This window comes from Sphingobium amiense (assembly GCF_003967075.1).
GTDB lineage: Bacteria > Pseudomonadota > Alphaproteobacteria > Sphingomonadales > Sphingomonadaceae > Sphingobium > Sphingobium amiense.
This window is the reverse complement of record NZ_AP018664.1, coordinates 3616523-3847208: the sequence shown is the minus strand read 5'-3', so window position 1 is coordinate 3847208 and position 230686 is coordinate 3616523. Positions and strand designations below refer to the sequence as shown.

Genomic DNA, 230686 nt, shown 5'->3' with positions numbered 1-230686 from the left:
TTCGGCGCGCGGATCGTGAACAGCAGCGCGCAGGCGCTGCCGGTGCCGCCGGTGCTGGTGCAACTGCGCGACCGGCAGAACCGGCTGGTGTTTAGCTGGACGACGAAGGCGGACAAGATGCGCCTGAAGCCCGGCGAGGAAGCGTCGATCAACGAGAGCCGCATCGACATTCCCAAAAATGCCGAAAATCTGTCGCTGACCTTCGTCCAGTAGCGTTTAAGGGTAGCTGACCGTCTTGGGGCGGCCCTGCGGGATCGGGATATATTCCTGATCGTCGCCGGGGATGAGCGGGAAGCGCAGCGCTTCCCAGTCCTCGCGCGCCTGCATCAGACGGTCGGGCCGCGACGACACGAAATTCCACCAGACATGGCGCGGAGAGGTGAAGGCTTCGCCGCCGCACAGCACGATCCGTCCGCCATCGACGCTCGACAGCGTGGCGGCGGTGCCGGGGCGCAGGACATAGAGAGTCTGCGGCGTCAGCATCGCGCCGTCGAGCATCGCGTCGCCGCCCGAGACGTAGAGCGCGCGCTCGTCCGCTGATGCGTCGATGGCGATACGGCCGCCGGGCAGAAGCTGGATGTCGGCATAGATGGTGTGGGCATAGGTGGTGACGGGCGAGGTTTCGCCCCAGAGCGACCCCATGATGACCCGCGCCCGCGCGCCGCCATCCTCGATCACCGGGAGGCCGCCTTCGCCCACATGCTCGAACGCCGGGTCCATTTCCTCCACCGCATCGGGCAGCGCGAGCCAGGTCTGGATCGCCGAGAGTTTCGACGCCTTGACGCGATCCTCTTCGGGCGAGCGTTCGGAATGGACGATGCCCCTGCCCGCGGTCATCAGGTTGACCGCGCCCGGCTCGATCAACTGCTGCGTGCCGAGGGAGTCGCGGTGCAGGAACGCGCCTTCATACATATAGGTGACGGTCGCGAGATTGATGTGGGGGTGCGGGCGCACGTCGATGCCCTGCCCCGGCCCGATCTGCGCCGGACCGGCCTGATCGAAGAAGATGAACGGGCCGACCATCGTGCGCCCCCTGACCGGCAGCGAGCGGTGCACGCGGAAGTCGCCGAGGTCGTGCGTCGTGGGCGTCACGGTCTGGAGGATGAGGTCGTCGAGGGTCATGGCGCGTCCAGTTCGGGATAATGGCGGAATATGTCGTCTTCATTGAACGGCAGCCGCCGGTCACTGGAAAGATAGTCCTGCAATTCCGGCAGGGCGGCAACCCTGTCGTGGAGAACGGACAGTTTCGGAAATGTGCCCGAAAGCGTCGCCATGCGCTGCGGGAAGGCGTAGCGCAGCCCGGCGATCAGGTGGAAGAGCGAGAGGTCGGCATAGCTCCAGCGGCCGCCCGCCAGCCAGTCGCCCTCCTGCGCCGCCAGCGCCCGTTCGAACCAGCCAAGATATTTGGGGATGCGGGTGGCGCGGAATTCCTGCGCGCAGCGCAGTGCTTCGGCCTTCTGGTCCTCATAATAGAGGCCGACGCCGACCGGGTGATGCACGTCATGCGCTTCGGCCACTATGTCCATGATCGTAAGCTGCGCCTGCGCCAGCCAGGTGCGCGCCTTCATCGCGGACGGGCCGCAGTCGTGCCGTTCGGCGAGGTAGAAGAGGATGTTCGCGGTCTGCGCAACGGTCGCGCCGTCGATGGCGAGATAGGGCGGCGCGAAGGCCGGGGCGGTATCGTGCAGGCCCATGTCGGCGATCATCGCCTGCGCCCCGTCCTCCCGCGCGCGGTCGCGATAGGGGATGCCGCATGCTTCGAGGGTCAGGCGGACGAACTCGCCGCGGCCGGGGATGGTCGGCCAATACCAGAAATCATAGCTCATCGGATCATGCTCCTTGTCGGGAGGCAGAACCCGCCGGCGGGGCCAAAAGTCTCACGCTTCTCCGGGTGCGCGGGCCTTGATGGCGAGGGCGTGGACCTTGTCGCGCAGCAGGTCGGCGAGCGCCGCGTTGACGAGGCGCTGGCGCGCGACACGGCTCTGGCCGGTGAAGCGGGCGGACACGATGTCGACGGTGAAGTGGCTCTCGCCCGATCCGTCATGGCCGGCATGGCCGCGATGCTTTTCGCTGTCGTCGATGACGGCGAGGCGGTCGGGCGACAGGGCAGCGCGCAGGCGCGCTTCGATTTCGGTGGCAACTGGGCCTTTGAGGTCGGTGGTCATGGCGCCTATATAGACGCTTTGCCGTCCCTTTCATCAGGTTCCTCTTGTCCACCGATCCCTTTTCGACCCGCCGCTTCAACCGCTTCCATGGACGTGTGGAAAGCGACCGGCCGTGCGCGGTGGAGGGATGCCCCGAACCGGGCGAGTTCCGCGCGCCCCCGGCGGAGGGCGCGCGCGCGCATCAGGAGGGGCCTCAATGGCGCTGGCTCTGCCTCGACCATGTGCGGGCGTTCAATCAGGGCTATAATTTCTTCACCGGCATGTCTCCCGAAGAGATCGCCGCGGCCCAGCGTCCCTATGCGGGGTGGGAGCGGGAGACGCGGGCCTTTTCCTCCAACGCGCACAGCCCGCCGCCCAAATGGTCGGACTTCGCCGATCCGCTCGACGCCATCGGCGCGAAGTTCCGCGAGCGGGTGGCCAAGGCGCGCCAGGCGAACCAGATGCGGCAGGACGGCAGGTTCCTTTCGGGCGAGGACCGCAGGCAGCTTGCCGTCATGGGCCTTGCCATCGACGCCGACCGCAAGGCGCTGAGGACACGTTACACCGAATTGCTGCGCCGCTATCACCCCGACCATAATGGCGGCGACCGCAGCCATGAAAGCGCCTTGCAGGCGGTGATCGAGGCCTATGGGCATCTCCGCAAGGCGAACGCTTTCGCTTAGCTTCGCATATTTCCCGCACATTTTGACATTTCGTTACAATGTTCGGAAATTATATAATAAAATCCGGCTGACCTGATGGTCCTGCAAATAGCGCGCTTCGGCCCGGATAGGACAGGAAGCAGGCCAGTTTGTTCCAAGGGGCGGCTTGATCGCCCGCACGCGCTGCCTCACTCTCTCGACAGCCCCCGAAAGGATCGGATAGGGGCTTTTGCCAGACTCGCAGAAAGATGACCCGCCCGATGACCGACATTTCCAACGTCCAGCCCGACGCCCGCGCCGATACGCTGCTCGACGCGCCCGACCGCGAGGTGGACGCGCGGGAGCTGTTCGGCATCGACGTCGACATGAAGATCCCGGCTTTCAGTCAGGCCGACGAGCGCGTGCCGGACCTCGACCCCGCTTATGTGTTCGACCCCGACACCACACTCGCGATTCTGGCCGGCTTCGCCTATAACCGGCGCGTCATGGTGCAGGGCTATCACGGCACCGGCAAGTCGAGCCATATTGAGCAGGTCGCCGCGCGCCTCAAATGGCCGTGCATCCGCATCAACCTCGACGCGCATATCAGCCGCATCGACCTGGTCGGGCGCGACGCCATCGTGCTCAAGGATGGGCAGCAGGTGACGGAATTCCGCGAAGGGCTGCTGCCATGGTCGCTCCAGCGCCCGGTGGCTCTGGTGTTCGACGAATATGATGCGGGCCGCCCCGACGTCATGTTCGTGATCCAGCGCGTGCTGGAAACGGACGGCAAGATGACCTTGCTCGACCAGAACCGGGTGATCCGCCCCAATCCGCATTTCCGCCTGTTCGCCACCGCCAATACGGTGGGTCTGGGCGACACGACCGGCCTCTATCACGGCACGCAGCAGATCAATCAGGGCCAGATGGACCGCTGGAATCTGGTGGTGGCGCTGAACTATCTGCCCGCCGCGACCGAAGCGCAGGTGGTGCTGGCGAAGTCGGGCGAATATGACCATGAGGGCGGCCGCAAGGAAGTCGAGAACATGATCAAGGTCGCCGAACTGACCCGGCAGGGCTTCATCAACGGCGACATTTCGACCGTCATGTCGCCGCGCACGGTGATTAGCTGGGCGCAGAACGCGCTGATCTTCAGGAATGTCGGCTTCGCGTTCCGCCTGTCCTTCCTCAACAAATGCGACGAGGCGGAACGCGCGCTGGTCGCCGAATATTATCAGCGCGTCTTCGGGAAGGACTTGCCTGAGAGCGTGGCGAGCCGGGCGAACTGATGATCGTCGTCGAGCGGATTGATCCGACAGGCGGGACGGCGCACCGGATCAGCATCCGGGGGCATGAGATCGTGGCGGACATGTCCGCGCCCGATGGCGGAGACGCCGGGGCGGACCCGCACGACCTCTACGATTCGGCGCTGGGCGCGTGCAAGGCGATGACGATGCTCTGGTATGCGCAGCGGAACGGCATCCCGGTCGAGGACATCCATGTCGGCGTGATCCGCGACGCCAGCCGGGAGCGGCAGGGCGTCTATAAGCTGACGACGCGCATCGCGGTCGGCGGGCCGCTGACCGATGCGCAGCGCGAGAAGCTGATCGCGGTCGCCGCCAAATGTCCGGTGCACAAGCTGATGAGCGAGGTCGTCACCGAGATCGAGACCGTGGCGGTGCCCTATGTCGGGGATGCGGAACGGCCATGAGCGAACGCAGCGCGGTTCTGGCCGAAGCGGGCGTCCTGCCGCTGGCGAGCGCCTTCAACCTCCGCGACTTCGGCGGGCTGGAGACGGCGGACGGACAGACGGTGCGCCGGGGCATATTGTTCCGGTCGGGCACCATGTCCCTGCTGACGCCGGAGGATGCCGAGGCGCTGCGGGCGCTCGGCATCCGGGCGATCTGCGACCTGCGGCGGCCCAATGAGCGGCTGGCCGAACCGACCGGATGGCATGGGGCGGAGGTCGATTATTACAGCCGCGACTATCGCGAGACGAGCGGCGTGCTGGCCGAGGTGCTGCGGTCGGACGACGCCACGGCCGACGATATGCACGCCGCGATGGTCGCCATCTATCGCGCGATTCCGGTCGATCATGCCGAATCCTATCGCGCCATGTTCGGTCAGATACTGGCGGGGCGGCTGCCGATCCTCATCAACTGCGCGGCGGGCAAGGACCGGACCGGCGTGGGCGTGATGCTGATCCTGTCGGCGCTGGGCGTGCCGCGCGAGGCGATCGTGCGGGATTATCTGGCGACCAACGACCATGCCGACTGGACATGGCGGCTGGGACAGGGCGAGACGCGGCTGAGCGTCGCCTTTCGCGAACGGAGGGACATGGTCATGCCGCTGCTGCTGGCCGACAGCGCCTATCTGGACGCGCTTTACGAGACGCTGGACGCCGATCATGGCGGCGTGGACGCCTATCTGCGCGACGGGCTGGGGCTGGATGACGACGCCCTTTCCCGCCTGCGCGGCGCGCTGATCGCGCCATGAGCGAACGCTCGCCTCTCGACGCGTTCAAGGACGTGCTGTCGGGCGCGGCGCGCGCGATCGCGCGCGATGCCGAGGTGGAGGTGGGCTTCACCGCCGACACGCCCCATGCCGCGGGCAAGGCGATCAAGGTGCCGACGCCGGGTCGGGCGCTGCCCGCCGATCAGGTGGCGCTGGCGCGCGGGTTCGCCGATGCGTCCGCGCTGAAGCTGCGGCACCATGATGCGAAGGTGCATGCCGCCTCCGCGCCGGGCGAGGCGGTGGCGCGCGCGGTGTTCGACGCGGTCGAGCAGGCGCGGGTCGAGGCGATCGGGTCGCGGTCCATGGCGGGAGTGCGCGACAATCTCAATCACGCGCTCGATCTGCGCCTCAAGTCCGACGCGATCCGCCGGGCGCGCGCCGCCGACGAAGTGCCGCTGTCCACGGCGCTGGCATTGAAGGTGCGCGAGCGGCTGACGGGGCAGGCGATCCCCAAGGAAGCGGCGGCGGGCGTCGCGATGGTGGATCAATGGATCGAGGACAAGGCGGGCGGCGATCTCGATTCGCTGATGCTCGCCATCGACGACCAGCGCGCTTTCCAGAAGCTGACGACCGCGATGCTGGAGCATCTCCACCTGATCGACGCCGACGTCCCGCCCGATACCGAGGAGCCGGAGAGCGAGGACGAGGGCGAAGATCAGGAAGACCAGCAGGACGAAGGCGAGAGCGGGCAGGAGGAAGCCGGCGACAGCGACATGAACGCCGAGGCGCGCGCCGAGGACAAGGGCGGCGACACCGAGGACGGCGAAACCGACTATAGCGACGAGTTCGACACCGACAGCGAAGAGGGCGCGGACGATATGGGGGAGGAGGGCATGATGCCCGTCCGGCCCAATCGCCCGATGTCCGACCTGCCGCCCGGCTTCGACTACAAGGCCTATACGACGAAGTTCGACGAGGTGGTCAGCCCGGAGGATCTGTGCGACGAGGATGAGCTGGTGCGGCTGCGCGGCTTCCTCGACCAGCAGCTCGTCAGCCTTCAGGGCGCGGTGACGAAGCTCGCCAACCGGCTCCAGCGCCGGTTGATGGCGCAGCAGTCGCGGTCATGGGATTTCGATCAGGAAGAAGGGCTGCTCGACGCGGCGCGGCTGGCGCGGATCGTGATCGACCCGACGCGGTCGCTTTCCTACAAGATCGAGCGGGACACGCAGTTCCGCGATACGGTGGTGACGCTGCTGATCGACAATAGCGGCTCGATGCGCGGGCGGCCGATCAGCATCGCGGCGATCAGCGCCGACATCATGGCGCGCACGCTGGAGCGGTGCGGCGTCAAGACCGAGATCCTCGGCTTTACCACCCGCGCGTGGAAGGGCGGGCAGGCGCGCGAGGACTGGCTCGCCGCCGGGCGTCCACCGATGCCGGGGCGCCTCAACGACCTGCGCCACATCGTCTACAAGAAGGCGGACGACCCGTGGCGGCGGGCGCGCAAGAATCTGGGCCTCATGATGCGCGAGGGGCTGCTCAAGGAGAATATCGACGGGGAGGCGCTGCTGTGGGCGCACGCGCGGCTGATCGCGCGGCCCGAGGAGCGGCGCATCCTGATGGTCATTTCCGACGGCGCGCCGGTGGACGACAGCACTTTGTCGGTGAACAGCGGCACCTATCTGGAGCGGCATCTGCGGCAGGTGATCGAATGGATCGAGAACCGGTCGCCGGTGCAGCTCGTCGCCATCGGCATCGGCCATGACGTGACCCGCTATTATCGCCGCGCCGTGACCATCATGGACGCCGAACAATTGGGCGGCACGATGGTTGAACAGCTGGCCGGACTGTTCGACGAGGACTGAGCGGCTTTCCGGGCCGCCCGGCGATTTTTCAGGAGAGGCACGATGAGCGTCGCCTTTCGTCGCGAGAGCGACGATGAGCATATGGAGCCGAAATTCGAGCTGCCGATCCCGCCCGGTCCGAACTGGGTGACGGCACGGGGCTTGCGGCTGACGCGGGAGCAGGTCGAGGCGCTGGAAGCGGCCGATCTGACCGGCGTCGATGAGGAAACCGTGAAGAAGCACCGGCGCGAATTGCGCTATTGGCGAACCCGGCTGGCGACAGCGGATGTGCGGCCCGTGCCCGATGGCGAGGCGGTCGCGTTCGGGACGCGCGTAACCTATCGGCTGAACGGGCGGGAAAAGACGGTGACGCTGGTCGGCGACGACGAGGCGGACCCGAACGAAGGGCGGATCAGCTTCACATCGCCCCTCGCCCGCGCGATGATGGACGCCGAGCCGGGCGAGCGGGTGGATTTCGGCGGGAAGTCGGATGCGGTGGAGATCGTGGCGATCGAGATAGCGGGCGAGGACTGATCGCTTTCGTTCGCTTCGGGCGAAATCGAGACGCCGCTGGCGGTGTCCAGCGTTTCTCGACTTCGCTCGAAACGAACGGTTTAGCCTGACTTAAGCCCCGCGCGCGGCTTCGAAGAGGAACCAGGCGCGCTGTTCGGCCTGATCGGTCCAGTCGTCGACGATGCCTTCGGTCGCATTGTCGCCCGCCTCCGTGGCGGCGGCCTTCACCGCGCGGAAGGTTTCGACGAGCGCCAGATTGTCGTCGCGCAGTTCCTTCAGCATATCGGCGGGGCTGACGAAATCGGCGTCATTATCCTTGATCGTCTGGTGCCGCGAAATGTCGCTGATCGAACGGAGCGTGGTGTTGCCGGTCTTGCGCACACGCTCGGCGATGAGGTCGGTAACGCCGAGAATCTCCGTCGCCTGCTCGTCGAACATCAGATGATAGTCGCGGAAATGCGGGCCGGAGACGTGCCAGTGGAAATTCTTGGTCTTGAGGTAGAGCGCGTAGCTGTCCGCCAGCGCGCCGTTCAGCGCCTCCGCGACGGTCTTCGTCTGGTTGCTCTTGAGGTCGGTGGGCGTCTTGAGGTCAGGCGCGGTCATGTCGGTTCTCCATGCGGGAAACTGGTTTCGCATATATAATGAACGGCGCGCGATATGGTGCCCGTTTTTTCATGCATATTGGCGATCAGCCTGATGGAGACGCTCGATCAGAGGAGGCCGGTGGCGGACAGGCCGAGAATCGCTCCGGCGAAGATCAGCAATGCGCCGCCTGCCCGGCGGACGATGCCGATGGCGCGCGAGGCGAGGATGCGGTCGCGCAGCAGGACGACCGGGGCGAGCGCGGCGAAGACGCCGACAGCGCCGCCGATCGCGGCCAGCACCGGATCGCCGGTGCGCGTGACGATGCCCAGCGTCAGAAACTGCGGCCCGTCCCCGATACCTAGAATGAGGAGGCCGAGCGCGCTCGTCAGGAAAGGGCCGATGCGCCAGCTATCGAGCGGATCGGGCGCCTTGACGCGCCAGAGCATGCCCGCGCCCAGGAAGACGACGGAGAGCGCGAGGAAGAGCAGGCGGGCGTCGGCGCTCATCATCGGGCCGATCCATGCGCCCGCAATGGCGGAGATGGCGGCATTGGCGGCGGCGGCAACGGCGATGCCCGCAAGGACGGGGCCGTCACGGTCGAAGCGGGTGGCGAGCGCGAGGACGAGCAACTGGCTCTTGTCGCCGATCTCGCCCAGCAGGCTTCCCAGCAGGGCGAGCAGCAATGCGTCCATATCGGGTAAGGCTCAGGCGCGCAGGCGCAGGACGGCGGCGGGCGCGGCCAGCGGCGCGACCGGCGGGCCGAGACGGTCGGAGACCGCGTCGCGCATCCGGTCGAGATAGGAGAGGATCACGCAGCCAAGGCCGTGGAGCGAAAGCATGGTTTCGAGGCTGTCGGCCAGTTCCTCCACATCGTCGAGACGCACGACGCGGGCGCTGCGGCGGATGTCGTCCAATTCGTCGCGCATCCGCGCGGCGGTCATGTGATGGCCCTGCCCCGCCAGCGCGTCGATGCGGTGCGCGAGGGCCGCCAGTTGCGCGTGTCGTGCATCATATCGCATGGGTGCCGTGCCCTTCGTTCCGCTTCGCCGCCATCATGCGCGCGATGCGGTTAAAGCGGCGTAAAGCCCGCGACATGAACCGCCCCAGCCTTGACAGCGGGCCGAATCTGGATCATGGGGCACGGCTGAAACGGGCGGTCCGCTAGTCACGATTGGCGAGCCGCTTTTCTTTTTACGCATTTTATCGACCAGGGAATAGGGCCATGGCCAAGCCGGCAACCGTCAAGATCCGCCTCGTCAGCTCGGCTGACACTGGCTTCTTCTACGTGACGAAGAAGAACCCCCGCACCAAGACCGAGAAGCTGAGCTTCCGCAAATACGACCCGGTCGTGCGCAAGCATGTCGAGTTCAAGGAAGCCAAGATCAAGTAAGCCGCAGCGGGCTTCGCGCCCGCGCGCCGGATCGGCTGTTTGAACGGAGCAAAGGCCCGCCCCGGAAAGGGAGCGGGCCTTTTGCCGTGTGGGACATGCGCAGGCGAAAGGGACCGGCCGACCGGCCCTTCCCCGCTGGAGATTCCGGGCGGCCCCGGCGCGCGTTACAGCAGGGCGTTCACCTGCTCGACGAAGCGCAGGACCGAAATGGGTTTGGACACATAGGCCTGCGCCCCCGCCGCGCGCACGCGTTCCTCGTCGCCATGCCCCGCATAGGCGGTGACGGCCATGATCGGCACATGGGCGAGCGCCGCGTCGCCCTTCAGCGAGACGATCAGCTCGATCCCGCTGACATGGGGCAGGTGAATGTCGGTGATGACGAGATCGGGCAGGAAGGCGCGCGCCTGCGCCAGCACGTCGCGCCCGTCGCGCAGCGGCAGCACTTCATGGCCATGCGCGCGCAGAAGGTCGCAAAAAAGTTTGAGATTGAGTTCGTTGTCCTCGACAACGAGCACACGCTTTGCCACCAGTCACCCGCGTTTTCCGAAAAGCCTTCGGAGCGCGTTGCACAACCGCTGCCCCTTGGGAACCAATCATGCGCTGCGACGAACCGAATGGCAAGACGCATGGCGGCGTAGATAGCGCGACTTTGGCGCTGATGGCGCTTGCATGGACCATCGCGGACGAAACGCGCGCGGACCGGCTGCTGGCGCTCACGGGCCTTGACGCGGACGCCCTGCGCGCGGGCGTGGGCGATCCCGCCATCCTGGGCGCGGTGTTGGGCTTTCTGGCCGATCACGAACCCGACCTCATCGCCTGTGCCGGGGCGATCGACACCACCCCCGCCGCGCTCATCGCAGCGCAGGAGCAGCTTGCCCGATGACCCGTCCCCTCATCATCACCGACTGCGACGAGGTGCTGCTGCACATGGTCGTGCCCTTCGGAGAGTGGCTGGACGAGGCGCATGACGTGCATTTCGACATGCGCGAACGCGGCTTTGGCGAAGCGCTGCGGCACAAGGACAGCGGGGCGCCGGTGGAACGCGCGCTGGTGTGGGAACTGCTGCTCGGCTTTTTCGAGACGGAGATGCACCGGCAGGCGCCGATCGCGGGCGCGGTCGAAGCGCTGCACCGCCTGTCGGAGATCGCCGACATCGTCGTGCTGACCAACATTACCGAGCGCCACCAGAAGGCGCGCGCGGCGCAACTGGCGGCCCACGGGCTGCACCTGCCGGTGCACTGGAACCAGGGCGGCAAGGGCCGTCCGCTGGCCGACATTCTGGCCGCGCACGGCGCGCGCACGGCCGTGTTCATCGACGATCTGGCGGAGCATCATCATTCGGTTGCGACCCATGCGCCGGGCGTGTGGCGGCTGCATCTGGTGGGCGAACCCGCCATCGCCAGCGACGTGCCGCCCGCCCCCTTCGCCCACGCGCGGATCGACGACTGGGCCGGCGCGGAACGATGGATCAGGGCGCGCCTTGCCCAGGGGCCAGCCGACGACAGCCTTTCTTCACACCACGGAGCCATAGCATGAGCATCGAAGCCCGCCTCGCCGAACTCGGCATCACCCTGCCCCAGCCCGCCGCGCCGGTCGCCGCCTATGTTCCCGCGGTCGAGGCCAATGGCCTGCTGCACATCAGCGGCCAGATCGCGTTCGCGCCCGATGGCCTGATGACCGGGCGTCTGGGCGAAGACCGCGACCTCGATTACGGCGTCGCGGCGGCGCGCGTCTGCGGCCTCAACCTCATCGCGCAGATGAAGGCGGCGCTGGGATCGCTCGACCGGGTGGAGCGGATCGTGAAGCTGGGGGCGTTCATATCCAGCACCCCCGCCTTCACCGACCAGCCCAAGGTCGCGAACGGCGCGTCGGAACTGATGGTCGATGTGTTCGGCGAGGCGGGCAAACATGCGCGCAGCGCGGTGGGGGTTCCCGTCCTGCCGCTGAACAGCGCGGTCGAAGTGGACGCCATCGTCCTTGTCCGCCCCGCCTGACACCGGCTGGCTGACGGGACGGCCCTTCGCACACCGCGGGTTGCACGGAGGCGGCCGCAGCGAAAACGGCATGGCGGCGTTCAGCGCCGCCATCGACGCCGGGCATGGCATCGAATGCGACGTGCGGGCGAGCCGTGACGGGGTAGCGTTCGTCTTTCACGACCGCGACCTTGCCCGCATGGCGGGGAGGCCCGAGCGGGTGAGCGCCCTCGACGCCGCGACGCTCGACGGCGTCCGCCTGCCCGATGGCGGGGCGATCCCGCGCCTTTCGGACCTGCTGGCGAAGTGCAGCGGCGGCGTGCCCCTGCTCGTCGAGATCAAGGCGGAGGGCCAGGAGGTCGGCCCGCTCTGCCGCGCGGTGGCGCGGGAGCTGGCGGGGACCGACGCGCGGCGGGTGGCGATCATGTCGTTCAATCCGCGCGTCGCGCGTCGGTTTGCGCGACTGCGACGGGGACAGGTGCGCGGGCTGATCGTGACGCAGCAGGGCAAGGGGCGCTGGCGCGGCGCTGTCGAACGCGCTCTTGCGCTTTGGTGGGCGAAACCCGATTTTCTCGCCTGTGACATTCGCGACCTTCCCTCCGCCTTTTCCGCCCGCGCCCGTGCGAGGGGGATGCCCATGCTGACATGGACCGTGCGCACGCCGGACGAACGGGCGCGGGCCGCCGCCCATGCCGACCAGATCATCTTCGAGCTTGCCGATGAATGACGTGACCGTGCGGATCGGGTCGGGCGTCGCGGATTTCGCGCAGGACGAATGGGACGCCTGCGCGGGGAACGGCAATCCCTTCATAAGTTGGGACTTTCTCGTCGCGCTTGAACGATCCGGCAGCGTCGGCGGCGACAGCGGGTGGCAGCCGCTGCCGGTGGTGATCGACGGCGCGGACGGGCGCATCGCCGCCGCCGCGCCCGCCTATGGCAAGAGCCACAGCCAGGGCGAATATGTGTTCGACCATGGCTGGGCCGACGCCTGGGTCAGGGCGGGCGGGCGCTATTATCCCAAGATTCAGGTCGCCGCGCCCTTTTCCCCCGTGCCCGGCCCGCGCCTGCTGCTGCGCGATCCGGCGCAGGCGCCCGCGCTGATTGCGGGGATCGAAGCGCTGGTCGAGCGGAACGGGCTGTCGTCGGCGCATGCGACCTTCATCGCGCCCGAGCAGGTGCCGCTGTTCGAGGCGGCGGGCTGGCTGATCCGCGAGGACAGCCAGTTCCACTGGACCAATCGCGGCTATGGCAGTTTCGAGGATTTCCTCGCCGACCTGTCGAGCGAGAAGCGCAAGAATATCCGCAAGGAAAGGCGGCGCGCGGTCGAGGGGCTGGAGATCGTGCACCTGACCGGCAGCGACATCAGCGAAGCGCACTGGGATATTTTCTGGCAATTCTATCAGGATACCGGCGCGCGCAAATGGGGGCGGCCTTACCTGACCCGCGCCTTCTTTTCGCTGCTGGGCGAGACGATGGGGGACAGGGTGCTGCTGATGCTGGCGCTGCGCGGGGAGCGGGCGATTGCGGGCGCGCTCAACCTTGTGGGCGCGGACACGCTCTACGGGCGATATTGGGGCTGCGTCGAGGACGTGCCCAACCTGCATTTCGAACTCTGCTATTATCAGGCGATCGACGTCGCCATCGCGCGCGGGCTGCGCAAGGTGGAGGCAGGCGCGCAGGGCGGGCACAAGCTGGCCCGGGGCTATGCGCCCGAACCGACATGGTCGGCGCACCATTTCCCGCACGAGGGATTTCGCCGCGCCGTGGCGCAGTTTCTCGCCGACGAGCGCGCGGGCGTTCAGGCCGACCGGCAATGGCTGGCCGGGCGGACGCCGTTCAGGAAAGGATGATCAGGCGGCGCGCAACTGCATCGAGGCGAGCACCGCGCGGGCGGCGCGCTGCGCCTCGGCGATTTCGCGGGCGGTCATTTCCTCGGCGATCTCGGCGCGCATCGCCTGCCCCTGCTCGCTGCCGCGCAGCGCCGCAAGGTTGAACCATTTATGCGCTTCGATGAGGTCGATCGGCAGGTCGCCGGTGCCGCAGCTATAGGCGACGCCCAGATCGAAACAGTCGTCCGCCGAACCATAGGCCGCGCGCGCCGCGCGGGCTTCCGTCAGAAATTGTGCACTCTTGATGCTGTTGCCCATGTCTTAACCCCTGTATTCCTAGCTCAATGGATTTCGGCCCCTTTTCCGATGGCTTGCAGGATGGACGGGGAAGGGCAAAGAAATGGTTAACGCCGCATTTGCCATGCGACGGGCCGTTGGACATGCGTGAAAAAGTTGCGATGCGGGACTGGCATCGCCGCGCCTTTGCCCCCATAGCCGCGCCATGACCGAGAGGCCCGATTGCCCCCCTGCTCTGTCGCGCGATATCCATTTCCGTGAATTCGTGCTGCTTTGCGCCTGCCTGATGGCGATGAACGCGCTGTCGATCGACCCGATGCTGCCTGCGCTGCCCGCCATCGGCCGCGACCTTGCGATTCCGCACCCCAACGACCGGCAGCTCATCATCAGCACCTATTTTCTGGGGCTGGGCGTCGGGTCGCTGCTGTTCGGGGTGCTTTCGGACCGATATGGACGCAAGAAGATCCTCGGCAGCGCGATGGCGCTGTTTATCCTGTCATCCATCGCCTGCGCCGGGGCGCAGAGCTTTGCGATGATGCTGATCGCGCGGACCTGCGCGGGATTTTTCGCTGGCGCGAGCCGGGTCATCACCGTGGGCATCATCCGCGACCGGTTTCGTGGCGACGCGATGGCGCGGGTGATGTCGCTGATCTTCGCGGTGTTCATGCTGATCCCGGTGCTGGCGCCCAGCTATGGGCAGGCGGTGCTGTGGGTCGCGCCTTGGCGCTGGATCTTCTGGGTGCTGGTGATTCTCGCGACGCTGGTCCTCTGCTGGATGCTCATCCGCCTGCCCGAGACGCTGCGGCCGGAAAACCGGATGCGAATCACCGCCGGGGCCATTTTCAGCGCGGTGGGCACGGTGCTGCGCACGCGCCACTCGATCGGCTATATGATGGCGAGCGGCGTGGTGATGAGCGCGATGGTCAGCTTCATCCTGTCGATCCAGCAGATCTTCTTCGACGTGTTCGATGCGCAGACATTCTTTCCGCTGGGCTTTGCGATGATCGCGGGCTGCATGGGGATCGGCAGCCTCATCAACAGCCGGCTCGTGTCGCGATTCGGCGCGCGGCGGATGAGCCAGAGCGCGCTCATCCTCTTCATCCTCGTCGCGGCGGTGCATCTGGGCATCATATTGGCGGGGGCGGAGACGCTGGTCACCTTCATGCTGCTCCAGTCGATGACGATGGCGACGGTCGCCTTCACCGCGTCCAACTTCAGCGCGATTTCGATGGAGCCGTTCCATCGCGGGGCCGGGGTGGCGTCGTCCTTTCAGGCGTTCCTGACGACGGCGGTGTCGGCGACTTTGGGGAGCCTGGTCGGACGGGCGTTCGACGGCACCACCCTGCCCTTCACCCTGGGGTTGCTGGTGTTCGGGTCGGGATCGCTGCTGATCGTGCTGTGGGCGGAACGGGGGCGGCTGTTCACCCGGCCGAACCTCGGCGCGCTGCGCGATCCGGAAGTCGACTTCCACTAGGGCCAAAAGAAACGGGGCGGTTTCCCGCCCCGTCATATTCTGTCTGCCTGTCAGGCGTCCTGTCCGCCCGGCGTCGGCGCGCCCGGCAGCGGCGGGACCGGCTGGGGCGGGATGCCCGCGTCATCCTCCGCCACATCGACGATGCCGCGCCCGACATGGCTGCGGCTGCGGCTGTAGGCGAAGTAGACGATCAGGCCGACCGCCGCCCAGCCCACGAACATCAGTTTGGTCTCCATGCCGAGGCTAATGAAAAGATAGAGGCAGCCGATGATCGCGATCGGCGCAGTCACATAGATCGCCGGGGTGCGGAACGGGCGCTTGCGGTTCGCATCGGTCTTGCGCAGCCGCAGCACCGCAATCGACACGGCGGCAAAAGCGAAGAGCGTGCCCGAGTTGGAAATGTCCGCGAGGATGCCGACCGGGAAAAAGGCCGCGAACAGTGCGACGAAGATGCCGGTCAGGATGGTGATGACGTGCGGCGTCTTGTAGACCGGATGAACCTTCGAGAAGATGGCGGGGAGCAGGCCGTCGCGGCTCATCACGAAGAAGATGCGGGTCTGGCCGAACATCATCATGAGGATCACCGACGGCAGGGCGAGACCGGCGGCGAGGCCGAGCAGGTTGCCGATCTGGGGCCAGCCGATTTCGCGCAGCGTCCAGGCCAGCGCTTCCTTCGAACAGGTCACGGCTTCGGTGCCGGCGGCAGCGAGCGCGGCGCACTGCTGCGACAGGGCGGTGGAGCCGGGGGCGAGCGCTTCGCCGCCGGGACCGAACACCGGCTGCGCGCCGACCGTGCCGATGACGCCCGCCGCGACGAGCATGTAGAAGATGGTGCAGATGCCGAGCGAGCCGATGAGGCCGATGGGCATGTTGCGTTGCGGGTTCTTGGTTTCTTCCGCCGCGGTCGAGACGGCGTCGAAGCCGACATAGGCGAAGAAGATGGACGCCGCCGCCGCCGAAATACCCGAGAAACCGAGCGGGGCGAAGGGGGTGAAACCGTCCATGTTCATGACCGGCACCGACAGCGCGATGAAGAGCGTCAGGGCCGCGACCTTGATCGCGACGAGGACGGCGTTGACGGTGGCGCTTTCCTTCGTGCCGATGACGAGCAGCCATGTGACGAGCGACGCGATCAGCATCGCGGGCAGGTTGACCATGCCCCCGTCGAACGGCCCGCGCGTCAGCAGGTCTGGGATATCGAGATGGAATGTATGTTCGATGAGGCCCACGACATAACCGGACCAGCCGACCGAGACCGCGCCCGCCGCCACCGCATATTCGAGGATCAGCGCCCAGCCGACCATCCACGCGATAAGTTCGCCCATGACGGCATAGCTGTAAGTGTAGGCGGAACCGGATACCGGCACCATCGCCGCCATTTCCGCGTAGCAGAGCGCCGCGACCGCGCAGACGAAACCGGCGATGACGAAGGAGAGCATCATGCCCGGCCCCGCCTTCTGCGCGGCTTCGGCCGTCAGGACGAAGATGCCGGTGCCGATCACGGCGCCGATGCCCAACATGGTGAGCTGGAACGCGCCCAGCGAACGATGCAGCGATTTCTTTTCCGCTGTCGCCAGGATCGCGTCCAGAGGCTTTACGCGCCCGAAGATCATGCAATTCTTTCCCTATTGCGCGGCGCGCCGCCATCCGGCCGCGCGCCCCCTTTGCTTATGACGGGGAGACTATCGCCTAATCCCGGACGCGCAAGTATATTGCGCGGCGGTGACATGCTGGTCCATGGGAGCGGCCTGAACAAAGGAGCCATGCCCATGATCGAACTGCTGCGCGCGCCGGGTCTGGAGGGCGTTCCGCATGGCTTTGCGGGGCGGTGGGGCGGCGTGTCGGGCGGGGTCCATGCGGGCCTCAATGTCGGGCTGGGGTCGGAGGACGAGCGGGAGGCGGTGCTGCGCAATCGCGACCTGGCCGTGAACGCGTTGCTGCCCGGCGCCACGCTGGTGACGGCGCGGCAGGTGCATTCGCCCGATGTCGTGACGGTGCGCGACGCCATCGACGAAGCCGACCGTCCCGCCGCCGACGCGATGGTGACGGACCGCGCCGGGCTGGCGCTGGGCATTCTGACCGCCGACTGCGTGCCGGTGCTGTTCGCGGACATGGCTGCGGGCGTGGTCGGCGCGGCGCATGCGGGGTGGAAGGGCGCGATCGCGGGCGTCACCGACGCGACCGTCGCCGCGATGGAGGCGCTGGGCGCGCGGGCGGATCGTATCGCCTGCGCCATCGGGCCATGCATCGGCCGCGCCTCCTATGAGGTGGACGACGCCTTCGCGGCGCGGTTCGCGCAGGCGGATGCCGCCAACGAGCGTTTCTTCACGCCTGGGCGGCCCGGCCATCAGCAGTTCGATATCGCCGCCTATGTCGCTGCGCGGCTGGCGGCGGCAGGGATCGGGCGGATCGCGATGCTGGACGAGGACACCTACAGCCAGCCCGACCGCTTCTTCAGCTATCGCCGCGCCTGCCACCGGGGCGAAAGCGATTATGGGCGGCAGATTTCGATGATCGCCCTGCCCGCCTAGCACCCGAAGCCTTCAGACCCCGGTCATGCCCGCCGTGCTGGCGCCGTCGATCACATAGTCCGCGCCGTTGATGAATGCGGCTTCGTCGGACGAGAGATAGGCGACGAGGCCCGCAATCTCCTCCAGCTTCGCCATGCGGCCCATCGGCGACATGCCTTCATAGGCGGCGCGCGCGGCGTCGGGATCGGGGCAGCCCGCGATGATGCCCGCGATCATATCGGTTTCCACGACGCCCGGAAGAATCGCGTTGCAGCGGATATTCAGCCTTTGCAGACCGCAGTGGATCGCGACCGACTTCACCATCGCCACCACCGCCGCCTTCGTGACGGAATAGCTGATATAGTTGCTGAGCGCCCGGTGCGCGTTCATCGAGCTGTTGACGATGATCGACCCGCCCGAACCGCTCGGATTGTCCTTCATGAGCGCTATGGCGGACTTGAGGGTCAGCAGCACGCCGGTCTGGTTGATCGCGATGATCTCGTTCCAGGCGTCCAGCGTCACGGCCTCGACATTCGCGTCGCCCCGCTCCGTGCCCGCGTTGGCGAAGGCGATGTCGAGCCGGCCGAAGTCGCGGCGGACGATGTCCCCGATCCGCGCCCAGTCATCCGGGCTTTGCACCGCCGCCTGCACGAAGGTCGCGCCGGTCTCGTCGATCAGGCTCTGCGCCTTCTGCGCGTTCGATCCGGTGAAGAGGACGCGCGCGCCGTCCGCCACCAGCCGCTGCACGCAGGCGCGGCCGATCCCCGATGTGCCGCCGGTGACGAGGGCAACCTTGCCGGTCAGATTGGCCATGGCGTCATTCTCCTTCAGGCCGCGATCAGGCCGGTCGCGCGCGCGATGGAGGCCGTGTCGAAATAGTAGGGGGTGATGCCGCTGAACCGGTCGCCGCGCAAATGGAAGACTTCGGTCAGCGGCATCCGCAGCCGCTCGCCATTGTGGCGGGAGGTGGCGGTGACGACGACCATGGCGACGGCGTGATCCCGCCCGACGCAGATGTCGCCGGTTTCCAGCGCCGGATCGTCCCAGTAGCCGAAGACCTTTGCATAGAGGGACTGGAGCGCGCCCTTGCCTTCGTAGGCGCCGGCATAGGGGAGGCTGTCGGCCTCCAATATACGGAAATCGTCGGTCAGCATCGCTTCGACCGCATCCCATTCGCCCGCGGCGCTAAGAGCGTAGATGCGGTCGACCATGGCCCTGACCTGCGTATATCGCTCCATGTCCATGGCGGCCCGCTCCTCTCGTCCCTTTGATGATCGAACGCCGTCATGCCCCCTGGCGCGGCCAGCGTCACCCTGCAAAAAAACGCAGGTGCTCTTGCGCCCGCGCGCGCGGACAAGACAGGCGGCAATGAGGATGCGCCGGACCGGGCGCAGGCGAGAGGGTGAAGCGATGGCAGGCAGGCTGGAAGGCAGGATCGCGCTGGTGAGCGGCGGGCTGCGCGGGATCGGGCGCGCGGTGTGCGAGGCGCTCGGCGCGGAGGGCGCGTTCGTCTATGTGACCGATCTCGACGCGCCCGATGCGGCGGATGTCGGCGCGATGATCGCGGCGCAGCCCGCCGCACGCTACATCCGGCTCGACGCCACGAGCGAGCAAGCCTGGCAGGACGCCCGCGCGCAGGTAGAGCGCGAACAGGGGCATCTCGACATCCTCGTCAACAATGTCGGCGCGGACCTGACCGGCAAGGTGCAGGATCTGAAGCTGGAGGACTGGCGGCGGCTCATCACGCTCAACCTCGACACGGTGTTCCTCGGCACCAAGACATTTCAGCCGCTGCTGGCGAAGGGCGGCGCGGCGACGCCCTACGGATCGAGCATCGTCAACATATCCTCGATCATGGGGATCGTCGGCATGGGCGAGGTGTCGGCCTATAACGCGTCCAAGGGCGGCGTCAGGCTCTTCACCAAATCCAACGCGCTGGAGTTTGCCGATGCGGGCGTGCCGATCCGCGTCAATTCGGTGCATCCCGGCTTCGTCGACACGCCGCTGCTGCGGAAGGGATTCGACGCCTGGGCCGCGCGGACGGGCAGCACGGCGGACGAAATGATCGCGGCGATGGCGGAGACGACGCCGGTCAGGCGGCTCGCGCAGCCGGGCGAGATCGGCAAGGTCGTCGCCTTCCTCGCCAGCGACGACTCGAGTTACATGACCGGCAGCGAAGTGGTGGTCGACGGCGGATGGACGGCGCGCTGAACGGACAGGAAGGAGAAGCCGGAATGACAGGCAGGACGAACCTTGAGGGCGCGGTCGCGCTGGTGACGGGCGCGAACGGCGGCATCGGCCGCGCGACCGTGGCCGCGCTGGCGCAGGCGGGCGCGCAGGTGGTGGCAAGCGATGTCGCGGACATGGCGACGGTGCCCGGCGCGGCGCTTTACCTGCCGCTCGACGTGACGAGCGAGGATGCATGGCAGACGGTGATCGAGCGGATCGAACGGGATTTCGGGCGGCTCGACATCCTCGTCAACAATGCGGGCATATCCGTCACCAACAGCATAGCGCGGACGACGCTGGAGGAGTTCCGCCGCTGCATGGCGATCAATGTCGACAGCATCTTCCTCGGCACGCACGCGGCTCAGGCGCTGCTGGCGAGGAGCGGCGCGGAGCGGGAGGGCGGATCGTCCATCGTCAACCTTTCCTCGGTCGGCGGGCTGCGCGGCGCGCCGTTCATGGCGACCTATTGCGCGAGCAAGGGCGCGGTGAAGCTCTACAGCAAGTCGGCGGCGCTGGAGTTCGCGCTGCTGAAACTGCCGATCCGCGTCAATTCGGTGCATCCCGGCGGGATCGAAACGAACATGATGGACACCATCTTCGCCCGCTATGTCGAGGAAGGGCTGTTCGCCGATGTCGAGACGGCGCGCGCCGCCGTGTCGGCGGGCCATGCGATGAGCCGGATGGGCAGGCCCGAGGAGATCGCGGAAGGCATCGCCTATCTCGCCAGCCCGGCGGCGAGCTTCATGACCGGATCGGAACTGGTGATCGACGGCGGCATGACCGCGCGCTGAGGGACAATGAAAGGGTCTGGACCGTCCGGACGATCCAGACCCCCCTTCCCACCGGCATGGGTTATGGAGAGACATGCCGGCGCGAAAGTGCGTCAGCTCTGGTGGAGGATCGCAAAGACGCGCTCGGCAAAGAGCCATTCGCCGCCCTGCTTGACCAGCCTGTCGTTATAGCAGGCGCGGGCGCGCTTATCCCGGCCGCTTTCGGGATCGGTATAGACTTCGGAGAAATAGGTGCGGGCGACCGCTGTGTCGCCATCGACGCGGATCATGCCGGGCATCGCGACGAAAGACAGGTCGGGATAGGCCGGCATGGCGCTCGCCCACAATTCCATGATCGCGTCCCGCCCCGACACGACGCCTAGTTGCGGATAATGGGAAAGATCCCAGTGCGAATCCAGCGCCCACAGGCTCGTCATCAGGTCGCGGTCGCAGCGGTTGACCGCGTCGGCGTAGCTTTCCATGAGTTCGCGGATCGCGATCCGGTCTTCCAGCGGTCCTGTGTAATTGCCGCTCATGGCGCGCCTCCTCTCCTCGTTCTTTTCCGTTGCGCTCAGCTTATGCCGGTGCGGGGCGACGCCCACCTCCTGAAAGTGGCAGGTCAGCGATATTGGTCGCGCAGCAGGCGGCGCAGCACCTTGCCCGATGGATTGCGCGGCAGGGCGGGCGCGAAGTCCACGGACTTGGGCGCCTTGTAGGCGGCGATGCGCTCGCGCGCCCAGGCGATGATCGCGGCGGGATCGGGCGTTGCGCCCTCCACCGGCACGACGATGGCCTTGACCGCTTCGCCCCATTTGGGGTCGGGCACGCCGATCACCGCCACGTCCGCGACATCCGGATGGCCGAGGATCGCCTGCTCGACTTCGGCGGGATAGACATTCTCGCCCCCGGTGATGATCATGTCCTTGATCCGGTCGGCGAGGTAGACATAGCCGTCCGCGTCCATCCGCGCGGCGTCCCCGGTGCGCAGCCAGCCATCGGCGTCCATCGCCTGCGCGGTGGCTTCCGGGCGGCCATGATAGCCCGCCATGTTGGAGGGGGAGCGGATCGCGACTTCCCCCACTTCGCCGGGGGGCAGGACATGGCCCTGCGGATCGAGGATGCGGATTTCCACCCCCGGCAGCGCGCGGCCGATGCTCGCCATCCGCTCATTGCCGCGCACGTCATGGTCTTCGGGCGCGAGACCCGCGACCGTGCCTGCGGTTTCGGTCATGCCATACATCTGGGCGAAGCCGCAGCCGAAGATGCCGATGGCCTGTCGCAGCAGATCCAGCGGGATCATCGAGCCGCCGTAGCAGATGGTTTCGAGGAAACTGAAGTCGGTCTGCGCCGCGCGCGGATGGTCGCAGACGATGCGCAGCGCGGTGGGCACGATCATCAGCTTGGTGATGCGGTGCTCGACAAGGAGGTCGAGCACCTGATGCGGATCGAATTCGCGCACCACCACCGCCTTCGCGCCATGCTGGAGCGCCCACAGACCCCAGCCCGATCCGCTGATGTGGAAGATCGGCATGGCGACCAGCGCGACATCGTGCGGCGACCAGCGGAACCATGCGGGCAGGTCGTCCTGCCCGCCCCCGTCGCGCAGGCCAAGAAGGCTGCGGTGCGTCAGCATCGCGCCCTTGGGCTGGCCGGTCGTGCCCGAGGTGTAGAGCATCAGCGCCGGGTCGCCATAGCCGCTGTCGCGCCGGGGGTCGGCATCCGCCTGCGCGTCGCGCCATGCGGCGAAGAGATCGCCCGCGCCGCCCGCTTCGGTGAGAAGAACGGGGCAGGATGGCGCAGGATCGAGCCGGTCGGCGAAATCGGGGTCCGCCACCAGCAGGGCGGGGCGGCAGTCGGCCAGCACATAGGCGATTTCCGGCGGAGCGAGCCGCCAGTTGACCGGCGTCATCACCATGCCGGCGCGGATCGCGCCCATCCACAGTTCGAAATAGGCCGCCCGGTTTTTGCCGAGATAGGCGACGCGGCTGCCGGGCGTCAGGCCCATGGCGATCAGGCCGTTGGCGATGCGGCTCGCGCGGCGGTCGAGCGTCGCATAGTCGATGCTCTCACCCTCGAAAGCCAGCGCCACGGCGTCGCCCCGGTCCTGCGCATGACCTCGCAGATAATCGCCGATCGTCCTGCGCTCAGCCGCCACCTGGATACTCCTCCGCCTTGAGACGGGATAGCATAGGGCGACGCGGCCCGCCCCGCCCCTGTCAATTTGCATGGGGGGACGGTTTCCGACTGTCGAAATCGCCAGTGCCTCCGGCCGCCGGGCGCTCTATGATGCGGGGATCGCGATAAAGCAGGAGAGACCCCCATGGACCTGGGCTTGAAGGGCCGCAAAGCCATATTGATCGGCGCCAACGCCAGCGTCGGCCGTCACACCGCCGAAGTGCTGGCGCAGGAAGGGTGCCATGTCGCGCTGTGCGGACGGACGCAGGACAAGGTCGACCGGGTGGTCGAAACGGTCAGGGGCTTTGGCGTGCAGGCCTTCGGCAAGGCGGTCGATGCGAGCGATGCGCAGGCGCTGCCCGCCTTCATCGACGAAGCGGCAGCGGTGCTGGGCGGATGCGACATCTTCATCAGCTTCGTTTCGACGAACCTCGGCGTCGATAGCGACGAAGGATGGATGGCGGTGATGAACGCCGACATATTGCCACTGTCGCGCGGCGTGCGCGCCGCCCTGCCCCACCTCCAGAAATCGGATGCGGGGTCCATCGTCACCCTTTCCTCCACCGGCGCGGTCGAGGAATTTATGGGGCCGCAGCCCTATAATGCCCTGAAAGCCGCGGTCATCAATTACAGCAGCGCGCTGGCGCAGAAACATGCGGCGGACGGCATTCGCGTCAACTGCCTGATTCCCGGCCCGATCTACACCGATGACGGCCCCTGGGCGGGGATCAGGTCGGGGATGCCGGAATTTTACGACGGCATCGTCTCGCAGATCCCGATGGGCCGGATGTGCAGCGGCGAGGAGATCGGCAGGGCCATCGCCTTCGTCGCGTCGCCCGCCTGCCGCTTCATGACCGGCGCGGGGCTGGTGGTCGATGGCGGTTTCACCAAGCGCGTGCAGTTCTGAGGGGGGCAGGCCGATGAACGAGGAGCAGCCCGAACGGCTCGACTGCGTGCTGATCGCAGGCGGACTGTATCATGATTTCGATTTCGCGCGGCTGGAGCTGCTGAAGCTGCTGGCGGAAGATCCGCGCGTGCGCACCCGCGTGTTCGAGGATTACGCCAATATCGACGCGATCCGGGCCGCCGATTTGCTCATCACCTATACCTGCGACGTGATGCCGCCGCTGGAGGCGCAGGAGGCGCTGCGCGACTGGGTGAAGGGCGGCGGGCGCTGGTATGCGCTGCATGGCACCAATTCGGTGCTGCGGCTGTTCGACAACGGGCTTTATGGCGCGCCGCGCTGGGCGCCGCTGATGATGGAGACGCTGGGCACGCAGTTCATCGCGCATCCGCCCATCGCGCCATACAGGGTCGAAGTGGCGGATGCCGGTCATCCGCTGACGCAGGGGATCGAACCGTTCGAGACCACCGACGAGCTCTATCTGATGGAACGGCACGGCGACCTGCATGTGCTGCTCGACACCGCGTTCGCGGGAGAGGCGACGGGGTTCGACGAGCATCAGTGGGCGCACGACCGGCATCCCGTGCTCTACATCAAGGCGCAGGGCGCGGGCGCGGTGCTCTATAATACGCTCGGCCATTGCCGGGGGCATTATGACATGCAGCCCTTCCTCGACTGGTGGCCGCAGGTGGACCGCTGCGCATGGGATCTGCCGGTCTTCCGCGAGCTGCTGCGCCGGGGCATCGCGTGGGCGAAGGACGGGAAGCGCGCGCCTAGCTGAGCGGCGCGACCGGAAGATGGTCCGCGCCCGGCGCTTCGTCGGGCACGGCGACCTCGATCCAGCCATCGACCTCGCGCAGCGGGAAGCGCCGCAGCGGGGCATAGCCGGCGCCACCGAGGCATTCGCCGCTGTCGAGCCTGAAGCGCGCGCCGTGGAGCGGGCACATCACCGCGCCGCGCCGCACGCGCCCGTCGGGCGTGAAGCTCGCCGCCTGATGGGTGCAGCGGTTGATAAGCGCGTGGAACGCCCCTTCCTCCCGCGCCAGCAGCACGGGCCAGCCATTGACGGTGAAGGCCGTGAGCGAGCGGTCGGGCACATCCTGCGCCGGGACGATGCGGTGATAGGTGTCAGCCATCTTTGTTCCTGTTCGTGCGGCCCCAGTCTGGCACCGGTCGGCGGACATGGGAAGCGCGGCGGTCAGGCGGCGCGGCACAGGCGCGCATAGGTGCGCAGATCATGATCGGCATCGCCCAGCAGCCGGGTCAGCAGCAACACGCGCTTGAACGCCTGTCCGACCATCAGTTCCTCGGTCGTGCCGATGCCGCCATGCAGTTGCACCGCATCTTCCGCGATATGGGACGCGGCGGTGCTGACATAGGCTTTCGCGCCGACGATGGCGGCGTGCGCCCCGGCGCCGCCCGCCGGTTGCGCGGCGGCGCGATAAAGCTGGGAGCGGCTGAGTTCGACCATGGCATAATCGTCGGCGAGGCGATGCTGGATCGCCTGAAAGCGGCCGATCGGCTGGCCGAACTGCTGGCGCGTCTTCACATAATCGACGGTCGCTTCGAACATATGGGCCATGAGACCGACAAGCTCCGCCGTGATGGCGAGCCGCGCCAGATCCAGCACAATGTCGAGCGCCGCCGCGCCATCGGGCAGGCGAATGGCCGGCGTATCGGCAAAGCGCAGGTCGCTCGCCACCGATCCGTCGACGAGGCGGTAGTCGTCGCGGTGGATGCCGGGCGCATCCGCGACAACGAAGTAGACAGCCAGATGGCCTTTTTCATCGCGTGCGCTCACCAGCAGCATGTCGGCAAAGGGAGCGCCCAGAACGGCGATCTTTTCGCCCCAGAGGCGACCGCCCGTCGCGCGTGTGTCGAGCGCGCCGGGCAGGTAGCGGCCCGCGCGTTCCATATGGGCAAGGGCGCAGAAACGTTCGCCCGCGGCGATGGCGGGCAGCCATTGCGCCCGCAGCGCATCGTCGCCGCCCCGGTCGATCAGCGCCGCGCCCATCAGGATAACGGCGAGATAGGGTTCGACCGCCACGCCCCGCCCGAGCGATTCGGCAAGCGTGATGAGTTCGACCGCGCCGCCGCCCATGCCGCCCGCATCCTCCGCAAGCGGCAGCGCCAGCAGTCCCGTCTGCGCCAGCATCGCCCAGTTTTCCCGTGCGAACCCTTCCGGCCGCGCAACATAGGCGAGGCGCTTCGCCGGATCGTAACGGTCGGCCACGAAGCGATCGACCAGATCCTTGAGCATGGTCTGCTCGTCATCGAGATCGAAGTTCATGGCGTCGGCGGTCCCCTGCTCCAAACGGCTCTTCGTCCGGACGTCGCACTGCGCGCCGGTTGGCCCGTTAAAGCATCATGACAGCGGTCCGACCGACTGCGCTTTCCGATAGGAAGCGGGCGCGGCGGCCTGTCCCGGACGGTAAAGACCTATGACTTGTCACAGGTTTTTGAACACTTGTCTAAGGATCGTGCGAGGCGTAGCTTCCTTTGTCATGGAGAGAACGGACGACTCATTCGTCGCCTGCATGAACCGCATCGACCAACAGAGCATCAGCCCGGTCGATTTCAGGACAAGCAGGCAGGGCACCATCTGCATCGCGTCGATCGACGATGTGCGGCCCGCGGCGGAGGCATTGCGAGACCTGGCAAGGGAACTCAGCAACTTCCGCGTCGCCGCCTGCGCCAATATCGCTTCGAAATCCGCGATGAACGACGCGGACGGCAATGCGCTGGCATCGACGGTGTTCGGCTGGCCGGGGTCGAAGGACCAGTGGTGGAAGAAGCCGCTGCTGGCGCTCAGTTCCCCCCTTCCCTACGCCTGCCGTTATGAAAGCGAACCTTTCTGGGCCAATGCCCATGGCATCTACACCCGCGCGCCCAATCCGCTGCTGGACCAGATCGACCTGTCGCATTTCGCCGCAGAGGTGAATGCGGCCGCCGCCATCGTCATTCCCGTCCACCTTCCCTTCGGCCAGATCGGTGTCGTCAGCTTTTCCCCCATCGAGGAGGGACGCAGCGACCTGTCGCGCGAGTTCGACCTGTATGCCGATGTGCTGGAATATCAGGCGCGGCGCTTCATCAGCGGCTATTCGCGCGTCGCGAGCCAGCGGCACTGGATTCCGCGCAACTGCCGCCTGTCCAAGCGCGAGGTCGAATGCCTGCGCTGGGCGGCGCTGGGCAAGACCGATGTCGAGATCGCGATGATCCTGGCGCGGAGCTGCGCCACGGTGCGGTTCCACATCCACAATGCGGCGACCAAGCTGGAAGCGGTCAACCGCAGCCAGACCGTCTTCAAGGCGACTCAGCTCGGCTACCTTGGAAGCGTCGCGGTTTCCGCCACGCAGGGCCACAGCCACGCCTGACGGGACGCCTTCCCTGCTCCTCCTCCCTGCCCCGCCGGTTCCCCTCCGGCGGGGTTTCTCTTTTGCTGCGCCGCGCCGGATTTCGGGCGATGCCGCGCCAACCTATCCTTTCTTACAGAAGCCAGCGCGCGCCGCCCTTCCCATAGTCGGGAAGACAGGAAGGAGAGGGTGTTTCGTGGGGCAGACCGTCGACATTGCGGAAGGATTGTTCGTCGATGCGCCGCATCCCGCGCTGATCGGCGGGCGGCACCGCGAGACGGGCGGCATCGTCTTTCCCTGCCCCGCCGGCAGCGCCGATCATGAGCCGGTCGTGCTGCCGCGCCGGGGGACGCTGTGGTCGTGGACCGTGCAGCGCTTCCGCCCCAAGACGCCGCCCTATGCCGGGCCGGAAGAATTTACCCCCTTCGCGCTCGGCTATGTCGAGCTGCCCGGCGCGGTGATCGTCGAAGCGCCCTTCACCGATGTCGCCTTCGACGAACTGCGTATCGGCATGGCGATGGAAACGGTGCTTGTCCCGCTGAACGGCAAGGTCCGCACCTTCGCCTTCGCGCCGGTGCGGGAGGGATAGGCGATGGCGGACGTGTTCATTGTGGGCATCGGCATTCATCCCTTCGGCCGCACCGAGGGGCGGTCGGGACTGCATCAGGGTGCGTTCGCGATCCGGCAGGCGCTGGACGACGCCGGACTGGCGTGGCGCGACATGCAGTTCGGCTTCGGCGGGTCCGACAGTGCGGGCAATGCCGACACGGTGGTGAACGAGATGGGCCTGACCGGCCTTCCCATCATCAACGTCCGCAACGGCTGCGCGACGGGCGGATCGTCGCTGATCGGCGCATGGCAGGCGATCGCGTCGGGGCAATATGATGTCGGCGTCGCCTTCGGCTTCGACAAGCATCCGCGCGGCGCATTCAACGCCATGCCCGCCGAATACAGCCTGCCCGACTGGTATGGCGAAGCAGGCATGATGGTGACGACGCAGTTTTTCGCGATGAAGCTGCAACGCTATATGGCGCAGCACGGCATTTCTCATGCAGCGCTGGGCCGCGTGGCGCAGAAGGCCTTCGACAACGGCGTCCATGCGCCCCATGCATGGCGGCGCAGCCCGGTCGATCTCGACACCATCCTGTCGAGCCAGATGATTTCCGATCCGCTCACCAAATATATGTTCTGCTCGCCCGCCGAAGGAGGCGTGGCGCTGATCCTCGCGAGCGAGAAGAAGGCGCGCGCGATGGGCCGAGCGGCGATCCGCATCAGGGCGGCGGTCACGCGCACGCGCCCGCCCGGATCGTTCGAGGTGTTTTCCCCGAGCCTCTCGGTCGAGCGGGGCGGCGCGCCGACCCTGCTGGCGTCGGCCGCAGCGTTCGAGATGGCGGGAATCGGCCCGGAAGACATCGCTGTTGCGCAGTTGCAGGACACCGAATCGGGCGCGGAGATCATGCACATGGCCGAAAACGGCTTCTGCCGCGACGGCGAGCAGGAGCAGTGGCTGGCCGAAGGGTGGAGCCGGATCGACGGCAGGCTGCCCATCAACACCGACGGCGGCTGCCTTGCCTGCGGAGAGCCTATCGGCGCTTCGGGGCTGCGGCAGGTCTATGAGAATGTCGTGCAGTTGCGCGGCGCGGGCGGGGGACGGCAGGTGCCGGGCGACCCGCGCGTCGGATATACCCATGTCTATGGCGCGCCGGGCATTTCCGGCGTCACCATATTGGAACGATAGGATGGACCTTCATTTCACGCCCGAGGACGAAGCCTTCCGCGAAGAGGTGCGCGCGTTCCTTGACGATCACCTGCCCGGCCATCTGCGCGCGGGAATGGCCGCGACGCCGGGCGTCTTCGTCGAACCCGACATCGGGCAGGAATGGCAGCGCATCCTGCATGCGAAGGGCTGGCTCGCCTATAACTGGCCCGCCGATTGCGGCGGCACCGGATGGTCGCCGGTCCAGCGCTATATCTTCGAGAAGGAATGCGCGCTGGCCGATGCGCCCAGCCTGCCGGTGCTGAGCCTCAAGCTGCTGGGGCCGGTGCTGTGCCGGTTCGGCACGGCGGAACAGAAGGCGCGGCTGCTGCCCCGCATTCTCGACGGCAGCGACTATTGGTGTCAGGGCTTCTCGGAACCGGGGTCGGGATCGGACCTCGCCAGCCTGAAGACGCGGGCGGAACGGCGCGGCGACCATTATGTCGTCAACGGCCGCAAGCTGTGGACCACCCACGCCCATCACGCCAACCGCATCTTCTGCCTCGTCCGCACCGACGCGCAGGCCAAGGCGCAGGCGGGGATCAGTTTCCTGCTGATCGACATGGACCAGCCGGGGGTCGAGGTCCGGCCGATCAGGGGGCTTGCCGGGGACCATGAGGTCAACGAGGTCTTTCTGGACGAGGTGATCGCTCCGGTCGAGGATCTGGTCGGCGAGGAAGGCATGGGATGGACCATCGCCAAATTCCTCCTCGAAAATGAGCGTGGTGGCGCGTGTCATGCGCCCAAGCTGCTGTCCGACATCGCCAAGCTGCGTGCGGCGGCGGCGGGCCAGCCGGACGGGGATGGCGGGACGATGGCGGACGACGTCGCCTACATAAACGACCTGACCCGCATCGAACTGACCGCGCAGGCGCTGGAGATGACGGAACTGCGCGTGCTTGCCGACATGGCGAAGGGGCTGCCGCCCGGACCGCAGACATCCCTGTCGAAGATGGTCGCGTCCACGCTGCGGCAGCAGGTCGATGGCATGGCGGTGCGGCTTTACGGCTATGCGGGGCTGGAACTGGAGCCGCGCCGGCCGCTCTATGGCGATGAGGCGCCCGCGCCGCTGCACGGCAAGGCGGCGCAGATCGCCGCACCGCGCTATCTCAACAGTCTTGCCTGGACGATTTTCGGTGGCACGAATGAAGTCCAGCGCACCATCATCGCCAAGACCGTGCTCGGCCTCTGACGGCCGGGCGGACAGGAGAGAAAGATGCAACTCAGCCGCGACGCGCTCACCCGCGCCTATCGCCAGATGAAGACGATCCGCCTGTTCGAGGATCGGCTGCACGACGAGATCGCTCTGGGCGAGATTGCGGGCTTCACCCACCTCTATGCGGGGCAGGAGGCCTGCGCCGTGGGGGTGTGCGAGCATCTGGGCGCGGACGACTACATCATCTCCACCCATCGCGGCCACGGCCACTGCATCGCCAAGGGATGCGATGTCGGCGCGATGATGAAGGAGATTTACGGGTCGAGCGACGGCCTCTGCAAGGGCAAGGGCGGCTCGATGCACATCGCCGATGTGGGCGTCGGCATGCTCGGCGCGAACGGCATCGTCGGCGCGGGTGCGCCGATCGCGGTGGGCGCAGGCATCACCGCGAAGAGCAGGGGCACCGTTTCCATCTGCTTTTCCGGCGACGGCGCATGCAATCAGGGCACGACCTTCGAAGCGATGAACATGGCGGTGGTGCTGAAGCTGCCGGTGATCTTCGTGTTCGAGAACAACCATTATTCCGAACATACCGGCGAAGCCTATGCCGTGGGGGCGGAAAGCATGACGACCCGCGCGGCGGCGTTCGGCATGAGGGCGGTGAAGGCCAACGGCATCGACTTTTTCGACGTGTATCAGACGATGGGCGAGATCATCGACTGGTGCAAGGCGGGGAACGGACCGGCATCGGTCGAACTCGACTGCGAGCGGTTCTTCGGCCATTTCGAGGGCGACCCGCAGCGTTATCGCGGCGAGGGCGAACTGGACCGCATCCGCGCCGAGCGTGACTGTCTGACGACCTTCCGCCAGAAAGTGACCGAGGCGAAGCTGCTTGAGGGCGCCGACCTCGATGCCGTCGATGCGGAGACCGCGGCGCTCATTGACCGGGCCGTCGCCGACGCGAAGGCCGCGCCCCGCCCGACCGCCGCCGACGTCACGCAAGACGTCTATATCAGCTACTGACGCGAGGGGATCGAACCATGGCAGTCAAGATGATCCGCGACGTCATCCGCGACACGATCGACGAGGAAATGGCGCGCGACGACAGCGTCATCATGCTGGGCGAGGATATTGTCGGCGGCAACGGCTCGGCGGGCGGGCCGGAAGCGATCGGCGGCATATGGGGCACGTCGGGCGGCCTGTGGGCCAAATATGGCGCGGACCGGGTCATCGACACGCCGATCAGCGAAAGCGCCATCATCGGCGCGGCGGCGGGCGCGGCGCTGACCGGCAAGCGCGCCATCGCGGAAATCATGTTCGCCGACTTCATCGGCGTGTGCATGGACCAGATATGGAACCAGGTGGCGAAGTTCCGCTATATGTTCGGCGGCAAGTCGCGATGCCCCATCGTCATCCGCATGCCCTATGGCGGCGGTTACAACGCCGCGCCCCAGCACAGTCAGGCGATTCACCAGTTCGTGACGGCCATGCCGGGCCTGAAGGTCGTGATGCCTTCCACGCCGGCCGACACCAAGGGGCTGCTGACGCAGGCGATCCGCGACGACGATCCGGTGATCTTCCTCGAACATAAATTCCTCTATGCCGTGAAGGGCGAAGTGCCCGATGGCGACTATATGATCCCGTTCGGCCATGCGCGGCAGGTGACGCAGGGCGACGACATCACCATCCTTGCGACCGGCATGATGGTGGGGATGGCCGAACAGGCGGCCAAAGCGCTGGCGCAGGATGGCGTGGGATGCGATCTGCTCGACCTGCGCACCACCAGTCCGCTCGACGAGGAGGCGATCCTCGACAGCGTGGAGCGGACGGGCCGCCTGCTGATCGTCGACGAGGCGCCGCCCCGGTGCGGCCTTGCCACCGACCTGTCCGCGCTGGTCGCGCAGAAGGCGTTCGCGTCGCTCAAGGCGCCCATCGAGATGGTGACGCCGCCGCACAGCCCCGTGCCGTTCGCGCGCGAGCTGGAATCGGCCTATCTGCCGTCGCCCGACCGGATCGCGGCGAGCGCGGCGCGGCTTCTCTCCTACCGGCGGGGCTGAGTATCATGGCCAATCTGCGCGCATTCGCCATGCCCAAATGGGGCATCGAAATGACCGAAGGGGTCGTTGCCGAATGGAAGGTCGGCGAAGGCCAGCCCTTCCGCAAGGGCGACCTGCTGGCGCTCATCGAAACCGCCAAGATCACCAACGAGGTCGAAGCCGAAGCGGACGGGCAGTTCGCGCGGCTGATCGCGAAAGAAGGCGAGACCTATGAGGTGGGCGACCTGATCGCCGTGCTGGCCGGTGCGGACGACGCGCCTGCGGACGGCGAAGTGGACAGCTTCATCGCGTCCTACAAGGGCGGCGAGGGCAAGCCTTCCGTCGCGGCGCGCGAGGATGCGCCTGCGCCTGTGGCCGCGCCCGCCGTCATGGCGGTTCCGGACGACGGCAACATCAGCCCGATGGCCCGTGCCTTCGCGCAGGAGCATGGGATCGACATCACGGGTATCGAGGGATCGGGACCGGGCGGGCGCATCAGCTTTCAGGATGTGCAGCAGGCAAGCCTGCCCCCCGCCCCGCCCCCCGGCGGCGGGCCGGTGGACATCGCGCCTGTGGGCGAGGCGCTGGCCGATGTCTTCGCCAGCCCGCTCGCCCGGCGGCTGGCGGTGCAGCATGGCGTCGATCTTTCCGGCATGGCGGGCACGGGACCGAAGGGCCGCATCTGCAAGGCGGACGTGCTGGCGCGGGTAAAGCGGGACGAGCCGTCCGCCGCCGCGCCTTCCGGCGGCGTGGAGGTCATCCGCATGTCGCCGATGCGCAAGGCCATCGCGCAGGCGCTGTCCCACAGCAAATCGACCATTCCGCATTTCTATCTGCGTTCGAAGGTGCGGATCGACGCGATCCTCGGGCTGCGCGCGCAGGCGAAGGCGGCGACGGGCGAAGCGCCCAGCATCAACGATTATATCGTCCGCGCCTGCGCACTGGCGCTGGTGCGGCATCCCGATGTCAACGTGCAGGTGCATGGCGACGCGATCCACCGCTTCGCGAGCGCGGACGTCTCCGTCGCGGTCGCCACCGACAAGGGGCTTATCACTCCCATCGTCAGGGGTGCTGACGCCCTGTCGGTCGCCGCCATCTCCCGCGCCGTCAGGGCGCTGGCGGACAAGGCCCGCGCGGGCCGGTTGCAGCCGGACGAGTTTCAGGGCGGCAGCTTTTCGATCAGCAACCTTGGCATGTATGGCATCGACCAGTTCGACGCGATCATCAACCCGCCGCAGGGCGCGATCCTGGCCGTGGGTGCGGCGGTGCGCACGCCCGTCGAAATCGGCAATGCGCTGGCCTTCGCTACGGTCGCCCACCTGTCGCTGTCATGCGATCATCGCGCCATCGACGGGGCGGTCGGGGCGGACTTCATGCGGACTCTGAAAGGGCTGATCGAGGAGCCGGCGTTGCTGGCGGGATGACGGGGCTGGCGGCGCGCCGTCAGCCCTGCCGCGCCATGGCGGCGGCGACCGAGGATTCGATGTCCGCCTTCGACGGGTTGCCGCGCAGGGTGAGGCCGCCGTTCACCTGAAGATTCTCGCCGGTCATGAAGCATTCGTCGCTCGCCAGCCAGACGCAGGCGGCGGCGACATCGGCGGTGGTGCCGTAGCGGCCGAGCGGGTAGCCCTTCACAAAGGCGTCGAAGACGCCGGGCACCGCGCCCGCCTCCGCCGTCATCGGCGTATCGGTGAGGCCGGGCGACACGCTGTTCACGCGAATGCCCCGGTCGCCGAACTGGTTGGCGACGCTGCGCACCAGATGGTCGGTGCCTGCCTTCGTCGCCATATAGGCGTCATGATCGTGGAACATGATGGTCGCGGTCGCCGAGCTGATCTGGATGATCGAGCCGCCGCCCTGCCCGCTCATCACCGGGATCAGCGCCTGAAGGAAATGGAACGGCCCGCGCAGTTGCAGCGCGATCATCGCGTCCAGTTCCTCTGGCGTGGTTTCGAGAAAGGGTTTGAGCAGACCCCAGCCGGTCGCGTTGAGGGCGATGTCGATGCCGCCGAGCCGTTGCGCCGTTTCGGCCACCATCGCGTCGATGGACGGCTTTTCGGTGAAGTCGCAGGTCACGGCGATCCCGCCTTCCTGCGCGACGAAGGCGTCGAGCGCGTCGCGCCTGCGCCCCGCAACGGCGACCTGCGCGCCTTCGCGCATGAAGCGGCGGGCGATGGCCTGCCCCATATTGCCCCTGCCCGCCGCGCCCACGATCAGCGCCCGCTTGCCCTCCAGCCTTCCCATCAGACGAACTCCTCCGCGCGCGGCGTCCGGCGCAGCGACTGGCCCGCCGTGATGTCGATCACCTGCCCGGTGATAAAGGCCTCGTCGCTCGCCAGCCAGAGGGCGGCGTTGGCAACATCCTCCACCGTCGGGAAGCGGCCGAGCGGCATTTCCCTGAGGAAGGCGCGCCGGACAGCGTCCATCGCAAAATAATCTTCCGTCATGGCGCTGCGCGTGAAGCCCGGCGCGATGCTGTTCACCCGGATGCCCCGTTCGCCCAGTTCATTGGCGGCGACGCGCATCAATATGTCCGCGCCGCCCTTCGACGCTGCATAGGCGGCAAGGCCCGGCGCCTGCACCAGAGCGGTGAGCGACGATGTGGTGACGATGGAGCCGCCCTGCGTCATCGCCAGCGCCATCTGCTTGATGAACAGGCCGGTGCCGACGAAATGAACCTCCGACGCCTGCCGAAGCGTCTGCGCGCTGGTTTCGAGGATGGAACCGCTCGACTCGACGCCTGCATAGTTGATCGCGATGTCGAGGCGGCCGAAACTGTCGAGCGCGGCCTGCGCCAGCGCGGCGAGATCCTCCTCGCGCGCGATGTCGCAGGCGTGCGCCTCCGCCCCCAGACCGGCGGCGACCGCCTCCACCGCCTCGCGCCGGCGGGCGGCCAGCACCAGCCTCGCGCCCTCGGCGGCGAAGCGCCGCGCGGTGGCCGCGCCCATGCTCTGCGGATTGGACGCGCCCACTATCACCGCAACCTTGCCGTCGAGCCTGCCGCCCATGCGCCTCTCCCTTATCGTAGCGATACAGGATAGGCCGCGCCGCCGCCGCGCAAACCTCGGCTTTCTGTCAGGTCAGTCGCGCGCGCCCAGCCCGGCGAAGCCCGCGGCGAAGAAGGGCACCATACGGTCCACCATGGCGTCGAGATCGGAGGATTGCAGCGCGCCGCCCGACTGCCGGTCGAGCATTCCGCTTTCGACGAGGATGTGCGTGGTCGCCGCCTGGAAGAAGAAGAAGCCCCACTGGATGTCGAGGCGGGGCATTTCCGGCTGGACGGCGCACAGGGCGTCGACGAAATCGTGGATCACATGGTCGTAATGGGTGCGGAAGGGGGAGACATATTCCTCCTCCTGCGGATGGTTGGCGACGAAGGCGAGCAGGCGGACATAGTTCTTCCAGCCCGGCCCGCCCCGCATCGTCCGGTCGACGATGGTCGCGATCAGCGCACGCAGGATCGCCTCGCGCCGTTCGCGCCGCGTGCCCCCCTGCCCGCGCGCCTGCGCCAGCGCCGCCTCGATGCGGGCGGCATGGTCCGCGGCGCGGCGCTCGATGACGGCGCCGAACAGGCTTTCCTTCGATCCGAAATGATAGTGGGTAAGCGCCAGTTGCACCCCGGCTTCCGCCGCGATCTCCCGCAGCGATACGCCGTAAAAGCCGCGCCACGAAAAGAGCATTTCCGCCGCGTCGAGGATGCGCGCGCCGGTTTCGGGCGCGCGGCGGCGATCCACCTTCGGGCGCTTTCCGGTTGTCCCTGTCATTTCCGATAGGTTGGTTTCCATGAGGCCATCCTGTGTGGCGGAGTTGTTGACTCGCCGCAAGGCGATGCTAGGTTTTGGTCGATCGTTCAAGTAATATATGCCGGGAGAGGGCCATGACGGTAGAGACTCTGATGGGTCGGCAGATGGCGGAATACGACCCGCCGGTGCGCGGCGACCCGATCACGGGCGAACGCTATTATTCGCAGCGCTGGGCCGATGCGGAATGGGCGCATGTGTGGACGAAGGTCTGGCATGTCGGCGGTATGGCGGCAGACCTGCTGGACGCGGGCGATTTCCTGACTCACAATCTGGGCCGGGAATCGGTGGTGATGGTGAAGCAGGAGGACGGATCGGTCCGCGCCTTCTACAATGCGTGCCTGCATCGCGGCTATCGCCTTGCCTGGACCGAGATCGGCGGCGCGCCGCAACTGGTGTGCGGCTATCATGGCTGGCGCTACGATCCCGACGGGACGCTCGCCCATGTGCAGGACCCGGACGATTTCCCCGGCGGCAATCCGTGCGGCAAGCACCGGCTGACCGAAATCCGCTGCGAACAGTGGGGCGGGTTCGTGTGGTTCACCATGGACGCCGACGCCGCGTCCCTGCGTGACTGGCTGGGGCCGCAGGTGCACGATCATCTGGCGCAATGGGGCATGGAAAAGATGACCCGCGTCTATGCGGTGACGTCGGACGTGCCGTGCAACTGGAAGATCGTGCGCGACAATTTCAACGAAAGCTATCACCTGCCGACGCTGCACCCGGAAATCGCGACGGTCATCAACGACCGGGTGGAGGATTGCGAGTTCCGCATCTATGCCGACACGGGCCACAATATGATGCGGATGCCGGGGCTTCAGCCTTCGGCGCGCTATCCCACCCATCAGGTGCTGGACCTGCCGCTGGCGCAGGCGCTGGAATATTGGGAGCTGGACCCCAAGGCCTATGAGGGCAACGCCATGGCCGCGCGCGAAGCCATCGCGCAGCAGAAACGCAGGCTGGGCGCGGCGAAGGGCTATGCCCATTATGAGGCGATGGGCGACACGGAGATCGTGGACTATTTCCACTTCACGCTGTGGCCCAACATCACCTTCACCATGTGGCCGGACGGGGTGCAGTTGCTGCGCTCCGAACCGCATCCGACTGATCCCGAACGCTGCATCTTCGACCACTGGTTCATGGCGCATGCCATCGGCGACACCGGCGTCGTGATCGGTCCCAATGGCCCCACCCCGCTGGAGCCGGTGGACCGGGAACGGATCGTTTTCGGCGAAAAGACGCTGGGCGTGGTGGCGGATCAGGATCTTTCGGTGGCGACCGGCCAGCAGCTCGGGCTTCATTCGAAGGGCTTTCGTGGCGGCATCCTCGCCAATCAGGAGAAGCGGGTGCAGTTTTTCCATGAGAAGCTGAACGACGTGTGCGGCATCCACGACTAAGGGCGCAGGCAGGACGTCACGGCGTCCTGCCCGCCACCCAGAAGAGCGCGTTGCGGATGAGGCGGCGGTAGTCGGGCCGATCGTAAGCGGCAGGACCGTCGCCCGGTTGCAGATAGACGAGCCGCGAACCCAGCGCCTGTTTCGCCCAGCCGATGAGGTCGCTGCCCGGCGGATGATCCCATCCATCGTTGCAGTGCATCCGCCCGGCGAGCGCATGCTGCGGGCTGAAAAAACGGTCCGCGGAAAAAGGCGCGGAGGCGCGCAGCAACGGGGTCACATCCTCCTCGAAAATCTGCGCGAGGTAGAGTTCATCGCACATCGGGAAGGTCGCCGGAATCCCGGCCATCACCGGATGATCGGGCGCGACGTTGCGCGCTTCATAGGCGATTTCGTGGGCATAGCCGCTGTCGGGCCGCGCCGCGCCGCGCACAAGGGCGGGCCTGTAGAGGAAACGCCCGCCCAGCCATTCGCCATAATCGTCCCAGTCGGGCCAGCCCGCGAGCGCATGGTGAAGCGCGACCACGCCCGTTCCCTGTTCCAGCAGCGCGCGCAGTCCCGCCTTCAACTCGGGCGAGGGCGCGACGATGCCGGGGCGTTCGGCGGGATGCTCGAAATCGAGGCCCGGCATGTCATAAAGCAGCAGGGCGTCGAAGCCGCGCATTCCTTCCGGATTCATCAGGCGCGCGGCGGCGGGCTGATCCACCATCGTCGCGCTTACGCCCTCCATCGCCTGAAAGATGGCGTCGAACGCGCTGCGGTCGAACGGATGGCCGCGCACCGACACGAGGATATTGAGATCGGCGTGATGATGGATGATCGGCATGGGACGCTCTTTCCTCTCCTTTTCGCCAGTGTGCGGGCGGGGCGTTTCGCGGCCAACTGCGATGAATGACAGGAGAGAACGCCATGACGGTCAATCGACGCTTCACGCTGGTCGCCCGGCCACAGGGGCTGCCCAGGGACAGCGACTTCGCGATGACGCAGGAACCCCTGCCCGCGCTGGCGGAAGGCGAGTTCCTGATCCGCAACTATTATGCGTCGATCGACCCCGCCATTCGCGGCTGGCTGGAGCCTGCGGGCAATTACATGCCGCCGGTGCCGCTGGGCGACGCGGTGCGCGCGTCCACCATCGGCGTGGTCGAACAGAGCCGCCATCCGCACTTTGCCGCCGGGCAATGGGTGATGGGCCTCAACAAGATCGAACATTTTTCGGTCGGGCGTGGCGACGGCTTCACCCAGCCCATCGACGTGAGCGCAGTCCCGTCTCCCACCGCCTATCTTTCGGTGGCGGGCGCGGTCGGGCTGACGGCGTGGTTTGGGGTCGAGGATGTGATGCAGCCCGCAGCCGGACAGACACTGCTGGTGAGCGGGGCTGCGGGCGCGGTGGGATCGCTGGTGGGGCAACTGGCGAAGCGGCGGGGCGCGCATGTGGTCGGCATCGCGGGCGGAGCGGAGAAATGCGCGCGCCTGATCCACCGATACGGTTTCGACGCGGCGATCGACTATCGCGGCAAGGACGTGACGGCGCTGTCGGCGGAGATCGGGGCCGCCTGCCCCGAAGGTGTCGACTTCGTCTACGAAAATGTGGGCGGTGCCTGTCTTGACGCGGCGCTGCTCAATCTGGCGCAGGGGGCGCTGGTGGTGATCTGCGGCCTGATTTCGGAATATAACGGACCGCCGCAGGGCGCGCGCAACATCTGGCAGTTGCTGGTCAAAACCGCGACGATGCGCGGCTACCTCATCAGTCAATATCTGGACCGCTTTCCTGAAGGCGTGGCGGCGATGGCGCGGCTCGCAGGCGAAGGCGCGGTCGTCTATGACGAGCATGTCGAGGACGGGATCGACAACGCCCTGCCGGCGATGCTGCGCCTGTTCGACGGCAGCAATCAGGGCAAGATGATCCTGAAGCTGGCCTGACCGCCGCCAGAACGGGCGGATCGCAAATTGTTGCGTTCCCGACACATGTTTCGCGCGACCGCGCCGACCTGTGCAAAATCACAGCTAACCAAATGCACGAAATAGACGAAGGTAGCCGCGATCACAGGACGCCCAACCGAGCGCGTCCGGCCTTTTTGGGGAGAGTGCCATGAACAGGAAATTCGCGTTCGCATCCACCATCTTGTCGAGCGGGATCGCGCTCATCGCATCCATGCCCGCCTTGGCGCAGGACGCCGCGCCCCAGGCCGCAGCCGAACAGCCGGTGAGCGCCGGTGAGATCATCGTCACCGCCCGCCGCCGCGAGGAGCGGCTTCAGGACACGCCGGTCGCGGTCACGGCGGTCAACGCCGCGATGCTGGAAAACAAGGCGGCGGTGAATATCGGCGACCTGACCGGCTCCGCGCCGAACCTGCTCATCACCAACCAGAATTCGGGCGCGGCCGCCGCCAACCTCGCGATCCGCGGCCTGACCTATGCGGACGTCGAGAAATCGGCCGAACCCACGGTCGGCGTCGTCGTCGATGGCGTATTCATCGGCACCAGCACCGGCCAGTTTTTCGACTTTTTCGACATCGAGCAGATCGAAGTGCTGCGCGGCCCGCAGGGGACGCTGTTCGGGCGTAACACCATCGGCGGCGTCATCAACATACGGCGCAGCAAGCCGACCGGCGAGTTCGGCGGCAAGGTCGAGGTTTCCTACGGCAAGTTCAACACGCTCGCGACCCGCGCGGTCGTAAACGCGCCGCTGTCGAGCGACGGGAGCGTGGGCATCAAGGGCTTCTATTTCCACAACGAAAGCGACGGCTGGTATCGTCAGGCGCAGGACGGCAGCCGACGCGGCTTTTCCAACAACGAGAATTTCGGCGGCGCGCTTCGCGTGGCGCCGGTCGGCAGCGGCTTCGAGGGCATATTGACGGTCGAGAAGCAGGTGCAGAAATATGACCCGGTCGTGTCCAACCTGACGCGCACGGGCGAGGTGTTCTGCGGCCTGATCCCCGCCGAGCAGTGCAACCGCAACAATACGACCGATCTCTATACCGTGTTCGGTCAGGCCAATGTCGGCCACTACAGCGCGCCATCGGCTACGCTGGAAATGAACTATGATGCGGGCGACGTGACGCTGACGTCCATCACCGGCTGGCGCAAGTCGAAGGAAAACCAGACGCAGGATTTCGACGGATCGTCGGTCGATCTCTATTATGTCCGCCGCTTGCAGAATTATGAGCAGTGGAGCCAGGAGTTCCGTGCCGCGGGCAAGATCGGCAGCAGCCTCGACTATGTCGTCGGCCTCTATTATTTCAAATCGGACTATTATCTGGCGCAATATAGCCGCGTTTTTGCCTTCGCGCCGACCGTCGATCCGCTGGTTTACGACACCAATCCGCAGCAGGTGAACGGGAGCACACGGTCGATCGCCGCGTTCGGCGATTTCAACTGGGCCTTCGCCGACCGGTGGCGCCTGTCCTTCGGCGGACGCTTCACCCGCGACAAGAAGGCGCTGGACAACAGTTTCGGCGGCAATCTGATCGGCGCCGGGCAGGACACGTTCAAGAAGTTCACGCCCAAGGTCGGCGTCGATTTCCGCCCCAACAATCAGACGATGATCTACGCAAGCTGGTCGCAGGGCTTCCGGTCGGGCGGCTTCTCCCCCCGCGCCGGCACGGCGGCGAGCGCAAGCCAGTCCTATCGCCCCGAGGTCGTCGACAGCTTCGAGGTGGGCAGCAAGCTGGAACTGTTCGACCGCAAGCTGCAGTTCAACGTCGCGGCTTTCTATTCCAAATACAAGAATCTCCAGCAGAACAACACGCTCAACTGCCCGAGCTGCGCCACGGGTAACGAGACGATCACGTCCAATGTCGGTTCGGCCAAGATCAGGGGTCTGGAGTTCGATTTCACTGCGCGACCGAGTTCGCAGCTCACCATCACCGGCTCGATGGGTCTGCTCGATTCCAAGTTCAAGGGCTTCATCGTCGGCGGCATCTCGCCGGTGACGGGCGCGGTCGTGCCTTATGATTATTCGAAGAACGACCTCATCTACAATCCGAAGATGACCGCTTCGCTGGCGGCGGACTATACCGTGCCGACCAGCTTCGGCGAAGTGATCGCGAACCTCACCTATCGCTATATCGGCCGTTACGACCAGCAGATCTCGCTGGGACCGATCAGCGGCGATCTGGTCAACGGGCCGATCATCGTCAACGGCAACGACCCGCGCGTGCGCACCGACAAGCAGGGGCTGGTCGACGCCAGCCTGTCGACCAACTTCACGCTGGCCGGAGCGGACGCCAAGCTGACCCTGTTCGGCCGCAACCTGGCCAACGACCGGGGGCCGACGCACGGCTTCACCGTGGGCGGCCTCTGGTCCTTCGGCACCGCCCGCGAGCCGCGCACCTATGGCGCGACGCTGGGGGTCAAGTTCTGACCGCTCCCGCCCTTTCGGAGCGGAACCACCTGCGGCCGGGGCATGTCATGTCCCGGCCTTTTTGTGCCCCATCGGAGAAGAGCCATGACCCACGACCAGCGGACAATCGACATGCTGGCCAGCCGCGCGGCGATCCATGACCTCGCCATGGCCTATTGCCGCGGCGTGGACCGGGCCGATGCGGCGCTGCTTGCATCGGTCTTCTGGGAAGACGGCATCATGGATGCGGGCCTCATGACAGCGCCCGCGCCGCAGTTTGCCCAGGCGATCACCGCCTATTGCCGCGAGAATATGGACGGCTGCTTTCATGCGATCAGCAACGAATGGGTGCGGATCGACGGCGACCGGGCGGTGGGCGAGCTTTATGTCGTCGCGCATGTCAGCGCAGGGGGGCAGGACGTGACGACCGGCGGGCGCTATCTCGACCGCTACGAGCGGCGGGGGGGCGTGTGGAAGATCGCGCTGCGAACCTTCGTCGCCGACTGGAACGAGGCACGGCCCGCCAGCATGGCGCTCGACCCGATCTATGAGGCCGGGCGCAACCGGGGCGGATGGGGCGACGCCGATCCGGTCGCCGCCCTGTGGCGCGGCGCGTGATGCGCCGCGCGGCGGCTCAAAGCTGGCCGTTTACATATTTCATCAGCGTGTTCTGGAACTGGCGGATCTGGATTTCCTGATAATTGGCCAGCTCGACCCGGTTGTTGGGGCTGGATTTGAGGCCCACCTGAACGAAGGGCAGATTTTCCATATCCTGTTCGAACACATCGCCCAGGATGCCGAGTTCGGGCGCTTCGGTCCATTTCTGGTCGACCGACAGAAATTTCATCTTCGGCGCACGCGGCGGCGTTTCGCCGGGCGGAACGCGGGTGATGATGCGCACTTCCATCAGGCAATGGTCGACATCGTGCCACGGCCGCCAGCGATAGACGATGTTGGGCTGAAACCCGCCCCAGGGCGACCAGTTGGGGAAGACATTATAGAGGATGGCGTCCATCATTTCCGCGTCCGACGCGAAGCTGACGTCGTGGCCGAACATCTTGGTCGTGGTGGCGCGCAGGCTTTCGCCCAGCGCCTCCCGCGCGGTTTTTCCCTCCGGCACCTTGACGTTATAGCCGCCCTCCGGCGCTTCCTCGCCCTCGTAATTGTCGGACGAGCGGCCGTTATATTTGACGAATTCGTCGACGATCCACTGCTGCGACTTGCCCTGCGGGTCGATATGCGGCGACATGGTGCCGAACGGCGTGACCGTCAGGTTCACATGGTCGCCATAGATATTGTACATGGAGTTGGCGTCGCCGGTGAAGGGCAGCAACTGCGGGTGCGTGACCACAGTGTGCCAGCTTTCCATGAAAGCCTCCATCACCACCTTCCAGTTCGCCTTGCAGACTTTTCCCACCCAGATGGCGGTGGCGCATTCCTCATGTTTCCAGCGCCGGAAATGGTCGGGCATGGGAGCGAGGAACTCCTCCAGCGTCGGCCCGTCCTTCGCCTCGCGCAGGAAGACATAGCCGCCCCAGCGCCCGACCGTCACTTCGACGAGGTGCATCGCCTCGTCCTTCAGATGCGAGAAATCCCAGCGGCAGGGGACGGTCCGGACGCTGCCGTCATTATTCCATGTAAAGCCGTGGAACGGACACTGGAGCTGCGCCGACCAGCCATCCTGCGTCTTGAGTTGCCGCCCGCGATGCAGACAGACATTGTAAAATCCCTTGATCGACCCGTCATCCTGCCGGACGAGGAGGAAGCTCTTGCCCGCATTGTCGTAGACGACATGATCGCCCGGTTCGGGCAGTTCCTCTTCGCGCGCGGCGAACTGCCAGATGCGCGGCCACATTTTTTCCTTCTCCAGCTCGAAAAAGGCGGGATCGGTGTAGCGGCTGGCGGGGATCGGCTCCGACCCCAGATTCTCATATTCGTCCTCATAGAGAAATTCGGGGACGGGATTGGTGTCCGCCGCCATCAGGTCGCGGACCGACGGGCCGGGACAGCGGGGCAGGGGTTCGCCTTTGATGCGCGGATCGCTCTCGGCCATGTCTTCCTCTCTCTGCTGTGGCGCGCCCTGTCAGGCGCGATCCCTGTTCCAATAATCTGTAGAGCGCATCGGGCCGCGCGTCAGCGGCTTTCGCTCATTGCGCGACCATGCCGCCATCGACCGTGAACTCCGCCCCGGTGATGTACCGCGCCTCGTCCGACGCCAGGAAGGCGACCATGTTGCCGATGTCCTTCGGTTCGCCGAGCCGCCCCATCGGGATCACGGCGACGAGCTGGTCATAGACATCCTTGTTGTCGGCGATCGCGACCTTCTGCATGTCGGTCATGATCATGCCGGGGTGGATGGAATTGATGCGGATATTGTCCGCCGCCACTTCCAGAGCGACGCTCTTGGTGAAGAGGCGAACGCCCCCCTTCGATGCGCCATAGGCGCCGCAGCCCGGCAGGCCGATCAGCCCCGCGACCGAGGAAAGGTTGATGATCGACCCGCCGCCCCCCTGCGCGCGCATCTGCGCCATCGCCATACGGGTGCCCAGGAACACGCTGTCGAGATTGACCGAAATCTGGCGGTGCCATTCGGCCGCCGTGATCTCGCTCATGTGGCGCAGCACGGCAATGCCGGCATTGTTGACGAGGATGTCGATGCGGCCATATTCCGCCAGCACCGCGTCGCGCACGGCATCCCACTGCGCCTCGTCGGTCACGTCCTGCGCCATGGCCACAGCCTTGTGCCCGGCGGCGCGCAGGTCGGCGGCGCGCGCCTCCACCGCCGCGCCGTCGAGGTCGGTGAGGAAGATGCTGGCCCCCTGCGCCGCCATGATGCTGGCGCCCGCAAAGCCAAGCCCGCCCGCCGACGCCGCGCCCGTCACCAGCGCCACCTTGCCCGATAGGTCTATCATCGTCACTCTCCTGTGCGTCCTTTGCGTTCAGGCTAGGGCGGCGGGAGCGGCGGGCAACTAGTCATACTCACAGAAAAATCGCCGCACCTATGACTGTGCAGAGTTCCACGGGCGCGCGGCGGGCGGTAGCGTGAAGGTCAAACAGGATGAGGGCAGAGGTGCGCATGGGCTATCATGAGACGATCGGCGACGAAGCCGCCCGAATGCTCGAATATGTCGAGACCGGCACCACCGACAGCGCCGATGCTCCGATGGAGGTGCCCGCATCCGCCTATACCGACGCCGCGCATTTCGAGCGGGAGATGGCGACCATCTTCCACCGCCTGCCGCTGCTCGCCGCCCTGACCGCCGAGATGCCCAGCCCCGGCGACTACAAGGCGATGGACCTGATGGGGAAGCCGGTTCTCATCACCCGCCGGACGGACGGCAGCGTGGCGGCGATGCTGAACGTGTGCACCCATCGCGGCATGATCCTGACGCCCGAGGGGCACGGCAATAAAAAGCGCTTTTCCTGCCCCTATCATGCCTGGACCTTCGCCAATGACGGGAAGCTGATCGGCGTCGCGGAATCGGGCAAGTTCGGCCCCGTGTGCAAGGAGGAGCGCGGCCTCACCACCCTGCCCTGCGTGGAAGCGGGCGGGATCATCTGGGTCAGCCTGTCGCAGGACGCGGACATGGACATCGGCAAGCATCTGGGCGGGATGCTGGACGATCTCGACGAATATGACCTTGCCCGCTGGCATTATTGCGGGGCGCGCCGCATCCATGGCGCGAACTGGAAGATCGCCTATGACGGCTATCTGGAGGGCTATCATTTCGCCGCCGCCCATCCCGAAACAATTCACCCGCGCACCTTTTCCAACATCATGCACTTCACCGCCTTCGGCCCGCACATGCGCGTCGGCTATCCGCAGGTGTCGATCAGGGAGAAGCTGGGGGCCGAGCCGCGCGAGCGGTGGGGGCATATCGAAAATAGCGGCTATGATTTCGTGCGGACGATCTTCCCCAACGTGTCGATCTTCTTCGCGCCCGAAATCACGCAGGTGGCACAGCTCATCCCCGGCCCGACGCCGGACCGCAACACCACCAACCTGCTGTTCATCCGGCGCGAACCGCCGCGCGATGCGGAGGATGCGGCCGCCATCGAGGGGATGATGGACTGGCTGAGCGACGTGGTGGACAGGGAGGATTATGGCGTTGGCCTGCAGGTGCAGAAAGGCCTCGAGTCCGGCGCGCTCAAGTCCGTGATCTTCGGCCGGAACGAGCGCGGCAACCAGTATTTCCACAAATATGTCGACTATCTGGTCGCCGGCGACGCGAACGCGCAGCCGCCCGTCCTCTGACCGCAGGAAATCCCATGAAGAACCGCCGCATCGTCCTGGCGTCCCGCCCCCATGGCGTGCCTGCGCCCGGCAATTTCCGCCTGATCGAGGAGGAGGTCCGTCCGCTCGCCGAGGGAGAAGTGCGCACGCGCAACCGCGTGTTCGCCATCGACCCCGCGATCCGCGGCCTGCTGGACGAAGGAGACGGCACCTATCTGCCCGCCGTGCCGCTGGGCGGCCTTATCCCCACGATGGTGCTGGGCGAGGTGATCGAATCGCGCAATCCGGCTTTTGCCGTGGGGGACCATGCGCGCGGTTTCATCGGCTGGGAGGAACAGAGCATCATTCCCGCGGACAATATTGCGTGCGAGAATGTGAAGATCGACCCGACCGTGCCGCTCACCGCCTATATGGGCGCGCTGGGCTGGTCGGGGATCACCGCCTATATCGGCCTTACGCGCATCGGCGAGATGCAGGCGGGAGACAAAGTGGTGGTGAGCGCGGCGGCGGGCGCGGTCGGCAGCGTGGCGGGACAGGTGGCGCGCCTTTCGGGATGCCGCGCGATCGGCATCGCGAGCACGGGCAAGATCGCCGAAGTGACGGAAGATCTGGGCTATCATGCGGCCGTCGATCATGTCACCGCCCCCGACCTGACCGCCGCCGTGCGGGACGCCTGCGGGGGCGAGGGCGCGAACATCTATTTCGACAATGTGGGCGGGCCGGTGCTGGACGCGATGCTGCCTGCCATGGCCGATTATGGCCGCGTGATCGTGTGCGGCATGGTCGCCAACTACAATCACCAGAACGATCCGCCCGCGATCCGCAACCTGTGGCAGGTGCTGGTCCATCGGATCAAGATGCAGGGCTTCCTCGCCTATGAGCATCCCGATCTGCTGGAAGAAGCGCAGCAGAGGCTGGGCGACTGGATCAGGGCGGGCGCCCTCAAGGCCACGGAAAATGTCGCGACCGGTATCGAGAGCGCGCCCGACGCTTTTATCCGGCTGATGTCGGGACAGACGCGCGGCAAGACGATCGTGCGGCTCGACGCCGACGTCACGACGCTGGACGGCTTCGCTCCCGGCTGATTTGGAGCGAAGCCGCACGGCTCATGCGCCCGCGAGCCAGTCGTCGATCACGGGCTTGAGGTCGGTCGAGACGAGTTCGATCAGCAGCGCTCCGTCCGGCGACACGAGATAGGCGATCACACCATAGCCCTGATCGGGCGCGGCATTGGCGGCCCTTACCCGCCAGCCCGAAGCCACCAGACGGTCAGCGTCGCCTTTCAGATCCTGCGTCCAGATGCCGATATGGCGCGCGTGGGTGGCCTGCGCAGGATCGTAGAACGGCCCTTCCCCCTGCACCAGTTCCAGATGCGGCGCCGGTCCCAGCGAATAGGTCGCACGCACCGCGATCTCGTGCGTGCCACGCTCCGGCGTCCAGAATGGCAGCGGGGCGAAATCGCGGACCGGAGCGAACCGCAGCCCGAGATCGCGGCCATAATCCGCCACGGCCCGATCGACATCGGCGACCGCGATGCCGTTATGATGGATGTTCGTCAGGTCGACCATGGCCCTCTCCTGTTGGCGCGTGGAGGATGGCTTTTCACCCGATGGCGGCGCAGGAAACAAGCTGGCAGCTTTGGCAGGTGCGCGCCCGCCGCCGCACGCACAAGAGGAAGGCTGACGGAGAGGCGCGATCAGGAGAGGGCAGGACATGCGGATCACAACGCGAGTGCCGGACATGCGGCGGGACGCCGGGCAATGAGCGGGATCGGGCCGGAACGCACCGCTGCGCTTGCCGAGCGTGTGGAGGCGTTCGTGCGCGGCACCGTCATCCCCTATGAAAGCGATCCCCGCCGTGACCATCATGGCGCGCCCACCGAGGAACTGGTCGCGGAACTCAAGGATAGGGCGCGCGAGGCTGGCGTGCTCACCCCGCATATCCTGCCTGACGGCAGCCATCTGACGCAGCGCGAAACGGCGGCCGTGCTGACCGCTTCGGGTCTCTCCCCGCTCGGCCCGCTCGCCTGCAACACGGCCGCGCCCGACGAAGGCAATATGTATTTGCTGGGCAAGGTCGGCAGCGCGGAAATTCAGGCGCGTTTCCTGAAGCCTCTGGTCGAAGGGCGCGCCCGTTCCGCCTTCTTCATGACGGAGCCGGATGGCGGCGCGGGATCGGACCCGTCCATGATGAAGACGCGCTGCCATCGGGATGGCAACCACTGGATCATCAACGGGCGAAAGGCATTCATCACCGGCGCGCAGGGCGCAAAGGTCGGAATCGTCATGGCCAAATCGGACGATGGCGCCTGCATGTTTCTGGTCGACCTGCCCGACCCCGCCATCCGCATCGAGCGGGTGCCCAACACCATCGACAGTTCGATGCCCGGCGGCCACGCGACCGTCGCCATCGACAATCTGCGCGTGCCCGCCGACCAGATGCTAGGCAACAGCGGCGAAGGATTTCAATATGCGCAGGTGCGTCTCAGCCCCGCGCGCCTGTCGCACTGCATGCGATGGCTGGGCGCATGCATCCGCGCCAACGAGATCGCGACGGACTATGCCAACCGGCGCATGGCCTTTGGCAGGACGCTGATCGACCATGAGGGCGTCGGCTTCATGCTGGCGGACAATCTGATCGACCTGAAGCAGGCGGAACTGATGATCGACTGGTGCGCGGGCGTGCTGGACAGCGGATCGCTCGGCACGGCTGAAAGCTCCATGACGAAGGTTGCAGTGTCCGAAGCGCTGATGCGGATCGCCGACCGATGCGTGCAGGTGATGGGCGGCACGGGCGTCACCACAGACACGATCGTCGAACAGGTGTTCCGGGAAATCCGCGCCTTCCGCATCTATGACGGCCCGACCGAAGTGCATAAATGGAGCCTCGCCAAGAAGATCAGGCGCGACTGGAAGGGAGCGCAGGCGGAAAGCGGCGCGACATGAGCGCGGCCGACGCCTCCGCCAACGCCGGGACGATTCCCGTGCGCGAGGCGCATCGTTTCGACGAGGGCGAGCTCGCCCGCTGGATGGCGTCCCATGTCGCGGACTTTGCCGGCCCGATGCAGGTCGAACAGTTCAGGGGCGGCCAGTCCAACCCGACCTACAAGCTGACGACCCCGGCGCGGACCTATGTGCTGCGCCGGAAGCCGCCGGGCGAACTGCTGAAGGGCGCGCACGCGGTGGAGCGGGAGGCACGGGTGCTCGGCGCTCTTGGCCAAGCCGGTTTTCCGGTCGCGCGCGTCCATGGCCTTTGCACCGACGACGCCGTCATCGGAAGCTGGTTCTACGTCATGGACATGGTGGAAGGACGCATCTTCTGGGACGCATCCCTGCCCGAGATTCCGAAGGCGGAGCGCGCCGCCTATTTCGACGCGATGAACGCCACGCTGGCGCAGCTTCATCGCTTCGATCCCGAAACGATTGGGCTGGGCGACTATGGCCGGCCCGGCAATTATTTCGAGCGGCAGATCGCCCGCTGGTCGAAACAATATCTGGAGGACGAAGCGGCGGGGCGCGATCCGGGGATGGACCGGCTGATCGAATGGCTGCCAACCGCCATCCCGCCGGGCGACGAAACGCGGGTGGTGCATGGCGATTTCCGCTGCGACAACATGATTTTCCACCCCCGCGAGCCGCGTGTGCTGGCGGTGCTGGACTGGGAACTTTCGACGCTGGGGCATCCGCTGGCGGACTTCGCCTATCATGCGATGATGTACCGGATGCCGCAGGAGATCGTCGCGGGCCTTGGCGGCGCCGACCCCCGTCCTCTCGGCATCCCGACCGAGGAAGATTATCGCGCCGCCTATTGCCGCAACGTGGGACGCCCGCCGATTCCGGACGCGGACTATGCCTTTTACATCGCCTTCAATTTCTTCCGGATGGCTGCCATCTTCCACGGCATCAAGGGCCGGGTGATCCGTGGCACGGCGGCGTCCCTCCATGCACGGGAGCGCGCCGAGCGCCTGCCGCAACTGATCGCGCTGGCGGTGGAGCGGATGGAGGCCTGCCGATGAACGACACCGCCTCTCCCGTTCACTTCGCCGTCGCGGACGGGATCGCGCGGGTAACGCTCAACCGGCCCGAGGCGGGCAATGCCATCGACATGCCCATGGCGCGCGCTCTGGTCGATGTCGCCACCCGTTGCCAGACCGACGCCGCCATCCGCTGCGTCCTGCTGACCGGCGCGGGGCGGCTGTTCTGCGCCGGGGGCGATGTGGGCAGCTTCCGGGCTGCGGGCGGGAATGTCGAGGCGCTACTCCTCGAACTGGCGGGCACGCTGCATGGCGCGGTCGCCCGCTTCGCCCGCATGGCCAAGCCGCTCGTCACGCTGGTGAACGGCCCGGCGGCGGGCGCGGGCCTCAGCCTCGCCATCGCGGGCGATGTCGTGCTGTGCGCGGAGTCGGCGCATTTCACTGCGGCCTATGGCGCGATTGGCCTGACGCCCGATGGCGGCATGAGCTGGCTGCTGCCGCGCCTCGTGGGACTGCGCAAGGCGCAGGAGATGATCCTGACCAACCGCCGCGTGAAGGCGGAGGAAGCGGAGCGGATCGGTCTTGTCACCCGGACGGTGGAGGACGATGCTCTGGCCGCCGAGGGCGAGGCGATGGCGGCGACCCTCGCGCGCGCGGCGACCGGCGCGGTGGGCGCGGCGCGGGCGCTGTTGCGCGACAGTTTCCAGACCGGACTGGAAACCCAGTTGGAAAGCGAAGCCGGTGCGATCAGCCGGGCGGGCGCTTCGGCGGAGGGCCGCGAGGGGCTGGCCGCCTATTTCGCCAGGAGGCCGCCGGATTTCCCCATGGCTTGAAAGCGCGGGCGTCTGGCGTCAGGGAAGGAAGGATGGTTCCGCCAGCCTCCCCCCCTCCCCCGCCCCGCTCCGCTTTCGCGCAAGGCGCGAGCGCGCAGCTTTTCGATCTGGGCGACGGGCGGGTGCTGAAGTTGTTCCGGGCCAGCGTGTCGGACGAGATGATCGCGCGGGAAGCGGCGGCATCCGCCCATGCCGCCCGATGCGGCATTCCGACCGCCGCCGCGATCGAACGGCGCGAGCAGGACGGGCAGCGCGGCATCGTCTACCCCCGGCTCGATGGGCCGACCGCTATGGCGTGGATTCGCCGCCACCCGATGCGCGCGGCGCAAATGCTCGACCGGATGGGTGCGACGCTCCGGGCGGTCCATGCGGCGCAGGCACCGGCGGACCTGCGATCCTTAAAACAGGTGCTGGCGACCGACATCGCCTATGGTCCGGCCTCCCCCGGCCTGCAAAAGGCGGCGATCGCCTATCTGGAAACGCTGCCGGACGGGGCGGCGCTGAGCCATGGCGACTTCCACCTCGGCAATGTCATGATGACGGCGCAGGGGCTGGCCGTGATCGACTGGTCGAAGGCTGCGGCGGGGCATCCGGCGGCGGACATGGTGCGATCCGAAATGCTGATGCGCTTCGGCGTCGGGCCGAACGACTGGGTGACGAACCTGTGGCGGGACTGGGCCGCGCGGCGGATGCGGCGCAGCTATCTGGCGGGCGCAGGCGTGACGCCGGACATGCTGGCGCGCTGGCGTCCGGTGGTGGCGCTGGCCTGGCTGAGAGCGCGGGACGCCGGGCGGACATCCGCCTTTCGCCGCTACCTGAATGCCGCGCTGGCGCGCGCCGGTCTCCCGACCGACTGACCGTCGCTGCGGCGCAACGGTTCATTGCCCCTGCGTCACAAAGGGGTTGACGTGTGCGTGGTGGGGATAGTCTATGGGGCGGTTTCAGAAACACCCCGTGAGAGGACAGGCGGTCCGGATGCGTCCGGGCGGGCCTGATCGGCGCGCGTCCCTGTTGCGAGCGAGAGAGTTGAGATGAAGATAGCTGTTTTTGGGCTTGGCTATGTCGGGCTGTCGAACGCGGTGCTGCTGGCGCAGCATAATGAGGTTGTGGCGGTCGACATATCGGAGGAGCGGGTTGCGCAGCTCAATGCCCGCCAGTCGCCGATCAGCGATGTGGAGCTGGAGGATTTCCTCGCCAACCGGCCGCTCGATCTGCGCGCGACGACGGACGCGCAGGAAGCGCTCGCGGGAGCGGACTTCGCCATCGTCGCGACGCCGACCAACTATGACGCCGACACCAACAAGTTCGACACGCGTTCGGTCGACGCGGTGATCGCGACCGCCATCGCCGCCAGCGCGACCGTGACGGTGGTGGTCAAGTCGACCATTCCGGTGGGCTATATCGACGATGTGCGCGCGAGCCTTGGCACCGATCAGGTGATCTTCAGCCCCGAATTCCTGCGCGAAGGACGCGCGCTCTACGACAATCTCCACCCTTCGCGCATCATCGTGGGCGAGCGGTCGGAGCGGGCGCGGGTCTTTGCCGGGCTGCTGCTTCAGGGGGCGGAGAAGAAGGACGCGCAGATCCTCTTCACCGACGCGCGCGAGGCCGAGGCGATCAAGCTCTTCGCCAACACCTATCTCGCAATGCGGGTCGCCTTCTTCAACGAACTGGACAGCTACGCCATCGCAGGCGGCATGGACACGCGCCAGATCATCGACGGCGTCAGCCTCGATCCCCGGATCGGCGCGCATTATAACAATCCCAGCTTCGGCTATGGCGGCTACTGCCTGCCCAAGGACACCAAGCAGCTCCTCGCCAACTATGCGCAGGTGCCCCAGAACCTGATCCACGCCATCGTCGAGGCCAACCGCACGCGCAAGGATTTCCTCGCCGACCGGATCATCGCACAGAAGCCCAGAACCGTGGGCGTGTTCCGCCTCGTCATGAAGGCGGGGTCCGACAATTTCCGCCAGTCCTCGATCCAGGGCATCATGAAGCGGGTCAAGGCCAAGGGCATATCCGTCGTCATCTACGAACCCGCGCTCAATGAAGACGCCTTCTTCGGATCGCCCGTCATCCGCGACCTCGACCAGTTCCTCCAGACCTCCGACGTCATCATCGCCAACCGCATGACACCCGAACTCCAGCCCGCAGGCGACAAGGTCTTCACACGAGACCTCTTCGGGTCAGATTGAAATAAGGCTAGTTGCGGGGCGAAGGGTGATTTGCGTCCCGAAGCGGGCGCGGGGCCGCCCGCATCGTGAAAATTCGCAATCGACTTGGGCCGCGATGGCTGTAAGGCAGACGGGGTGAAGCGACGGGGCGATCATCATGCGAAGCGGTGAAGGGTCGATCGCCGCCAAGTCCCTGTGGACGATCGGCACCTATGTCGCGTCCGCAGGCATCCGCTTCTCCTCCAGCATCGTGCTGTCGCAACTGCTCGGCCCCACAGTGTTGGGCGTCGTCGTCATCGCGCAGGCCGCGCGGGTGGGCACCGACCTGCTCACCGACCTCGGCTTCGAACAGAATGTCGTCTCCAGCCCGCATGGCGACGATCCCGCTTTCCTCAACACGGTCTGGACGATGCAGATCGTGCGCGGCGTGCTCATTTCGCTCGCCTTCGCCAGCCTCGCGCCGCTGCTCGCCCACGCCTATGGCATCGACGTTGCCGTGATGCTGGCGATGAGCGCCGCGCCGTTCCTCAGCTCACTCGCCTCCACCTCGATCTACAGCCTCTCGCGCCGCATGGACGTGCGCACGCGCAACCTGTTCGAGCTGGCGACCGAAGTCACCGGCCTTGCGCTCAATGTCGCCTTCGCGGTGGCGCTGAAAAATGTGTGGGCGCCGATATTCGGCATATTGCTGACCCTCTGCGCCCGCTCCGCCTTCAGCTACGCCCTGCCCCATGTCCGCCACCGGCTGACCTTCCACAGGGAGCATGCCGTCGCGATCCTGCATTTCAGCAAGTGGATCATGATGTCGTCGCTGGCGCTCTATGCCGCCGTCTATATCGACCGGCTCTATCTGGGCCTTGTCGTGCCGCTGGCGATGCTGGGCGTCTATGGCCTTGCCAAGACGGTGTCGGACCTGCCGCAGACCGTGGCGGGGCGGCTGGCGTTCCAGATCGTCTTCCCCTTCATCGCGCGCAACCGGGAGAGCTTCGACCGCGCGGCCCGGCGCGACCTTGCCCGCACGCGCGGTCAGTTCGTGGCGCTGGTGATGCTGGGCATCGGCACGGTGATGGCCTGGTCCGACTGGGCGATCCATATCCTCTATGGCCGGCGCTATGAGGAGGCGGGGTGGATGCTGTGCCTGCTGCTGGTCGGAAGCTGGATCGGGGTGCTCGCATCGCTCAACGAAGCGACGGTGTTCGGCCACGGGCGGCCGCAGTTCGTCAGCCTCGCCAACATGGTCCGCAGCATCGTGATCGCCATCGCGCTGCCGACCGGCTTTGCGCTGGGCGGCCTGCCCGGCGCGCTGATGGCGCTGCCGGCGGGCGAGGTCAGCCGCTACCTGCTGCTGCTGCGCACGCAGCGGCGGCTCGGCATGACCTTCCTGCGGCAGGACGCGGCGTTCAGCCTCGGCCTTGCGGGAATAGCGGGGACGTGGATCGCGATCCGGCTGGCGATGGGGCTGGGCGTGCCATGGGCGTTGATGGGGTGAAAGCGGGAGGAGCGCGCGTGGGGCATGAGGAATCGCTGCTGCTGGTGACGCATGTGCCGATGCGCAAGGGGCCGCGCGGATGGCAGATCGACGACCAGACGGCAGCAGGCATCGCCCAATGGCGGCAGCATTTCGGCCGCGTGACCTTTTGCGGCGTCGATCATGGCGATGCGGGTGCGGGATCGGCGAGCTGGGTCGATGCGGACGGCGGCGTGGAAGACGGCACGATCCATATTGTCGCGCTGCCATGGGCCTATCGGCTTGGGGCCATGGCGCGGCATGTGAAAGCCGTTCGGGCGCAACTCGCGCCGCTGGTGGCGCAGCACCGGCATCTCTGCTTCACCATCGGCGGGCTGGTGGGCGACTGGCCCGCGCTCGCGGCGCAGGAGGCGATCGGGCAGAAGCGCGCCTATGCCGCGTGGATCGACCGGGTGGAAGCGAGCGTGCTGCGCAACAAGGTGGCGGACGCGCCCTTCCCCAGACGCCTTGCCGCCGCCGCAATGGCCCCCGCGATGGAAGCATGGACGCGGCATCTGCTGCGCCACAGCCGCGTCGCACTGCTGCAGGGGCGCGACACGTTCGACCATTATGCGCGTCACGCGCCCGACCCGCACTGCACCTATGACACGCACACCCATGCGACAGACCAGATCGACGCCGCCGCGCTGGCGGCGAAGCAGGCGCATGTCGCGTCGGGCGCGCCCTTGCGGATCGTCTATGTCGGGCGCGCGGCGGCAATGAAGGGGCCGTCGGACTGGATCGACGTGCTGGAGCGGCTGGACAAGGCGGGCGTGCCGTTCACCGCCCGCTGGATCGGCGACGGGCCGGATCTTGCGGCGATGCGCTCGCGAGTCGCAGCGTCGGGCCTTGGGGACAGGGTCGACCTGCCGGGATTCGAGGGGCGGCGCGACGTGCTGCTCGCCGCCCTGCGGGACAGCGACATGCTGCTCTTCTGCCACCGGACCGCCGAATCGGCGCGCTGCCTGATCGAGGCGCTGGTGTCGGGATGCCCGATCATCGGCTATGACGGCGGTTATCCGCGCGGGCTGGTGGAGCGGCACGGCGGGGGGCTGTTCGTGCCCCCAGCCGACAGCACGGCGCTGGCGGACCGGATTGCGGCACTGCATGCCGACCGCGCGGCTATGGTGGCGCTGCTGGGCGCGGCGGCGCAGAGCGGGACGCTCTACACCGAGGATGCGCTCTACGCCCACCGTGCCGAATTGATGCGGCGCGGCTGAGGCGCGAAATAGCGCTGGGCTTTGGCCGTCAGCCTTCCTAAGCATCGGGCAGGGGGACGATCATGGCCGACCACAAGAAGCTAGAGGGACTTCAGATCCTGCGCGGTTTCTGCGCGACGGCGGTGGTGGTGAGCCATGCGTCGGGGATGACGGCGCTGCCCAAATATGGCGGGCAGGCCTTCTTCAACCGGCAGCTCGAATATGGGTTTCTGGGCGTCGACATCTTCTTCGTCATCAGCGCCTTCATCATCGCGACGGTCAATCTGCGCGGGCGGGAATGGGTGCCGCGCCTGACCGCGCGCAGCTATTTCGCCAAGCGCTTCGTGCGGATCGTGCCGCTGATGTGGCTGGCGATCCTGTCCTATGCGGCGCTGCAGTTCGCGGCCAACCGCGCGGGGTTCGAGGTGGCGGGCTATGTCCGCGCGCTGTTCCTGCTGCCTTTTTCGAACCTCAAGCCCGATGTCATCTGGACGCTGCGGCAGGAGTTCCTCTTCTACCTCATCTTCTGCCTCGCCTTCTTCGGGCCGAAAGCGCTGCGCTGGCTGATCCTTATCTGGGTGCTGTCGCCCATCGCCTATGTCGCGTCGCTGGGGTCGATGACAGCGACCACCGCCTTCATCGACAGCGCAGCCTCGATCCTGTTCAGCACCGTCAATCTGGAATTCGGCGCTGGGCTGATCCTCGGCCTTGCCTGGGTGCGCAGCCCGCCGGTTGGCGAATGGCGTTCGCCGGTGCATCCGCTGGTTGCCATCTACGGGCTTGGCATCCTGCTGTTCGCGCTGGTCGCAGCGACGGGATTTGTGGGACAGACGCTCCCCCTCGTGCTGACGATGGGCGCGACGGGCGCGCTGCTGGTGGGCTTTTCGGCGCGGGTGCATTGCCCGCCGGGGCTGCTCACCGGGGTGGGCGAACTGCTGGGCGACGCTTCCTATTCCATCTACCTCTTCCACCTGCATCTTCAGGTCTGCGCGCTGACGGTCCTGACGAAGCTGCACCTGACACTGCCCGCCCCGGTCATGGTCGCGGGCTTGCTGGCGCTGTCGCTCGGCGGCGGCGTGCTCATCCACCTGCTGATCGAAAAGCCGCTCATCCGCTGGACCCGTGCGCGCGTGGAGGGCAGGGCGGCGCGCTGAACGCCCCCTGCCACTCGGTTGGTCGCAATAGCGCCGGTAAACCGGGCGATTTCAGCAAAAATTTACCAAATTCGCCTAGCTCGGGGGATGACCGCGCCGAAGCGAGCGACGGACCATCTTGAGGGTTAACTGGCTATGTTTCGCAAATCGGGCGAACCGGGAGAATTGCGCGCGGCGATCGGGCGCTACCGGACCGCTTTCGCCGCTGTCGGCCTGCTGAGCGCGCTGCTCAACATCCTGCTGCTGGGCGGGTCGATCTACATGATGCTGATCTACGATTCGGTGCTGCCGAGCCACAGCCTGCCGACGCTGATCGGACTGCTGGTGATGCTGGTAGGCGTCTATGCCTTTCAGGGCATGTTCGACCAGATGCGCACCCATACGCTGAACGACATCGCCAACGGGTTCGACCTTCAGCTTTCGCGGCGCGTGCAGGAGGCGATGACCGACGCCGCGCTTTCGGGCAACCGGGTCGGCGCGGACGGCCTCGCGCCGATGCGCGACCTTGCCAATATCCGCGCCTTCCTCTCCGGCTCCGGCCCCGCCACCCTCATCGACCTGCCGTGGATCCTGTTCTTCGTCGGCACCCTCTTCCTGCTGCACTTCTGGATCGGCGTCACCGCGCTGGCGGGCAGCATCGCGCTGTTCAGCCTGACGCTTGTCACCGAACATGTGGTGCGCAAGCCCACGACGCAGCTCGCGCCCATCGCGGGCAACCGCAACGCGCTCGCCGAAACGCAGATCCGCCACAGCGAGATGCTGGCGTCGATGGGGATGCGCACCCGCCTGCTCGACCGCTGGGACGCGGTGAACCGTCAGCATCTGGCCGCGCACCACGCCCTGTCGCGCACGGTGGCGTCGCTTGGCGGCGTCAGCAAGATCGGGCGGATGCTGCTTCAGTCGCTGATCCTGACCGTCGGCGCATGGCTGGTGATCGAGGGCAAGGCGACCGGCGGCGTGATCTTCGCCTCCTCGCTGCTGTCCGCCCGCGCACTCGCTCCGGTCGATCAGGCGATCGCCAACTGGCGCGGTTTCGGCGCGGCGCGTGAAGGCTGGCGGCGGCTCGACGCGCTGCTCGCCACCGTCCCGGCGCGCAAGCCGCACCAGATCGCGCTGCCCGCGCCGCAGCAGAGCCTCAGCGTCAACCAGCTTTACCTCGCGCCCCCGGGCACCGAGCGCATCACGCTCAACGACATCAACCTGCATCTGGAGGCGGGCGACGGCCTTGCCGTCATCGGCCCCAGCGCGGCGGGCAAGTCCTCGCTGGGCCGCGCGCTGCTCGGCATCTGGCGGCCGCTGCGCGGCGCGGTGCGCATGGACGGCGCGGCGCTCGACCAGTGGGACATGGACGTGCTGGGCGAGAATATGGGCTATCTCCCCCAGACGGTCGAACTGCTGGAAGGCACGATCAGCGACAATATCGCGCGCTTTTCGTCCGAAGTCTCCTCTGAACATGTGATCGCGGCGGCGCGCGCCGCGGGCGTTCACGAGATGATCGTGCAGTTGCCGCAGGGTTACGACACGAGAGTGGGGCCGGGCGGCGGCGGCCTGTCCATGGGGCAGCAGCAGCGCATCGGCCTTGCCCGCGCGCTCTACCGCGATCCCTTCCTTGTGGTGCTGGACGAACCTAATTCCAACCTCGATCCCGACGGCGACGCCGCGCTCCAGAACGCGATCGCTTCGGTGCGGGCGCGCAAGGGCATCGTCGTGGTGATCGCGCACCGACACTCCGCGCTCGCCAACGCCAACAAGGTGCTGATGCTGCGCGACGGGCGGGTCGCCGCATTTGGCCCGCGCGATGAGGTGCTGGCCCAGCTTCAGGGACGGCCCGTCGCCGTGCCTTCCACGCCGGGCGGCACGCCCGGCACTCCTTCCCCCGCCCCGCGCGCTGCCTGAAAAGCATAGGACACGTCATGGCGACCAGCCTTTCCATTCTTCCCCCTGCCACCCTGCCGATGGTGGCCTATGATCCCGAAGCGCGGATGCGGCGCAGCCTGCGCGGCGTGCTGCTGGCGTCGGCCCTGCTGGTGTTCGGCATCGGCGGCGCGGCTGCGCTCGTCCCGATGGGCGGCGCGGTCGTCGCGGGCGGACAGATCGGCGCGGAATCGCGCGTCAAGAAGATCGCGCATCCGACCGGCGGCACCGTCGCTGAAATCCTCGTGCAGAACGGCCAGCATGTCCGCAAGGGACAGATCCTCGTGCGGCTCGACGATACGGTGAGCGGATCGACCGCGACGCTTTCGGCGCTGTCGGTCGATCAGCTTCTGGCGCAGAAGGCGCGGCTGGAGGCTGAACAGCTCGGCCTCGGCAGCATCGACTTCCCCGCCAGCCTGACACGCCGCACCGATGCGAGCGCGCAGCAGGCGATGGCGAACGAGCGGCGCATGTTCGCGCTGCGCCAGCAGGAGCTGAGCGGCCTTGGTGCGCAGTTGTCGGCGCGCGTGGCGCAATATCATGACGAGATCGGCGGCTATCGCGCGCAGATCGCGGCGCTCAGGCAACAGTCCGCGCTGATCGAGCCGGAACGGCGCAACATGCAGACGCTCTACGACAAGAAGCTGGTGACGCTGGGTCGCCTCAACCAGCTGGAACGCACCGCCGTCGACCTGCACGGATCGGCGGGCGCGCTTCAGGCGCAGATCGCGCAGGCCAACAGCCGCATCAGCGAGGCGCGCGCCCAGATCATCCAGATCGGGCAGGCGCGGCGCGCCGAAGCCGGGGCGCAGCTCGCCCAGGTCAACGAGCAGCTCAACCAGCAGCAGGCGCGCACCGTGTCGGCCATAGACGAACGCAACCGTTCGGTCATCCGCGCTCCCTATGACGGGGTAGTGGAGCAATTGTCGCTGACCACCGTTGGCGGCGTCATCCGTCCGGCCGAAACGATCATGGAGATCGTGCCGGACAAAGACCCGCTGCTGGTCGAAGCGGCGCTCAACCCCACCGATGTCGATCAGGTGCATGTCGATCAGCCCGCGCGCGTCAGCTTCCCCTCGCTCAGCCGCACGGCGACGCCCGAACTGCGCGGAACGGTCGCCTATGTGGCGGCGGAGCGCGTCACCGATCCCGAAGGCCGCGCCTTCTATCCGGTGCGGGTCCAGCTTACACCCGACAGCCTTGCGCGGCTGCGGCGCACGGGCGGGTTCAAGTCGGGCGTTCCCGCCGAAGTGTATATCGAAACGGGATCTCGGTCGATGATGGCCTATATCACCAAGCCGCTGCGCGATCAGTTCGCCCGCGCCTTCCTCGACGATTGAGGAGGAGCGGCCGTTTCGCTCAGGCGGCTCGTCTGAGTGAAGCGAGCAGGTCGGTCGCGTCGGAAGGAGCGGGGCGGCGCAGCGCCGACTCGCCCCTCCACCTTTTGCGGCGGTAGCGCGTGACGCCATAATCGAGCACCGGCCACAGCAGGGTCAGCGCGATGTCGGCCAGCGTATCTTCGAGTCGCAGGCTGCCATAATGGAGGAAATCCAGCAGTTCATTCGCCAGTTCGGCGTGAATGACGGTCAGCAGCGCATAGGCTGAGGCGCGGCGGGTGCGCAGCATGAATTTCGCCCCGACATAGAGCGCCATTCCGGCATGGACGTGCATGGTCGCGTGGGAAATCCCCAGCATTTCCACCAGTCCATTGGCTTGAGCGACGTAGAAGGCGGCCAGATCCATGGCCGCACATGTGCCCCATCGTGGTTAACAAAAAGCTATCTGCCTGCCTCGAGTCCCCGCACGTCTGCAACGGATCGCCGCGCATGGCGTTAACTTCGTCCAACATCGCTGTATCTCCATGGCACAATGCTGCACTGCGGCAGAACCGGCCTGTATTTTTGCGGCCGGTTGTGATAGCCGCCGACTCCGCGTCGGGGTGCAGGGACAACAAGAGCGAAAACGGTGCAGATAGCCAACGCCCAGGATTATGATCGCCCGGCACGCCGTCTTTCCGACCGGCGGATCGTGATGCTGATCATCCTTCTGATGCTGGGCGCGATCATGGCGAGCGCGGTGGCGCTGGCGGTGCGGTCGATCTGGACGCAGTCGTCCGATCCGCTGACCTTCACTGCGCCGGTATCGCATGACGCCGTGCGCCCGACGCCGCAGCGTGTGGCGGCAATGACCACATCCGATCCCGCCGCGCTGGAACCGATTTCAGCGCAGGACGCGCTGGCCGCCAACAACGCCATCGCCCTGTCGAGCCGGCCGAACCCGGCCGCCAGCCCCTTCGTGCTGTCGCCGCAGGCGGATCGCAATTATCTGAGCGCGCTCAACTGTATGACCGCCGCCATTTATTATGAAGCGGGCAACGAGCCGATCGACGGCGAGCGCGGCGTGGCGCAGGTGATCCTCAACCGCATGCGTCACCCGGCCTATCCCAAGTCGGTGTGCGGCGTCGTGTATCAGGGGTCGGAACGGCGCACCGGATGCCAGTTCACCTTTACCTGCGACGGGTCGCTGGCGCGCACGCCGATCCGGTCGACCTGGGTGCGGGCGCAGGCGATTGCGGCCGAAGCGCTCGCCGGGCACGTCTATGCGCCGGTCGGCCTCGCGACGCACTATCACGCCAATTATGTTTTCCCCTACTGGGCGCCGACGCTGCTCAAGACGGCGGTGGTCGGCACGCATATCTTCTATCGCTGGGACGGGTCGTCCGGCCTGCCGGGCGCGTTCCGGGGCCGCTATGCCGGTGAGAGCGACGAGGGCATCCCCGGCGTCGCCGCCACGCAGACCGCCGCACCGGTCCTGCTGGAAGACGGGACCAGCGCCGTGCTGGTGGAGCGCAAGGCGCTGGGTCAGGATGCAAAGGTGCAGGATGCGGCGGCGACCGTTCCCGGTCTGGGCGCCATGCCCGCGACAGGGGCGGGCCGCTGGGCGCTGGGGGTCAAACCGGTTGCGGATTCGGCGGACGCCCGGACGCAGAAACTGCCCCAGACGCCCGCCGCCGCGCTTGCCCTGCGGGACCAGAGCGCCAATCCCTGATCCCGCGCGGGCGTCTTCAGACGGCCCGCAGCTTTCGCAACGCCATCGCGGTCGCATCGACGGTCGCGGACACCGCCGTGTTCTGCTGCGCCCACACGCGCAGGCGGAACTGGAGCGATGACAGCGTGCCTGTGGGGATGGTGAGCGGCGGCAGGCGAAGCACCCCGCTCCATGCTTCGGCAGGCATGAAATTGTCTGCGCCCTGCCCCGAATTGCCGCAGTTGGTCTGCACCGTCACATTGCCGGACCCCGGATTATAGGTCTGCTGGATCATCAGCGCGATCCCGTAAAGGCCGCTCGACGGCCCGACGCTGACCCGTGCGAAGCCCTCCAGCACATCGCCCGCCACGATCCGCCCGGACGCCTGCGAGATCGCCTGACTCACCGTCACGATCCGGTCGGACCCCGCCCCCGGCGTGCCGCCGAGCACAAGACGCTGCCAGGTGGTGTTGCCGGACGCCTGCTTGGAAGCCGCGAGCGTCAGCCCCGCGTCCGCGCCCGAAAGGGTCCAGCCATCGGCGACCTGACCCGTAGGGGTGGGCGTCGTGCCGGAAAGCGTGCCGCCCGTTCCCAGCATCATGGCGTTGCTGTTGAGTGCGCCGACCGGATTGCTGGTCGCATCGAAAAGGTCGCTGTTCGATTTGGGGAGCCAGTCGATCGGGGCATAAAGCCGGCTGAACTCCGCCGCCAGCAGCTTGCCGATCTGGTAGGAACTGGCGGAGATAAAGTGCGCCACGTCGCCGCTATTGACCATGCCGGACCGGAAATCGCCATAGAGGCTCGCCGGATCGGCAATCTCCCCCCAAGGATCGATGACGCTGACCCCCCGCATCTGCGAAGCGACGCGTTTGATCCAGTTGTTCACCGCGAACAGGCGGAGCAGTTTGGGATCGGTCGCGCCGCTGAAATAATGGGATGACGGGTGCCCGCGCGGCGGCACGGTCAGCAGCAGGACACGCTTGTTCCTGACCCTCAATGCCGCGACGATAGCTGTCAGGTTGGCAACGGTGGCGGCATAGGGCAGATCGGCGGCGCCGAAATCATTGGTGCCTGCCAGCACCACCACAGCATCGGCGCTCGCCGCTGCGGCCTGATCGACGCGCGCCAGTATCTGCGTGCTTGTTTCGCCGGACACGCCGAAGTTCAGCGCCTGCGGGAATTCCACACGCGCGTCGCACAGCGTCTGCGCCCAGAAGGCATATCCCCGGCACTGGAGAATGCCCTGCGTCGGCGGGCTGATCTGCGCCGTTCCGGTCGACGGGCTGCTGCCCCAGTTGATAAAGCTGTTGCTGTCCCCCAGACAGGCGATCTGCGGAACGGCGGCGAAAGAGAGGGCGGCTCTGGAGGCGGCGGCGGCCATGCCGCGTGCAATCATATCCGTCATGGCTTATTGCTCCATCCGGTAGTCGACCGAGCCGGATGTGAGCGCCACGTCCACATACCATCGCGCTCCGGCGACGCTCTCTTCTCCGACCGCTTCCTGCGCATTGGCAGTGAAGACGCCCCATGGTGCGCCCGCGACGGTCAACGGCAGGCGCGTCGCGCCGCCATCGACGGATCGGCGGACTGTCACCGTTCCGATCCAGTTCCCCGACAGGCTGATCCAGATCGGACGGCCAAGATCGGGGATGAAGGCGGCGGACACCGCGCTGGCTGCCGTCGATCCGGCAAGCGGCGCAGCAATTGCCGCAGTCATCCATTGCGCGACCGGCAACGGGCTTTGCGCGCTGACGGGTGTGGCGGGTGTGTCCCGTTCGCCGAAGCTGATGGCGGTTTCCGGCACGAACCCGGCCGGCGAAGTCACGTTTTTGGGTGGCATGTGATGCGTCCTCCTGATCGTTTCCCGACCGGTCCTATGTGGGCGGAATGGCTGTAGGACAGCCCGCGCCCGGGACGCGCCACGCCGACCGGCCGCCATCTTGCATTGCAGCATGATCCGCCCTAGGCGGGAGGAGGGCACGGATGATCGGGTTTTCCGCGCCGCTGGACCGGGGGTGACGACATGCTGGGCTGGATGCGCAGGCTGGGCCTCAAGGCCGAGTCCGACGAGTTGATGGCGCTGGACTTCCTGCGGATCGTCGCCAGCGTCGGCGTGGTCGTCTACCATTATCGCCATTATGTCTGGCTGCCCGCGGACAGCGCGTTCAACGCCATGAGCGCGAGCTTCGCGCGGCAGTGGGTCGATCTCTTCTTCGTCATTTCCGGTTTCGTGGTGAGCTATGTCTATGCGGGCCGGATTCGCGACGGAGCCAGCTTCGGCCGCTACATGCGCAAGCGGCTCGCGCGGCTGCTGCCGCTGCACTGGCTGACGCTTGGCCTATACGCGCTGCTGGGGCTGGCGATCGCGGCGGGCGTGCAGTCCAATAGCGCCGACCATTATGACTGGGGCTGCTTCGTCCCCAATCTGCTGCTGCTGCACAGCTTCAACACCTGCGACAAAGTGTCTTTCAACACGCCGAGCTGGTCGATCAGTGCGGAAATGGCGATGTATCTGCTGTTTCCGCTGCTGCTGATGCTGGCGGCGCGCACCCGCGGTTGGGGGGTGCTGGCGCTGAGCGCGATCGCCATCCTCCTGCTCACTCATTTCTCCTCGGGCGACTATGGCGGCGACGAAGGCTTCTGGCTGAGTTGGGCGTCGCATTTCGGCGTGCTGCGCGCCATTCCCTCTTTCGCGCTGGGCGTCGGTCTCCACGCCTTCCGTCACCGGATCACGGGTCTCCCGATGGCGGAAGGCATCATGTTCGCCGCGCTCGCCGCCTTCATCGCGACCGGACTTGCCGGCATCCATCCGCTCTGGTCGCTGCTGTTCGTCTATGCGACCGTCATCGCCGCCATCGCGGTTGACCTCAACAAGAAAGCGAGCCTGCCCGTGCGCAAGCTCGGCATCGCGGGGCAGCTCACCTATTCGCTCTACATGCTGCATCCCATCGTCGCGACGCTGTCCATGACGGCGGGCAAGAAGATCCTGCATCTGCGCGGATGGGAAATGAACATCTGGGTGGTTGTGACCTTCCTCATCCTGATCCCGGTGTCGCTGCTATCCTATCATCTCTTCGAAAAGCCGCTTCGCGCGCGCCTGAGCGGCGGACCGCGTCCGCCCCGGACGGCGCACCAAACCCCGGCCGCCACCCTGTGACGGAGGAAGAGAAGGCGGCGTCCAGCCGCCGGGCGGGCGGCAGGATGATGTCAGGGGGCATGCGACTCGCGGTCAGCGGCGGTGCGCAGGCGCTGGTGCAACTGGTGGTGCTGGCGACGCTCGGCCGCCTGCTGACGCCGTCGGACTTCGGCATTGTGGCGGCGGGCGCGCTCATCAGCGATATCGCGGTCAACCTGTCGCAGCTCGGCCTCGGCCCCGCGCTCGTCCAGCGGCGCGACATCGACGACAGGCATATCGGCACCGCGCTGACCTTCAGCGTCTTCATGGGGCTGGCCGTCACCGCCCTGCTGTTTTTCGCAGCGCCGTGGACAGCTGCGCTGCTGCGCGCGCCCGAATCGGTGCATGTGATGCGCTGGCTCTCGCTCTCCTTCTTCCTCAGCAGCATCGGCGTCGTCGCCAACAGCATCGCGATGCGCGATCTCAGCTTCGGCCTGCTCGCCCGGCGGCGCTTCTTCGCCTATCTCTTCGGCTATGGGCTGTGCGGCATCGCCGCCGCTGCAGCAGGCCTTGGCGTCTGGGCGCTCGTCATCGCGCAACTGGCGCAGACCGCGCTCGCCAGCCTGCTGGTCATCGCGGGCGTGCGGCATAGCTGGGCGCTGCGCTTTCACGGCGGCGCGTTTCGCGATCTCGCCGCATTCGGCGCCGGTCTCTCGCTCGACAAGATCGGGTCGGCCATCGCCGTGCGGATCGACCAGTTCATCATCAGCCGCAATTTCGACGCCCGTGCGCTCGGCCTCTATACCCGCTCCTATAATCTCATGCGCTTTCCCGCGATGATGCTGGGGTCGATCATCGACGATGTCGCCTTTCCGGGCTTTTCGAGCATGCAGGGCAATCTGCCCGCGATCCGCAGCGGCTTCCTGCGGGGGCTGGCGGTGCTCAACCTCGTCCTCATCCCGACCGCCGCCGCCCTTGCGGTGCTGGCGCATGAAGTGGTCTGGGTGCTGCTCGGCCCGCAATGGACCGGCGCCGCCGCGATCCTCAGCATTCTGGCGCTCAGCCTCCCCTTCCGCTCGACCCAGCGCCTGTCCGCCGCCACCGCCCGCGCGGTCGGCGCGCCGTGGGCGGCCGCCTTCTGCCAATATGTCTATATCGCCATGGTCGCGCTGGGCGCGGGCCTTGGCAGCCACTGGGGCATCACGGGCCTCGCCGCCGGCGTCGGCATCGCGATCTTCGGGCAGTTCGTGGCGCTCACCATCGTCGTCATGCGCCGCGCGGGGATAGCGGCGGGGGATGTGGTGCATGCGCATCTCTCAGCTTTGCCGCTCGCATTACTGGCCGCGGGCATTCTTGCTGCATCGCGCCAGTTCCTGCTTTGGGGCGGCCTGCATCCCTTTCCCGTGCTTCTGATTGCCTGTGCCGCGACAGGCGTCGTGCTGCTGCTCGCCATATTGTTGTTCCCACGCATGCTGCTGGGCCATGCAGGATGCTGGCTGTTCGCCCGACTTTTGCAAGCCGCCCCCGGCCCGTTGAAGCGCCAGCCCGCTGTTGCACGCTTCACGCAAAGGCTGGGCAGCCTGTCCGCCCTACAGAGCGATCCCGACGAAGGACGAAACCCATGACCAGCGTATCCGCACCCCGCCGCAAAATCTGTTTCTTCGTCCGACAGCTCGATGGCGGAGGCGCGCAGAAAATCATGCTGAAGCTCGCCAACGCGACAGCCGAGTCAGGCCATGATCTGGAAGTTCACCTCGTCACCCTGCAGTCCAAGGGCATGTTCGACCGGATCGTGCGGGACAAGGTTCATGTCCATCAACTCCCCGCCCGGCGACTGCTGACGGCCAGCCGCGCCTTTGCCCGCTTCATCAAGGAGAACAAACCCGATGTCGTCATAGCGACGGAGGTTGTTCCCAACATCATCGCGGTGAGTGCAGTTCTGCTGAGCGGGCGGCGCGACCAGACCCGGCTGATCGTCCGAGAGGCGCTTTACCCGTCCATCGCCATGAAAAGCTCGCCGCACCGGGCCACGCGTCTGGGCTATCGTATCGCGCGCTTCTTCTATCCTCGCGCCGATGCAGTGATCGCGATCGCACATGACATGGTCGACGATCTGTCCAGGCTGGCCCATGTTCCTAAAGACAGGATCGTGCCGATCAATATCAACCCCTGCGTCGATGACCGCGTGCTTGCCCTGTCGAACGAAGCCGCGCCGCATCCCTGGCTCGCCGACACCACAATCCCCTGCGCCGTCGCCGTGGGACGGCTCGCGGACCAGAAAGGCTTCGACGTTGCCGTTGCGGCGGTCGCGCAAGTAGCACGCCATCGTTCCATCCGCATGCTCATCGTCGGGGACGGGCCGTTACGGGATCAACTTCAGGCGCAGATCACTGCGCTGGGAGCTGCCGACTACATCCAGCTCGCCGGCAAGACCCCCAACCCCTACGCCTTCATGGCGCACGCGACCATGTTCCTCATGCCGTCACGCTACGAGGGGCTTGGCAATGTGCTCATCGAAGCGCTGGCATGCGGATCGCCCCCCATTGCCGCCAACTGTCTGGTGGGGCCGCGCGAAACATTGGCCGATGGCGCTTATGGCGAACTATTCCCGGTGGACGATGTCGATGCTCTGGCCGCCGCCATCCAGACCGTTCTCGACAACCCTCCCGATCGCGAGCGGCTGCGCCGTCGAGGCTTGGATTTTACCGCGGAAGCAAGCCTGCGGCACTATCTGCCGGTGCTTCTGGGAGAGGCCTAGGCCGCGGACGCTCTACGGCCATAGCGTTTCCACAGGTCAGGCGGATCGGGCAGGCAATCCGAGAATCTTGAGATAGGATTCGACCATGGCGTCGAGCGTGTAGCTTTGCGCCACGGCCCGGCTTTCTGCCGCCCATGCTGCCATCCGGGATTCCGGAGCGTTCTGGACCTCCATGATCGCATCGGCCCAGCACTGTGCGTCGATCGGAAGAAGCGCCGCCGCTCCCTTTGACACTTCCCGAAGGACGGGCAGGTCATGCGCGATGGTCCGGGTGCCATGCGACATGGCCTCGACCAGCGTCCGCCCAAATCCTTCGAACCGCGACGGCATCAGGAAACTGTCCAAGGCCGTATAGAATAGGGGCACGTCGCGCCCGGTCAGTGGCCCCATCATCCTGACACGCGCATCCAGCCCCAGCGCGGAAATCTTTTCCCGTATCGCTGCTTCGTTCGGCCCTTCACCGGCGATGGCCAGCATCCCTGCCGGAAGCAACGCAAGGACGTCGATCAGGAATTCCACATTTTTCTGATCGGCAAGCCTGCCCAGACTGCCGAGCAGGAAATCCTCCGTCGGCAGCCCCAACGCGATTCGTGCTTCCGCCTTTGTTTCGGTAATGGGCGGCAGGGGCGGCAAGGCGTTGTGCACCACCGCCATCTTGGCGCGATAGGAGGCAGGATAGTCGCCGTAGCTTTCAGCGACAGATCGGCTGACCGCGATGTTGGCATGGTAGAAATCCCGGCTTCCCAGCCATTTTTCAGCCTTCGCCAGCAAAGGAGTCTGGCTGTCCGCCGGATTGCGCTGTGTCCCTACGAACCGGGCGCCGGCAGAGCGCGAAGCAATCGCACTGGCGACATTGGCGAGCGGGTGAAAGCCGATCATGGCAAATGGCCGCGCCCTTTGGACATCCCGGTGGAAATTCGACAACATGCTCGGCCAGAGAATCGGCGCGGGCGGGCGGTCATGCAGGATGCGCACCCCGTCGCTATGATCGGTCTCGCTCGCGACATTCATCATATACCACGCCTGCGCGTCATAGCCGCGCAGGCGAAACTGCTCCGCCAGCATCTTCGCGTTCATCGGCGCGCCGCCCAGCGAATATCGGGTGCACACGCACAGAATCGGTCCCAACGTCATTCCCCCAACATTCTGCGCCTGATCAGGATAACTGCACCGCGACAATCATGGCCTTCATCCGCCTTGAGCTTTCTGCTGTCCTGCGTCATTGTATGCCGCAAGCGCGAAAGGTGCAAAGTGAAGATTTTTGCACTGCGTGATGGAGACAGGTTTTTGGGCTTCGCAGACCTTTCCGCTTTGGCAAGCCGCCGGTCCATTATCGCGGGAGCGGGCGCCGCGATGATGGCGACGCTGGCCCATTCCAGCGAAGTGCGTTCCCCCGCGAAATTGGATGGTGACGCGATCCCGACAGGTCCAGGCCTTGCAGAATTGGGGAGCCGCACCGACCTGCCCGTCGGCGTTTTTGCCAGCGACGGGTCGTTTAACGACGCAGCCTATCTCGCTGCAATCCAGCGCAATTGCGACCTGTTTGCTCCCATGAATGAATTGAAGCGGCGGGTCGTTGAACCGGTGCCGGGTAAATATGATTTTCCCCGCGCGGAGAAGATGGTCGCGTGGGCATCGCGCGCCCGGATGCGCGTCCACGGCCACACCCTTGTCTGGCACAAGGGCGATCCAAAGTGGGTTGCGCCTCTGCTCGCCAAATCGTCCGACGAGCGGCTCATCACGGACCATGTGACATATGTCATGTCCCGGTTCCGAGGCCGGATCGGCAGTTGGGACGTCGTGAATGAGGCCATCCAGCCGACCGACGGACGGTCAGATGGTCTGCGTAATTCCATATGGCTACAGGCGTTTGGCGAGCATTATATTGATCTGGCTTTTCAGGCGGCCCGTAAAGCGGACCCTGCAGCGACGCTGTTACTGACAGATTACGGACTGGAAACAGATCATCCTGTCTCTCAGGCGCGTCGCAAAGCGATGCTCGAACTGCTGGAGCGGCTTCTGAAGCGCGGAGTGCCGATAGACGGCGTGGGATTTCAGGCGCATTTCAGGCGCTACGGATATCCGTTCAACGCAAAAATATTCCGTCCATTTCTGGACCGGATTCGCGATCTTGGCCTGAAGTTCAGTGTGAATGAGTTCGATGTCGCAGACTGGAACGGCCCCCTCGATCAGGAACAGCGCGATCTGGATGTCGCTGACCTGACCGCCCGCTTCGCAGATCTGGTACTGTCTTACCCCCAGCTTCAATGGTTCATGTGTTTTGGATTGTCGGACCGGTATACATGGCTGAACGCGGAGCGGCCCACCCTGTGGCTGCCGAAATCGAGATGTCTGCCGCTGGATGACACATTGGCGCAAAAACCGATGTATACCGCCCTTGCCGACGCGCTAAAGACGCGGCGCGTGCGGACGCTGAGCGGCTGACAGCGCTTGACCCTTGCATCGCGACATCCGGTCGTGAAAGACCGTGACGGCAGTGCGCTGGGAACAGCCGGGAGACCTGACTCGATGGCGAATGACTTGACGATATACGAGCAGAAGGGACGCCAACCCTCGCAAGTCTCGACGGCCGAACTCATAACCATATGCATTATATTGGCCCTTGCTTCCGGCGGGCTGTCCAAATTGTTCGTTTCCACGACCGGCGCCGCCATGGATCGCGTGGACGGAGACGTCTCTTTCGGTGTAACGGCCCTCTATATCCCGGCATATCTCTACACGCTGTGGATCATGTACAGGATGCCCTTCGCTTTCTTCAAAGCGATCAAGCGAATCGGGCCTCTGTGGATACCTATCCTGTTCTCGGCCGTTTCGTTGCTCTGGTCCCTTTCTCCCGCCACAACCGGCCGGCGGTTTGCGCTTTTGCTGATGTGCGCATTTTTCAGCGCGGCGCTCGTCACCCGCCTCGGCAGAAGCGGGCTGGTCCGCGTAATCGGCTTTACCGCGATCGGCATCGTGGTGGTCCAGCTTCTGTCGGCCATCGTCGTCCCCAGTCTGGGGATGCCGCATGACAAATTCTATCCCGCGATACCCGGCCTCTTCCTGCAGAAGAACGGCGCGGGACGAACTCTCGTCATCGGCCTGATTGCCGGCCTGGCCCTGCTTCAGACACGGCCCAAAGCGCTTTCCTATACTGTGTTGGGCGCTTCAATGTTGGGCGTGGCGGCTTCAACGTCGGGAACCGCGATCGGCTCGGCCGCCCTTTGCCTCATCATATATTATATTCTTGTCTCATTGCGCGGCGCTGGCCTTTTCTGGCTCAGCACCATAGCGGGCCTGATCGTGGCCCTGCTTTTCGTCGGCAGCTTCGGGCTGACTTTTCTTTCCGACGACTCGACCTATGCCGTGCTCGGCAAGGATGCGACCCTGACAGGAAGAACCTCCATCTGGGCCGGTGTGTGGCGAGCCATCAATGCTGGGCATCACTGGTGGACGGGCTATGGCTACGAGGCCTTTTTCGCGTCCCCGCAGGGAGTTGGGTCGATCAACTGGAACATGTATGACTATGTTCCTCCCCATGCGCATAACGGTCTTCTTCAAACCTGGCTCAATACGGGGATCATCGGGGTCATATTGACCATTGGCAGTCTCCTTTATCTTTTCGTCAGGGCGGCGGACAATTTCGCCAAACTCAACGATCGCCTTTCGACATTCGACATCGTCTTCATGGCGTTTTTCCTTCTGGTGAACGTCACCGAACAGACCACGATGCTTTATAATAATTTCATCTGGGTGATGTTCGTTGCGGTTGCAGCACTGCCGGGAATAGATGGCCGGGCAGCGCAGCGCATCGGCGCTCCGGGGCGGGGAGCGCGAGCCTCCGTCACCAATGCGCGGGATGGCGCGTCGGACGACATCTTCCAGCATACGCGAGAGCGGTGAAACAAGTTCAGCAAATCTTAGATCGCCTGCCCTATGTTTCTTCCCCTTGAGCCGGGGACTTTGCTGAAACGCCGCGGAACGCGCGGATCGGCAAAAGCGACGAAAAGGAGCATGTCGGGTGAAAAAGATCTTCGTTACCGGTTCGGCGGGCTTCATCGGCTTCCACCTGTGCGAGCTGTTGTTGCAGCAGGGGTTCGATGTCGTCGGATATGATGGCGTGTCCGACTATTATGACGTCGAACTGAAACGTCGCCGGCACGAACTGTTGGGCCAGCACGCACGGTTTCGGGCGGAAGAAGGTCTGCTTGAGGATCAGAACCGGCTGCGTGCATTATGCGAGGACGAGCGGCCCGAGATAATCGTCCACCTCGCCGGGCAGGCGGGTGTGCGATACAGTCTGGATAATCCCCGGGCCTATCTGGAATCCAATATCGTCGGCACCTTCAACGTCATGGAATGCGCCCGGGAACTCGGGGTGAACCATCTTCTCATGGCATCGACCTCATCGGTCTACGGCGGCAATGTCGACATGCCCTACGCAGAACGGGACAAGGCGGACATGCCATTGACCTTCTACGCCGCGACCAAGAAGGCGAATGAGGCGATGAGCCACAGCTACGCCCATCTCTGGAAAATGCCGGTAACGATGTTCCGCTTCTTCACGGTCTACGGCCCGTGGGGGCGGCCGGACATGGCGCTTTTCAAATTTACCCAGGGCATTCTGGAAGGTCAGCCCATCGACGTCTACAATCATGGCGAGATGTATCGCGATTTCACTTATGTGGAGGATCTGGTTCGCGGTATCCGTCTGCTCATCGACGTGCCGCCCCCACTCGTCGAGGCGAGGCAGAATTGGCATCCGGTGGATGGCGACACCTTGAGTCCGGTCGCACCCTGGCGCGTCGTCAACATCGGTAACAGCGACAAGGTGAAGCTGACGGACTTCATCGACGCTATCGAATCGGAGTGCGGGAAGCCCGCCATCCGGAACTATATGGAAATGCAAAAAGGGGACGTTCCGGCAACCTGGGCGGACGCAAGCCTGCTGCGCGCCCTTACCGGCTATGCGCCTGAAACGCCGGTCGCACAGGGCGTAAAAAGCTTTGTTCGCTGGTATAGGGACTATTACGCGGCGTCATAGTGCGCATGCAGACCCGCGAACACAGACCCCTAATCATGCGCTACCGAGGCTGGAGGCGGGAGCGCCTTCGCTCTGCCTGCCCCGTCGCCTATTCCGCCGCACCCATGCCATGAAGGGGCGCTCGACCACCAGATGCGCCACGATGCCTCCGATGACCGCCACCGCCAGTATCACAAAAAACGCGATTGAAGGCGGGATCATCCGGGTGAAGTGCAGCTTCACATAAAGCGCCACGGCGACCGATATGACGGCCGAATGCACGAGATAGAGGGCGTAGGAGCCATCTCCCAGCAGCATGATGACGCGGCCGTAATGGACGTTCCGTTCCTTTTCGAAAAGGGCGAGGCCCAGCATCAGCGCGCCGAAGCCTATGCTTACGGGAACGATGCCGATATTGCGGCGTCCGCGCAGTTCGAGCGGGCTGAACTGGGCGAAGCAGATGGCGAGGCACAGGATGGCCGCTACGACAAAGACCCACCACCATCGGGCGGGCAGGCGGCGAAACAGGACATAGGCCGCGATGCCGCAAAGGAAGGCGAGGTTCCAGTATGAGAGGAAATTTTCGAGCCAGCGGTTGGTGACCGGGATGAACAGCAGGCCCACGAACCACGCTGCGGCGGCGACCCATGCCAACCGCGCCGACAGGATGGCCAGCGCGAAGAAGAAGTAGAACTGGATTTCGAAGAACAGCGTCCAGGCGACCTTCAGGGGCGGGCTGGCGAAATCGGGCGTGAAATGGACCAGCAGCACATCTTCCACCAGATGCGCCGGCGCCCAGGAAAAGTCCGGATCGCCCAGCCCCATGGCGGCGGCACCGACATAGAAGATCGAGAAGAACCAGTAGAGCGGATAGACCCGCACGAACCGCTTGAACGCATAATCGCGCAGGGCAGCAGGCTGTCCGATGTCTCGATGATGGGCGAGCGCGATGATGAAGCCGCTCAGAACGAAGAAAAATGGCACGCCGAGATAGCCGAATTGCGCCACGCCGCTGAACTGCGGAACGCCCGTCTTCTGATAGAGAATCAGATAGGTGTGATAGACCGCGACAGCCAGCGCCGCGATGCCGCGTCCCGCCTGCAGGCTCTTGATCACCATCGGCAGTCGCTCCTTCCGCTTCGCCGTGTAGCGCACGGCTATGCTGTGACGCAACAGGATGGTGGCAGAGCCTTTCGGCGATGCGGCAGGCTGTGTCACACCGGCTTATGAGTCCGCAATGGGGTCGAAGTGGATGCGCTTTGCGGCTGTCATCCCGTAAAGTGACAGACAGTTGAGCGCACGGCAGCCCCCGCATGGCGTCCGCCTCTGGACTTCGCGGGCCGCTTGGCGCAGGAACAGGCGCATCATTTGCCTGAGCGCCTGCATTTGTGCGTTTGCGAAATGAAGCCGCGCCATTTAGGATTCGGAGAAGAGTTGATATGACGAGGATACCGGATCTGATCGGCTGCGGCCCGGACCGGCCTCTTTGGTGAGAAAGATGGATCGAGCAGGCGGATCGAAGCGCAAGGTTCTGGCGGTGGCATCGGGCGGCGGCCACTGGGAACAGATGATGCTTCTGCGCCCGATGCTGGAACGGTTCGACGTCTGCTTCGCGACGACCAACCCCGGCCTTGCCGAGCGTGAGGGTCTCGACAATGTCCATATCCTGCGCGACACGAATCGCGACCGGCCGCTCGATGCACTGCGTTGCGCCGCGACGGCGTTGCGGATCGCCTTCACTCTCCGCCCCGATGTCGTGATTACCACCGGCGCCATGCCTGGGCTGCTATGCCTCATCGCGGGCAAGCTGGCGGGCGCCCGCACCATCTGGGTCGAAAGCGTCGCCAATGCCGAGCAGCCGTCGCTCAGCGGCGCGGTCGCGCGGCGCTTCGTATCGCTGTGGCTGACGCAGTGGGAACATCTCGCCCGGCCCGGATCGGGCGAATATGTGGGGGCGCTGCTGTGATCTTCGTGACCGTGGGCACGCAATTGCCCTTTGATCGCCTGATCGAGCTGATCGACGCTATGGCGCCCTCGCTCGATGAGGAAGTATTCGCGCAGACCGGCCGCGGGCGCTATCAGCCCGTCAATGTCCAGTCGAGCGCTCTCCTGAAACCCAGACAGTTCGATGAACTTGTCACGGGCGCGAGCCGCATCGTGTCCCATGCCGGGATCGGCACGGTCCTGATGGCGCAGAAATATCGCAAGCCCGTCATCCTCTTCCCACGCCGCGCCTCGCTGGGCGAACATCGCAATGACCACCAGCTCGCGACCGTAGCTGCGCTGCGCGGGCGGGAGGGCATTTATGTCGCGGAAAGCGACGAGGAGCTTGGCGAACTTCTGCGCGCGGACCTCGTGGCGCCAGAAGCGGGCGCTCCCCATCCCGGCCGAGACCGGCTGCGCGAACGGATCGCCGATTTCATCAGCGGCGGACCCGCATGATCCTGTCGCGCCGCGCGGCCATTGCCGGCGCGCTCGCTTTTACGGGATGCGGGGGATGCTCTGCGCATGACCAGCCGGTCGTCGTCGGTCCGGTTCCCCCGCTCAAATCGGTGTCGGGCATCCCCGTGGGCTGCTGCATCGAAACCGACAATCTGCGCGATTCGGCGTTCACCGGCCTCCTGCTGCGCGACTTCAACCAGATCACGCCGTCCTACGAGATGAAGATGAGCATCTGCGTCCGGCCGGACGGATCGTTCAACTTCGGACCGGCGGACCGGCTGATCGCCTTCGCCGCCGACAAGGGGATGCGCCTGCACGGCAGCGCGCTCGTCTGGTATAAATATCAGCCCGCCGCCTTTCAGGCTCTCGCCGGGCGGCGCGACGCGTTCGAGCGCCTCTATGCCGACTGGATCGGGCAGATGGTCGGCCGGACGCAGGGGGTGGCGTCGGGCTGGGACGTCATCAACGAACCCATCGAGCATGAAGAGATACGGCTGCGCGACAGTCTCTGGACCAGGGTGCTGGGACCGGAGGAGCATATGGTCATGGCGCTCGACCTTGCGACGCGGGCCGATCCCGGCGCGGTCCATTTCATCAACGAATATGATCTGGAACGCCGCCCGGAAAAGCGGCTGCTGTTCATGAAGCTGATCGAATCGCTGCTGAAACGGGGTGCGAAGATCGGCGGCATCGGCACCCAGACGCATATCGAGCTTGCCGACCGCGGCACGATCAAGCCCGCCATCGCCGACCTCGCCAGTTTCGGCCTGCCGCTCCACATTTCCGAACTCGACGTTTCGCTGGGCCGCTGGAGCGTCAACCGCGCGCCGCTGGGCACGAAACTGTCCGATCAGGCCGCCGTCGCCGCCGAAGTCGCCGACGCTTTCGTTGCCCTGCCGTCCTCCCAGCGCTATGCGCTGACGCTCTGGGGTCTGCGCGATCGGGATAGCTGGCTTCAGATGCCACCCTTCGATCCTGCGCGCGGCGACCTGCCTCTGGCGTTCGATGATGCGGGCAAGCCCAAGCCGATGGCGGCAGCGCTTGCACGCAGTCTGGCAAGCGCCCCGGCCTGACGGCCCGAAATGGCGCAAAGTGGGGTTGCGCCGATGGCGGTTTGCCGAGACATTCCGGCGAAGAAATGGTGAATAGGGGTCAATGGCTTCCGAGATTTCCGAGCGGTCCGATATGCAGCCCGACGCTGCAACGGAACCTCTCGCCTCCTCCGTGCTGCTCTATCCCCGCCGCTCATTCCGGTCGTTTGTGGTGCGCCTCCGGCTGTTCATCACCCGGCCTTATGCGCTGGAAATATGGTTCTGGGCATTCTGCATCTTCCTGCTGACCACGCCCTTCACTTTTCAGTTGATGGGCGAAAATCCCGTCGACCATGTAAGCCGCAACATGAACACCATGCGCCGCGCGGATTTTTCCCAATTCTATATCTATCTCGTGCGCATGTTCGTGTTCGCCGCCGCCGTGTTTTTCGCGCTGCCGCGCTGGCGGCTGACGATACGATCCCTGCATCTGATTGCGCCGATCCTGGCGTTTCTTGGCTGGATCTGGGCGTCGGTCCTGTGGTCGGACTCCTTTGCCACCACGCTCAATTCCGCGGCGTCGCTAACCATGCTGATACTGGCGGGTTTCCTGATCGGCGTGCGATTGCCGGCCCCCTACGCCGCCAAGGCGCTGATGGGTTCCGCGTTTCTGATGGCCATCGCCTCGCTGGCGGTGTCGCTGACGATGCCGACCTATGGCGTCCATCAGGCGACCGATGCGGCGCAATCGGTCCATGCCGGTGCCTGGCGGGGCGTCTACCTCCACAAAAATCATTTCGGCCAGCTATGCGGCTCTTATCTGGCGGCTGTTTTATGTTGCGGGCGACAGATAATCCGGCCCTTCGCCAAATGGACGCTGGCGGCCGTGCTGGTTTTCCTGATCGTCCGCTCGACGTCCGCCAGCGCCATCGTGCTCGTCCCGCTGAGCCTGTCGCTGACCTGCTACATCGTTGTGTTCAACCCCATGGAAAAGGCGTTCGGCACTGTCGCCGCCCTTGCCGGGGGTCTGATTACGACGCTGTCCTTCAGTCTCGTGCTACAGGCGCTCGGCCGCGATCCCACCCTGTCGGGACGGACCAACATCTGGGAATCCGCGTTCGATTTCATCTCGCGCAGCCCTGTCTATGGCTATGGCTATAATTCCAGCAGTTATGGCGGGTTCGTGCTGGAGCTCAATCGGCTGACCGGATTGGCCGACCCGCATGACGGCTATATCGACCTCACGCTGGGCACGGGAGCCATCGGACTGACGCTTTTCCTCATCACGGTGATTGCATGCGGCATGATCGCGCGGGGCGTGTACCGGTCAGGCGGCGCATATGGCAATGCGGCGCTGGTCATGAACGCCATGATCAACGGGTTTCTGATCTCCACGATCACGGAGGCCAATATCCGGCCTTTCGGAGCGATCGGCGGAATCGGCATGTGCGCGATCGCCATGTCGCTCAGCCTGCCCCGCACGCGCCGCTTCACGAACCGGCGCGCGCTGCCTGCACCGGCACCGGCCGATCCGGGCGACGGCGATGGTTCGCCTCCGCCCATTCTACCTTTTGCGCGCAGATAGGGGGGCGCAGAGCCGATGAGTTTCACCGCCGACACACATGTTCCACGCGTCTCCGTCGTCATTCCCGCCTATAATTCGGCTGCCCTGATCGGCGCGACGCTGCGCACGGTGATCGACCAGACGATGCCGGACTGGGAAGCCATCATCGTCGACGATTGCTCCACAGACGATCTGGCGGCGGTCATCGACGGTTTTGCCGACCCGCGCATCCGCCTCATCCGCCATCGGGTGAATGGCGGCGCGAGCGCGGCGCGCAACACCGGCATCGCGGCGGCGAAGGGGCGGTTCATCGCCTTTCTGGACGCCGACGATGCCTGGGTGCCGGACAAGCTGGAGCGGCAACTCGCCGCCGTTCTGGCGCAGCCCGATCCCGACCGCGTCTTCTGCGTCACCCGCATGGTCGTCACGCTGGGCGACGGCCGGCAACTCATCCGCCCGGTGCGGGGCAAGCGCCCGGATGAACGGATGGACGAATTCATCTTCGTCGAAGCGGGCTTCTGTCAGACCAGCACATTCCTGGCCTCCGCCGACCTTATCCGAAGCATTGGCGGCTTTCGCCTTCTGCCCATCGGCGAAGACCATCTGTTTGCCATCGACCTGTGCAACGCAGGCGCGCAGTATCTGCTGATCGACGCGGCGCTTGCGACCTATGTGAACGAGATACGCGATAACCGCCTGAGCCGGATGACAAGTCTCGAGGACGGCAAAATCTTCATGGCCGCCGTCCGCGACACCCTGTCGCCGCGCGCGATGCTGGCCTATCACAGCCGCTATCTGGGCGCTTGGGAGCTGCGCAGAAATCCGCTCGCCGGTCTCGCCCTGTTGTTCCGGGCCGTCGCTGCGGGGGTCTTGTCACCGCGTCAGGCCGCGATCCTGCTGATGCGATCGGTGATTTCGCACGATCTCTATCACAAGATCAGGGCGAAGATACTGTTCCGGCAGGAAAATTGAGAAACCGGCAGCGCGATCGGGGCGACGGATTCATGCCGCAGCGGCGCTCGCCGCCACCGGCTTTGCCACCCGGACGTTTCTCGACAGCCATGCGGTGATCGGCCGCTCGACCAGCAGGTGCGCCATCACCGAAGCAAGGGTCGCCGCCAGCGTCACCAATGCGAACAGCGCGAGCGGAGAAAGGCCGGACACAGGCATGATCCTGACCAGCACCGATCCCATGGGCTGATGCAGCAGATAGAGGAGATAGGAAGCGCCCCCCAGCATTTTCCACAGACCCGCGCCGGGAATGCTCAGCCGTTTTTCCATCTTCGCAAGGCCATAGATCAGGGCGGCGGCGGCGATCAGATATCCGATGTCATCCGCCTGTCCCAGAACATGCTCGCCATGCGGGGCGAAGCGGCCGAGATGCCATTCCAGCGCGCCCAGCAGCGCAAGCGCGCCGCCGCCCCCCACGATCCACCAGAGCGGGTGCCGGTCAGACGGGCGCGCCACGCCCATGGCGCAGAGGATGCCGAGACCGAAGCCCAGATTGAGATTGCTGCCGACGATCGACCAGTTCCCCAGACCGAGCCGGTCGAGGTGAAAGGCGGCGCCGGTCAGGCTGGCGAAAATCCACAGACCCACCAGCCACAGCGCGCGGTTGCCGAACAGCAGCATCAGGGAAAAAAACAGGTAGAACACCACCTCGTGCCGCAGCGTCCATGAAATTGCGAGGATGGCGTCCTTGTGCGGCAGCAGCAGCAGGTCGAACACTATGCCCTGCATGGACGGAGGCCGGTTGACCGCCAGCGACGGCACCATCAGGAACCCGATCAGCATCACAAGGCTGATGCCCCAGAACATGGGAAACAGCCGGATCGCTCTCCGCACCGCGAAATATCGGACGGCGTTGGCACGTCCCATGTCCCGCCGATGGACATGATACATGATGAAGCCGCTCAATACGAAGAAATAGGGCACCCCCACATGCCCGGGGCGAAAGATGTTCGCCAGCACGGTCACATGGGTGAAGTCCTCCACCAGCGCCGTGTAATGAAACAGCACCACGCCCAGAGCCGCGAAAAAGCGTCCGGCTTCCAGGGAAATCAGCTTGTCGGGATGCGGGTCCGGCGCAGGCCGCGTCGCTGCCGCATCGTGGGCCGGGAGATCGTTGCGGTTGGACATGGGCCGACGTTAGCCAAAAGCGTGGAATGGGCAATATGCGCTGTCGTTACGGGCGCGCCAGCGGCCGGATCAGCCGCGCCATCCGATGATCGGCCGACCATCCGAAAGCCGCGAGTTCGCGCCAGCGCAGCGGTCGCAGGGCAAGCGCGCAGGCCAGATAGGCGATCATCGCCGCCAGCGTCATGCCCAGCAGGATCGGCGCGCCCGTCACCATGGCGCTCATCTCGAAGCCGAAAGCGGAAATGCCCGCAATGATCGCGACGAGCGCCCCCACCATCGGCAGGTCCACCACCTTGCGCACGCCCAGCCGATGCAGCAGCCGGTCGACCAGCAGCAGCCGGCAGGCCGCATCGAAAATCGGGCAGAGCAGCAGCACGATGAGGCCGAAATGCGGGATCAGCGCCAGCGCCAGACCCAGCGCGGCAAGGCTGGTGGCGAGCAAGGCAGAGAGTTGCGACCGGATGCCCACCGCGATGGCCGCCACTTCGAACGACCGATAGACCGAATTGGTGCCGATATAGAGCAGCAGGAACGGGAATACGAAGGCATAGTCGCCATATTTGCCCGCCGTCACCCAGTCCACCAGCAGCGTGCCGCAGCAACTGGTGACGATCACACCAGCGCCGATCACCAGCATGTCGATCTTGATGAGCAGCGACAGCCCGTGCTCCAGCCGCGAAAGCTCCCCGCTGCGGTTATAGTCGCGCACGATGGCAGGTTCGACGAACGGGAGCAGCAGCGACGCGGGGGTGAAGCGCTGGATGCTGAGCACCAGCGCCTGCGCAAAGGAAAAGGCCGCAAAAGGATGGATGGCGAGGAAATAGCCGCCCATCAGCCGCATCACGGGCGGGCTGGTCGTGAACCATGCCGCCGAACTCATATAGGCGCTCCACGCCATGCTGCGCAGCGGCTGCCGGTCGAGCGGCGCGATGTCGTCGCGCTGGTCCGCTTCGCGAAGGCGGCGGCGGATGGCGAGGAACAACATGATGCTGCTGCCCGACAAGGTGAAGCTGCTGATCGCCATGATCTCGATCGCCAGCGTCAGGCGCCCGACGCCATAGAGAAGGAAGAGCAGAACCAGCCGGACGAGGGCTTCGACCACCAGCGCATTGCGCGACGTGCGTTGCAGCCGCAGCGCCTGCGCCATCGCGTCAAGGTCGATCTGGACGATGGTGACGAGGATGAACAGGCATGCCGCGGCACCCAGCGCGAGCGGCGGCAACGCGATCCATCCCAGAGCCGCCGCCACCATACTTCCAGCCAGCAGGGCGACTGCGCTGGCCAGCACGCGCAGCGCGATCAGCGCCGGAACCAGCCGCGCCGCCGCGCGATTGCGGATGTCCCATCCCGCACGTGGAAGCACCTGCGCGATCACCTTGGGAATGCCGAAAGACACGCCGACCTGCAACAGCGCAAAAATGCCGAAAGCCAGCGCGTAGAGCGCATATTGCGAAGGGTCCAGCGCACGCACGATGACCACCTGCACCGCCATCAGCAGCACCAGTGTCACCAGACGGCCCGACAGGAAAATGGCGGCATTGCTGGTCATGGGCGCGGGCCGCAACGCCTCAACGAATGGCGATCAGCGATTTGGTGAGCGGCCCCAGCCGTTCGCGTTCGATCCGGGAATCGGGAAACAGAAGCGCCATTTCCCGCCGGGTCAGCAGGTCGATCCCTTCGATCCGCACCATCGCGTCGTCATAATCGCGCACGGCATGATAGCCGCGCGGCTTGCGCATCAGCATCCCGCTCTGCAGGGGGCGCGGATACCAGTGGATGAACAGGGTGCGGAAATGCGGCTCCATCGGAAACCAGAAATTGGGCGTCTGGATGAAATGATGGGGGGCGAGGCGGCGGATTTCCCGCGCCATCGCGACCTTGTCCGCCCAGTTGCCGACATGTTCGACGACGCTGTTGGAATGAACGACGTCAAAGCTGCCGTCGCTGAACTGCGGCAGGTTTCGCGCGTCGGCATGGATATGGGCATAGCCGTTCGCGCTCTCGACCGCCGGTTCGAGATTGGCGATGGTGATGTCCAGCGCGCGGTCGCCCCATAGCGGCTTCAATCCGTCCCAGTAATCCGCGCGCCCGCCGACATCAAGGATGCGAACCGGATTGCCGGCCCGCGCTACCATGTCGACCAGCTTCAGAAACCGTCCGAACCGCTTGCGACGGAAGATATTGCTGTACTCGTGAAGCACGCGCTACTCCCGGCCCTCGCATCTGCACCCGGTCGGCATATCGCTGGGCCGGATCGCTGTCTATCGCATTGTTGCATAAGCGAAGGATGGGGCAGCAGCGCGACGCAATGGGATGCAAGCGCCGGGCCGGGCTTGGCCTGACGGCGCAAAGATCGCATAACGGCCCTGTTCAGGCGGGTGGGGTGCCACAGGAAATGATCGAAGTGATGGCGCAGCCGCGATACGGCCATGGGGGGCGGGTGCGCATCGACATCCAGTTGCTGCGCGCGCTCGCCATTCTGCTGGTGCTCGCCCATCACGCCCGCATTCCCGGCATTCCCGGCGGCTTTCTGGGCGTCGATATCTTCTACGTCATCTCCGGCTATCTGATGACGGGCCTCATCGTCCGCGATCTCGACCGCCGCACTTTCTCGTTCCGCAACTTCTACGCCCGCCGCATCCGCCGCCTGCTGCCCGCCGCTTTCGCGACCCTTGCGGTCACCGCTCTGGTTGCGCCGTGGCTGCTGGACATTGGCGAATATCGCGACTTTCTGAAGCAGCTCATCGGCAGCTTCGGCTTCTTCGCCAACATCGCCCTGTGGCAGCAGTCGAACTATTTCGCGTCCGGCGCGCTGCTTAAACCCCTGCTGCACATGTGGTCTCTTTCGATCGAGGAGCAATATTATCTCCTGATCCCGCTGGTCCTTTTCCTCACCCCGCGCGCCCTGCGGATGCCGCTGATGCTTGCGGCGACCGGTGCCAGTCTCGCGCTCTGCTTCTATTTCCTGACCCGCAATCCCGCGGTCGCCTTCTACATGCTGCCGACCCGCGCGTGGGAAATGGGGCTGGGATCACTGGTCGCGCTTCGGGTCGCGAAGGGCAGCGGCGGCGGGCGGCGGGTGGCGGTTCGCGCCGCCTGCCTGCTGCTGTTGCTCGGAGTGCCCCTGCTGGTCGACGAAAGCGGGCATCCGGGCGTTCCGGCGCTGCTGGTCTGCGCGGCGACGGCGCTGCTCATGCTGCCGGGCCTTACGCTCGCTCCCCGCCCGTGGCTGGTGCCGCTCGTGGCGATCGGCGACCGGTCCTACTCGCTCTATCTCGTGCACTGGCCGGTCTATGCTTTTGCCAACAACATCTTCATCCGCCCGGTTCCGCTCTGGGTGAACATCGCCCTCCTGGCCATCGTATTGCTGTGGACCGAGCTGCAATATCGCCTCGTCGAGCAGCGGTTCCGCCACATGCAGGTCACTGGCCGCAGCCTGATGGCTCTGGCGCTGATCGCGGCGATGACTATCGGCGGCACGATGCTGGCCACGAAGGGAAGCGAAGACGATCCCGCAGTGCTGGCCCGCCGTCCGAACAGCGGTCTTGCGGAAGCCTGCGCATCGAATGGATCGACGCTATTGCCCGACGCCTGCCGCACAGGGCCGGGCGCGACCACCCAGCTCTGGGGCGATTCGCTGGCGATGGCACTGGCGCCGGGGCTTGCCGCGTCGCTGCCGGGCGGCCTTGTCCAGACCACCATGCCGGTCTGCGGCCCCTTCCTCGGCATCGCGCCGGTCAACGACCGGGTGCAGACCCCCGCCTGGGCAAAACGCTGCATCGCGTTCAACGACGCCGCGCTCGACCGTGCGATCCGGTCCCGCACGGCGGACACCGTGATCCTGTCGAGCGTGCTCGCCCAATATGCGCCGGGCGTGGAGCCTTACGACCTGCTGGTGCGCCGCAACGGCCGGTTCGTCCGGACGACCCAGAATGAGTCCGAAATCCTCGCCGCCGCGCGCCAAACGGTCGAGGCGCTTCGTGCTGCGGGCAAGCGCGTGATCTTCGCAGCGCCGACGCCCGATCCCGGCTTCGACATGGCGCGGTGCCGGGCGCGGGAGCTGCGGGGGGTGCCGACCGTCTATCCTGCGAGCGGCTGCGCCTTCACACTGGACGACGACCGCCGCGCCCGCGCGCCCGTCCTTTCCCTGTTGCGCGAGATGGAGCGCAGCGGCGTCCCCGTCCTGTCGGTCGCCCCGCTGCTTTGCCCGGAGGGGATGTGCCCGACCGACAGGGACGGCATCATCCTGTATCGCGATCATGCACATATGAGCATCGCCGGGTCGCAATGGCTGGGACGGCATGACCGGCTGGGGCAAAAGATGCGCGCGGCGGCGCGATGACAGATCCGGCCCAGATTGGCACATGAGTACAGAAATTCGTCGAATTAAAACAAGACGCGGCGATTATTATGCAAATTGGCAACGGTTCTTTTCCACCTGCTATTGTATCGGGGCCGCTCTTGGGTAGTAGTGGGATCGAAACAATGCGTGGCGCAAGAGGGACGCGGATGAAATTCGGGCGTTGGCCCAGTCGGAAGCGGGACGGGGCAAAGGCGCGTCACGGCTCTTTCCCTCGGATGACTTCGTCCGCACGCGTGCGCCGCCCTTGATGACCGGGCCGGTCACCGTCGCCATCCTCCTGTCCGAAGGGCGCAACTCGCGCGGTGGAATCGGGCGGGTCATCGGCTATCTGGTCCGGGGGCTGCATCAGGCGGCGCCCGACATCCGGGTGCGCCAACTGGCGGCCCGTCCCACGGTCGCGCCGGTTGTGAAGCATCTGACGGTGCCGCTGTGGATGGCGCTGTTCGCAATCGCGCTGATCCGGGATCGCGTCGACATCGTCCACATCAATGTTGCGCCCCGGGGTTCGACCTGGCGCAAGATGGCCTATGCGGCGCTCGCCCGGCGGCTGGGAAAACGTGTGCTGCTTCATCTCCATGGCAGCGCCTATGACGAATATTTCCAGTCGCTCGGAAAGAAGCGGCAGGACATGGTGCGCCGTTTCTTCGGCAGCGCGGACAAGGTCGTCACCCTGAGTGAGCGCTGGACCCGTTTCATGATCGACGACTTGCGCGTCGCGCCCGGACGGGTGGTGGAAATCGCCAATGGCGTGCCCGCGGCGCCCGACCTCCATTCGCCCGTCGCCGGCGGCGTCACGCGGATCGCCTTCTTCGGCGCGGTGGGGCATCGGAAGGGCACGGATATACTGCTTGAGGCGCTGGCTGCGCTGGCGGCGCGAGGAGTGGCGTTCGAAGCGGTGATCGGCGGCGATGGTGATGTCGAGCCGATGCGCGACCTCGCGAGAAAGCTCTCGCTGGGCGACCGGGTGCGTTTTCTGGGCTGGGTGGATGAACAGGCGGTGGATCGCGAACTGCGGCAATCGGACATCTTCGTCCTGCCCTCCCGCGCGGAGAACCAGCCGGTCTCGATCCTTGAGGCCATGGCGCGGGCGCTGCCGGTCGTCGCTACGCGCGTCGGCGCCATCCCCCGGCAGGTCGAGGACGGCGTGACCGGCCTGCTCGTCGAGGCGGGCGATGCCGATGGCCTGACCGGGGCGCTGGCCCGGCTGGCGCAAGATGCGGAGCTTCGCGGGTCGATGGGGCAGGCGGGCCTCGCGCAATTCCGGGCGCGCTTCTCGGTGGAGGCGTGCGCCGCCCGCTTCGGCCAGCTCTACCGCGAAATGGCGGGACGCCCGCCCAGGTGACGCAACAGGCGGGAACGGCCGGCGGGCACATGCCGATCGGCTACCGGCCCGACATCGACGGGCTGCGCGCCATCGCGGTGGGCGCGGTCGTGCTCTACCATGCGGGCATTCCCGGCCTGCCCGGCGGTTTCACAGGCGTCGACATCTTTTTCGTGATCTCCGGCTACCTTATCGGCGGCCAGATTTTCCGCGAAACGATGGCGAGCGGCTTCTCCTTCGCCGGTTTCTACACCCGGCGCGTGCGCCGCATCCTGCCCGCGCTCTTCTTCCTGCTTGCCGCGATGTTTCTGGCCGGGGCGGTACTGCTTTCGCCACAGGAACTGCGGGAACTCGGCAAGGAAGCCGTTCCCACGACCTTCGGCCTGTCCAACCTGCTCTATTATACCGGCGGCGGCTATTTCGGGCCGGCGAGCGACGCCCAGCCGCTGCTGATGACCTGGTCGCTGGGGGTGGAGGAGCAATTCTACATCGTCCTGCCCTTCATCATGATGCTGCTGGTGAAGCTGCGGCGTGACGCCATTCTCCCGCTGCTGGTCGCAGGCGCGCTGCTGTCCTTCGCCGCGTCGCTGCTGCTTCTGCATGCCGATCCAAAGGCGGCCTTCTACCTTCTGCCGCCGCGCGCGTGGGAACTGGGCATCGGCGTATCTCTCGCCGTCTGGGAGGAACGGCGCGGCGGCGCGCCCCTGCCCCGCGCACTGGCGCAGGGAGCTGCCCTGGCGGGACTGCTGCTGCTGGGAACGGGGATCGCGGCGTTCCGCGCGGACATCGCCTTTCCCGGCTGGTTCGCCCTGCTGCCGACCGTCGGCACCGCGATCCTGATCGCCACACCGGGGAGCGCCATCAACCGGCGCGTCCTGTCGCTCGCGCCGATGCGGGGGATCGGCCTCCTCTCCTATTCCTGGTATCTGTGGCACTGGCCGCTCTTCTACTTCAACCGCACGCTGGCGGGGCGGGAGCAGGAGGGCGGCGGATTGCTCCCGATCTGGGCGATCCTGTCGCTCTCGCTGGTCTGCGCCTTTCTTTCCTGGCGGTTTGTCGAAAGGCCGCTGCGGCGCAGGCTCCTGCCCGACCGGGCCGTGCTCATCCGTTACGGTCTGGCGGCGCTTGCCGTGGCGGGCGTCGGAGCCATGCTCTTCGCGTCCCATGGACTGCCCGCCCGCCTGCCCGCGCAGGCCCGGCTGTTCGCGGCACAGGCGATGGCGGCGCGCGAAAATCCCTGCCTTGCCCGCTATGGCGTGACCGCACCGGTATCGCCGGAGCGCTGCCTGCCGGATCTTCCCGCCGGGCGGGCGCGGCTGGTCGTGCTGGGGGACAGCCATGCCGCGTCTCTCTCGCCCGCCTTCGCGGCTCTGGCCCGGCGCGAGCATATGGGCTTCGGCGAAATGACCAAGTCCTCCTGCCTGCCCGTCGAGGACGCGGGCACGGCCCAGGCGGATAGGCCCGCCCATGCAGGCGAATGCCGCGCCTATCAGCGTGCGGCCTTCGCCCATGTGCTGCGCGACCCGGCGGCGCGGATGGTGGTGCTGTCAGGCTTCTGGTCCGCCACGCCCCGGCTCGAAGGGCCGGACGGATCGGTGGTGCCGGTGGAAGTTGCGCTCGACCGCGCGGTCGCTGCGCTGCGCCGGGCGGGCAAGCGGGTCATCGTCGTGCAGGACGCGCCGCGCTTCGCCTTCGATCCCTATGCGCGCGTGATGGGCGATTTTCTGCCGATGCGGCGATGGCTGCACGGCGGAGCGGCGGCGGAACCGGCAGGCGATGCGGCTCCGGCGGGCGATCCTGCAAGGTCAGCCATCGCGGCCATTGCCCGCCGTTATCCCGGCGTCACCCTGATTGATCCGCAGGCGGGTCTCTGCACGGGCGGACGCTGCGCCTTTCGCGACGAGCGCGCGATCTACTATTTCGACGACCAGCATCTGACCGCGCCCGGCGCGCTCCGGGCGCTGCGCCGTCTTTCCCTGAGCAGGGATCAGGACAGCGTCTGACCCGGCTCCGTCGTCACCATCTGCATCGGCGGCACGGGCAGCGGCGCGGGGCCGACGCGGTGCCAGCGGTTCGGATCGTCCATCGACTGAATGCGCAGCCAGCTATATTTGGTCTCGTCCCAGCGCAGCACATGCGGGCTGAGGCTGTCGAGCACCACGTCGCCTTTCGCCGTCCGGGCGATCAGCACGATATGCATGCCGTAATTGCGCTTGTAGACGACGGCAAAGGCCAGACGGCTGGGATCGAAGCCCGCCTCGACCAGTTCCATCCGCTTTTCGATCGCCAGATCCTCGCAATCGCCTGCCGCATTGCGGCCGATGCCCGGCCGGTTCCACCGTTCCGCCACGCCAGCGGTATAGATGTCGGCGATCTGCCGGACATAGGTGTTCACGACCGCGTTGACCTTGCGCAGCAGCGCGATGTCCGCCTGAACATTACCGGCGCTCAGGGCCGGCGCGGCGGCGGGCACAGCCTTGGGCGCGTGCACCCGGTCCACCGCCCCGGTGGCGATCTCCATTGCAGGGACCGGACGCGGCAGGCTGACGCTCGCGGGGAAGGGCGACACGGGATCGGCGATGCCGAGCGTCACGTTGACGGTCACCAGCGAAACACCCCAGGGCGTCGCCTGCGGCGCATATCCCGGCAGCACGATCGCGGGTAGGACCGGCGCTTCGAAGCGCGGAACCGCTTTCAGAGCGGCAGGCGTGATATCTAGCGAAACGGACGGTGCCGCCGCCAGCAGCGGGTGCGTCGCGTCATGTCCCGCCAGACACAGCGACTGATCGCGCTCGCACATCTCCACAAAGCCGGTCGGAGCGTCGGCAATTTCTCCGGCCGGCACGGTCGCCGTCCTGATCGCAGTCCCGGCCTGCGCCGGGAATGCGCCGGCGGCGCCCGCCAGCGTCAGCGCCACGGCCGCCGCCCTTGTGATTCGCTTGGTCATGTGAGCCTCCGCTGGGTCGGCGGCTCTTTTGACAGGCGCGGCTTAGGGCCGATTTAAGTGCAATGGTTACGGACAAAGTTACCATGAACGCGCCCGACACCAATATTCGCAGGCTCTGTGAGCGCAAAAAGATCACTGTCCTGTTCGCCCTGAAACAGGACGAAATGACTGAACTTTCCTTTTGATTATGCGCGGAATAGGCGATACATCTTTGGGGGCATCGGATAAATTCCTGAGAATGCTGCCCCTGTCGCCATCATCGGCAGGGTTTACTCAAACCCACGGCTCGGGTCAGGCTGAGCTTGCGATGGTCGTGGATGGCTGGGATGGCTGGGGCAATTGTTAGTGGCATTACCGATCACATGAGCCCTAACAAGCCGAGCGATCGTCATTTTACGGGTATCGCTGTCCGCACGACCGGAAAGGATGGCGCGACTGCCGAAATCCTCGATGCCGTCTATAGCCGAAGGCCTGCGCTCTTTTCCTTCTGCAACGCGGCGACGGTCAATCACGCGCACGGGTCGGCGGAATTCAAGTCGGTGCTGAAGGATATGGTGCTGTTCAACGACGGCATCGGCCTCGATCTGGCGAGCCTGCTGCTCTACGGCTCCTTCTTTCCCGCCAATCTCAACGGCACGGACTTCATCCCGCTGCTATTTCAGGCGGCCGACCGTCCGATCTCCGTCTATCTGCTGGGCGGGCTGCCCGGCGTCGCGGAGAGCGCGGCGCAGACGATCGAGGGCTATAACCCCAATGTCCGGGTAGTGGGCACGCATAACGGCTATTTCACGTTCGACGAAACGCCGGACATCGTCGCCGACATTGTCCGGCGTTCGCCCGATCTGGTGCTGGTGGGCATGGGACAGCCGCGTCAGGAAATCTGGAGCCACCGCGTGCGCGATCAGGTCAAGGTGCCTTTGCTGTGCGTCGGCGCTTTCATGGATTTCGCGTCCGGCCGCATGCCCCGCGCGCCGCGCGCCGTCCGGATGATGCGGATCGAATGGGTCTACCGGCTGGCGCTGGAACCGCGCCGCCTGTTCCGCCGCTATGTGGGCGGCGCAATCCCCTATTTCTTCCGCATTCTCGCCCAGCGTTTTCGACCGGGCGCCGGCCGCTGACGCGTGGCCCGGTCGTCTGAGCCGACAGCGACGCCGATGCGGGTGCTTATGATCGGCGGAACCGCGGCGCATCCGGGCGGGGTCGAAGCCTTTTGCGCACGCGCCGCCGAAGCCTTCGGTGACGATGGCGACATCCGGCTCGACTTCGCGCCTGCGGACACCGCCTTCCTCCCGCCCCGCCTCTGGCCCTCGCTCGCGCTTCGGGCATGGCGGACCGTCCGCCAGCATCGCGGCCGGATCGGCGGCATCTGGCTCCATTATGTAAACCTGCCCGACCTCGCCTATCTCGCAATGGCGCGGCTGATGGGCGTGCCGGTCCTCGTCACACCGCATCTGGGCACCAACTGGCGCTCGCAGTCCAATCCGCTTCTGCGCAATATCAGCCGCTTTCTGCTGGGACGGGCGAAGGGCATCGCGCTGCTGTCGCCGACGCAGGAGCGGGAGATCGCGCTGCCCGCCCATGTCCGCCGCTGGCAGGTGCGCACCTTCCTGCCCCGGCATCTATGGGCGCAGCCGGTGCCGGAGCGCGATGCATCGCGCCCGCTCCGCCTCATTCATTCCGCGCGGCTGTCCGAAGGCAAGGGCAGCTTCCTCTTCGTCGATCTCTGCGCGATCCTGCGCGACCGCGGCGTCCCCTTTTCCGCCTGCATCACCGGTGGAGCGGACGCGCAGACGATGGAGCGGCTCCATGCCCGCATCGCCGGCCACGACCTTACCGACCGGATCGCGGTGATGGGTCTGGTCGATGTCGAGGAACAGCTTGCCCAATTGCGCGCCGCCGATGTGCTCGTCCACCTGTCGCGCATCGATTCCTACCCGCTGATCGTGCTGGAAAGCCTGGCCTGCGGTGTATTTCCCGTCTGCATGGAACTCGCAGGCGCGCGGGACATGATGCAGAGCTATGCGGGCAGGCTGGTGTCGCCGCAAACTCCCGCCGAAAGCGCCGCGGACATCCTGTCGTCAGCCGATCCGGCGGCGCTGCGCGGGGAAGCGCTGGCAGCGGCGGAGCGGGTGCGCGCGGACCATCGCTGGGACGAATGCGTCGCCCTGCTCAAACCCGCAATGACGGCAACCTTCGCCTGAAACGCCCGTTCAGGGTGCCCGCGCGACGATATAGCTGTTGATCGCCGCCCAGTCGGTCGCGGGCAGGTGCGCGAATCGCGGGGAAATCGTCATCCCGTCGACCGGTTGACCCATCAGCATGTCGGCCGTCTCGATGGCAAAGCCGCCCGCCTCCACCAGCGCCAGCCATTCGGAATGCTGGATGCGGTTCTGATACTGGACATCGTTGGCGAACCACGCGTTCCATTTCTCTTCGGAAAACTGGAGATATTGTTTGTCGTGCGCGGATCTGTCGTAAATCTTCAGATGATCGAACGGCACGATCCGGTGCGCAATGATGCCGCCGGGCTTGAGGATACGCCGCATCTCGGCGATGAGGCCCGGCACCGCCGCGGCCGACACATGCTCCAGCACGTCGCTGCTGACGATGAGGTCCAGCGAACCGTCGGGAATGGCGGCGAGCGAACCGTCCGCCTCCACCATGTAGCGGAAGTTCAGCAGGCGATAGACCGCATCGAAATCCGGCGCGGTCAGCACCGCGTCCAGCAGCGCTTCGGCCCGGTCGATCGCGGCCGCCGGGCGGTCCACGTCACGCCGCAGCCGCTGCCGCAGTTCGCGTGCATAGGCCTGGAATCCGTCGAACTGGCGATTGTCCCAAACGTCGAAAAGGATCACGTCGACGTCGTAGAAGAGCCGCGTGAACAGCGCCTCCCAATGCGCCCAGCCGGTGCCCAGTTCCATCATCGTCATGCCGTCGGCGATGCCGCCGCGCGCCTCGATCCGGGCGAGATTGTCGTGCGCGCGCTGGATGTAATGCGCGGGCAGCCCACGGCCTCTGCGGCGCCCGCCAAGCACATTGCCGATCCGGCGATAGAGCTTCTTCGTCGCCGACCCGGACGATGCGAGCCGAAGCGCCTGAGCAGCCGCAAAATACTTCAGCATCGTTTCGACCTCTGCCGGGAGAACATCCTCTGTCCGCAAATCGCGCTGACGGGTCAAGGATAAAGCGGGCACGAAAGCACGCCCGGCCATCGACAGCGCCTCCATTTTGGGACAGGAAAGTCGTGAACTGCGCTGCAATGCACATCGACGGTTGCCGCCGCCTGCAATCGCGGCCACTATGCGCGCAGCGGGGAAGGACGCAATGGCACTCTTCAAGACACAGCGGTCACGGCAGAATCTGTTCGTCCGGCATCAGGTGCTGATGTTCAGCTTCGTTGCGTTTCTCATCATGGTGATGCTCACCCCCTATCTCACCATCTCCGCATCGGGTGAGGCAGGCGAGGGATCGGCGCTGCGGCAGGTCTTCTATTTCGCGGTATTCGGCCTGCTCATCTTCTCGGTGCGTCCACTCGGCCATCCCGAACGGCTGCTCGTCGTGCCATGGCCCATCGTTCTGGCCTTCGCATGGTGCACGATCACGCTGCTCTGGTCGCTCGACCCCGGCGTCGGGGGGCGTCGCCTCATCCTGACGGGAATCGTCATCTGGTCGGTCTTCATCGCGGTCCGCAACCAGCCTTTCGACGATACGATCATGCTGATTCGCGGCGTGCTGCTCCTGATGCTGGTCGTAAACTTCATCGCCGTGCTGCGCTTCCCCGAATTCGGCACGCACCAGTTCAACATGGAGGACGACAAGCAGCTTGTCGGCGACTGGCGCGGCGTCATGATGAGCAAGAATATCGCAGGCGCGCTCTGTTCCGTGACCGTGCTTTTCTTCCTGTTCGGCGGGGGCAAGGTGCCGATCTGGCTGCGCGTTCCGGTGATCGCCGCGTCGCTCGTTTTCCTCTTCTTCTCCCAGTCGAAGACATCGGGCATCATGATGGCCGGCTCGGCGCTCATCGCCCTGCTCTACAATGTCTTCCGCTGGCGCTACCGCTCCTGGGTGATCGCGCTGCTTTTCCTGGCGTTCGCGGGGCTGGCGGCCTTCCTGTCGGCCTATCATCACCCGTTGCGCGATGCGCTGGACGATCCCCACGCCTTCACCGGCCGCGCGCAGATCTGGGACGCAATGCTGCGCTATGCCGCCGACAGCCACTATGTCGGGGCGGGCTTCGGCTCCTTCTGGTTCACGTCCAACAGCCCGATCTTCAATTACGCGCATGACTGGGTCGCCACGGTGACGCAGGGGCATTCGGGCTATCTCGACCTGCTGATCACGGTCAGCCCGATTGGCGTCGTCCTCATCGCATTCGCCCTGATCATCTGGCCCGCACAGCAACTGCTGCGATTGCCCGTGGGCCTGTCGCGGGAGGCCGCGCTGCCGCTCGGCGTCATCTTCTTCTGCGCCGGTCATAACGCCACCGAAACCAGCATGTTCGACCGCGATACGCTGATGAACATCTTCATGCTGGCAGCGGTCGCGATGATCGAGCAGATCATGGCGACCCGGCGTGAACGCCCGAACCTGTCACGCGGGAATAACCGGCGATCCGCAGCCTCGCCCCAGCCCCTGTCGAGGCCCGACGAAGGATCGCCGATGCCCGGCGGAGCCTTGTGGTAGCGGCACGCAGCCAACCTGTCGGCCTGTTGCCGGACCTGACGGCCCCATCCCGGCCGTCCATGCTCGTCCCCCTGCCTCCGGCCCGATCGCGATGGACGATCTGGCCTTTGGGCTTTTCCAGACGTGGCGCGATGCTCGCCGCGCTGGCGGCGCTCCTGATCCTGACCGTCATCGGCATTCAGCGGATCGCGTCGCGCACGCCATCCGCGCTGACGGCGGGCGAATGTGCGACGCCGGATCTTGGCCCCCTGTCCCAGCGTGTCATGCTGCAACCGCTCATGCGCATCGTCCGCAATGCCCGCTGCGCGCTGGCAGGCTCGATCGCGCTTCAGGTGCCACCGGCCGCGGCGCAGTCCAGCGGCCCCGTGGAGGGCGAGACCTACCTCTGGGCGCCCGTCGCGATCGGCGGCGGCGGCTTCATCAACGGATCGGCCTGGGACGCAAAGGGGGTGACGCAGGTCGCCCGGTCGGATGTGCACGGCGCCTATCGCTGGAACGCGCAGCACGATCGCTGGGAATTGCTGACCACCGCACAGTCGATGCCGCCCGCCTACCGCCAGCAGGCAGGCGCAACCTTCGGCGTCTTCGAGATCGCGGTCGCGCCTTCCGATCCGCACCGGCTCTATATGGCGGCCGACACCCGCATCTTCCGTTCCGATGACGCTGGCCAGCACTGGACGGCTACAGGAAACAATGATTTCCCCGGCCCGCTCGACGCCAACGGACCTTATCGCAATCACGCCAGTTCGCTCGCCGTCGCGCCGGATGACCCCGATTTCGTCGCCTTCGGCTCACCGCAGCGCGGCCTCTCTTTCTCGCGCGACGGCGGCGCCCGATGGCAACCCGCCACCGGCCTGCCCCCGGCAAGAACATCCGGCAAAGCGAACGACACGCCGCCTGCCCTCATCCTCTGGTTTGGACGGGGCAGGGCGGACAGGGGCCGCCTCTGGGCCGCGGTGCCCGGCAGCGGCGTCTTCATCGCCGACCCGCGCACCATGCGTTTCAGCGCTGTGGGCGGCCCGCGTCAGGGCCGCCAGTTCGCGCAGGGACGCGACGGCAGCCTCTACATCATCGATTCGCAGGCGCAGGCGCTGTCCATCTGGCGCGATGGCCGTTGGGCCTCACCCGGTCCCTCCGCGCCGAACGCGCCCTTCGCCGGAATCGCCGCCGATCCCTTCGCCAATCGCCTCTACCTGATGGATGAAGGCGGGCGGGCATGGTGCTCGACCGACGGCGGGCGGGCATGGATGGGCGTCAACCGCACCTCGGCGCCGGGTGAGCGGGAACCAGCCTGGCTGCGCATCGCCAACTCCTCCTACTTCGCCGTAGGGTCCATCGCCTTCGATCCGGCGCGCAAGGGGCGACTCTGGGTCAATGCAGGGACTGGCCCCTATTTCGCCGACCTCAAGGACGGATGCGGCCCCCTCACGCTCATCAGTCAGGTGCGCGGTATCGAGGAAACGGTTGCCAACGACGCGATCCAGCCGCCCGGCGGTCCGCCGCTGTTCGCCATGTGGGATTTCGGCATCCACGTCAAAAGCCGTCTCGACCGCTTCTCCTCGACCTACGGCCCGAAAGAGCGGATGATCATCGCTGCGCAGGCATTGGACTGGAGTCCCGCCGACCCCCGGTTCATCGTCACCAACGCGTCGGACACCCGCACCGGCTGCTGCGCGGAGGATGGCGATTCGGTGCTGGCCGGATACAGCCTCGACGGGGGGATCAACTGGTCCCGCTTCCCCGCCCTTCCTCAGCCACCCGGTACACGCGCCGACGATCCATGGCGCATGGCGTTCGGGACGATCGCCGTCGCGGCGAACGACACCCGATCCATCGTCTGGGTTCCGGCCTTCAACCGGTCTCCCTTCTACACCCGCGACCGGGGCAAGAGCTGGCAGCGCGTGGTCCTGCCCGGCGAGCGCGGCCCCAACACCGGCTCCTTCAGCGCATTCCATCTCGCCCGCAGGTCGCTGGCGGCGGATCGCGTATTGCCCGACACTTTCTACCTGCTGCATTCCGGCGATGCTCCCAACGAAGCGCTCGCCGGGCTGTGGCGCTCCACCGATGGCGGCCAGACATGGGACCGCCGCTTCTACGGCGAAGTCGCGCCCGGCAGCGCTTACGCCGCCAAGCTGCGCGCGGTGCCTGGGCAGGCGGGGCACCTCTTCTTCACCTCCGCCGTGCATCAGGGCGACGCCCGCCTGCGCCGCTCGACCGACGGCGGCTCAAGCTGGCAGGTCGTGCCCGGCATCGACCGGGCTGACGACATCGCTTTCGGCAAGGCGGCGAGCGGATCGAGCTATCCCACCATTTTCCTGTCCGCTCTCAAGGACGGGCGCTATGGCATCTGGAGATCGACGGACAATGCCGCAAGCTGGCAGCGCATCGCCGCTTTCCCGTTGGGCCGGCTGGACCGCATCAAGGTGATGGAGGGGGACAAGGACGTGTTCGGCCGCGTGTATCTGGGCTTCGTGGGATCGGGCTGGGTCTATGGCGAGCCTGCTGCCTGCACGCCGCCTGACGATCGGGACGAAAATGACTGCGCGAAAGTCCGGCGCTGATGGCGGAGGCGGAGTATCGCGCCCAGCTTCCGGTTCTGGTCTCGCGCCGCCGCATTCCGCCGGCCGTGCGGCAGGCCGCGCCGCTGCTCAGCGCGCTGGCGATGACCATCGGGCTGGCGTTCAACGGTCTCAACGACGCCGCCGGGGAAACGGTGGCTGCGATGCTCGGGGCGGGGCTGCTCGCCGCCCTTCTGATCGACGCGCGACCCGATGCCTATTTCTGGCGGCAGAGAAAACCCGTCCTCATTCCCGCCCTGCTCGCCGGCCTGTGGCTCAGCCTCGGCGCGGGAGGCATCGGCCTTTCGCCCGCCATCCCCATGCCCTATGCGCCCGATTTCGCCGGCCCCGCGCTGATGGCATGGTTTGGCGGCCTCGCCGCGCTGATCGGCGGGAGCATCATCGGCGCCGACCGGGTCCGCATGGAACGCACGATCCGGCTGGTTCTGCTGTGCATCGGCGCGACGCTGTTCATCGGAATGCTGATGTGGGTGGCGGGACCGGGGACATCGGCGCTCGATTACTGGTCGGTCAGCCGGCGAGGCCGCTTCGCCGGGATGGTCAGCAATGTCAACGTGACGGCGGCGCTGGCGGGCGGCGCGATCCTTCAGGCCACGGCGCTGGCGATCCTTGCCCGCCGGCGCGCGCGCGAACGGAAGGACGGCCTGCATAATCTCTCGCTCGCCCTCGCCGTCAGCGTCATGGCCATCGCCTCCATCGCACTGCTCCTGACCGCCGCGCGCTTCCCCATCGTTGTCACCGTCGCGCTCCTGATCTCGCTGGCGGCGCTGCTCCGGCGGCGCAGGCGCCGGCGCAGCCGCGCGATCGCGCCGTCATGGGTCTGGCCGCTGCTCGGCCTGCTGGTCGCAGCGCTGCTGTGGTGGCTGTCGGGACCATTGCTGGCCCGGTTCGACACGCTGGGATCGGAAGCGCTGGTGCGCTCGATGATGTGGGACCATTATTTCGACCTTGCCGCTGCCTCGCCGCTTCAGGGTTACGGCCCCGGCTCCTTCCCGACGCTCAATGCGGCGACGCTCGACGACCCGTTGACTGCCGGGTCGCTGTGGTTCGTCAATTCCGCGCACAGCCTGTTCCTCCAGATCGCGCTGGCGGGCGGCTTTCCCTATCTTTTCCTGATGGTCTGGGCGGGCTGGGCGATCCTGTACCCCGTCGCACGGCTCGCGTGGCGGGGATCGTTGCCGATGGACACGCTGGGCACCTTCGCGCTGGTGGTCGCTATCCTTCTTTGCGCCACCGTCGACATCGCGCTGGACGTTCCGGCGGTCGTGCTTCTCACTTTATTCCTTGCCGGTCTGCTGTGGGGCCGCGCGCTCAAACTCAGGGAGCATGGAGTGGCGTCAGCGTAGCGCGCGCCGCAGTTGCAGGCGGTGCCACGCGGACAGCACGGGGGCATAGGCGTCGGTGTCGCGGATCTGCGCGAACATCTGCAGCCGGGCGGATCCGTTGATCTGACCGTAGATCAGCGCTTCGTTGATGAGCCGTGCCTGACTGCCCGCGTCGAGCCGCCCCCATTGACGCGCGCCATAGCCGACCCGCCATTCCGCCGCCCGATAGAGAAATGGCGCTTCCCGATAGCTCCGCGCCAGCGCGTCGATGGCCGAAGCATCGCCTTCGCCGGCCAGTTGGGAACGCAGCAGCGCGCGAATCACCCAGGCATCGGCGGAATGCGGCCTGCGCGCCGTCACATCCGCCACCGTCTCGTCCGCCGCGATCAGCGCCGGGCGCCGCGTCGGCGCGGGAGCCGTGGCGTGCTGCTGCGCGATGAACAGGGCGTCGGCCAGCAGGGCGCGGGGCGGCTTGTCGGCGGGAAGATCGGGGTCAGGCTCGGGCGAAGGCCGCTCGCTGCGCAGGCTCACTGCCTGCCTCTGCAGGCGTGCGACCGACTGCGCGATCACCATCTCGCTCCGCAGACCCAGCCAGCCCGCAATCAGCAGCGCCATCGCCGCTGCCAGAGCGACTATCGTCAGGAGAGGCAGGCGAACCGCTCCGCCCCTCCTGCGAAAGGAGGCACCGCGCCGGGACCGGCGCGGTGCGACGCGATCAGCTCTGCGAATAATAGGCCGAATATTTCTTGCTGTAATAGAGGCCGCCGATCGCTTCAGCCGACGAATCGACCATGGTGTAGATCGCACCGACCGGGTTGGCGCCGTCCGACTTCAGCCAGCTCAGCGCCGACGCCGCCGCGCGGCCCGGCGTCGAATCCCAGCGGATGATGAGCGCGGTCACATCGGCCTGCACCGCCAGGAAGCGGCCATCGGCCAGCCCCACCAGCGGCGGCAGATCGAGCACGATCAGGTCATATTTGCCGCGCACTTCCTCAAGAACGCGCTCCATGCCGCCATTACCGAACAGATCTTCCGAACTGAAATAGGGTTCGCGCACCAGCATATGATCGAGATTGGGCACATCGCCCGGCTGGATGGCCTGCGCGACCGTCGCTTCGCCATGCAGAACCTCGACGATGCCGGGCCTGTCCTGCGGATTGGACACCAGCGGGCGCAGCGCCGCACGGCGCACGTCGCATTCGAGCAGCAGCGTGCGCGCATTGTTCATCGCCAGCGTGCGGGCGAAGGCGAGCGCCGTGGTGGTCTTGCCTTCGCTGGGCAGCGCGGAGGTGAGTGCGATCACCTTTGGCTGGCGCGCGGCGTTCACGCCCAGGATCGACGCACGGGCGATGCGCAGCGATTCGGCGAACATCGACGTCGGCTTTTCCAGCAGCAGATCGGCCGGGTTCAGCGACTTGGGCACCTTGGGCACCGCAGCGATCACCGGAATGCCGAGCAGATTTTCGACGTCCTCGACCGACCGAAGCCCCTTCACCAGCATTTCCTGCACCGCGATGGTGCCGGCGCCAGCGGCCAGCGCGACGATGAGCGCCAGTGCCGCGAAGACGGGCTTGTTGGGGAAGCTGGCGTTCAGCGGCGGTTCGGCGCGATCGACGATCACCACCTGTGCGATCTGGTTCTGTGCCGATTGCGAGCTTTCGAGCGCCATCTGCGACATGCGGTCATAGGCGGTGCGCTTGGCCATTGCCTCGCGCTGAAGCCCTTCGGCGATCACGGCGTTGCGGGTATTGTCCGCCCGCTCACCCTCCAGGCGGTTCATCGAAGCGCGCAGGCTGGCGGCACGCGCCTCGGCCGAGGTGACGTTGGCGCGCAGCGATCCGATCACGCGCTGCGCTTCGTCGGTGATCTGCTGATCGACGCTGGCCAACTGGTCGCGGACACGGACGCTTTCGGGATGCTTCTCGCCATAGCGCGCCTGCACCTCGCCCATGTTCCGCAGGATGTCGGCGCGCTGGCGGCGCAGATCGCCGATCACGTTGGACATACGCACTTCGGACACCGAATCGAGGCCGCCCCGCGAGATTTGCGTCAGTGCGGCGCTCAGCGACGCGCGCGCTGCCGCGGCTTCCGATTCGGCGGTGGCGAGCTGCGAGGAAAGCGGCCCGACCTGCTGATCCACCATGGTGCCGCCTGCGCTGCCGGGCGTCGACCCTTCCGTCAGACCGGCGCGCGCCCGATATTGCGCCAGAGCCGCGTCGGCGGCATTGACTTCGCGGCCCAGCGCCGCAAGCCGCTGGTTGAACCATTCGGTCTGCCGCTCGGCGTTCCCGACGCGCGATCCCGTCTTGGTCTGAAGATAGATTTCGGCAAAGGCGTTCGCAATCAGCGCCGCCTTGTTCGGGTCCGTCGACTGATAGCTCACACCCAGAATATAGGTCAGCTTCTCACGGCCTACCGACAGATTCTGGAGCAACTGGCGCGCGATGGCGGTTTCCCGGTCGGCCGCGCTCAGCGTTGCGGCTTCGGCCGATGTGTCGACCTTCTCCGCAAATTCCGGGTCGCGGTCGAGCTTGAGCTTGCGCACCACCAGCCGCGCCTGATCGAGCGAGCTGATGACGGTCACTTCGGTCTCGATCGCTTCGGAACTCAGGCTCTGCTGGGCGTCCGCCTGCGTCTGAGCCAGCGGATTGCGGTAGGGGTCGATGCGCACGCGCGCGGTCGCCGTATATTTCGGCGTGAGCATGAAGATGCCCGTCACGCCCAGCGCCAGGATGATCCCCGACACAATCGCCATGGTGATCCATCGACGTCGAATCGTATCCGTAATCACCAGCACCAGGTCGGAAAATTTTCCTTCCTGGGCGTCGGCAGTGTGAACGATTTCCATCCTTAATCCACCTCAATTCGTCTGGGTCGGCCGCCTGTGTCCGGGACGGATCAACGCTGGATAATCAGCGCGACCTGCATCCGGAATTCACCATAGTTGCGACCGAACTCGACCGTGTTCGTCTTTCGTTTGCCGTAGGACAGCCCCGCCTCTATCCCGAAAGTACGCGAGGCGAGGTACCGCCCCCCTCCGGTGAATCGATAGATATCGTTTTTTCGTTTTGTGCCGATATAGTCCTGAAATGCGGCTTCTGCCTGACCGTATAAAATAAGGTTCTGCAGCAGTTCGTGGTCCACCCGCAAGCCGATGCGGTTGTCGAAATAGGCGTCCACCGTTCCCAGCGAGCTGTCTTCGATCACGCGTCGCCCGGTCAGGGTGAAGGTGGTCAGCGGGCTGAAGAAATATTCCAGCTTCGCCTCGGCCGAAAAACCCTTCGCGTCGCGATAGAGCGGCGAATCATAGTTGCGCCACAGATAGCCGACGCCGACGATGCCGCGCAGGAAGCCTGCTATGTCGACATTGAGACCCGCCAGCGCACGCACGCCGTTGGAATCGCGATTTTCGACGCCGCCGATGAAAGCCGTGTCGTAATTGGTACGGCCGTAGGATAATTGCCCGTACAGGCCCGTGCTGGGCGTGAAGGCATATTGCAACTGGCCCGTCACCCGGTTGATATCCCGGTCCCGGAAGCGCTGGTTGCGCTCGGTGCCGTCCGGAAACTTGATCTTCGCGAAGTCGAACACCGAATGATCGACCGCCAGAACCGCCCGGACCTGTCCAGCGCGATATTCTCCGCGCAGTGCGACGGTTGCGGTGTCATAATGCGACAGCGCGCTGTTGTCGGTTTCGATTTCGCCTGACAGTGGCGATTCGAACTGGCGGGCGAACTGCCCTTCCAGCGTCACCGCCATGTCGGTGCTGAGGTCATATCGTCCCGTTCCGCCCAGCGAAAACACATCCTCATTGCGGGCGGATTCGCCGATGAAGCGGCGGATGGTGCCGGAACCGCGCAACTGCACGAGATGCCGGTCCCAGTCGCTCGTCGCGCGGACAGAAGGCGTGGCAAAGAGATAGGGCGCATCGACCTTGTCGCCGCGGCCCAGATAGATATTGTCGCTGTATCCCAGACCCAACTGGACCTGCGGCAAAATGATGAAAGAGCCGGCGCGCCAGCCCAGCGGATCATAGTCCGGGCGGGGCCGCTCGACGACGCTGACATTCCGGTCACGGTCGAAATCGGGCGGAATACTTGGCTGCAACAGCAATGTTTCCGACTGCGCCGTTGCCAGCGTCGGTATCATCGCCGTGCTCAAGGCAAGCAGGCTGGCTGCGAAAACCCCCTTAGTCATAATCGCTCCCTGCCGTTCTTTTTTGTTGGTATCAATCGAACATGTGGCCGAAACTGATGAAATGGCGCAGGATCAGGATGTGTAGTTCGATCCGCCGCCGCCGCCCACGCCCACAATCGCGCCGCCAAAGGCGCCGAAGCCCACATTGCCAAGGCCGCCGCCCTGCTGCAAGGCCGCAGTACCACGACGGAACCGGCGCTTGATCGTCTCGCGCGCGTTGACAATCGCCTGCATGATGACCGGCGAATGGTTGCCCTGCGCTTCGTAGATGTCTAGCGCACCCAGCATGGCGTCGAGCGGGTAGTCGCCCTGACCCAGGATGAAGATCATCGCCGCTTCATAATCCTCCACCGTGCTGGTGGTCGGCATGCGCGCGATTTCCGTGCTGATGGCGGCGGCGAGACGCGCGGCGATGGCCTGAATCTCGGCCGGATCGGTGATGGCCGCGCCGGTGGGAGCACCCGCGCCCGGAGGGGCAGCCGACTGCTGTGCCGATGCCTGGGCCACGCCCAGCGCGACGAGCAGGGTGATCGCACCCTGCCACTTCGGGTGGTGCATCGCCCCGTTTTGAGCCATCTTTCCGTTCATCGCTTGACCCCTGAACCAAGACCGGGCGATTTAAAAATATCGCTCGCCCACGCGAATTGTATCACCCGGCCAGACCTGAAGGTCGGGTGTCAGTCGAAATGCCTGCTCGGTTGTCGAACCCGCGCGGCGAATATAGGCGACCTTGCGTTCGGCCCGGGGCGTGAAGCCTTCGGCGGTAGCGACGGCGTTGAGAGCCGTCAGTCCGCTCGAATAAGGATATTGCCCCGGCGCCTTCACTTCACCCAGAATGAAGAAAGGTCGAAACTTGATAACTTCCACACTGACGCGTGGTTCCCTCAGATAGCCTTCGGCCAGCTTCGACTGCACCGCCTTGCCGATTTCCACCGGCGTCTTGTTGAGCGCGGGGATATCGCCGACCAGCGGGATCGACAGCGCGCCGTTCGCCGCAACCGCAAATTCGCCCGAAAGCGTCGGTTCGTTGAACACCGTCAGCTTGATCTGGTCGCCCGTTCCCAGCCGGTAATCGGCGACCTCGGTGGACTGAACCTCATAGCGTTCGCCCGAGGACAGGATTTCACGCGAACCCGCCGTAGAACAGGCGGTTACGCAAAGGCTCAGCAGCAACGTCACGAATATCTGTTTCAAGCGCATGGTGGTCCCAATGTTACGCATCCTGAACGATGAGCTTAGGACTCTTTTCGCAAGAGCACAAGAACGCAGAGCGCGCATCATCTGTCTCAAAATGGACGTAAAAGGGTTAACACTAATCGGTAAGCAAAAAGGGCAGCGCCGCCGCCGCGTGCAAAGAATTTCCGGTCGTCACGAATCGTTCGGCCAGAGGACATGGCAGGGTCGGGCGCTGTTGCGGCTGGACCGATTCTTGCGGTCGGCGGCGGAATGTTCATTTTCGACCGATCGCCGCCGTTAACCACCCCGCGCGATTCGCCCTCAACTGAACCGCCCCGATTATGCTGCGGCGCAAAATGGGACGTTACCCGCTCTGCGGCTGTTCTTTCGGCATGTTGACGCACGGCAGCACTGGCGCGAAACGCAAATCTTGTTCATATGACGGTCACAACGGTGACGTTAGCTGCACCATTTTTCGGGAGCGTGACATGGTGTTCGGTCTGGGCAGGAAAAGCCAAGCGCCGCCGTCTACGGACCGCGGCGAACGAATCTATGCCATCGGCGACGTCCATGGCTGCTATCAGCAGCTTCGCGATTTGCTGCAGCGCATCGAGACCCATGCGCAGGCGCTTCCTCCGGTTCGCTCGACCCACATCATCGTGCTGGGCGACATCGTCGATCGAGGGCCTGCTTCGGCCGATGTGATGCGCTTTCTCTACAATGCACAGCAGAAAACCGACCGCCTCATCGTGTTGCAGGGCAATCATGAGGAACTGATGCTCCGCGCGCTCGACGGGGAAGCCGGCATGGTGCGCGCATGGATGCGGATCGGCGGCGACGCCACGCTGCGCAGCTTCGGCCTGCAACCGCCCCCGCGCGACGCCAACCCGCATGAGGTGCTGGCCGAACTCCGCCGCGCCATTCCGCGCGACTGGATCGAATGGCTGCGCGCGCTGCCGCTCACCGCGCGGTCGGGCGATTATCTGTTCTGCCATGCGGGCATCCGGCCCGGCATCGCGATCAGGAACCAGAAGCGCGCCGACCTCCTGTGGATTCGCGACGAATTTCTCGAGGACCGCCGCACCCGCCACGAAGCGATGGTGGTGCACGGCCACAGCATCTCCACCGAAGTGGAAATCTGCGCCAACCGGATCGGCATCGACACCGGAGCCTATCGCTCGGGCGTGCTCACCGCCCTCTATCTGGAAGGCGACAGGCGCGACATCATCGCGTCGGGACCGTTGCCGGAGGCCAACGAAGCCGCATGATAGCGTCCCTCGTCGCGCTGGCGGTGGCTGCGGCCACACCGCCGGTCCCTGCCGTCCCGCAGACGCCGCCTCCCGCCGCCGCGGAAAGCGAACTGGGTTATCTTACCGCCGCGGAGCTGGAGCGGCGGTGCGGCGCGGGCGGCGCCACGGCCGATATATCCTATTGTTTCGCCTATATCGCCGCCGTCCATGACGCGATGCGCGCCTATGAGGTGTGGCTGGGCCTGCGCGAATTCTGCGCGCCTCCCGCCGTGCCGCAGAGCGACCTGCGCCGGGCGTTTCTCACCTATCTCAGCGCCTATCCGTCCAACCGGTCGGGTCAGGCGGCGTCGGTGATCGTGGTTGCGCTGAAGGAAAGCTATCCCTGTCGCGCCGCGCCCGTCACGCCCCAGCCTCAGGGCGGCGGAGCGGGCGTCGTGCCCTCCGGCAAAAGCGCGCCGCACAGCCGGACGCCCGCGCGCTAGGGCAATCAAGCGCCGCACACTGCGCAAATGAAAAGGCGCGCGGAACGGGTCTCCCCGCGCCGCGCGCCTGTTCTTCCGGGATCGCTCCCTTACATGATGACGAAATTGCCCGCGCCGAACCCGCTGGTGGGGGTGATGTGCGCGAACAGGATCTGCTGCGCAGAACCCGATCCGTCCGGATCATAATAGAGCGATCCGGTCGCGCTGTCGTAGATGATGCGGTCATCCGCATCCATCGCCATCGTGCCCTTGACGAAAGCGCTGGACGCGAGGTTGCCGACGCCGATCTGGTCGAAGATGTCGTGGTGCAGCACGATCTTGTCCTTCGTCGAGTTGAACAGCAGCAGCGTGTCCACGTCGCCATTCCCGATCGCGGTGTTGAAGTGGATATTTTCCACCCCCGAACTGCCGGAAAATGTGTCCGACCCGAGACCAAGATAGATATGCGCGTTCGTCGCCGATCCCACCACCTTGTCACCAAGGTCGGTGCCGACAAATATGTTCTGGATCAGCTTGTTGCTCGCGTCATAGCTTTGCGTCACCAGAACACCGTCCGCGCGCGCGCTCATCTTGTCGATGCCGGTGATGGCGTTCTTGCTGTTGTAATGGGTGGTCGTCTCCACCCCGTCCGCCAGCTTCACCACATCATAGGACTGGAGCTTCGACGCCGCGTCCAGATGCTGATAGGTCCGGCTGCCGTCGCTGTTCACGATCAGCTTGTCGATCCCGGTATATTTCCAGCTCGTGTCGAAATGATAGGTCGTGGTGATGTTGCCCGACACAACGACGCGCTCGGCCCCGGTGAGCGCCCACTTGGCGTCGTAATGCTTGATCATCGTGGAGCCGTTGCCTTCGTCCACCTTGATGTCCATGCCTGACGGCATCCACTTGGCGTCATAATATTGGGTGGTGACCTGCCCCTTGGCGTCGGTCGTCACCTTGGTGGCGTTTTTCATCACCCAGTTGCCGTCATAGAAGATCGTCTGGGTCGATCCGTCGGCGTTCAGCATGATCTTTTCGGCCGACGCCAGCTTGTAGGTGCGGTCGAAATGCTGGACGAGGCCGTAGCCCTTTTCCTTCGTCGTCACATCGGAACCGGTGAAGTTGCCGCCGATGTCATATTTGCTGACGATCGTCTTGTCGGTGGTGGACAGTTCGATTTTCTGCGTGCCGATCACCCGGCCACTCGTATCGAGCAGGTCGATGGGGGGCACGGGCTTGACCGCGTCCGACGGCTGGGTGAGCGTCGCGCCGGTTCCGTCGATCGACATCGCCTTGGACACGCCGTTCGCATCCTTGGTCTCGACGTTGATCTGAAGGCCGTTGATCGTCATCGACCCCGTGCCCGACGCCACTTCCGCACCCAGTTCGATCGAGCGCAGATATTCGCTGTCCGACATGATGCCCATGGTCTTGAGCTTGGACACGATGTCCGCGATGTCTATCGACCCCTTGGTCCATTCCTTGTCCGCGACCAGCGCCGTGTAGGTTCCGGTGTGATAGATGGTCGCGCTGAAATCGCCGTTGGTGTAGGTGCCCACGGCGGTGCCGCCCGGCTCGAATCCGCCCTTGTGCAGCCAGATCATCAGTTCGGTCGTCACCGCGCTCGTGCCCGTGGCGGTCGGCGAATTGGCGAACCAGATGTCGTAGGCGACGTTGAAGCCCCCCTTGTTGCCGGTGTAGCTCAGGTCGTAATCGACCGTCAGCTTCGACAGGTTGGACACCTGCACCGGAAACACCTTGGACGTGTCGGTCGGATTGCCCGCTGCATTGTGCGGGCTGGTGCCGAAGATCAGCTCCGGATAGGCCAGAATGCGCTGGTCGGTGGTCGTCAGCGGATAGGACCAGTTGAAGGTCGTGCCGCGCGTCATGTCGCTGGTGCTGAATGCGCTGTTGAGCGTGTAGTCCACGCCTGCTGTCAGGGCCGAGCTGCCCCAAGCATTGTTGACCACGAACCAGCCGTTGGAGTTCCAGCCCTGTCCGGCCTGCGTCAGCAGCTTGTCGGTCGCCACGGGCGCGGGCGTGTTCAGCGGCATGTTGAAATCCGCCGCCGTCAGCGATTTCAGCGACATGTTGCGCAGGGTCAGCGTCTCGCTGCTGTTCAGCTTGACGACGACATCCGTGCCGGCCTGCACCGACTTGGCGAGGATCTGGGCGAAGCTGGTGAAGCCATAGCCCGACAGGTTGACCGCGTCCCAGCCCGACTGGAAATTGTAGATCACGTCCGATCCGTTGCCTGCCTGCACGCGGAACACGTCCGCGCCCGCGCCGCCGACCAGCACGTCGTTGCCCGCGCCGCCGTCCAGCGTCGCGCCGGTCTTGCCCGCGATCATCAGGTTAGCGAGCGCATTGCCGGTCGCTCCGGTCGCCCTTTCATGGCTCAGGATGACATTCTCGATATTGTCCGGCAGCTTGATGGTGCCATAATATTGCACCTCGATCGTGTCGACGCCCTCGCCGCCCTTTTCGATGACCGTGACGTTGGGGTTCCACAGCGTGTAGATGTCATCCCCGGCGCCGCCGATCAGGACGTCGCCCTTGATGCCGTGGAACTGGTCGTTCTTTGCGGTGCCGGTGCGTGTGGCGGCGGTCTTGCCCGCGCTGATCCAGTTGTTTGTGGCGCCAGACAGCGCCATGACGATATTCTGCGAATTGATGTACATTTTGCGAAAGTCCCGATTGCCCCGATCAGGCAATTATCGGACCGGACCTTCTGCAATCTTGGCGGAACTGGTGAACGCCATTTTAGGCATCTATTGACGCCGTGCCTCCCGACCTGACGTCATAACGGACAGGAAACGATTTTCTTTAGGCCGGTCAATAGGCGTTCTTGTGCACCACGACCAGGAAGGTGCGCAACAGGATCGTCAGGTCTCCCGTCATCGTCCAGTCGGACAGATATTCAAGATCCGCCTGCAACCGGTGCATCAGATCGTCGCGATGATCGGTCGCGCCGCGGAATCCGCGCACCTGCGCAAGCCCGGTGATGCCCGGCTTGATCGCGTGGCGCAGCCAGTAGCGCGGGTCGATATGCCAGAAGAGCTGATCGCCCGCGAGCGAACCGAGCGCATGGGGGCGCGGCCCGACGAGGCTCATGTCCCCTTCCAGCACGTTGAAGAGCTGCGGCAGTTCATCGAGGCTGGTGCGGCGCAGGATGCGGCCAACCGCCGTGATCCGGTCGTCGTCGCGCGACGCGGAGCGGTTGCCCGCCGTGTCGCTGGTCTCGACGCGCATCGACCGGAATTTGTAGACGTAGAAGAGCCGGTTGCCCCGGCCCATGCGCGGTTGCCGGAACAGGATCGGACCGGGGCTGGACAGCTTGACCGCCACCGCGATGATCGCCAGCAGCGGCGCGAGCGCGAGGATCGCGGGCACGGTGATGCTGAGGTCGAAGGTGCGCTTGAGCACCCGGCTGCGGATGTCGAGCGGCCCCTTCGATACCGGAATGCCCACCAGCGTCGATCCGTCCGTCGCGTGAAGCTGGCCGATGGTGCGCAGTTCGGGCAGCAGCAGTTCCCCGTTGCACCCGATGCCCTTGAGGTAAAGCGACCAGCTTTCGCGCCGTTCGACCGAAGCCGACACCACGACCCGGTCCGCGCCGACCAGTAGGCTGGAAATATGGTGCAGCGCATGGGGATCGTTGGGATCGGCGGTGACGCCATGTTCGGCGACATCGACGACCTCGAACCCTGCGGGCACGCTGACAGGCTGACCGTCGATCACCAGCAGCCGCCGCATGAAGCGCGAATTGAGCTTATCCCGCACCAGACGCATCAGGATAAGCCGCTGGAGGATCAGCATGAGGCTGGCGATGGCGATGCCGAGGAAGATATATATGCGCGAAAGCTCGGGCGCTTCCTTGATCGCGAATCGCACCAGCGCATAGAAACCGAGCGCGATCGCCAGTGAAGTCAGAACGCGGCTGATCCCCGATCGCGTCGTGATGCCTTCATAGGAATAGGCGCCCGAATAGAAGCTTATGATGAGGAAAATCGGCAGCAGGCTGATGAGCGCCGTGCTGTCAAAGACGACATCGCCCAGTCTTATGAGGCCCGACAGGCCGAAACCGATCAGCACCGCCACCAGATCGAAAGCCATCTGCGTCAGGTAAATGACGACGCGCAGCGCCTCTGTCGACAAAGGCTGCCTGTAGCTCCGCTCCGGCGATCGGACCGAAAGCCCCGTATCCACCGACAATCGACCTTCCCCTCTGAATGACGTTACGGCGTCGCGTCCTATATGACACGACCTTTTAGCAGCGTGAACGGCTTGCGTCACCGTCCAGTCGTCTGTCGGGGAGGTTTTAGCACGACGCCAACTGGCCGTCTAATGGCCACAGGCCGCATAACGCACAGTTAGCGATGAACAGCGTGAATTGCCCGGCAGGGCGCTCGTTCACAGCAACATGAGCATTACCCCGGCGACGATTGCGCCGCCCAACGCCAGATAACCCACGATTTTCGAGGCATAATGCATCACCGTGTCGGCATTGGCCGCCGCATGCCAGCCCGGCTCCGGCAGTATATCAAAGGACGGAATCGCCCTGTCATCCATCGCAACCCTCTCCATTTTATAGCGTTTGCGCTTTTGTTAGCTGTGTCAGTTCATCACAATATCTGTGCCATTAAAAGACATTTCATGCTGCGTCAGGGCATCCGATTCAAAAAAGATGGAAAAAATTGCGCTCAACCCACAGCTTTGAGGTTGGTTGCGGAGGATTTCAGGAGCGCGGCAGACGGCTCCAAACACGCGACCGACCGTTTCTTGTGCTTAACCGCAGCGGCGGTCAGCGCGGCATGTCCACCATTTCGGATACCCGGGGCCGCAGCCTGTCGACCGCCGCCGCATGGATACCGGGCGCAGAACAGAGCAGGCCGAACGCCGTCGGATCGGGGCTGTTGAACCGCATCGGATCGCCCAGCGCGTCGGTCACGACCGCGCCAGCCTCGGCGCAGATCAGCGCGGCCGCCGCGACATCCCATTCATTGCCCCACCGCAGCGTCGCCACCAGATCGGCCTCGTCCGCCGCGACCATAGCCATGCGCAGCGCGATGCTGTTTGGCCGGGGGACGGCGGTCAGATCCCGGTCCTGCCGGGGAAGCTGTTCGGCGGGCACCCGCGCGCCCGGCAGCGCGGTCCGGTCGCCCGCCCGCAGCGTCCGCCCGTTGCGGCTTGCGCCCCGGCCCGCCTGCGCGATCCACAGTTCGTTGCGCGCAGGTGCGGCGAGAATGCCGAGCCGCAGCGCGCCATCCTCGACCAGCGCGACCGACACGGCCCAGCCCGGACGCCCGCGCAGATAATCGCGCGTGCCGTCGATGGGATCGACCACCCACACCCGCGACACGCCCAGCCGGTGCGCGGTATCCGCCGTTTCCTCGGAAAGCCAGCCCGCCTCCGGGTCGATCGCCGCCAGCCGCTCGCGCAGCATGGCGTCCACCGACAGGTCCGCCTCGCAGACCGGATGACCCGGCACTTTCTCCCACTGGCGCACGCGCGTCTCGCCGCCCGCCCACAGCGTCAGAGCATGGTCGGCGGCATCGGCGACGGCGGAAACCGTCGCGCGCAGAAAGACATCATCCCCCGGCAACGGTCATCCCGTCGACGCGGATCGTCGGCACGTTGATGGCGTAGCGGAAATGCAGGTCGTTCGCCGGCACCAACGTGCGGAACATGTCCCTGAGGTTCCCGGCAATCGTGATTTCCGACACCGCGTGGGCGACCGCGCCATTTTCGATCAGGAAGCCCGCCGCGCCCCGGCTATAGTCGCCGGTCACGCCGTTGACGCCCATGCCGATGAGTTCGGTGACGTAAAGGCCGCGTTTCACGTCGGCCATCAGGTCGCCCGGGGACGCATCGCCCGGCTCCATATGGACGTTGGTGACGCTTGCGCCCGGCGCGCCGCTGCCGCCCCGGCTCGCATGGCCGGTCGGCTCCAGCCCGAGTTGCCGCGCCGACGCGCTGTCCATCAGCCATCCGGTCAGCACGCCCCGGTCGATCAGCGCCCGCTGCTCCACCGGCAGCCCCTCGCCATCGAAAGGCCGCGACCTGAGGCCGCGCGGCAGCAGCGGATCGTCGATAATGGTGACGCCGCTGTCGAAGATCGCCTCGCCCAGCATGTCGAGCAGGAAGCTCGACCGCCGCGCGATAGCCGGACCGACCATGCCGCTCACCAGATGGCCGATCAGGCTGGAGCCGATGCGCGGGTCGAAGATCACCGGCATGACGCCGCTTTCGACCTTGACCGGATTGAGCCGCGCCACCGCCCGCTGCCCGGCGCGGATGCCGATGGCCTCGGCATCGTCGAGGTCTTCGAGATGGCGGACATTGTGGCTGGCATGATCGCGCTGCATCCCTGCGCCTTCGCCCGCCAGCACGCTGGCCCAGGTCGAATGGCTCGTGCCTGCATAGGCGCCCACAAAGCCGTGGCTGGTCGCCAGCGCCACCTGACTGCGCCCGGTGGACGCGCCGCCGCCCTCGCTGTTGGTGACGCCGGGCACGGACCGCGCCGCATCCTCCGCCTCCAGCGCCCGCTCGCGCATGGCTGCGGGTTCCGGCTCTTCCGTGTCGGTGAGGTCCAGCGCGGGCGCGCGCCGGCGCATCAGCCGGTCCTCGGGCGCAAGGCCCGCATAGGGATCTTCGGGCGCTTCCCGCGCCATCGCGATGCAGCGGTCGACCAGCGTGCCTAAAGTCGCCGGGTTCATGTCCGACGCGGAAATACTGGCGGATCGCTGGCCGATGAAAACGCGCAGGCCGATCTCCTCGCCCTCCGATCGCTCGACATCCTCCAGCGCCCCCAGCCGCACCGAGACATTGGTCGACGCATTGCAGGCATAGATGGCGTCGGCCGCATCCGCGCCCGCCTTGCGCGCGGCACCTACGAGATCCTGCGCGCGCGACTGGGCTTCTTCGAGACTGAGCATCGGGAGGAGATAGTCCTTCTTGACCGGATGGGAAGGGGCGGCCTTACGCGCTTGGCCCGGACGGGGCAACGCCCGCCAGCCAGCGGTCGAGCAGATGCCAGGCGACCGCCATGCGCGGCGGCGCGATGAACGGCGCGCCTTCCGCCTCCTCCATCGCCGCGCGCACGCCCGCCGCGTCGCACCAGAAAGCATGCTCGATCTCGGTCGCGTCGATGGTCAGTGCATCGTCGTCCGCCTGGCCGATGCACGCGATCATCAGCGAGGACGGGAACGGCCAGGGCTGGCTCATGACATAGCGCACGTCGCGCACCCTGATGCCCGCTTCCTCATAGAGTTCGCGCGCGACCGCTTCCTCGATCGTCTCGCCCGGCTCGACAAAGCCCGCCAGCGCCGAATAGCGCCCCTCGGGCCAGCTATGCTGCCGTCCCACCAGCACCCGCCCGCGATGTTCGGCGAGCATGATGACGACCGGATCGGTGCGCGGGAAATGTTCTGCCGCGCAGGCCGTGCAGCGCCGCGACCAGCCTGCCTTGACCGGCACGCTCGCCCCGCCGCACACCGAACAGAAGCGATGCCGCGCATGCCAGTGCACCAGACTGCGCGCCGTGCCGTAAAGCGCGACCTCTTCCGCCGGGACCAGTTCCGCGATGGCGCGGCTGCGCGATGTCGGCACCAGATTGGCGCCCAGGTCGGCGACCAGCCTTGCGAAGATCGGCCGCCCGAGCGGATCGACGCCCAACAGGACATGATCCTCCACCCACGCGCCCGGCCCCAGCGGCTCGAACAGCAGATGCCCGTCCGCCTCGACCGGCTCCAGCCCGTCCATCACCAGCAGTCGCGCCTTCGGATCGGCAAAAGCGTCGGCCAGCAGGACAGCATTGGTGCGGATATGATCGACCCGGTCCAGCGTCCCGCCGACAAAGCCCGGCATCCGGCCTCGCGCCTCAGTTCCGTGCATCCCGATCCTTTCTCACCGCTTCCGCCGCGCGCGCGAACAGCGTCGGCAGCCCCGCCTCGCCGATCCGGTCGACGGGCCACCACTCGCCCTCGCCCGCAGGCGCGGCTTCCACATGGGCATGGTGGACGCGCAGCGCCAGAGAGAAATGCGTGAAGATGTGCAGCACCGGCTCCCCTACGGTCCGCCAGTCCCCCGCCATGGGCGGAGCCGGGTCGGGCGCGTCGCTCCAGTCGGAACTCGGCAGCGCCCGCATCCCGCCCAGCATGCCCCTGTCGGGACGGCGCACCAGCCAGACATGGCCGTCCCGCTCCATCCACCAGCCATGGCCGGAGCGATGCGGTTTCGCTTTGTTCGGCGCCTTCACCGGGAAAGCGGCGGGATCGGCGGTGGCGAAGGCCGCGCAATCCTCCCGCAGCGGGCAGACACCGCAGGCGGGCTTGCGCGGGGTGCAGACCGTCGCGCCCAGATCCATCATCGCCTGCGCGAAATCGCCCGCGCGCGTATCTGGCGTGATCCGCTCCGCCGCCGCGCGTATCTCCGCACGCGCGGCGGGCAGCGGCGTCGCGATGGCGAAGAGCCGCGCCACCACCCGCTCGACATTGGCGTCCACCACGACCGCCCGCCGCCCGAAGGCGATGGCGGCGACTGCGGCGGCGGTATAGGCGCCCACACCGGGCAGGGCGCGCAGCCCTTCTTCCGTATCGGGGAAGCGCCCGCCATGCTCCCGCGCCACCGCCCGCGCGCAGGCGAGCAGGTTGCGGGCGCGCGCATAATAGCCAAGGCCCGCCCATGCCGCCATCAGGTCGGCGTCCGCGGCATCCGCCAGCGCCTCGACCGTCGGCCAGCGCTCGGTGAATTTCGTATAATAGGGACCAACCGCCGCCACCGTCGTCTGCTGGAGCATCACTTCGGACAGCCACACCCGATAGGGATCGGCGCCATTGCTCCCCGGCGGCACGCGCCACGGCAGCCTGCGCGCATGAACGTCATAGTGAGCGAGCAGGTCGCCCGCGATTTTTCTGTCTCTGCCCTCGACGCGCATGGCGGCCCTATGCCATGAAGCGGGTCATGACGGAACGCCCGGCCACGCCCAAATTGAAGACCAAGGCCGCGCCCGCGACGGAACGGCCGCGCACGGGCGGTCCGCGCGCCATTGCGGACCTGATGCCCGACATCGGCCGCGCCGCTTTCCGCAAGTTCGGCTTCGTGCAATCGAGCATCGTCACGCGCTGGGCGGAGATTGCGGGATCGCATTATGCCGCCATATCCGCGCCCGAATCGATCCGCTTTCCGGTCGGCAAGAAGGCGGGCGGCACGCTGCAACTGACCGTCATGAGCGGCCATGCGCCCATGATCCAGCATATGCTGCCCGAGATCGTGGAGCGGGTGAACCGCTTCTTCGGCTATGCCGCCGTCTCGAAAGTGGCACTGCGGCAGGGGGAGATCGGCCCGGCGCAGGCCGAACGCCGCCCGCCGCCCCGCAACCTCAAGCCCGTGCCGGTCGAGCTGGGCGATTCGCTGCGCGACATCGGCGATCCCGAATTGCGCGCGGTGCTCGAATCGCTGGCGCAGGGTCTTGCCAACTCCAGCGGTTTGCCCAAGATCGGCTGAACGGTCGTTCTGCCCCACGGAAGCATCCCCATGAAGAAGATCCTGTCGCTCGTCCTGCTCGCCATCCCCGCGGCGCTCGCCGCTGCGCCCGCCGTCAACTGGGTGAGCCGCGTCACCATGACGCCCATCGGCGGTCACTATATGGGCAATCCCGCCGCGCAGACAAAACTCGTCGAATATGTAAGCTACACCTGCTCGCACTGCGCCCATTTCGTTCGCGACGGGACGGCCCCGCTCAAGGCCGATTATGTAAAAAGCGGCAAGGTCGGCGTCGAAGTGCGCAACGCCGTGCGCGACAAATATGACCTCGCCGCCGCGCTCCTCGCCCGCTGCGGCGGCCCCGCCAGGTTCATGGGCAACCATGAAGCGCTGTTCGCCAATCAGGATGCGTGGATGCCGCAGATCGTCGCCTATGACGGTTCCGCCGACGCCCGGCCCGTCGATCAGGTCGCCGCGCTTCAGGACATCGGGCAGAAGACCGGCCTCTACGCGCTCATGAACAAGCGCGGCTTCACCAGCGCGCAGCTCAATGCCTGCGTCGCCAGCGCCCAGTCGATGAAGCAGGTGCTCGCCATGACCGACGAAGCATGGAACAGGGTGAAGATCACCGGCACGCCCGGCTTCGTCGTGGATGGCACTCTGGTGAAGGGGTCCACCTGGGACCAGCTCAAGGCCGCATTGCCCGCGCCCGCGCGCTGATCTAAACCGCGCATCACAAGATCTGTTTTCGGAGCCATGTCCGCCGTGAAAGCCCTTCCCGTTATCGCCGCCCTGTCGCTCAGCCTCTCGCTCGCCGCCTGCGGCAAGGGCGAGGACAGCGCAAAGCCTTCCGGCGAACCCGTCGCCGCCGTCGCCGCCCCTGCGGGCACGAGCTGGTCGCAGACCGTGGCGCAGACGCCCGAGGGCACCTTCCTCATGGGCAATCCGTCGGCCAAGGTGAAGCTGGTCGAAGATGGCTCCTACACATGCAGCCACTGCCGCGACTTTTCCGCCGAAGCGTCGGAGGAAATCCGCAAGCTGGTCGACACCGGCAAGATGAATTTCGAATTCCGCACCTATGTGCGCGATCCCATCGACCTCACCACCGCGCTGCTCGCCCGCTGCGGCGGCAAGGATATTTTCTACCCGCTGTCCGAACAGTTCTTCGCCAACCAGAGTGCGATGTTCGACCGGGTGCAGGGCAAGGATGCCGAACTCAAGGCGGTCGACACCATGGCGCCCGCCGAGCGCTTCGCCACGCTCGCGCGGGTCGCGGGCCTCGTCGAATTTGCCCAGCAGCGCGGCATTTCCGCCGATCAGGCCAAACAGTGCCTCGCGGACACCGCCGCTGCCGAGCGGCTGGCCAAGGCTGTGGAGACGACCAACAGCCAGTATAATATCTCGGGCACGCCCAGCTTCCTCATCAACGGCGTCCTGCTCGACAATGTCGCCAACTGGGCCTCGCTTCAGCCCAAGCTCAAGGAAGCGGGTCTCTGATTGGGCGCCGGGGGGCGAACCAGTCTTGATAAGGGGGCCGGGGCGGCTGCGATCCGCTCCGGCGCTTTCCCGTGCAGATAAAGCGGCTCAAGCTCTCCGGCTTCAAGAGCTTCGTCGATGCGACCGAACTGCGCATCGAGCCGGGTCTGACCGGCATCGTCGGCCCCAACGGGTGCGGCAAGTCCAACCTCCTCGAAGCGATCCGCTGGGTCATGGGCGAATCGAGCGCCCGTTCCATGCGCGGCGGCGGGATGGAGGATGTCATCTTCGCCGGAACCGCCTCTCGCCCCAGCCGAGATTTCGCCGAAGTATCCCTGCTGACGATTCAGGAACAGGGCGAGCTTTTCTCCGCAGTCGAGGTCGGCGCTGACGGCGAACTCGAAGTCACCCGCCGGATCGAGCGTGGCGCGGGCAGCGCCTATCGCGCCAATGGCCGCGACGTGCGCGCCAAGGACGTGGCGCTGATCTTCGCCGACGCCGCGACCGGCCCGCACAGCCCCGCTCTCGTCAGTCAGGGCCGGATCGCCGCCGTCATCGCCGCCCGCCCGCAGGAACGCCGCGCCATGCTGGAGGAAGCGGCGGGAATTGCGGGCCTTCATGTCCGGCGCAAGGACGCCGAACAGAAATTGCGCGCCGCCGAAGCCAATCTCGCCCGGCTCGACGAAATCCTGATCGACATGGATACGCGCGCCGCCAGCCTGCGGCGGCAGGCACGGGCGGCCGAGCGCTATATCGCGCTGTCCGAACAAATTCGTATCGCCGAAGCGCGCACTCTCTTCGCCCGCTGGCGCGAGGCCAATGCCAGCGCCGAAGCCGCCCGCGCCGAAGCCCGTCAGGCCGACGCCGCCGTCACCGCCGCGCAGGCGGGCCAAGCGGATGCCACCGCCGCCGCACAAGCCGCTCTGGCCACCCTCGCCGACCGTCGCGCCGCCGCGCAGACCGCACGGGACGCCGCCAGCGAAGCGGGCCACCGCCTCGCCGCGCTTCGCACCGAACGCGATTCGGCGGTCCGCCGCCTCGCCGACCTCTCGCAGCAGGCTGGCAGGCTGGAGGAGGACCGCGCGCGCGAAGGCACGCTCGCCAACGACGCCGCCGACGCCATCGCCCGCCTCACCGCCGAGACCGCGGCGCTCAAGAGCCGTATCGCGGACACCGAAAAGCACCGGCCTGCTTTCGCCACCCATATGGCGCAAGCGGAAGCCGCCGCGCGCGACGCCGAAGTGGCTCTGGCGAAGGCCATGGCGACACAGGCCGCCGAACAGGCCGAACTGCGTGTCGCGGAGGCTGCCGTAGCCGCCGCGCGCACCCGGCTCGACCGTGCCGAACGCGAAGTGGCGCGCCTCGCCGCCGAAGCGGGCGCTCTCCCCGACCCCGCGCCACTGGAGGCGCAGCGTGAAACGGCGATCGCGCAACAGGCCGCCGCACAGGCGGAGCGCGCGACGGCCGAAACGGCGATCGCGACCGCCGAGGCGCAGCAACGCGCCGCTGCGGAAGACCGCTCCACTGCTCAGACTAGGCTTGCGTCGGCGCAGGCGGCGCTCGCCGCGCTCGACAGCGAAGCCGCAGCGCTCCGCCGCGCGACTGAGAGCGGCAGCGGCACCGGACGCGCGCTCGACCGTCTGAAGGCCGCGCCGGGCTATGAACGCGCGCTCGCCGCCGCGCTGGGCGACGATCTCGAAGCGCCCGTCGCCGCCGAGGGCAAGAGGCGCTGGTCGGGGGCCGCCCCGCTGCCCGGCGACCCCGCCCTGCCCGAAGGCACGGCACCCCTCGCGGCGCATGTCGAAGCCCCGGCGCAACTCGCCCGCCGTCTGGCGCAGGTGGCGGTGGCCGAAACCGACACGGGCCAGCCACTCACCGTCGGCCAGCGGCTCGTGACGCGCGATGGCCAGATGCGCCGATGGGACGGCTATGTCGCGCTGGAGGGCGGCGCGGCAGCGGCGGAGCGGCTCATCCGCCTCAATCGCCTCGAAGCGCTCGCTGCCGTCCGCCCCGCCGCGCAGGCCGAAGTCGACGCCGCCACCGCAGCACAGGCCGACGCGCGCGCTCGCGAACAGGCCGCGGCGCAGGCTCTGGCACAGGCCCGCGCTGCCTTCGCACAGGCCGAACAGACGCTGCGCGCCGCCATCCGCGCGGCGGACGAGGCCACCACCGCGCTCGAACGCCTCGCCGGGCGGCGCGAGGGCGTCGAGGAGCGGCTCGCCACCGCCCGCCGCGACGAGGAGGCCGCCCGCGCTGAGCGGGACAAGGCGCAGGCCGCCCGCGCTGCCATTCCCGATGGCGCGGAAACCCGCGATCTCGTCGCCGCCCTTTCCCACGCCAGCGAGAAGGCCCGCGCCGCCGTCAGCCAGTTGCAGGCCGAACAGGCGCTCGCCGACCGCGCGCTGGCCGCCGACCGCGAGCGTCAGGCCGCCGCCGACGCGGAAATCAGAGGCTGGCGCGCCCGCGCGGGCGAAGCGGCGAAACGCATCGCCGCCATGGTCGGCCGCGCCGAAGAAATCGCCGCCGAGCAGGCGAAGCTCGCCGATCAACCGGACGCGCTGACGGGCACCATTGCCGCCCTCGAATCCAGCGGCGCCACCCTGACGCAGGACGCCGACGCCGCCCGCCGCGCCGAGCAGGAGGCCGAAGCCGCCCTTCGCGCCGCCGAAGCGCTCGCCGCGCAGGCGGGCGAAACCCTCGCCGCCGCGCGCGAGGCCCGCGCCACCGCCACCGCCCGCGCCGAAGCCGCCGACGAACGCCGCATCGAAACCAACCGCCTCTCGGGCGAACGCTTCGAGTGCCCGCCCCCTGTCCTGCCCGAAAAGCTCGGCTTCGCGAGCGCCGACATCCGCATCGCCCAGACCGAACAGGCCGACCATGACCGCTTCGCCGCCGACCGCGAAAGGATCGGCCCGGTCAACCTCGTCGCGGCGCAGGAACTGGAGGAGCTGGAGAGCGCACAGGCCACCAGCCGCGCCGAAAGCGCCGAACTCACGACCGCCGTCCACCAGCTTCGCGGCTCCATCGGCAGCCTGAACCGCGAAGGCCGCCAGCGCCTGCTCGCGGCATTCGAAGCGGTGGACGGCCATTTCCGCCGCCTCTTCACCACGCTCTTCAACGGCGGGCAGGCGCATCTCGAACTCATCGACAGCGACGATCCGCTCGAAGCAGGCCTCGAAATCATGGCCCAGCCGCCGGGCAAGAAACTCGCCGCGCTGACGCTCCTGTCCGGCGGCGAGCAGGCGCTGACCGCCGTCGCGCTCATCTTCGGCCTGTTCCTCACCAACCCAGCGCCGATCTGTGTGCTGGACGAAGTGGACGCGCCGCTGGACGACGCCAATGTCGAGCGCTTCTGCGACCTGCTCGACGCCATGGTGGCGCAGACCAGCACCCGCTACCTCATCGTCACCCACAATGCCGTCAGCATGGCGCGCATGCACCGCCTGTTCGGCGTCACCATGGTCGAACAGGGCGTCAGCCGCCTCGTCTCCGTCAACCTGCAGAGCGCCGAAGCCCTGCTGGCGGCGGAGTAATTTCTGTAGTTACGAATATTGTTGCGCGGGCAGCGCCCTTACACTAATGTAACTGGCAGGAAAGGCTGAGGCGCATCACGTGCCTCCGACGCGATGGCGCCAGGAGGCTATGATGAAGATCAGTTTCGATCCCGCCAAACGGGAAAAGACGCTGGCGGAAAGAGGGCTTGATTTTGCGGATGCAGCCCGAATTTTCGCCGGGCGCATTCTCACGGCGCTCGACGATCGTATCGACTATGGTGAGGACCGCTACATCACCTATGGTTATCTGGATGACCGTGCGGTGATATTGGTGTGGGCGCCCCGACACAGATCTCGCCGCATCATTTCGATGAGATATGCCAATGACCGCGAAAGACAGTTTTACGAAGCAGCCCTGGATTGATCCGGATGATGCGCCCGAGCTGGACGCGTCCTTCTTTCGCCATGCGGAAGTCCGGGTCGGCGACCACGTCATCCGCCCCGCCTCCGGCACGCTCACCCGCCCCGGCCGCCCCCCCTCCGCCGATCCCAAGCAGCAGGTGACGCTGCGTCTCGATCGCGCGGTTCTGGATGCCTTCCGCGCGACCGGGCCGGGCTGGCAGAGCCGCATCAACGCCGAACTGCGCAAGGCGCTGGGGCTTTAGCGCCGCCACGCCAGCCCCGCCGCACTGGCCCTTGCCGCCTGCCTGCACGCCGGGGAGGATGCGCCCATGACGCAGCTTCCTCCCTTCGCTCTCGACCACTGGCTCTCGGCGCATGATTTCGCGACGCCCCCCATCGCCTATAATCTTGCGTCGAGCACCGGGCCGCGCTGGACGCTGGCGCAGGTCGCGGCGCTCGGCGACGATCCGCTCGACCTTGCTGACACCGTCCTCAGCTACGCCCCGCCGCAGGGCAGCGCACTGCTGCGCGAAGCCATCGCCGCTTTTCACCGCGCCGATCCCGGCAGCGTCGTCGCCACCACCGGCGCTTCGGAGGCGCTCTCCATCCTCTTCTGCCTGCTGGCGGAACCGGGCGCGAACATCGTGCTGCCCGATCCCGGCTATCCCGCCTATGAGGCCGTGGCGCAGGGCTGGGGGCTTGCCGGCCGCCGCTACCGGCTCGACCGCGCCGAAGGTTTCGCCCAGCGCGCCGACGCCATTCTGGCGCAGGTGAACGCCGCCACCCGGCTCGTCATCCTCAACACGCCGCACAACCCGACCGGCGCCGTGATGCCGCGCGCGGACATCGAAATGCTCGCCGCCACGCTTGCGGACCGCAACATCCCGCTGCTGGTGGACGAGGTCTACCACCCGCTCTATTTCAACCAGCCGCAGGCCTCCGCCGCCGGCATACCCAACGTCATCGTTACCAGCGATATGTCGAAGGCGCTCTCGCTGCCGGGCCTGCGCACCGGCTGGCTTATCGACGCCGATGCAGAACGCCGGGCGCGGATCGTCGACGCGCGCAGCTATTTCACGATCAGCGCATCCCCCGTGCTGGAGCGGCTGGCGGCCCACGCACTGCGCCACGGCGCAGCGATCCTCGCACGGCTGGAGGCGGTGGCGCACGCCAATATCGCGCTGCTCGACACGCTCATCGCCGGGTCGCAGGATCGCCTCGCCTGGGTCCGGCCCGAAGGCGGCACCACCGCCTTCCCCTGGCTGACGCAGGCCGCCGACGCCCGCCCCTTCTGCGAGACGCTGGCGGCGGCAGGCGTGCTCCTAGCGCCCGGCGACTGCTTCGGACACCCCGCGCACATGCGGCTTGGCTTCGCGCAGCAGGCGGACGGATTTGCCGTGGCGGTGGAGCGGATCGCCGACGCGCTCGCCCGGCTTTAGGTCCGCCCGAACCAGCCCTTCATCCGGCGAAACAGTCCACGCTCGCTCACCGGCTCGAACATCTCGTCCGGCCCTTCGGGGTCCAGCACCTCATGGTCGGCGAGCCACTCCTGCACGGCGTTCAGGTCCGGCGTCTGGTAGGGGCGCAGCGTGCGGCCCGGCTTCTGCCGCAACTCCTCGATCCCCGCGACAAGGCCGCGTTCCGCCAGCACTGCCGCCACCCGCTCGACCGGCAGGTCCAGATGCTCGGCGATCAGGTCGTTGCGAATGCGCAATATCTTCCCCTGCCGCCCGTCATTGGCGGGCAGTGCCGTGTCGATGCAGACATCGCATTCGGTGTCGAGCCGCATCGACCGGTTGTTCATGTTGGAGGAGCCGACCCGGATCAGCCGATCGTCGACGATCAGAATCTTCGCGTGGACATAGATCGCCGTCCCGCGCTGCGTATAGGGGTGATAGATGCGCAGCCGCCCCCGCGGATCGCGCGCCTTCAGCGCTTCGAACAGGCGCGCGCGCGCGGTGTCCATCGCCTGCTGCTCCAGCCAGCCGTCGGCGGCAAGCGGATTGACGATGACGATTTCCGGCCCGTCCGGCTCGTCCAGCCGCTTCGCGATCGCCTCGGCGATGCGGCGGGACGCGAAATACTGGCTTTCGGCGTAAATGTGCCGCTTCGCCGCCGCGATCTGGTTGAGGTAGAGCCGCTCGATCTCGGTCAGTTCCTCCTGATCCTCCATCGGCGGCGCGGTGCGGGCAATGGCGACGTCGACATGCTCGAACATCACCGGCAGGCTTTCGGGCCAGCAGTCGGCGACGCCCTCGACCGGCTCCAGCACATCGCCGCCCGCCCCCTGCCACCGCATCCGCGCATGTTCGCCCAGAGCCGCCGCGACCGGTCCCGCCAGCGCCGTGGTCGCGTCATGCCAGGGGCCGTAGGGCGTCCCATCGGGATGGTGGCGGCCGGGATCTTCGTCGCGATGATGGCGCGTGTCCCACCGGTCGCCGGTCATGTCGATCCCGCCGCAAAAGGCGAAGCAGTCGTCGATCACGACGATTTTCTGGTGATGGGACGCTGCGGGCGGATGATGGCTGTCCAGCTTCACCGTGACGCGCGGATGCGCCATCCATTTGAGCGTGGTGAAGAGGTTCGTCGGCCGCACCATCGACTTCATCGCGCCCACGTCCCAGCGCAGCAGGAATATCTCCAGATCGGGCGTGCGGTCGACCAGCCAGGTGATGAAGTCGCCGATCACCACCGGCGCGCCATCCTCCGCCTCATCCTCGCGGATGAGGCCGATCGCCGCGTCGAAATCCCATCCGATCAGCATGATCCGGCGCTTCGCCTTCATCATCGCGGCGCGGGCGTGGCGGAAATAATTGTCCGCGTCGATAATGACGCTGGCCTTGCCCGCGCGCTCGATCCGCCAGCAGTCGACGCCGGGCGTCAGGCTCATGCCGCGCTTCCCACGGTCAGGCAGGCGAGGAACATCAGCAATCCGGCGAATCGGTTGGACCGGAACTTGGTCAGCGGATCGACGCCATCCTCCTTCAGCGTTGCGACCTGCCACAGCAGATGCGCCGCCATCGGCAGCAGCGCGACAAGCGCCAGCGCCTGCCCCCGCACCTGCCACACCGCCGCCGCCCACAGCATGAGCGCCAGCGCGTAGCACATGGCCACGCCGCCGCGCACATGCCGCCCCATCGACAGCGCACTCGAACCGATCCCGATCAGCGCATCGTCCTCCCGATCCTGAAGCGCGTAGATGGTGTCATAGCCCACAACCCAGAAAATCGTTCCGGCATAGAGCAGCAATCCCGGCAGGCTCAGCCCGCCCGCGACTTCGCTCCACCCCACCAGCGCCGCCCAGGAGAAAACGAGGCCGAGCCAGACCTGCGGCCATCCCGTGATCCGCTTCATGAACGGGTAGGCTGCCACCAGCGCCAGACTGCCCAGCGCCACGACCTGCGCATACAGCCGCAGTTGCAGCAGCACGACCAGCCCGACCAGACACAGCGCCACCAGCCACACCCACGCTGTCCCGACCCCCATCGCCCCGCTCGCCAGCGGACGCACGGCGGTGCGCGCCACCTTCCGGTCGATGTCGCGGTCGACGATGTCGTTGAACACGCATCCCGCGCCCCGCATCGCGATGCTGCCCAGCAGCAGCCAGCCGATCAGCGGCCAGCGCGCGAAACCGCCGCCCGAAAGGGCCACAGCCCACGCCCCCGGCCAGAACAGCAGCCACCAGCCGATCGGCCGGTCGAACCGCGCGAGCTGCGCCAGGATGCGCGGCGTCTCCGGCAGCCGCGCCAGCAGGCCGCGCGCTTCGCTGTCAGGGACGATGGTTCCGCTCAACGCTGCACTCCGTTCGGGCTGAGCTTGTCGAAGCCCCCCGTTTCTCTAAAGACTTGTCCCGCCTCCGGGCAAGCATCGTCGGACGAAAGACAAGGAAATGACCGCCACCCCCGCCTGGCCGCCACAGAGCGCGCCGCGCCTGCATGTCGAAACGCTGCTTGGCGACGGCGTCGTCGTGCCCGTGGACGGCAACCCGGCCCATTATCTCATCAGCGTCATGCGCGTGAAGCCCGACGACATCGTCCTCCTGTTCGACGGACGCTCGGGCGAATGGGCGGCGCGGGCGCGCGACATCCGCAAGCGCGATCTCGTGCTCGAATGCGTGGCGCAGACGAAACCGCCCGAACATGTCCCCGACTTCTGGCTCTGCTGCGCCCCGATCAGGAAGGGCCGCATCGACCTGATCGCCGAAAAGGCGTGCGAACTGGGCGTCGCGCGGCTCCAGCCGGTACTCACTCGCCGCGCAGTGGTGGACAGGCTCAATTTCGACCGGCTCCATGCCCATCTGGTCGAGGCGGCGGAACAATGCGGCCGCACTGCCCTGCCAGAACTGGCCGAAATGACGAAGCTCGACACGCTGCTGCGCGACTGGCAGCCCGGCCGCCATCTCTTCTTCGCCGACGAAACGGGCGGCGCGCCGCTGGAAGCGACGCTGCGCGCCCATCCCGGCCCCGCCGCTTTCCTCGTGGGGCCGGAGGGCGGCTTCGACCCGGCGGAGCGCGACGCGATCCGCGCGACATCCGGCGCGGTGCCGGTCTCGCTCGGCCCCCGCATCCTGCGCGCCGAAACCGCCGCCATCGCCGCGACCGCCGCATGGATGGCGATCAACGGCGACTGGAATTAGTTTCATTTCGCTATGTTATTGCGCAGAGGAGCGGAGCAACCTATCTGTGCGCCGCGCATCCTGTTTGACGCGCCGAGGGGAAGGATTAAGGGCGGGGAATGAGCACCAGAACCGACTCGGGTGGGGACGATCCCGTCATCGAAAGCCGCGACCAGTTGATCGCCGCCTTCGCCAAAGGCGAAAAGCCCAGGGACCGCTGGCGCATCGGCACCGAGCATGAGAAATTCGTCTACAGCCGCAAGGATCACCACGCCCCCGCCTATGAGGAAAAGGGCGGCATCCACACGCTGCTGATCGGCCTCACCCGCTATGGCTGGAATCCGGTGTTCGAGGGCGAGAATATCATCGCCCTGTCTGGCAGCGACGGCACGATCAGCCTCGAACCGGCAGGCCAGCTCGAACTGTCGGGCGCGCCGCTCGACAATCTGCACCAGACCTGCGCCGAAACCGGCCGCCATCTGGAACAGGTCAAATATGTCGGCGACATGCTGGGCCTTGGCTTCCTCGGCCTTGGCATGTGGCCCGACAAGACGCGCGCCGACCTCCCCATCATGCCCAAGGGCCGCTACGACATCATGCTGCGCCACATGCCGCGCGTCGGGTCGCTCGGCCTCGACATGATGCTGCGGACCTGCACCATCCAGACCAATCTCGACTATGGCAGCGAAGCCGACATGGCGCAGAAGTTCCGCGTCTCCCTCGCGCTTCAGCCGCTGGCGACCGCGCTTTTCGCCAATTCCCCCTTCACCGAAGGCAAGCCCAACGGCTTCCTTTCCTATCGCAGCCACATCTGGTCGGACACCGACCCGCACCGCACGGGCATGCTGCCCTTCGTGTTCGAGGACGGCTTCGGCTATGAACGCTATGCCGACTATGCGCTCGATGTGCCGATGTATTTCGTCTACCGCGACGGCAGATATATCGACGCGGCGGGCCTTTCCTTCCGCGACTTCCTCGACGGCAGACTCTCCGTCCTTCCGGGCGAGAAGCCCACGGAAAAGGACTGGGAGGACCACCTCTCCACCGCCTTCCCCGAAGTGCGGATGAAGAGTTTCCTCGAAATGCGCGGCGCGGACGGCGGCCCGTGGAACCGCATCTGCGCGCTCCCGGCGCTCTGGGTCGGGCTGCTCTACGACCAGGGCGCGCTCGATGCGGCTTGGGACGTGGTCAAGGACTGGAGCATGGAAGAGCGGCAGGTCTTGCGCGATTCCGTGCCGAAGCTCGGCCTCGACGCGCCCATTGGCGGCGGTCGAAAGCTGCGCGACATTGCCGGACAGGTGCTCGACATCGCCCGTTCAGGGCTTGCCGCCCGCGCCCGCCTCAACGGCTCGGGCGATAATGAGACGGGCTATCTCGGCTTCCTCGACGAAGTCGTGGCATCGGGCAAAACCAACGCCGAACGCCTGCTCGAACGCTATCATGGCGAATGGCAGGGGGATGTCGGCCGCGTCTATGCGGAAGAGAGCTTCTGACTATTCCGCCGGTTGCGTGACCGCCGTGGGCGGTCGCGTGCTGCTGATCCGCGCGAACAGACGCGGCACCGCCCCGTTACGTGCCATCCAGTCCCAATAGGCGCGATAGTCCGGATCGGCGGACAGATGCTTCTCCTCCGTCCGCGCGCGCCAGTAATAGATGGCGTTGGTGATCGCCAGCAGCGCGCAGTTGCGCACGATATCCGCCAGCGATCCGCTCGCGCTCAGGAACGGCAGCGAGGAAAACCACCAGAACAGGTTCTTTGACAGATAAGCCGGGTGGCGGCTCCACCGATACGGCCCATGCGTCAAAATGCCGCGATGGGTGAGGTTGGAAAAGCGCAGGCCGAACGCCACCGTCGCCCAGGCGTAGATCGCCGTCAGCAGCACCAGCCATCCGCCCAGCAGCCATTGCAGCGCGGGCATCCCCTGCACCCATGCGTCCCATTCCTGCCCGCCCGCATGATAGTCGAGCGGCCCGCCGCCCCCCATCAACACGAAGGGCGGATAGCAGATCAGCGCCGCGATCCAGCCTTCCAGATAAGGGTTGGCGGTGCGGATATGCGAATCGAGCGGCCGGAAGGTCAGGATGTAACCGACCGTCGCCATGCACACGTCGATCATGAACATGACAGCGATCAGGAATCCCGCCAGCGCGACCGGGTTCGCCAGCGCCTCCTCGATCCGCCAGTCGACCACGCTTGCGAAATTGCCGGGCACGATGGAAACCATGAAGGCGAGGAAGAAGCCCTTGACCGCCCACGCCCGCACATGATGCGCCACCTGCGCCATGTCCGGCTGCCCCGCCGCTCCGCCGATCACCCATTGGCCGAAATGATAGGAAGCGTCCTTCGGGTCCGCCAGCCGCCGGTCGATCCAGAGAATATAGGGGATGGACGCCACCAGCAGCCATGGCGCGGCGCTGGTGAACAGATCCATCGCGAAGCGGTAATTGCCGTTCCAGTACCAGCGCGCGATGCAGTAGAAGATCGCTATGGCGAGCCATGTCGCCCACAATCCCGCGATCTTGACCAGCGCCGTGTCCGCAGCCTCCCGCCACGGCCTTGCCGAAGCGTCCCAGTCGATCCCGGTCGACCCGCGCCGATGCACCCTGTCGATCAGGAGCGACCACAGCACCATCGGCAGCCCACAGGCGACCACCGCGGCAAAGCCCGCATGCGGCCCGTCCATGCCATAATGCCGCGCCACCAGCGTCCAGACGGCAAGACCTGCCAGCCCGGCTATGCCGACGCCATGGCTGACGGCGGACGGAGGACAGGGATCGGCGGCGCTCATGCCCTCTTCCGTATCGGAAATTGGTAAGCAAGGCGTGAACCCCGCCACCGCTCTCGTTCGAAAAGATAGTTAGCTAACTATCGTTCTTTGCCGCATCATGCGTTTAGCTGTCTACATCGCTGTCTCATTGGGCAACTTCCCAACCGCCCCCCGCCCGCCTACATGGGTGTCCATGGAACGCTTCGACGTCGTCATATTGGGCGCGGGTCTCGTCGGCCTCACCCTTGGTATCGCCCTTTCGCGCCACGGCGTGCGCACCGCCGTCATCGACCCGGCCGAACCCCTGACGCAGACCGCGCCGGGCTTCGACGGCCGTGTCTCGGCGATCAGCTCGACCAGCTACGCCATGCTGTCCGCCATCGGTGTCGCCGATCATCTGGAGGGCAAGGGCTGCCCCATCGACCGCATCTGGGTCAGCGACGGGCTGGAGCCGGGCGCGCTCGATTTCGTGCCGGATGCCGACGGTGGAGTCATGGGGACGATGGTCCCCAACCGCGACCTGCGCCTCGCGCTGGCGGAAACCGCGAAGGGCGCGGAAAATCTCACCATCTTCCAGCCCGACCGCGCCACCCATGTCGATCGCACCGCCGATGACGTCACCCTGACGCTGGCGAGCGGGGCGACGCTCCATTGCGCGCTGCTCGTCGCCGCCGAAGGCCGCAACAGCCCCACGCGCGAAGCCGCCGGCATCCGCACGACCCGCTGGCAGTATAGGCATACCGCCATGGTCACAGCCATCGACCATGAAATCCCGCACGCCAACACCGCTTATGAGATCTTCTATGTCGGCGGCCCCTTTGCGCTGCTGCCGATGCAGCCGGGCACCCGCTCCGCCGTGGTCTGGACCGTGCCGACCGATCGGGCGCCCGCGATGCTCAAGCTTTCCGAACGCGCCTGGCTCGCCGAAGCGCAGAAGCGGATCGGCAGCTTCCTCGGCGACATCCGCCTCGCCGGGCCGCGATCCTCCTACCCGCTCGGTTTCCACCACGCCGCGCGCATCACCGACACCCGCCTCGCGCTCGTGGGCGACAGCGCCCATGCGATCCACCCCATCGCCGGGCAGGGTCTGAACCTCGGCTTCCGCGATGTCGCCGCGCTGGTGGAAGTGCTGGTCGAAGGCATGCGCCTCGGCCTCGACCCCGGCGACGCGCAGCTCCTCGCCCGCTATCAGCGCTGGCGCGGCCTCGACGCCCTCACCACCAGCGTCGCGATGGACGGCCTCGTCCGCCTGTTCGACGTTCCGGGCAGGCTTCCCTCCCTCATCCGCCGCGCGGGCCTCGCCGCCGTGCAGCGCACCGCCCCGCTCAAGAACCGCTTCATGGCGGCGGCGCGCGGCCAGTCCGGCAAGCTCCCGAAGCTGCTGGCCGGCGAGACGGTCTGAACTTTCGCTCGTGCGGCAACAAGACCGTCGGCCTGGTCACGGGAAAGCTTATACTCGAATTGTCGTAGCTTTCGCATTGCAGAGGTTCGGGTTTGCGGTGTCATGCAGATCAAGCAACACAGTACGTAGCGCGCGAAATCATCTGACTGTCCGGGTAAAGCGTGCGGACTATTGCTGTCGCGCATCCGTCATGCGAGAGGCTTTACCGCACTGGGAGTATTTATGGGCGGTACGAAGCTCAAGGCAAACACCGAAGGCGAGGATTTTCGCGTCCGGTCGGCCGCGAGGAAGCGCGAGCGGATGCGCGCGAAGCTGCTCGAAGCGACTATGGCGGTCTGTGCAGAGCGTGGCCCACAGGCGGCGATCATTGAAGATGTCCTCAATACGGCAGGTGTTTCGCGGGGTACATTTTACGCCCATTTTGACTCGCTTCAAAAGGCGATTGCGACCTTAGGGCATGAGTTGGCGGACGAGGCCGTTCACATATTCAGAACGATGTATGAGCATATAACCGACCCGGTGTTGCACACAGCGGTCGGCCCCCAACTGGTCCTGACCCGTGCGATGATGGAGCCAAGCTGGGGGAAAATTATCGCTCAGAGCGAAGATTTCTCGAAGCGGTCCGACTTTGTGGCAGCTATTCGCGGGCACCTCGTCGAGGGAAGAAAAAGGGGCGATTTCCGCTTGGTCGATGTGGATGCGGCGGTCGATCTTCATATCGGTGCGCTGGTGCGCGGAGCCGAACAACTTCAGGCAAAGAAGCGGGGTCGCGCGACCTATATCCGCGAAGTCTCGCGTATGCTGCTTTTGGCTGCCGGAACTTCTGAGCAACGCGCGTTGGAAGCCGCACGTTGGGCAGAACAGGATTTGAAGCAGCGCGCACCTGGAACGCTGTCCTGGTGGAGGTCCGAACAAAAAAGGGTGGCAAGCGTGGCTGGGGAGCCATCGCAGTGACTCGTGTCCCTCAGAGCCCCGAAGCACCGGCCTTGGGATATCTCCCCATCATAAGATAGGCCGCCCCCGCAAGTGTCAGACTGACTGCCGCTGCGATTAACGAAACCTGATAATTGCCGAAGACGTCATAGGCGCGCCCTATCAGAGCGGCCCCTGCGGCAATTCCCACCGTAACGGCAAGAGCGGCTATCCCCGCGATCGTTGCGAAGTCCTGCACGCCAAAATAGCGGGCGACCATGTAGCTCAATACGTCACTTTCTCCGCCCATGCCGATACCGATCAGGATCACGGCGAGGTAGAAGGAGGGGCCGGAAATGCCGTCGCCCAGCGTCGCGAGCATGATGCACCCGCCCGCCGGAACCAGGCAGCAGAGCAGGAAGGCGATGGCAGGCGCCCAGACACGATCGACGAACAAGCCCGCGACGAGAGCACCGATAATGGCAGCCACGCCAAGTGCCGAAAGCGCCCCGGCGGCGGCTGCAGGCTCCAGCCCCAATGAAACGCCAATCGGTTTCAACTGGGTCATAATCGCCATGACAGGCGCCGTGTGGAGCATCGCGGCCAGTGAAATGACGAAGATTTTCGGCCTGCGCATGAGAAGCTGCCACCGTGTTGGCCGATCGCCTGCTTCCAACTCGCGGGCGGGGCCGACCGGAGAAAGGTTTCGCGGCACACAAAGGAGGACGACGGGCAGCATGATAAGACCGTTGATCGCAGCAAACATGAAGAAGCCGCCCGCGGAACCGAAGCGTGCGATCACCGGGAACAATAACAACGGCATCACTGCATGGGAAAGGGCAACGCCGACGCGCAACATCGCAAGCGAGGTGCCGCGGGTTGCGGTGAAAGTGCCGACGATGATCCGGGCATAGGTGATCCCGGTTGTGGACATGCCCGCAACCGTCAGCAGGAAATAGACGGCGTAGTAATAGGTCAGCGACCCGTTCATCAAAGCCAGCAGAATGTAACATAAAGCGCTTGTCGCCAGACCCGCGATGACGACGGTCTTAGCACCAAGGCGATCGACGATGCGGCCTAGGAGGGGCGCGGCAAAACCGGTCACGATACCTGCTGAATTGGCGAACGCGATGTCGCCGCGCGACCAGCCGAATTCCTTCTGCAAGGCCTCGACAAAGAAGCTGGAGAGCACCAGCCACAACGTGTAACCCAAGGCGCAACCAAGAATGGCTGCAAATCCCGGCCGCCACCCTTCTCGCCATTCTTGAACAAGCAGCCGGACCAGGCTCTCATTTGCTTCCTCGGAGGCGATGCCGGAGGAGGTGGCGGAAGGTTCGCCCACCGGTCCGCCCTGGGTCGCCGTCGGTCGGAAGCGAGAAGAAATTACATTCGTCATTCGTCCACGCTCCCCTACCGATGCTTTCCGGACCTGCGCCGATTCTATCGTTCGTATTCGACGGCCTGCTGAAACATCCCGACAAGAGCCGGCTCCAGGGATCTGTATGTCATCCCCAGCGCGGTTTTGGACTTGCTGTTATCGAGCTTCATATGGCGGACCTGCGGGTCCCACGGCGTGTCTGGAGGAAAGCTGTACTTTTCCTCTCCGAGTTCCGCCTTCAAAATCCTGACCTTTTCATTCAGGCTCAAAATCTCGTTGAAGACGATATGACGTCCCTCGGCCTCCGAAATGAAGGCGGCACGCATATGGGCGTCGGCAACGTCGCGCACATCGACGGTTCCTACGTCAAAGCTCGGCACGCCATCCTTGTATGTGCCGTCGACGAGAGCCCGAAAATAATCGAACGAGGCGGAGGTTTGCGACGCCGAAACGCCCGGTCCAACGACGAACCCCGGATTGATAACCACCAGCTTCCAGCGATTTTGCTCGGCTGCGATCTTCCATGCCTCACGCTCGGCCAGAACTTTGGACAGCGCATAAGCCCCCGTTTCGAGGGTCGCGGACTCGTTCCAGTCGGCTTCTGTCCGCGCATTGTCACGGGTGGATTGGGGGTCCGCGATCGCGATGATCGAGCCCGTGACCACGATGCGTTCCACACTCGCTACGCGATTTGCGGTTTCAAGGATATCGCGGGTTCCCTTGAGCGCAGGATCGACCACGTCGCGCTGGGGATCGGAAATTCGTGATGGGGCGAGAAACGGCGAGGCCGTATGCATCACAATGCGACAACCCTGCATCGCATCTCGGTGGCTTCCCGGCTCAAGTAAATCTGCCTTGAACAGCCTGATCGTTCCCGGCGCCGCATCTGCCATGGCTTGCAAATGACCGACCTTGCGGACATCCAGCGGGTCACGCACCGTGGCGTGAACTGTAATGCCTGCATCGAGCAGCATTTTGACGACCCAGCCCGCGACGTAGCCGGTCGCTCCCGTTACAAGCACCGGACCGTCCTTTGGCCCACAGCTATATGTGATCGGCATCAATGATCCTCAATTCACCTGAATGTTTGAATTCTTGTGAGCGACGCATCGGCATCAGTTATCCGCGGGCGCCAATTGCATCACCGAAGCGCCATCTGCTTTCGACACGAAGCGGTTTGACGGTCTCGGCAGGCCAAGATTTTCGCGCAGGGTCTTGCCGCGATACTCGTTATGGAAAAGACCGCGCCGCTGTAATTCGGGAATGACCTCTTCGACAAAGATGGGAAGTGAATCCTCGTCATTGGCGAATTGGATATTAAAACCATCTGCGGCGCCCGCCTCCATCCATTCTTCGATCCGGTCAGCGATGCTGGTCGCGGTGCCGGCTATGCTGGACACACGTGCCATGACCTGAATCAACTGACGGATCGTGAGCTTGTCCCGGCGGGCGATGTCGACGAAATATTGCTGGGTCGTTCTCGATCCGCTTTGATCGACGGGCACCTCAGGCAGTGGCCCGTCGAGCGGAAATGGCGTGAGATCCATCTTCAGGACCGCGCCTAGCAATTCCATCCCGACAACCGGATCGACCAGCGCGTCGAGCTTGGCGAGCTTGTCTTCGGCATGAACCATGCTGTGCCCGACGGAGAAAATGACCGCAGGCAGGATTTTCACATGATCGGGATTCCGCCCGGCGGCGGCAGCCTGATTCTTGACGTCGCTATAGAATGCGCTGGCTTGCGCTATCTCTGCCTGCATCGTGTAGATGACGTCAGCGTGGCGCGCGGCAAAGGCGCGGCCCGGCGCCGAAGAACCTGCCTGCGCGATGACGGGATGCCCTTGAAGGGGTCGGGCGATGTTGAGGGGACCCGCCGACGACAGATATTTGCCGCGATGATTGAGAGCATGAAGCTTCGCTGGGTCAAAATAGCGTCCGCTCACCTTGTCTCGCAGAAAGGCATCATCTTCCCAGCTATCCCATAGTCCGGTTACGACGTCGAAATACTCCTCCCCAAGGGCGTAGCGCTCGTCGTGGGGCATGAGCGCCTCATCGCCGAAATTGAGTCCGACCTTGGGATGAGCCGACGTGACCACGTTCCAGCCGGCCCGACCGCCGGATATATGATCGAGCGACGCGAACATACGGGCTATGTTATAGGGCTGGGAGTAGCTGGTGCTTGCGGTACCGAGCAGGCCGATCTGCTTCGTGCAGGCAGCGAGCGCCGATAGCAGTGTCAACGGCTCCCATTTGGAACCTGCCGTCGTGCGGCTCAAGGCGTCCAGACTGACGTCCGCCGGCCCCATTCCGACGACCAGACCGTCAGCGAAAAAAGCGGCGTGGAACTTGCCACGTTCGGCTAGCTGGACCTGACGCCGGACGACGGAAAAATCCATCTCCACGCTGTGCTCGATATCCGTTTCAGCCCGCCATGCCGCGGTATGAAAACCGCGATATGTCGGCATGAAGAAGAGGACGGCTTCCCGTTTCGCACACATTGGTCATCCTCCCGCGGGACAATATGCCATGTCCGCTCCCCTCGCCCGCGCCGATCGGAAAAGCGCTGACGGCTGTAGCGGCCCTTGGAGAGAGAATGCATCAAAAGGCGATATTTTCAACTGATAAATGACTATAAGACTAAATTATATTTGGCACGACGCTCCATGGCGTAGTGCCTCGAGGGTTATGCGGTCGCATCTTGGCAATTATGTGACCGTATGTATATAATTGAGAACAGCAGAGACCGATCCCGCCTCGTCAATTCCCGGCCGGCGATGCCAGAGCCGTATCCGCCGGTGTTGGCTGTTTCGCGACGCATGGCAGGTCAGGCAAGGACAGCCAGGGTTGGGCGGAATCGCACCACACCTGGATGCTGGGCTTCAACCCAGACGGGTCATCCAGCGTCCCGGCCTTCACGGCGATCCGGTCGGTTCTGACCGGACTGCGCGAAACGACTGGCGATCCGCATTGTCCGCAGAACTCCCGATGAACTTCTGTGCCGCGATCAGATGTATCGATGAAGCGGCGCGGCGTCCCGCTCATCGTGAAATCGCTCGTCTTGACCAGCAGATTGATCGAAAAGCTGGCCCCGCTCTGCTTCTGGCAGTTGCGGCAGTGACATACTGCTGATGGAGTTGCCTCGTCGGCTATTTCATACCGAATTGACCCGCACAGGCATCCGCCTTTCATTGCCATCGAGACTCGCTCCTCTTCCGAACAGGCTCCCATCATAGCGAGGCATTTTAAACACGAAAATCATTTTCGGTTTTTTTATTATGATGCTTCACTGCTGAAGGGCCGGCTGCCGATCCAGAGCGCTCACGTTCGCCAGACTGTGATGCGCGCGCCATTCGCCCGGCGACATTCCCTCCCATTCCTTGAACGCACGATAGAAGGATGCCGTATCCTGATATCCCAGCATCGAAGTTATATAGTCGATATCGAGATCGGGATTGATCACCAGTTGCAGACCCAGTTCGCGCCGTGCCTCAATCAGAAGGGCGCGATAGCTTGTCCCCTCATCCGTGATACGCCGCTGAAGCGTTCGCACGCCCATCCCAAGTTCGCTTGCGACATGGGCGATCTCCGGTCGCCCCTTCATCATTTCATGCTTCATCACCGACTTGACGTGATCGCAGAGGCTGCCGCAGTCCTTAAGCTCCTCCACCGCAGCTTTCAGGCTTTGCATGACCAGTTCGAGAAATTCCGGGCTATATCCGGGAAAGGCGATGTCGAGGTCGGCGGTATCAAATGTGATGGCGTTCTGCGGCGTGTTGAAATGAATGGGACATCCGAAAAAAGCCTCAAGCTGCGCGCTGGGTTGCGGACTTCTCGCATATTCGATTTTGACCGGCTTGATCGGCCGACCGCTGCCGCGCCGGCCCAGTTCGACCAGGAGGATGAAGGTGACGTCGATGGACAAAGCCGGCTCAGCTTCGGTCGCATAGATCCAGCTTCTTCCTATCGTCCAGCGCCCCTGTTCTTCGCGGGTCCATAATTGCTCGGACGACATGGCACGCAGGTGGAGAAGACGATTCATGGCGTCGCGGAAACTCGACGCATAGAGGCCGGCTATGAAGCCTGGCTGGTGCCCGGTGCGGTCTGCCTTTTCCACAATATGCATTGCCAGATCCCGGTCATTGGCAAGCGCCTCGATCGCCTTCCAGATGGCGAAATATTGCGGCGTGGAAAGCGGTGTGGAGGAATCGAGGTAAGCCCCGAAGGGCAGGCCTGCCCGTCGCAATATGGCGGATGGCTCGATGCCAAGAGCCTGAACCGCCCGCCATAAGGTCGATGGGAAGCGACAGATATCCGCGCTCAGCCTCGTCACTGCCGCCCTTCTCCCAGATCATCCAACAGGTCCATCATATGGCCCTCGCCAAGATAGCATCGTCGTGCTTCTTTGCCCATATGCCCGCCTTTTGAACCACCGGTCTTTGGCGCTTGTCGAAAAGGCCATCAGGCATGCCCCAAAATGGACCTCAATCTAAGGAGGCCAGCGCTTCGAGAAGCGCAAATGTTTCGGCATTGGCCCGGTCCGCGGCTTCGCGATTATATGTCGCGCCACCTACCCGCGCGAACGCATGCCCAACCCCGTCGTGAATCGACACGGAGGCCCTGGAACCAGCAACATGGGCCGCTTCGGCGATCAGATGCTGCGCCTCGGGCGGGCACAGGTGATCGTCGGCCGCGATATGAAGCAGCAGACGGCCCTGTGAGTGGATCATCTCCGGAAGCAGTTGCTGAAGACCCGTGCCATAATAGGATATCCCAGCATCGACCAGCCCGCGCGCCGCCATCAAATACGCCACCCCTCCCCCGAAGCAATAGCCAACAGCGGCCGACCGCTTGAGGCCGGGAAGGCGGTCCCGCAGCATGTTCAGGGTCGCCGCTCCGTCCTGCACGGCCTCGTCACGGTTCAGCCCGGCCATCAGCTCCATGGCCTGCGCGCGCTCCGCCTCGCTGCCGGGATCAAGCTGAATGCCGGGCTGCTGGCGCCAGTAAAGATCGGGCGCCGCTGCGGCATAGCCGGCGACCGCGAAGTCATCGACGATCTGGCGGATATTGGCATTGACGCCGAATATCTCCTGAAAGACGATCACGGCAAGACCGTTGCTCCGATCGGGCAAGGCGACATAGGCGCTGAATTGCCCATCGACGCTTTGGACGTCGGTATCTGTTTTCATGATGGTCACTTCGGTCTCCTCTCAGACGATAGGGAATTCGGGGCAGGGACGGGACGGCCTAAAGGACCTCTGTCCTGGCGAGAGCATTGATGGCTGCTGCCAGCGCCAGAGCCGCAGGGACAGCCGCCAGGGCCGGAATCATCAAGGCGTTGCGCAGGGCGTCCGCTCCGACGCTTGGATAAAGATACTCGCTGACTATGCCGACAATCAGCGGCCCGACGGACGATCCAATGACGGTCTGAAAAAACACGGCAACCGCGCCTGCTGTCGCACGTATCTCCGGTCTGACGGCGCTATAGACGGCGGCGGCGGTGGGGGCCGTAGCGAAACCGTGGCAGAACATGCTGAGCCCCATCAGGATGATGGCGATATAGGGGGCCGTGGCAAGGTTGGCCGCGACCGCAATAGGCGTCAGCGACAGCATGGCGATGATGCAGGCTATCAATGCTGGGCGGTAGCCATTGCGCGCCAGCCTGTTGCCGATCAAGCCGCCTGCCAGCAGCCCGACACTCGCACCCAATCCCATTGCCGCACCTAGCAGCAAGCCGACGCTGGGCAGCGGGAGATGATGCGCCCGCACCAGGAATATCGGCCACCACTGGTTCAGTCCGAACAGGGAGATGCTGGCGGTTGCAGCGTGAACCATGAGCCAGAGATAGAAGCGGTTTGCCCGCAGCATGTTGAAAGTCGTCAGCAGCGAGGGTTGGGCGCCATCGCTTGCCTCATCGAACTTTCCACGCGGAGGTTCGCGCACCGACAGGAAGACGAGCAGCGCAAGCAACATGCCTGGCGTTCCCAACGCGACGAAGGCCATCCGCCACCCCAGCAGCTCGCCAAGATATCCTGCCAGCGCCATCCCGACCGCTATCCCCACGCCATATCCAATCGAGTTGGCCGCGATAGCCAATGGCCGCTTGGCCGGCGATACGTAGTCGCAGAGCAGCGATTGCGCGGGCGGTCCTCCCCCTGCCTCTCCCGCGCCCAACCCCATCCGCGCTATGAATAACTGCCAATATGTCTGGGCAGCACCGGTCAGCGCCGTCATGAGGCTCCAGATTGCGAGCGATACCGCGATGATGTTCTTGCGGCTGGACCTGTCAGCCAGCCGTGCGATGGGAATTGCGGCGCAAGAATAGAAAATTGCATAGGCAAGCCCCGTCAACATACCAAGCTCGGCGTCGGAAATACCGATCTCTTGCTGAATTGAGGGAGCCAGGACCGCGAGCGCCATCCTGTCCATAAAGTTGAAAATGTTGACCAGAAAGATGATGGAGATGACATACCAAGTGTAGATGCCGCCCGATCCATCCGGACCATGCTCAAGGCTCACCGGATGTCCGTGAGGAGGCACCGACAAAGGCTCGGCGTGCGTGATCGTCATGGTGGCTCCCGCGAGTCGGCTTAAAATTCGTTGAGGTGATGGCGGAGTGTCGTGCCTGTATATTCGCGCCGCATCATCCCCCGCTGCTGCGCGCGCGGCACGACCTTATCCACGAACTCGACGAAAGCGGCATAGTCGGTGATGGCATATTCCAGAAAGAAGCCATCGAGATCGCCCTCGCGCGCGGTCTCCTCCATGATGTCGAGCACATCATCAGGCGTTCCGACGGGGGTTAGAAGATATTTGCCCCTGATGTCCCGCGCGATGTCGCCAAGGGTTGGTTTGGCTCCATCCTTGTAATAATTGCGGAAGGCGTGGGGCATGGCGTTGCTCCCCTCGAACGCCTCGGGCGGAATCGGTTTGTCGGCATCCAATGTGGAGAGGTCGAAGCCAAGCCCGTCTGACATGCTCGCAAGCACCGATTTGACCTCGATGCCCTCCAGGAAAGCAGCGTAGCGCTCCTGCGCGATCGACGCCGTTTCGCCGATAAACGGCTGAATGACGTTGAATATCTTGCAGGATCGCACGTCCCGTCCCGATGCGACCGCCTGGGCGCGGACCTCGCTGGTGAATGCCTTGATCTCGCTTATCGTGCGCTTGGCGAATATCGTGATCTCGGACTGCTTTCCGGCGAAGCGTATCGCGCGCGGCGACTGGCCTGCGGACGCGATCACGGGGTACCCCTGGGGCGAACGGGATATGTTCAGCGGGCCGCGGCTCTTGAAATGCTCGCCCACGAAATTGGCTGCATGGATCTTCGTCGGGTCGGCAAGAACGCCGCTCGCACGGTCCATGACCATCGCATCGACGTCCCAGCTATCCCAGAGTTTGCGGCAGAGATCGAGATATTCTTCGGCGATGTCGTAGCGGGTATCGTGCGGCGGCAAGTCATCCAGACCGAGGTTTTCGGCAGCGTTCTTTTGGACCGATGTGACGATGTTCCAACCCGTCCGACCGCGACTGAGGTGGTCGAGTGTGGACAGAACCCGGGCGGCCATGAAGGGCGGGTAGAAGGATGTGGATATCGTCGATACCAGCCCAATCCGGTTGGTGGCGGCGGCGAGCACTCCCATGATCGGGATAGGATCATGGACCGGCATCATGATTCCTGCGCGGGCATAGTAATCGAAGGAACCCCGATACACCATCGGCGCGGCAAGAGCGTCGGCATAGAAGACCATGTCGAACTTGGCCCGTTCGGCGGCACGCCCGATATCCTGATGCAATTCGGGATAGCGCCAGTCATAGCCGTCAACCGTTCGCATCCAGCTCCCGGCTCGGTTGGCGTTTCCATTTCCGGCCTGCGAGAAGAAGGCCATGTGCAGCATTTTGCTCATGCGGTCGGTCCTTCCAATTCGATCGGGAACCCTGTCGGAGGAGCGCGATGCGGATGCTGCGCGCGGCTCGATCTCCGGAGAGTCAACGCGGGCCGCCGGGCTGGACCAGTTCCCAGAATTCTATGGCCGAATGCCATTTGTGGCCGTCGACTAGTTCCTGCGGCGCTGCCGCCGGGAAAATGCATCCCAGACGCATTGCGACGCCGTTTTCCAGCGGCTTATATTGATGTGCGACGAAGATATTGATTGGCGTTTCGTCACTCGCGAGCGTGGTAAAGCCCTTCACGAGCATCGGAAATTCGGGATCGGGTTCAAATGGAAGGTCGATATTCGGGTCGATGGTCAGGTGGACCTCGGACGGCCCGCCGTACATGCCGAAAATCTCCATGCTGTGAATGCCGTTATCGCGGAGATTGAGGAAGCAATGATCGGGATTGATCTCGGCATATCTCCTCTGGAAATTTTCAAGTGCAATCGCTTCCTGAAATTGCTCGAACGACAGGCCAGTCACTTTCATGTCGGCGAAACAGAATTTCGGCGATGCGTCGTTCGGCGAGGCGCTCAATTCCTTCCACATCAAGTCGGATGCGCGCAGTTGCTCCTTGAACAAGGCCTTCAGCCCTGCCGCTCCCAAAGCCTTGCGGATATCGACGGAGACGCGGTGGGCGGCTTGCCTGCCGAGCAAGTCAATGCCTTCATGCGACAGCGCTACGCCGTCGGATACTATGTCCGCCCCCAGCCGCTTCATCTCGTGCAGCCAGTGCAGGTTTCGATGATATTGGACGTCCCTTATCTGAGCGTAAGAAAAGCTTTGGCCGTCGATGACACATTCTACGTGGACGTCAGGCATCCGAAACTGTCCTTTGTTGAGGGGGCGGAAACGCAGCAAGCAGGGAAGGCAGGATCAGAGCCTATGTCCCGTTTTCCTGGCCTGGCGGATAGGCGCCGATCCTTGAGAGCGCGCGCATTCCCAGGAGAAGGCTTGCACATGCAAGCAGGCTGCTGGGGAAGCAGATACAGGCAAGAGCCTTGCCAATCATTGCAGGCCCGCCGAATGTGGCCGAGAGCCAACTGATCAGCAGGGGCGCCAGCGCTACCCCACCCACCGCCGCAGAGGCAGACAGGAGCGAGAGGCACAGGCCTCTAAGCTGGCCGGGAGTGACGATCGTAAAGGCGGTCACGATCATGCTGAGAGCACCGCTGAGGCACGTCATGAACAGCCCCAGAATGATCGCTGCAATGGCAGCACTGGGTGCCGCGACGAACAGACATCCGGGCACACTTACGAAGATCAGCAGCGCCACTGCCCCAATCGCCCTGCGTGGACCGCCCGTCCGATGGCAAGCATCGCTCAGCAGTCCGCACAATATGGGTCCGGCCAATCCGCTCAGCAGCAGGACGGCGCTCATGATGCCGCCTACCTCCCCCGCGCCCAGTGAAAAGCTTCGCGTCAATATCGGCGCGCCCCAGATGAAGGCGCCGACGATCGGGATCTCGATGAGGACGGCGCCCATGATCAACGGCAGGATGAGAGGGAGATAGGTGCGCAATTCCGCTAGCATCTGCCCGGTCGACGGACCGACGACCGGCCTTTCCGCGCGGACCGGTTCGCGTAGAGCCAGCAAAATGGCGGCGCCGATCACCAGCGGCGTCGTCATCAACAGCAACGCCGAACGCCAGCCCAGCGCCCCCTTGTCACTGGCCGCTAGAACGAGGCCGCCGAAGAGAAAGGCGGCGGAACCGCCAACCTGCCCGGCAACGTCGGCAGCCGACTTCGCGCGACCGCGCTGCTCGGCAGGAAAAATATCCGAGATCATCGAAAACACGGTCACAGTGACCGCGCTCGTTGAAAGACCGACAAGGGCGCGGCCCAGAAACATCGTCGCGAGAGAATCGGCGTAAGCTGTCGCCCCGCTGCCGATCGCTCCCATCAGAAGGGCAGCAATGAGCAATGGCACGCGCACTGTCCTGTCCACGGCCATTCCGAGAGGAACGGAGAGGATTACAAACGGCAGGATGAAGGCCGGCCCCTGCAACAGTGCGACATCATTGTCGGTCAGCCCCTTGGCCGCCGCCATCGCTTCTTGCAGTGGGTAGAGCGAGCTTTGATTGAAGCGCCCGAGGAAAAAGGCCACGATCAACAGGGATAAGGACACCAGCGGCGTCTGGCGTGGATTGGCGCCTAAGGCGGAGGGCGCGGAATCAAGGTCGCTAATGGCTGCCATATTTCCTGACCCGAAGCTTCATTGCTGTCCGCCCTCAAATGCGCAGATGATTCTGCGAGAGGGCGTCGAATAAATGGACGATAAGTCATATTTCGGAAACCCGCAACATGGATTGCCTCCTGATAGGGCGAAAACCCGACTTAGACGGGGCTGACGCACCCTCCGCCGTGCCCGCCAACCTTAACGCGGGCAGAAATATTGCCCTCCTGGTCATATTATGACCCATTCTTGACGGATCGGACCGCGAATCTGCGCCTGCGAGGAACGATCGTTCGCGAACGCTGTCAATTGCGCCACGTGCCTCATGGCGGACGACAGCCACATCGCTCATCTTGACGCGGCTTTTTCTTTAGAATATATTCTATGTTCATTCTGATTGACGCGACACTCGAATGCGCTTGTCACCAGGCGAAATATGAACGCCGGGAAGGCCTGAGGCGGCAGGTGGCAAACCTGTTCGCACGGCCAATCCCAAGTGTGAAAGGCTATTTGGCTGTCTCGTCACAGCAGAATAAGTAGCGATAAACGAATAACATAATGTTGGGGGATGATGCAGCGATGCCGGCAATGACAGCCTGCTTGAGTGACAGCGCAATCGCAACCTGGTCGGTTGCAGGCTACCCCATGCCGAAGCGTGCTTGGACGTCTCGCTCAATGGGGCGCAAGCTTTGTCTGGGCATCAATGCGAGGAATGAGGCCCGCCGCCTTGCTCCGCCAGCCGTCACGTTGAGCAGGGTGGTTCAAAAGCGGGAACTTCGCCCATCTAGCAGTGGATGGCTCGGGGCAAGCCAATTTTCAGTCGGCGCCCCCGCTTCCCGGCAACCTCAATCAATGGGTCCCGCCCCGACCGCGTCGCAGAAGATGCGGCGTCAAGCCGAGTCATACTATACTTTGGAATCATTCTGCCTGCGATAGCGCGCGGCATATCCACTTTTCAGCAGATAAATCATAGTTAGGAAGGGGAAATATATGACCATGAAAGCCATATTCTATTCGGGATGCTGCCTATTCTCGATTGCCCAGATGAGCGGTGTCGCGATTGCCCAGACAAGCGCGCCCCCACCGGCGGACGACAACCAGCTCAAGGATATCATCGTCACCGCGCAGAAATATCAGCAGAGCGCGAACGCGGTGCCGATGACGATCACGGTAGCCACCGGGGAGCAGTTGCAACTGGCTGGCATCAAGGCGGTCGAGGACTTGCCGAAGATCACGCCGGGGCTGAACGTCGTCCAGACACCAACAGGCGTGAGCGTCTATACGCTTCGCGGTGTCGGATTCAACGATTCCTCTCTCAGCACACGCCCGGCGGTGACGGTATATGTCGATGAAGCGCCCATTCCCTTTGCAGCAATGACGCGGGGTGCCGGCTATAGCGCGACGATCTGGGTGAGAGGTCAGCGACTATCAGGATGAGAACAGATTGTCGCGGCGGGTTCATGGTGCCGGGTTAGATTGTCGCTGGCAAGGGCGATTCTTCGCTCTGATTGTCGCTGATCGACATTTTCTCGATGGATTTGATTGTCGCGTATTTTGGGGTCCTTCCAGCCCCTGTCTGTCGCTGGAGGGCGGCCCTGCGACGATAGCTCTCGACATTCATCTCGAAGATGGTGGCGTGATGAACGAGACGGTCGACGGCCGCGAGCGTCATGGCGGGATCCGGGAAGACCCGGTTCCATTCGCCGAAGGGCTGGTTGGCCGTGATGAGCATGGATCGGCGCTCATAGCGTGCGCTGATCAACTCGAAGAGCACGGAGGTTTCAGCCTGATCCTTGGCGACATAGGCGAGGTCGTCCAGGATGAGCAGGTGGTATTTGTCGAGCTTGGCGATGGCGGATTCGAGCGCCAGTTCGCGGCGCGCGAGCTGAAGCTTCTGGACCAGCTCGGACGTGCGGGTGAACAGCACGCGCCAACCATTCTGGACAAGTTGCAGGCCGATGGCTGCCGCCAAGTGGCTCTTTCCTCCGCCCGGCGGGCCGAACAGGATGAGATTGGCGCCCTTTTCCAGCCATCCGTCGCCCGAGGTCATGGCCGTGACCTGCGCCCGCGAGACCATCGGCACGGCGTCGAAGGCGAAGCTGTCGAGCGTTTTGCCCGGTGGTAATCGTGCGTCGCTCAGATGACGTTCGATCCTACGCCGGTCACGTTCGGCCATTTCATGCTCGGTAAGTGCAGCGAGCAGTCGGGTGGCGGGCCAGCCCTCCTTGTCGGCACGTTCGGTAAACTCGGGCCAGATCACCTTGATGGCAGGAAGCCTCAACTCGTTGAGGATGAAGCTCAGGCGCTGGGCATCGACGTTATGGGCCTTGGTCATGCGGCCTCTCCCAGCAGCAGGGCATCGTAGTCGGTCAGGGGGCCAAGCTCGACCACCACCTCGGGCAGCGCGGCCGGATCGGGCGAGAAGCGCGTTCGCAACGCGGCGATGTCAGGCAGCCGGCCTTCGTCAAGGTCCTGGGCGAGAAGATCGGCAAGCTCGGCCTCGCAGGCCCGTTCATGGGCCATGGACAGCAACTCGACCATCTTACGGCAAGCGTCACGCTCGGACATGGCTTCGAGCAGCCGTTCGAACATGAGCCTGTACGCCTCGCGCGGGAACAACTGGTCGCGATAGGTCAGCTGCAGCAGGGCCATCGGCTTACGCCTGAGGCTATGGATCACGTGACGGTAATCCACCACATAGCCATGTTCGGTAGCGCTTTTCGGGCGACCGCGTGGCCGGGTCATGAGATAACTGCCGCCCAGGAACAGATCGAGCCGATCATCGTAGAGGCGCACACGCAGTCGATGCCCGATCAACCGTGACGGCACCGTGTAGAACACCTTGCGCAGAACGAAGGTGCTGGACGAGGTGACGGGAAGGATATGTTCCTCGTAGTCGCTGGTGCGACGATCAGGTAGCGGTTTGAGCGTTGCCCTTTCGGTGTCGATGCGGGCGGCACTGCGCCGGTTCTTTCGGGCAACGATCTCGTCGATGAACCTGCGATAGGCCGCGAGGTCCTCGAAGTCGGTCGATCCACGCATCGCCAGCGCATCCTCCACCGCCGCCTTGAGATGGCCGTGGGAGCTTTCGACGCTGCCATTCTCATGTGCGATGCCGCGGTTGTTGCGGGTCGGCGTCATGCCATAATGTTCGCACAAGGCGTCGTAGCGTGTGGTCAAGTCCGCACGGGCATCGGCATCAAGGTTGCGAAACGCGGCCGACAGACTGTCGCTGCGGTGTTCGCCCGGCGCGCCGCCCAGCATCCAAAGCGCGTTCTGCAGCCCCTCAGCCAATGCGACATAGCTCTCGCCGCCCAGGATGACATGGGCATGTTCGAAGCCTGACCACACCAGGCGGAAGTGGTAAAGCAGGTGATCGAGGGGCGCACCCGCGATCGTGACTTTGAGGCTCCTCATGTCGGTGAAGTCCGAAAGGCCCATTCGCCCCGGCTCATGAGTCTGGCGGAAGATCACTTCCTGTTCCGGGCCATGAACGGCCCGCCAGGCACGGATACGACGCTCCATCGTGCGGCGAACCCCAAAATCGAGATCGGGATGGCGACGGCGCATCTCCTCGAAGATCGCCACCGCCCGCAAGCCAGGTGCCGCCTTCAGCATTGGTACGATCTCGCTCTCGAAGATCGATTCCAACGGATCAGGTCGCCGTCGGCCGCGGGGCGCTTTACGGTGTGAAGGAAGCACCGGATCGCTCGCGATCCGGTAGCCCGTCGCGGTGCTGAACCCGGCCTTCGCCGCAGCCACCGGGACCGGGTTGGTCTGTCGCAATTTCATGAAAAGCCTCATTTGATGATCGTTGACTTGGCAACCCGGCACTCACGGCATCTCCCTCCAATCTGGATATGCCAATGAATATTGGGTCGGCCCCGACGATCTGCGGCTCCTCCATTAAAGGGCCATCGGTTGTTGGGGTCTCGGCTACGGGCTTCGGGCTACGCCCTCCGCCCTTCACCGACACCCCAACAACCGATTCTCATCTTGATTGTCGCTACGCTCGCATCCTGTCAGTCGCCGCGCAGCCGGCCTCGATGCAGATCATGTCGAAGTGTTGAAAGGGCCGCAGGGAACGCTCTTCGGTGCCAACTCCACTGGCGGCGCCATCAACTATGTGGCGGCCAAGCCCTCCGACACGTTCGAGGCTGGCGCGACTGCGACTTATGGACGGTTCGACCAGTTCGATGTCAGTGGTTATGTCAGCGGGCCCATCACCGACACGCTGAGCCTTCGGCTGGCGGTCGAGCATCAGGGCAGCGGTGACTGGCAGAAAAGCATCTCGCTGTTGATTTCCACTGAGAGTTGACCCGGGAGGGGCATAAGTTTCCACTGAGAAGTGACCCATGTTTTGACTTCCCTCTGGCTGATTGGTCGGAGGATTCAGGAGTGATCGACATGGCGTTATTGAGTGTAATCCGGCGCTGGCATTTCCGGCAGCAGGTTCCGATCCGGGAGATCGAGCGGCGCACTGGTTTGTCGCGCAACACGATCCGCAAGTACCTGCGGGCGGACACGGTAGAGCCGCAGTTCAAGGTTCCCGAGCGGCCGAGCAAGCTGGACCCGTATGCGGAGAAGCTGTCAGGCTGGCTGCGGATCGAGGCTGGCAAGTCGCGCAAGCAGCGGCGCACGGCGAAGCAGATGCACGCCGATCTCGTGGTCCTGGGCTATAACGGCTCATACGGGCGCGTTGCGGCCTTCGTGCGGACCTGGAAGGCCGATCGTCAGCGCGAGCAGCAGACCAGTGGTCGCGGCACGTTCGTGCCGCTGGTCTTTGCGCCGGGCGAGGCGTTCCAGTTCGACTGGAGCGAGGACTGGGCCTTGCTGGGCGGCAAGCAGACCAAGCTGCAGGTGGCGCACACCAAGCTGTCACACAGCCGCGCCTTCACCGTCCGAGCTTATCTGCTCCAGACTCACGAGATGCTGTTCGACGCTCTGACCCAGGCCTTCCGGGTGCTGGGCGGCGTGCCGCAGCGCGGGATTTTCGACAACATGAAGACCGCGGTTGATCGGATCGGCACGGGCAAGGCTCGGCAGGTCAACGCGCGCTTTGCCGCGATGGCCAGTCATTACCTGTTCGAGCCCGAGTTCTGTAACCCGGCTTCCGGTTGGGAGAAGGGACAGGTCGAGAAGAACGTGCAGGATGCACGGCGCCGGCTGTGGCAACCCATGCCCAGCTTCCCCGACATCGATGCGCTCAACGTCTGGCTCGAGGAGCAGTGCATCGCGCAATGGGGTCAGATCCAGCATGGCGTCCTGCCCGGCACCATCGCCGATGTGCATGCCGAAGAGGTCGCCAGTCTGATGCCGCTGGGCCGGCCCTTCGATGGCTTCGTCGAGCACACCAAGCGGGTATCGCCGACCTGCCTGGTCTCCTTCGAGCGCAATCGCTACAGCGTGCCAGCCTCTTTCGCCAACCGGCCGGTGAGCCTGCGGGTCTACCCTGACCGGCTCGTCATCGCCGCCGAGGGCCAGGTCCTGTGCGAGCATGGCCGGATCATCGAGCGGTCCCATGACCAGCCAGGGCGGACCATCTATGACTGGCGGCATTACCTGGCGGTGATCCAGCGCAAGCCTGGCGCCCTGCGCAACGGCGCGCCCTTTGCCGAGATGCCCGAGGCCTTCCGGCAGTTGCAGGGCTTCCTGCTCAAGCGCCCCGGCGGTGACCGGGAGATGGTGGAGATCCTCGCGCTGGTCCTGCAACATGATGAGCAGGCGGTGCTCTGTTCCGTCGAACTGGCGCTGGAAGCTGGCGTGCCGACCAAGACCCATATCCTCAACATCCTCCACCGGCTGCTCGACGGCAAGCCAACCAGCATCGCCGCCATCGATACCCCACAGGCGTTGAGCCTGCGCCGGGAGCCGAAGGCCAATGTCGCGCGCTATGATACGCTGCGCGGGAAGGATCTGCGTCATGCGTCATGATCCCGCCAGCGCCGCCGTCATGGTCATGCTGCGCTCCCTCAAGATGTACGGCATGGCCCAGGCCGTCGCTGACCTCATCGAGCAGGGGGCACCCGCCTTCGATGCGGCCATCCCCATCCTCTCCCAGTTGCTCAAGGCCGAGATGGCCGAGCGCGAGGTTCGGTCCATCGCCTACCAGATCAAGGCGGCCCGGTTCCCGGCCTACAAGGACCTGGCCGGCTTCGACTTCGCTTCCAGCGAGGTCAACGAAGCCATGGTCCGCCAGTTGCATCGCGGCGAGTTTATCGATGGCGCCCATAACGTCGTCCTGATCGGTGGCCCCGGCACCGGCAAGACGCACGTCGCCACCGCACTTGGCGTCCAGGCGGTCGAGCATCACCGCAAGAAGGTCCGCTTCTTCGCCACCGTCGACCTGGTCAACGCGCTGGAACAGGAAAAGGCCATGAACAAGGCAGGCCAACTGTCCGAACGGCTCCTGCGCCTCGACCTCGTCATCCTCGACGAGCTCGGATACTTGCCGTTCAGCCCGTCAGGCGGCGCGCTGCTGTTCCACCTGCTGAGCAAGCTTTACGAGCGCACCAGCGTCGTCATCACCACCAACCTCAGCTTCAGCGAATGGGCTGGCGTGTTCGGTGATGCCAAGATGACAACGGCTCTGCTGGACCGGCTCACCCACCACTGTCACATCCTCGAGACCGGCAATGACAGCTTTCGGTTCAGGGCCAGCGCCGCGGACCCCAAATCACGAAAGGAAAAATAACCCGCTTGACCCACCACCCGCATAGCGGGACATACCTTCCAACCGGGTCACTTCTCGATGAAAATCCCGGGTCAACTCTCAGTGGAAATCAACAGCAATGCGGCAGCGCTCTTCTCGGCGTTGAACAAGCCAGCATCTTCCATCAGTTCCTCGGCCCTTGCCGGAGGATTGACGCCAGTCCATATGGCGAGCGCCTGATCATAGGTCATTGGCACACCGCGTCGTGTCGCGCCGTCTGCCCAACCCCGTGCAAAATCGAGAATCTCCGGCATATGCTCCCGGAGTTGAGCCTCCCAGCTACGCAACTCGGCAAAATCATCATCGGAAAACTGCCGGCGGCCATGCCAATCGAAGATGAACGGACCATAGACATCCAGCACCTGCTCGGCATATTGACGGCCCATGTCGTGATTTGAACCTTTCAGAACCACGACAGGGTTGATTGACGGCACGATTGGAACGCCATCGTAGAACAGAGTTTCGGTTCCGCGTGTTTCGATTGCGCCAGGCAAAGCGAAGGGCTGCAACGGCTGTTCATCCTCAAGAAAGGCCTGAACTTCCTTTGCCCGCGCAATCACCTGTTCAAAAAGATCGGACGCCTCCTGCAAAGCTGCGGCTTCTGCGGCGAGTGATTCGAACGGATCGGCATATCCTGCCAAGCTTCCCGTAACGCGGCCAAATAGCCATTTTGCCTTAGACAGGATCAGCATCACTTCGTCCAACGCCGTGCGGGCAGGCGCATAGGCGGGTTCGCTCCAGTCATTCTTGACCAAGGCGCGATTGGCGAAATGAATCGCATAATGCGCCCGATCGAGTTGATCCTGAACCGATGCCCGCGTAGCGGCCTGAGATGTCACTGCCATTGCCTCCGAAACTGGTAATTAGGCGGTCGGGCGGCCAGCCCGGGTGCGCAGCCGATCATGTCAGGCCGAAGATCAGGCCCGATCCGCGCCCCTTCCGTCTGCCACGCTCCCGCTCGCGCCAAGCCGATACGCGGCGTCAAACAGCCGCCGTCCATTGCAAAAGGGAATGTCCAAGGTAGGCGCTCGCAGAGCAATCGCGGGAGATGACAAAAAGGCCGCATAAGGCGACAAACGCCTGATAGAAGGAAGTACGCTCCCGCCGGGTCATGCCGTAAAACGTCTAAGCCGTCGCGGGTGCGCCTTTCGTACTGGTGATCCTGCTTCAGGCCCGGCTGGTTCGCCGCGCATCTAGGACCAATTCCGCGTGCGGGGCGCCAGATTTATGCTGCCGCGAAATGCCGCCGCAGAATGACATCGGCCTCCTGCGCGGCGATCATGTCGGCTTCCTCGGTCGGCAAGCCCAGCCCGCGTAACATGATCGCGGCCAATTGCTGCCCTCTTGCAACGATGCCGAATGCGCCGGCTTCGTCGATCGAATAGGCATAGGCCGCACCGCTGAGGCCGTGCACGAGGAGCACACCCCCTTCGGTGGTCGCAAGCCTGAAACGCCCCGAGGCGATCCCTTCTGCGATATAACTGACGATTCCAACATCGACGGGATCATTGAGCGGCCGTATGGAGAAGCGGCTGTGCATCAGGAACAGAACCTGTTCCTTATGATCGAGCTGGTATCGCAGGCCCACGCAAAAGGCTCTGGCGACCTTCCGCGCCGGATCTGACAAAGCCTTGGTCTCTCCGACCACGCGCGAATGAACCTGATGCCGGACGGATTCCACTATAGCATTGAACAGTTCGTCCTTGTCGACGAAATGATTGTAAAATGTGCCCTTGGCCACATTGGCTTCGGCGACGATCTCGTCGATCGACACTGCGCTGAGCGATGTTAGGGCAATCAGATGCATGCCCGCGTCAATCAGTGCCTGGCGCGTCCGGTCGCGGCGTCCGCCCCGGTTCTTCGCCTCCTGATCAACTGCCGGAACCGCATCAGCACTGATGGTAGAAGCTGTCATAAGCGCTACCTAGCCAGTGGGGAAAGTGCTGGCAACCTGCCATGCCTTCATAACGCAGCGTCATTTCGTTGATGGGTGAATAGTGGCTGGATTGCGGGAAGGCGGTCGCGCAAGCAGCCCTCACCGCAAAATGGCGCGCCCCGCCGCCCCACAGGTCAAATGTGACGACTGGTATATGTTTTTGTGCCGTCGCCAATCACTGTCGTTAAGCCAATAAAATTGTATTGGATCAATGGGTTGTATCGCATCTTCGATCCAGAAATCAGCATAAAGTGAATTATTGGTCATTTTATGGCCGAATTTCAGCTATTGACAAGGCTATGCGCTTATCATTTTTATCGCATTCGTCGCTCGATAATACTTTTGGTCAGAAATTTGGGGCGGCGAAAAGGGGGTCTCATGCCGAAGAACGTCATTCGTTTCGCCACCTGCTCCAGCCTAGCGCCAATCATGGCGGCGCTGATGTGCTCCACCTCCCACGCACAGGCGCCCGACATCGGCGTCAGCGAGTCGCCCTCTCCCGACAGCCAGGGGGGCGGGACAGACATCGTCGTAACAGCACAGCGGCGCGAGCAAAAGCTCCAGGACGTCCCCATCGCGATCACGGCGGTGACGTCCGAGGAACTGAGCGCGCGCAACGTGTTCGATCTCCAGTCGATTTCCTCGGTCGCTCCGTCGGTCCAGATCACCGGTGCAGGCGGTGTTGCAGGCAATCATCAGGTTTCGATCCGCGGCATATCCGGCCAAGGCAGTCCGATCGGCACCGCCCAGCCGGTTGCGACCTACATTGACGGGGAATATCTGCCGACGACGGACGCCGCCTTCTTCACCTTGGACGACGTCGAGCGGGTGGAGGTTCTTCGCGGCCCACAAGGAACGCTCTATGGCCGAAATTCGACCGCCGGCGCCATCAACATCATCACCCGAATGCCGGGGCAGGATCTCAAGGCCGGCTTCGACGTGAGCTACGGAAATTACGCCCATGTCCTGGCGCGCGGATCGGTCAGCGGACCGCTAGCCGCCGGGTTGAGCGCAGGTGTCTCGGCCAGCTATGAGGCCCGCGACGGCTTTATCAAGAACTCGACGACGGGCAAATCGCTGGACGACCTGCGATCCTACGTCCTCCGTGGAAAATTATATTATCAGTCACCCGACGAGAATTTCTCAATTCTTGCGGCCGCAGATACATGGCGCCGCGATAATCCCTCGACGATCTGGAGTTCGCTGTACAATCCGGCCGGCAACGTCTTCATCGGCCTGCCGAACCCGAGCACGATCACCGTTCCGGCGAGGGCGGATGACACCTATATCAACGACAACAAGTCAGAGGGTCAGGCAATCACGCTGACCTACAAGGCATCGCCCCAACTGCAATTCACATCCATCACGACGCACCGCAATTATCGTGTCGATATTTCCTATTATACTCCGGTCTTCAATTTGGCGGGCGGGTCGATCATCCAATACAAGACCTTCAACTCGGAGTTTCGCGGCAATTATACCGGCGATTGGCTAACGATCACCGCAGGCGTCAACTATTACAGAAGCGATCAACTTTACGCGACCCAATCTCCGCATGCGCTGGGCACGACCCTGCCTTACGCCAACCCCCGCGACACATCCAATCTCGAGGCGGTGGGTGTATTCGGCCAGGCCGAAATGACGATCGCCCCTGATCTGACCTTGGTCGGCGGAGCGCGCTACATTCACGAGACACAGGACTTCGTGATCGACTACAGCAAGGCGGCGGTGCCCGGGCCGCTGGTCAACGGGTCGGTCAAAGCGAACAAGCCGATCTTCAATGGCGGCATCAACTACAAACCGGACAGCGATATCCTCCTCTACGCCAAGGTCAGTCAAGGCTATCAGGCGCCCGGTTTCAACAACTCGATCCGCTCGACCAGTGCCTTTACGTTCAGGCCCGAAACGCTCGTCGCTTATGAAGCCGGTATAAAGTCGCAATTTTTCGGCCGCCTTCTCACATTCAACCTCGCCGGGTTCTATTATGATTATAAAGATCTCCAGGTGAGGAACATCGTGACGGTTGGCGTCCAGATCATCGAAAATGCCGCAAGCGCCAAGATCAAAGGCCTTGAAGCGAGCCTTGTCCTGCGGCCCACACGCGGACTCACGCTGAGCGGCGATCTTTCTTGGACCGATGCCACCTATAAGTCTTTCTGCGAAGGGAATGGCGGCAGCGCCCCCCCGGCGAACGATACCGCCTGCATCAACGCCAATGGTATCGCCGGATGGGACCGCTCAGGCAATTACCTCAGCAACTCGCCAAAATGGTCCGGCACCGTGTCGGCCAATTACAACCTGCCGCTGGGTCCAGGAGAACTCCGCACCAATGTGGGCTATAATTTCTCGTCCAAAGCCTATTTTTCCCCTGCCAACGAAATCCCGATCAGTCGCGACAGCATCGACAAGCTGGACGCACGCATCGGCTATAAGGTCGAGGGTTTTGAAATTTACGCATATGGCCAAAATCTGACGAATCGGCGCTTTGCGTCATACCCGATCCGCGCACTCTATACGCCTATCAACTTCGTCGTCAGCCCTCCGAATGACCCGAGAACCTATGGCGTGGGCATGAAGTATAGTTTCTAGGCGTATCCGTCTCGCGGGCGCCTGCTTCAAGCGCCTACTACGCTACCACGCTACACGGGAGGCCGCCAGGGGCGGCCTCCTGCCTCCGAGGTCAAAGCAGGCGGACGTTGTCCGGTGAGTTTATCGCTTGATCGTTGCGATGCCGGCCATCACAATATCTCAATGATGGCGGGGGCACGCTTGCCAAGTCGTTCCGCACCCCACGGCGTGCAGATCACGGTGTCGCCCCAGTATATCCATTTACTGCGGTCCTTGGTCGACACGATCGGTTTCACAACGAATGCGCTGTTTTCCTCGACAGTCCAGTTCGCCATCGCAGCATCCCGAACCCCGAAAACCGCGAGAGGGGAGTCGTCGCCCATCCCCCGTCCGTGCATCAGAACACGGACATCGAAACGCTCGTCGGTCATATCGTTGAGATTCTCGGCAATGGTTCCCACCGATTGTCCCGGCCGCAACATCGCATGACAGATGCGGACAGCCTCCTGCTGCCGTTCAAACATCTCATGATATTCATCCGGCGCTCGCCCCAAAAACAGCGCCTGCGCGCCAGCGGCGTCGCAGCCCGCATAGCGCCCCTGAAGTTCCGTCATGATCACGTCTCCCGCGCGGAGGGGGCGGCGGGATGGCATATATGCGTTGGAGAGCGGTTGGGGCGAGCCAGCCGACCATAGAATGAAAGCGGGCAGTTCTCCGCCCGCTTGCACCAGCGACGCGACCATATGCGCGTAAACGATGTTCTCGGGAACGCCGGGTCGCGCTTCCTGAACGGCAATGTCTATTGCCTGTTCGAGAATCTCGGTGCCCTTGCGGAGGAAGGCGATTTCCTCCGGCGACTTGATAAAACGGGCCTCAGCCATGAGCGGCGTCGCATTGAGAAGCTCCACATCGGGAAGCTCTTCGCGCAGGAGCTGGACCGTACCGTGCGAGGTTGTCCCCTCCGGAAAGCGAGTATTCCCAGCCAGGCCGAAGACGCCAAGGCGGCGAAGTCCACGCAGTTCCTTCAGCCGCTGGATCACCGATCGCGTGAAGCCCCAGGCGCCCGTCATAACCCGAACGTCATGAACCCAGTCCTGTCGCTGCATGCAGACGGAGGGATGCACATCGGCGCTGGTAAAAACGGTCACATCGCCTTCGACCGGGAATATCGTCGCAAGCGTCCAATGATTGCCGCCAAGTCCCGTCAGATAGCGCGTGTTTGCCTGCTGCGTATCGAAAAGGCCAGTATGGGGCGGCACGAATATGGCATCCACATCATCCCGCTCCATGAGCCGACGCACCCGCGCCCAGCGGCGCTCCCGCTCCGCCAACGAAAATTTCGGAATGCCGAGATCGTCGTCTGGATTAATCATCACGATCCTTTACCCCCCTCGGAACAATATGCTCCTGGCCCAGCGCTATGGCTGCGGGCGGTCTTCAACTCGTTAAGGGGGTCCAAAATGGCCTCGCTTGTCGGCACGCATGGCACCGACAAGCGTGAGGGAATTGGTTTTGCACAAGCGCCGGACGCAGCTATTGCCGCATCAATCCGGCAGCATCAGTTCACCGTTGGTGACGAAGAACTTCTCCATCACGCGATGTCCGAGCGGCTCCAGCGACGCCGCGAACTTGTCGATCGGCTTCTTGCCGCCCTCGACATGAGGATAATCGCTGGCAAAGCAATAAACGTCTTCCAGGCCAAATTTCTCGATATATTCGCCCACCGGCTCGAAATCGAACGGAGAGACGCGTACATTTCGAGAGATATATTCGGATGGCCGCATGGGCAGGCGGCGCCCCTCAGAACCATCGGCGAATGTCTTGGGCAAGATGGCCTGATTATTGTCGCGCCACAGGTCGAGCATGCGCGCCAGCGGGCCGATCCAGTGCGCGGTATATTCCATCACCCCGACGCGCAGGGTCGGGTGCCGATCAAACACGCCCCCGGTCACCAACGTCGCGATGAAATTCTGCGGAGCGAGGTGGAAGATAGAGAGGGTCCATGGATCGAGGCTGCCCTCCTCGGTCATCTTATAGCCTTGAAATTCTTCTGCATCGCCCCAGTCGTTGGTGCGGAACAGCAGGGACTCAAGACCGGTGGTATGCAGGGTCAGCGGCACTTTCGCCTCGGCCAGCATCGCATAGAAGGGGTCCAGCTTTTTCGATGCGGGCGAAACCCCGCCGGGGAGCCGCGGCGCCTGAATCTGCACGGCACGGATACCCCGATCAATCAGCGATTTGGTCATTTCAATCAATTCTTCCGGCGTATCGCCGAAGATCGGCGTGACCGGCCGGAAACGGTCCGAAATTTTAGCGACCCGCACCGCCCAGTCGTTGTTGGCCTTGATGAGATCGAGCGCCACGGAATAGGTCTTCTCGCCGAAGGTCTTGTAGCGGGCAGTCCCTTCCGCTGACCCATAGAGGATCGAACCGCCCAGTCCGACGCCCGACGGGAACATGAGCTGGCGACTGATCGCCATCGTATCCATAAGGTCGTTCCGACGGTTCATGTCGGTAGCAGCGGGAGCAGCGGAGCCTTTCGTCGTCCAAGCCGTATCGGGGTCGATCTCGCCCACATCGCCCGGATAGTCGGGAATGTTCATATTGTTTCCGTTGGGGCGGATAGGCGCAGCCATTGTGATTTCGGCCCAGGGCCGAACCGTTTCGCCAAATTCCTCAACCCAGAGCTGCGCCGGAACCATCTCATGACTGTCCACGTCGGTTATACGGCCCGCGAAGGGAAGCACACTCTTTGGAAGTTCATACATATGCCGTCTCCTATGAATCTGAATATTGAATTTTAATATTTTAAGGAAAGCGCTGCCATTACCGGTCACTCTGCCAAAAGAAGCTCACCGTTTGTCACGAAGAACTTCTCCATTATTTCATGGCCCAGAGGATCAAGCGAGGTCGCAAACTTATCCACCGGCTTCCTGCCACCTTCGATGTGGGGATAGTCGCTGGCGAAGCAGTAAACGTCTTCGAGGCCGTACATCTCAATATACTTGCCGACGGGTTCGAAATCGAAGGGAGCGACACGGATGTTGCGCGAGATATATTCCGATGGGCGCAGCGGCAGGCGACGTCCATTTGAACCGTCGGCAAAGGGTACCGGGTGGATCGACTGGTTGTTGTCGTGCCAGAGATCCAGCAACTGGGCGAGCGGACCAATCCAGTGCGCGCAATATTCCAGCACGCCGACCCGCAGCGCCGGATGGCGGTCGAACACGCCGCCCGTCACCAGCGTTGCGACGAAGTTTTGTGGGGCAAGATGGAGCGCAGACAGCGTCCACGGGTCCATCCCCACTTCGGGCGTGTCCTTGAACCCCTGGAACGCCTTGGCCTTGTTCCAGTCATTGGTGCGGAAAAGCAGCGAGTCACCGCCGATATGCAAAGTCAGCGCGACTTTCGCCTCCGCAAGAAGCGCATAGAAAGGATCGAGATCGTTATGCGCCGGCGAAACGCCACCCGGCAGCCGGGGCGCGGAAAGCTGCACTGCGCGTATGCCCCGTTCGACAAGCGACGCCGTCATAGCATAGAGGTCTTCCGGAGTGTCGCCAAATACGGGCGTCACGGGGCGAAATCGGTCCGAGATCGCGGCGACGCCCACGGCCCATTCATTGTTCGCCCGCATCAGGTCGCGCGCGAAGGCATAGCCCTGCCCCTTGGGCACGCCGAAACGCTCCATCGAGAAATGCCGGTCCTCTGCCGAAGCGTAAAGAATCGAGCCGCCCAGTCCCGGTCCGGTAGGGAACATCAACTGCCGCTTGACGCCCATGACGTCCATGAGTTCATGGCGTCGGTGCATGTCGGTGGCGGCGGGAGCGGTCGCGCCCTTTGCAGTCCACACCGTATCCGGATCAATAACGCCCACATCGCCGTCAAAGTCCGGTATGCTCATATTGTTGGCGTTGGTTTTCGTATTTTCTGACGCAGCAACAACCAGATCGACCCAGGGCCGGACTGCTTCACCAAATTCTTCCACCCAAAGCTGGGCCGGTATCATCTCATGGCTGTCGACATCGGTCATACGGCCCGCGAAAGGGGCGACACTTTCAGGTAAATTGTACATTCTAATTTCCTGCCATTTGTGAACGCGGCTCATCAAAACGGCCTGTTGCGGGCCACGCGCCGGTATCGGCCTCATTGTCACGGGTCAGGCGCATTTCAGGTCTCCGGAACCAGGGTTCGCCGGACCTGGTGTTTCGCCGGTCCACGCACGAAGCGGTTATCCGGGCGCGGGAGGCCCAGATTCTCGCGCAACGTCCTTCCGCGATACTCGCGTTGGAAAAGTCCCCGCCGTTGCAGTTCGGGGATCACGTCGTCCACGAAGATTTCCAGCGAATCCTCATCGCTGGCGAAGGTAATGTTGAAGCCGTCGGCCGCCCCGGCCTCCATCCACTCCTCAATCATGTCGGCTATGTCCATCGGCGAGCCGGGGGCCGTGCCCAGCCGCGCGGCGACCTGCATCAACTGGCGGATGCTGAGATTGTCGCGCTTGGCCAGATCGAGAAAATATTTCTGGCTCGTCTTCGATCCCGCCTGATCCTCGGCGATCTCCGGCACCGGGCCGTCGAGGTCATGGCCCGAAAGATCGGCACTGATGTAACTGGACAGCACTTCCATCCCGAAGACCGGATCGACAAGTTCATCCAGGGCGGCGATTTTGTCTTCGGCATGGGCGCGGCTGCGGCCGACCATCAGGCCGATCGCCGGCATGATCTTGACATGGTCGGGATTGCGCCCGCTGTCGGCAGCCTGCGCCTTGACGTCATCGTAGAAGGTTTTGGCGTGCCTGATCTCAGCCTGCATCGTATAGATGAGGTCAGCGTGGCGCGCAGCGAAGGCGCGCCCCTCGACGGAAGAGCCAGCTTGGGCGATGACCGGGTGCCCCTGCGGCGGCCGCGCGATATTGAGCGGCCCCGCAACCGACAGATGCTTGCCGCGATGATTGAGGCTGTGCAGCTTCTCGGGGTCGAAATAGCGTCCCGACGCCCTGTCGCGCAGAAACGCATCATCCTCCCAACTGTCCCAGAGTCCCGCGACAGTATCGAAAAACTCCTCGCAGCGCTCGTAGCGCTCGCCATGACCGTAATGCGCGTCGCGCCCGAAGTTCATCGCCGACTTGGGATGGGAGGTGGTGACCACATTCCACCCTGCCCGCCCGCCCGAGATATGATCGAGCGAGGCGAACATCCGTGCGACATTATAGGGTTCGGCGTAGCTTGTGGTCACCGTGCCGAGCAGGCCAATATTGTTCGTGCAGGCCGCAAGCGCCGAAAGCAGCGTGACCGGCTCCCACGCGGATGCCTTGGCGGTGCGACTCAGCGCTTCCATGCTGACGTCGGCCGAGTAGACGCCGACCGCGACTGTATCCGCGAAGAACGCCGCATGGAACTTGCCACGCTCGGCAATTTGGATCTGCCGGCGGACCATGTCGAAATCCATCTCCGATCGGCGCTGCCCCGCTTCCTGCCGCCAGGCCATCGAGTGAAACCCCAGATAGGCAGGCATCCAAAGGAGAATCGTGTCCTTTTTGGCGGTCATCTATGGCCCCTTCCCGTTACCGACGGCGAGGACACGTCGCGCCGGGATGGTCGCACCATGATAGCGCGCCCCGCAACCTCCGGCATTTTGGCCGTGCCCAACGCGACTGCACTTCCCAGAGGCAGATCGACAGAACATGCCTTGCTCGAACGCACACAGAGAGGCTGGATCAACAATGGCGACTCTCGCACAATCTGATAAAATGACTATACGGGCAATTACAACATTAACGAACGAAGAGAAAGTGGATTTTCTGGGCCGTAGGGTGATTTAGGGCGAGCGGAGGTGACTGAACGTATTTTCAAGTCTACTCACCTCGCTGCGCTAATCCAGCCACGTCGCAAACATTGCCTTGGAATCGAAAAGACGGGAATGCAAAACCGCCGTCCCTCGTATGCATGGGTTCAATACCCTATATCACGACGGGCGCACCCAGATTGACAGCTTGGATAACAGTCGATAACTGACCAAAGGTTCAATCACCGTCGCTTCAGAAGAGCGATCGCATGCGGTGGGCCTCGTCAAATGGCGGATTGCCGGATCGACGCGCGAGAACGGATTGGAGACGCACTTGCCACGCTATCACGCCGATCTGGGTGGCACCCGCCACGTCTTCGACGATCTGCGCGCCCTCCTCGCGGCCGCGAGTCCCGCGAGATCGGGTGACATGCTGGCGGGAGTCGGCGCACAAAGTGCGGAAGAGCGCGTGGCGGCAAGGTTTGCGCTGGCCGATCTGCCATTGGCCGCCTTCCTCAACGAGGTCGTCATTCCCTATGAAAAGGATGAAGTGACCCGGCTGATCGTGGACAATCACGCAGCATCCGTTTTTTCCGCGATTTCCCATTTGACGGTGGGGGGCTTTAGGGAATGGCTGCTGTCCAACGCCGTGGGCGGCGCCGAGATCGCGGCCATCGCCGGCGCCATAACTCCGGAGATGGCGGCCGCGGTTTCGAAGCTCATGCGAAATCAGGATCTGATCGCGGTCGCCCGGAAAATCGAGGTGATCACGCGCTTCCGCAACACGATAGGCCTGACGGGACGACTTTCGGTCCGGCTGCAACCCAATCACCCGACCGATGACCCGGCGGGCATAGCCGCGTCCATATTGGACGGCCTCCTGATGGGCTCCGGCGACGCGGTAATCGGCATCAACCCGGCGACCGATGACGCGGACACGACCGCCACCCTGCTCGAACTGATCGACGAAATCCGTCTGAGTTGCGCCATTCCCACCCAGTCCTGCGTCCTCGCGCATGTTACCACGACGCTTGAGCTGGTTCGTCGCGGGGCGCCGGTCGATCTGTGCTTCCAGTCCATTGCCGGCACCCAGGCGGGCAATCGAGGCTTCGGCATCGACCTTGCGCTGCTTCGCGAAGCCTGTGATGCGACGCAGAGTCTGCAGCGGGGAACCGTTGGTCAGAATGTCATGTATTTCGAAACGGGCCAGGGTTCATGCCTGTCCGCGAACGCGCATCACGAGGTCGACCAGCAGACTCTGGAAACCCGTGCCTATGCAGTGGCGCGCGCCTTTGATCCATTGCTGGTGAACAGCGTGGTCGGTTTCATCGGACCGGAATATCTGTTCGACGGCAAGCAGATCGCCCGCGCCGCGCTCGAAGATCATTTCTGCGGAAAGCTGCTCGGCCTGCCCATGGGCGTGGACATCTGTTACACAAATCACGCCGAAGCGGATGGCGATGACAGCGACACGATATTGACGCTGCTCGGCGTGGCCGGCGTGAGCTTCATCATCGGGGTTCCCGGAGCGGACGACATCATGCTCAACTACCAATCCACCAGCTTTCACGACGCGCTTTACATCCGTGAGGTGCTGGGTCGAAGACCCGCCCCCGAGTTCGAGGCTTGGCTCGAGAATATCGGGCTGTCGGACCAGGGTCGGATCGCCGATCACCTGCCGCCCGCACTGATCGCCGACCATATTCCCCTGCTAAGAGACGCTCGTGGCTGAACTCCCCGGCCTGCGCGATCGGTTCCGCGCTCTGACTCAGGCGCGGCTGCTGCTCGGCCGCGCCGGACAGGGACTGCCTACACGCGCACTGCTCAACTTCCAGATGGATCATGCGCGCGCGCGCGACGCCGTCTACAGTCCACTGGCAGCCGATGGCTTCGCCGATGCAATCGGACGCCCCGTCATTGAGGTCCGCAGCCGCGCGAGAGACCGACAGGAATATCTGCAACGGCCTGATCTCGGGCGCGCTCTGAATCCGGACGACACAGCGCTTCTTCCAACGACGGCGGGAGACCTCGCCATCGTCGTCGCCGACGGATTGTCCGCAACGGCAGTGCATGCTCATGCCGCTTCGGTCGTAACATCGCTCGTCGCCCGCCTTCCCGATTGGACGATCGCCCCCGTCATATTGGCGAGGCAGGGCCGTGTCGCGTTAGCTGACGAAATCGGCGCGGCGCTCGGCGTCAATATGACGGTGATCCTTATCGGGGAGCGTCCGGGTCTGAGCGCCTCTGACAGCTTGGGCGCCTATCTGACCTGGGATCCCCGACTGGGTCGGCGGGACAGCGAACGCAATTGCGTCTCCAATATCAGACCACCGCACGGCCTGAGCTATGAGGTAGCCGCAGACACCATCGTGAGCCTTCTGAAGTCCGCCCGGCGTCAGCGCTTGACCGGTATCGCCCTCATCGACGACGGGCGGCGGTTGTCGCCCTAGGAAGCGGCGTCCAGATCGGTCTCGCCCAGAAGGCTGCGCCCATGGAGCTCCAGCGCGCTGTCGCTGATGTAGAAGTGCGTTTGCGCCATCTGCACGTCACGCATGGTTCGCTCGATGGGGTGGCCCGCCCGGGCGCCCTCTCCGCCGGCATAGCGGAGGATGCCGCTCATAATGTCCACGGCAGTCTGTGTTGCGAGTGATGCGGCGGCGCGACTCTCGATCTCCGTCGCCAGCGGGTTTCCGCCGATCCGCTCTGCGTCGGCGACAATCCGCTCGCCGACTTCGAGCATCATCGCCCGCATAGCCATTAAACTGAGCCGTGACCGGCCCAGGAAGGTCTGGAATACGCCGCGGCGAGCGAGGGGAGTCTTGTTCTGGGAATATCCCCGCGCCTTGGTCTCGGCCATCCGGGCGATTTCGTCCAAGGCGCGCAGCGTGCCCCCGATCGCCACGGACGCTATGGTATGCGCGGAATAGCCCATCAGCCCGAGTTGAAAAATCGCGCCGCCGCGCAGAGGCACGGGCGGAAATGGCACTGCCATGGATGACGGAATAAAGGCGTTATCGGCGCGGTAGTCGGAACTCCCGGTGCCGCGCATCCCGACCACGTGCCAGTTATCATCGACGATCATCTCCGATGACCGCACGACGCAGAGCTTGAATTCGGGCTGGGCACCGGTTTCGTCGATACCCAGGACCATGAAAAAATCAGACCCTGTATTGCCGCTGCCGTAAATCCATCGGCCGCTGATCCGATAGCCGCCATCCACCGGAACGAGTGAGCCAGGAATGAGGCCGCCGCCTCCGCACGTCAACGGCAACTCGGGACCGGCAAGAAGAATGGCAAGGCCATCGTCCGGCAACGAGGACGCGACCTTCCCCAGGATGTCGGTGTAAATGAACATGCACCAGGCCGCAGCGGTGCTGTGATAGGCGATGCGTTCTATGACTTCATATTGGAGCGCATTGTCCGCTTCGAACCCGCCCAGTTCGAGCGGTAGCTTGAGCGCCAGCAGGCCCGATGTCTGCAATGCGGTGATAGCGGCCGGCGTCAGATGGCGTTCCGCTTCCGCGCCAGGCGCCTCGGCGGACAGGACCGGCGCCACGGCATCGACGGCCGCGAGCAGCGCCTGCCGTCGTTCCTCGCGCGTTGCGATGCCCGTGCCGGAGCGCTCGACCTTACTGGGCGCCGCCATCTTCATTCATCTCTCCGTCCATTCCAGCATCATAATATACAGCAAGTATATTGTTATTTCATGTGGGCGTCAATCGGATTGCCGCCTGATCACGCGCCACGGCAGCAACTGGCGTTCAGGAATATACGCGACGTGATCGGCGATTGCGGCCCTGTCGAAGGCCGCTACCCCACCTGGGTGATGAATTCGGCTGGCATGGGCGGCCCCCAGGGTCCTTGAGATGCGCCCGCCGATTCAACGCCGGGGGTCCAATCGGCATTCAGCAGGTCAGTATCTGTCCAATGTTCGTACATGACCCCCGATGGGTCGATCCAATAATCGAATATCTGACTTCCCTGCTTATGTCGGCCCACGCCCCACATATGACGATAGCCCCGCTCGGTCAGGAATTGATGGCCGATGTAAAGATCGTCGATATCGAGAACTTCAAACGAAATATGATGAATCCCACCGGGCGGGCCGATCATGGTTTGGAAGACATGGTGATCAACATATTCATCGCCCCGGTCGAGCCGATTGAACGACAGCAGCACATTATCTTCGCTGCCATCGTAAATCACGTCCGACACCAGAAATCCGAACATGTCGCGATACCATTGCGCGAGCGGTTCCGGCTGGGGCGTGGTCAGGACGACATGCCCCAGCCTCAACACATGAGCCGGTCCGGAAGCCGGCCGGCGCACACTCCCTCGCCGACGATAGCGGTCGCTGCCTTCATTGGTGTGCGGACGATCGACCGTGACGGGCTCGACGGGGGTTACCCCCCATATCAGCTCGATCTGATTGCCGTCCGGGTCGTGAACGACAACCTGCCAGCCGCCTCCACGCCCCGTCCTTTGCGTCACCCTGCTGTTCGTAGCCTGTGCGAAAAGCTCAAGATCGTCTCTTGCGCCCGCGGCAAACCCGATCGCCACCAGGCCACGCCCGCCGGGTTCGACGGTCAGGATTTCCGGCGCCGGCCCGAGCCCACGGAACCCAAGCTTCTCTCCATCGCGCGAATTTTCGATAAGTCCGAAGTCCGCGAGGAACCGGCGCGCCTGATCGAGATCGGGAGCGTGAACGCGGACATAGGCGAGGTCGATCACTTTGATGACAGACATGATGCCCTCCTCTAGCGGCCGAGCATGACGATGGTCGCAACCGCTTCTTCGACGACGAACGAGCCGCCGCCATTTTCCGCGATCGCAATTTTCGCGTCGTCGACCTGCCGCGGCCCAGCCTCACCTCTGAGCTGGGTCACAAGCTCGTAGATCTGACCAAGACCTGTTGCGCCGATCGGATGCCCCTTGGACTGCAGACCGCCGGACGGATTGACCGGCACACGTCCCCCAAGAGCGGTTTCGCCCCGCTCGGCCAGGAGCCCGCCTTCGCCGAATGAGCAAAGCCCGAGATTTTCGATCTGGATGATTTCTCCGACGGCGGTTGCGTCATGCACTTCAGCGACCGACACATCCTCCGGCCCGACGCCTGCACGTTCATAGGCTTTCCTGGCTGCGATGACGGTGCAATGCTGCTCAATCGCGTCGGCAGGCCGGTCGCTGCCTGTCTGCATCACGGCGGACAGCACGGCTATGGCGCGGCGGCGGTCTATCCCGTGGCGACTCATGCCGGCCTCGGTCATGATCACGGCAGCAGCGGCGCCATCGGATATGGGCGAACACATCGGCAGCGTGAAGGGGTAGGTGATCGGCGGAGCCGCAAGAACCTCTTCGATCGTGAAGGGGCGTTGGAATTGCGAAAGCGGATTATGCTGCGAGTGGTTGTGGTTTTTCGATGAAACCGCTGCGATCTGGCGCTGCGTCGTTCCGAAGCGGGACATATGCTGACGTGCCAAGCCGGCGTAGACGTCCATGAATACGCTATAAGGCTTGTCCGATGTGCTTCCGGGCGGGGGTATCACGCCGTTCCCCAGATCCTTCAGCCGACGGGTATTGCCTTCGACATCATGCACGTCCCAAGCGCTGTCAAACGCTGAAAACATCAGACTCTTGTCGCTCGACACCATTTTCTCGGCCCCCAGCGCGAGAGCGACATCGCCTTCCCCCGCCTTCAGGTGGTTGACCGCGAGGATGAAGGCGGTGCTGGCGGTCGCGCAGGCATTTTCCACATTGACGACCGGAATGCCCTGTATGCCCATGGCGCGAAGCGCGATCTCTCCCCGGACCATATGCTGGCCTTCCATATGGCCCTGGGTCGCATTTCCGAAGAATGCTGCCTCAAGGGCACTCGAAGGAATACCGGCGTCGCGCAAAGCCGCTTGGGTTGCTTGCGCAGCGAGTTGCTTGACGCTCAGATCGGGAAGCCGGCCGAATGGGGTCATCCCGACTCCCACGACATAGACCTGTTCCATCAGTCGATCCTCATCATATCCGGCGAGCCTGACCCGCCCACAGTTTGTCGCGGATGTCGCGCTTGAGCACCTTGCCGACCGGGCTGCGGGGCAGTTCGGGCCAGAAGAGAATCGTCTTGGGCGCCTTGATCGAACCGACGCGGATCCGGCAAAGGCTGACGAGTTCGGCAGCGTCCACCGTTTCACCTGCTTTCAGTTGCACGACAGCAGTGACCGCCTCGCCCCATTTCGGGTCGGGAGCGCCTACAACCGCGCAATCCTGAACGGCCGGATGGCCCCAGAGCACCTGCTCGATCTCCGACGGATAGATATTATATCCCCCGGATATGATCATGTCCCGAGCGCGATCGACGAGATGGTAGAAGCCTTCCTCATCCCGAAAGCCGATATCCCCGGTATGATGCCAGCCAAAACGAGACGCCTCGGCGCTGGCGGCCGGGTCTTTATAGTAGCCCAGCATGACATTTCCGGACCGGACGACGATCTCGCCTACCGACCCGTCGGGCAGCAATTCGCCTTCTTCATTCATCACCGCCATCATCACGAAGGGCGCTGGCCGGCCGCAACTGGACAGGCGTTCCGGCCCGGCGATCTGGCCGTCGATAAAATGGTCCTGCGGCCGAAGAACAGTGCAGATCATGATGGCTTCGACTTGCGCAAAACCTTGGTACATGACGGGGCCGAGCCATTCGAGCGCTTCGCGCAGCTTCTCGACCGACATGGGCGCCGCGCCATATAACAGGCATTTAAGCGCGGGAAAGCGCATGGCCCGGATTTCCGGATCGGCCAGCATAGTATAGATCAAGGTCGGCGGCGCGAAGAGATCGGTGATGCCGTGGTGACTCATCGCATCGGCCACCGTTCGCGGCTCGGTGCCCACCGCGATGAAAATCGTGCCGCCGCGCGCGAGCATTGAAAAGCACATGAAGCCCGCCGCATGCGTCAGCGGGGCCACGACCAGATATTTGGGACGTTCATCATGTCCCATCGTGGCGATATGATTCGCCACATAGGTTTCGAACCCCCGGTTTGTCTGGAGGACGCCCTTGGGCCGGCCGGTCGTGCCGCCGGTCGTCATGATCGCGCAGACATCTTCGGCGTTGGGTGCCGATCCTTCATGCCGCGATCCGGGAGGCTCTAGCCAGCCTTCAAGCGATGCCACCACATCATTGCCCTCCCCTAGGGTGAGAATGAGCCGGATGCCCGGCGCGACGGCCCGGATCTGATCGATCGCCGGCTCGAACGAAGGATGCACGATAAGCAGCTCGCAATCGAAACGATGCAAAAGCTCGGTGATGTCGTCGAGTGTGTATCGCGGATTGATCGGCAACCAAATCATTTCGGCGCGCAATATTCCCAGGATCGACATCAACGTGTCCGGCTCATTCGGGCTGAGAACGGCCGCTTTGCTTCCCTTCCCAAAGCCGGCACGCGCGCAAGCGCAGGCAATCTGATGCGTGCGCTCGATGACCTCGGAATAGGACCAGCGTTGATCGCCTTGAACGATGCAGGGCGCATCGCGGCCAAGTTCTGCGCCTTTGTCGAGATAGTCGATCAGTCTCATGCCGAACCGCTCACCGATCAAGCCTTGGAGAAAATTCTACGGTGCCCAAAGGCTCGCCCCGCACCATGCGAAGCACGACTTCAGCCAGCCGGGTATCGACGCCCCTCTCCCAACGGCGTCCGAGAACATCCTTCACCTTGACCGAAAAGCCGCCAATCGGCTCGATTTCGATCCGCACAGTGTCGCCGTCCTGGATCGGACCTATGCCCTGATGGTTGACGCCAAGCGCAAGCACGTCGCCCGGCTCGAGCGCGGCGATGGACGAGGCATAGGCAATGAGATCCGCTACAGGATTGCCAATGTCTGACATCGGATAATCCTGACGAAGTTCGTCATCTACCCAAAGACGGACTTGCAGATCATGAGGGTCAGGGACGCTGTCAGCGGTAAGGACCCACGGACCCATCGGACCGAATGTGTCGTAGGACTTGTCCTGAAAGCTGGTGCCGTGCCCGACACCCCGAGCCGACATGTCCATAAAGCAGGTGTAGCCAAAGACATGATCCATCGCCTCAGCCGGAGTAATCGACTTGGCGCGTTTGCCGATCACGACGGCCAGTTCGGCTTCATGATGGAAAACCGGAGCATCCACTGTGGGCAACTCCACCGTTTCGCCCGGGCCAATCACGCTCGTCGATGACTTGAGGAAAAACGCAGGCTTCACCTTGGCCTCAGCAACACCTTCCCTGAAGCTAAGCTGCCCACAAAGCAGCTTGGCTGGCCGCGGCAAGGGAGCGCGCAATATCACGCTGCCTAACGCGACGGACGGGCTGACAGTATCCGTAACCCGAGAGGAAAATATGTCCCACCGTTCGATCAATCCGGCAAGGCGTGCATGAGGCGGCAACGCCATGATCTCCGGGAGATCATCAGAGAGCAGTTTGACCGAAGTTCCTTCTATCAAGGCAGGGATATAGTCGTTTACCAGACCCAGCTTCATGGCTCTCCCAATCATTTCTCACAACCGCCTGTTTGCGGCACCGGCCTTGAAAACGCCTTCATAATATACGCAAAGTATATTTTGATAGAGAACGAGTCAAGGGATCGCGAAGTCCGCCCGTAAGCTGTGCGGAAATGCTCGCGGGCAGCGCGAATTTTGGTCTACCCCCCCTGACAGGCCGCCGAAGGCCACCTATGCAGGTTTAGAGATCGCCGGTGAGCTGCTGAAAAGTCTCAATGATGGCAGGGCGAAGCGGACGATAGACCATGCCCAACTCCGACGCGGCTTTGCTGTTATCGGCGCGCCAGTGCGGCGTCGAAAAGTCCCAGGGCGTGTCGGGCGGGAACTGCCAACGCCCATCCCCGCCAAATTCTTCCTTCATGACTGTCGCTATATCGTTGAAGCTCAGCACCTCGGCATAAACGATATTCCGGCCGCCCGCCGTCGGAACATAGGCACCTCGCAGATGCGCCTCAGCGACATCGCGGACATCGACGACGCCAACGTCGCGCGATGGTAACTGCTTGCCGAAGGTGCCGTTCGACATTGCCCGAAACTGGTCGAATGTCGCTGAGGTCTGCTGGGGCGCGGTTCCCGGACCGACGATGAAGGCCGGGTTGATGACCACGAGTTTCCAGCGCTGCTGGCTATCGGCAATCTTCCATGCTTCGCGTTCGGCGAGCACTTTGGAATAGGGATAGGCCGTTGTTTCTAGCGATGCATAGTCGTTCCAATCCGCCTCGGTATGGATCTTGTCGCTGAGTTGAACTGGGTCGACGATCGCAACCGTCGAACTCGTCAGCACAACGCGCTCAACACTGGCGACGCGATTGACCGTCTCAAGAACGTCGCGAGTGCCCGCAAGCGCCGGTTCGATCAGGTCGCGTTGCGGGTCCGATATGCCCGACGGCAGCAGGAAGGGCGAAGCGGTATGGATGACGATCCGGCAACCCTCCATCGCTGCCTCGTGACTTCCGGCATCGAGAAGGTCCGCCTTGAACAGGCGCAGCGATCCGGGTGCCTCGTCAGCCATGTCCCACAGATGACGCACCTTGGCGACGTTATCGGGATCGCGCACGCTCGCATGGACGGTTACGCCGGCCTCAAGGAGATATTTTACCACCCATCCAGCCAGATATCCGGTCGCTCCGGTCACCAGCACTGGCCCGTAAGGGGTCGCCATCTTGCTCATCTTAGCAGCACCTTCTTTCTAACTGCATAGCCTGGCCGTCGACCCTGCCGTCTGCTCGCCGAGCGCTACTCGTGCTCGTCCATTGTCGATGGCGATCTTCTCCCGCTCCGGGACGATGACCTGGAACGCGATATCCTGAGGGCTTTCCTGCCAGAGCCGGACTTCGATATTTTCTCCGGGGTGCACCGGCGCCGTGAACCTGCCTTCCAGCACCTTCAGACGTGCCGGATCATTGCCGCAGGCTGCAGCAAGGATCGCCCTGCCGGCAAAGCCATAGGTGCACAGCCCATGCAGCAGCGGCCTCGCGAAGCCCGCGTCGTGCGCGGCGGCCGGGCTGGCGTGCAAGGGATTATAATCTCCCGAAAGGCGATAGACGAGCGCCTGCTCGGGCCGCACCGCGTAAATGATCTTTGTGTCGGGCGTGCGGTCGGGAACCGGCGGCAAGGGCACCAGCGCCTCCCCGCCGCCCCCTTTTCCTCCGTCGCCACGCAGGAAGGAAATCTGTCTAACCGTCGCCAAAAGCCTCTGGTCAGCCTCATTGTAGATGAGGCGCCGCGCGCGAAGCAGCGCCCCCTTCTCAGCGCCCTTGTCGACGATGGCATCGATCGAAAGCTCGCCCCGCACTGTGCCCTCGACCGGCAGCGGCGCGTGGAATTCGCAGGATTGCTCCGCGTGCAGAACCCGTCGCCAGTCGATTTCGTAACGCGGCTCCATCTGCCAGAAGCCGGGATAGGCGAGCACGGCGGCCATGGTCGGCAAGGCGCGCAGACCATTCTCAAAAACGAACGGCAGATCATCCTCGCCTGTCGTATCGCGCCCGGCTCCTACTCCAAGCGCGTAAAGCATCGTGTCACGCCTGGTATAGCTGTGGGTGATGATCCTCGGCGGAAGGTTAAGCAGAAAATCGGGGTTCATCGCGAGCAAACCCTTGCTGCCGACCGAGCGGGTGCAGGCTTGGCGTCAACCATATCGCCCTCCAGACACATGGACCACGTCGCCGGTGATGTATCCTGCCTGCTCAGAAGCGAGAAAGACGATCGCTGCGGCTACGTCCTCGACCCGGCCAAGCCGTGGCAACGGCAGGGATGCCTCGGCGTTTGTCCTGATTTTTTCGAAATGCGGCAGGTTCCGAACGGCGGCGGTGTCGATGATGCCAGGCGCGACCGCATTCACGGTAATGTTGTAGCGGCCGTTTTCCAGAGCCATCGACCGTGTCAGACCGAGCAGACCTGCTTTCGCGGATGAATAGTTCGCCTGCCCTGGATTGCCCAGATATGCGCGCGAAGAAATATTGACGATGCGGCCCCACTTTTTTTCGATCATGCCGGGCAGGACCGATTTGGTACATAGGAAAGCGCCTTTGAGCACGACATCGACGACCGAATCCCAGTCGCTCTCCTCCATCCGACCGATGCGCTTGTCTCGAGTGAAGCCAGCGTTGTTCACCAGTATATCCACGGGAGCCAGCGCTTGCGAGACCGCAGCCACCGCCTGATCCACCGATGCTGCGCTTGCAACGTCAACTTGGACCGCGATGGCAGTGAAGCCTGTGTCGCGCAGGCGCGCGGCCTCGGCCTCGGCTGCATCGGGATTGATATCGCCGATCGCGACCAAAGCGCCTTCCTCGGCGAGCATCTCTGCAGCTCGGGCGCCGATGCCCCCCGCCGCTCCGGTTACGAACGCCACGCGATCTTGGATACCCAGATCCATCTTGCCCTCATTGCCAGGTCGTCTGGTGCGATCGCTAGGCCTTCCATCCAAACTCGTCAACATTTTGCGAAAATCATTTTCGTATTTCAATATCGCGGTGACTGCCCTAAGGTTGGAGCATGAGCAATACCGTCATACTCGGCGTCGGCATGACGCCATTGGGCAAGCATCTCGATCGCTCCGTGCGATCTCTGGCTGCAGAAGCAATCACGGGGGCGCTTGCCGACGCGGGTCTGGGCAGAGATCGGATCGAAGCCGCCTGGTTCTGCAATACGCGGCAGGGTGCGCTAGAAGGGCAACATGGCGTTCGCGGTCAGGCTTCGCTGCGCGCCTATGGCTTTGAGGGCATCCCAATCTTCAATACCGACAATGCCTGCGCCAGTTCCAGCTCAGGGTTATTTCAGGCTTTCGCCGCCGTCGAAGCCGGACTTTTCGAAGTCGCGCTTGTCGTGGGGGCTGAGAAGATGAACTACCCGGACAAACGGGTTGAAATGTTCGAAGCTTTCAAAGGCAGTTGGGACCGCGAACTTGCCGATGATCATATTGCCGCCCTGCTTGCGATCGGCGAAGGTGTCGATCCTCCCGAAGGCAATGTCGATTCCGCCGAACGATCGGTCTTCATGGATATTTACGCGGCGCAGGCGCGGTTCCACATGAAGACTTTCGGCACGACGCCGCGGCAGATTGCCGCCATCGCTGCCAAGAACCACAATCATTCCCTGCGCAACCCTTTCGCGCAATATCGCTTTCCTCTGACGATTGATGAAGTTCTTGCGGATCGAATGGTGGTTTGGCCGATTACCCGGTCGATGTGCGCGCCGATGAGCGATGGCGCCTGTGCGATCATCGTCGCATCCCGCCGCTTTGCCGAGACGATGGATAGCGGGCGGAGAGCGGTGAGCATTCGGGGAATCGGCGTAAGCAGCAGCAGCAATCGGACGGCCGCGCAATATGACCGGCATCTCACGCGGGTCGCCGCCGATCGTGCCTATGCAAAGGCGGGCGTCGGTCCGGAAGATGTGTCGATTGCAGAGTTGCACGATGCCTCCGCCATCGCCGAAATCCTCCATTCGGAGAATGTCGGCTTCTGCGCCTATGGCGACGGCGGTGCCCTTGCTGAAAGTGGCGAAACCCAGCTCGGTGGGCGATTGCCGATCAACGTGTCCGGCGGCCTCCTTTCCAAGGGACATCCGATCGGAGCGACCGGCGCGATTCAGATCTTCGAGCTTGTGACTCAACTTCGCGGCGAAGCGGGCGACCGGCAGGTCGAGAAGGCGCGCATCGGTCTCGCGGAAAATGGCGGCGGGTTTCATGGGCTTGAGGAAGCGGCTTGTGTCGTCACGATCCTCGAAGCGCCGAAAATCTAGTCGACCATGGCTGAGGCAAAACTTGCCGCGATTTGCCGCGCGACGATCAACGGTCGCTATGTGGACACGCCGCTTACGATCCCGGTCATCAATCCGGCGACCGGAGAAGCCTTCGCCGAGGCGCCCGATTGCGAAGCGAGCCATCTGGACGATGCGGTCTCGGCGGCACGCCAGGCATTTCCAGCGTGGAAACGGGTCGATCCCGCCAGCCGGGACGCCATGCTTCTCGCCGTCTCCGCCCGGCTGCGCGGCGAGATCGAGCCGCTCGCGCACCTTTTGACGCAGGAGCAGGGCAAGCCGCTGGAAGAGGCGCGTCACGAGATCGAGACCGCCGCGCGGTGGTTCGAAGCCTACGCGAACCACCCGCTCCCGGTCGGGCAGCGCCGCGAACCGGACGGCCGCCTCGCCGAGATACGGCATGTGCCGATCGGTGTTGTCGGCGCCATCGCGCCATGGAACTTCCCGGTGCAGCTCATGGCCTGGAAGCTCGCACCGGCGCTGAAGGCTGGCAACACGGTAGTCGCCAAGCCGTCGCCCTTCACCCCGCTCACGACCCTGCGGATCGGTGAACTGCTCCTGGACATTCTACCGCCCGGTGTTTTGAACACCATCTCTGGCCGCGATCATCTCGGCCCGCTGATGTCCGAGCATCCTGACATCGACAAGATTTCGTTCACCGGATCGACAGCGACCGGAAAGGCGGTGATGCGCGGGGCCGCCGGCAACTTGAAGCGCCTGACATTGGAGCTAGGGGGCAATGATCCCGCGATCGTGCTGCCCGATGCCGATGTCCAATCGGTTGCCGAGCGTTTGTTCTGGGGGGCTTTTCGCAATGCCGGGCAAGTGTGCATCGCTGCCAAGCGCATTTATGTGCATGACGATATCTATGACCGATTTGCCGCCCGGATGGCCGGGTTGGCTGGCGCGCACCCGCCCCTCCCCGGCAATATGCCCGGCGCGCGCATCGGGCCGGTGCAGAACCGCGTCCAATTTGAGCGCGTCAAGGCGATGATAGAGGAGGCGCGGGCCACCGGGCTCCATTTTCTGAGCGAGCCGGGGGAGATGGCCGGGCCAGGCAACTTCATCGCTCCAACGCTGATCGACAATCCGCCCGATGACAGCCGCGTCGTGCGCGAAGAGCCCTTTGGCCCCCTGGTCCCGCTACTGCGATACTCGCACGTTGACGAGGCCATTCACCGCGCAAATGACAGCGAATATGGTCTCGCATCCTCGGTCTGGAGCGCCGATGTCGAACAGGCCGCCGAGGTTGGCCGTCAACTGGAGGCCGGCACGGTCTGGCTCAACACCATTCACGGTATGACGCCCACCCTGCCCTTTTCAGGACATAAGCAATCCGGGATCGGAGTCGAAAATGCGACGGAGGGGCTGCTCGAATATACTAATGTGCAGGTGCTGGTTAGACATGGCTGACCAGGATGGCATAGGTCACTTCCGGGATCAGATAGTGGTGTGCCCGCGACCACAGCAATGTTTCGAGAGGTCCAGATGAAAGCGCAAGCCAGCCCGACCGAGCGAGCGAAGCCACGCCAGGCGGGGCAATTGGGCAATTCCGCTCGTGAGGAGGACGGCGATTCGCAGATTGTCGTGGCGCTGGGTCGCGGCCTTGCGCTGCTTGATGCTTTCAGCCGCAACGACGCAACCCTCGGCAATGCCGAATTGGCCGAGCGCACCGGCCTCACCAAGTCGACAGTGTCGCGGCTGGCCTACACACTGGCGCTGCATAATTATCTGTCTTTCGATCCTCGTTCTCGCGAATATCGGCTGGGACCTCGCGCGATCCGGCTTGGCGCAATCGCGCTGGCTTCCTCCAATGTCCGGACCTTGGCGCTTCCGCTGATGCGGAAACTGGCGGCGGGGAGCCACTTCAACGTCGGACTTGGTACGCGCGATGACCTCCAGATCGTCTATACCGACGCCGCAGAAGGCGATGCATTGATCGCGCTTCGACTGTTCCCCGGATCGAGGCTGCCCCTAGCGACCTCCGCAATGGGGCGGGCCTATCTTGCCGTGTGCGGACAAGACGAACGGGACGATGTTCTGGACCGACTACGTCCCCATTATGGTGACGAATGGGGACGAATTCGCAAGGGCGTGGACGACGCCATCGATGAACATCGCCGGCTCGGCTACTGTGCCAGCATCGGCGATTGGCAGAAGGACATCAGCGGCGTGGCTGTGCCGATCGCCGCTCATCCCGGCGAAGCACTCTACGTACTCAACCTTGGCGGTCCGGCCTATGCACTGCCGGAAAAGGAGTTGCGTGAACGGCTGGCGCCCGGCCTGATCGCCATCGCGCGGCAGGTAGAAGAGATTTTGCTCACGGGCGACGCGGCTCAGCAGGCCGATCGGTCGGACGCCGTTCTCCCCAACCCTTGAGATGATAAGAAATATATGTCGATGTCTGTCGAGATTTTGCGATGCGGCGCTGCGGCGCTCGACCGCGCAACCCTGAATGCGAACATAGCCAAAGTGGCCGGGGGCTTGGAGCAACTGGGCGTATCCCAGGGAGATCGCGTTGCCCTGCTCCTGAAAAACAGCATTGCCTTTGTCGAGATCAGCCTTGCCATCGGCCGGCTGGGTGCTTTTCCAGTCCCTATCAACTGGCATTTCGCTGCCGCTGAAATCGACATGCTGCTCAAGGATTGCGATCCGGCGGCGATTTTTGTTCATGAAGATCTGAGCGCCAGCCTCCCGCCAGACTGGACGCGAAGCGAGCGTGCGATAGTCGTTGGCGGCGATGACGCTCCGTCGCCCTATGCATCGTGGCGTGATGCTAGCCGTCCCTTTACCGGACCCGACCGGCCGGCCCCCGGCAGCATCGTCTATACCTCGGGCACCACAGGACGCCCCAAGGGCGTGAGACGCTTTCCACCCACTCCCGAACAGCAGAGTGCCATGCGCGGCATCCGCTCCAGTCTGTATCGAATGGATGCAAACAGCCGCGTGCTCGTGCCGGGTCCACTGTATCATGCATTCCCGAACCAGTTCGCTATCCATGGCGTGCTCACTGCGGAATATACGGAGATCATGCCGCGCTTTGACGCGGAAGAGATGCTGGCGATCATCCAGCGGGAGCGGATCACCTCGGCCGCGCTCGCGCCCATCATGTTCGTTCGCCTGCTACGCCTGCCGGCTGAAACGCGCCAAGCCTATGATCTCACTTCCCTGCGCTGGGCGCTCCATGCCGGCGGCCCTTGCGCCGATGATGTCAAGCGAGCCATGATCGACTGGTGGGGGCCGATCGTGGCGGAATATTATGGCGGCACGGAGGTTGGCGCCCTTACCCTATGCAGCAGCGCGGAATGGCTCGATCGCCCTGGAACGTGCGGAAGGCCGCTGGAAGACGTCGAACTCAGGATTGTCGATGGGCAAGGGGCAGACGTGGTTCGCGGACAGGCCGGCGAGATTTTTGGACGGCTGCGCTCCTATCCGGATTTCACCTATCACAACGATCCGGTAAAGCGGGCGGAAGTCGGACTGGGCGAGCTCGTCTCGCTCGGGGATGTCGGTTATCAGGACGAGGAGGGATATCTGTTCCTGTGCGATCGCGCGCGCGACATGGTGGTGTCCGGGGGCGTCAATATTTATCCCGCCGAGGTGGAAAAGGCGCTGTTTGCCCTTCCTGGCGTCGCCGACTGTGCAGCCTTCGGCATCCCCGACCCGGAATTTGGCGAGACAATCGTGGCGTTCGTGGTGGGCGACGATCTTGACACGGACCAATTGCGCAAGCGCCTGCGCGAGGCGATAGCGGGCTACAAGGTTCCCAAGCTGATCAGGCAGGTCGAGACCTTACAGCGCGATGCCTCTGGCAAGCTCCGGAAGCATGTTCTGCGCGAACGATTTCTTGCCATGGCAGGAGCGCCGGCTGGCTGAGCCGAAGCGCTCTACACACGAAACGCTTCAGGTCAGCGTCAGCCCCCCATCGACGACCAACTCGCCGCCCGTCATGAAGGAAGAAGCGTCGGAGCACAGGAAGGTGATGACGCCGGCAATATCTTCAGGCTCGGCCAGCCGTCCCATCGGGTGCATTTTGGCGACAAGGTCCAGACCTTCCTGGCCTTTGGGTCGAAGTCCGAATTCACCGAGCTGTGCCACGGAGTTTGTCATGAGCCATGTGTTGACGGGACCGGGAAAGACTGTGTTCACGCGAATCTGATGCCTGGCAAGTTCTTGCGCCAAACCCTTGCTCATCATGCGAACCGCGCCCTTGCTTGTTGAATAGACGACATGGGCTACGCCCGCGAAAAGCCCGTATATGGACGAAAGGTTGATGATCGAAGGCTTCGCGCCCAGCTTTTCACTGGTGTCGATCATCAACGGTGTTGCGGCCTTGCAGCCCATGAAGACGCTCCGCACGTTGAGGTTCAGGGTCGCATCCAGTTCCTCTACGGTGGCGTCGCCGAACGGGCGCGGCCGCAACACGCCGGCGGCGTTGACGAGGCCATCGAGGCGGCCATGGTCATCGCGCACTTGCTCCAAAAGGTGCGCCCAGCTCGTCTCGACCGTGGCATCGAGCTGTGCCGCCACCGCAGGCCGATCGGTCGCTTCTGCAATCGCGCGGGCGCGGTCCATGTCGATATCGGCCACCACTACGGTGGCACCCAATTTGCTCAACGCCTTGGCGGACGCCCCGCCTATACCGCCACCGCCGCCTGTTACGATGATGACCCGGTCCGTCAAATCGAACATGTCTCTCTCCCCAAATGCCTGTTGATCCCGATCGCAACAGAATGCGGTGTCACATGGCCGGTCATTGCCGCTGCCTTTTCCGCTAGCGCGTGATTCGAAACACATCAACAGATTGTCGCGAAAATCATTTTCGTATAGATCGTGCTATCTAGCGATGTCCAGCGACGAATAGGGGACGACTGTGATCGAAACAGCAGCCGACGGAACATATTTTGAAGACATCGAAGTGGGTCCGGTCCAGGTATCGAGCAGTGTGATCTTTGAGCGTGACGCGATCATTGCTTTTGCGCGCCAGTGGGATCCCCTACCCGTCCATCTCGATGATAACGCCGCACGCGCGGCAGGATTTGATGGGCTAACCGCTTCTGGCACGCATATGCTGGCTGTCAAACAGCGGCTGCTGCATGAGTTCGATCTCGGCCCGACAGTCATTGCCAGCTTTGGATCCGACGAGACACGCTATCACGCGCCCGCGCGGCCGGGTGATGTCGTCGAGCTTCATTTCAGCTGGGTATCAAAGCGCTCCTCGAAATCGCGACCCTCCTGCGGGATCGCTCAACACTTGAGCGAACTCCGGCGTATCGACGGCGTCTTGCTGCTTTCGATCCTCGACACGATCCTCATACGCCGTCGTGTAACCGAAGAAGTATATAGGGCGTCATGAGATCAATCACTGTAGTCGACCGATTGACCTGCCTGCCGCCCTCAACTTCATAGCCCCCCGCGAGGCCGAATTGGCGACGTCACCCATATCCACCCCGGCAGCACTGTTTGCAATGCTGCCGGGCGTTCCATTTATCATTCCGGCAGCAGGAATTCCCCGTTGGTCACGAAGAATTTCTCCATGATCTTCGGACCAAGATGCTCCAGCGAGGAAGCAAATTCGCCCACCGGATCCTTGCCGCCTTCAACATGTGGGAAGTCGCTGGCGAAGCAATAGACGTCCTCAAGTCCGTACATCTCGATATATTCGCCCACCGGCTCAAAATCGAACGGCGAGACGCGAACATTGCGATTGATATATTCCGATGGCTTCATGGGCAGCCGTCGGCCTTCATGGTCATTCGACACACCTTTGGGCTTCAGGGAGTAATCATGCTCGTGCCAGATGTCGAGCGAACGGGCGAGCGGGCCAACCCAATGTGCCGTAAATTCGGTAGCGCCCATGCGAAGCGTCGGATGCCGTTCGAATACGCCGCCCACGACCATGGTTCCTATGAAATTCTGTGCAGCCAGATGGTAGGTCGAGAGCTTCCAGGGGTTGAGGAGGATTTCGGTCGTTTCCTTATACCCCTCGAAAGCCTTCGCCTTTACCCAGTCGTTCGTCCGCAGGAACAGATCCTCGCCGCCGATATGCAGCGTGATGGCGACCTTGGCTTCGGCCACCATGGCATAAAAGGGGTCGAGCTCGTTCGAGGCCGGCGAACACCCGCCGGGCAAGCGCGGCGCCGAAATGAGGACCGCCCGGATACCTTTGTCGATCAGCTTCTTGGTGACCGCGTATAACTCTTCGGGGGTATCGCCATAGATAGGCGCGACGGGACGGAAACGCGACGAAATCGCGGCGACTTCCACCGACCAGCGATTATAGCTGTCCATCAGATCGCGGGCATATTTGTAGAAGCCGTCGTCCGTCACCCCGAAGCTGCCGACGCCGTATTTGGCGGCTTCGTTCGGCGAGCCGTAGAGAGCAAGACCGCCAAGGCCGGGGCCAGAAGGGAACATCAGTTGGCGGCTGAGGCCCATCGTATCCATAAGATCAAGGCGCCGACCCATGTCCGCCGCGCCCGGCGCGGTCGGGCCTTTGGCGGTCCAGACTGCCTTCGGGTCCATCTCTGCAACGTCGCCGGCGAAACCGGGGACGCTGATGATGTTTTGCGCGCCGCCATTGGGATTGATCTGGATCGCGCGCTCGGCCCAGGGACGGGTGATTTCGCCCCATTCCTCCACCCAAAGCTGGGCAGGGACCATCTCGTGGCTGTCAATGTCAGTGATGCGGCCCGCAAACGGACGGACGCTATCGGGCAATGATGGTGTTACCTGCATTTCGGCCTCCTATAGTTCAGTTTTTGGCTGCAAGCTTCGCCGCTTCCCAAATCTCGATTGCCAGATGGAGCTTGTGCCCATCCACGATCGGCAGCGGTGTGTTTGGTGGAAAAGCAGCGCATTGCTTGATGGCAAAGCCGTTCTCGAGCGGCTTGAATTGATGATATGCGTAAAGGTTCATAGGCGTGCCGTCGCTGGCCAGAGTCGTGTGACCGGCCATCAGCATCGGATATTCCTCATCCCTCTCGACCGGGACGGAGATGGATTTGTCCGGGTGGGCAAAGAGCCATGTCGGGCCACCAAAATGACCGAACGTCTCCATATGTTCGAGACATGTCTCGTCGCCGATCGCGAAATCATGATCGGGGTGCAGAGCGGCATAGACATGATGAATGGCGTTCAGGCCGACGACCTTGGACAGATCTTCCAGCGACACGCCCACGACGGTAATATCGGTTTGCGCCAGCAGGAGCGGTGCATCTGCCGCCGCGTCGTTTGCTGCCCTCCACATTTTGTCCGATTCGAGAAGTTGGTCCCGGTAGAGTTCCTTAAGCCCATCCGGCCCATATGCCTGCCGCGTGGCGATCGACACCTCGCGGGCATCCTCGGGAAGCAGTCGGTCGATGGCGTCATGCGATAACGGTTGCCCGCGCCGGTTCACGACGGCCCCCAGACGCATGAGCGTGTGGAGCGCGTGAACATGGCGCCGATATTGAACCCCATCGAGCTGCTTGGCCGAGTAGCTACATCCATCTATCAAGCAACTTAACTGCAAGTCACGCATGGCCTGAACATCCTAACACGCGATTTTCCTCGAGTTCGAACACGCGTCGCGTTCGATATGACCAGCGCTGGCCTCATCGAGGTTGGCATTCGGGCAAGCCCCGCGCCTTCGCTATCCTCAAAAACTCTCCGTCCCGAAGTCGTGCAGCAAGGCGGTCGCGCACTTCAACGCGAAGCTGTTATATATGAAGTCTACCCGCCGCCCGTAGCTTGGAACACTGCATTCAAATTACGACGCCCGATCATATGGACAATGACAGATGACGCCAAAACGCTTTCAAATAGCGCCAATCGCGATACTGCGCCTTTACTGTCAGATCCCCCGATCCATTCCGCGGCGTAGCCGCCACTCGCCCGGCGACACGCCTTCCCACTGCTTGAAAGCACGATAGAAGGATGTCGAACTCTCGTATCCCAGCATCGTGGTGATGGCATCAATATCGAAGCTGGGATTCTGAAGTAATTCCAGCCCGCGCTCTCTCCGTGCTTCGATGAGCAGGGCGCGATAGGTCGATGCTTCGGAGGTTATACGCCGCTGAAGCGTTCGCTCGCTCATACCCAGTTCGCTTGCGATCGCCGCCGCTTCCGGCCGTCCTGCCCCCATGGTTCGCTTCATCGCGGATTTCACCCGATCAATGACGGTGTCGTCACCCGCAAGTTTTGCGAAGGCACCCAGTACGCTGTGGGTAACAATTTCAAGAAATTCAGGGCTATATCCGGAAAAAGGAATATCCAGATCTTCATTGGCGAAGGTAATGCTGTCGCAACCGGCGCCGAAATCAATCCTGCAGCCATAATAGCTTTCCAGCGCGTCGTCCCTCCCACGGTCTCTTGCATATTGGACGCGCACCGGCCTGACGCGCTGTCCTGTCCCGCGTCTGCCCAATTCGACCATGTAGGCAAAGGCCAGATCGATCGAAAGCGATGGCTCGCGTTCGGTCGCAAAGGGCCAGTCTCTGCCCATCGACCACCGTCCCTGCTCTTCCTTCGTCCAAATCTTCTCGGATGTGACCATGCTTTTGAAATGAAGCAGCCGGCTGATCGCATCTCTAAAATTGGCTGCGTAGAGACCTGCCAGGAAACCGGGCTGCTGACCTGTAGTGTCTCCCGCCCTGATGATTTTCAGAGCGATGCAAGGCTCATCCGCCAAAGCGTTAATCGCTTTCCATATCGCGAAATATTGCGAGGTGGAAAGCGAGGTGGCGGGATCAAGATGGACGCTGCCCGGCAGCCCCGCCTTATGCAATACGGCGGCAGGATCGATCCCCACGACACGGATCGCCCGCCACAAAGTCGATGGAAAGCTGCAGCGGTCGGTGATGGGTCTTGTCATGGGGTTGTCGAAGCGCGGCAGCAGATACAGAAGCACCCGCCGATCGTCGCATTACCAAGGGGCTGCGCCTTCTGCATCGCTCGCCTTTCCTCTCCTTACCCCGGTTGACAGTTCCTAATGTAGTTCGGCTGCCAAAGGGCGCACTATCCATTGACGCCACTTTGATTGCAGAGGACGCCAAATGAATAGTGATGCCGGCCCGTTACCTTGAATATTTTCACCAGCGGAGCAAAGTCGCGTGATCGCCAGCATTGATGTGCCGGCGAGAGGATGACGATGTCCATAATATACCCGTACTGAAAATCTTCGGTGCCGCCATTCACACTATTGTTGCGCTTCGAGCCAGCGTCGCGGGCGCCAGGAGACTTTTCGGGACCGGAAATAACCGCGAGGGAGAGGTGACATGATGACCATGTTCAGTAGAGGCGAAGCACGCCTGTTTCGGCTTCCCTGCTCCAGCAAGGCAACCGGGGAAGTGATGGACCATCGGTCAGTTACTGCGGCGGAGATGTAATCCGTGTCCGCGAAAGAAGGCATCTTCGAGCAAATGTTTGATTATATCGTCGTAGGGGCGGGTTCGGCCGGATGCGTGATGGCGAACCGTCTTACGGAAGACGGTTCTTCCGTATTGCTGCTGGAGGCCGGCAAGTGGGATCGTGATCCGCTGATCCATATCCCTGTCGGCATCGGCAAGATCTTCCCGGAGCGCTTGCACGACTGGGGCTATTTCATGGAACCGGACCCTGGCCTCGATGGACGCGGTATCGAATGCGCGCGCGGCAAGGTGGTTGGCGGTTCTTCCTCGATCAATGTCATGGTCTATGTGCGCGGCCATGCTGGCGATTATGACAGATGGGCTGCGAATGGCGCGACGGGCTGGTCCTATGCCGACGTGCTGCCATATTTCAAAAAGTCAGAACGGTGGGAGCATGGCGGCGATGCCTATCGCGGTGGAAGCGGACCGCTTCACACGCAGGAGACGCGGTATCGCGACCCTATCCTTGACTCCTTTATCAGGGCCGGTGCGGAAGCAGGCTACCCGACAACTGCAGATTACAACGGCGCGCATCAGGAGGGCTTTGGACCCGTCCAGTCGACGATCCATAGCGGGCGACGTTGGAGTTCAGCCGACGCCTATCTGCGTCCGGCGCTGAAACGCCGCTCCCTGCGTGTCGAAACGCAAGCGGTGGCGCACCAGCTTATCATCGAGCAAGGTCGGGCGACTGGCGTTCGCTATTCCCGCCGGGGCACCGAGCATATCGCACGTGCGCGTCGCGAGGTGATCCTGTGCGGCGGCGTCATCGACAGCCCGAAACTGCTCATGCTCTCCGGCATCGGAGATCCTGAACAGCTCCGCGCGCTGGGTATCCCGGTGCAGGTCGCAGCCCCCGGCGTCGGCACGAACTTTCAGGATCATCTCAGCGTCATCACGGTGCACGGAAGGACTGATCCGGCCCCGTTTGAACAGGCGATGCGCTATGACCGCCTCGCTATTTCGATGCTGAACTCCCTGCTGAGCCGAGAGAGCTTTGCTGGTGACGTCCCCATCGGCGCCACCGCCTTTCTGAAATCGGAAAGCGGCGAGACTTTGCCCGATATTCAGTTCCTGTTCCTTGCGGCCCCTTTTCCCGCAAAGCCCTGGCTTAAGCCGTTCATCCGCCCGGTGCCCAACACATTCGGCTGCCGGGTCGCTCTCCTGCGGCCGGAGAGCCGCGGCACAGTTCGGCTGGCATCTGCCGACCCCGCGGCGGCACCGCTGATCGAGCCATGCTTCCTGCAGGCGGAAGGTGACCGGGAGCGGTTACGAAAGGGTGTCCGGATGGCACGATCGGTGATGTCGCAGGACGCGATGCGCCCGCATACCGGATCGGAGATCCTGCCGGGCGACGCGAGGCAGACGGACGACGAGATCGATGCATTCATCCGTTCAAATGCTGTCACCGTCCACCACCCCGCGGGGACATGCAAAATGGGCGGCGCGGGCGATGCGTCGCGGGTCGTCGATCCGCAGTTGCGGGTGTGTGGCGTTGAGGGTCTTCGGGTCGTCGATGCTTCGATCATGCCGGATCTGGTCGGGGGCAACATCAATGCCGTCGTGATGATGATCGCAGAGAAGGCGGCCGACATGGTCCTTGGCAAGACAACCGCGCAGACGAGCGCCGCGTCTGCGGAAGCCGAAGTCGCCCTTTGATCCACGCCTCAAATGGAACGTCCCAGCATGCAGCCCCAACCGAGCCTGAAACCCATCTCTCCTATTGATGATGCTGTACTACCCTCGCAGCGAAATCTCTATTATGGCGGCGAATGGCATAGCGCCCTGCGCGGCGGAACCCTCACCACGTATAACCCGGCGACGGGAGCCGAGATTTGCACAGTCGCGGACGCCGAAGAACATGACGTGGACGCGGCGGTCGCCGCCGCGCGTGCCGGCTTTGCGATTTGGCGTGATGTACCCCCGCTGGAGCGCACGAAAATAATGCGAGAGATGGCCGTTCGTTTGCGCGGCCACGCGGAGTATCTGGCCCTGCTCGATGCCATAGACGGCGGCAACCCCGTTCGGATGCTTCGCGGCGACGTCGAAATGGCCGCCGGCCAACTCGAATTTTTCGCTGGTCTTGTGACAGAGATGAAGGGCGCGTCGATCCCTATGGGGCCGGGCGCGGTAAACTTCTCGACCCGCGAGCCGCAAGGGATCGTGGCGAGGATCATACCCTTCAATCATCCGCTCATGTTTTGCGCGGGCAAGGCGGCGGCACCGCTTGCGGCGGGCAATGCCGTGATCATGAAACCGCCCGAGCAGGCGCCGCTTTCTGCGTTGAAGCTGGCGGAGTTGTGGCACGGGCTGCTACCGCCAGGCGTACTTAACATACTTCCGGGCGGAAGAGCGGCGGGTGCGGCGCTGGCCACGCATCCAGACATCGCGATGGTTACCGTCGTCGGGAGTGTCGCCACTGGCCGGGCGGTGATGCGCGCTGCTGCCGAAACGATCAAACCCGTGCTGCTGGAACTGGGCGGAAAGAATGCGCTCATCGCGCTTCCGGACGCCGACCCTGAAGAGGTGGCGGATGCTGTTATTCGCGGCATGAACTTTGATTGGTGCGGCCAATCCTGCGGTTCCACGAGCCGTGCCTTTATTCATGACTCGCTTTACGATGCGGTAATTCAGAAGGCGGCCGAAAAGATCCGGCGTTTCCGCCCAGGTGTCCCTTCAGATCCTGAAACCGTGATGGGCGCCATTGCCTCCCAGGCCCAATATGACCGGGTTGCTTCTTTCGTGCAGAGTGGAATTGCCGACGGTGCGAGGCTCGTCTCGGGCGGCAAGCATCCCGAAGGAAATGAATTCGCGAACGGCTGGTTTTTCGAACCAACTCTCTTTGCCGATGTGACAATGGACATGGCGGTAGCACGGGAAGAGATTTTCGGCCCGGTTCTCTCGGTTCTTCGCTGGAGCGACGAGGCGGAACTCATTGCCCAGGTTAACCAGAATGACCTCGGCCTGACATGTTCGATCTGGACCAACGATCTTCATAGCGCGCATCGCCTCGCGGGCGCCGTCGAGGCGGGTTACGTCTGGGTCAATGAGGTGGCCAGGCACTTTCTGGGCGCGCCGTTCGGCGGTGTGCGCCAGTCCGGTTTGGGGCGCGAGGAATGCCTTGAGGAACTGCTCGCATTCACTCGCGAAAAGAACATCCACATCCGGCTGAAAAGCCCCGCCGCCTGAGCGCGGTCGTCAAGGAGAGGAAACTGCAATGAAGACGCTTGGCAAGATCGGCAAGGTTGAGATCGGCCGTGTATATGACAGTTCGCTGCTCGGTTTCACGGCCCAGACATGGTTCCCGAAGTTTAGCCGGGAAGCGGTGAAGCCGCATGAGCACTGGCTTTGCCCCGATCATTATGATCCTGAGACGGGCCGTTTTCCCATGCCGGTCCATAGCTGGTTACTGAAGGTCGGTAACTATAATGTTCTCATCGACACCTGCATGGGCAATGACAAAGACCGGCGGGCTTTTGCGGAAATGCACCAGCTTGCCAACCGCTATCTGGAGCGGCTTGCGGAGCATGGCCTGCAGCCCGAAGACATCCATTTCGTCCTGTGCACCCACCTCCACGTCGATCATGTCGGCTGGAATACGCGGCTGGTGAACGGGCGCTGGGTTCCGACATTTCCCAACGCGCGCTACGTCTTTTCGCGCATCGAGTATGAGGCGGCGAAAGCGGAGGCGGCCGATCCGGAATGCGCCCCTTATCTGCGAGAGACGTTCGAGGATTCCATTCATCCCGTGGTGGAAAGCGGCAAGATGATGCTGGTCGACGACCTGCATGAACTTTTCGATTGCCTCCTGCTCCGTCAGGCGCCGGGACACTCGCCGGGGCACATTCGCATTGAGTTAAGGTCAGATGGGGATACCGGCGTCTTTGCCGGGGATCTTCTCCATTCGCCCATGCAGGTTCCGCTGTGGGATATGAGCAGTATCGTCTGCTGGGATAAAGACATGGCGGCCGCAGCGAGGCGCGATCTATTGGAATTCTGCGCCGACGAAAACGCGCTGCTTATCCCCGGCCATTTTGAAGCGCCTTATGTCGGCCGGGTGCGGCGGGATGGTGACAGCTTCGCGCTGGATCTGGGCTGGTGAACGATGGACAAGGCGTCGCGAAGTCAGAGCGCTCGCGTCCCTCTTCGCCCTAGTGATCGTTCGAGAAATCCTTGTTTCGTTTGCCAGAACGGAACGGGGCCGGGTCATCCTCCCCAGGAGCCGTATATATGAGTGATGTGACGATGGGAAAAATCCGCGCGCTGATCCGGGAAAGCGGATTGTCGCGGTCCGGCTTGGCGCGTGCGGCTGGGCTTCCCAGTGGCGGGCTTCGCCATCTGGACGACGATGCCTGGGTTCCAGAGCCTGAGACTATTTCAAGGCTCGAAGCCTATCTGGCGAAGCGCGAAGAGGGCCGCGCGCTCTCCCCTCCGGAAGAAATCATCAATGAGGCACGAAATGGACGCATGTTCATCCTCGTCGATGACGAGGACCGCGAGAATGAAGGCGATCTGGTCATACCCGCGCAAATGGCGACCCCAGATGCAATAAACTTCATGGCAACGCATGGCCGTGGGCTGATCTGCCTGGCACTGACGTCCGAGCGCGTCAGTCAACTCGGCCTTGAACTGATGAGCCGTGAAAATGGCACGCGGCATGAAACCGCCTTCACCGTTTCCATCGAAGCACGGGAGGGCGTTTCGACCGGGATCAGCGCTGCAGACAGATCACGCACCATATCCGTCGCGATAGACGCAACAAAAGGCCGACTGGATATCGTAACGCCGGGCCATGTCTTCCCCTTGGTGGCGCGCGACGGCGGCGTTCTCGTCCGCACGGGTCATACGGAGGCCGCTGTCGACGTGGCGCGCCTGGCAGGCCTTAATCCCTCCGGCGTGATTTGCGAGATCATGCGCAATGACGGGACGATGGCGCGCCTGGATGATCTCATCCCCTTTGCGAAAGAACATGGTCTCAAGATAGGAACGATCCGCGATCTTATCGCCTACCGCCGCCGCAACGATCATCTGGTTGAAAGGCGCGGCGACCTGACCTTCACCAGTCGATGGGGCGGCGATTGGAAGGCGATCATCTTCCTCAACCGTGCGACCGGCACCGAGCAGCTTGTGCTGCAGAAAGGGCATGTCGATCCGGACCTGCCGACACTCGTGCGGATGCACCAGATGTCGCCATTTGCCGACACTTTCGGGCAGGAAGCGCCTCGCAGCCATCTCCTGTCCCGTTCGATGGAGATCATTGGCGAAGAGGGTTCCGGGCTTATCGTCATTTTGAATCGGCGGACACCGGACATGTTCAGCCGCACATTTCAGGCGCTGAAAGCCGGTGGAGAGACACAGAAGGACATGGACGAGCTGCGCGACTACGGGATTGGCGCGCAGATTCTCGCCGAAATGGGCGTTCAGGACATGATCCTTCTTACCAACTCCCATCACAGCCTGATCGCCTTGGACGGCTACGATCTGGCTGTCGTAGGGCATCGTCCCATCAGCGCCTGAACGGGAGGTCCGGTCGCCGCCTGCACAGGCGACGCCGGAGGCATGTGTCGCTTGCAGGAAACGAACCATGATAGCCAGACATTATATCATCCACGCCAGGCAGGGGGAGGAGAAGAGCGTGAAAGCAGGCTTGGTCGAGTTGGTTGAGCTTGCGCGATCGACTCCCGGCTGTCGCGGAATCGACCTGCTCCACGATCTCGACAATGGTTGCCGCTTCTTCTTTCTTGAGACGTGGGAGAGTGTCGAGGCCCACAAGTCCGCAGTGAACCCGGACGCCAGCGCTTTGCTGGCGCGTTTGATCCCGCTGTTCGATGGCAGGCCCGAAGCGGCCTATTGCGGAAAAGTCTCGACGGCCTGAACGGCCTCGATCTGGCTCTTTATCTCGCCAAGCACGGCCTACCGCAGGCCGACACAAAAATTGACCCGCGCCGTAATAGCGCGGGCCAATATTGTCAGGCGTTATTGGTCACTATCGTCTGGGCATTGCTATATTCGGCCAGCCCTTCGAGAGAGTTTTCAATGCCCAAGCCCGACTGCTTGTGACCGCCAAATGCGACATGCGGCGAAAAGCTGTGGATCTCATTGATCCAGACCGTTCCCGCCTCGATCCGTTCAGCGATGGAGCGCGCCAGCGCTGTGTCGCGGCTCCATACCGAGGCAGCAAGGCCATATTCGGTGCGGTTGGCGCGATCGATCACGTCGTCAATGTCGCGGAACTTGAGGAGCGGCAGGACCGGGCCGAACGCTTCCTCGACGACCACTCGGCTGTCCTCCGGCGGATTGTCGACGATTGTGACGGGCACAAAATAGCCCTGCCCTGCTTCGGGCACACCGCCAGTCAGGAAATGATGACCGGCAGCGGCAGAATCGGCGAGCAGATCTTTCACCTTCTCATACTGCATCTTGTTCTGGATCGGGCCAAGATCGGTTCCCTGCTGCGACCCGTCGCCGACTTTCACCGTAGCGGCATAGTCCGCCAGAGCGGCGGACAGTTCGTCATAGATGTCCTCGTGAATGTATAGGCGCTTGGCAGCGACACAGAATTGCGCACTGTTCTGGAACGCTGCCCAGAATAGCGTCTGCGCGGTCTGCTGCACGTCGACATCAGGCAGCACGATCGCCGGGTCGTTGCCGCCAAGCTCCAGCGTTATACGCTTGAGGTTGCCCGATGCCGATTCCATGATCTTGCGGCCGGTCGCTGTGGAACCCGTGAAGCTGATCTTGCTGACATCGGGGTGCTGCGTCAGCCAAGCCCCCAGATCGTTCCCGCCGGAGACGACATTAAGCACGCCGGCGGGAAGGACATCGCGAAGCAATTCCCCGAGCTTGAGCGTGCAGAGCGGCGTGTAGGGCGACGGCTTCAGAACCATCGTGTTACCCGCGACCAGCGCGGGCGCGATTTTCCAGATCGCCAAAAGAAGCGGGAAGTTCCAGGGGGTGATCGCGCCGACGACGCCAAGTGGCACACGGCGTGTCTCGACGCTTCGCGTCTCCGTTGCCTCCACAACATGCAGCGGCAGTTCCTGGGTCGCGATCTCGCGGCACCAGATTACCGATCCGCCGATTTCCCACTCGGCGCCCTTTCGCGCCTTTCCCTGTTCGCGCGTCAACAGACGCATAAAGGCTTCGGCATTCTCTTCAATCACGTCGCCGATACGCGCGACGGCCCTCTGGCGCTCGGCAAGCGGTTGGGCGCTCCAGGCAGGGAACGCTTTGCGCGCCGAGGCGACAGCCTCGTTCAGTTGCGCACGCGAAGCGTCTGGAACCTGCGCAATCACTTCTTCCGTAGCTGGATTGAAAGCTTCGAAGTGGGCATCCGCGGTGACCGCACGACCATGAATAGTCATCTCGTAGCCAGCGTCAAAATCGACATTCATCTTTCAGATCCTCGTATCGTGATTCAGGTTATGACGGATCGCGCAGCGCCCGACGCAAAATCTTGCCGGTGCTTGTTCGCGGCAGTTCATTCACGAAATGATAGCGCCGCGGCACCTTGTAGGGCGCGAGAATAGCCCGGCAGTGGGTGTTCAGCACGGCTTCATCCGGCTCACACCCGGCAGCCAGCACGATGTAGGCATGGGCAAGCTCGCCTTTTTCGGCGTCCGGGACGCCCACGACTGCGGACATCGCCACCGCGGGATGGGTCGCAAGAACCTGCTCAACCTCGGCTGGATAAATATTATATCCGCCGGTGATGATCATGTCCTTCAGCCGATCAACGACAAATATATACCCGTCCGGGTCGGCGTAGCCCACGTCTCCGGTCGCAAGCCAACCCTCGGCATCGATCGCTTCGGCGGTAGCGCGGGGATTGCGCCAGTAGCTTTTGGTGACAAGTGGACCACGTACCAAAATCTCGCCGGCTTCCAAAGGCTTGGCTATGCCCCCGGCTTGCTGAAGTGAACCAATGCGGACCTCCATCCCGGGAAATGGCAGCCCGATCGAGCCGTGCCGAGCCGGCCAGTAGGGTGAGTGCGTGATCGCCGGCCCCGCCACCTCCGTCATGCCCCATAATTCAAGGAGCGGGCAGCCGAAGCGCGTCACGACTTCCTCGATCTTAGCGAGCGGCATCGTCTGGCCGCCCACAGTGCACCGCCGCAGGGTGCGAAGGTCCGCCACTTCGACATCGGGATGCGTGAGCATCTGATAGAACATCGTCGGGACGCCTTCGAAAAGCGTTATTTCATGTCGGGCAATGGCGGCGAGTGCGTCGCCAGCGTCGAAACGCGGAAGCACGAAAAGCGCGCTGCCGGCGAGCAGACCGGCATTCAGCACGACATTACCGTACACATGGGGAAAAGGCAGCGCGGTCAATATCCGGTCGCCCTCATGTCGCGCATGGATGGTTGCGGTCATCCCGACACTTCCTGCAACGGCCCGGTGGGTCTGGTTTGCTCCCTTCGGCCGGCCGGTTGTGCCAGAGGTGTAGCCGATGGTGAACAGATCATCCGGATCACAGGATGCAGCGTTGATCCAATCGCTGGCCAGCAGTCGCGCGAAGTCCCTTTCCGTGATCGTGCGCGGACTTCCCTTCTGGGCAGTCCGGATCAGATCGCAGCGATCCGACGCGACGATCTGACCGGCGACCTCGGCATCGTCGGTAATCCAGCCTACCTCCGCAGGTGTCAGCAGAATGTTGCAGGGGACAACCACCCCGCCAAGGCGGGCGATGGCATGGTAGGCGATAATCCAGTCCAGACCGTTCGGCAGATGAAGCGCGATCCGATCGCCTCGACCAAGGCCTAGCGCAGCCAGACCACCTGCGAACCGCCCCGCCATTGCGTCGATATCGTGAAAACTGATTGATGAGCCACCCAATATGGTCACGGCGGTGCGGGTTCCGTACCGGGCGGCCGCGGCACCGCTAAGTTCAGCCATGGTCGCGATCATGGGCGGCTATCCCGGAATGCCGACCTGTTGGACGGCCAATGAGGGGCGATTGCCCTAGCCGGCAACCCTTGTGTTTGGCGCGTGCTCACCGGCGATGGCCTGTCGTTAGGATAATTTCGTGGCCCCGCTTCATCTCTCTCCCCTGCTCTTGAACTCGTCCTGGGCTGCAAAGCAGCGATGTTGACAAGCCGTTTAGTCAGAATATACTCTTCATATATTGTGTTTGAAAGCACAAGTCAATTTCGGCTGTCGCAGAGCCTCGATCCTTCGACCGCTCGCTACAAATGCCCGGCCAAGTTCGGGCCGCTACCAGGAAGACGGGAGAGGATATGTCCGAGTCCACAATTGCAGATGATTTCAAGCAGGCAATGCGTCGGTTGGCGACTACGATCGCCCTGGTGACGTCGGGCACCGGGGACAGTTGGACCGGAATGGCTGCAACGGCAGTGACTTCCGTCACAGCCGAACCGCCGACGATTCTGGTTGCGGTGAACCGCAGTACAAGTCTGTCGCCCGTCCTGTCGGAACATGGCCAGTTCTGCGTCAATCTTCTGTCAGAGCGGCATCGCGAGCTTGTTTCGCTTTTCAGCGGTCCGACAAAGGGAATCGCGCGCTTTGAACGCGGCGCTTGGTGTGCATCGGACGAAGGCCTGCCGGTTCTAAGCGATTCCGTTGCAAGCCTGATATGCACGGTCATCACGACGCTCGACGTCGGGACACATACCTTGTTCATCGGTCAGGTCAGCCGGATCGTGAATCACCCGACGATCGACCCGTTGATCTGGGTGAATGGCGGGTTCGCCTCCGCTTCTCACTTGGCATGACCTCAGACGGCGTTCGAGCGATGGAGGCCGTCGATGAGGAGAGCAACCATCCGCTTCGCCTGAGTGACATTCCCTTCGCGGGCCGGCGCGGCCACGCGCAGGACAGCTTGCAACAAGTCACTGGCATCCACATCGTCTCTGATGATGCCAGCTTCCACCCCGGACGCGAGAAGCGCGCCCAAGGCGGGCGTCAACGCGCCAAAGACAAAATCCGGAAGCGATTGATAGGCGGGATCACCGGAATGGAGCGCCGGACCCAAGCCGCGCTTCGTTGCCACCAAATCCACGAGACGATTCAGCCAGGCCGCAAGCGCGGCGCCCGGACCCGCGTGCTCGACAGGGTCGGTAGCGGCGTCCACCAATGCCTCCACCTCACGCCGGATGATGGCTTTGATAAGGTCCGACCGCTGGGGAAAATGGCGATACAGCGTTCCGACGCCCACGCCGGCACGAGTGGCTATCGTCCGCATGGGAGCATCCACGCCAAGCTCGCCAAACACCGTCAGCGCAGCCTTGAGGAGCGCGTCAATGTTGCGGCGTGCATCGGCACGCAAAGGAACATCTGTCTTTTCGGTCATCGGCATTCCGTTACATAACCTTACATCGCGATACTCGCGCCTTGCCAAACGGAACATCCGTCCGTATAAATGGATCATCGTTCCGTTTCGATTGGCCTACCTCTTTTTCACCGATTCAGCCAGAGTGCAAAGCAGGAGAATTTCATGCAATATCGTCCACTGGGTCGCACCGGTATCAAGGTCAGCCCCTATTGCCTTGGCGCCATGATGTTCGGCAAAATGGCAAATGGGGATCATGACGAATGCATTCGGATGGTCCACCGGGCGTTGGACACCGGCATCAATTTCATTGATACAGCGGATGCTTATAGTCGCGGCGAATCCGAAGAAGTAGTCGGCAAGGCGCTCAAGAACCGTCGCGACCGGGTGGTTCTGGCGACCAAAGCCTTTCAGCCGATGAGCGACGACCCGAACGAACGGGGCGGCTCGCGTCGCTGGCTCACCCGCGCGGTCGACAATTCGCTGCGGCGTCTTCAAACGGATTATATCGACATATACCAGTTGCACCGGCCCGTGCCTGACACGGACATCGAAGAAACGCTGTCGGTCCTTACGGACCTGATGCGCGCCGGAAAAGTGCGAGCGATCGGCGCATCGACCTTCCCGGCGGCCGACATCGTGGACGCGCAGTGGGTTGCGGAGCGCCGTGGACTGGCGCGTTTCAGAACCGAACAGCCCCCCTACTCCATCCTCAACCGCTCCATCGAAAAGGACGTCCTGCCTACTTGCCAGCGCTTCGGCATGGGCGTGATGTCATGGAGCCCGCTCGCGAAGGGCATGCTTTCGGGTCGCTATCGCCAAGGTGAGAAAACCCCGGATACGATGCGCGCAAAATTTTTCCCCAACGCCATGACCGATGAAAACAGCCTCGACAAAGTCGAACAGCTCATCCCGGTTGCGGAAGCTGCAGGCGTCTCGCTGATCCATCTGGCGGTCGCCTTCGTCCTAGCGCACCCCGCAATCACTTCGGCGATCATAGGGCCCCGCACTCCCGAGCAACTGGAGGGTTATCTTTCTGGCCTTGAGGTCAAGCTGAGCGACGAGGTGCTGGACCAGATCGACGCGATCGTCCCGCCGGGCGTCGATATCGCGCCGCTCGAAGGTGCCGCCTACGTCCCGCCTGCCATCGCATCGGCGCAACTGCGCCGCCGCCCTGTGGCGGAACGCGCCGCCGCCTGAAGCGCCCTGCCTCAGTCGTCCGCCCCTGTTGATCTCCATCAGCGGCGGACGATGGCTAGGTAATTGCAGCCGGATTTCTCGAAGCGGATTGCAACGCGGCGGAACTGTTTGCGCTTGCTGACGCAGCTTTCGACGAGGTGGCGCTGGGCATAGAGATGCTTGTTCAGCGGATATTACCGGGTGCGCGACGGATCGTTCGGGATCACCGCGACTGAACCCTTTCCGCAATAATCTGGTGAAAGTAGTCGGCATCGTAGGCCGTGTCTGCCATGACGATGTTGGCGGGCAGCCCCTCCATCAACGGCACAGCTTGCGGCATGTCGCCGCGATGGCAGGTGATGAGCGCGAACCACAGCGGAATCAACAATCAGATAATCGAAATCCGGATCGTCGGACATCGCCTCCAATATCCGCCATCATACCCCTTTCGCGCTCCATCTGCCGAAGCGCCAGAACACGCAGTTTCAGTCGCAAAACATTTGGAGGATAGCACCGCTTCAAAAGACGAAAGCGGCATAACCCACTGACTTTTCATAAAATACTGGTGCTGCCGGTGAGGATTGAACTCACGACCTCAGCCTTACCAAGGATGCGCTCTACCACTGAGCTACGGCAGCACTCTGTTTCCTGCCCAATGCGCCATAAGCGCTTTGGAGGCCGGGCCTATGACCGCCCCATGGGCCGATGTCAAGGCGGGTTGCGGCGGACGACGCATTTTGGCTAAGGCGCTGCCATGGCAGAAACCCAGGACGAGAAAAAGGCCCGGCTGGCGCAGGCGCTGCGCGACAATCTGCGCCGGCGCAAGGCGCAGTCGCGGGAGGGCGCTTCACCGCGCCCGCCCGAACCGTCCGGCGACTGACCGGCGTCAAAGCGGCGCGCAGGCGGCCCTGAGCCAGTCGAGCGCTTCGCCGTCAAGCTGTGGCCCGACGACCGCCAGCACGCGGGCATGATAGGCGTCCAGCCAGCCGCGCTCCTCGCCGCTCAGCGCCTCGATCTCGACCAGAGCGCGGTCGACGGGCGCGAAGGTCAGCGTTTCGAACCCCAGCATCGGCCTTTCCGCGGCGGGCACGTCGCGATCCTCCACCAGCACCAGATTTTCGATGCGGATGCCATATTCGCCGGTCTTGTAATAACCCGGCTCGTTGGACAGGATCATGCCGGCCACCAGTGCTTCGTCCCCCCCGCCGAATGTCGCAATGCGCTGCGGCCCTTCGTGGACGCCCAGGAAACTGCCAACGCCGTGCCCGGTGCCATGGGCATAATCCAGCCCTTCGGCCCAGAGATACTGCCTCGCCAGCACATCCAGTTGCCCGCCGCGCGTTCCCTTGGGAAAGACGGCGCGGGCGAGCGCGATATGACCTTTCAGCACCAGAGTGAACCGATGCTTCATCTCCGCAGTTGGGGTGCCGATGGCGATGGTGCGGGTGACATCGGTGGTGCCGTCGCGATACTGCCCGCCTGAATCGACGAGGTAGAGGCTGCCCGGCTCGATGGGACGATTGGTCTTTTCCTCGACGCGATAGTGGACGACCGCCCCGTTCGGTCCCGCGCCGCTGATCGTGTCGAAGGACAGATCCTCCAGCAGTCCGGTGTCGCGGCGGAACGCCTCCAGCCTGTCAGCGGCAGCGAGTTCATCGAGCCTGCCCTTGGGCGCCTCCACCGCCATCCAGTGCAGGAAGCGGCTGAGCGCCGCGCCGTCGCGCGCCTGCGCAGCCTTGTGGCCCGCGATTTCCACGTCATTCTTGATCGCCTTTGGCAGCACGGCAGGGTCGCGCAGCGGCAGGACGGTCGCGCCGCCCTCTTCCAGCGCCTCGAATATCGCCGCGACCGCGCGTTCGGGATCGGCGACCACGCTCTTGCCGGACAGATCGGCGAGCGCATCGGCGAAGGCCGCGCGATCATGGACGCGCACGGCATTGCCGAGATGCTTGATGACGGCCTCATCCGTCTTTTCGGGCGCGACGTAGAGGTCCGCCGTCGCATCGGCATGGACGATGGCATAAGCGAGCGCGACGGGCGTGCGGTCCACGTCCTTGCCGCGCACGTTGAACGTCCATGCGATCGAATCGAGTGCGGACAAAATTGCGGCGTCAGCCTTCTTCGCGGTCAGCCAGTCAGCGATGTCGGCACGCTTTTCCGCCGCGCTCCGGCCGGCGAAACGATCGTCATGGACGACCAGTTTGGCGGCGCTGGGCGCGGGCCGGTCGGGCCAGATGGCGTCCACGGGATTGGTGTCGACCGCAACGAGGATCGCGCCCTTCTCGCTCAACGCCTGCGTCGCCTGCCGCACCCAGGCGCGGGTGTGCAGCCAGGGATCGTAGCCGATGCGCGCGCCCTGACCCGCATGCTCCTGAAGCCAGGCGGCGATAGAGGTCTGCGGCACGCTTTCGAACTGCCAGTGCGCGCCGTCGACCTGCTCGCGTACCTGAAGCGTGTAGCGCCCGTCTACGAAGATCGCGGCTTCCTCCGGCAGGACCACGGCGCTGCCCGCCGACCCCTGAAATCCCGTCAGCCACGCGAGCCGCTGCGCATAGGCGCCGACATATTCGCTCATATGCTCGTCGGTCAGCGGCACCACAAAGCCGTCGAGCTTCTGGCGCACGAGTTGTGCGCGCAACGCCTTCAGGCGGTCTTCATAACTGGACATCGAACTTTCCTTGGATCATTCCGGCGACTTGCAACGGCCGCAAAGCCGACAACATAGATAGGCGCAGGCGTTTATGCCAGCGCTCCGCCCGTCTGAACCATGGATAGTGAATGACCCATCAAGCCCTTCCCCCTTCCGCCGAGAAGCGTCCGCACAGTTTCACCCGCCACGGCATCACGGTCGAAGATCCCTGGGCTTGGCTGCGCGACCCCGGCTACCCGGACGTCAGCGACGGGGACGTGCTCGCCTATCTTGAGGCGGAGAACCAATGGTTCGAGGCGGCGATGGCAGCGCGGCAGCCGCTGATCGACGGACTGTTCGAAGAGATGAAGGGGCGCATCAAGGAAGATGACAGCTCCGTGCCGCAGAAGGACGGCGACTACATTTATTGGCGCGCCTTCGAAAAGGGCGCGCAATATCGCAAATGGTATCGCAGGCCTGTGGCAGGCGGCGACGATCAGTTGATCCTCGACGAACCGGCGCTGGCGCAGGGGCATGACTATTTCAGGCTGGGCGCAATGTCGGTCAGCCCGGACGGGCGCTACCTCGCCTACGCCATCGACACGGACGGATCGGAGCGGTTCGAGGCGCGGATCAAGGATCTTCTGTCCGGCGAAATTCTGCCCGAAGCGATCCCCGATACGCTGTCCTCGCTGGTCTGGACGTCGGACAGCAGGGGGCTGCTCTACGGCATCGCCAACGAAAACTGGCGGACGGACAATGCGCGGCTGCACTGGCTGGGGCAGGATGTCGCGACCGACATTGAGCTGTTCCACGAGGATGACGAAGGGTTCCGCGTCTCCATCGGTCTCACTTCGTCGGAAAAGTGGATCGTCATCGCGACCGGCGACCATGTGACGAGCGAAGCGTGGCTGGTGCCCGCCGACGATCCCGCCGCCGCGCCGCTGCTGGTGTCGGCGCGAAAGCCGGGGCGCGAATATGATGTCGATGAGCATGAAGACACGCTCTACATCCGCACCAACGACACCCATCCCAACTTCCGGCTGGTGAAGGCGTCTCTCGATGCGCCCGACCGATGGGAGGAAGTCATCGCGCCGGACGCCCATTTCTACCTTACCGATTTCACGCTGTTCAAGCGCTTCTACGTGACGGAAGGGCGACAGGACGGGCTGGACCAGATCGAACTGCGCGATTACGCAACCCACGGGGCAAAGCGCATTCCTTTCCCCGAAGCGAGCTATTCGGCGAGCCTCGACGACAATCCCGAATATGACGTGACGAAGCTGCGCATCGGCTATGAATCGATGGTCACGCCTGACACCGTCTACGACTATCATCTCGACACCGGCGCGCTTGAGGTTCTGAAGGTCCAGGAAATCCCCTCGGGCTATGACGCGGCGCGCTATGCGACCGAGCGGCTGATGATCCCGGCGCGGGACGGGACCGAAATCCCCGTATCCATCGTCTATCCCAGAAACCATCCCCGCGACGGCAGCGCGCCGCTGCACCTCTATGGGTACGGTGCCTATGGCATCGCGATGGAGCCGGGATTTTCGACCAGTCGCCTTTCATTGCTGGATCGCGGCTTCGCCTTTGCGCTGGCGCATATCCGGGGCGGCGACGATCTGGGGCAACAATGGTATCTGGACGGCAAGCTCGACAAGCGGACCAACACGTTCAATGATTTCGTCGATGTGGCGAAGGGGCTGATCGAGCGGGGCTATACGGCGAAAGGGCGGATCAGCATCTCCGGCGGGTCCGCAGGCGGCGAACTGATGGGCGCGGTCATCAACAGCGATCCGGACCTGTGGGGCGCGGTCGTCGCGCATGTGCCCTTCGTCGACGTGCTCAACACGATGCTGGACGAGACGCTGCCGCTGACGCCGGGTGAGTGGCCCGAATGGGGCAATCCCATCGAAGACAGGACTGCGTTCGAGACGATCCTGTCCTACGATCCCTACAGCAATGTGAAGGCGCAGGATTATCCGCCGCTGCTGGTCACGGCGGGCCTCAACGATCCCCGCGTCACCTATTGGGAACCCGCCAAGTGGGTGGCGAAGCTGCGCGCGACCAGGACGGACGGAAACATGCTGCTGCTCAAGACCAATATGGGCGCGGGCCATGGCGGCAAGTCGGGCCGCTTCGAAAGCCTGCGCGAAACGGCGGAGGAATTCGCCTTCATCCTTTGGCAGCTCGGGCTGGCGAACTGATGGCCAACAGCTACATCAAGCAGATCACCGCGCTGCCCGAACATATCGACATACTCGGGCATGTGAACAATGCCGTGTGGGTGCAGTGGATGGAGCAGATTTCGGTCGAACACTGGGCCAATGACGCCGACCCTGCGCATGTCGATGCCTATATCTGGGTCGTGACCCGGCATGAGATCGACTATCGCGGCAATGTGACGGTGGGGGAAACGGTGACGGGCCGCACCTGGATTCCCGAGCCGCCGCGAGGCGCACGTTTCGATCGGCTGATCGAATTCACCGGCCCTGACGGCAGGGTAAAGGTCTCGGCACGGTCGACATGGGCGATGATCGACAGGGAAAGCGGCCGCCTGATGCGCGTGCCGCCGGAGGTCGCGGCCCCTTTTCTGAACGCCACATAAAGGAACTAGCCTGCATGAGGAGTCGTTTCTCCGCCCGTCCTTAACGAGGATAGGAGAGACTGATATGAAGATGATGTTCCGGACCGCCATGGGCGGCCTTCTCGCGGCGTCGGCGCTGACGCTGGCCGCCACCCCGGCGCTTGCTGGCGACGACGAACGGGCGCTCGCCGCCATCGCGCAGGCGCAGGGCAAGATCGACGCCGCCGCTAAGCTTAATCCCTCGCCGGACCTGATGGCGCGCGCACAGGCGTCGCTGCGCCTGGCTCAGGAAGCGCTCAAGAGCGGTAAGGAGCAGAAGGCGATTTCCGCCGCCGTCGAAGCGCAGGCCGCCGCCGACACGGCGATTGGGGAAAGCAAGCAGGCCGCACAGGCTGACGCGCAGGTTCAGGCGAACGCCGCGGCAAGCGCGCAGCAGCAGGCCGATGCCGCAAACGCCCGTGCCTCCGCCGCCGAACAGGCCGCCGCCTCCGCCGCTGCCGATGCACAGGCGGCACGAAACGCCGCCGCCATGGCCGCAGCAGCCCCTGCCACTACCACGGTCACGACCGAAACGGTCAAAACCGCGCCGACTGCGGCCCGCACCACTGCTGCCAGGCGCAAGGTCGTCCGCAAGACCGTGGCGAAGGCGCCCGCCCGCACCACGGTGGCTGAACGGACCACGACGACCGTTACCACCCGCAACTAAGCCGGAGGGGCGCTGCTGCCCTCGCGCATCAGCGTCCCGTCGCTTCGACGGGGTCGGGGATGGCAGGTTCCATCGCCATGTCATCCCGCTCGGCGGCCTGCCGCGCCCACATCGTCGCATATAGCCCGTCCGCACGGACGAGATCGGCATGGCGGCCCCGCTCGACGACGTAACCCTGTTCCAGCACGATGATCTCATCCGCATCCACCACCGTGGAGAGGCGATGCGCGACCACAATGGTGGTTCGCCGCCGACTGATGTCCCGAAGGACGGTCTGGATCTCGGTTTCGGTACGGCTGTCGAGCGCGCTTGTTGCCTCGTCCAATATCAGCACCGGCGGATTCTTAAGAAGTGTGCGCGCGATGGCAACGCGCTGCTTTTCGCCGCCGGACAGCTTCAATCCCCTTTCCCCCACGCGGGTGTCATAGTCCTGCGGCAGAGTCATGATAAAATCATGGATGGAAGCCGCTCTCGCCGCAGCCTCGATCTGCGCCTGCGTCGCACCTTCGCGGCCATAGCCGATATTATAGCCGATCGTGTCGTTGAACAGCACCATGTCCTGCGGCACGATGCCGATGGCGGCGCGCAATGACTGCTGGGTGACGGACGCGACATCCTGCCCGTCGATGGTCACACGTCCCGCCTGAATGTCATAAAAGCGGAACAGAATACGGGCGATGGTGGACTTGCCCGCGCCCGAAGGCCCGACGATCGCCAGCGTCCTGCCCGCGGGCACCGTGAAGCTGACGCCGTGCAATATCTCCCGTTCAGGATCGTAGCCGAAGCGCACATCCTGAAACCGGACCTCGCCGCCCTCGACGTGCAGATCCACTGCGCCCGGTTTATCGGCAATCTCGGCGCGGGTGTCGATCAACCGATACATCGCCTCCATGTCGATCAGACCCTGCCGGATGGTGCGATAGACCATCCCCAGCAGGTCGAGCGGGCGAAAGAGCTGCGCCAGGAGCGTGTTGACCAGCACGACGTCACCGGTCGTAAACTGACCACGGCTCCACCCCCAGACGGTATAGGCCATCGCACCCGCCATCATGAGGTTGGTGATGAGCGACTGGCCGATATTGAGCCAGGCGAGGCTGTTCTCGCTCTTCACCGCCGCCCGTGCGTAGCGGCGCATCGCCGCTCCGTAACGCTTCGCCTCTCGCTCCTCCGCCCCGAAATATTTGACGGTCTCAAAATTGAGAAGGCTGTCGACGGCATGAGCAACGGCGCTGGTGTCCATGTCCACCATGTCGCGGCGCAACTGATTGCGCCATTCCGTGACGGTCCGGGTGAAAATTATATAAAGCGCGACCATCGCCAGCGTGCAGACCACTAGGCCCGCGCCGAACTTGACCAGAAAAATGGCGCACACCGCCGCCAGTTCCAGCACGGTCGGCGCGATGTTGAACAGCAGGAAATAGAGCATCGTGTCGATGCTCTTGGTGCCGCGCTCGACGATCTTGGTCACGGCTCCGGTACGCCGGTCGAGGTGGAAACGCAGCGACAGACGGTGGAGATGGATGAACACGTCGTCCGACAGGCGGCGGCCTGCTTCCTGCCCGACCTTCTCGAAAATGGCGTTGCGCAGATTGTCGAACAGCACGCCGCCAAACCGCGCGCCGGCGTAGGCGACGACCAGCGCCATCGCCAGTCCGGCGGCAGGTTCCAGCCCCGGCGCCATGCGGTCGATCGCCGCTTTGTAGGCAAAGGGCATGACAAGCGTGACCACCTTCGCCAGCACGACGAAGACCATGGCGGCGGCCACCCGGCGACGAAGCGCAGGCGAGTCTGCGGGCCAAAGATAAGGCAGAAATCGCTTGAGCGTCGCCCAGATCGGAGGGACGGGCGAAGTGTCGGGCGTAATGGGCGGCATGATCGCTATGTAGGGCTTCGCACGCGGCCGTCCAATGGTGACGAGAACGGCGATGGCTGCGCGCCTTTAACCCCGCACTCTCTAGCGGTGGTGGCGTGGGCATTTTGCCGGGGGGCTAACGCAAAAAGCCCCGCCTGTGGGGGCGGGGCGTTTTGTGATGTGGGATGTTGGTTGCGGGAGGCTGCAACCACCATTACTTGCGACCTACTAATAGCCATTTTCCTATCAACGCCAAATCCAACGCTAGGAGAATGGTTGCTAAAAATAGCAGCTTTCATTCCGTCCTATTCCGAACAGCAGCGTGAGTATCGGTTACACTACAACTCAACCGCCACGTTCTCCCGGCGAAAAATCCGGCACTGCGCGCCGAACGCGGTCAGCGTAGGTTCGTTTGTCATCTATCACCTCTGACCGACCTGGAACGGGACGCAGGACATCGCCATGCAACTGCGCCCTCAGTTCCAGCCAACGCGCCTTGAGAACCTGCCAGTTGTGATCGTCGTATGTGCCACTGACGACAACAGGGTGAACCCGAATGCGGGGCGGGAGACCATCACCATGATCCCTCCATTTCCGCCATTCGCGAAGCCAAAGACTGTTCTTGCGATCCACACGCCCAATCTGCTGCTCGACAATGCCGGGATTCCACTCCGCGTGCAGTAGAATCACTGTGCGACAGGCCTCATGCAGATTCAGGCCCTCACGCCCGACGCGGGATTGCGCGAGGAGCACCATCGGCCAACTGGACGACCGGTTGAATGCAGATTGCAGCATACGCCGCGTTTGCGGTGCGGTTGCGCCTGACATCATCCTGGCGAAGTTGCCCTCGCGCCCGGAATAGTCGTTCAGCCAGGCATCCAGCCGGGCTTTCTGCGTATCGTTGTTCTCTGCTTCATCATCCCCGGCAAGCTCCAGGAGCAGTTTTTCGAACAGCCCGAGCATTTCCCGCCCCGTCCAGGAAGCGCCCGCAACTTCCCGCCTGCCACCAAGTGCCTCGAGCAAAGCCCCTAATTGAAGGTCTTGTTTGCCGTCCTCATGGCGCAGAATCTCTGACAGAAATGCAGCAGTTCCTCCCTCCAGCGCAAGGTCTTCCAACTCCCGATGAAGCCGTGCGAGTTCAGCCCGGCGCTCGCTCGCCCACTCCTGATAGCGGGTTTTCAACATCACATCGATTTCGTCGACCCCACCCGCCACCGCAAGATCAGGATCCCTCATCGCCGCAATGACAGCTGCTATATTGCTTTCCCCGATCCCGCTGGCAGGCCAGTGCTGTCCGTCTCGCAAACGACGCAGCATCTCACGCGCGTCCAGCAGTCTGGTCAGCACATTCATCGGCATCAGGAACCTGCCGAAGACGAGCACTTTCTCGCCGGCCCGTGTATAGGCCTCGATTTGTCTCACAGCCGCCAGGATCGCGGGGTGGCTATAGATGTCGTTGCTCTCAGCGGTGAAAGCTTCCGTCCAAAACCCCGCCGGACCAACGAGGTTTGCATCTGTCATGCCTGAAGGGCTGTCTTCCTCATCCTCTCCAAAGCCGAACCCATACCCCTGGGCAACGGCGAGCCTGACCCGTTTCACACGCGGATCATCCTGAGGGAGTAACGACAGCGCCTCAGCCGCACAAAAGCGGCGCAACCAGTCACGGGTAAAACCCTCTGCCTCCGGTGAAACCGGGATATCGATGACCTCACGATAATCACCATGACTGTCTTTGAAGACGCAGAATTCGGGGTCACTGCGTTTGTCCCGGCGCAGGACATATGGTCGCAATGCTGCATAGAACTGCCGGGCGGAGGTCTCGAATTCCCCGGTCAGCGTCTCGTCCAGTTCTTCGGTTTGAATCCGACGAACAACATCCACATAGCCGGTGATCCATTCCGTCAGCTCTGCGAGCGCAGTAATATCCTGATCGTCATCGCGACCATTGAGCCGCTCCAGCGTGTCGATCCACTGGCTGGAGTCCAGCTCGACCGGGGTTGCGGTCATGCCCAGACGAAAAGGATCATCCGCTTCCCAGCTTACCGGGCCGAGAATGCGCGAAAGGCTTGAATCTGCGCCGCGCGCCTTGTGGGCTTCGTCAACGACTATGAGATCAAACTGACCCAGGCCATAGCCGATCAGCGGCAGGATCCTGTTCTTGTAATCGTCCGCCGAAAGCCATTTCTGATCGCCGTTAATGGCATCGCGCGGCAGTTCGTGGTCCAGAATCGTTTGGGCAATGTGCCGCGCCGCACGGCGACTGGCATATACATAGCCCACCTCACCCGAATGGAAATTTTCGCGCATGAAGTTGCGCCGTCGGCCGTCAATCAGGCGGGCGACGTTGGGTAAGAGTTCCCGGCGCCAGCCTCCAGCGGGGCCTTCTCCACGATTGGGAAACTGCATGTTCGCGAAGGAATGAGAGATCATTATGATCTCTTCGGCGGCCCAGCCGTTCTCCGGCAACTCACGCTGCTTGCGGCGATCCGAAAGCCACTCCTTATGGCTGTGTAACCGTCTTGCGCTCCCCTCCGCATCGGTATCGTGCAAGAAACCGGAGATGAAACCATCATAGCTGCGCAGCGGCAGCAATGTCTTGTCGTCGGCGTTGAACCGTTTCAGTTCCTGTTGCCATTGTGCCCCAAGGCCCGCAGGCAGAACAATGGCGCTGCGTCCGCCCGCCTCCCGCACCGCTGCGATCAGCGCCGCCGCAATGCGGGTCTTGCCCATACCCACCTCATCAGCCAGCAGGGCCGAGCGTTGGCCCGCCCGGATACGGCACGCTAGTTCTGTGACACTCGCCTTCTGGCCATGATCTAGCAGGGTATCATCAGACGTCCCTGCGATACGATCCAGAATGCTCGCGGCCTCGTTCCAGTCCACCATCACGCGGCCTCCCGTTCCCAGAGCGATGGGTAAGCGCTGAGCTCCCACGCGACGGACACCGCCAAAAGCGCATCTCTCAATAGGTCTGGCGAAACCCCTTCCGGGCGCATACGCGGATCTCCCAGAGCAGGCAGTGGATTTGCCCTGGCGTTCCGGAAGAACTCGAGCATCGTTCTTTCGCGAGACGCGATAGCGCAAAGGTTCTGTTGCAACTCCCGACACCACCTTTGCCAATCCCGCGGGTCCAACCTTGCCTGTGTCTCACAAAGACGCACCAGAAGTTCCATCATCCTGCGAATGGGATAGGCAGCTGGCGGAGCTTCGGTGGTATCTGAGGCGTCGGTGAGCGGCTCTTCGCCTTCCTCACCCTCATCTTCGCTGTCAGCATCACCTGGCTCGGGAAATGAGCCAAGGCTGGCAAGGATATCTTCGACCGACATATCGGAGGGGCGAGCGACAACAAGTGCTTCGGAAGAAATGACAGGCAGCCGCCAGCCGCCCTCCGCGAGTGTCACAATCGCTGGAGCCGGTGCAGGCCATGGACAAGGTGTCTGGGCCTGAGCCGCATCGACACCAATCACCATCACCGATTTGTCTTCGGGGGCCGAGAGCACCCCGTCTTGCCATATAAGCCACGCAACTGGCGGCTGGGTTTCTGGCTCATCGGGGCGCACAAAGCCTTCCCCTTGCTGCAGGGCCTCGGGCGTCACCACATCAGTGAACTGGATCGGCAAAACAGCGGCGATACCGTTCCGCGTGTCTCTGCGTCGCGGCCATTTCAGTCCTTCCGGCAGATCGACGATCACACCTGCCTCAAGGTTTCCCCCGGCGCTTGCGGCACGCTCAAACCCGTTCATGCTCAGATTGCCGGATCCAAGATAAGCCCGTCCCGAGGCCTCGGCCTCGCCCGACGCCAGCACCACAAATTTTGCATGCAGGCACCCATCAGTTCCATGCAAGACAGAGCGCGGAGGGCGCAAGTTCCAGCCTGCGTCAATCAAGGCACCGGCCCGGGCAGCAAGCCCCTGACAGGAGGACGGGTTAAGAAACAGGTCGAGAGCCGCTGTTTTCGTCAGGGATTTCTCCTGCACCAATGCGCGGCGCAGTCGCTCTGGCAGGCCAGCAGCACCATCGCCGTCGCTCTCGAAATAGCCAGACCCGAGGATGAGACGGTCGGCCTTCTTTTTGGTACCCAGGCGCTCGATCACCTGAGGAAACAGCGCCTGATTGCGGCTGTCGATGAAGCGGGGACGCGCGGATGACCTAGGCAAGGCTGTGATCGCGGCCTCCAGCAGGGCGTCTGGCCGGTGCCCGTCAAAACTGCGTTCGATCAGGGCGCAATCTGCCCGCTCGCGCAGCCATCCAAACATCTCATGCGCAGCGCGGATATCGGCAATGTCCTGTGCGTCAGGCACAGCAGAGTCCAGATCGATCAACCAGAACAGGTCGATGCTGCGAGTAAGCGGATCCTGTGTCCAGTTCCCCGTGCTGACAGCGAGACGAATGACATAGCCATCTCCGCCGCGCTTGCGAAAACCCAGAAGCGCCACCTTGGCATGGAGAAGGTTGTAGCCGCGTCCCACGAGGCGCATCCACATCCAGGCAAGTCCCGGAACGTCCGAGATCGCATTCACTGTTGGATGGATGAAGGCGGCCAGCACCGGGCGCGCCATCTCGCCTGTGAATGTTCGGCGGATCTGCCCCAGGACCTGCCGCGTCGCGGTGAAGCCGCACATAAGGCCAAAGTCGCCATAACAATCTTCGGGCGGCATGAAGAGGGAGTAGAGCGTCGTGTTCTGCATCAGACGGCCTCCGATCCCGCGTCACGGCTGCCCGGGTTCACCTTTCCGGACAGCTCCGTCACCAGACAATGAAGATTGTGCAGCCGGAAAAGCTGCGGCGCGAAGGCCTCGTCCTGAGGGGGCCGATTCTCGTCCTGGGTCTCCGAGCTGCCCCGCAACTCGCCCGCAGCCGGCCCGAGAACAATGTGGCCTTCGCGCTGACAAATCACGGTAGAATCGCGCTCGGCCAGCCTCTGAATCAGCTGCTGATCGGACAGATTTCGGATTTCCGCGATAAATCTGCGGCTAGTCTCCTCATTGCCCTGATTGACAAGCGCGCCTTTTGCCGAGGCCAGATCTCGCAATTGTTTCAGCGGCTCGGTGGCGACTTCGGCTGCGTCCGCTTCTGACAGGCGCACAGGCTGATTATCGTCGCGAAGCTTCAGCAGATGCTGTTCCAACTGGTCCAACACCGACAACGCAGCATCGCGCAGATCCATAAAAGCCGCTCCTGCGCGCAAATCCGACCAATGATCCGGCGCCAGCCCCGCCAATGCGGTTTCCTGGTCCAAATGCGCGGAGCTGGGGCCAGTGCCGAGGCGCGCCAGGGCCCGGCGCCGGGTCGAGCCGGGATCATTTCCGTCGAGCAATCGGGCAAGGATCAGTTTACGCACCGCTTCCGGGACAGCCCCAACAGGGGAAAGCACTGCCAGGGCCTCCTTCAGGCCATGTGGCTGTCTGCCATGCGCCCAGGCACCAAGCAAACGGCGCGGTTCTTTCATCGCATTTAGCTCCAACAGCTCTCTGCCAGCGCTATGTATGCGGAACGCGCCGTAGCGGCTGCCCTGCACGAATCCCAGTGCGACCAGAGGTTGCACCATCGCCATGCGGATCGGCTGAACCACATAAGTTCCGCGACGCCTGAGATTGTGGAAACTGCTATCCTTCAAGCCCTGCATCTTCCTCGCCCCTCGCACGCGGCGATCCTGCGGGCCCGCGATGACTTCAAGCATGACGCGCGCTTCGACCGCGTTGCCGACAGGTAGTGCCGGCACACCAAGTTCCTCGGCGATAGAGATCGCCAGAACCGACCAAAGGATGGGCATGGGAAACCACATGCCGCCGATTCCGGGGACCGCCCGATCATTGAAATGACGAACCGCCGCCGCAAGCCCGAGGTTCTGCTGGCGCCGTTGCGAAACCACGGTATCGGGCGCAAGTATTCCCCAGGGCATCAGTTAACTCTGGCCTGTGCGAAAGCTCCCGCTGACGCGCCCTCATCTGCCAGTTCCAGCCAACCGTGATCGACCCAGAACACCGCCACGCCCTGCAGCGGATGCTGCGGGTATAGTCCGGCCAACAGTCCGGCATAGCTGGAAAGCTGTGGCCAATAGGGGCCGAACCCGACACCGCCGCCGCCGGATTTATGGTCGATCAGCATCGCGCCTGCCGGGCCGATGGCGAGAAGGTCGAGGGCACCGGGGATCTCTGCACCCTCGGGCGTGTGGCCAAGCACCGGAATCTCGGCGCGCAGATCCGTATAGCCCTGATCGACAAGCCAGGCTTTCAGCGCCGTGGCGCGCTCGGCCACTAGCGCAAGAGTGGCGTCGTCAAGCCCGGTCGCGAGAGCCAAAGCCGGGGCCAGATCGGGCCGGGTCAGGTATGTGCGCAGCGCCAGATGCAGTGCTGTGCCGCGGTAGGCATCGTTCAGTGCCTTTGGCCAGGGTGCTCCGATGTTGATACGGCGGGACACGGGCGGCACCCCCGCACTACGGGTTTGCGAGGGCTGCAGCCGCCAGGGCGTCAGCGGTGTCACGGGCAACGGCGCAGCGGCACCAAGGCGCAGCGCCGGGGCCGCCCCACCGCCAACATATTCGGTAAATCCCGCCTGTTCAGGCAGCTGCGTGATGACCGCCGGGCAAACCACGCCATTGATGCGCAGGCTGCCCGCCCCGATCTGCGGCGCGCAAGTATCGGACAGGATATGAAACAGGTTCGTAGCCTCGGGCGCGTCTTCTTCGCGGTCCTTCAGAAAACCCGGCCATTCCAGCACCAGCCGGTCACGGGCACGGGTCAGGGCGACATAGAGAAGGTTTTTCGCATTGGCTTCAAAATCGGCGCGACGGTCTTCGATGAAACGGCGGGTCGCCTCGGGCGCGGCAAAGCCGGGCGTGTGGATCAGGCTCGCGGACCCCAGCACCACCGCCATATCGTCGATGCGGTCCAAGGCATCGAAACGGGTCGCAGTGGCCCCCGCACGTTCCTCGATACCATAGTCGAACTCTGCGACGACAGTGATCGGCCATTCCCGCCCTTTGGAGGCATGCCAAGTGACGATCTCCACGGCCTCGGCGCTGTTGGCGGAAGGATCGGGATGACGGTCGAAATCGCGCTCGCCTCCACGGGCGTCGAGCCAGCCGAGAAAGACCTTGGCAGTCTCGCCGTGGAACCCCGAGGCGGATTTGAGATCGCGATGCGCGGCTTCGAACTCACCCGCCTCAGCCTCTAGCCGCATAAGATCGGCGCGGGATTGGGCGGCGTCAGGCTGACGTTCGGCCCAGAGGCGCAGGCCGGCGGCATCCAACACCAGATCAAGGGCCGCACCCACCGGCAGGCGGGCCAAAAGGTTCGACAGAGCGGCGAGCCGCATCAGCACCGGGTCATCCACCAGCCGCCCTTCCATTTGGGCGGATAGCGTCTCCTGCAAGGACAGCGGGTCCGGGCCAAGCGTGCGCAAGAGCAGCCCGGCATGGATATCCGCCGGATTGGCGGCAAAGGCCAGCGCGGCGCGGGCGGCAACAATCACCGGACTTTTCGCCCAGCCATCCTCGGCGATCCGCACCGGAACGCCGCGCGCGCGCAGTTCCTCGGCATAGCGGGCGGCGGTGGTGTGGCGACAGACCAACAGCGCGATATCCGAGGGCCGAGCCGGTCGGGCGGCCTTCGTGTGGCGGTCGGTGATAGTCTCAGTATCAGTCAGGATACGGGCGATGCGCTCGGCGATGTGTTCTGGGGGCTGCGAATACTTTTGTGAGCGCCGTCCCTGCGTAGCGTTCAGCACCTCGATCGCGGGACCTGCGACCGGATCACGGGTCGGTGCCAGTGGGTTATAGCCCGCGCCAAAGAGGCCCGCCCCCATCGCATTGACGAATTGCATGACGGCCGGCGTCGAGCGCCAGTTGCGGTCGAGTGGCTGGGTCGCATCGGGGTTAGCCGCCGCAAGCGCCTGCGACAGGCGCGGATCGGCCCCCTGAAAGCCCATGATCGACTGTTTCACATCGCCCACAAGCAGGGTGCGCGGTGCGTGCTGGCCAAGCTGCCACAGCAGCGCGAATTGCACCGGGTTGGTGTCCTGGAATTCGTCAATGATGACGCAGTCGATCTCGTCCAGCACCGCCTGACGCACGGCGGGGTCGGTGCGCAAGAGCCGCTCGGCCCCCGTGATCATATCGGCGAAGTCGATCAGGCCGAGCGCCTTTTTGCGGGCCTCATAGGCCGCCATCACCTCTTGCGCGCAGGCGATCAGGCAGGACAGGTGCAGCTTGGCATCCTCAAGCGGGCCGGGATGCGAGGGCAGGACATCCGCCGCCGCCATGATGGCCGTGGCGAGGTCGTCATACCCGTCGGGCGTTTTCGTGCGGCTGTTTGAGGTGAAAAGCCCGCGCAAGTTCTGCCAGATACCCCAGTCAAGGGCCAAAAGCCCCGGATCACGCGCCACCCGCCGGAAAAGCGCGAGGTTCTTTTCCAGCGTTTCCTTCGGACCTTTGGCCGCAACGGTAGCCATGCCGCCCTCGGGGAAGGCAGTGATCATGGCTTGAACGGCGGTCTCGAGTGAGGCGCCAGCCGCCGCAGGGTCCTCCAGCACCGGGCCATAAACCGCATCCAGCCGCGCCAGCGCCGGGGCGATCAGGCCGGGGTCACGCCCCTTGTCGCCAAGGCTGCGCAGAAGGTCGATTATCGACAGCACCCGGCCGCGCAACGAATCTTCGACCGTCTCGCCCTTCACGAAGTTCGGGGCATAGCCAAACCGCTCGGGTTCGGCCTTGATCGGGTCCAGCGCCTTGGCATGGGCCAGCGCCTGCCGGATCAAGAGATCACGCTCGGCATCGCCCAAATGACGCGGCTGCGGCGAGGCGCCCGCCGCCAGTGCATGTTCGGTCAGAAGGCGCAGGCCCAAGCCGTGGATGGTCGAGACATAGGCGCGTTCCACCGCCATCGCCTCGGCCACCAGCCCATCGGCCAAAAGGCCGGCGCGGATCCTCTCGCGAAGCTCGCCCGCCGCAGCCTCGGTGAAGGTCACGGCAAAAATGCGCTCGGGCCGGACGATGCCACGTTTCACCCAGTCCGAGAGCTGGGTCTTGATGCGGTGGGTCTTGCCGGCGCCGGCGCCTGCAGGGACGATGACCAGACCATGATCTGCGTTGGGGGCCATGGTCATTCCTCCTCGACCGGGCGGATGAAGGCGGTGACAAGGGCGGAGCCATCGGTCAGCGCATATGGGGTGAAGCCGGCTTCTTTCTTGAAGAAGGCCGCATCCTCAGAGGTGTTCAGCACGACCCGTCCTGCACCAAGTTCGGCCAAGCGCTCCGCCAGCTTGGCTACCGCCCCGGCATTCACCGCATCGCCCATGTCGCGGGCGGGCGAGCCCTCGGGCAAGACCAAACCCGAAGTCAGCAGCCCGCCATCATTCATCAGGTGATAGGCGACCGCCACCTTGCGGCCGATCAGCGGGTCCATGCCGTCACCCTCGCGCCGCATGGGCCGCGCTATCATATCGGCGTAAAGCCCTGCCTGCAGATCCCAGCCCGCCTCCATCCGCTGCCGTCGGCCCTTGGTGCCGCTTTTCTTGTGATCGATGATCAAGAGCGCACCATCAGGCAGTTCAAGGATCGCGTCGGCCTTGCCATGCAGATTGATGCCATGCGCCTCACCGGCCAGCCAGATTTCATTGCCGATGATCCTCGCTTTCAGCGCAAGCAGATGGTCGCGCCAGCGCAGGGCCGCCGCCATGATCTCACGCTCCAGCCCGCGACGCTCCATCTCCCATGAGGGGCTGCGCAGATAACCCGCGTGCCGGGTCAGCGCCCGGCCATAGGCCTCGGGGATGGCAGTTGCCAGCGCCTCCGGTTCGGGGATCGGTTGGTCTTTGAGAAAGACATTTTCAAAGACATCATGGGCGATATTGCCCTTGGCCATCACGTCGAGTTCCTCGGCAGACCAGGACATATCCTCGGCCCCGACCTCGGCCAGAAGCCAGGCGAGAGGGCTGACCAGCAGCGTCTCGAGCCGCGAAGGCGATTGCGGTTTGGCGGTGCCGTCAACGCGCCGCCGCAGGGACAGAAGGTCATGCCCCGGGAAATCGAGAGCCTCGGGCAAGTTCGCAGGTTCCGGCACCGGAATCAGTGTGTGATATGCGACCGGCCAGTCCGCCGGGTTCAGCCGCGACAGATCGATGATCAGATCGCTGGCATCCTCGACGCCCGCCACCGCCCGCGCGACGAGCGACAGCCCCGCCGAGGGTTGCAAGCGCCCGCCTGCCAGATCGCGCCAGGGGATCAGGAATGTGACGCTTTCGGATACGGCCTGAAGCTGCTGGTCAAAGATCTGAAGGCCCTGCGCCAACCCTTCGGCCCTGCCACGGAGTTGAAGGCCGGTGGCATCGCGGATCGCCGCAATCTCGCTGTCGAGAAACAGCGGATTGGCGCGCGGACGGGTAGGATAGAGCCCGTCGGTGAAATCGCTGACGATCAAATGGCGGCACGGGCGCCAGGGCGTCTCGAAGGCAGACCAAAGGCTGGCGCCTTCAAGATTGCGGTCGGGGTCCGCAACCGTGGGCGGCATGACCTGAATGCCACGCAGGATCGCCTCCCAATCGGGGCTTCCCTCGCCGGGCGGCACGGTCAGCCGCGCGCGCACCTGATCGCCCTGCCCGATCCGCTCGCAGATCCGGTCCAGCAGGAAGCGCAGTTGCTGCAGGCTGCCGGCCGAAGCGCGGATATCGTCCCACAGTTCCTTATGCGCGGGCGTGCCAGTGAGGATGGTCCCTCGGAAATCGCCATTCATCAGACCTTCTGCGAGATCGCGCCCGGTCTGGACGGACCAGGGCATCAGGGGAGAAAGCGCGAGGCTCGCCAGAACCATAGCCGGGGTCGGCGGGCGTTTCGCGAGGGCCAGATGCAGCGCGGTCTCGCCAATGACATCTCGCTCGGGTAATTGGCCCGGAAGACCCGAGAGCGGCACTCCCTGGGCTGAGAAAGCGCGCGCGATCTGGCGCAGATCATCGCCCGACAGCACGGCGATTTCACGGGCCGAAACGCCGGACTCAATCAGCGCCCGGGCTTTGGCGGCGGCGAAATCGGCGCAGGCGGCGGGATCGCGCAGACCATAGAACGCGAGGCTGTCATCCAGAACCCCGGCCTCGATATCCTGCGCTGAAACACCGCCTTGCAACGCGTGCAGGCGGCTGCCGATTGCGGCCCGGGGCGTATAGGCGCTTGCGGGAACAGTGCCGAACTCGTCCCGCAACCGGGCAAAAAGCGCCTGCAGCGCCGCAGGAGCTAGAGGATCCAGCGAACCTTCAACCACCGGCAACGAGCCCAGGAACGACCCATGCGGCAGGGCCAGCACATGGGAAATCGGTGCCAGCCCCTCTGGCAGCGCATCCCCCAACCTTTGCCACAACGCGACCAGCGCCAAGAGATGCCGCTTTGCGCGGCTGTCTGGCAGGTGATCGACGTTCGGCACCTTCAGATCCGGCGTGGCCAGCACAAGATCCGTCAGCGCGGCGGTCACCGCCGAGATCGTCTCGACAGGCGCATTGGCAAGACTTTCGGCCCAGACCGGGTCAGGCGCTTCGGCAATGGCACGCCCCGGCGCCCATTCGGCAGAAATGGGGGCAAGGGACAATTCGGCAAGACCGGTATCGGTCAGGCGGTATTGCAGGCCGGAGCGCGGATCAGTGACGAGGAAGGGGTAGTGCATGAATGGCCTGCAATCTGCGGATCAGGAAAACTGTAACGAGGATGAGGGCTTGGGCATCGAGGTCTACTTCTTGCTTCCGGCCGAGCGCGTAGCCGAACCTGCACCGCCAACACGGTCGACCAAGCTAAAGGTTCTCGACATAAGTCACGTAGAAGCCACGGACCATCCGGTGCTCCTGCATCCGTTCTCCCAGCGAGAAACCGTTCATCTTGCGAGGCGTTGGCTGGAAAATATCCAATCCGCGATCCAGAACCATCTTCCAGCCAGTATCCGTCGTGATGTCGCGTGCATGGAGAGTGCCGCTCCCATCGAAGGCCCATGTGAAATCGACGCCCGTGCCTGTGCAGGCTTCAGCAATCCCGTCCAGGCACTCTCGCTGCTCCTGAATGTTCCCATCGTCCGGAGCCGTGACAAGATGCACAGCGATCTGATCTTCAGGCTGTTTGCGCCTGATCAGCATCTCGATCAGTTCCATTACGTTGCGCGCCTGATGGAACTTCCGGATATAGGGGTCTGTGATGATGATCCGCGTCGCGCCATCCGTCCAAGGACCAAAGATCTTGTCGAAACTGATGCCCTTGCGGTTTTCTGTGAAAACGACATGTCCGGGAGTTGGGGGGGAGTGCGGGGCAGCGGTAACGGTAGGCGCTGCGGAAGCAGCCGCCGTTGAGACCGGCTCTGCCGGTACCGACCCAATCTCTTGTTGATTCACACCGTCACTTCCATCGTCGGTTGATCGACGGTGGTAGAACTGGGGGAACTCCTCTTCCTCGAGCGTGGTTACGGCGCGTTTTGCGCCATCAGAGGCGATGTAATGGAAATCTGCTGCCTCAAAGGTGCTGTCGATCCGCAGGAGCTGGTCCTTCACCCGCTTGCGGCATTCAATCGCAAACCGCAGCAGCTCTTCAACTTCGGCTTCTGTCTCGCCTCCATTCGGGAAGATCAGCTTCAGCAGGCCTGACATGGTCTTGTTGATCGCGGCGCGGTCCCGGATATGGGTCTGAACCGGAATGGTGAAATAGCGATCTGGCCGGTGCGAGAAGTCCTCCGCACGCAGATGGCGCAGGATTTCGGCGAGATAGTCGACAATGAACCCATAGCCAGATGTGAACATCTCACCCCGGATGATGTCGACCTCCCATCCAGGCAGATAGGCGTGCAATCGATCGATAAAGGCGCTGTCGTGGAACTGCGGCGGCAGAGCTTCGAACAGGTCCGTATTTTTCAGCATCCAAGGCACGTTATGGTCCGTGTTGCCGACGAAGGCGAAGCTGGCCTCGGCGCCCATCGGATTTACACCACGAGAGAACTGCTTGTTTGCCATGTAGTTCTTCATGATATCGACAAGCGCCTTGTTCGCCGTCTTCTCGCGGCCGGCAAATTCGTCAAAGGCCACGACATCCCAAAAGCCGACCAATCCGATCCGCCCATTGGAATTGTTCACGAAAAGCTTGGGAACCGTGATTTCACCGCCCGAGATCAGCTGACCATGTGGTGAAAACTCGGAATAGATATGAGATTTTCCCGTCCCCTTGGGGCCAAGCTCGATGAGGTTGTAGTTACGCTCAACAAATGGCACCAGGCGCAACAGTTGCAAAAGCTTTGACCTGCGCCCGAACAGTGACGGGTCAAAGCCGATGCTCTGCATTAGCAGATCGATCCATTCCTCCGTGGTGAACTTGTCACGCGTCTCGCGATAGCCGTCATAGTCCACGCGGGCGATCTGGATCGGCTTCAACGTGTCGATGATCCAGGGAGATATCCTGCTGTCTTCCGAGAATTCGTACTGCACATCGGCGATGCACCAAATACCCGTAACCAGCAGTTTCGGATGTGCCTTGACCGTGGCACTGTCGATGGCAACCCGCTTGATTCCGAGGTTTTCGAAAACCGCTTCATAGGCATCAGTCTTTTCATTCAGCGCCACGCTAACCTGATCGATGACCTTGTAGCGGCCTCGCTCCTTGATCGTCGACTGAACCAGCCCCGCTTCGGAACGATGGACGTAGTGCTTGCGCAGGATGTCCTTGACCGTTTCAATGCCTGTCGCAATCGAGGCTTCGTCATCGGTCGCGCAATACTGGCCGAGAAGGTATTCGAGCACATAAGTGGGGACAATGGCGTTCCCCTTCACGGCCTTCACCAGGTCCTTACGGACCACGAAACCGGCAAAATGCTCATTGATCTTGTCATCAAGGGTCGACATCGGCACCTCAGAAATCGAAATCTGTACTGATCCCGCGTTTCAGCAGCAGCGGCTGCGAAGCGTGATCTTCGAAATGGCTGGTCTTGCCGATGCGCGTTCGCAGCTTCAGGAAGACTGTCTGATTGTTATAGGCGTCTGCCGCCTTGGACAGCAGGAAGCTCCGCGACAGCTCGCGCTCGCGCGGGTTCTCAGACGTGAAATCGAATTCCAACTCGGCTTCGTCTGAGATGAGTGTTTTATCGTCGGCAAAGATGGCTGCATGCACCTGCCGGGGCTGCTGCTTGTCGGTCACTGGCTCCGCCTGATAGAAGGTGACCTGGATCTGGCCCGTGGTGATCTGAGCACGGGGTGGCGGAATGATCTGCACCGAAACCTGTCCGACATCCTCCTTGCGCTGCTTGCCGACACGCAGGACCGGCAGGACGATCTCCTGCAGGCTCGCCCCGCCATGGACAAAGCGGCTGCCCGATCCTTTGACGCGCAGGCGGTTGATCGAGTTCGGGATCAGAATGTCCTGCTCACCTTCCAGCCCAAGCTGTGCAGCAGAGAACTTCTTCATGCCGCCACTGCTGTTAAGGCTCCGGCCGATCACGAAGCGCCGGTTTCGTGTAACGATCTCGCCCTCCGGCTCGCTCAGCGCGAAGCCGCTTTCTTCCAGAGCCTTGTGCTGCCACAGGAAGCCGTGATCGGCGGTGATCAGGATGTTCGAGAAATTGGCCGAAGTCAGCTTCCGCACCAGCTTCACCAGATCCTCGATGGCAGCCTCTGCCGCAGCTGGGACATTTTCCTCCGTGGCGAGCTTGTCGCCAATCGCGTCGATCTGGTTGTGATACAGATAGAGGACATCATGATCCCGGAAGAGGTCTTTGCCCTCCGATGATCCCAGATTCATGAAATCCTTAGCCGCGAGAACCTTTACCCGGTCTCCAGCCCGGCCCGCAGCAAGCGCCTTTTCACGCGCAGCGGCCCCCATGGTGCTTTCACCGTCCAGCAGCACCAGATCATTGTCGTCGCGGATCGCCAGTTGTCGGTGCGGCAACAGCGCCGCCATACCAAGCTGCGTGTAGCTCGGCAAAACCCCGATCATCGGCTTCAGTTCAGCATCGAACCGATTGAGCTTGCGTATCTCGCGCAGTGCCTCTTCGGCCACCTCATAGCGCAGCGCATCCGAGATAATGACAACGACCTTCTGATCCTTGCGCCGGTATTCAGCAGCCTGCCCCCGGTAAAAATCCACCTGACGTGGAAAGCCCGGGACCGCCCAGTCCGTGAGGCGAGCCACCTGATCCTGCCAGGCATCGTTCAACTTGAGCACGAAATTCGTGGTGTAGCGGTTCTCAACCGCCTCATAGAGCGCCGACAGCAGCCCCGACTGACCGCTTTTCTGCATGTGATAGATGAACTTGCGATAGAGCTGGTCCAGTCGAAACCAGCTTGCGGAATAGCGCTTCACACCATCGGACAGGCTGGTCATCGTCAGATCAGCCTCGGCCAGCGCCTGCTGAAACTCGGTCGCATAGCCAATGGCCTGATAGACATCCGCGTAACGGCTATACCAATGGCTCTGGCGGCGATCGCGCACCCATTTCAGAACATCTGTCGCGGGCAGGCTCTGCTGGGCCAGCCCCTCAACGATGGCGACGACGATCCGCCGATCCACTTCCTCGAAATGATCATGCGGCATCAGGGTGCGGAAATCGCGGGAGGCCAGATCGTCCCTGATCTTCAGCACGTCCTGATAATCGCCCGACAGCTTCTCGAACGCTTCACCCCACCGGCGCGAGGCGCTCCAGCGGCGGAACATCAGAGCGGCATCGGTATTCAGGGGCGCAGCCTCCCCCATGGCCCGCGCCCAGGTGCTGGAAAACAGCGTGATGGCGAAATCCTGAAAATCCGGGGTATCCGTCCTATAGCCGTAGCGCGCCGAAACCTCTTTCCAGAAAAACTCCGCCAGCCCAACCCGGTCGATGAGCCGCAGTGAATCATCCTGTCCATCAGCCAGTTCAGCCAGCAACGCCTCGATCACCGTATCGAGATCGCCATCCGCACCGGCGCAGACCGCCAGCATCTTGCGGCGAACATCGTTGGCGCTCTGCGACGGGCGCTCGCGCTCGATGGCGCGCAGGGCTTCCAGCCGCTTGCCGGAACGGTAGAATTCGGCGTGATCGCGCACGGCGGCTTCATATTTCGCCGAAATGCCCAAATCCGCCACCCAGATAGCCGCCTGATCGGCGCGAAAGACGGCGCTCGCCAGTTGCACATCCAGCAGCCAGTTCTCGGGCATCGGCGGCTCGGGGCCATCCTTGTAGAGCAGGAACCGCGCCTTCGGCTGCTGCCGCAGCACGCGGTATTTCAGGCCGAACTCGTTGTTGGCGATCTCCAGCTTGGTCACGCCGGGCAGATCAACCGCATCGAATGCCGTGCGCAGATCGCGGGCGGCGTCATACCAGAAAACGATGCGATGGCCCTGATCCTCATAGAGCCGCATCAGGCCGGCGGTGATGCGGTCAGTCATCCGCAGCCTCCAGCCCCTTGATCGGCTTCAGCGCACCGGCGAACAGCGGATAGTTGCGCTTCACACCGTCATCGAGATCGATGGCGATCTTCTGCTGCGCCATCGGATAGACGACATCGCGTTCCCATTCGGTCAGCTCGGCGATCTGCTTGATGACCGTGGCCGTTTCCTTCTGCGCCTTTGTTTGCTGGGCGGGTGTAGCGGCAGGATCGTCGGCCAGCTTCTCCAGCCGGGCGCGCTCCACCTCCAGCTTATGGATGAATTCGCGCACATACTGATTCAGCACGACGGAGACGGTGTCGGGCCGGTAGCGGTGCATATAGATCAGTGCATTGAAGCTGCCCTTGGGGCTGGAGAACATCCAGTAGATCGGGCGCTTCTTGTAGCGGCGCACGTGATAATCGAAGAAATCCTTCGTGAACCAACGGCGCAGATCCTTGCCAAGTGCCGTCTCAACGAAGGCGAGGTTTTCGCGGAACTTCGCCTCGCCAAAGGTGATGCGCAGGAAGTCACGGGCGCGCGTGACGATGTCATCGGCGAACCAGTCGGCATCCAGCACCGGGATGACATTGTCGCGGTCTGGCGCGAAGCTGGGTTCCGGCACACGGGCCAGATACTCCTCCATCCCTTCGCCCTGATTGGCGAGGATCAGGCCGGGCGCGTCGAGACTGTAGCGCCCGAACATGCAGCCCACGGCATAGTGGAGGAATTCGGCCACAGTATCCTCACGCAGCCGCGCCTCACGCTCCTCTTCCGTGCCCTTCACGCCATAGCGATAGGCCGGGTTGCACGTGAGGGTGATTTCCTCAATCGGCACCTCGGGGGTCAGCTCGTCCTGCAGACCATAGGCGTCGATGAAGATGCGGTTGTTCTCCTCCTCCAGCCGCTGCATCTCATCGGTCATGCCTTGCCAATGGGCGCGAAGCCGGGCGAAAGAGCCGGCCAGCGTCTGATCCCGATGCTCGGGCGAGAGGAGCGGCAGAGTGGTGAAATCCCAAGAGGTTTCGTAGGCATCCCAGTCGGATTTACTAAGATCGATGCAGGCTTCGGTGACACTCTTAAGCGCATCACCGTTAGCCTTTATCTTGGCTGGCAATATCGGGAGCGACTTAAGGTTCCCGACTTGAAAGTTGAGGGTCGGATTGAGTGCTCGCAAAATATTGTAGCAGAGATTGCTACAAAGAAATCCGGTAACCAACTTGGGCGTATCTACAAACAGTGAAGAGCCGCTTACATCAAAAACAAATCCGGGATACGTGTAACGCGCTGCAAAGCTCGAACTCGAAATGAAGGTCCAAGTAACGCCTTCAAGAAAATAATGACTTTTCCCGTCATGGCGATGGCCCGAGAAAGTGGCCATCAGACTGTTGCCGAATTCGTCATATCTCAGGACATACTCACAATTGCCGAACCACTTTCGAAATTCTCCACCTTTGTTATACGGAAACCATTTATCTCCGCTCGCAAGTGCGGCGTCTCTGGACTGGTGACGCGACCCAAATTCTTGAGCGTTGACTTCCGACCAAAGACGCACAACTTCTTCATTCTTTCCAGTTGACAGGCCGTGTTTGACCTCAGCGCTCTCCTTAAGGGTTTCCGCCTCTTCGAAGATCTTAAAATATCTTTCGCTTAGCCAATATGCGATTGGGCTACCCGGTATTTTCTCGAAATCTTCCGCCGAGGCGCGGTGAAACCAGCCGCAGTTCGGATTTTGAATTGCTTCTTTAAGCTGCGCTTCTTTTTCAGCCTCGGAACTTCCATCTACAAGGCGGATGAATGTGCCTTCGTGATCCAAGCTATGAGCATTCTCGATCACGAATGCAGTGGTGGAAACCACCGCTCCACCGATGCTGTCAAAAGCCCGCTCTCCCAAATGTGCCATGGACAAGATCATGGCATCCGACAGCAACTTCACGCGTAGTTTTTCATAGGACGACAGGAACATCCAAGACTGCATGTTTATCATCGCCATCAGGCCGCGCTTAGCGCAAAGCCCAAGCGCTCGCTCCATGAACACAGCGAAAAGATCGGACTTGCTTTCTGGATAGCTGGCCTTGACGAAATCGCCCAGTTTTCCGTTCATACCTTTGCCGCCCATATAGGGTGGGTTGGCGACGGCGACGTGATACTTCGGCCCCAGCGCCTCGGCCATGCGCAGCACGGCCACAACGCGTTCCTGCACCTCCTTCAGCAGCAAATCGGCCCCGAAATCACGCGCCTCCACCACGCGCAGCGCCTCGGCCGGATCGCGCAGCTTAGGCACGATCAGAGAGCCAAAGTTCTTGGCCCGCTCGAACTGCCCCAGCGTCTCGCGCAATTCATCGGTGAACAGATCCTTGCCCACCACGGCGGCCACGTCTTGCATCTCGGCAGGCGTGAAGCGCACATCCTGCAACACGACGATGTCGGGCTTTTCCTCCATCCGCAGGAATCGCCGCCGCCCCAGCCTTGCCGCCGCCTTCATCGACATGGCAAAGGCTGCCAGCGCGCCGGCGCGGTCGTCAATCTCGATTCCGGTCAGGTTATGCTTCAGGATCAGGCCGGGAATCTCGGCCGCGTCATGGCCTTCCTCGGCATAGATTTCATAGAGCAGGTCGAAGGCATAGGTCAGCATATGGCCCGAGCCACAGGCCGGATCGCAGATGCGGATATCCTCGGGCCGGGTGATGCGCAGGAAATCCGTCTCCGGCTCTTCCGGCGCGATGTAATAATCCATCTTCGCCGCCAGCTTCGATTGCGGGCGGTTCAGCAGCCACAGCCGCCCCAGCGAGTTTTCCACCAGGTAGCGGACGATCCAGTGCGGGGTGAACAGCTGTGTTGCGGCGGGGATATTCTCCGCAGTGATCTTCTGGTTCTTCTTCAGGCCAGCAAAGACCTGATCCTTCTTTTCGCTGATGTAGAACTGGTAAAGCCAGCCGATGATCTCGACATCCTGGCAGGCATCTTCGGTCATCACCTCCCGCAGGCGGGCAAGGATGCTGTCCGGCGACAGAAGATCGTCGGGCATCAGCAGTTCGGTATAATCCTCGGCCCGGTCGAGCATGTCGGCACGCTCGAACATATAGGGCATGGCGCCATGCCATTCGTTGCAGGCATGGATCAGTAGCAGCCGATAGGCCTCGGCCTGCCCATCATGGGCGGGGCGTGTACCGTTCAGATATTCGGCAATCTCAGGCCGGGCGCGATCCGGCAGGTTGCCTGCCATCGCCTCGGCCAGAATCTCGGGCCGGGTAGCACCATCGGCAGGCGATACGACGCGCGGGTTGGTCAGGCCCGTCACATCCATGAAGCGCAGCGCGGTGAAACGGTTGAACCAGGTGTAAGCGGCCTGTTCGATCACATGGGCACGGTTGCTTTTGGCGGCCGCTTCCAGCCTGGCAATTGCCTTGGGATGTTCGCGGCGGGCCGCTGCGCTCTCGGCCAGCACCATGTCCAGCCGGGCGGTGACCTGATCGATCAGCAGGTTGCGCGCGTTTTGCGCAAATTTCTTCAGGGCGTTGGTATCCATCAGACAATCACTTTCTTGCCCGCGCCGATCTCGGCCAGCAGGGTCTTTTTCATCTCGTCGAGGTAGCGGGTCACATCGTCTGCATCTTCGAGATAGGCTTTCCCGATAGAGACGGTGATCGACTGGGCGTTGACATATTGGGGCTTTGCCGGCTTCGGCGGCACATATGGCTTGGCCTGGGCTTCGGCCACGCCGCCCGCAGGTTCGGGTTGAGGCGTGGGAGTTGGCGCCGGTGCAGGCGTCAGTTCGGCGATCCGCGTCAGCGTGTCGGCCAGAAGGTTGGAACGCACTTCTGTCGCCCGATGGCGCAAGGCCGGGATCAGAGTTTGCGAGGCCACGCTGGCTTTCTGCGCGGCAAGCTCATCGCGAATTCGCGTCTGCTGCTCTGGCGGTAGCGCACGGAATTCCGAGGTCTGGGTGGTTTTCTCGGCCACCTCTTCAATCGCCGCTATGACGGCGTTGCGCTCTGCCAGAACAGTTTGTTCGATACGCTCCTTCAGGGCGTAGAAATCCGCTTTCAGTTCCTGAACCGCGGTGCCCTTGAAGCACTGCGGATCGGCCAGCGCCTGACGCAGCGCATCGGCGGCAGAATCTTCGGCAAAGGTAACGTTCTGGTCCTGCGCCGTCAGGAAAGCGCGCACCTCGTCGTAGATGCCCTTCTGCGGTCCGGACATGAAGTTGCGGACCTTGTCGAGGATATCCTCCTTGGCATCCAGCAGCTGATCTTCCTGCCCAACCGGGCCGGTAATGAACCAGGTCGCCGACTGGTCGCACATGCTGTCGAGCATGGTTCGCAGGGGGTCGAGGGCGGCGGCGAAGGGGTAACCTGCTATTGCCCGGCTCTCTTTCTCAAGATCACTGGCCATTTTGCGTAGTTGCGTCTGCCACTCCGCACCCAAGCTGCGCGCGTCATTCCCCGAAGCGGGCAGGTCGAACAGTGCTTGGAACAGTTCGCGCGATTTGCGGATCTGGGCCGCGGTAAACTCGATCTGCGGAGAGAGCAGAATATTGCCAAGGGCATGGCTGTTGCGCAGCCCCTGCACCAGCAAATCCCCTTCCAGCAAAGCACTGTCGGCCCGTGCCTCAAGCTTGCCGCGCGCAACAAGGCTTGCAGTCAGGCACAGCACCGCAATGGACGGCCAGCCATAAGGTTTGGCGCCGAACTTCTCGACAAGTGCCTTGACGGAGACCCGCGTCCCAAGACGCATCTGGGCCTGAGCGTGATTCAACACGTCCTGCTCGGCTTCGGTCAAACCGCTGCCTTCGCCGCCGAAAAGCCCGCCATCGACGCGTCCGGCACGCCCAAGATCGGCTTCGGTGTAGGTGGCGCCGCGCAGCACAGGCAGGCTGGTATAGACCTTGTCGACCAGGACCTGGAAACCTTTGACCAGCCGTTCCTGCGGATCTTCGCCGCCGATCTCCAGCTCGGCACCGCGCACGAAAAGGCGAGCATCCGCGATCAGGCCGCGCAGCCGCTGCACCAGTTCCTTTTCACGCCGTGTATTCTGGTCACGCTTTTCCGCAATGATACGATCACGACCGGGTTGGGCATCCCCGCTGGTGACCTGACGCGCAAATTTCACGGTCTGGAGCCAGAGGACGAGATCGCGCGTGAAGCGCACATCACGTCCCAGCAGGACAACCATCTCATCGCTTGCCATGCTGTTCGAGCGAACCACATCCGGCGCGTCGGAATCGTCGCTGAAGGGTGAGATGATATTGACGGAAAGCTCATGTTCCCGGTTCAGGCTGTGGCCGTCAAGCTTGCGGGTGAAAGCGTAATCGACACCCGTGCCAGCATGCTTGATCTTGCTGTGACGGAGGATCGCTCCAAACGCCAGTTCATCGAGCTGCCGTTCTATCTCGGCGGGGTCGACGGCAATCGCCTTGATCTCGGCCTCGACGTCCTTTTCTTCATTGGTGAGGAATTCATAGACCTCGCCGTTGCGCTGGATCAGCGTCTGACGCTCCAGAAGCGACAAAGCCTCCTCGATATTGCGGCGCTGCTCGGTCTGGTCCGCCTCGAACCGGGACAACAGGAGGATCGATATGTTGCGGGCAGTCGGTTTGAATTCCTTGACGTATTTGACAAGGAACAACACCTTCAGCACCCGCACGGCAAAATCATCGCCAAGGTTCTTTTCAGCCAGTTGGATTGACTGCTGAACCGATGACTTCAGGGCGGTGCGAATCCCCTCGAACATCAGGTCAAAGGTCGCCAGCTCCCCAACCGGCGTGTCGGCCAGCTTTTTGGCCACCTCCTGAAACACCCCCAGCATAGAGCGTTCGCCGACCGAGCTGTGCTTACCCTCAAACGCGTTATGCTGCGAGAGGCCCATGATCGCGCGCTGGAACAGGTCATACTGGTAGTTCGGGAACGGGTAGCTCGCGACGAACTGGTCTTTTCCGGAGAAGTTCCTGAACTTGAAGGAATTATCGCCGAAATCGAACAGGGTGCGCAGGTTGTTCTCCTCAGCATCGTAAAGATTGCCAAGGGTGATCTGACCGGCCTCGGTCTTAGCCAGAAGGCGGCGCTGGATGACTTCGGCCACATCCTGGGAATTCAGAGGCATCCGGTTGGCGAAGCGTGCCTGGATTTTCGAAAAGTCATTTTCTTGCTGCGCGGTCAGATCCCCGATAACCGAACCCATGTCCTGCTGGGCAGTGACAACAATCCAGGCCTGCCCCTTGCACTTAGTGTTCAGGCTTTCGGCAATGGTTTGCAGGTTCGTCATGAGCTTGACGTTGTCAGCGATATACTGCCCCACCTCATCGACGAAGAAATTCAGCCGGAACTTCGGTCCCTGCGCATCGATCCATGACTTCACCATATTGGCAAAATCTTCGATCGAGACCTTCGTATCCTTGCGATACTGACCAAGAATATCCTTGACCTCATCGCCCGTGACCTCGGCAAAGGCGGCGGCAATGTGCTTGCCTTCCATCAGAGCCTGTTCGCGCCCGCGCTCCCAAGGCTTTCCGGAAGACTGCGCAAAGGCCGCTTTGAAGGCATCGAGCTTGCCGCGGCTGTCGAGATCACGCTCGAACTGCGCGATATGCGGGAGCTTGCCATAATAGCCGCACATCTCGTCAAAGACCTTCTGGAAGACGGCCAGAAGTGCATCGACATCCGTCTTCGAGATCACATCCGCCTTCTGGTCTATATTGAACAAGACCGACCGGGACGGGATCGACACTGCCTTGCGCAAGGCCCCCGCCAGCATCGGGTTGCCCGCGAGCTTGCGCTCAAATATCTCGATGGCGTGCTGCCCCTCGACCTCGTCGTTCTCCAGCAGAAGAGCGAGCATCTTCAGCAGGTGAGACTTACCTGATCCGAAGAAGCCCGAAATCCACACGCCGTTCGCGGTATCGTAATTGTTGTAGGCGTCGAGGAATTGCTCCAGTCGGGCGCCGATCTCGTTGGTGATGACATATTCATCAAGCTCGGTCAGGAGGCTGGCCTTGTCGTCAGCCTTGATCACCCCATCGATCGAACGGTCGACCGGCTTGGCAAAGATATCACGCAGAAAAGTAGCCATCGGTCAGACCTCGTAATTCATGATATTGAACGCGCGGTAGTATTTGTCGTCATGGAGCAAGCCGAACAATTCCAGCGATGCTCCTGTCGCCAGCGCGTGTGTGTATTTTCCCGGAAAGAACATGACCGTCGGGCGATCTTTCGCGGTGCTTTGCAGGTTGTTGAGTACGTTGTGCGACCTCAGGTAAGGGTAAACCTCACCTACGCCTGACAGGAAGATCACGTCGTGCGGGACTTCTTCGATGCGCCGCGCAATCTCTGGAATGAGGTGCGCCTGCGGGTCCAGAACGCCCTGCAACAGCTCCTTGAGCTCCGCCTTTTCCGTTTCGACTTCAACCTCAAGGATTTGCTCGAAGATACCCCGGTCTTCGAGGATCCTGATCGAAAGGTCATAGAGATCGATATCAAGTACGCGCACACCGGCGTGGCTCAGCCGGGCGATCAGATCCTCACGATCCTCGCCCAGGCTCAGTCCGTCTTCGGCATCAAAAGCGCAGATGAAAAAGGGAACCTCGTTTCCCAGCCCTTGCTTTTGCAAGAACCGATCGCTGGAAACTACCCTGAATAGGTGCTCGGCGCGGGCGCGCCGATCAGTTTTCGTGCCCACCATTACCCCCCATTTCCGGGAAAGACCTGCAAGTCCGCCGGATTACTCTCCTCAATCAGCCGCTTCATGCGCCCCGATAACCAAATCGGCTGAATTCTACCCTCGACGCTTATCAAACCAACTTCACGCAATATCCGAAACAAGACCTGACGCAATTTTGCGCAGGTTGAAGCTGAAAGAGCGGCGAGGCCGGGATCGCTTTCAGCCTTCTCCGCGAGAAAGCGGTCAAAAACCTCATGGCCCAGGTCGAGCCGCCATGATTGGTAGCGTTCGCTGATCACCTCGACGGCGAATTCGTGGACAAAACGATAGGTCCGGCAGACCGCCAGCCACATCATCGCCTGCTGCTCGGCGCGGTCAGCCTCTACCGACAGGTAATGACGTTCGGCATCGGAGAGATGGCCTATCCGGTCGTACACTTCACGAAGCGCGCGGGTTTGCGAGGCCAGTTTGGGTAAGGATGACGCGCCCTGGGCCAGCAACCGCTCACGAGCAGATGCCCAGTTCTCACCGGGTTGATAAGCTTGAGCAATCACGATGCTCTCATTGAGCATCAGCCCGCCCACACTGAAGGACATGCGGTATTTCGATACGGTAGCCATCATCGAGGCGCCGCCCCGCTTGCTACGTCAGCCTCATCGAATTCCTGCTGCGCACGCTCAAGGGCGGCCGCAACCTCGTCTTCGTCAGCGGCAACGATATGCTGGGTCCGGGGATCACGCAGCCTAGCCCCATCAAGGAGTCCTAGCCGCTTGAGCACATAGAACAGCATGGCGTAGCGAACTGTCAGCACAGCGCGCCCGTCCGCCATGTTGTAATCCTTTGCGACCACCGCCTGCTGACCGACCGACAGATCAGGATGCGGCACAAGGGTGATATCGTAGGTTTCCTGCCACAGCCGGTCCTGTGCCGCAGCAGCACCTGGCTCGCCGAACTCGCCGAATCCAAGGACACGCGAGAGCAGGAAATCCTTGAAGCGCTCCGTCTCATGGCACCAGGCCCGCACATGCCAGCGCAGGCCATCAAAGCCGAAGGCATGCGGGGTAATCCGCCGCCATGCCGGATCGGGCCGATCGCGGTTCATGGATTGGTAGTGAAGATCCAGCGATCTTTCCTCCCGCACTGCCGCCAGAACTGAACGCAGAACTTCAGTATCGACCTTACGGCGCAAAGTCAGAGCGATATCCATGTCAGGCGGGGCAGCGAGCCAGTTCGCCCCCGCGTCGGCGAAACCTTCCGCCATCGATCGGAGCCGCATGAGATAGGCGTCCGGGTCAGGGTCTAGAAACACCGGCTGAAATTCCGGGCCGGCTACGTAGCGGCGAGCGCTTTTGTCATAGACCGCATTCTGCGGCGCACGCTCCTGATAATGGGTCAAGTCCTTTGACGCCTGCGGAACGGAGACGCCAAACGTATCGATCAGGTCAGAGCGATTGACACCCCCCTCCCAGAACAGGCGGAATTCGATGAACTCCAACCGCCTCTCGACACCCCATTTCAGCATTGCTCGTCCCGCCGCACTTGAAAGGATAAAAAGTATATGGGACACCTTGCGATGTCCGTATACTTTCTATTCTAACAAACCTCAAACTGTCAAGCCCGAGGAAGGCCGGATGCGCACCGTGTCACCGTGCACAAACACGGCGGGGCAAAAGCGCTATCGAAGTCGGTCAGCCTGGAGGTGGGCAGGGCCACGACATCTTCGATGCCGACACGGTCGATGTCGATTGCAGCCAATGCTACGGCGTGATCGTACAGTGCCGTCAAACCCTATTTTCGCCGGGCCAGCCCTGTCAGCGATCGTGCCAGGCTCAACAACCGCCGAGACGCCGGATTGTCGTTTTGCGCGGACCAGACCATGCTGAACGGCAGCACCTCATCCGCAAGTTCCCGGTAGGTAATCCCTGGAAACTGGGCCACGGTTGTTGCTTCGCTCGTCAGAGTGAGGCCGCGACCGAGAGCGACCAGCGATAGGATATTGTCGCGGCCGACCTGCTGAGACTGAATATCGAGGTGGCGGCCGAGACCCGCAAGGTGAGCAACCAAATAGTCGTGGATCTCCTGACCCGGCGCAACGTCACTCACAATGAACCGCTCGGAGACCAAATCGCCCCATCCAAGTTCCGGCTTGCCCGTCAAAGGGTGGTTATCGGGCAGCACCACGAAAACCTTCTCGCACCATAAATGCTCCGCCTCACAGCCATCCCATGCCGCGGTTCCCGTGATGAATGCGACGTCCAGACAAAGTTTCCGGACAGCCGCGATGTGCTCGGGCGGATTGCCGTCAATAAGGTCGACCTGCACGTTCGGGTGGCGCGTGCCGAAGGCACGCAACAGATCGAACAGAAATCCTGACGCAAGGGACGAAAATATCCCGACCTTGATCAGCCCTTGCTCTGCCCGGCCAACCGCCGCCACCTTGGTCACCCCAATGTCGATCTGGCGGAGAGCATGGCGAGCGTTGCGCAGGAATTCCCGCCCGGCAACGGTCAACCGCACCCCGCCAGCATGACGCATGAAAAGCGACGCCCCGAGTTCATCTTCGAGATCACGGATTCGTCGGCTGATGGAGGATTCCTGCACAGAAAGCGCGGCAGCAGCCTTGCGAAAACTCCCATAGTCGACGGCGGCAACAAAATATCGCAACTGGTTCAGCCGGACCGCAGATGTACCGGGTTTCCCCTCAACGACGTTTGTGAGGCTATCATCAGGCGAGGTCTGATTGTTCCCGATCACAGCCATGGTGCATCATCCGAAACAGCGTTCGGCTTCTGACGGGCACCCCGCCATCATCAACGCGAAAATCGATCTGTGTGCGTTCATCAGCTCTCCGCACATCCTCAAACTAAACGACGTTCAGTTACCGAATGCTGCTTCTTGACTTCCGTCCCGTCAACGAAAAAAGTAAATGTCGTTTAGTTTTCACGACAAGTTGCAACAGGCACCGGAATGGCCCGTCCCCGGAAAGAGCAAGAACTTGATATTGCTCGTCGTGCGATCGACGAAACGATCCGGCTGCTGTCAGAGCGTGGCGACCTCGACGTACCGTTGACTGCGGTCGCGCATGCCATCGGTTGCACAGCACCAGCGCTTTACGGCCATTTCCGCAACAAAAGCGCCTTGCTGCGCGCCGTTCGGGAAGAAGGGTTCAACCGCCTATACAGGGAAAAGCTGGCCATCTTCGAACAGATGCGCGGCAATCCATTCGGCTATTTGCGTGATGGCAGCTATGCCTATGTCCGCTTTGCCCTGGAAAACCCCACGCTATATCGGCTGATGTTCACACCGCCGCCGAAGCTCGGGGTCAGCGATGACCCGTGGTCGAGCGAAACCGGGAGCCAGATATTCAATCTGTTTCTGACGGGGCTTCGCTGCTCTCAGGAGGAAGGTTTTTTGCGCGGCATGGATCTGAGTCGCTACAGCTTCATGTTCTGGTCAACGGTACATGGTGCGGTAAGCCTCACCCTTCAGAACCGGGAAATGGATCAGCCCGCCAAATGGGACGCGACACGAAAGGCCGTCGATACGTTGATGGAAATCATCGCCGCGACGCGCAATGGCACGCGCGGCACCTCATGAGCGAGATCTTCGGGCGCTGGCAAAGCCCCGATCTGTCGCAATGAACCGCTCCAGCATCGGCACAATCAGCCTGACAGGATCGGCAGCGGGCTGGCCGGTTTCGCGAGCCAGCACTTCGGCATAGGCGGCAAGATCGCGGTGCAGCGGCCCCGGCAGTTCCACCGCCACCTTCACGGGTTTGTCTTCGATGAGAGGCCCGAGCTTCAGCTTCGTCATGGTCAGTTCCTATAAGGTTCGAGTACGAGATCGCGGGTAACGATGACCCTGACCGGGTAGCCCGGCCGGATCGTCAGGGTCGGCGCGACCTGCAACTGGCGCTGGACGATCTGTTGCCCTGCCTGATTGATGGTATCCTGCGCTCCGTCGCGGATGGCCCGGATCAGACGATCCTCGTCGTCGGTCGCCAGTTCCGTGCCGATGCCGAGCAGCGTGGACAGCCCCGCCGCCTTCATGAGATCCCACCAGTGGTAATCAACGCCATCTTCCAGCCCGGCATAGCCGGAAGCGTCCGCACCGGGCTGGCGCTCCAGCACGATAGAGCGGCCGTTGGGCAGGATCAGGCGGTTCCAGACCAGCAGCACGCGGCGCTGACCGAACTGCACACCGGCGTCATACTGACCGATGATGCGCGTTCCCTGCGGGATTAGCAGCAGGCTGCCGGTCGGGCTGTCATAGACATTTTCCGTGACCTGCGCGGTGATCTGGCCGGGAAGGTCCGAGCGGATGCCGGTAATCATCGCCGCCGGGATTACGGCCCCTGCCTGAAGGATGTAGGGCGAGGCTGGCGCCATGATCCGATCCATGGCAACGGTCTGCCGTTCCACCGGCCCATTCAGAAATGCCGTGTGGCGGTCCTGTGTTGCGGGCTGGCCACCAAGGTCAAGGCCAGCAAGGCCCGGCATATTGGAGCCAGGCGTCGTCGCCACTCTTGGCCCGGACTGGAAGAACACTGTACTGAGACGCGCAGCTTCTTCTTCGGCAAGCCGGCGCTCTTCGGCAGGATCGCGGGCAGGCGTCGCCATGGCGGGCGGCGTGACGGGCTGACCCCGGTTCTGGGCATCCAGGATCGGGCCACCGAGATCGCCCGGCAATGCCGGCCCCAGGACCGGCCCGGTATAATCCTTCGGCAGACCCGCCAGTCCATCTGCCGTGGCGCGATTCTCGGTCGAATAGAGTTCTTCACCGTTTCCGCTCATGTCGCGCGTCTGGAGCGCATAGATCAGCGCCCCGCCGATGCCGAGGAGCGCAACAGCCCCGGCACCGGCCAGCATCTTGCGCGACAGGCGCGTGACGCGCGGCGGCTCGGCACGCAGACGCATCGGCGTTGGGTTGGTGGTGGCCTCTTCACTCATGACGGTTGCTCCCCGGTTTTGGCGGGCTGGGCAGCTTGCCTTTGCTCGATGCGAACGATCCTGACCGTCTGCTGCTGCTTGCCGCTACCAAGACGCAACTCAGCCGCGCCGAACAGGCGATCCACAATCAGGATGTTCTGGTGAACACGGGAATTGACGATCTGGGTCTCGCCCTTGGAACCGATGACGAAGATCGGCGGCATCTCTCCCTGCACGATGCCGCGCGGGAAAACGACATAGACACGGCGGCCATCGTCGAAGACGGAAATCGGCCGCCATGGCGGCGTATCTCCGGTCAGGCCGTAACGATAGTTGCGTGCCGCCTCGACCGGGATGATGGGTGCTGCGGGAACGGTCTGGCGCTGACCGGCAGGCAGCGCCGGATAAGACCAAGATACGGACGGCATATAGAGCGCCTCGCGGGCGCGCAGCTCGATCATATAGGTGCGTCGATCGGTCGTCACCACGAGATTGGTTGAGATGTCGGATCGGGATGGTTTGACGAGAATATGGACCCGGCGCGACGTACCGCTCCCGCTCTCGGTATCGCCAATGATCCAGCGGGCGGTGTCTCCCGCCGCGATCGGTCCCGCGCCGGTCAGGCTTTCGCCCGGCTCCAGCGCGATATTGGTGATCTGTCCTGGTGCTGCATAGACCTGATAGAGCGCGCCTTCCGACCAGGGATAGATCTGGATGGCGTTATAGTAACCCTCGCGGCGCGGTTCGACGCGGGCGGCGGCATTGGCGTTCTCGACCCGGCCTGCCGGTGTTCCCGCTGCGGTCCCACCACGCGCAACCGTCCAGGCTGGCGGCGTGTGAAGCGGTCGGGGCCGATCATCCGTAACGGTGGCCTGCACGGTCGGTAGAGCCGGAACATTGGCATCATAGCTGAACTGCGGCGTCTTGTTGGTGGCGCAGCCTGCCAGCATGGTGGCCGAGAGCATCAAAGCCGCGAGGGCGGGCTTACGGAAAACCGGCAAGGCGGAATTGCGGGGAAACGCGATGGTCATTGGCTCATCTCCCGCGACCATGAAATTGCATTGACGTAGATGCCGAGCGGATTGGTGCGCAGACGCTCGGCATCGCGCGGCGTCTGGATCACGATGGTCAGGATCGCGGTCCAGCGCTCGGTCCTGGAAAGCTGCCCGTTCTCATAGTGACGCTCGGTCCAGGCGACGCGGAAGCTGTCGTTCGAGGCGCGTATGACGCTGGAAACCTCGACTGCGATCTGCTGGCGGCCGACACGGGTGAACGGATCGTTGGCGCGGGCATAGTCGTTGAGCGCGGCCGCTCCCCTATCAGTGGCGAACTCATAGGCGCGCAGCCAGTTCTGGCGCACGATGATGGCATCCGCCGGGATCGAGCGCGTCTGCTCGATGAAACGGCCAAGATGGAAGGCGATCTGCGGATCGGTCGGACGGTAATCGGCGGTGGCTGCGGCGACGGTCTGGGCTTGGCCGAGATTATCGACCTGCACCACCCAGGGCACGACGGTCCCTCGCGCCGATTGCAGAACCAGCGCGGCAGCGAAGCCCGCCGAGAGGATCAGCGAGCCGAAGGCCATATAGCGCCAGTTCTTGGCCTGCACGCGAGCCGAGCCGATGCGCTCGTCCCAGACTTGTGCGGCTTTCTGGTAAGGCGTCTCGGGTTCGGGCGATTTGCCGTAATGGGTCGCTGGACGTCTGAAGATGTTCATGAGCGGTCACTTTCGGAAATGTTGACGGAAGAGCCGCCGCCGTGGCTGTCACCGGAGCGGACGGCATGGGCGGCCATGGTCGTGCCGTGATTGAGCGCCTGGCGGCGGTGCATCTGCTGCGCCCATGCAGGCGGTCCGCCCGCCGGTGCGGAGGCGGGTGCGGCACCGGCCACGCTCGCACCACCAATGGTTCCCTGCGAGGACGATCCACCGGTGACGCCGAGCCCGGCGCGCGCGCCATCGGAGAAGCTGGATTTGGCGCTTTCCGCTGCTTTCGATGCCGTCCGCTTCAGGGGCGATGCTGCGGCTGAGCCTGCCGCGCGGGCAACACCGCCGAGGCCGGAGGCAACACCGGCAGCCCCTGACTGGCCGAGCGATCCGACACTATAGGCGGCGCTCGCCGCACCTGCGGCAGCAGCACCGCCACGGACGGCAGCAGCTCCACCCGACAGCGCCGCTGCCCCTCCCTTCGCGGCCATGCCTGCGGCAGCGCCGCCAGCAAGCATCATGCCGCCAGCGGCGAGACCGGTTCCAACTGCTGCACCTGCGCCAAGCTGCGGGCCGCCAGAAACCAGACCGGAAGCGATGCCGGGACCGAAGATGCCGAGGCCGAGAAGGGAAAGTGCGGCCAGCACGATCGCCATGGCGTCGTCGATGGTCGGCGTCACGCCGCCGAAACCGGCCGTAAACTGCGAGAACAATGTCGAGCCGATGCCGATGATGACGGCGAGCACCAGCACCTTGATGCCGGAGGAGACGACATTGCCAAGAACGCGCTCGGCCATGAAGGCGGTCTTGCCGAAGAGGCCGAAGGGAATGAGGACAAAGCCCGCCAGCGTGGTCAGCTTGAACTCGATCAGCGTGACGAAGAGCTGCACGGCGAGAATGAAGAAGGCCAGCAGTACCAGCGCCCAGGCGAACATCAGGCAAGCGATCTGGATGAAGTTCTCGAAAAACGACCAATAACCCATCATGTCCGAGATGGATTCGAGCAGCGGGCGACCGGCATCGAGGCCAGTCTGCGCCACCTTGCCGGGCCGCAGCAGATCAGCGGCGGAAAAGCTGGTGCCCGAACCTTTCAGGCCAAGACCGGCGAAGCTGTCGAAGATGATCTGGGCGAGATTGTTCCAGTTGCCGATCAGGTATGCGAAGACCCCGACGAAGAGCGTCTTCTTGACCAGCCGGGCGATGATGTCGTCATCCGCACCCCAGGACCAGAAGAGTGCGGCCAGCGTCACGTCGATGACGATTAGCGTGGTGGCGATGAAGGCGACCTCGCCGCCAAGCAGGCCGAAGCCGCTGTCGATGTAACTGGTGAAAACACCCAGAAAGTTGTCGATGACGCCGGTGCCGCCCATGGTTCACTGTCCCCCGTTCTGATGCGGGGCGGCGGGCACCGGCGTCCGGCCGAGGAACCGGTCGCGGCTCTCGGCCCAGGTGGCGAGGCAGCCGGGATCGTTCACGGCGGCCTCGCCTAACTGCTGGCAGTGGCGCAGGCTCTGGCGCAGCGGATCGGCAGGCGCCTGAAGCGCCGGCGCCGCGCGGGGCTGTGCTGGTTCGTCCTCGCGTGTCATTTCGATCACCGTCGCGGTGATGGCGATGGCCACGAATATGA

The 230686-nt window shown here is 63.7% G+C and carries 200 protein-coding genes, 1 tRNA gene and 1 pseudogene (2 of these 202 cut by a window edge); 99 read left to right on the top strand and 103 right to left on the bottom strand.

Annotated elements, in window-relative coordinates; translation table 11 throughout:
- A protein-coding gene (locus SAMIE_RS18510) for a zinc-ribbon domain-containing protein (RefSeq protein WP_066695909.1) crosses the window boundary here: on the top strand, positions 1 to 213 show its final stretch. It extends 618 nt beyond the left edge of the window; the window shows 213 of its 831 coding nt (coding positions 619-831); its start codon lies off the left edge, out of view; it ends in the stop codon at positions 211 to 213.
- Between the two features lie 3 nt (positions 214 to 216).
- Here the strand turns inward: SAMIE_RS18510 and SAMIE_RS18505 are convergent, their stop codons facing one another.
- The 3 genes from SAMIE_RS18505 to SAMIE_RS18495 are packed head-to-tail and all read right to left on the bottom strand — an operon-like array spanning position 217 to position 2165.
- Positions 217 to 1122, bottom strand: a complete 906-nt coding sequence (locus tag SAMIE_RS18505) for a pirin family protein (protein WP_066695907.1) — start codon at positions 1120 to 1122, stop codon at positions 217 to 219.
- Complete coding sequence (locus SAMIE_RS18500) at positions 1119 to 1826, bottom strand: glutathione S-transferase (protein WP_066695905.1); 708 nt, start codon at positions 1824 to 1826, stop codon at positions 1119 to 1121. The genes SAMIE_RS18505 and SAMIE_RS18500 overlap by 4 nt, the downstream gene beginning before the upstream one ends.
- A gap of 51 nt (positions 1827 to 1877) precedes the next feature.
- Positions 1878 to 2165: a BolA family protein gene (locus SAMIE_RS18495; RefSeq protein ID WP_066695904.1), complete on the bottom strand. Its 288-nt coding sequence runs from the start codon at positions 2163 to 2165 to the stop codon at positions 1878 to 1880.
- A 44-nt stretch (positions 2166 to 2209) separates the two neighbouring features.
- Here SAMIE_RS18495 and SAMIE_RS18490 point away from each other — a divergent pair, with 44 nt between their 5' ends.
- The 6 genes from SAMIE_RS18490 (at position 2210) to SAMIE_RS18465 (ending at position 7617) form a co-directional block, all read left to right on the top strand.
- Positions 2210 to 2827 carry a J domain-containing protein gene (locus SAMIE_RS18490; protein WP_066695892.1) on the top strand — a complete coding sequence of 206 codons (618 nt, stop codon included), beginning with the start codon at positions 2210 to 2212 and terminating at the stop codon, positions 2825 to 2827.
- A gap of 239 nt (positions 2828 to 3066) precedes the next feature.
- Complete coding sequence (cobS, locus tag SAMIE_RS18485) at positions 3067 to 4074, top strand: cobaltochelatase subunit CobS (RefSeq protein WP_066696748.1); 1008 nt, start codon at positions 3067 to 3069, stop codon at positions 4072 to 4074.
- Positions 4074 to 4496 (top strand): OsmC family protein, encoded by a 423-nt coding sequence (locus SAMIE_RS18480; RefSeq protein ID WP_066695885.1) that lies wholly within the window; start codon positions 4074 to 4076, stop codon positions 4494 to 4496. Before cobS ends, SAMIE_RS18480 begins: the two co-directional genes overlap by 1 nt.
- Positions 4493 to 5281, top strand: a complete 789-nt coding sequence (locus SAMIE_RS18475) for a tyrosine-protein phosphatase (RefSeq protein ID WP_066695882.1) — start codon at positions 4493 to 4495, stop codon at positions 5279 to 5281. Before SAMIE_RS18480 ends, SAMIE_RS18475 begins: the two co-directional genes overlap by 4 nt.
- A complete protein-coding gene (gene cobT / locus SAMIE_RS18470; protein WP_066695881.1) occupies positions 5278 to 7104 on the top strand; it encodes a cobaltochelatase subunit CobT in 1827 nt (608 codons plus the stop codon). The genes SAMIE_RS18475 and cobT overlap by 4 nt, the downstream gene beginning before the upstream one ends.
- A gap of 42 nt (positions 7105 to 7146) precedes the next feature.
- On the top strand, positions 7147 to 7617 hold the full coding sequence (locus tag SAMIE_RS18465) for a GreA/GreB family elongation factor (RefSeq protein WP_066695880.1): 471 nt from the start codon (positions 7147 to 7149) through the stop codon (positions 7615 to 7617).
- A gap of 90 nt (positions 7618 to 7707) precedes the next feature.
- On the opposite strand, the gene SAMIE_RS18460 is transcribed toward SAMIE_RS18465, so the two are convergent.
- From SAMIE_RS18460 to SAMIE_RS18450, 3 genes are all read right to left on the bottom strand, one after another.
- Complete coding sequence (locus tag SAMIE_RS18460) at positions 7708 to 8199, bottom strand: Dps family protein (RefSeq protein ID WP_066695879.1); 492 nt, start codon at positions 8197 to 8199, stop codon at positions 7708 to 7710.
- A 107-nt stretch (positions 8200 to 8306) separates the two neighbouring features.
- Positions 8307 to 8873 carry a TMEM165/GDT1 family protein gene (locus tag SAMIE_RS18455; RefSeq protein ID WP_066695878.1) on the bottom strand — a complete coding sequence of 189 codons (567 nt, stop codon included), beginning with the start codon at positions 8871 to 8873 and terminating at the stop codon, positions 8307 to 8309.
- Between the two features lie 12 nt (positions 8874 to 8885).
- Positions 8886 to 9200, bottom strand: a complete 315-nt coding sequence (locus SAMIE_RS18450) for a hypothetical protein (RefSeq protein ID WP_066695877.1) — start codon at positions 9198 to 9200, stop codon at positions 8886 to 8888.
- A gap of 203 nt (positions 9201 to 9403) precedes the next feature.
- Here SAMIE_RS18450 and rpmG point away from each other — a divergent pair, with 203 nt between their 5' ends.
- A complete protein-coding gene (gene rpmG / locus SAMIE_RS18445; RefSeq protein WP_007687342.1) occupies positions 9404 to 9571 on the top strand; it encodes a 50S ribosomal protein L33 in 168 nt (55 codons plus the stop codon).
- A gap of 164 nt (positions 9572 to 9735) precedes the next feature.
- Here the strand turns inward: rpmG and SAMIE_RS18440 are convergent, their stop codons facing one another.
- Entirely contained in the window at positions 9736 to 10098 is a 363-nt protein-coding gene (locus SAMIE_RS18440) for a response regulator (RefSeq protein WP_174522195.1), read from the bottom strand.
- Between the two features lie 68 nt (positions 10099 to 10166).
- On the opposite strand from SAMIE_RS18440, the gene SAMIE_RS18435 reads away from it, so the two are divergent.
- From SAMIE_RS18435 to SAMIE_RS18415, 5 genes are read left to right on the top strand one after another with little or no spacing between them, the layout of a single operon-like run.
- Positions 10167 to 10454, top strand: coding sequence for a DUF3572 domain-containing protein (locus SAMIE_RS18435; RefSeq protein WP_066695871.1), 288 nt, complete (start codon positions 10167 to 10169; stop codon positions 10452 to 10454).
- Positions 10451 to 11107: an HAD family hydrolase gene (locus tag SAMIE_RS18430; protein WP_066695868.1), complete on the top strand. Its 657-nt coding sequence runs from the start codon at positions 10451 to 10453 to the stop codon at positions 11105 to 11107. The genes SAMIE_RS18435 and SAMIE_RS18430 overlap by 4 nt, the downstream gene beginning before the upstream one ends.
- A complete protein-coding gene (locus tag SAMIE_RS18425; RefSeq protein WP_066695865.1) occupies positions 11104 to 11565 on the top strand; it encodes a RidA family protein in 462 nt (153 codons plus the stop codon). The genes SAMIE_RS18430 and SAMIE_RS18425 overlap by 4 nt, the downstream gene beginning before the upstream one ends.
- Positions 11549 to 12271 carry a glycerophosphodiester phosphodiesterase family protein gene (locus SAMIE_RS18420; protein ID WP_066695862.1) on the top strand — a complete coding sequence of 241 codons (723 nt, stop codon included), beginning with the start codon at positions 11549 to 11551 and terminating at the stop codon, positions 12269 to 12271. Before SAMIE_RS18425 ends, SAMIE_RS18420 begins: the two co-directional genes overlap by 17 nt.
- Positions 12264 to 13394, top strand: a complete 1131-nt coding sequence (locus SAMIE_RS18415; RefSeq protein ID WP_066695861.1) for a GNAT family N-acetyltransferase — start codon at positions 12264 to 12266, stop codon at positions 13392 to 13394. The genes SAMIE_RS18420 and SAMIE_RS18415 overlap by 8 nt, the downstream gene beginning before the upstream one ends.
- On the opposite strand, the gene SAMIE_RS18410 is transcribed toward SAMIE_RS18415, so the two are convergent.
- Complete coding sequence (locus SAMIE_RS18410; protein ID WP_066695860.1) at positions 13395 to 13691, bottom strand: hypothetical protein; 297 nt, start codon at positions 13689 to 13691, stop codon at positions 13395 to 13397.
- A 184-nt stretch (positions 13692 to 13875) separates the two neighbouring features.
- Between SAMIE_RS18410 and SAMIE_RS18405 the strand changes: the two genes are divergently transcribed.
- Entirely contained in the window at positions 13876 to 15144 is a 1269-nt protein-coding gene (locus SAMIE_RS18405; protein WP_066695859.1) for a multidrug effflux MFS transporter, read from the top strand.
- Positions 15145 to 15194: 50 nt separating this feature from the next.
- Here the strand turns inward: SAMIE_RS18405 and SAMIE_RS18400 are convergent, their stop codons facing one another.
- Complete coding sequence (locus SAMIE_RS18400; RefSeq protein WP_066695858.1) at positions 15195 to 16757, bottom strand: amino acid permease; 1563 nt, start codon at positions 16755 to 16757, stop codon at positions 15195 to 15197.
- A 156-nt stretch (positions 16758 to 16913) separates the two neighbouring features.
- Here SAMIE_RS18400 and pgeF point away from each other — a divergent pair, with 156 nt between their 5' ends.
- A complete protein-coding gene (gene pgeF, locus SAMIE_RS18395; RefSeq protein WP_066695857.1) occupies positions 16914 to 17675 on the top strand; it encodes a peptidoglycan editing factor PgeF in 762 nt (253 codons plus the stop codon).
- A 12-nt stretch (positions 17676 to 17687) separates the two neighbouring features.
- Here pgeF and SAMIE_RS18390 read toward each other — a convergent pair whose 3' ends face one another.
- Together SAMIE_RS18390 and SAMIE_RS18385 are read right to left on the bottom strand one after the other, a co-directional pair.
- Positions 17688 to 18467, bottom strand: coding sequence for an SDR family NAD(P)-dependent oxidoreductase (locus SAMIE_RS18390; protein ID WP_066695854.1), 780 nt, complete (start codon positions 18465 to 18467; stop codon positions 17688 to 17690).
- A gap of 14 nt (positions 18468 to 18481) precedes the next feature.
- Positions 18482 to 18898, bottom strand: a complete 417-nt coding sequence (locus SAMIE_RS18385) for a nuclear transport factor 2 family protein (RefSeq protein ID WP_066695852.1) — start codon at positions 18896 to 18898, stop codon at positions 18482 to 18484.
- Between the two features lie 166 nt (positions 18899 to 19064).
- On the opposite strand from SAMIE_RS18385, the gene SAMIE_RS18380 reads away from it, so the two are divergent.
- Both SAMIE_RS18380 and SAMIE_RS18375 read left to right on the top strand, forming a co-directional pair.
- Positions 19065 to 19865, top strand: coding sequence for an SDR family NAD(P)-dependent oxidoreductase (locus tag SAMIE_RS18380; protein WP_066695850.1), 801 nt, complete (start codon positions 19065 to 19067; stop codon positions 19863 to 19865).
- Positions 19866 to 19888: 23 nt separating this feature from the next.
- Positions 19889 to 20674, top strand: coding sequence for an SDR family NAD(P)-dependent oxidoreductase (locus SAMIE_RS18375; protein WP_066696745.1), 786 nt, complete (start codon positions 19889 to 19891; stop codon positions 20672 to 20674).
- A gap of 92 nt (positions 20675 to 20766) precedes the next feature.
- Here SAMIE_RS18375 and SAMIE_RS18370 read toward each other — a convergent pair whose 3' ends face one another.
- Together SAMIE_RS18370 and SAMIE_RS18365 are read right to left on the bottom strand one after the other, a co-directional pair.
- Entirely contained in the window at positions 20767 to 21189 is a 423-nt protein-coding gene (locus SAMIE_RS18370) for a nuclear transport factor 2 family protein (RefSeq protein WP_066695849.1), read from the bottom strand.
- An 83-nt stretch (positions 21190 to 21272) separates the two neighbouring features.
- Positions 21273 to 22808 carry a fatty acid--CoA ligase gene (locus tag SAMIE_RS18365; protein WP_232037301.1) on the bottom strand — a complete coding sequence of 512 codons (1536 nt, stop codon included), beginning with the start codon at positions 22806 to 22808 and terminating at the stop codon, positions 21273 to 21275.
- Between the two features lie 165 nt (positions 22809 to 22973).
- On the opposite strand from SAMIE_RS18365, the gene SAMIE_RS18360 reads away from it, so the two are divergent.
- Both SAMIE_RS18360 and SAMIE_RS18355 read left to right on the top strand, forming a co-directional pair.
- Positions 22974 to 23735 (top strand): SDR family NAD(P)-dependent oxidoreductase, encoded by a 762-nt coding sequence (locus tag SAMIE_RS18360; protein ID WP_066695841.1) that lies wholly within the window; start codon positions 22974 to 22976, stop codon positions 23733 to 23735.
- Positions 23736 to 23748: 13 nt separating this feature from the next.
- The gene (locus SAMIE_RS18355; RefSeq protein ID WP_066695839.1) at positions 23749 to 24513 is read left to right on the top strand and encodes a ThuA domain-containing protein; all 765 of its coding nucleotides are present in this window, start codon (positions 23749 to 23751) and stop codon (positions 24511 to 24513) included.
- Here the strand turns inward: SAMIE_RS18355 and SAMIE_RS18350 are convergent.
- Positions 24506 to 24868, bottom strand: a complete 363-nt coding sequence (locus SAMIE_RS18350; protein ID WP_066695836.1) for a Rieske (2Fe-2S) protein — start codon at positions 24866 to 24868, stop codon at positions 24506 to 24508. The genes SAMIE_RS18355 and SAMIE_RS18350 overlap by 8 nt on opposite strands.
- Positions 24869 to 24930: 62 nt before the next feature.
- Positions 24931 to 26022 (bottom strand): acyl-CoA dehydrogenase family protein, encoded by a 1092-nt coding sequence (locus tag SAMIE_RS18345; RefSeq protein WP_126516902.1) that lies wholly within the window; start codon positions 26020 to 26022, stop codon positions 24931 to 24933.
- A gap of 247 nt (positions 26023 to 26269) precedes the next feature.
- Between SAMIE_RS18345 and SAMIE_RS18340 the strand changes: the two genes are divergently transcribed.
- From SAMIE_RS18340 to SAMIE_RS18310, 7 genes are all read left to right on the top strand, one after another.
- Complete coding sequence (locus tag SAMIE_RS18340; protein ID WP_083952350.1) at positions 26270 to 27106, top strand: helix-turn-helix transcriptional regulator; 837 nt, start codon at positions 26270 to 26272, stop codon at positions 27104 to 27106.
- Positions 27107 to 27281: 175 nt separating this feature from the next.
- Positions 27282 to 27674: a Zn-ribbon domain-containing OB-fold protein gene (locus SAMIE_RS23825; RefSeq protein ID WP_066695830.1), complete on the top strand. Its 393-nt coding sequence runs from the start codon at positions 27282 to 27284 to the stop codon at positions 27672 to 27674.
- Between the two features lie 3 nt (positions 27675 to 27677).
- On the top strand, positions 27678 to 28823 hold the full coding sequence (locus SAMIE_RS18330; RefSeq protein ID WP_066695828.1) for a thiolase family protein: 1146 nt from the start codon (positions 27678 to 27680) through the stop codon (positions 28821 to 28823).
- Between the two features lies 1 nt (position 28824).
- Entirely contained in the window at positions 28825 to 30033 is a 1209-nt protein-coding gene (locus SAMIE_RS18325) for an acyl-CoA dehydrogenase family protein (RefSeq protein ID WP_066695826.1), read from the top strand.
- A gap of 24 nt (positions 30034 to 30057) precedes the next feature.
- Positions 30058 to 31020 (top strand): thiamine pyrophosphate-dependent dehydrogenase E1 component subunit alpha, encoded by a 963-nt coding sequence (locus SAMIE_RS18320; RefSeq protein WP_066695823.1) that lies wholly within the window; start codon positions 30058 to 30060, stop codon positions 31018 to 31020.
- A gap of 17 nt (positions 31021 to 31037) precedes the next feature.
- Complete coding sequence (locus SAMIE_RS18315; RefSeq protein ID WP_066695820.1) at positions 31038 to 32054, top strand: alpha-ketoacid dehydrogenase subunit beta; 1017 nt, start codon at positions 31038 to 31040, stop codon at positions 32052 to 32054.
- A gap of 5 nt (positions 32055 to 32059) precedes the next feature.
- On the top strand, positions 32060 to 33457 hold the full coding sequence (locus SAMIE_RS18310) for a 2-oxo acid dehydrogenase subunit E2 (protein WP_066695816.1): 1398 nt from the start codon (positions 32060 to 32062) through the stop codon (positions 33455 to 33457).
- A gap of 19 nt (positions 33458 to 33476) precedes the next feature.
- On the opposite strand, the gene SAMIE_RS18305 is transcribed toward SAMIE_RS18310, so the two are convergent.
- The 3 genes from SAMIE_RS18305 to SAMIE_RS18295 form a co-directional block, all read right to left on the bottom strand.
- Entirely contained in the window at positions 33477 to 34277 is an 801-nt protein-coding gene (locus tag SAMIE_RS18305; protein WP_066695813.1) for an SDR family NAD(P)-dependent oxidoreductase, read from the bottom strand.
- Complete coding sequence (locus tag SAMIE_RS18300; RefSeq protein WP_066695810.1) at positions 34277 to 35041, bottom strand: SDR family NAD(P)-dependent oxidoreductase; 765 nt, start codon at positions 35039 to 35041, stop codon at positions 34277 to 34279. Before SAMIE_RS18300 ends, SAMIE_RS18305 begins: the two co-directional genes overlap by 1 nt.
- A gap of 72 nt (positions 35042 to 35113) precedes the next feature.
- Positions 35114 to 35818, bottom strand: a complete 705-nt coding sequence (locus tag SAMIE_RS18295; protein ID WP_066695807.1) for a TetR/AcrR family transcriptional regulator — start codon at positions 35816 to 35818, stop codon at positions 35114 to 35116.
- A gap of 92 nt (positions 35819 to 35910) precedes the next feature.
- Here SAMIE_RS18295 and SAMIE_RS18290 point away from each other — a divergent pair, with 92 nt between their 5' ends.
- The gene (locus SAMIE_RS18290; protein ID WP_066695806.1) at positions 35911 to 37230 is read left to right on the top strand and encodes an aromatic ring-hydroxylating oxygenase subunit alpha; all 1320 of its coding nucleotides are present in this window, start codon (positions 35911 to 35913) and stop codon (positions 37228 to 37230) included.
- Between the two features lie 16 nt (positions 37231 to 37246).
- Here SAMIE_RS18290 and SAMIE_RS18285 read toward each other — a convergent pair whose 3' ends face one another.
- Complete coding sequence (locus SAMIE_RS18285; RefSeq protein ID WP_066695804.1) at positions 37247 to 38053, bottom strand: ThuA domain-containing protein; 807 nt, start codon at positions 38051 to 38053, stop codon at positions 37247 to 37249.
- An 83-nt stretch (positions 38054 to 38136) separates the two neighbouring features.
- Between SAMIE_RS18285 and SAMIE_RS18280 the strand changes: the two genes are divergently transcribed.
- From SAMIE_RS18280 to SAMIE_RS18270, 3 genes are all read left to right on the top strand, one after another.
- Positions 38137 to 39147 (top strand): NADP-dependent oxidoreductase, encoded by a 1011-nt coding sequence (locus SAMIE_RS18280; protein WP_066695798.1) that lies wholly within the window; start codon positions 38137 to 38139, stop codon positions 39145 to 39147.
- A gap of 169 nt (positions 39148 to 39316) precedes the next feature.
- On the top strand, positions 39317 to 41590 hold the full coding sequence (locus tag SAMIE_RS18275; protein WP_066695793.1) for a TonB-dependent receptor: 2274 nt from the start codon (positions 39317 to 39319) through the stop codon (positions 41588 to 41590).
- An 84-nt stretch (positions 41591 to 41674) separates the two neighbouring features.
- Positions 41675 to 42187 carry a nuclear transport factor 2 family protein gene (locus SAMIE_RS18270; RefSeq protein ID WP_066695790.1) on the top strand — a complete coding sequence of 171 codons (513 nt, stop codon included), beginning with the start codon at positions 41675 to 41677 and terminating at the stop codon, positions 42185 to 42187.
- Positions 42188 to 42203: 16 nt separating this feature from the next.
- Here SAMIE_RS18270 and SAMIE_RS18265 read toward each other — a convergent pair whose 3' ends face one another.
- Together SAMIE_RS18265 and SAMIE_RS18260 are read right to left on the bottom strand one after the other, a co-directional pair.
- Entirely contained in the window at positions 42204 to 43622 is a 1419-nt protein-coding gene (locus SAMIE_RS18265) for an aromatic ring-hydroxylating oxygenase subunit alpha (RefSeq protein ID WP_066695787.1), read from the bottom strand.
- 94 nt (positions 43623 to 43716) lie between these two features.
- Complete coding sequence (locus SAMIE_RS18260) at positions 43717 to 44481, bottom strand: SDR family NAD(P)-dependent oxidoreductase (protein ID WP_066695784.1); 765 nt, start codon at positions 44479 to 44481, stop codon at positions 43717 to 43719.
- A 146-nt stretch (positions 44482 to 44627) separates the two neighbouring features.
- On the opposite strand from SAMIE_RS18260, the gene SAMIE_RS18255 reads away from it, so the two are divergent.
- The gene (locus SAMIE_RS18255; protein ID WP_232037300.1) at positions 44628 to 45824 is read left to right on the top strand and encodes an aromatic ring-hydroxylating oxygenase subunit alpha; all 1197 of its coding nucleotides are present in this window, start codon (positions 44628 to 44630) and stop codon (positions 45822 to 45824) included.
- 14 nt (positions 45825 to 45838) lie between these two features.
- Positions 45839 to 46888: an NADP-dependent oxidoreductase gene (locus SAMIE_RS18250; RefSeq protein WP_066695778.1), complete on the top strand. Its 1050-nt coding sequence runs from the start codon at positions 45839 to 45841 to the stop codon at positions 46886 to 46888.
- 21 nt (positions 46889 to 46909) lie between these two features.
- Here the strand turns inward: SAMIE_RS18250 and SAMIE_RS18245 are convergent, their stop codons facing one another.
- Positions 46910 to 47371, bottom strand: coding sequence for a VOC family protein (locus tag SAMIE_RS18245; RefSeq protein ID WP_066695775.1), 462 nt, complete (start codon positions 47369 to 47371; stop codon positions 46910 to 46912).
- Between the two features lie 192 nt (positions 47372 to 47563).
- Here SAMIE_RS18245 and SAMIE_RS18240 point away from each other — a divergent pair, with 192 nt between their 5' ends.
- From SAMIE_RS18240 to SAMIE_RS18195, 10 genes are all read left to right on the top strand, one after another.
- Entirely contained in the window at positions 47564 to 48748 is a 1185-nt protein-coding gene (locus SAMIE_RS18240) for an acyl-CoA dehydrogenase family protein (RefSeq protein ID WP_066695774.1), read from the top strand.
- Positions 48745 to 49818, top strand: a complete 1074-nt coding sequence (locus SAMIE_RS18235) for a phosphotransferase (RefSeq protein WP_066695773.1) — start codon at positions 48745 to 48747, stop codon at positions 49816 to 49818. The genes SAMIE_RS18240 and SAMIE_RS18235 overlap by 4 nt, the downstream gene beginning before the upstream one ends.
- Positions 49815 to 50609, top strand: coding sequence for an enoyl-CoA hydratase/isomerase family protein (locus SAMIE_RS18230; protein ID WP_066695768.1), 795 nt, complete (start codon positions 49815 to 49817; stop codon positions 50607 to 50609). The genes SAMIE_RS18235 and SAMIE_RS18230 overlap by 4 nt, the downstream gene beginning before the upstream one ends.
- 32 nt (positions 50610 to 50641) lie before the next feature.
- Positions 50642 to 51466 (top strand): phosphotransferase family protein, encoded by an 825-nt coding sequence (locus SAMIE_RS18225; protein WP_066695766.1) that lies wholly within the window; start codon positions 50642 to 50644, stop codon positions 51464 to 51466.
- Positions 51467 to 51640: 174 nt separating this feature from the next.
- A complete protein-coding gene (locus tag SAMIE_RS18220) occupies positions 51641 to 52807 on the top strand; it encodes a nucleotide sugar dehydrogenase (RefSeq protein ID WP_083952655.1) in 1167 nt (388 codons plus the stop codon).
- A 136-nt stretch (positions 52808 to 52943) separates the two neighbouring features.
- Positions 52944 to 54275, top strand: coding sequence for an oligosaccharide flippase family protein (locus SAMIE_RS18215; protein WP_066701107.1), 1332 nt, complete (start codon positions 52944 to 52946; stop codon positions 54273 to 54275).
- Between the two features lie 17 nt (positions 54276 to 54292).
- Positions 54293 to 55513 carry a glycosyltransferase gene (locus SAMIE_RS18210; protein ID WP_162849094.1) on the top strand — a complete coding sequence of 407 codons (1221 nt, stop codon included), beginning with the start codon at positions 54293 to 54295 and terminating at the stop codon, positions 55511 to 55513.
- A 62-nt stretch (positions 55514 to 55575) separates the two neighbouring features.
- Positions 55576 to 56646 carry an acyltransferase family protein gene (locus tag SAMIE_RS18205; RefSeq protein ID WP_066701106.1) on the top strand — a complete coding sequence of 357 codons (1071 nt, stop codon included), beginning with the start codon at positions 55576 to 55578 and terminating at the stop codon, positions 56644 to 56646.
- A 135-nt stretch (positions 56647 to 56781) separates the two neighbouring features.
- A complete protein-coding gene (locus SAMIE_RS18200; RefSeq protein ID WP_066701105.1) occupies positions 56782 to 58542 on the top strand; it encodes a type I secretion system permease/ATPase in 1761 nt (586 codons plus the stop codon).
- A gap of 17 nt (positions 58543 to 58559) precedes the next feature.
- The gene (locus SAMIE_RS18195; RefSeq protein ID WP_066701104.1) at positions 58560 to 59900 is read left to right on the top strand and encodes an HlyD family type I secretion periplasmic adaptor subunit; all 1341 of its coding nucleotides are present in this window, start codon (positions 58560 to 58562) and stop codon (positions 59898 to 59900) included.
- Positions 59901 to 59919: 19 nt separating this feature from the next.
- Here the strand turns inward: SAMIE_RS18195 and SAMIE_RS18190 are convergent, their stop codons facing one another.
- Positions 59920 to 60303, bottom strand: coding sequence for a hypothetical protein (locus SAMIE_RS18190; protein ID WP_066701103.1), 384 nt, complete (start codon positions 60301 to 60303; stop codon positions 59920 to 59922).
- A gap of 222 nt (positions 60304 to 60525) precedes the next feature.
- Here SAMIE_RS18190 and SAMIE_RS18185 point away from each other — a divergent pair, with 222 nt between their 5' ends.
- Positions 60526 to 61608 carry a cell wall hydrolase gene (locus SAMIE_RS18185; protein WP_066701102.1) on the top strand — a complete coding sequence of 361 codons (1083 nt, stop codon included), beginning with the start codon at positions 60526 to 60528 and terminating at the stop codon, positions 61606 to 61608.
- Positions 61609 to 61624: 16 nt separating this feature from the next.
- Here SAMIE_RS18185 and SAMIE_RS18180 read toward each other — a convergent pair whose 3' ends face one another.
- Positions 61625 to 62992, bottom strand: a complete 1368-nt coding sequence (locus tag SAMIE_RS18180) for an SGNH/GDSL hydrolase family protein (RefSeq protein WP_066701101.1) — start codon at positions 62990 to 62992, stop codon at positions 61625 to 61627.
- A gap of 3 nt (positions 62993 to 62995) precedes the next feature.
- A complete protein-coding gene (locus SAMIE_RS18175) occupies positions 62996 to 63427 on the bottom strand; it encodes a hypothetical protein (RefSeq protein WP_066701100.1) in 432 nt (143 codons plus the stop codon).
- A 183-nt stretch (positions 63428 to 63610) separates the two neighbouring features.
- On the opposite strand from SAMIE_RS18175, the gene SAMIE_RS18170 reads away from it, so the two are divergent.
- From SAMIE_RS18170 to SAMIE_RS18160, 3 genes are read left to right on the top strand one after another with little or no spacing between them, the layout of a single operon-like run.
- Positions 63611 to 64744, top strand: coding sequence for an acyltransferase family protein (locus tag SAMIE_RS18170; RefSeq protein WP_066701099.1), 1134 nt, complete (start codon positions 63611 to 63613; stop codon positions 64742 to 64744).
- Between the two features lie 59 nt (positions 64745 to 64803).
- Positions 64804 to 66327, top strand: coding sequence for a lipopolysaccharide biosynthesis protein (locus SAMIE_RS18165; protein WP_066701098.1), 1524 nt, complete (start codon positions 64804 to 64806; stop codon positions 66325 to 66327).
- A complete protein-coding gene (locus SAMIE_RS18160; protein ID WP_066701097.1) occupies positions 66324 to 67460 on the top strand; it encodes a glycosyltransferase in 1137 nt (378 codons plus the stop codon). Before SAMIE_RS18165 ends, SAMIE_RS18160 begins: the two co-directional genes overlap by 4 nt.
- A 36-nt stretch (positions 67461 to 67496) precedes the next feature.
- Here the strand turns inward: SAMIE_RS18160 and SAMIE_RS18155 are convergent, their stop codons facing one another.
- On the bottom strand, positions 67497 to 68537 hold the full coding sequence (locus SAMIE_RS18155; protein ID WP_232037299.1) for a glycosyltransferase family 4 protein: 1041 nt from the start codon (positions 68535 to 68537) through the stop codon (positions 67497 to 67499).
- Positions 68538 to 68657: 120 nt separating this feature from the next.
- Here SAMIE_RS18155 and SAMIE_RS18150 point away from each other — a divergent pair, with 120 nt between their 5' ends.
- The 3 genes from SAMIE_RS18150 to SAMIE_RS18140 all read left to right on the top strand — a co-directional run bounded on the left by SAMIE_RS18150 (position 68658) and on the right by SAMIE_RS18140 (position 72504).
- Positions 68658 to 69905: an endo-1,4-beta-xylanase gene (locus SAMIE_RS18150; RefSeq protein WP_162849092.1), complete on the top strand. Its 1248-nt coding sequence runs from the start codon at positions 68658 to 68660 to the stop codon at positions 69903 to 69905.
- A gap of 444 nt (positions 69906 to 70349) precedes the next feature.
- Positions 70350 to 71363: an O-antigen ligase family protein gene (locus tag SAMIE_RS18145; RefSeq protein WP_232037298.1), complete on the top strand. Its 1014-nt coding sequence runs from the start codon at positions 70350 to 70352 to the stop codon at positions 71361 to 71363.
- 118 nt (positions 71364 to 71481) lie between these two features.
- On the top strand, positions 71482 to 72504 hold the full coding sequence (locus SAMIE_RS18140; RefSeq protein WP_066701093.1) for an NAD-dependent epimerase/dehydratase family protein: 1023 nt from the start codon (positions 71482 to 71484) through the stop codon (positions 72502 to 72504).
- Positions 72505 to 72537: 33 nt separating this feature from the next.
- Here SAMIE_RS18140 and SAMIE_RS18135 read toward each other — a convergent pair whose 3' ends face one another.
- Positions 72538 to 73701 carry an acyltransferase family protein gene (locus tag SAMIE_RS18135; RefSeq protein WP_126516900.1) on the bottom strand — a complete coding sequence of 388 codons (1164 nt, stop codon included), beginning with the start codon at positions 73699 to 73701 and terminating at the stop codon, positions 72538 to 72540.
- 280 nt (positions 73702 to 73981) lie between these two features.
- Between SAMIE_RS18135 and SAMIE_RS18130 the strand changes: the two genes are divergently transcribed.
- The 5 genes from SAMIE_RS18130 (at position 73982) to SAMIE_RS18110 (ending at position 78492) form a co-directional block, all read left to right on the top strand.
- Positions 73982 to 74449, top strand: coding sequence for a glycosyltransferase family protein (locus SAMIE_RS18130; RefSeq protein WP_066701091.1), 468 nt, complete (start codon positions 73982 to 73984; stop codon positions 74447 to 74449).
- Positions 74446 to 74925, top strand: a complete 480-nt coding sequence (locus SAMIE_RS18125) for a glycosyltransferase (RefSeq protein ID WP_066701090.1) — start codon at positions 74446 to 74448, stop codon at positions 74923 to 74925. Before SAMIE_RS18130 ends, SAMIE_RS18125 begins: the two co-directional genes overlap by 4 nt.
- Positions 74922 to 75998 carry an endo-1,4-beta-xylanase gene (locus tag SAMIE_RS18120; protein ID WP_066701089.1) on the top strand — a complete coding sequence of 359 codons (1077 nt, stop codon included), beginning with the start codon at positions 74922 to 74924 and terminating at the stop codon, positions 75996 to 75998. Before SAMIE_RS18125 ends, SAMIE_RS18120 begins: the two co-directional genes overlap by 4 nt.
- Positions 75999 to 76080: 82 nt before the next feature.
- Positions 76081 to 77541, top strand: a complete 1461-nt coding sequence (locus SAMIE_RS18115; protein WP_066701088.1) for an O-antigen ligase family protein — start codon at positions 76081 to 76083, stop codon at positions 77539 to 77541.
- 15 nt (positions 77542 to 77556) lie between these two features.
- Positions 77557 to 78492 (top strand): glycosyltransferase family 2 protein, encoded by a 936-nt coding sequence (locus SAMIE_RS18110; protein ID WP_066701087.1) that lies wholly within the window; start codon positions 77557 to 77559, stop codon positions 78490 to 78492.
- 30 nt (positions 78493 to 78522) lie between these two features.
- Here the strand turns inward: SAMIE_RS18110 and SAMIE_RS18105 are convergent, their stop codons facing one another.
- Genes SAMIE_RS18105 through SAMIE_RS18095 form a run of 3 tightly spaced genes read right to left on the bottom strand, consistent with a single transcriptional unit; the run spans position 78523 to position 81860 of the window.
- A complete protein-coding gene (locus SAMIE_RS18105) occupies positions 78523 to 79659 on the bottom strand; it encodes an acyltransferase family protein (RefSeq protein WP_066701086.1) in 1137 nt (378 codons plus the stop codon).
- Positions 79660 to 79705: 46 nt separating this feature from the next.
- Positions 79706 to 81208, bottom strand: coding sequence for a polysaccharide biosynthesis protein (locus SAMIE_RS18100; protein WP_066701085.1), 1503 nt, complete (start codon positions 81206 to 81208; stop codon positions 79706 to 79708).
- 19 nt (positions 81209 to 81227) lie between these two features.
- Positions 81228 to 81860, bottom strand: a complete 633-nt coding sequence (locus SAMIE_RS18095; RefSeq protein ID WP_066701084.1) for a class I SAM-dependent methyltransferase — start codon at positions 81858 to 81860, stop codon at positions 81228 to 81230.
- Between the two features lie 107 nt (positions 81861 to 81967).
- Here SAMIE_RS18095 and SAMIE_RS18090 point away from each other — a divergent pair, with 107 nt between their 5' ends.
- The 3 genes from SAMIE_RS18090 (at position 81968) to SAMIE_RS18080 (ending at position 87346) form a co-directional block, all read left to right on the top strand.
- Complete coding sequence (locus SAMIE_RS18090) at positions 81968 to 84001, top strand: acyltransferase family protein (protein WP_232037297.1); 2034 nt, start codon at positions 81968 to 81970, stop codon at positions 83999 to 84001.
- 268 nt (positions 84002 to 84269) lie between these two features.
- Positions 84270 to 85364 carry a glycosyltransferase family 4 protein gene (locus tag SAMIE_RS18085; RefSeq protein WP_126516899.1) on the top strand — a complete coding sequence of 365 codons (1095 nt, stop codon included), beginning with the start codon at positions 84270 to 84272 and terminating at the stop codon, positions 85362 to 85364.
- Positions 85365 to 85393: 29 nt separating this feature from the next.
- Positions 85394 to 87346, top strand: coding sequence for an acyltransferase family protein (locus SAMIE_RS18080; protein ID WP_066701081.1), 1953 nt, complete (start codon positions 85394 to 85396; stop codon positions 87344 to 87346).
- Here SAMIE_RS18080 and SAMIE_RS18075 read toward each other — a convergent pair.
- Entirely contained in the window at positions 87331 to 88290 is a 960-nt protein-coding gene (locus SAMIE_RS18075) for a transglutaminase-like cysteine peptidase (protein WP_066701080.1), read from the bottom strand. The genes SAMIE_RS18080 and SAMIE_RS18075 overlap by 16 nt on opposite strands.
- Before the next feature lie 362 nt (positions 88291 to 88652).
- Between SAMIE_RS18075 and SAMIE_RS18070 the strand changes: the two genes are divergently transcribed.
- Both SAMIE_RS18070 and SAMIE_RS18065 read left to right on the top strand, forming a co-directional pair.
- Positions 88653 to 89408, top strand: coding sequence for a WecB/TagA/CpsF family glycosyltransferase (locus SAMIE_RS18070; protein WP_066701079.1), 756 nt, complete (start codon positions 88653 to 88655; stop codon positions 89406 to 89408).
- A gap of 48 nt (positions 89409 to 89456) precedes the next feature.
- Complete coding sequence (locus SAMIE_RS18065) at positions 89457 to 90491, top strand: glycosyltransferase family 4 protein (RefSeq protein ID WP_162849090.1); 1035 nt, start codon at positions 89457 to 89459, stop codon at positions 90489 to 90491.
- A 9-nt stretch (positions 90492 to 90500) separates the two neighbouring features.
- Here SAMIE_RS18065 and SAMIE_RS18060 read toward each other — a convergent pair whose 3' ends face one another.
- A complete protein-coding gene (locus SAMIE_RS18060) occupies positions 90501 to 91412 on the bottom strand; it encodes a class I SAM-dependent methyltransferase (RefSeq protein WP_162849089.1) in 912 nt (303 codons plus the stop codon).
- A 202-nt stretch (positions 91413 to 91614) separates the two neighbouring features.
- Here SAMIE_RS18060 and SAMIE_RS18055 point away from each other — a divergent pair, with 202 nt between their 5' ends.
- The 3 genes from SAMIE_RS18055 (at position 91615) to SAMIE_RS18045 (ending at position 96898) form a co-directional block, all read left to right on the top strand.
- Positions 91615 to 92973: an O-antigen ligase family protein gene (locus SAMIE_RS18055; RefSeq protein ID WP_066701076.1), complete on the top strand. Its 1359-nt coding sequence runs from the start codon at positions 91615 to 91617 to the stop codon at positions 92971 to 92973.
- Positions 92974 to 93080: 107 nt separating this feature from the next.
- Positions 93081 to 95534, top strand: coding sequence for a sialidase family protein (locus tag SAMIE_RS18050; RefSeq protein ID WP_217998380.1), 2454 nt, complete (start codon positions 93081 to 93083; stop codon positions 95532 to 95534).
- Positions 95534 to 96898 carry an O-antigen ligase family protein gene (locus tag SAMIE_RS18045; protein WP_066701075.1) on the top strand — a complete coding sequence of 455 codons (1365 nt, stop codon included), beginning with the start codon at positions 95534 to 95536 and terminating at the stop codon, positions 96896 to 96898. The genes SAMIE_RS18050 and SAMIE_RS18045 overlap by 1 nt, the downstream gene beginning before the upstream one ends.
- Here the strand turns inward: SAMIE_RS18045 and SAMIE_RS18040 are convergent.
- The 5 genes from SAMIE_RS18040 to SAMIE_RS18020 all read right to left on the bottom strand — a co-directional run bounded on the left by SAMIE_RS18040 (position 96890) and on the right by SAMIE_RS18020 (position 102355).
- Complete coding sequence (locus SAMIE_RS18040; protein ID WP_066701074.1) at positions 96890 to 97492, bottom strand: hypothetical protein; 603 nt, start codon at positions 97490 to 97492, stop codon at positions 96890 to 96892. The two genes, SAMIE_RS18045 and SAMIE_RS18040, sit on opposite strands and share 9 nt — an antisense overlap.
- Before the next feature lie 100 nt (positions 97493 to 97592).
- On the bottom strand, positions 97593 to 99725 hold the full coding sequence (locus tag SAMIE_RS18035; RefSeq protein WP_066701073.1) for a GumC family protein: 2133 nt from the start codon (positions 99723 to 99725) through the stop codon (positions 97593 to 97595).
- 50 nt (positions 99726 to 99775) lie between these two features.
- Entirely contained in the window at positions 99776 to 101074 is a 1299-nt protein-coding gene (locus SAMIE_RS18030; RefSeq protein ID WP_066701072.1) for an outer membrane beta-barrel protein, read from the bottom strand.
- Positions 101075 to 101146: 72 nt separating this feature from the next.
- A complete protein-coding gene (locus tag SAMIE_RS18025) occupies positions 101147 to 101662 on the bottom strand; it encodes a hypothetical protein (protein ID WP_066701071.1) in 516 nt (171 codons plus the stop codon).
- 30 nt (positions 101663 to 101692) lie between these two features.
- Positions 101693 to 102355: a polysaccharide biosynthesis/export family protein gene (locus tag SAMIE_RS18020; protein ID WP_232037296.1), complete on the bottom strand. Its 663-nt coding sequence runs from the start codon at positions 102353 to 102355 to the stop codon at positions 101693 to 101695.
- A gap of 383 nt (positions 102356 to 102738) precedes the next feature.
- Here SAMIE_RS18020 and SAMIE_RS18015 point away from each other — a divergent pair, with 383 nt between their 5' ends.
- On the top strand, positions 102739 to 103518 hold the full coding sequence (locus SAMIE_RS18015) for a metallophosphoesterase family protein (RefSeq protein ID WP_066701070.1): 780 nt from the start codon (positions 102739 to 102741) through the stop codon (positions 103516 to 103518).
- The gene (locus tag SAMIE_RS18010; RefSeq protein ID WP_066701069.1) at positions 103515 to 103982 is read left to right on the top strand and encodes a Rap1a/Tai family immunity protein; all 468 of its coding nucleotides are present in this window, start codon (positions 103515 to 103517) and stop codon (positions 103980 to 103982) included. The genes SAMIE_RS18015 and SAMIE_RS18010 overlap by 4 nt, the downstream gene beginning before the upstream one ends.
- Before the next feature lie 89 nt (positions 103983 to 104071).
- On the opposite strand, the gene SAMIE_RS18005 is transcribed toward SAMIE_RS18010, so the two are convergent.
- The 7 genes from SAMIE_RS18005 to mutY form a co-directional block, all read right to left on the bottom strand.
- The gene (locus SAMIE_RS18005; RefSeq protein ID WP_066701068.1) at positions 104072 to 106645 is read right to left on the bottom strand and encodes a GH12 family glycosyl hydrolase domain-containing protein; all 2574 of its coding nucleotides are present in this window, start codon (positions 106643 to 106645) and stop codon (positions 104072 to 104074) included.
- Between the two features lie 154 nt (positions 106646 to 106799).
- Entirely contained in the window at positions 106800 to 108173 is a 1374-nt protein-coding gene (locus SAMIE_RS18000) for an exopolysaccharide biosynthesis polyprenyl glycosylphosphotransferase (RefSeq protein ID WP_232037435.1), read from the bottom strand.
- A 204-nt stretch (positions 108174 to 108377) separates the two neighbouring features.
- Complete coding sequence (locus SAMIE_RS23475; RefSeq protein WP_157077765.1) at positions 108378 to 108536, bottom strand: hypothetical protein; 159 nt, start codon at positions 108534 to 108536, stop codon at positions 108378 to 108380.
- 232 nt (positions 108537 to 108768) lie between these two features.
- The gene (locus SAMIE_RS17995) at positions 108769 to 109569 is read right to left on the bottom strand and encodes a 3'(2'),5'-bisphosphate nucleotidase CysQ (protein ID WP_066701067.1); all 801 of its coding nucleotides are present in this window, start codon (positions 109567 to 109569) and stop codon (positions 108769 to 108771) included.
- Entirely contained in the window at positions 109556 to 110902 is a 1347-nt protein-coding gene (locus SAMIE_RS17990) for a TldD/PmbA family protein (RefSeq protein ID WP_066701066.1), read from the bottom strand. The genes SAMIE_RS17995 and SAMIE_RS17990 overlap by 14 nt, the downstream gene beginning before the upstream one ends.
- A gap of 43 nt (positions 110903 to 110945) precedes the next feature.
- Positions 110946 to 111860 carry an NAD(+) diphosphatase gene (nudC, locus tag SAMIE_RS17985; protein WP_066701065.1) on the bottom strand — a complete coding sequence of 305 codons (915 nt, stop codon included), beginning with the start codon at positions 111858 to 111860 and terminating at the stop codon, positions 110946 to 110948.
- Positions 111847 to 112902 (bottom strand): A/G-specific adenine glycosylase, encoded by a 1056-nt coding sequence (gene mutY / locus SAMIE_RS17980; protein ID WP_066701064.1) that lies wholly within the window; start codon positions 112900 to 112902, stop codon positions 111847 to 111849. Before mutY ends, nudC begins: the two co-directional genes overlap by 14 nt.
- A 26-nt stretch (positions 112903 to 112928) precedes the next feature.
- Between mutY and SAMIE_RS17975 the strand changes: the two genes are divergently transcribed.
- From SAMIE_RS17975 to SAMIE_RS17945, 7 genes are all read left to right on the top strand, one after another.
- The gene (locus tag SAMIE_RS17975; protein ID WP_066701109.1) at positions 112929 to 113471 is read left to right on the top strand and encodes a DUF721 domain-containing protein; all 543 of its coding nucleotides are present in this window, start codon (positions 112929 to 112931) and stop codon (positions 113469 to 113471) included.
- 30 nt (positions 113472 to 113501) lie between these two features.
- Positions 113502 to 114170: a thioredoxin domain-containing protein gene (locus SAMIE_RS17970; RefSeq protein ID WP_066701063.1), complete on the top strand. Its 669-nt coding sequence runs from the start codon at positions 113502 to 113504 to the stop codon at positions 114168 to 114170.
- 45 nt (positions 114171 to 114215) lie between these two features.
- Positions 114216 to 114947: a thioredoxin domain-containing protein gene (locus SAMIE_RS17965; RefSeq protein WP_179955654.1), complete on the top strand. Its 732-nt coding sequence runs from the start codon at positions 114216 to 114218 to the stop codon at positions 114945 to 114947.
- Between the two features lie 71 nt (positions 114948 to 115018).
- Positions 115019 to 118459: a chromosome segregation SMC family protein gene (locus SAMIE_RS17960; RefSeq protein ID WP_066701062.1), complete on the top strand. Its 3441-nt coding sequence runs from the start codon at positions 115019 to 115021 to the stop codon at positions 118457 to 118459.
- Positions 118460 to 118571: 112 nt separating this feature from the next.
- Positions 118572 to 118844 carry a BrnT family toxin gene (locus SAMIE_RS17955; RefSeq protein WP_066701061.1) on the top strand — a complete coding sequence of 91 codons (273 nt, stop codon included), beginning with the start codon at positions 118572 to 118574 and terminating at the stop codon, positions 118842 to 118844.
- Positions 118804 to 119085, top strand: coding sequence for a BrnA antitoxin family protein (locus SAMIE_RS17950; RefSeq protein ID WP_066701060.1), 282 nt, complete (start codon positions 118804 to 118806; stop codon positions 119083 to 119085). The genes SAMIE_RS17955 and SAMIE_RS17950 overlap by 41 nt, the downstream gene beginning before the upstream one ends.
- A 66-nt stretch (positions 119086 to 119151) precedes the next feature.
- Positions 119152 to 120261, top strand: coding sequence for a pyridoxal phosphate-dependent aminotransferase (locus SAMIE_RS17945; protein ID WP_066701059.1), 1110 nt, complete (start codon positions 119152 to 119154; stop codon positions 120259 to 120261).
- Here the strand turns inward: SAMIE_RS17945 and SAMIE_RS17940 are convergent.
- Both SAMIE_RS17940 and ubiA read right to left on the bottom strand, forming a co-directional pair.
- Positions 120258 to 121712 (bottom strand): phospholipase D-like domain-containing protein, encoded by a 1455-nt coding sequence (locus SAMIE_RS17940; RefSeq protein WP_066701058.1) that lies wholly within the window; start codon positions 121710 to 121712, stop codon positions 120258 to 120260. The genes SAMIE_RS17945 and SAMIE_RS17940 overlap by 4 nt on opposite strands.
- On the bottom strand, positions 121709 to 122614 hold the full coding sequence (gene ubiA / locus SAMIE_RS17935) for a 4-hydroxybenzoate octaprenyltransferase (protein ID WP_066701057.1): 906 nt from the start codon (positions 122612 to 122614) through the stop codon (positions 121709 to 121711). Before ubiA ends, SAMIE_RS17940 begins: the two co-directional genes overlap by 4 nt.
- Positions 122615 to 122711: 97 nt before the next feature.
- Here ubiA and SAMIE_RS17930 point away from each other — a divergent pair, with 97 nt between their 5' ends.
- Positions 122712 to 123458: a 16S rRNA (uracil(1498)-N(3))-methyltransferase gene (locus tag SAMIE_RS17930; RefSeq protein ID WP_066701056.1), complete on the top strand. Its 747-nt coding sequence runs from the start codon at positions 122712 to 122714 to the stop codon at positions 123456 to 123458.
- Positions 123459 to 123556: 98 nt separating this feature from the next.
- The gene (locus tag SAMIE_RS17925) at positions 123557 to 124930 is read left to right on the top strand and encodes a glutamate--cysteine ligase (protein WP_066701055.1); all 1374 of its coding nucleotides are present in this window, start codon (positions 123557 to 123559) and stop codon (positions 124928 to 124930) included.
- Here SAMIE_RS17925 and SAMIE_RS17920 read toward each other — a convergent pair whose 3' ends face one another.
- Positions 124931 to 126226 (bottom strand): methyltransferase family protein, encoded by a 1296-nt coding sequence (locus tag SAMIE_RS17920; protein ID WP_066701054.1) that lies wholly within the window; start codon positions 126224 to 126226, stop codon positions 124931 to 124933.
- A gap of 172 nt (positions 126227 to 126398) precedes the next feature.
- Here SAMIE_RS17920 and SAMIE_RS17915 point away from each other — a divergent pair, with 172 nt between their 5' ends.
- Both SAMIE_RS17915 and SAMIE_RS17910 read left to right on the top strand, forming a co-directional pair.
- Complete coding sequence (locus SAMIE_RS17915) at positions 126399 to 127607, top strand: UbiH/UbiF/VisC/COQ6 family ubiquinone biosynthesis hydroxylase (protein ID WP_066701053.1); 1209 nt, start codon at positions 126399 to 126401, stop codon at positions 127605 to 127607.
- 222 nt (positions 127608 to 127829) lie between these two features.
- Positions 127830 to 128561, top strand: coding sequence for a TetR/AcrR family transcriptional regulator (locus tag SAMIE_RS17910; protein ID WP_066701052.1), 732 nt, complete (start codon positions 127830 to 127832; stop codon positions 128559 to 128561).
- Between the two features lie 10 nt (positions 128562 to 128571).
- On the opposite strand, the gene SAMIE_RS17905 is transcribed toward SAMIE_RS17910, so the two are convergent.
- The 10 genes from SAMIE_RS17905 to SAMIE_RS17860 all read right to left on the bottom strand — a co-directional run bounded on the left by SAMIE_RS17905 (position 128572) and on the right by SAMIE_RS17860 (position 140026).
- Entirely contained in the window at positions 128572 to 129915 is a 1344-nt protein-coding gene (locus tag SAMIE_RS17905) for an MFS transporter (RefSeq protein ID WP_083952512.1), read from the bottom strand.
- A gap of 44 nt (positions 129916 to 129959) precedes the next feature.
- On the bottom strand, positions 129960 to 130958 hold the full coding sequence (locus SAMIE_RS17900; RefSeq protein WP_083952511.1) for an NAD-dependent epimerase/dehydratase family protein: 999 nt from the start codon (positions 130956 to 130958) through the stop codon (positions 129960 to 129962).
- A 54-nt stretch (positions 130959 to 131012) separates the two neighbouring features.
- Positions 131013 to 132395: an LLM class flavin-dependent oxidoreductase gene (locus SAMIE_RS17895; protein ID WP_066701049.1), complete on the bottom strand. Its 1383-nt coding sequence runs from the start codon at positions 132393 to 132395 to the stop codon at positions 131013 to 131015.
- A gap of 259 nt (positions 132396 to 132654) precedes the next feature.
- Positions 132655 to 133092 (bottom strand): GFA family protein, encoded by a 438-nt coding sequence (locus tag SAMIE_RS17890; protein WP_162849088.1) that lies wholly within the window; start codon positions 133090 to 133092, stop codon positions 132655 to 132657.
- A gap of 88 nt (positions 133093 to 133180) precedes the next feature.
- Positions 133181 to 134227 (bottom strand): AraC family transcriptional regulator, encoded by a 1047-nt coding sequence (locus SAMIE_RS17885; protein WP_083952509.1) that lies wholly within the window; start codon positions 134225 to 134227, stop codon positions 133181 to 133183.
- 151 nt (positions 134228 to 134378) lie between these two features.
- A complete protein-coding gene (locus SAMIE_RS17880) occupies positions 134379 to 135083 on the bottom strand; it encodes a dienelactone hydrolase family protein (RefSeq protein ID WP_145988138.1) in 705 nt (234 codons plus the stop codon).
- Positions 135084 to 135141: 58 nt separating this feature from the next.
- Complete coding sequence (locus SAMIE_RS17875; protein WP_066701046.1) at positions 135142 to 136464, bottom strand: spinster family MFS transporter; 1323 nt, start codon at positions 136462 to 136464, stop codon at positions 135142 to 135144.
- 20 nt (positions 136465 to 136484) lie between these two features.
- A complete protein-coding gene (locus tag SAMIE_RS17870) occupies positions 136485 to 137801 on the bottom strand; it encodes an NtaA/DmoA family FMN-dependent monooxygenase (protein ID WP_066701045.1) in 1317 nt (438 codons plus the stop codon).
- Positions 137802 to 137883: 82 nt separating this feature from the next.
- A complete protein-coding gene (locus tag SAMIE_RS17865) occupies positions 137884 to 138651 on the bottom strand; it encodes a hypothetical protein (RefSeq protein WP_126516896.1) in 768 nt (255 codons plus the stop codon).
- 61 nt (positions 138652 to 138712) lie between these two features.
- A complete protein-coding gene (locus SAMIE_RS17860) occupies positions 138713 to 140026 on the bottom strand; it encodes an MFS transporter (protein ID WP_066701043.1) in 1314 nt (437 codons plus the stop codon).
- 969 nt (positions 140027 to 140995) lie between these two features.
- On the opposite strand from SAMIE_RS17860, the gene SAMIE_RS17855 reads away from it, so the two are divergent.
- Entirely contained in the window at positions 140996 to 141442 is a 447-nt protein-coding gene (locus tag SAMIE_RS17855; RefSeq protein WP_066701042.1) for a TonB-dependent receptor plug domain-containing protein, read from the top strand.
- A 34-nt stretch (positions 141443 to 141476) separates the two neighbouring features.
- Here SAMIE_RS17855 and istB (SAMIE_RS17850) read toward each other — a convergent pair whose 3' ends face one another.
- A complete protein-coding gene (gene istB, locus SAMIE_RS17850; RefSeq protein WP_004211466.1) occupies positions 141477 to 142340 on the bottom strand; it encodes an IS21-like element helper ATPase IstB in 864 nt (287 codons plus the stop codon).
- On the bottom strand, positions 142337 to 143839 hold the full coding sequence (istA, locus tag SAMIE_RS17845) for an IS21 family transposase (RefSeq protein WP_011950689.1): 1503 nt from the start codon (positions 143837 to 143839) through the stop codon (positions 142337 to 142339). Before istA (SAMIE_RS17845) ends, istB (SAMIE_RS17850) begins: the two co-directional genes overlap by 4 nt.
- Positions 143840 to 144005: 166 nt before the next feature.
- Here istA (SAMIE_RS17845) and SAMIE_RS17840 point away from each other — a divergent pair, with 166 nt between their 5' ends.
- The 3 genes from SAMIE_RS17840 (at position 144006) to istB (SAMIE_RS17830) (ending at position 146699) form a co-directional block, all read left to right on the top strand.
- Positions 144006 to 144323, top strand: a complete 318-nt coding sequence (locus tag SAMIE_RS17840; RefSeq protein WP_126516895.1) for a hypothetical protein — start codon at positions 144006 to 144008, stop codon at positions 144321 to 144323.
- Between the two features lie 89 nt (positions 144324 to 144412).
- Positions 144413 to 145939: an IS21 family transposase gene (gene istA / locus SAMIE_RS17835; RefSeq protein WP_066704330.1), complete on the top strand. Its 1527-nt coding sequence runs from the start codon at positions 144413 to 144415 to the stop codon at positions 145937 to 145939.
- A complete protein-coding gene (gene istB / locus SAMIE_RS17830) occupies positions 145929 to 146699 on the top strand; it encodes an IS21-like element helper ATPase IstB (RefSeq protein ID WP_066704332.1) in 771 nt (256 codons plus the stop codon). The genes istA (SAMIE_RS17835) and istB (SAMIE_RS17830) overlap by 11 nt, the downstream gene beginning before the upstream one ends.
- Before the next feature lie 71 nt (positions 146700 to 146770).
- Here the strand turns inward: istB (SAMIE_RS17830) and SAMIE_RS17825 are convergent, their stop codons facing one another.
- Together SAMIE_RS17825 and SAMIE_RS17820 are read right to left on the bottom strand one after the other, a co-directional pair.
- Positions 146771 to 147556, bottom strand: a complete 786-nt coding sequence (locus SAMIE_RS17825; protein ID WP_145988136.1) for a C45 family peptidase — start codon at positions 147554 to 147556, stop codon at positions 146771 to 146773.
- Between the two features lie 386 nt (positions 147557 to 147942).
- Positions 147943 to 148632, bottom strand: a complete 690-nt coding sequence (locus tag SAMIE_RS17820; RefSeq protein WP_066700527.1) for a TetR/AcrR family transcriptional regulator — start codon at positions 148630 to 148632, stop codon at positions 147943 to 147945.
- Positions 148633 to 148923: 291 nt separating this feature from the next.
- Between SAMIE_RS17820 and SAMIE_RS17810 the strand changes: the two genes are divergently transcribed.
- On the top strand, positions 148924 to 151242 hold the full coding sequence (locus SAMIE_RS17810) for a TonB-dependent receptor (RefSeq protein WP_083952472.1): 2319 nt from the start codon (positions 148924 to 148926) through the stop codon (positions 151240 to 151242).
- Positions 151243 to 151391: 149 nt separating this feature from the next.
- On the opposite strand, the gene SAMIE_RS17805 is transcribed toward SAMIE_RS17810, so the two are convergent.
- The 4 genes from SAMIE_RS17805 to SAMIE_RS17790 all read right to left on the bottom strand — a co-directional run bounded on the left by SAMIE_RS17805 (position 151392) and on the right by SAMIE_RS17790 (position 156768).
- Entirely contained in the window at positions 151392 to 152594 is a 1203-nt protein-coding gene (locus SAMIE_RS17805; RefSeq protein WP_066700531.1) for a M24 family metallopeptidase, read from the bottom strand.
- Between the two features lie 171 nt (positions 152595 to 152765).
- Positions 152766 to 154058, bottom strand: a complete 1293-nt coding sequence (locus SAMIE_RS17800) for an amidohydrolase family protein (protein ID WP_126516891.1) — start codon at positions 154056 to 154058, stop codon at positions 152766 to 152768.
- Positions 154055 to 155251 (bottom strand): amidohydrolase family protein, encoded by a 1197-nt coding sequence (locus tag SAMIE_RS17795; RefSeq protein ID WP_162849086.1) that lies wholly within the window; start codon positions 155249 to 155251, stop codon positions 154055 to 154057. The genes SAMIE_RS17800 and SAMIE_RS17795 overlap by 4 nt, the downstream gene beginning before the upstream one ends.
- A gap of 137 nt (positions 155252 to 155388) precedes the next feature.
- Positions 155389 to 156768 carry an LLM class flavin-dependent oxidoreductase gene (locus tag SAMIE_RS17790; protein ID WP_066700535.1) on the bottom strand — a complete coding sequence of 460 codons (1380 nt, stop codon included), beginning with the start codon at positions 156766 to 156768 and terminating at the stop codon, positions 155389 to 155391.
- Positions 156769 to 157339: 571 nt separating this feature from the next.
- Here SAMIE_RS17790 and SAMIE_RS17785 point away from each other — a divergent pair.
- Positions 157340 to 158737 carry an ethanolamine ammonia-lyase subunit EutB gene (locus SAMIE_RS17785; RefSeq protein ID WP_232037295.1) on the top strand — a complete coding sequence of 466 codons (1398 nt, stop codon included), beginning with the start codon at positions 157340 to 157342 and terminating at the stop codon, positions 158735 to 158737.
- Positions 158730 to 159455 carry an ethanolamine ammonia-lyase subunit EutC gene (gene eutC, locus SAMIE_RS17780; RefSeq protein WP_066700537.1) on the top strand — a complete coding sequence of 242 codons (726 nt, stop codon included), beginning with the start codon at positions 158730 to 158732 and terminating at the stop codon, positions 159453 to 159455. Before SAMIE_RS17785 ends, eutC begins: the two co-directional genes overlap by 8 nt.
- On the opposite strand, the gene SAMIE_RS17775 is transcribed toward eutC, so the two are convergent.
- The 8 genes from SAMIE_RS17775 to fabG form a co-directional block, all read right to left on the bottom strand.
- Complete coding sequence (locus SAMIE_RS17775) at positions 159452 to 160657, bottom strand: acyl-CoA dehydrogenase family protein (RefSeq protein WP_066700541.1); 1206 nt, start codon at positions 160655 to 160657, stop codon at positions 159452 to 159454. The two genes, eutC and SAMIE_RS17775, sit on opposite strands and share 4 nt — an antisense overlap.
- A 158-nt stretch (positions 160658 to 160815) precedes the next feature.
- Complete coding sequence (locus SAMIE_RS17770) at positions 160816 to 161736, bottom strand: VOC family protein (RefSeq protein WP_162849085.1); 921 nt, start codon at positions 161734 to 161736, stop codon at positions 160816 to 160818.
- Positions 161737 to 161762: 26 nt separating this feature from the next.
- Complete coding sequence (locus tag SAMIE_RS17765) at positions 161763 to 163001, bottom strand: thiolase family protein (RefSeq protein WP_066700545.1); 1239 nt, start codon at positions 162999 to 163001, stop codon at positions 161763 to 161765.
- 13 nt (positions 163002 to 163014) lie between these two features.
- Positions 163015 to 164565: a class I adenylate-forming enzyme family protein gene (locus SAMIE_RS17760; RefSeq protein ID WP_066700547.1), complete on the bottom strand. Its 1551-nt coding sequence runs from the start codon at positions 164563 to 164565 to the stop codon at positions 163015 to 163017.
- A gap of 10 nt (positions 164566 to 164575) precedes the next feature.
- A complete protein-coding gene (locus tag SAMIE_RS17755) occupies positions 164576 to 165505 on the bottom strand; it encodes a fumarylacetoacetate hydrolase family protein (protein WP_066700549.1) in 930 nt (309 codons plus the stop codon).
- 202 nt (positions 165506 to 165707) lie between these two features.
- Positions 165708 to 166697 carry an NAD-dependent epimerase/dehydratase family protein gene (locus tag SAMIE_RS17750; RefSeq protein ID WP_066700551.1) on the bottom strand — a complete coding sequence of 330 codons (990 nt, stop codon included), beginning with the start codon at positions 166695 to 166697 and terminating at the stop codon, positions 165708 to 165710.
- A gap of 18 nt (positions 166698 to 166715) precedes the next feature.
- Positions 166716 to 167612: a MaoC/PaaZ C-terminal domain-containing protein gene (locus SAMIE_RS17745; protein WP_066700553.1), complete on the bottom strand. Its 897-nt coding sequence runs from the start codon at positions 167610 to 167612 to the stop codon at positions 166716 to 166718.
- 45 nt (positions 167613 to 167657) lie between these two features.
- A complete protein-coding gene (gene fabG, locus SAMIE_RS17740; protein WP_066700554.1) occupies positions 167658 to 168407 on the bottom strand; it encodes a 3-oxoacyl-ACP reductase FabG in 750 nt (249 codons plus the stop codon).
- Between the two features lie 119 nt (positions 168408 to 168526).
- Here fabG and SAMIE_RS17735 point away from each other — a divergent pair, with 119 nt between their 5' ends.
- The 4 genes from SAMIE_RS17735 to SAMIE_RS17720 all read left to right on the top strand — a co-directional run bounded on the left by SAMIE_RS17735 (position 168527) and on the right by SAMIE_RS17720 (position 173668).
- Positions 168527 to 169774, top strand: a complete 1248-nt coding sequence (locus tag SAMIE_RS17735) for a thiolase family protein (protein WP_066700555.1) — start codon at positions 168527 to 168529, stop codon at positions 169772 to 169774.
- 6 nt (positions 169775 to 169780) lie between these two features.
- Complete coding sequence (locus SAMIE_RS17730; protein ID WP_066700557.1) at positions 169781 to 171205, top strand: aldehyde dehydrogenase family protein; 1425 nt, start codon at positions 169781 to 169783, stop codon at positions 171203 to 171205.
- A gap of 75 nt (positions 171206 to 171280) precedes the next feature.
- On the top strand, positions 171281 to 172171 hold the full coding sequence (locus SAMIE_RS17725; RefSeq protein WP_162849084.1) for an IclR family transcriptional regulator: 891 nt from the start codon (positions 171281 to 171283) through the stop codon (positions 172169 to 172171).
- Between the two features lie 15 nt (positions 172172 to 172186).
- Positions 172187 to 173668: an AMP-binding protein gene (locus SAMIE_RS17720; RefSeq protein WP_066700561.1), complete on the top strand. Its 1482-nt coding sequence runs from the start codon at positions 172187 to 172189 to the stop codon at positions 173666 to 173668.
- Between the two features lie 27 nt (positions 173669 to 173695).
- Here the strand turns inward: SAMIE_RS17720 and SAMIE_RS17715 are convergent, their stop codons facing one another.
- On the bottom strand, positions 173696 to 174484 hold the full coding sequence (locus tag SAMIE_RS17715) for an SDR family NAD(P)-dependent oxidoreductase (protein ID WP_066700567.1): 789 nt from the start codon (positions 174482 to 174484) through the stop codon (positions 173696 to 173698).
- 181 nt (positions 174485 to 174665) lie between these two features.
- Here SAMIE_RS17715 and SAMIE_RS17710 point away from each other — a divergent pair, with 181 nt between their 5' ends.
- A complete protein-coding gene (locus SAMIE_RS17710) occupies positions 174666 to 175148 on the top strand; it encodes a MaoC/PaaZ C-terminal domain-containing protein (RefSeq protein WP_066700569.1) in 483 nt (160 codons plus the stop codon).
- Between the two features lie 134 nt (positions 175149 to 175282).
- On the opposite strand, the gene SAMIE_RS17705 is transcribed toward SAMIE_RS17710, so the two are convergent.
- From SAMIE_RS17705 to SAMIE_RS17695, 3 genes are all read right to left on the bottom strand, one after another.
- Positions 175283 to 176530: an amidohydrolase family protein gene (locus tag SAMIE_RS17705; protein WP_083952477.1), complete on the bottom strand. Its 1248-nt coding sequence runs from the start codon at positions 176528 to 176530 to the stop codon at positions 175283 to 175285.
- A gap of 16 nt (positions 176531 to 176546) precedes the next feature.
- Complete coding sequence (locus SAMIE_RS17700; protein WP_126516890.1) at positions 176547 to 177314, bottom strand: hypothetical protein; 768 nt, start codon at positions 177312 to 177314, stop codon at positions 176547 to 176549.
- Positions 177315 to 177626: 312 nt separating this feature from the next.
- Positions 177627 to 178682, bottom strand: a complete 1056-nt coding sequence (locus SAMIE_RS17695; RefSeq protein WP_066700576.1) for an AraC family transcriptional regulator — start codon at positions 178680 to 178682, stop codon at positions 177627 to 177629.
- Positions 178683 to 179163: 481 nt separating this feature from the next.
- Here SAMIE_RS17695 and SAMIE_RS17690 point away from each other — a divergent pair, with 481 nt between their 5' ends.
- The 5 genes from SAMIE_RS17690 (at position 179164) to SAMIE_RS17670 (ending at position 185053) form a co-directional block, all read left to right on the top strand.
- Positions 179164 to 180837 carry a GMC family oxidoreductase gene (locus tag SAMIE_RS17690; protein WP_197724645.1) on the top strand — a complete coding sequence of 558 codons (1674 nt, stop codon included), beginning with the start codon at positions 179164 to 179166 and terminating at the stop codon, positions 180835 to 180837.
- Between the two features lie 12 nt (positions 180838 to 180849).
- Complete coding sequence (locus SAMIE_RS17685) at positions 180850 to 182367, top strand: aldehyde dehydrogenase family protein (RefSeq protein WP_232037294.1); 1518 nt, start codon at positions 180850 to 180852, stop codon at positions 182365 to 182367.
- Between the two features lie 28 nt (positions 182368 to 182395).
- Positions 182396 to 183280 (top strand): MBL fold metallo-hydrolase, encoded by an 885-nt coding sequence (locus tag SAMIE_RS17680; RefSeq protein ID WP_066700579.1) that lies wholly within the window; start codon positions 182396 to 182398, stop codon positions 183278 to 183280.
- Positions 183281 to 183408: 128 nt separating this feature from the next.
- The gene (gene ribB / locus SAMIE_RS17675; RefSeq protein ID WP_066700581.1) at positions 183409 to 184695 is read left to right on the top strand and encodes a 3,4-dihydroxy-2-butanone-4-phosphate synthase; all 1287 of its coding nucleotides are present in this window, start codon (positions 183409 to 183411) and stop codon (positions 184693 to 184695) included.
- 67 nt (positions 184696 to 184762) lie between these two features.
- A complete protein-coding gene (locus SAMIE_RS17670; protein WP_066700586.1) occupies positions 184763 to 185053 on the top strand; it encodes a putative quinol monooxygenase in 291 nt (96 codons plus the stop codon).
- Between the two features lie 94 nt (positions 185054 to 185147).
- Here the strand turns inward: SAMIE_RS17670 and SAMIE_RS17665 are convergent, their stop codons facing one another.
- Complete coding sequence (locus SAMIE_RS17665) at positions 185148 to 186572, bottom strand: aldehyde dehydrogenase family protein (RefSeq protein ID WP_066700588.1); 1425 nt, start codon at positions 186570 to 186572, stop codon at positions 185148 to 185150.
- A gap of 28 nt (positions 186573 to 186600) precedes the next feature.
- Positions 186601 to 188085: an AMP-binding protein gene (locus SAMIE_RS17660; RefSeq protein ID WP_066700590.1), complete on the bottom strand. Its 1485-nt coding sequence runs from the start codon at positions 188083 to 188085 to the stop codon at positions 186601 to 186603.
- Positions 188086 to 188414: 329 nt separating this feature from the next.
- On the opposite strand from SAMIE_RS17660, the gene SAMIE_RS17655 reads away from it, so the two are divergent.
- Complete coding sequence (locus SAMIE_RS17655; RefSeq protein WP_066700595.1) at positions 188415 to 188909, top strand: flavin reductase family protein; 495 nt, start codon at positions 188415 to 188417, stop codon at positions 188907 to 188909.
- 2 nt (positions 188910 to 188911) lie between these two features.
- On the opposite strand, the gene SAMIE_RS17650 is transcribed toward SAMIE_RS17655, so the two are convergent.
- Entirely contained in the window at positions 188912 to 189487 is a 576-nt protein-coding gene (locus SAMIE_RS17650) for a TetR/AcrR family transcriptional regulator (RefSeq protein ID WP_197724644.1), read from the bottom strand.
- A gap of 69 nt (positions 189488 to 189556) precedes the next feature.
- Between SAMIE_RS17650 and SAMIE_RS17645 the strand changes: the two genes are divergently transcribed.
- Complete coding sequence (locus SAMIE_RS17645; RefSeq protein ID WP_217998377.1) at positions 189557 to 190666, top strand: aldo/keto reductase; 1110 nt, start codon at positions 189557 to 189559, stop codon at positions 190664 to 190666.
- A gap of 38 nt (positions 190667 to 190704) precedes the next feature.
- Here SAMIE_RS17645 and SAMIE_RS23820 read toward each other — a convergent pair.
- Both SAMIE_RS23820 and SAMIE_RS17640 read right to left on the bottom strand, forming a co-directional pair.
- Positions 190705 to 191130 (bottom strand): annotated as a pseudogene (locus tag SAMIE_RS23820) (IS5/IS1182 family transposase); the annotation flags it as partial.
- Positions 191131 to 191208: 78 nt separating this feature from the next.
- Positions 191209 to 191283 (bottom strand) — tRNA-Thr (locus SAMIE_RS17640).
- A gap of 116 nt (positions 191284 to 191399) precedes the next feature.
- On the opposite strand from SAMIE_RS17640, the gene SAMIE_RS24000 reads away from it, so the two are divergent.
- On the top strand, positions 191400 to 191525 hold the full coding sequence (locus SAMIE_RS24000; protein ID WP_267886507.1) for a hypothetical protein: 126 nt from the start codon (positions 191400 to 191402) through the stop codon (positions 191523 to 191525).
- Positions 191526 to 191531: 6 nt separating this feature from the next.
- Here the strand turns inward: SAMIE_RS24000 and SAMIE_RS17635 are convergent, their stop codons facing one another.
- A complete protein-coding gene (locus SAMIE_RS17635; protein WP_066700598.1) occupies positions 191532 to 193313 on the bottom strand; it encodes an aminopeptidase P family protein in 1782 nt (593 codons plus the stop codon).
- Between the two features lie 110 nt (positions 193314 to 193423).
- Between SAMIE_RS17635 and SAMIE_RS17630 the strand changes: the two genes are divergently transcribed.
- The 3 genes from SAMIE_RS17630 (at position 193424) to SAMIE_RS17620 (ending at position 196570) form a co-directional block, all read left to right on the top strand.
- Positions 193424 to 195484 (top strand): S9 family peptidase, encoded by a 2061-nt coding sequence (locus SAMIE_RS17630; RefSeq protein WP_066700599.1) that lies wholly within the window; start codon positions 193424 to 193426, stop codon positions 195482 to 195484.
- Entirely contained in the window at positions 195484 to 195885 is a 402-nt protein-coding gene (locus tag SAMIE_RS17625) for an acyl-CoA thioesterase (protein WP_066700600.1), read from the top strand. The genes SAMIE_RS17630 and SAMIE_RS17625 overlap by 1 nt, the downstream gene beginning before the upstream one ends.
- Positions 195886 to 195949: 64 nt before the next feature.
- On the top strand, positions 195950 to 196570 hold the full coding sequence (locus SAMIE_RS17620; RefSeq protein ID WP_408641248.1) for a hypothetical protein: 621 nt from the start codon (positions 195950 to 195952) through the stop codon (positions 196568 to 196570).
- Positions 196571 to 196598: 28 nt separating this feature from the next.
- Here SAMIE_RS17620 and SAMIE_RS17615 read toward each other — a convergent pair whose 3' ends face one another.
- The 14 genes from SAMIE_RS17615 to SAMIE_RS17550 form a co-directional block, all read right to left on the bottom strand.
- The gene (locus tag SAMIE_RS17615; RefSeq protein WP_066700601.1) at positions 196599 to 198443 is read right to left on the bottom strand and encodes an ABCB family ABC transporter ATP-binding protein/permease; all 1845 of its coding nucleotides are present in this window, start codon (positions 198441 to 198443) and stop codon (positions 196599 to 196601) included.
- Between the two features lie 324 nt (positions 198444 to 198767).
- Positions 198768 to 201308, bottom strand: coding sequence for a DEAD/DEAH box helicase family protein (locus SAMIE_RS17610; protein ID WP_066700602.1), 2541 nt, complete (start codon positions 201306 to 201308; stop codon positions 198768 to 198770).
- Complete coding sequence (locus tag SAMIE_RS17605) at positions 201308 to 203110, bottom strand: phospholipase D-like domain-containing protein (protein ID WP_066700603.1); 1803 nt, start codon at positions 203108 to 203110, stop codon at positions 201308 to 201310. The genes SAMIE_RS17610 and SAMIE_RS17605 overlap by 1 nt, the downstream gene beginning before the upstream one ends.
- The gene (locus tag SAMIE_RS17600) at positions 203110 to 204324 is read right to left on the bottom strand and encodes a hypothetical protein (RefSeq protein ID WP_066700604.1); all 1215 of its coding nucleotides are present in this window, start codon (positions 204322 to 204324) and stop codon (positions 203110 to 203112) included. The genes SAMIE_RS17605 and SAMIE_RS17600 overlap by 1 nt, the downstream gene beginning before the upstream one ends.
- Positions 204324 to 207521: a UvrD-helicase domain-containing protein gene (locus SAMIE_RS17595; RefSeq protein ID WP_229825718.1), complete on the bottom strand. Its 3198-nt coding sequence runs from the start codon at positions 207519 to 207521 to the stop codon at positions 204324 to 204326. Before SAMIE_RS17595 ends, SAMIE_RS17600 begins: the two co-directional genes overlap by 1 nt.
- A 2-nt stretch (positions 207522 to 207523) precedes the next feature.
- The gene (locus SAMIE_RS17590) at positions 207524 to 209881 is read right to left on the bottom strand and encodes a PD-(D/E)XK nuclease family protein (RefSeq protein ID WP_232037293.1); all 2358 of its coding nucleotides are present in this window, start codon (positions 209879 to 209881) and stop codon (positions 207524 to 207526) included.
- Positions 209882 to 210194: 313 nt separating this feature from the next.
- Positions 210195 to 212276, bottom strand: a complete 2082-nt coding sequence (gene brxL, locus SAMIE_RS17585) for a BREX system Lon protease-like protein BrxL (protein WP_066700626.1) — start codon at positions 212274 to 212276, stop codon at positions 210195 to 210197.
- 7 nt (positions 212277 to 212283) lie between these two features.
- Positions 212284 to 214791, bottom strand: coding sequence for a BREX-1 system phosphatase PglZ type A (gene pglZ, locus SAMIE_RS17580; protein WP_066700607.1), 2508 nt, complete (start codon positions 214789 to 214791; stop codon positions 212284 to 212286).
- A complete protein-coding gene (gene pglX / locus SAMIE_RS17575; protein WP_066700608.1) occupies positions 214784 to 218299 on the bottom strand; it encodes a BREX-1 system adenine-specific DNA-methyltransferase PglX in 3516 nt (1171 codons plus the stop codon). The genes pglZ and pglX overlap by 8 nt, the downstream gene beginning before the upstream one ends.
- The gene (brxC, locus tag SAMIE_RS17570) at positions 218299 to 221838 is read right to left on the bottom strand and encodes a BREX system P-loop protein BrxC (RefSeq protein WP_066700609.1); all 3540 of its coding nucleotides are present in this window, start codon (positions 221836 to 221838) and stop codon (positions 218299 to 218301) included. The genes pglX and brxC overlap by 1 nt, the downstream gene beginning before the upstream one ends.
- Positions 221839 to 221841: 3 nt before the next feature.
- Positions 221842 to 222447, bottom strand: a complete 606-nt coding sequence (locus SAMIE_RS17565) for a DUF1788 domain-containing protein (protein WP_066700610.1) — start codon at positions 222445 to 222447, stop codon at positions 221842 to 221844.
- The gene (locus tag SAMIE_RS17560; RefSeq protein ID WP_066700611.1) at positions 222447 to 223049 is read right to left on the bottom strand and encodes a DUF1819 family protein; all 603 of its coding nucleotides are present in this window, start codon (positions 223047 to 223049) and stop codon (positions 222447 to 222449) included. The genes SAMIE_RS17565 and SAMIE_RS17560 overlap by 1 nt, the downstream gene beginning before the upstream one ends.
- Positions 223046 to 223948 carry a WYL domain-containing protein gene (locus SAMIE_RS17555; RefSeq protein ID WP_066700612.1) on the bottom strand — a complete coding sequence of 301 codons (903 nt, stop codon included), beginning with the start codon at positions 223946 to 223948 and terminating at the stop codon, positions 223046 to 223048. Before SAMIE_RS17555 ends, SAMIE_RS17560 begins: the two co-directional genes overlap by 4 nt.
- A gap of 266 nt (positions 223949 to 224214) precedes the next feature.
- Entirely contained in the window at positions 224215 to 225186 is a 972-nt protein-coding gene (locus SAMIE_RS17550; RefSeq protein WP_066700613.1) for a LysR family transcriptional regulator, read from the bottom strand.
- A 207-nt stretch (positions 225187 to 225393) separates the two neighbouring features.
- Here SAMIE_RS17550 and SAMIE_RS17545 point away from each other — a divergent pair, with 207 nt between their 5' ends.
- Positions 225394 to 226023, top strand: coding sequence for a TetR/AcrR family transcriptional regulator (locus SAMIE_RS17545; protein ID WP_015740173.1), 630 nt, complete (start codon positions 225394 to 225396; stop codon positions 226021 to 226023).
- On the opposite strand, the gene SAMIE_RS17540 is transcribed toward SAMIE_RS17545, so the two are convergent.
- The 6 genes in view from SAMIE_RS17540 to trbK-alt are tightly spaced (at most 29 nt apart) and all read right to left on the bottom strand, a layout consistent with a single transcriptional unit that may run on beyond the window.
- Positions 226018 to 226239 carry a DUF2274 domain-containing protein gene (locus SAMIE_RS17540; RefSeq protein WP_015740172.1) on the bottom strand — a complete coding sequence of 74 codons (222 nt, stop codon included), beginning with the start codon at positions 226237 to 226239 and terminating at the stop codon, positions 226018 to 226020. The two genes, SAMIE_RS17545 and SAMIE_RS17540, sit on opposite strands and share 6 nt — an antisense overlap.
- A 2-nt stretch (positions 226240 to 226241) precedes the next feature.
- Positions 226242 to 227342 carry a TrbI/VirB10 family protein gene (locus SAMIE_RS17535; RefSeq protein WP_161662559.1) on the bottom strand — a complete coding sequence of 367 codons (1101 nt, stop codon included), beginning with the start codon at positions 227340 to 227342 and terminating at the stop codon, positions 226242 to 226244.
- A 29-nt stretch (positions 227343 to 227371) separates the two neighbouring features.
- Entirely contained in the window at positions 227372 to 228385 is a 1014-nt protein-coding gene (gene trbG, locus SAMIE_RS17530) for a P-type conjugative transfer protein TrbG (protein WP_015740170.1), read from the bottom strand.
- Positions 228382 to 229065, bottom strand: a complete 684-nt coding sequence (gene trbF / locus SAMIE_RS17525) for a conjugal transfer protein TrbF (protein ID WP_435300684.1) — start codon at positions 229063 to 229065, stop codon at positions 228382 to 228384. Before trbF ends, trbG begins: the two co-directional genes overlap by 4 nt.
- A 2-nt stretch (positions 229066 to 229067) precedes the next feature.
- Complete coding sequence (gene trbL, locus SAMIE_RS17520) at positions 229068 to 230429, bottom strand: P-type conjugative transfer protein TrbL (RefSeq protein WP_015740168.1); 1362 nt, start codon at positions 230427 to 230429, stop codon at positions 229068 to 229070.
- Positions 230430 to 230432: 3 nt separating this feature from the next.
- Positions 230433 to 230686, bottom strand: the 3' portion of a protein-coding gene (trbK-alt, locus tag SAMIE_RS17515) for a putative entry exclusion protein TrbK-alt (protein ID WP_015740167.1). The gene runs 34 nt beyond the window's last position; the window shows 254 of its 288 coding nt (coding positions 35-288); the start codon falls outside the window, past its right edge; the stop codon is at positions 230433 to 230435.

Excerpts from the sequence above, each read along its gene's own strand:
- SAMIE_RS18505 (WP_066695907.1), bottom strand. The coding sequence starts at position 1,122 with ATGACCCTCGACGACCTCATCCTCCAGACCGTGACGCCCACGACGCAC.
- SAMIE_RS18500 (WP_066695905.1), bottom strand. The coding sequence starts at position 1,826 with ATGAGCTATGATTTCTGGTATTGGCCGACCATCCCCGGCCGCGGCGAG.
- SAMIE_RS18495 (WP_066695904.1), bottom strand. The coding sequence starts at position 2,165 with ATGACCACCGACCTCAAAGGCCCAGTTGCCACCGAAATCGAAGCGCGC.
- cobS (WP_066696748.1), top strand. The coding sequence starts at position 3,067 with ATGACCGACATTTCCAACGTCCAGCCCGACGCCCGCGCCGATACGCTG.
- SAMIE_RS18480 (WP_066695885.1), top strand. The coding sequence starts at position 4,074 with ATGATCGTCGTCGAGCGGATTGATCCGACAGGCGGGACGGCGCACCGG.
- SAMIE_RS18475 (WP_066695882.1), top strand. The coding sequence starts at position 4,493 with ATGAGCGAACGCAGCGCGGTTCTGGCCGAAGCGGGCGTCCTGCCGCTG.
- cobT (WP_066695881.1), top strand. The coding sequence starts at position 5,278 with ATGAGCGAACGCTCGCCTCTCGACGCGTTCAAGGACGTGCTGTCGGGC.
- SAMIE_RS18465 (WP_066695880.1), top strand. The coding sequence starts at position 7,147 with ATGAGCGTCGCCTTTCGTCGCGAGAGCGACGATGAGCATATGGAGCCG.
- SAMIE_RS18460 (WP_066695879.1), bottom strand. The coding sequence starts at position 8,199 with ATGACCGCGCCTGACCTCAAGACGCCCACCGACCTCAAGAGCAACCAG.
- SAMIE_RS18455 (WP_066695878.1), bottom strand. The coding sequence starts at position 8,873 with ATGGACGCATTGCTGCTCGCCCTGCTGGGAAGCCTGCTGGGCGAGATC.
- SAMIE_RS18450 (WP_066695877.1), bottom strand. The coding sequence starts at position 9,200 with ATGCGATATGATGCACGACACGCGCAACTGGCGGCCCTCGCGCACCGC.
- rpmG (WP_007687342.1), top strand. The coding sequence starts at position 9,404 with ATGGCCAAGCCGGCAACCGTCAAGATCCGCCTCGTCAGCTCGGCTGAC.
- SAMIE_RS18435 (WP_066695871.1), top strand. The coding sequence starts at position 10,167 with ATGCGCTGCGACGAACCGAATGGCAAGACGCATGGCGGCGTAGATAGC.
- SAMIE_RS18430 (WP_066695868.1), top strand. The coding sequence starts at position 10,451 with ATGACCCGTCCCCTCATCATCACCGACTGCGACGAGGTGCTGCTGCAC.
- SAMIE_RS18425 (WP_066695865.1), top strand. The coding sequence starts at position 11,104 with ATGAGCATCGAAGCCCGCCTCGCCGAACTCGGCATCACCCTGCCCCAG.
- SAMIE_RS18415 (WP_066695861.1), top strand. The coding sequence starts at position 12,264 with ATGAATGACGTGACCGTGCGGATCGGGTCGGGCGTCGCGGATTTCGCG.
- SAMIE_RS18410 (WP_066695860.1), bottom strand. The coding sequence starts at position 13,691 with ATGGGCAACAGCATCAAGAGTGCACAATTTCTGACGGAAGCCCGCGCG.
- SAMIE_RS18405 (WP_066695859.1), top strand. The coding sequence starts at position 13,876 with ATGACCGAGAGGCCCGATTGCCCCCCTGCTCTGTCGCGCGATATCCAT.
- SAMIE_RS18400 (WP_066695858.1), bottom strand. The coding sequence starts at position 16,757 with ATGATCTTCGGGCGCGTAAAGCCTCTGGACGCGATCCTGGCGACAGCG.
- pgeF (WP_066695857.1), top strand. The coding sequence starts at position 16,914 with ATGATCGAACTGCTGCGCGCGCCGGGTCTGGAGGGCGTTCCGCATGGC.
- SAMIE_RS18390 (WP_066695854.1), bottom strand. The coding sequence starts at position 18,467 with ATGGCCAATCTGACCGGCAAGGTTGCCCTCGTCACCGGCGGCACATCG.
- SAMIE_RS18385 (WP_066695852.1), bottom strand. The coding sequence starts at position 18,898 with ATGGACATGGAGCGATATACGCAGGTCAGGGCCATGGTCGACCGCATC.
- SAMIE_RS18380 (WP_066695850.1), top strand. The coding sequence starts at position 19,065 with ATGGCAGGCAGGCTGGAAGGCAGGATCGCGCTGGTGAGCGGCGGGCTG.
- SAMIE_RS18375 (WP_066696745.1), top strand. The coding sequence starts at position 19,889 with ATGACAGGCAGGACGAACCTTGAGGGCGCGGTCGCGCTGGTGACGGGC.
- SAMIE_RS18370 (WP_066695849.1), bottom strand. The coding sequence starts at position 21,189 with ATGAGCGGCAATTACACAGGACCGCTGGAAGACCGGATCGCGATCCGC.
- SAMIE_RS18360 (WP_066695841.1), top strand. The coding sequence starts at position 22,974 with ATGGACCTGGGCTTGAAGGGCCGCAAAGCCATATTGATCGGCGCCAAC.
- SAMIE_RS18355 (WP_066695839.1), top strand. The coding sequence starts at position 23,749 with ATGAACGAGGAGCAGCCCGAACGGCTCGACTGCGTGCTGATCGCAGGC.
- SAMIE_RS18350 (WP_066695836.1), bottom strand. The coding sequence starts at position 24,868 with ATGGCTGACACCTATCACCGCATCGTCCCGGCGCAGGATGTGCCCGAC.
- SAMIE_RS18345 (WP_126516902.1), bottom strand. The coding sequence starts at position 26,022 with ATGAACTTCGATCTCGATGACGAGCAGACCATGCTCAAGGATCTGGTC.
- SAMIE_RS18340 (WP_083952350.1), top strand. The coding sequence starts at position 26,270 with ATGAACCGCATCGACCAACAGAGCATCAGCCCGGTCGATTTCAGGACA.
- SAMIE_RS18330 (WP_066695828.1), top strand. The coding sequence starts at position 27,678 with ATGGCGGACGTGTTCATTGTGGGCATCGGCATTCATCCCTTCGGCCGC.
- SAMIE_RS18325 (WP_066695826.1), top strand. The coding sequence starts at position 28,825 with ATGGACCTTCATTTCACGCCCGAGGACGAAGCCTTCCGCGAAGAGGTG.
- SAMIE_RS18320 (WP_066695823.1), top strand. The coding sequence starts at position 30,058 with ATGCAACTCAGCCGCGACGCGCTCACCCGCGCCTATCGCCAGATGAAG.
- SAMIE_RS18315 (WP_066695820.1), top strand. The coding sequence starts at position 31,038 with ATGGCAGTCAAGATGATCCGCGACGTCATCCGCGACACGATCGACGAG.
- SAMIE_RS18310 (WP_066695816.1), top strand. The coding sequence starts at position 32,060 with ATGGCCAATCTGCGCGCATTCGCCATGCCCAAATGGGGCATCGAAATG.
- SAMIE_RS18305 (WP_066695813.1), bottom strand. The coding sequence starts at position 34,277 with ATGGGAAGGCTGGAGGGCAAGCGGGCGCTGATCGTGGGCGCGGCGGGC.
- SAMIE_RS18300 (WP_066695810.1), bottom strand. The coding sequence starts at position 35,041 with ATGGGCGGCAGGCTCGACGGCAAGGTTGCGGTGATAGTGGGCGCGTCC.
- SAMIE_RS18295 (WP_066695807.1), bottom strand. The coding sequence starts at position 35,818 with ATGGAAACCAACCTATCGGAAATGACAGGGACAACCGGAAAGCGCCCG.
- SAMIE_RS18290 (WP_066695806.1), top strand. The coding sequence starts at position 35,911 with ATGACGGTAGAGACTCTGATGGGTCGGCAGATGGCGGAATACGACCCG.
- SAMIE_RS18285 (WP_066695804.1), bottom strand. The coding sequence starts at position 38,053 with ATGCCGATCATCCATCATCACGCCGATCTCAATATCCTCGTGTCGGTG.
- SAMIE_RS18280 (WP_066695798.1), top strand. The coding sequence starts at position 38,137 with ATGACGGTCAATCGACGCTTCACGCTGGTCGCCCGGCCACAGGGGCTG.
- SAMIE_RS18275 (WP_066695793.1), top strand. The coding sequence starts at position 39,317 with ATGAACAGGAAATTCGCGTTCGCATCCACCATCTTGTCGAGCGGGATC.
- SAMIE_RS18270 (WP_066695790.1), top strand. The coding sequence starts at position 41,675 with ATGACCCACGACCAGCGGACAATCGACATGCTGGCCAGCCGCGCGGCG.
- SAMIE_RS18265 (WP_066695787.1), bottom strand. The coding sequence starts at position 43,622 with ATGGCCGAGAGCGATCCGCGCATCAAAGGCGAACCCCTGCCCCGCTGT.
- SAMIE_RS18260 (WP_066695784.1), bottom strand. The coding sequence starts at position 44,481 with ATGATAGACCTATCGGGCAAGGTGGCGCTGGTGACGGGCGCGGCGTCG.
- SAMIE_RS18255 (WP_232037300.1), top strand. The coding sequence starts at position 44,628 with ATGAGGGCAGAGGTGCGCATGGGCTATCATGAGACGATCGGCGACGAA.
- SAMIE_RS18250 (WP_066695778.1), top strand. The coding sequence starts at position 45,839 with ATGAAGAACCGCCGCATCGTCCTGGCGTCCCGCCCCCATGGCGTGCCT.
- SAMIE_RS18245 (WP_066695775.1), bottom strand. The coding sequence starts at position 47,371 with ATGGTCGACCTGACGAACATCCATCATAACGGCATCGCGGTCGCCGAT.
- SAMIE_RS18240 (WP_066695774.1), top strand. The coding sequence starts at position 47,564 with ATGAGCGGGATCGGGCCGGAACGCACCGCTGCGCTTGCCGAGCGTGTG.
- SAMIE_RS18235 (WP_066695773.1), top strand. The coding sequence starts at position 48,745 with ATGAGCGCGGCCGACGCCTCCGCCAACGCCGGGACGATTCCCGTGCGC.
- SAMIE_RS18230 (WP_066695768.1), top strand. The coding sequence starts at position 49,815 with ATGAACGACACCGCCTCTCCCGTTCACTTCGCCGTCGCGGACGGGATC.
- SAMIE_RS18225 (WP_066695766.1), top strand. The coding sequence starts at position 50,642 with ATGGTTCCGCCAGCCTCCCCCCCTCCCCCGCCCCGCTCCGCTTTCGCG.
- SAMIE_RS18220 (WP_083952655.1), top strand. The coding sequence starts at position 51,641 with ATGAAGATAGCTGTTTTTGGGCTTGGCTATGTCGGGCTGTCGAACGCG.
- SAMIE_RS18215 (WP_066701107.1), top strand. The coding sequence starts at position 52,944 with ATGCGAAGCGGTGAAGGGTCGATCGCCGCCAAGTCCCTGTGGACGATC.
- SAMIE_RS18205 (WP_066701106.1), top strand. The coding sequence starts at position 55,576 with ATGGCCGACCACAAGAAGCTAGAGGGACTTCAGATCCTGCGCGGTTTC.
- SAMIE_RS18200 (WP_066701105.1), top strand. The coding sequence starts at position 56,782 with ATGTTTCGCAAATCGGGCGAACCGGGAGAATTGCGCGCGGCGATCGGG.
- SAMIE_RS18195 (WP_066701104.1), top strand. The coding sequence starts at position 58,560 with ATGGCGACCAGCCTTTCCATTCTTCCCCCTGCCACCCTGCCGATGGTG.
- SAMIE_RS18190 (WP_066701103.1), bottom strand. The coding sequence starts at position 60,303 with ATGGATCTGGCCGCCTTCTACGTCGCTCAAGCCAATGGACTGGTGGAA.
- SAMIE_RS18180 (WP_066701101.1), bottom strand. The coding sequence starts at position 62,992 with ATGACGGATATGATTGCACGCGGCATGGCCGCCGCCGCCTCCAGAGCC.
- SAMIE_RS18175 (WP_066701100.1), bottom strand. The coding sequence starts at position 63,427 with ATGCCACCCAAAAACGTGACTTCGCCGGCCGGGTTCGTGCCGGAAACC.
- SAMIE_RS18170 (WP_066701099.1), top strand. The coding sequence starts at position 63,611 with ATGCTGGGCTGGATGCGCAGGCTGGGCCTCAAGGCCGAGTCCGACGAG.
- SAMIE_RS18165 (WP_066701098.1), top strand. The coding sequence starts at position 64,804 with ATGCGACTCGCGGTCAGCGGCGGTGCGCAGGCGCTGGTGCAACTGGTG.
- SAMIE_RS18160 (WP_066701097.1), top strand. The coding sequence starts at position 66,324 with ATGACCAGCGTATCCGCACCCCGCCGCAAAATCTGTTTCTTCGTCCGA.
- SAMIE_RS18155 (WP_232037299.1), bottom strand. The coding sequence starts at position 68,537 with ATGAACGCGAAGATGCTGGCGGAGCAGTTTCGCCTGCGCGGCTATGAC.
- SAMIE_RS18145 (WP_232037298.1), top strand. The coding sequence starts at position 70,350 with ATGTGCGCATTTTTCAGCGCGGCGCTCGTCACCCGCCTCGGCAGAAGC.
- SAMIE_RS18130 (WP_066701091.1), top strand. The coding sequence starts at position 73,982 with ATGGATCGAGCAGGCGGATCGAAGCGCAAGGTTCTGGCGGTGGCATCG.
- SAMIE_RS18120 (WP_066701089.1), top strand. The coding sequence starts at position 74,922 with ATGATCCTGTCGCGCCGCGCGGCCATTGCCGGCGCGCTCGCTTTTACG.
- SAMIE_RS18115 (WP_066701088.1), top strand. The coding sequence starts at position 76,081 with ATGGCTTCCGAGATTTCCGAGCGGTCCGATATGCAGCCCGACGCTGCA.
- SAMIE_RS18110 (WP_066701087.1), top strand. The coding sequence starts at position 77,557 with ATGAGTTTCACCGCCGACACACATGTTCCACGCGTCTCCGTCGTCATT.
- SAMIE_RS18105 (WP_066701086.1), bottom strand. The coding sequence starts at position 79,659 with ATGTCCAACCGCAACGATCTCCCGGCCCACGATGCGGCAGCGACGCGG.
- SAMIE_RS18100 (WP_066701085.1), bottom strand. The coding sequence starts at position 81,208 with ATGACCAGCAATGCCGCCATTTTCCTGTCGGGCCGTCTGGTGACACTG.
- SAMIE_RS18090 (WP_232037297.1), top strand. The coding sequence starts at position 81,968 with ATGGGATGCAAGCGCCGGGCCGGGCTTGGCCTGACGGCGCAAAGATCG.
- SAMIE_RS18085 (WP_126516899.1), top strand. The coding sequence starts at position 84,270 with ATGACCGGGCCGGTCACCGTCGCCATCCTCCTGTCCGAAGGGCGCAAC.
- SAMIE_RS18080 (WP_066701081.1), top strand. The coding sequence starts at position 85,394 with ATGCCGATCGGCTACCGGCCCGACATCGACGGGCTGCGCGCCATCGCG.
- SAMIE_RS18075 (WP_066701080.1), bottom strand. The coding sequence starts at position 88,290 with ATGACCAAGCGAATCACAAGGGCGGCGGCCGTGGCGCTGACGCTGGCG.
- SAMIE_RS18070 (WP_066701079.1), top strand. The coding sequence starts at position 88,653 with ATGAGCCCTAACAAGCCGAGCGATCGTCATTTTACGGGTATCGCTGTC.
- SAMIE_RS18065 (WP_162849090.1), top strand. The coding sequence starts at position 89,457 with ATGATCGGCGGAACCGCGGCGCATCCGGGCGGGGTCGAAGCCTTTTGC.
- SAMIE_RS18060 (WP_162849089.1), bottom strand. The coding sequence starts at position 91,412 with ATGCTGAAGTATTTTGCGGCTGCTCAGGCGCTTCGGCTCGCATCGTCC.
- SAMIE_RS18055 (WP_066701076.1), top strand. The coding sequence starts at position 91,615 with ATGGCACTCTTCAAGACACAGCGGTCACGGCAGAATCTGTTCGTCCGG.
- SAMIE_RS18045 (WP_066701075.1), top strand. The coding sequence starts at position 95,534 with ATGGCGGAGGCGGAGTATCGCGCCCAGCTTCCGGTTCTGGTCTCGCGC.
- SAMIE_RS18040 (WP_066701074.1), bottom strand. The coding sequence starts at position 97,492 with ATGGCGCTGCTGATTGCGGGCTGGCTGGGTCTGCGGAGCGAGATGGTG.
- SAMIE_RS18035 (WP_066701073.1), bottom strand. The coding sequence starts at position 99,725 with ATGGAAATCGTTCACACTGCCGACGCCCAGGAAGGAAAATTTTCCGAC.
- SAMIE_RS18030 (WP_066701072.1), bottom strand. The coding sequence starts at position 101,074 with ATGACTAAGGGGGTTTTCGCAGCCAGCCTGCTTGCCTTGAGCACGGCG.
- SAMIE_RS18025 (WP_066701071.1), bottom strand. The coding sequence starts at position 101,662 with ATGAACGGAAAGATGGCTCAAAACGGGGCGATGCACCACCCGAAGTGG.
- SAMIE_RS18020 (WP_232037296.1), bottom strand. The coding sequence starts at position 102,355 with ATGATGCGCGCTCTGCGTTCTTGTGCTCTTGCGAAAAGAGTCCTAAGC.
- SAMIE_RS18015 (WP_066701070.1), top strand. The coding sequence starts at position 102,739 with ATGGTGTTCGGTCTGGGCAGGAAAAGCCAAGCGCCGCCGTCTACGGAC.
- SAMIE_RS18010 (WP_066701069.1), top strand. The coding sequence starts at position 103,515 with ATGATAGCGTCCCTCGTCGCGCTGGCGGTGGCTGCGGCCACACCGCCG.
- SAMIE_RS18005 (WP_066701068.1), bottom strand. The coding sequence starts at position 106,645 with ATGTACATCAATTCGCAGAATATCGTCATGGCGCTGTCTGGCGCCACA.
- SAMIE_RS23475 (WP_157077765.1), bottom strand. The coding sequence starts at position 108,536 with ATGGATGACAGGGCGATTCCGTCCTTTGATATACTGCCGGAGCCGGGC.
- SAMIE_RS17990 (WP_066701066.1), bottom strand. The coding sequence starts at position 110,902 with ATGCTCAGTCTCGAAGAAGCCCAGTCGCGCGCGCAGGATCTCGTAGGT.
- nudC (WP_066701065.1), bottom strand. The coding sequence starts at position 111,860 with ATGCACGGAACTGAGGCGCGAGGCCGGATGCCGGGCTTTGTCGGCGGG.
- mutY (WP_066701064.1), bottom strand. The coding sequence starts at position 112,902 with ATGCGCGTCGAGGGCAGAGACAGAAAAATCGCGGGCGACCTGCTCGCT.
- SAMIE_RS17975 (WP_066701109.1), top strand. The coding sequence starts at position 112,929 with ATGACGGAACGCCCGGCCACGCCCAAATTGAAGACCAAGGCCGCGCCC.
- SAMIE_RS17970 (WP_066701063.1), top strand. The coding sequence starts at position 113,502 with ATGAAGAAGATCCTGTCGCTCGTCCTGCTCGCCATCCCCGCGGCGCTC.
- SAMIE_RS17955 (WP_066701061.1), top strand. The coding sequence starts at position 118,572 with ATGAAGATCAGTTTCGATCCCGCCAAACGGGAAAAGACGCTGGCGGAA.
- SAMIE_RS17950 (WP_066701060.1), top strand. The coding sequence starts at position 118,804 with ATGACCGCGAAAGACAGTTTTACGAAGCAGCCCTGGATTGATCCGGAT.
- SAMIE_RS17945 (WP_066701059.1), top strand. The coding sequence starts at position 119,152 with ATGACGCAGCTTCCTCCCTTCGCTCTCGACCACTGGCTCTCGGCGCAT.
- SAMIE_RS17940 (WP_066701058.1), bottom strand. The coding sequence starts at position 121,712 with ATGAGCCTGACGCCCGGCGTCGACTGCTGGCGGATCGAGCGCGCGGGC.
- SAMIE_RS17930 (WP_066701056.1), top strand. The coding sequence starts at position 122,712 with ATGACCGCCACCCCCGCCTGGCCGCCACAGAGCGCGCCGCGCCTGCAT.
- SAMIE_RS17925 (WP_066701055.1), top strand. The coding sequence starts at position 123,557 with ATGAGCACCAGAACCGACTCGGGTGGGGACGATCCCGTCATCGAAAGC.
- SAMIE_RS17920 (WP_066701054.1), bottom strand. The coding sequence starts at position 126,226 with ATGAGCGCCGCCGATCCCTGTCCTCCGTCCGCCGTCAGCCATGGCGTC.
- SAMIE_RS17915 (WP_066701053.1), top strand. The coding sequence starts at position 126,399 with ATGGAACGCTTCGACGTCGTCATATTGGGCGCGGGTCTCGTCGGCCTC.
- SAMIE_RS17910 (WP_066701052.1), top strand. The coding sequence starts at position 127,830 with ATGGGCGGTACGAAGCTCAAGGCAAACACCGAAGGCGAGGATTTTCGC.
- SAMIE_RS17905 (WP_083952512.1), bottom strand. The coding sequence starts at position 129,915 with ATGACGAATGTAATTTCTTCTCGCTTCCGACCGACGGCGACCCAGGGC.
- SAMIE_RS17900 (WP_083952511.1), bottom strand. The coding sequence starts at position 130,958 with ATGCCGATCACATATAGCTGTGGGCCAAAGGACGGTCCGGTGCTTGTA.
- SAMIE_RS17895 (WP_066701049.1), bottom strand. The coding sequence starts at position 132,395 with ATGTGTGCGAAACGGGAAGCCGTCCTCTTCTTCATGCCGACATATCGC.
- SAMIE_RS17890 (WP_162849088.1), bottom strand. The coding sequence starts at position 133,092 with ATGGCAATGAAAGGCGGATGCCTGTGCGGGTCAATTCGGTATGAAATA.
- SAMIE_RS17880 (WP_145988138.1), bottom strand. The coding sequence starts at position 135,083 with ATGAAAACAGATACCGACGTCCAAAGCGTCGATGGGCAATTCAGCGCC.
- SAMIE_RS17875 (WP_066701046.1), bottom strand. The coding sequence starts at position 136,464 with ATGACGATCACGCACGCCGAGCCTTTGTCGGTGCCTCCTCACGGACAT.
- SAMIE_RS17870 (WP_066701045.1), bottom strand. The coding sequence starts at position 137,801 with ATGAGCAAAATGCTGCACATGGCCTTCTTCTCGCAGGCCGGAAATGGA.
- SAMIE_RS17865 (WP_126516896.1), bottom strand. The coding sequence starts at position 138,651 with ATGCCTGACGTCCACGTAGAATGTGTCATCGACGGCCAAAGCTTTTCT.
- SAMIE_RS17860 (WP_066701043.1), bottom strand. The coding sequence starts at position 140,026 with ATGGCAGCCATTAGCGACCTTGATTCCGCGCCCTCCGCCTTAGGCGCC.
- SAMIE_RS17855 (WP_066701042.1), top strand. The coding sequence starts at position 140,996 with ATGACCATGAAAGCCATATTCTATTCGGGATGCTGCCTATTCTCGATT.
- istB (WP_004211466.1), bottom strand. The coding sequence starts at position 142,340 with ATGACCAAGGCCCATAACGTCGATGCCCAGCGCCTGAGCTTCATCCTC.
- istA (WP_066704330.1), top strand. The coding sequence starts at position 144,413 with ATGGCGTTATTGAGTGTAATCCGGCGCTGGCATTTCCGGCAGCAGGTT.
- istB (WP_066704332.1), top strand. The coding sequence starts at position 145,929 with ATGCGTCATGATCCCGCCAGCGCCGCCGTCATGGTCATGCTGCGCTCC.
- SAMIE_RS17820 (WP_066700527.1), bottom strand. The coding sequence starts at position 148,632 with ATGACAGCTTCTACCATCAGTGCTGATGCGGTTCCGGCAGTTGATCAG.
- SAMIE_RS17810 (WP_083952472.1), top strand. The coding sequence starts at position 148,924 with ATGGCCGAATTTCAGCTATTGACAAGGCTATGCGCTTATCATTTTTAT.
- SAMIE_RS17805 (WP_066700531.1), bottom strand. The coding sequence starts at position 152,594 with ATGATTAATCCAGACGACGATCTCGGCATTCCGAAATTTTCGTTGGCG.
- SAMIE_RS17795 (WP_162849086.1), bottom strand. The coding sequence starts at position 155,251 with ATGACCGATGTCGACAGCCATGAGATGATACCGGCCCAGCTTTGGGTG.
- SAMIE_RS17790 (WP_066700535.1), bottom strand. The coding sequence starts at position 156,768 with ATGACCGCCAAAAAGGACACGATTCTCCTTTGGATGCCTGCCTATCTG.
- SAMIE_RS17775 (WP_066700541.1), bottom strand. The coding sequence starts at position 160,657 with ATGAAGATGGCGGCGCCCAGTAAGGTCGAGCGCTCCGGCACGGGCATC.
- SAMIE_RS17765 (WP_066700545.1), bottom strand. The coding sequence starts at position 163,001 with ATGGAACAGGTCTATGTCGTGGGAGTCGGGATGACCCCATTCGGCCGG.
- SAMIE_RS17760 (WP_066700547.1), bottom strand. The coding sequence starts at position 164,565 with ATGAGACTGATCGACTATCTCGACAAAGGCGCAGAACTTGGCCGCGAT.
- SAMIE_RS17755 (WP_066700549.1), bottom strand. The coding sequence starts at position 165,505 with ATGAAGCTGGGTCTGGTAAACGACTATATCCCTGCCTTGATAGAAGGA.
- SAMIE_RS17750 (WP_066700551.1), bottom strand. The coding sequence starts at position 166,697 with ATGAGCAAGATGGCGACCCCTTACGGGCCAGTGCTGGTGACCGGAGCG.
- SAMIE_RS17745 (WP_066700553.1), bottom strand. The coding sequence starts at position 167,612 with ATGAACCCCGATTTTCTGCTTAACCTTCCGCCGAGGATCATCACCCAC.
- fabG (WP_066700554.1), bottom strand. The coding sequence starts at position 168,407 with ATGGATCTGGGTATCCAAGATCGCGTGGCGTTCGTAACCGGAGCGGCG.
- SAMIE_RS17735 (WP_066700555.1), top strand. The coding sequence starts at position 168,527 with ATGAGCAATACCGTCATACTCGGCGTCGGCATGACGCCATTGGGCAAG.
- SAMIE_RS17730 (WP_066700557.1), top strand. The coding sequence starts at position 169,781 with ATGGCTGAGGCAAAACTTGCCGCGATTTGCCGCGCGACGATCAACGGT.
- SAMIE_RS17725 (WP_162849084.1), top strand. The coding sequence starts at position 171,281 with ATGAAAGCGCAAGCCAGCCCGACCGAGCGAGCGAAGCCACGCCAGGCG.
- SAMIE_RS17720 (WP_066700561.1), top strand. The coding sequence starts at position 172,187 with ATGTCGATGTCTGTCGAGATTTTGCGATGCGGCGCTGCGGCGCTCGAC.
- SAMIE_RS17715 (WP_066700567.1), bottom strand. The coding sequence starts at position 174,484 with ATGTTCGATTTGACGGACCGGGTCATCATCGTAACAGGCGGCGGTGGC.
- SAMIE_RS17705 (WP_083952477.1), bottom strand. The coding sequence starts at position 176,530 with ATGCAGGTAACACCATCATTGCCCGATAGCGTCCGTCCGTTTGCGGGC.
- SAMIE_RS17700 (WP_126516890.1), bottom strand. The coding sequence starts at position 177,314 with ATGCGTGACTTGCAGTTAAGTTGCTTGATAGATGGATGTAGCTACTCG.
- SAMIE_RS17685 (WP_232037294.1), top strand. The coding sequence starts at position 180,850 with ATGGAACGTCCCAGCATGCAGCCCCAACCGAGCCTGAAACCCATCTCT.
- SAMIE_RS17680 (WP_066700579.1), top strand. The coding sequence starts at position 182,396 with ATGAAGACGCTTGGCAAGATCGGCAAGGTTGAGATCGGCCGTGTATAT.
- ribB (WP_066700581.1), top strand. The coding sequence starts at position 183,409 with ATGAGTGATGTGACGATGGGAAAAATCCGCGCGCTGATCCGGGAAAGC.
- SAMIE_RS17670 (WP_066700586.1), top strand. The coding sequence starts at position 184,763 with ATGATAGCCAGACATTATATCATCCACGCCAGGCAGGGGGAGGAGAAG.
- SAMIE_RS17665 (WP_066700588.1), bottom strand. The coding sequence starts at position 186,572 with ATGAATGTCGATTTTGACGCTGGCTACGAGATGACTATTCATGGTCGT.
- SAMIE_RS17660 (WP_066700590.1), bottom strand. The coding sequence starts at position 188,085 with ATGATCGCGACCATGGCTGAACTTAGCGGTGCCGCGGCCGCCCGGTAC.
- SAMIE_RS17655 (WP_066700595.1), top strand. The coding sequence starts at position 188,415 with ATGTCCGAGTCCACAATTGCAGATGATTTCAAGCAGGCAATGCGTCGG.
- SAMIE_RS17650 (WP_197724644.1), bottom strand. The coding sequence starts at position 189,487 with ATGACCGAAAAGACAGATGTTCCTTTGCGTGCCGATGCACGCCGCAAC.
- SAMIE_RS17645 (WP_217998377.1), top strand. The coding sequence starts at position 189,557 with ATGGATCATCGTTCCGTTTCGATTGGCCTACCTCTTTTTCACCGATTC.
- SAMIE_RS24000 (WP_267886507.1), top strand. The coding sequence starts at position 191,400 with ATGGCAGAAACCCAGGACGAGAAAAAGGCCCGGCTGGCGCAGGCGCTG.
- SAMIE_RS17635 (WP_066700598.1), bottom strand. The coding sequence starts at position 193,313 with ATGTCCAGTTATGAAGACCGCCTGAAGGCGTTGCGCGCACAACTCGTG.
- SAMIE_RS17630 (WP_066700599.1), top strand. The coding sequence starts at position 193,424 with ATGACCCATCAAGCCCTTCCCCCTTCCGCCGAGAAGCGTCCGCACAGT.
- SAMIE_RS17625 (WP_066700600.1), top strand. The coding sequence starts at position 195,484 with ATGGCCAACAGCTACATCAAGCAGATCACCGCGCTGCCCGAACATATC.
- SAMIE_RS17620 (WP_408641248.1), top strand. The coding sequence starts at position 195,950 with ATGAAGATGATGTTCCGGACCGCCATGGGCGGCCTTCTCGCGGCGTCG.
- SAMIE_RS17615 (WP_066700601.1), bottom strand. The coding sequence starts at position 198,443 with ATGCCGCCCATTACGCCCGACACTTCGCCCGTCCCTCCGATCTGGGCG.
- SAMIE_RS17610 (WP_066700602.1), bottom strand. The coding sequence starts at position 201,308 with ATGGTGGACTGGAACGAGGCCGCGAGCATTCTGGATCGTATCGCAGGG.
- SAMIE_RS17605 (WP_066700603.1), bottom strand. The coding sequence starts at position 203,110 with ATGCAGAACACGACGCTCTACTCCCTCTTCATGCCGCCCGAAGATTGT.
- SAMIE_RS17600 (WP_066700604.1), bottom strand. The coding sequence starts at position 204,324 with ATGCCCTGGGGAATACTTGCGCCCGATACCGTGGTTTCGCAACGGCGC.
- SAMIE_RS17595 (WP_229825718.1), bottom strand. The coding sequence starts at position 207,521 with ATGGCCCCCAACGCAGATCATGGTCTGGTCATCGTCCCTGCAGGCGCC.
- brxL (WP_066700626.1), bottom strand. The coding sequence starts at position 212,276 with ATGTCGACCCTTGATGACAAGATCAATGAGCATTTTGCCGGTTTCGTG.
- pglZ (WP_066700607.1), bottom strand. The coding sequence starts at position 214,791 with ATGACTGACCGCATCACCGCCGGCCTGATGCGGCTCTATGAGGATCAG.
- pglX (WP_066700608.1), bottom strand. The coding sequence starts at position 218,299 with ATGGATACCAACGCCCTGAAGAAATTTGCGCAAAACGCGCGCAACCTG.
- brxC (WP_066700609.1), bottom strand. The coding sequence starts at position 221,838 with ATGGCTACTTTTCTGCGTGATATCTTTGCCAAGCCGGTCGACCGTTCG.
- SAMIE_RS17565 (WP_066700610.1), bottom strand. The coding sequence starts at position 222,447 with ATGGTGGGCACGAAAACTGATCGGCGCGCCCGCGCCGAGCACCTATTC.
- SAMIE_RS17560 (WP_066700611.1), bottom strand. The coding sequence starts at position 223,049 with ATGATGGCTACCGTATCGAAATACCGCATGTCCTTCAGTGTGGGCGGG.
- SAMIE_RS17555 (WP_066700612.1), bottom strand. The coding sequence starts at position 223,948 with ATGCTGAAATGGGGTGTCGAGAGGCGGTTGGAGTTCATCGAATTCCGC.
- SAMIE_RS17550 (WP_066700613.1), bottom strand. The coding sequence starts at position 225,186 with ATGGCTGTGATCGGGAACAATCAGACCTCGCCTGATGATAGCCTCACA.
- SAMIE_RS17545 (WP_015740173.1), top strand. The coding sequence starts at position 225,394 with ATGGCCCGTCCCCGGAAAGAGCAAGAACTTGATATTGCTCGTCGTGCG.
- SAMIE_RS17540 (WP_015740172.1), bottom strand. The coding sequence starts at position 226,239 with ATGACGAAGCTGAAGCTCGGGCCTCTCATCGAAGACAAACCCGTGAAG.
- SAMIE_RS17535 (WP_161662559.1), bottom strand. The coding sequence starts at position 227,342 with ATGCGTCTGCGTGCCGAGCCGCCGCGCGTCACGCGCCTGTCGCGCAAG.
- trbG (WP_015740170.1), bottom strand. The coding sequence starts at position 228,385 with ATGACCATCGCGTTTCCCCGCAATTCCGCCTTGCCGGTTTTCCGTAAG.
- trbL (WP_015740168.1), bottom strand. The coding sequence starts at position 230,429 with ATGGGCGGCACCGGCGTCATCGACAACTTTCTGGGTGTTTTCACCAGT.